Source organism: Nocardia sp. NPDC004278 (assembly GCF_053602975.1).
In genome coordinates this window covers 286,328-517,013 of the sequence record NZ_JBSGEQ010000001.1, presented here as the reverse complement: position 1 = coordinate 517,013, position 230,686 = coordinate 286,328, and the positions used below count along the sequence as shown (strand labels likewise).

205 protein-coding genes, 1 pseudogene and 1 riboswitch (2 of these 207 cut by a window edge) are annotated in these 230,686 nt (G+C 66.3%); of the genes and pseudogenes, 106 read left to right on the top strand and 100 right to left on the bottom strand.

The window, feature by feature from the left end; translation table 11 throughout:
* A protein-coding gene (locus ACWEO2_RS02345; protein ID WP_452403659.1) for a PfkB family carbohydrate kinase crosses the window boundary here: on the bottom strand, positions 1-1,152 show its 5' portion. 351 nt of this gene lie to the left of the window's left edge; the window shows 1,152 of its 1,503 coding nt (coding positions 1-1,152); it begins with the start codon at positions 1,150-1,152; the stop codon falls past the left edge of the window.
* Between the two features lie 456 nt (positions 1,153-1,608).
* Between ACWEO2_RS02345 and ACWEO2_RS02340 the strand changes: the two genes are divergently transcribed.
* Genes ACWEO2_RS02340 through ACWEO2_RS02330 form a run of 3 tightly spaced genes read left to right on the top strand, consistent with a single transcriptional unit; the run spans position 1,609 to position 2,590 of the window.
* Complete coding sequence (locus ACWEO2_RS02340) at positions 1,609-1,899, top strand: hypothetical protein (protein WP_452403658.1); 291 nt, start codon at positions 1,609-1,611, stop codon at positions 1,897-1,899.
* The gene (locus tag ACWEO2_RS02335) at positions 1,896-2,180 is read left to right on the top strand and encodes a hypothetical protein (RefSeq protein ID WP_354955194.1); all 285 of its coding nucleotides are present in this window, start codon (positions 1,896-1,898) and stop codon (positions 2,178-2,180) included. Before ACWEO2_RS02340 ends, ACWEO2_RS02335 begins: the two co-directional genes overlap by 4 nt.
* Positions 2,177-2,590, top strand: a complete 414-nt coding sequence (locus tag ACWEO2_RS02330; protein WP_452403657.1) for a hypothetical protein — start codon at positions 2,177-2,179, stop codon at positions 2,588-2,590. Before ACWEO2_RS02335 ends, ACWEO2_RS02330 begins: the two co-directional genes overlap by 4 nt.
* 286 nt (positions 2,591-2,876) lie before the next feature.
* On the opposite strand, the gene ACWEO2_RS02325 is transcribed toward ACWEO2_RS02330, so the two are convergent.
* Genes ACWEO2_RS02325 through ACWEO2_RS02315 form a run of 3 tightly spaced genes read right to left on the bottom strand, consistent with a single transcriptional unit; the run spans position 2,877 to position 5,336 of the window.
* Entirely contained in the window at positions 2,877-3,953 is a 1,077-nt protein-coding gene (locus tag ACWEO2_RS02325) for a quinone-dependent dihydroorotate dehydrogenase (RefSeq protein WP_452403656.1), read from the bottom strand.
* A gap of 4 nt (positions 3,954-3,957) precedes the next feature.
* Positions 3,958-4,278 carry a DUF5703 family protein gene (locus tag ACWEO2_RS02320; protein ID WP_452403713.1) on the bottom strand — a complete coding sequence of 107 codons (321 nt, stop codon included), beginning with the start codon at positions 4,276-4,278 and terminating at the stop codon, positions 3,958-3,960.
* Positions 4,278-5,336, bottom strand: a complete 1,059-nt coding sequence (locus ACWEO2_RS02315; RefSeq protein ID WP_452403655.1) for a YncE family protein — start codon at positions 5,334-5,336, stop codon at positions 4,278-4,280. The genes ACWEO2_RS02320 and ACWEO2_RS02315 overlap by 1 nt, the downstream gene beginning before the upstream one ends.
* Before the next feature lie 156 nt (positions 5,337-5,492).
* Here ACWEO2_RS02315 and ACWEO2_RS02310 point away from each other — a divergent pair, with 156 nt between their 5' ends.
* From ACWEO2_RS02310 to ACWEO2_RS02295, 4 genes are read left to right on the top strand one after another with little or no spacing between them, the layout of a single operon-like run.
* Entirely contained in the window at positions 5,493-5,849 is a 357-nt protein-coding gene (locus ACWEO2_RS02310) for a hypothetical protein (RefSeq protein WP_354955202.1), read from the top strand.
* Positions 5,850-6,383, top strand: a complete 534-nt coding sequence (locus tag ACWEO2_RS02305; RefSeq protein ID WP_452403654.1) for a hypothetical protein — start codon at positions 5,850-5,852, stop codon at positions 6,381-6,383.
* Complete coding sequence (locus ACWEO2_RS02300) at positions 6,384-8,477, top strand: MMPL family transporter (protein WP_452403653.1); 2,094 nt, start codon at positions 6,384-6,386, stop codon at positions 8,475-8,477.
* Positions 8,478-8,511: 34 nt separating this feature from the next.
* Positions 8,512-8,862, top strand: coding sequence for a YrdB family protein (locus ACWEO2_RS02295; protein WP_452403652.1), 351 nt, complete (start codon positions 8,512-8,514; stop codon positions 8,860-8,862).
* A gap of 18 nt (positions 8,863-8,880) precedes the next feature.
* Here the strand turns inward: ACWEO2_RS02295 and ACWEO2_RS02290 are convergent, their stop codons facing one another.
* From ACWEO2_RS02290 to ACWEO2_RS02270, 5 genes are all read right to left on the bottom strand, one after another.
* A complete protein-coding gene (locus tag ACWEO2_RS02290; protein ID WP_452403651.1) occupies positions 8,881-9,744 on the bottom strand; it encodes a heme ABC transporter ATP-binding protein in 864 nt (287 codons plus the stop codon).
* Between the two features lie 103 nt (positions 9,745-9,847).
* The gene (locus tag ACWEO2_RS02285; RefSeq protein WP_452403712.1) at positions 9,848-10,921 is read right to left on the bottom strand and encodes a FecCD family ABC transporter permease; all 1,074 of its coding nucleotides are present in this window, start codon (positions 10,919-10,921) and stop codon (positions 9,848-9,850) included.
* A 38-nt stretch (positions 10,922-10,959) separates the two neighbouring features.
* Positions 10,960-11,145: a hypothetical protein gene (locus ACWEO2_RS02280; protein WP_452403650.1), complete on the bottom strand. Its 186-nt coding sequence runs from the start codon at positions 11,143-11,145 to the stop codon at positions 10,960-10,962.
* Between the two features lie 79 nt (positions 11,146-11,224).
* Complete coding sequence (locus ACWEO2_RS02275; protein WP_452403649.1) at positions 11,225-12,265, bottom strand: heme/hemin ABC transporter substrate-binding protein; 1,041 nt, start codon at positions 12,263-12,265, stop codon at positions 11,225-11,227.
* 20 nt (positions 12,266-12,285) lie between these two features.
* Complete coding sequence (locus ACWEO2_RS02270; RefSeq protein ID WP_452403648.1) at positions 12,286-13,260, bottom strand: aldo/keto reductase; 975 nt, start codon at positions 13,258-13,260, stop codon at positions 12,286-12,288.
* On the opposite strand from ACWEO2_RS02270, the gene ACWEO2_RS02265 reads away from it, so the two are divergent.
* The 4 genes from ACWEO2_RS02265 (at position 13,146) to ACWEO2_RS02250 (ending at position 16,772) form a co-directional block, all read left to right on the top strand.
* Positions 13,146-14,528, top strand: a complete 1,383-nt coding sequence (locus ACWEO2_RS02265) for an undecaprenyl-diphosphate phosphatase (protein ID WP_452403647.1) — start codon at positions 13,146-13,148, stop codon at positions 14,526-14,528. The two genes, ACWEO2_RS02270 and ACWEO2_RS02265, sit on opposite strands and share 115 nt — an antisense overlap.
* Before the next feature lie 16 nt (positions 14,529-14,544).
* Positions 14,545-15,303, top strand: a complete 759-nt coding sequence (locus ACWEO2_RS02260; protein WP_354955216.1) for a histidine phosphatase family protein — start codon at positions 14,545-14,547, stop codon at positions 15,301-15,303.
* A gap of 83 nt (positions 15,304-15,386) precedes the next feature.
* A complete protein-coding gene (locus ACWEO2_RS02255) occupies positions 15,387-15,971 on the top strand; it encodes a DUF3090 domain-containing protein (RefSeq protein WP_354955218.1) in 585 nt (194 codons plus the stop codon).
* A 3-nt stretch (positions 15,972-15,974) separates the two neighbouring features.
* The gene (locus ACWEO2_RS02250; RefSeq protein WP_354955220.1) at positions 15,975-16,772 is read left to right on the top strand and encodes an SCO1664 family protein; all 798 of its coding nucleotides are present in this window, start codon (positions 15,975-15,977) and stop codon (positions 16,770-16,772) included.
* Between the two features lie 714 nt (positions 16,773-17,486).
* On the opposite strand, the gene ACWEO2_RS02245 is transcribed toward ACWEO2_RS02250, so the two are convergent.
* Positions 17,487-18,359 (bottom strand): LLM class flavin-dependent oxidoreductase, encoded by an 873-nt coding sequence (locus tag ACWEO2_RS02245; protein ID WP_452403646.1) that lies wholly within the window; start codon positions 18,357-18,359, stop codon positions 17,487-17,489.
* 511 nt (positions 18,360-18,870) lie between these two features.
* Between ACWEO2_RS02245 and mshC the strand changes: the two genes are divergently transcribed.
* Both mshC and ACWEO2_RS02235 read left to right on the top strand, forming a co-directional pair.
* On the top strand, positions 18,871-20,109 hold the full coding sequence (mshC, locus tag ACWEO2_RS02240) for a cysteine--1-D-myo-inosityl 2-amino-2-deoxy-alpha-D-glucopyranoside ligase (RefSeq protein ID WP_452403645.1): 1,239 nt from the start codon (positions 18,871-18,873) through the stop codon (positions 20,107-20,109).
* Positions 20,110-20,506: 397 nt separating this feature from the next.
* Positions 20,507-21,580, top strand: a complete 1,074-nt coding sequence (locus tag ACWEO2_RS02235; RefSeq protein ID WP_452403711.1) for an MBL fold metallo-hydrolase — start codon at positions 20,507-20,509, stop codon at positions 21,578-21,580.
* Positions 21,581-21,586: 6 nt separating this feature from the next.
* Here the strand turns inward: ACWEO2_RS02235 and ACWEO2_RS02230 are convergent, their stop codons facing one another.
* Positions 21,587-22,249 (bottom strand): TetR/AcrR family transcriptional regulator, encoded by a 663-nt coding sequence (locus ACWEO2_RS02230; protein WP_355187980.1) that lies wholly within the window; start codon positions 22,247-22,249, stop codon positions 21,587-21,589.
* 108 nt (positions 22,250-22,357) lie between these two features.
* Between ACWEO2_RS02230 and ACWEO2_RS02225 the strand changes: the two genes are divergently transcribed.
* Both ACWEO2_RS02225 and ACWEO2_RS02220 read left to right on the top strand, forming a co-directional pair.
* A complete protein-coding gene (locus ACWEO2_RS02225) occupies positions 22,358-23,788 on the top strand; it encodes a cytochrome P450 (RefSeq protein ID WP_452403644.1) in 1,431 nt (476 codons plus the stop codon).
* Positions 23,785-23,979: a ferredoxin gene (locus ACWEO2_RS02220; RefSeq protein WP_452403643.1), complete on the top strand. Its 195-nt coding sequence runs from the start codon at positions 23,785-23,787 to the stop codon at positions 23,977-23,979. Before ACWEO2_RS02225 ends, ACWEO2_RS02220 begins: the two co-directional genes overlap by 4 nt.
* A gap of 114 nt (positions 23,980-24,093) precedes the next feature.
* Here ACWEO2_RS02220 and fadD11 read toward each other — a convergent pair whose 3' ends face one another.
* Both fadD11 and ACWEO2_RS02210 read right to left on the bottom strand, forming a co-directional pair.
* Entirely contained in the window at positions 24,094-25,899 is a 1,806-nt protein-coding gene (gene fadD11 / locus ACWEO2_RS02215) for a fatty acid--CoA ligase FadD11 (protein ID WP_452403642.1), read from the bottom strand.
* Between the two features lie 90 nt (positions 25,900-25,989).
* Complete coding sequence (locus tag ACWEO2_RS02210; RefSeq protein WP_452403641.1) at positions 25,990-27,114, bottom strand: methyltransferase; 1,125 nt, start codon at positions 27,112-27,114, stop codon at positions 25,990-25,992.
* A 304-nt stretch (positions 27,115-27,418) separates the two neighbouring features.
* Here ACWEO2_RS02210 and ACWEO2_RS02205 point away from each other — a divergent pair, with 304 nt between their 5' ends.
* Positions 27,419-27,682, top strand: coding sequence for a hypothetical protein (locus tag ACWEO2_RS02205; protein ID WP_452403640.1), 264 nt, complete (start codon positions 27,419-27,421; stop codon positions 27,680-27,682).
* Here the strand turns inward: ACWEO2_RS02205 and ACWEO2_RS02200 are convergent.
* Complete coding sequence (locus tag ACWEO2_RS02200; RefSeq protein WP_452403639.1) at positions 27,652-27,870, bottom strand: hypothetical protein; 219 nt, start codon at positions 27,868-27,870, stop codon at positions 27,652-27,654. The genes ACWEO2_RS02205 and ACWEO2_RS02200 overlap by 31 nt on opposite strands.
* Positions 27,871-27,913: 43 nt before the next feature.
* On the opposite strand from ACWEO2_RS02200, the gene ACWEO2_RS02195 reads away from it, so the two are divergent.
* Positions 27,914-28,627, top strand: coding sequence for a dienelactone hydrolase family protein (locus ACWEO2_RS02195; RefSeq protein WP_452403638.1), 714 nt, complete (start codon positions 27,914-27,916; stop codon positions 28,625-28,627).
* Between the two features lie 13 nt (positions 28,628-28,640).
* On the opposite strand, the gene ACWEO2_RS02190 is transcribed toward ACWEO2_RS02195, so the two are convergent.
* The 3 genes from ACWEO2_RS02190 to ACWEO2_RS02180 are packed head-to-tail and all read right to left on the bottom strand — an operon-like array spanning position 28,641 to position 30,818.
* Entirely contained in the window at positions 28,641-29,423 is a 783-nt protein-coding gene (locus ACWEO2_RS02190; RefSeq protein ID WP_452403637.1) for a crotonase/enoyl-CoA hydratase family protein, read from the bottom strand.
* A gap of 49 nt (positions 29,424-29,472) precedes the next feature.
* On the bottom strand, positions 29,473-30,132 hold the full coding sequence (locus tag ACWEO2_RS02185; RefSeq protein ID WP_452403636.1) for an enoyl-CoA hydratase-related protein: 660 nt from the start codon (positions 30,130-30,132) through the stop codon (positions 29,473-29,475).
* Positions 30,129-30,818 carry a TetR/AcrR family transcriptional regulator gene (locus tag ACWEO2_RS02180; RefSeq protein WP_452403635.1) on the bottom strand — a complete coding sequence of 230 codons (690 nt, stop codon included), beginning with the start codon at positions 30,816-30,818 and terminating at the stop codon, positions 30,129-30,131. Before ACWEO2_RS02180 ends, ACWEO2_RS02185 begins: the two co-directional genes overlap by 4 nt.
* A 229-nt stretch (positions 30,819-31,047) precedes the next feature.
* Between ACWEO2_RS02180 and ACWEO2_RS02175 the strand changes: the two genes are divergently transcribed.
* Positions 31,048-31,596 carry a TetR/AcrR family transcriptional regulator gene (locus ACWEO2_RS02175; RefSeq protein ID WP_354955246.1) on the top strand — a complete coding sequence of 183 codons (549 nt, stop codon included), beginning with the start codon at positions 31,048-31,050 and terminating at the stop codon, positions 31,594-31,596.
* A gap of 15 nt (positions 31,597-31,611) precedes the next feature.
* On the opposite strand, the gene ACWEO2_RS02170 is transcribed toward ACWEO2_RS02175, so the two are convergent.
* Positions 31,612-33,471: a Na+/H+ antiporter gene (locus ACWEO2_RS02170; RefSeq protein WP_452403634.1), complete on the bottom strand. Its 1,860-nt coding sequence runs from the start codon at positions 33,469-33,471 to the stop codon at positions 31,612-31,614.
* Between the two features lie 136 nt (positions 33,472-33,607).
* On the opposite strand from ACWEO2_RS02170, the gene ACWEO2_RS02165 reads away from it, so the two are divergent.
* From ACWEO2_RS02165 to ACWEO2_RS02105, 13 genes are all read left to right on the top strand, one after another.
* Positions 33,608-34,498 (top strand): alpha/beta fold hydrolase, encoded by an 891-nt coding sequence (locus ACWEO2_RS02165; protein WP_452403633.1) that lies wholly within the window; start codon positions 33,608-33,610, stop codon positions 34,496-34,498.
* 232 nt (positions 34,499-34,730) lie between these two features.
* Positions 34,731-35,357 carry a TetR/AcrR family transcriptional regulator gene (locus tag ACWEO2_RS02160; RefSeq protein WP_452403632.1) on the top strand — a complete coding sequence of 209 codons (627 nt, stop codon included), beginning with the start codon at positions 34,731-34,733 and terminating at the stop codon, positions 35,355-35,357.
* 300 nt (positions 35,358-35,657) lie between these two features.
* Positions 35,658-36,128: a fluoride efflux transporter FluC gene (locus tag ACWEO2_RS02155; protein ID WP_452403631.1), complete on the top strand. Its 471-nt coding sequence runs from the start codon at positions 35,658-35,660 to the stop codon at positions 36,126-36,128.
* Positions 36,125-36,472 carry a DUF190 domain-containing protein gene (locus tag ACWEO2_RS02150; RefSeq protein WP_354955256.1) on the top strand — a complete coding sequence of 116 codons (348 nt, stop codon included), beginning with the start codon at positions 36,125-36,127 and terminating at the stop codon, positions 36,470-36,472. The genes ACWEO2_RS02155 and ACWEO2_RS02150 overlap by 4 nt, the downstream gene beginning before the upstream one ends.
* The gene (crcB, locus tag ACWEO2_RS02145; RefSeq protein ID WP_354955258.1) at positions 36,469-36,843 is read left to right on the top strand and encodes a fluoride efflux transporter CrcB; all 375 of its coding nucleotides are present in this window, start codon (positions 36,469-36,471) and stop codon (positions 36,841-36,843) included. Before ACWEO2_RS02150 ends, crcB begins: the two co-directional genes overlap by 4 nt.
* Positions 36,844-37,124: 281 nt before the next feature.
* Complete coding sequence (locus ACWEO2_RS02140) at positions 37,125-38,096, top strand: enoyl-CoA hydratase/isomerase family protein (RefSeq protein ID WP_452403630.1); 972 nt, start codon at positions 37,125-37,127, stop codon at positions 38,094-38,096.
* A gap of 42 nt (positions 38,097-38,138) precedes the next feature.
* On the top strand, positions 38,139-40,454 hold the full coding sequence (locus tag ACWEO2_RS02135) for a molybdopterin-dependent oxidoreductase (protein ID WP_452403629.1): 2,316 nt from the start codon (positions 38,139-38,141) through the stop codon (positions 40,452-40,454).
* Between the two features lie 208 nt (positions 40,455-40,662).
* The gene (locus ACWEO2_RS02130; RefSeq protein WP_452403628.1) at positions 40,663-41,049 is read left to right on the top strand and encodes a hypothetical protein; all 387 of its coding nucleotides are present in this window, start codon (positions 40,663-40,665) and stop codon (positions 41,047-41,049) included.
* 438 nt (positions 41,050-41,487) lie between these two features.
* The gene (locus ACWEO2_RS02125) at positions 41,488-42,597 is read left to right on the top strand and encodes a hypothetical protein (RefSeq protein WP_452403627.1); all 1,110 of its coding nucleotides are present in this window, start codon (positions 41,488-41,490) and stop codon (positions 42,595-42,597) included.
* Between the two features lie 784 nt (positions 42,598-43,381).
* On the top strand, positions 43,382-44,878 hold the full coding sequence (locus ACWEO2_RS02120) for an NAD(P)/FAD-dependent oxidoreductase (protein ID WP_452403626.1): 1,497 nt from the start codon (positions 43,382-43,384) through the stop codon (positions 44,876-44,878).
* A gap of 113 nt (positions 44,879-44,991) precedes the next feature.
* On the top strand, positions 44,992-45,507 hold the full coding sequence (locus tag ACWEO2_RS02115; RefSeq protein ID WP_452403625.1) for a hypothetical protein: 516 nt from the start codon (positions 44,992-44,994) through the stop codon (positions 45,505-45,507).
* A 116-nt stretch (positions 45,508-45,623) separates the two neighbouring features.
* Positions 45,624-47,036: a cation:proton antiporter gene (locus ACWEO2_RS02110; protein ID WP_452403624.1), complete on the top strand. Its 1,413-nt coding sequence runs from the start codon at positions 45,624-45,626 to the stop codon at positions 47,034-47,036.
* 741 nt (positions 47,037-47,777) lie between these two features.
* Positions 47,778-49,076, top strand: coding sequence for a cytochrome P450 (locus ACWEO2_RS02105; RefSeq protein ID WP_452403710.1), 1,299 nt, complete (start codon positions 47,778-47,780; stop codon positions 49,074-49,076).
* Between the two features lie 550 nt (positions 49,077-49,626).
* Here ACWEO2_RS02105 and ACWEO2_RS02100 read toward each other — a convergent pair.
* Positions 49,627-51,246 carry a phospholipase C gene (locus ACWEO2_RS02100; RefSeq protein WP_452403623.1) on the bottom strand — a complete coding sequence of 540 codons (1,620 nt, stop codon included), beginning with the start codon at positions 51,244-51,246 and terminating at the stop codon, positions 49,627-49,629.
* A 788-nt stretch (positions 51,247-52,034) separates the two neighbouring features.
* On the opposite strand from ACWEO2_RS02100, the gene ACWEO2_RS02095 reads away from it, so the two are divergent.
* The 5 genes from ACWEO2_RS02095 to ACWEO2_RS02075 all read left to right on the top strand — a co-directional run bounded on the left by ACWEO2_RS02095 (position 52,035) and on the right by ACWEO2_RS02075 (position 56,402).
* Positions 52,035-53,105, top strand: coding sequence for a CHAP domain-containing protein (locus ACWEO2_RS02095; RefSeq protein ID WP_452403622.1), 1,071 nt, complete (start codon positions 52,035-52,037; stop codon positions 53,103-53,105).
* Positions 53,106-53,522: 417 nt separating this feature from the next.
* Positions 53,523-54,149, top strand: a complete 627-nt coding sequence (locus ACWEO2_RS02090; protein ID WP_452403621.1) for a class I SAM-dependent methyltransferase — start codon at positions 53,523-53,525, stop codon at positions 54,147-54,149.
* Positions 54,150-54,172: 23 nt separating this feature from the next.
* The gene (locus tag ACWEO2_RS02085; RefSeq protein ID WP_452403620.1) at positions 54,173-54,673 is read left to right on the top strand and encodes a DinB family protein; all 501 of its coding nucleotides are present in this window, start codon (positions 54,173-54,175) and stop codon (positions 54,671-54,673) included.
* Positions 54,674-54,702: 29 nt separating this feature from the next.
* Positions 54,703-55,728 (top strand): alpha/beta fold hydrolase, encoded by a 1,026-nt coding sequence (locus ACWEO2_RS02080; RefSeq protein WP_452403619.1) that lies wholly within the window; start codon positions 54,703-54,705, stop codon positions 55,726-55,728.
* Between the two features lie 209 nt (positions 55,729-55,937).
* Positions 55,938-56,402 (top strand): SRPBCC family protein, encoded by a 465-nt coding sequence (locus ACWEO2_RS02075; protein ID WP_452403618.1) that lies wholly within the window; start codon positions 55,938-55,940, stop codon positions 56,400-56,402.
* Between the two features lie 90 nt (positions 56,403-56,492).
* Here ACWEO2_RS02075 and ACWEO2_RS02070 read toward each other — a convergent pair whose 3' ends face one another.
* Positions 56,493-56,942 carry a hypothetical protein gene (locus ACWEO2_RS02070; protein WP_452403617.1) on the bottom strand — a complete coding sequence of 150 codons (450 nt, stop codon included), beginning with the start codon at positions 56,940-56,942 and terminating at the stop codon, positions 56,493-56,495.
* A 423-nt stretch (positions 56,943-57,365) separates the two neighbouring features.
* Between ACWEO2_RS02070 and xylA the strand changes: the two genes are divergently transcribed.
* The 3 genes from xylA to ACWEO2_RS02055 are packed head-to-tail and all read left to right on the top strand — an operon-like array spanning position 57,366 to position 61,118.
* Positions 57,366-58,547: a xylose isomerase gene (gene xylA / locus ACWEO2_RS02065; RefSeq protein WP_452403616.1), complete on the top strand. Its 1,182-nt coding sequence runs from the start codon at positions 57,366-57,368 to the stop codon at positions 58,545-58,547.
* Between the two features lie 4 nt (positions 58,548-58,551).
* Entirely contained in the window at positions 58,552-59,937 is a 1,386-nt protein-coding gene (locus tag ACWEO2_RS02060) for a xylulokinase (RefSeq protein WP_452403615.1), read from the top strand.
* A complete protein-coding gene (locus ACWEO2_RS02055; protein ID WP_452403614.1) occupies positions 59,934-61,118 on the top strand; it encodes an ROK family protein in 1,185 nt (394 codons plus the stop codon). The genes ACWEO2_RS02060 and ACWEO2_RS02055 overlap by 4 nt, the downstream gene beginning before the upstream one ends.
* 215 nt (positions 61,119-61,333) lie before the next feature.
* Here ACWEO2_RS02055 and ACWEO2_RS02050 read toward each other — a convergent pair whose 3' ends face one another.
* From ACWEO2_RS02050 to ACWEO2_RS02035, 4 genes are all read right to left on the bottom strand, one after another.
* Positions 61,334-62,809, bottom strand: coding sequence for a flavin-containing monooxygenase (locus ACWEO2_RS02050; RefSeq protein ID WP_452403613.1), 1,476 nt, complete (start codon positions 62,807-62,809; stop codon positions 61,334-61,336).
* Positions 62,810-62,990: 181 nt separating this feature from the next.
* Positions 62,991-63,623 (bottom strand): membrane protein YczE, encoded by a 633-nt coding sequence (gene yczE, locus ACWEO2_RS02045; RefSeq protein WP_452403612.1) that lies wholly within the window; start codon positions 63,621-63,623, stop codon positions 62,991-62,993.
* A 186-nt stretch (positions 63,624-63,809) separates the two neighbouring features.
* On the bottom strand, positions 63,810-64,751 hold the full coding sequence (locus ACWEO2_RS02040) for a formylglycine-generating enzyme family protein (RefSeq protein ID WP_452403611.1): 942 nt from the start codon (positions 64,749-64,751) through the stop codon (positions 63,810-63,812).
* A 12-nt stretch (positions 64,752-64,763) separates the two neighbouring features.
* The gene (locus tag ACWEO2_RS02035; RefSeq protein WP_452403610.1) at positions 64,764-67,115 is read right to left on the bottom strand and encodes an arylsulfatase; all 2,352 of its coding nucleotides are present in this window, start codon (positions 67,113-67,115) and stop codon (positions 64,764-64,766) included.
* A 1,081-nt stretch (positions 67,116-68,196) separates the two neighbouring features.
* Here ACWEO2_RS02035 and ACWEO2_RS02030 point away from each other — a divergent pair.
* Both ACWEO2_RS02030 and katG read left to right on the top strand, forming a co-directional pair.
* Positions 68,197-68,619 (top strand): Fur family transcriptional regulator, encoded by a 423-nt coding sequence (locus ACWEO2_RS02030; protein ID WP_452403709.1) that lies wholly within the window; start codon positions 68,197-68,199, stop codon positions 68,617-68,619.
* 39 nt (positions 68,620-68,658) lie between these two features.
* Entirely contained in the window at positions 68,659-70,893 is a 2,235-nt protein-coding gene (katG, locus tag ACWEO2_RS02025) for a catalase/peroxidase HPI (protein ID WP_452403609.1), read from the top strand.
* 52 nt (positions 70,894-70,945) lie between these two features.
* On the opposite strand, the gene ACWEO2_RS02020 is transcribed toward katG, so the two are convergent.
* Positions 70,946-71,500, bottom strand: a complete 555-nt coding sequence (locus ACWEO2_RS02020; RefSeq protein ID WP_452403608.1) for a cysteine hydrolase family protein — start codon at positions 71,498-71,500, stop codon at positions 70,946-70,948.
* A gap of 160 nt (positions 71,501-71,660) precedes the next feature.
* Between ACWEO2_RS02020 and ACWEO2_RS02015 the strand changes: the two genes are divergently transcribed.
* From ACWEO2_RS02015 to ACWEO2_RS01995, 5 genes are all read left to right on the top strand, one after another.
* Complete coding sequence (locus ACWEO2_RS02015) at positions 71,661-73,919, top strand: serine/threonine-protein kinase (protein WP_452403607.1); 2,259 nt, start codon at positions 71,661-71,663, stop codon at positions 73,917-73,919.
* Positions 73,920-74,000: 81 nt separating this feature from the next.
* Positions 74,001-74,360, top strand: coding sequence for a DUF4913 domain-containing protein (locus ACWEO2_RS02010; protein WP_452403606.1), 360 nt, complete (start codon positions 74,001-74,003; stop codon positions 74,358-74,360).
* Between the two features lie 44 nt (positions 74,361-74,404).
* Positions 74,405-75,121, top strand: a complete 717-nt coding sequence (locus tag ACWEO2_RS02005; RefSeq protein WP_452403605.1) for a metal-dependent hydrolase — start codon at positions 74,405-74,407, stop codon at positions 75,119-75,121.
* A 741-nt stretch (positions 75,122-75,862) separates the two neighbouring features.
* Positions 75,863-76,867: an SMP-30/gluconolactonase/LRE family protein gene (locus ACWEO2_RS02000; protein ID WP_452403604.1), complete on the top strand. Its 1,005-nt coding sequence runs from the start codon at positions 75,863-75,865 to the stop codon at positions 76,865-76,867.
* Positions 76,868-77,104: 237 nt separating this feature from the next.
* On the top strand, positions 77,105-78,355 hold the full coding sequence (locus ACWEO2_RS01995; protein WP_452403603.1) for a lipase family alpha/beta hydrolase: 1,251 nt from the start codon (positions 77,105-77,107) through the stop codon (positions 78,353-78,355).
* A gap of 29 nt (positions 78,356-78,384) precedes the next feature.
* Here ACWEO2_RS01995 and ACWEO2_RS01990 read toward each other — a convergent pair whose 3' ends face one another.
* Both ACWEO2_RS01990 and ACWEO2_RS01985 read right to left on the bottom strand, forming a co-directional pair.
* Positions 78,385-78,558: a hypothetical protein gene (locus ACWEO2_RS01990; RefSeq protein ID WP_452403602.1), complete on the bottom strand. Its 174-nt coding sequence runs from the start codon at positions 78,556-78,558 to the stop codon at positions 78,385-78,387.
* A gap of 589 nt (positions 78,559-79,147) precedes the next feature.
* Positions 79,148-80,242, bottom strand: a complete 1,095-nt coding sequence (locus ACWEO2_RS01985) for a hypothetical protein (RefSeq protein WP_452403601.1) — start codon at positions 80,240-80,242, stop codon at positions 79,148-79,150.
* A 195-nt stretch (positions 80,243-80,437) separates the two neighbouring features.
* Between ACWEO2_RS01985 and ACWEO2_RS01980 the strand changes: the two genes are divergently transcribed.
* Positions 80,438-81,235 carry a HugZ family pyridoxamine 5'-phosphate oxidase gene (locus tag ACWEO2_RS01980; RefSeq protein ID WP_452403600.1) on the top strand — a complete coding sequence of 266 codons (798 nt, stop codon included), beginning with the start codon at positions 80,438-80,440 and terminating at the stop codon, positions 81,233-81,235.
* Between the two features lie 112 nt (positions 81,236-81,347).
* On the opposite strand, the gene ACWEO2_RS01975 is transcribed toward ACWEO2_RS01980, so the two are convergent.
* Together ACWEO2_RS01975 and ACWEO2_RS01970 are read right to left on the bottom strand one after the other, a co-directional pair.
* Entirely contained in the window at positions 81,348-81,710 is a 363-nt protein-coding gene (locus ACWEO2_RS01975; protein ID WP_452403599.1) for a hypothetical protein, read from the bottom strand.
* Between the two features lie 173 nt (positions 81,711-81,883).
* Positions 81,884-82,819: an NAD-dependent epimerase/dehydratase family protein gene (locus ACWEO2_RS01970; protein ID WP_452403598.1), complete on the bottom strand. Its 936-nt coding sequence runs from the start codon at positions 82,817-82,819 to the stop codon at positions 81,884-81,886.
* A 150-nt stretch (positions 82,820-82,969) separates the two neighbouring features.
* On the opposite strand from ACWEO2_RS01970, the gene ACWEO2_RS01965 reads away from it, so the two are divergent.
* The 4 genes from ACWEO2_RS01965 (at position 82,970) to ACWEO2_RS01950 (ending at position 85,788) form a co-directional block, all read left to right on the top strand.
* The gene (locus ACWEO2_RS01965; RefSeq protein ID WP_355186790.1) at positions 82,970-83,665 is read left to right on the top strand and encodes a TetR/AcrR family transcriptional regulator; all 696 of its coding nucleotides are present in this window, start codon (positions 82,970-82,972) and stop codon (positions 83,663-83,665) included.
* Positions 83,666-83,963: 298 nt separating this feature from the next.
* A complete protein-coding gene (locus ACWEO2_RS01960) occupies positions 83,964-84,569 on the top strand; it encodes a hypothetical protein (protein ID WP_452403597.1) in 606 nt (201 codons plus the stop codon).
* A gap of 225 nt (positions 84,570-84,794) precedes the next feature.
* On the top strand, positions 84,795-85,574 hold the full coding sequence (locus ACWEO2_RS01955; protein WP_354957869.1) for an enoyl-CoA hydratase-related protein: 780 nt from the start codon (positions 84,795-84,797) through the stop codon (positions 85,572-85,574).
* The gene (locus ACWEO2_RS01950; protein ID WP_452403596.1) at positions 85,567-85,788 is read left to right on the top strand and encodes a hypothetical protein; all 222 of its coding nucleotides are present in this window, start codon (positions 85,567-85,569) and stop codon (positions 85,786-85,788) included. The genes ACWEO2_RS01955 and ACWEO2_RS01950 overlap by 8 nt, the downstream gene beginning before the upstream one ends.
* A gap of 59 nt (positions 85,789-85,847) precedes the next feature.
* On the opposite strand, the gene ACWEO2_RS01945 is transcribed toward ACWEO2_RS01950, so the two are convergent.
* Positions 85,848-86,483 (bottom strand): TetR family transcriptional regulator, encoded by a 636-nt coding sequence (locus ACWEO2_RS01945; RefSeq protein ID WP_452403595.1) that lies wholly within the window; start codon positions 86,481-86,483, stop codon positions 85,848-85,850.
* 117 nt (positions 86,484-86,600) lie between these two features.
* Between ACWEO2_RS01945 and ACWEO2_RS01940 the strand changes: the two genes are divergently transcribed.
* From ACWEO2_RS01940 to ACWEO2_RS01930, 3 genes are read left to right on the top strand one after another with little or no spacing between them, the layout of a single operon-like run.
* Positions 86,601-87,107: a VOC family protein gene (locus tag ACWEO2_RS01940; RefSeq protein WP_452403594.1), complete on the top strand. Its 507-nt coding sequence runs from the start codon at positions 86,601-86,603 to the stop codon at positions 87,105-87,107.
* Positions 87,098-88,588: an FAD-binding protein gene (locus ACWEO2_RS01935; RefSeq protein ID WP_452403593.1), complete on the top strand. Its 1,491-nt coding sequence runs from the start codon at positions 87,098-87,100 to the stop codon at positions 88,586-88,588. The genes ACWEO2_RS01940 and ACWEO2_RS01935 overlap by 10 nt, the downstream gene beginning before the upstream one ends.
* Position 88,589: 1 nt before the next feature.
* Positions 88,590-89,462, top strand: coding sequence for a TIGR03619 family F420-dependent LLM class oxidoreductase (locus tag ACWEO2_RS01930; RefSeq protein WP_433722665.1), 873 nt, complete (start codon positions 88,590-88,592; stop codon positions 89,460-89,462).
* 7 nt (positions 89,463-89,469) lie between these two features.
* On the opposite strand, the gene ACWEO2_RS01925 is transcribed toward ACWEO2_RS01930, so the two are convergent.
* The 3 genes from ACWEO2_RS01925 to ACWEO2_RS01915 all read right to left on the bottom strand — a co-directional run bounded on the left by ACWEO2_RS01925 (position 89,470) and on the right by ACWEO2_RS01915 (position 92,011).
* Positions 89,470-90,321 carry a fructosamine kinase family protein gene (locus ACWEO2_RS01925; protein WP_452403592.1) on the bottom strand — a complete coding sequence of 284 codons (852 nt, stop codon included), beginning with the start codon at positions 90,319-90,321 and terminating at the stop codon, positions 89,470-89,472.
* A 248-nt stretch (positions 90,322-90,569) separates the two neighbouring features.
* A complete protein-coding gene (locus ACWEO2_RS01920) occupies positions 90,570-91,349 on the bottom strand; it encodes a helix-turn-helix domain-containing protein (RefSeq protein WP_355186773.1) in 780 nt (259 codons plus the stop codon).
* 131 nt (positions 91,350-91,480) lie between these two features.
* Entirely contained in the window at positions 91,481-92,011 is a 531-nt protein-coding gene (locus ACWEO2_RS01915) for a pyridoxamine 5'-phosphate oxidase family protein (protein ID WP_452403591.1), read from the bottom strand.
* Between the two features lie 85 nt (positions 92,012-92,096).
* Between ACWEO2_RS01915 and ACWEO2_RS01910 the strand changes: the two genes are divergently transcribed.
* On the top strand, positions 92,097-93,191 hold the full coding sequence (locus ACWEO2_RS01910; RefSeq protein WP_452403590.1) for a glutamate--cysteine ligase 2: 1,095 nt from the start codon (positions 92,097-92,099) through the stop codon (positions 93,189-93,191).
* Here ACWEO2_RS01910 and ACWEO2_RS01905 read toward each other — a convergent pair.
* Positions 93,185-93,649: a DUF4383 domain-containing protein gene (locus ACWEO2_RS01905; RefSeq protein WP_452403589.1), complete on the bottom strand. Its 465-nt coding sequence runs from the start codon at positions 93,647-93,649 to the stop codon at positions 93,185-93,187. The genes ACWEO2_RS01910 and ACWEO2_RS01905 overlap by 7 nt on opposite strands.
* An 82-nt stretch (positions 93,650-93,731) precedes the next feature.
* On the opposite strand from ACWEO2_RS01905, the gene ACWEO2_RS01900 reads away from it, so the two are divergent.
* Positions 93,732-94,529: a DUF72 domain-containing protein gene (locus tag ACWEO2_RS01900; RefSeq protein WP_452403588.1), complete on the top strand. Its 798-nt coding sequence runs from the start codon at positions 93,732-93,734 to the stop codon at positions 94,527-94,529.
* On the opposite strand, the gene ACWEO2_RS01895 is transcribed toward ACWEO2_RS01900, so the two are convergent.
* On the bottom strand, positions 94,507-94,785 hold the full coding sequence (locus ACWEO2_RS01895) for a hypothetical protein (RefSeq protein ID WP_355186763.1): 279 nt from the start codon (positions 94,783-94,785) through the stop codon (positions 94,507-94,509). The two genes, ACWEO2_RS01900 and ACWEO2_RS01895, sit on opposite strands and share 23 nt — an antisense overlap.
* A gap of 179 nt (positions 94,786-94,964) precedes the next feature.
* A riboswitch (TPP riboswitch) is annotated at positions 94,965-95,079 on the top strand.
* Here ACWEO2_RS01895 and ACWEO2_RS01890 point away from each other — a divergent pair.
* The 3 genes from ACWEO2_RS01890 (at position 95,076) to ACWEO2_RS01880 (ending at position 98,562) form a co-directional block, all read left to right on the top strand.
* On the top strand, positions 95,076-96,446 hold the full coding sequence (locus ACWEO2_RS01890) for a purine-cytosine permease family protein (protein ID WP_452403587.1): 1,371 nt from the start codon (positions 95,076-95,078) through the stop codon (positions 96,444-96,446). It overlaps the preceding riboswitch by 4 nt.
* Positions 96,447-96,587: 141 nt before the next feature.
* Positions 96,588-98,021: an alpha/beta fold hydrolase gene (locus tag ACWEO2_RS01885; RefSeq protein ID WP_452403586.1), complete on the top strand. Its 1,434-nt coding sequence runs from the start codon at positions 96,588-96,590 to the stop codon at positions 98,019-98,021.
* Between the two features lie 61 nt (positions 98,022-98,082).
* Entirely contained in the window at positions 98,083-98,562 is a 480-nt protein-coding gene (locus tag ACWEO2_RS01880; RefSeq protein WP_452403585.1) for an SLOG cluster 4 domain-containing protein, read from the top strand.
* Between the two features lie 47 nt (positions 98,563-98,609).
* Here ACWEO2_RS01880 and ACWEO2_RS01875 read toward each other — a convergent pair whose 3' ends face one another.
* Entirely contained in the window at positions 98,610-99,074 is a 465-nt protein-coding gene (locus ACWEO2_RS01875; protein ID WP_452403708.1) for a GNAT family N-acetyltransferase, read from the bottom strand.
* Positions 99,075-99,315: 241 nt separating this feature from the next.
* Positions 99,316-100,497, bottom strand: coding sequence for a DUF4153 domain-containing protein (locus tag ACWEO2_RS01870; protein WP_452403584.1), 1,182 nt, complete (start codon positions 100,495-100,497; stop codon positions 99,316-99,318).
* A 697-nt stretch (positions 100,498-101,194) separates the two neighbouring features.
* Here ACWEO2_RS01870 and ACWEO2_RS01865 point away from each other — a divergent pair.
* Positions 101,195-101,827 (top strand): hypothetical protein, encoded by a 633-nt coding sequence (locus tag ACWEO2_RS01865; RefSeq protein ID WP_452403583.1) that lies wholly within the window; start codon positions 101,195-101,197, stop codon positions 101,825-101,827.
* Positions 101,828-102,226: 399 nt separating this feature from the next.
* Here the strand turns inward: ACWEO2_RS01865 and ACWEO2_RS01860 are convergent, their stop codons facing one another.
* The 5 genes from ACWEO2_RS01860 to ACWEO2_RS01840 all read right to left on the bottom strand — a co-directional run bounded on the left by ACWEO2_RS01860 (position 102,227) and on the right by ACWEO2_RS01840 (position 106,633).
* Positions 102,227-103,159, bottom strand: coding sequence for a HAMP domain-containing sensor histidine kinase (locus ACWEO2_RS01860; protein ID WP_452403707.1), 933 nt, complete (start codon positions 103,157-103,159; stop codon positions 102,227-102,229).
* Positions 103,160-103,329: 170 nt separating this feature from the next.
* Entirely contained in the window at positions 103,330-104,031 is a 702-nt protein-coding gene (locus ACWEO2_RS01855; RefSeq protein WP_452403582.1) for a response regulator, read from the bottom strand.
* Between the two features lie 370 nt (positions 104,032-104,401).
* Positions 104,402-104,707 (bottom strand): hypothetical protein, encoded by a 306-nt coding sequence (locus tag ACWEO2_RS01850; RefSeq protein WP_452403706.1) that lies wholly within the window; start codon positions 104,705-104,707, stop codon positions 104,402-104,404.
* Between the two features lie 284 nt (positions 104,708-104,991).
* The gene (locus ACWEO2_RS01845) at positions 104,992-106,194 is read right to left on the bottom strand and encodes a lipid-transfer protein (RefSeq protein ID WP_452403581.1); all 1,203 of its coding nucleotides are present in this window, start codon (positions 106,192-106,194) and stop codon (positions 104,992-104,994) included.
* Positions 106,187-106,633, bottom strand: a complete 447-nt coding sequence (locus tag ACWEO2_RS01840) for a Zn-ribbon domain-containing OB-fold protein (RefSeq protein WP_452403580.1) — start codon at positions 106,631-106,633, stop codon at positions 106,187-106,189. Before ACWEO2_RS01840 ends, ACWEO2_RS01845 begins: the two co-directional genes overlap by 8 nt.
* A gap of 131 nt (positions 106,634-106,764) precedes the next feature.
* On the opposite strand from ACWEO2_RS01840, the gene ACWEO2_RS01835 reads away from it, so the two are divergent.
* Positions 106,765-107,556, top strand: coding sequence for a GTP-binding protein (locus ACWEO2_RS01835; RefSeq protein WP_452403579.1), 792 nt, complete (start codon positions 106,765-106,767; stop codon positions 107,554-107,556).
* A 214-nt stretch (positions 107,557-107,770) separates the two neighbouring features.
* On the opposite strand, the gene ACWEO2_RS01830 is transcribed toward ACWEO2_RS01835, so the two are convergent.
* From ACWEO2_RS01830 to ACWEO2_RS01820, 3 genes are read right to left on the bottom strand one after another with little or no spacing between them, the layout of a single operon-like run.
* Positions 107,771-108,982 (bottom strand): alpha/beta hydrolase family protein, encoded by a 1,212-nt coding sequence (locus ACWEO2_RS01830; RefSeq protein WP_452403578.1) that lies wholly within the window; start codon positions 108,980-108,982, stop codon positions 107,771-107,773.
* Complete coding sequence (locus ACWEO2_RS01825; RefSeq protein WP_452403577.1) at positions 108,982-109,803, bottom strand: NmrA family NAD(P)-binding protein; 822 nt, start codon at positions 109,801-109,803, stop codon at positions 108,982-108,984. Before ACWEO2_RS01825 ends, ACWEO2_RS01830 begins: the two co-directional genes overlap by 1 nt.
* A complete protein-coding gene (locus ACWEO2_RS01820; RefSeq protein WP_452403576.1) occupies positions 109,796-110,233 on the bottom strand; it encodes a nuclear transport factor 2 family protein in 438 nt (145 codons plus the stop codon). The genes ACWEO2_RS01825 and ACWEO2_RS01820 overlap by 8 nt, the downstream gene beginning before the upstream one ends.
* A gap of 92 nt (positions 110,234-110,325) precedes the next feature.
* Between ACWEO2_RS01820 and ACWEO2_RS01815 the strand changes: the two genes are divergently transcribed.
* Entirely contained in the window at positions 110,326-110,925 is a 600-nt protein-coding gene (locus tag ACWEO2_RS01815; protein ID WP_452403575.1) for a TetR/AcrR family transcriptional regulator, read from the top strand.
* 39 nt (positions 110,926-110,964) lie between these two features.
* Here the strand turns inward: ACWEO2_RS01815 and ACWEO2_RS01810 are convergent, their stop codons facing one another.
* Positions 110,965-111,540, bottom strand: a complete 576-nt coding sequence (locus ACWEO2_RS01810) for a TetR/AcrR family transcriptional regulator (RefSeq protein ID WP_452403574.1) — start codon at positions 111,538-111,540, stop codon at positions 110,965-110,967.
* Positions 111,541-111,682: 142 nt separating this feature from the next.
* Between ACWEO2_RS01810 and ACWEO2_RS01805 the strand changes: the two genes are divergently transcribed.
* From ACWEO2_RS01805 to ACWEO2_RS01775, 7 genes are all read left to right on the top strand, one after another.
* Positions 111,683-112,411, top strand: a complete 729-nt coding sequence (locus ACWEO2_RS01805; RefSeq protein WP_452403573.1) for a DUF2306 domain-containing protein — start codon at positions 111,683-111,685, stop codon at positions 112,409-112,411.
* A gap of 66 nt (positions 112,412-112,477) precedes the next feature.
* A complete protein-coding gene (locus ACWEO2_RS01800) occupies positions 112,478-113,140 on the top strand; it encodes an MBL fold metallo-hydrolase (protein ID WP_452403572.1) in 663 nt (220 codons plus the stop codon).
* A 276-nt stretch (positions 113,141-113,416) separates the two neighbouring features.
* Positions 113,417-114,076 carry a TetR/AcrR family transcriptional regulator gene (locus ACWEO2_RS01795; protein WP_452403571.1) on the top strand — a complete coding sequence of 220 codons (660 nt, stop codon included), beginning with the start codon at positions 113,417-113,419 and terminating at the stop codon, positions 114,074-114,076.
* 291 nt (positions 114,077-114,367) lie between these two features.
* Complete coding sequence (locus ACWEO2_RS01790; protein WP_452403570.1) at positions 114,368-115,234, top strand: SGNH/GDSL hydrolase family protein; 867 nt, start codon at positions 114,368-114,370, stop codon at positions 115,232-115,234.
* 111 nt (positions 115,235-115,345) lie between these two features.
* The gene (locus ACWEO2_RS01785) at positions 115,346-116,089 is read left to right on the top strand and encodes a LysR family substrate-binding domain-containing protein (protein ID WP_452403569.1); all 744 of its coding nucleotides are present in this window, start codon (positions 115,346-115,348) and stop codon (positions 116,087-116,089) included.
* A 177-nt stretch (positions 116,090-116,266) separates the two neighbouring features.
* On the top strand, positions 116,267-117,316 hold the full coding sequence (locus ACWEO2_RS01780) for an alpha/beta fold hydrolase (RefSeq protein ID WP_452403568.1): 1,050 nt from the start codon (positions 116,267-116,269) through the stop codon (positions 117,314-117,316).
* 272 nt (positions 117,317-117,588) lie between these two features.
* Complete coding sequence (locus tag ACWEO2_RS01775) at positions 117,589-118,239, top strand: hypothetical protein (RefSeq protein WP_452403567.1); 651 nt, start codon at positions 117,589-117,591, stop codon at positions 118,237-118,239.
* 124 nt (positions 118,240-118,363) lie between these two features.
* Here the strand turns inward: ACWEO2_RS01775 and ACWEO2_RS01770 are convergent, their stop codons facing one another.
* The 12 genes from ACWEO2_RS01770 to ACWEO2_RS01715 form a co-directional block, all read right to left on the bottom strand.
* Positions 118,364-119,311 carry an undecaprenyl-diphosphate phosphatase gene (locus ACWEO2_RS01770; protein WP_452403566.1) on the bottom strand — a complete coding sequence of 316 codons (948 nt, stop codon included), beginning with the start codon at positions 119,309-119,311 and terminating at the stop codon, positions 118,364-118,366.
* A gap of 41 nt (positions 119,312-119,352) precedes the next feature.
* Positions 119,353-120,918, bottom strand: a complete 1,566-nt coding sequence (locus ACWEO2_RS01765; protein ID WP_452403705.1) for an LCP family protein — start codon at positions 120,916-120,918, stop codon at positions 119,353-119,355.
* 565 nt (positions 120,919-121,483) lie between these two features.
* Positions 121,484-122,497, bottom strand: coding sequence for an alcohol dehydrogenase catalytic domain-containing protein (locus tag ACWEO2_RS01760; protein WP_452403565.1), 1,014 nt, complete (start codon positions 122,495-122,497; stop codon positions 121,484-121,486).
* Between the two features lie 193 nt (positions 122,498-122,690).
* Positions 122,691-123,890, bottom strand: coding sequence for a vWA domain-containing protein (locus tag ACWEO2_RS01755; protein ID WP_452403564.1), 1,200 nt, complete (start codon positions 123,888-123,890; stop codon positions 122,691-122,693).
* Positions 123,887-124,537 carry an SRPBCC family protein gene (locus ACWEO2_RS01750; protein WP_452403563.1) on the bottom strand — a complete coding sequence of 217 codons (651 nt, stop codon included), beginning with the start codon at positions 124,535-124,537 and terminating at the stop codon, positions 123,887-123,889. Before ACWEO2_RS01750 ends, ACWEO2_RS01755 begins: the two co-directional genes overlap by 4 nt.
* Before the next feature lie 13 nt (positions 124,538-124,550).
* On the bottom strand, positions 124,551-125,438 hold the full coding sequence (locus tag ACWEO2_RS01745) for an AAA family ATPase (RefSeq protein WP_452403562.1): 888 nt from the start codon (positions 125,436-125,438) through the stop codon (positions 124,551-124,553).
* The gene (locus tag ACWEO2_RS01740; RefSeq protein ID WP_452403561.1) at positions 125,435-126,028 is read right to left on the bottom strand and encodes a nucleotidyltransferase family protein; all 594 of its coding nucleotides are present in this window, start codon (positions 126,026-126,028) and stop codon (positions 125,435-125,437) included. Before ACWEO2_RS01740 ends, ACWEO2_RS01745 begins: the two co-directional genes overlap by 4 nt.
* A complete protein-coding gene (locus ACWEO2_RS01735; protein WP_452403560.1) occupies positions 126,025-126,918 on the bottom strand; it encodes an XdhC family protein in 894 nt (297 codons plus the stop codon). Before ACWEO2_RS01735 ends, ACWEO2_RS01740 begins: the two co-directional genes overlap by 4 nt.
* A 26-nt stretch (positions 126,919-126,944) precedes the next feature.
* Positions 126,945-129,335 (bottom strand): aerobic carbon-monoxide dehydrogenase large subunit, encoded by a 2,391-nt coding sequence (locus tag ACWEO2_RS01730; RefSeq protein WP_452403559.1) that lies wholly within the window; start codon positions 129,333-129,335, stop codon positions 126,945-126,947.
* Complete coding sequence (locus tag ACWEO2_RS01725; RefSeq protein ID WP_051183382.1) at positions 129,332-129,850, bottom strand: (2Fe-2S)-binding protein; 519 nt, start codon at positions 129,848-129,850, stop codon at positions 129,332-129,334. The genes ACWEO2_RS01730 and ACWEO2_RS01725 overlap by 4 nt, the downstream gene beginning before the upstream one ends.
* Positions 129,851-129,852: 2 nt before the next feature.
* Positions 129,853-130,743: an FAD binding domain-containing protein gene (locus ACWEO2_RS01720; protein ID WP_452403558.1), complete on the bottom strand. Its 891-nt coding sequence runs from the start codon at positions 130,741-130,743 to the stop codon at positions 129,853-129,855.
* An 80-nt stretch (positions 130,744-130,823) separates the two neighbouring features.
* Positions 130,824-131,957, bottom strand: coding sequence for an XdhC family protein (locus ACWEO2_RS01715; RefSeq protein WP_452403557.1), 1,134 nt, complete (start codon positions 131,955-131,957; stop codon positions 130,824-130,826).
* Between the two features lie 64 nt (positions 131,958-132,021).
* Here ACWEO2_RS01715 and ACWEO2_RS01710 point away from each other — a divergent pair, with 64 nt between their 5' ends.
* The gene (locus tag ACWEO2_RS01710) at positions 132,022-132,978 is read left to right on the top strand and encodes a LysR family transcriptional regulator (RefSeq protein ID WP_355186679.1); all 957 of its coding nucleotides are present in this window, start codon (positions 132,022-132,024) and stop codon (positions 132,976-132,978) included.
* 132 nt (positions 132,979-133,110) lie between these two features.
* Entirely contained in the window at positions 133,111-133,764 is a 654-nt protein-coding gene (locus ACWEO2_RS01705; protein ID WP_452403556.1) for a nitroreductase, read from the top strand.
* A gap of 57 nt (positions 133,765-133,821) precedes the next feature.
* Here the strand turns inward: ACWEO2_RS01705 and ACWEO2_RS01700 are convergent, their stop codons facing one another.
* Together ACWEO2_RS01700 and ACWEO2_RS01695 are read right to left on the bottom strand one after the other, a co-directional pair.
* Complete coding sequence (locus tag ACWEO2_RS01700) at positions 133,822-134,553, bottom strand: cache domain-containing protein (RefSeq protein WP_452403555.1); 732 nt, start codon at positions 134,551-134,553, stop codon at positions 133,822-133,824.
* On the bottom strand, positions 134,553-135,302 hold the full coding sequence (locus ACWEO2_RS01695; protein ID WP_452403554.1) for a FadR/GntR family transcriptional regulator: 750 nt from the start codon (positions 135,300-135,302) through the stop codon (positions 134,553-134,555). Before ACWEO2_RS01695 ends, ACWEO2_RS01700 begins: the two co-directional genes overlap by 1 nt.
* 584 nt (positions 135,303-135,886) lie before the next feature.
* Here ACWEO2_RS01695 and ACWEO2_RS01690 point away from each other — a divergent pair.
* A complete protein-coding gene (locus ACWEO2_RS01690) occupies positions 135,887-136,114 on the top strand; it encodes a hypothetical protein (RefSeq protein WP_452403553.1) in 228 nt (75 codons plus the stop codon).
* A 387-nt stretch (positions 136,115-136,501) separates the two neighbouring features.
* Entirely contained in the window at positions 136,502-138,448 is a 1,947-nt protein-coding gene (locus ACWEO2_RS01685; RefSeq protein ID WP_452403552.1) for a glycoside hydrolase family 15 protein, read from the top strand.
* Between the two features lie 491 nt (positions 138,449-138,939).
* On the opposite strand, the gene ACWEO2_RS01680 is transcribed toward ACWEO2_RS01685, so the two are convergent.
* Positions 138,940-140,568 (bottom strand): FAD-dependent oxidoreductase, encoded by a 1,629-nt coding sequence (locus ACWEO2_RS01680; RefSeq protein WP_452403551.1) that lies wholly within the window; start codon positions 140,566-140,568, stop codon positions 138,940-138,942.
* Between the two features lie 212 nt (positions 140,569-140,780).
* Between ACWEO2_RS01680 and ACWEO2_RS01675 the strand changes: the two genes are divergently transcribed.
* Positions 140,781-142,853 carry an MMPL family transporter gene (locus ACWEO2_RS01675; protein ID WP_452403704.1) on the top strand — a complete coding sequence of 691 codons (2,073 nt, stop codon included), beginning with the start codon at positions 140,781-140,783 and terminating at the stop codon, positions 142,851-142,853.
* Positions 142,854-142,941: 88 nt separating this feature from the next.
* On the top strand, positions 142,942-143,211 hold the full coding sequence (locus ACWEO2_RS01670; RefSeq protein WP_354957239.1) for a metal-sensitive transcriptional regulator: 270 nt from the start codon (positions 142,942-142,944) through the stop codon (positions 143,209-143,211).
* Between the two features lie 152 nt (positions 143,212-143,363).
* Here the strand turns inward: ACWEO2_RS01670 and ACWEO2_RS01665 are convergent.
* The 4 genes and pseudogenes from ACWEO2_RS01665 to ACWEO2_RS01650 all read right to left on the bottom strand — a co-directional run.
* Positions 143,364-143,801: pseudogene (locus ACWEO2_RS01665) on the bottom strand (amidohydrolase family protein); the annotation flags it as partial.
* Between the two features lie 59 nt (positions 143,802-143,860).
* The gene (locus ACWEO2_RS01660) at positions 143,861-144,220 is read right to left on the bottom strand and encodes an Rv2640c family ArsR-like transcriptional regulator (protein ID WP_452403703.1); all 360 of its coding nucleotides are present in this window, start codon (positions 144,218-144,220) and stop codon (positions 143,861-143,863) included.
* A 126-nt stretch (positions 144,221-144,346) separates the two neighbouring features.
* Positions 144,347-144,925 (bottom strand): HdeD family acid-resistance protein, encoded by a 579-nt coding sequence (locus ACWEO2_RS01655; protein WP_355186663.1) that lies wholly within the window; start codon positions 144,923-144,925, stop codon positions 144,347-144,349.
* 69 nt (positions 144,926-144,994) lie between these two features.
* Complete coding sequence (locus ACWEO2_RS01650) at positions 144,995-145,405, bottom strand: VOC family protein (RefSeq protein ID WP_452403550.1); 411 nt, start codon at positions 145,403-145,405, stop codon at positions 144,995-144,997.
* A gap of 200 nt (positions 145,406-145,605) precedes the next feature.
* On the opposite strand from ACWEO2_RS01650, the gene ACWEO2_RS01645 reads away from it, so the two are divergent.
* Positions 145,606-146,592: a glycosyltransferase family 9 protein gene (locus tag ACWEO2_RS01645; protein ID WP_452403549.1), complete on the top strand. Its 987-nt coding sequence runs from the start codon at positions 145,606-145,608 to the stop codon at positions 146,590-146,592.
* Positions 146,593-146,703: 111 nt separating this feature from the next.
* Here the strand turns inward: ACWEO2_RS01645 and ACWEO2_RS01640 are convergent, their stop codons facing one another.
* Positions 146,704-147,054, bottom strand: coding sequence for an ArsR/SmtB family transcription factor (locus ACWEO2_RS01640; protein WP_354957233.1), 351 nt, complete (start codon positions 147,052-147,054; stop codon positions 146,704-146,706).
* A 183-nt stretch (positions 147,055-147,237) separates the two neighbouring features.
* Here ACWEO2_RS01640 and ACWEO2_RS01635 point away from each other — a divergent pair, with 183 nt between their 5' ends.
* From ACWEO2_RS01635 to ACWEO2_RS01625, 3 genes are all read left to right on the top strand, one after another.
* The gene (locus ACWEO2_RS01635) at positions 147,238-147,936 is read left to right on the top strand and encodes a M23 family metallopeptidase (protein WP_452403548.1); all 699 of its coding nucleotides are present in this window, start codon (positions 147,238-147,240) and stop codon (positions 147,934-147,936) included.
* 205 nt (positions 147,937-148,141) lie between these two features.
* Positions 148,142-149,221 carry a hypothetical protein gene (locus ACWEO2_RS01630; RefSeq protein ID WP_452403547.1) on the top strand — a complete coding sequence of 360 codons (1,080 nt, stop codon included), beginning with the start codon at positions 148,142-148,144 and terminating at the stop codon, positions 149,219-149,221.
* A gap of 56 nt (positions 149,222-149,277) precedes the next feature.
* Positions 149,278-149,820: a YaeQ family protein gene (locus tag ACWEO2_RS01625; RefSeq protein WP_452403546.1), complete on the top strand. Its 543-nt coding sequence runs from the start codon at positions 149,278-149,280 to the stop codon at positions 149,818-149,820.
* A 19-nt stretch (positions 149,821-149,839) separates the two neighbouring features.
* On the opposite strand, the gene ACWEO2_RS01620 is transcribed toward ACWEO2_RS01625, so the two are convergent.
* On the bottom strand, positions 149,840-150,166 hold the full coding sequence (locus tag ACWEO2_RS01620; protein WP_354957229.1) for a hypothetical protein: 327 nt from the start codon (positions 150,164-150,166) through the stop codon (positions 149,840-149,842).
* Positions 150,167-150,459: 293 nt separating this feature from the next.
* Between ACWEO2_RS01620 and ACWEO2_RS01615 the strand changes: the two genes are divergently transcribed.
* Positions 150,460-150,795, top strand: a complete 336-nt coding sequence (locus ACWEO2_RS01615; protein ID WP_040691372.1) for an RNA polymerase-binding protein RbpA — start codon at positions 150,460-150,462, stop codon at positions 150,793-150,795.
* A gap of 229 nt (positions 150,796-151,024) precedes the next feature.
* Here ACWEO2_RS01615 and ACWEO2_RS01610 read toward each other — a convergent pair whose 3' ends face one another.
* From ACWEO2_RS01610 to ACWEO2_RS01570, 9 genes are all read right to left on the bottom strand, one after another.
* Entirely contained in the window at positions 151,025-151,807 is a 783-nt protein-coding gene (locus ACWEO2_RS01610) for an ABC transporter permease (RefSeq protein ID WP_452403702.1), read from the bottom strand.
* Positions 151,808-151,890: 83 nt separating this feature from the next.
* On the bottom strand, positions 151,891-152,877 hold the full coding sequence (locus ACWEO2_RS01605; protein WP_354957228.1) for an ATP-binding cassette domain-containing protein: 987 nt from the start codon (positions 152,875-152,877) through the stop codon (positions 151,891-151,893).
* Between the two features lie 482 nt (positions 152,878-153,359).
* Complete coding sequence (locus ACWEO2_RS01600; protein ID WP_452403545.1) at positions 153,360-167,024, bottom strand: amino acid adenylation domain-containing protein; 13,665 nt, start codon at positions 167,022-167,024, stop codon at positions 153,360-153,362.
* Positions 167,025-167,419: 395 nt separating this feature from the next.
* Entirely contained in the window at positions 167,420-169,078 is a 1,659-nt protein-coding gene (gene lnt, locus ACWEO2_RS01595) for an apolipoprotein N-acyltransferase (protein ID WP_452403544.1), read from the bottom strand.
* 108 nt (positions 169,079-169,186) lie between these two features.
* On the bottom strand, positions 169,187-170,779 hold the full coding sequence (locus tag ACWEO2_RS01590; RefSeq protein ID WP_452403543.1) for an amidohydrolase: 1,593 nt from the start codon (positions 170,777-170,779) through the stop codon (positions 169,187-169,189).
* A 27-nt stretch (positions 170,780-170,806) separates the two neighbouring features.
* Entirely contained in the window at positions 170,807-171,064 is a 258-nt protein-coding gene (locus tag ACWEO2_RS01585) for a hypothetical protein (protein ID WP_452403542.1), read from the bottom strand.
* 98 nt (positions 171,065-171,162) lie between these two features.
* A complete protein-coding gene (locus tag ACWEO2_RS01580) occupies positions 171,163-171,639 on the bottom strand; it encodes an FxsA family protein (RefSeq protein ID WP_452403541.1) in 477 nt (158 codons plus the stop codon).
* Positions 171,640-171,723: 84 nt separating this feature from the next.
* Entirely contained in the window at positions 171,724-172,383 is a 660-nt protein-coding gene (locus tag ACWEO2_RS01575) for a response regulator transcription factor (protein ID WP_354957222.1), read from the bottom strand.
* A gap of 70 nt (positions 172,384-172,453) precedes the next feature.
* Positions 172,454-173,632 (bottom strand): sensor histidine kinase, encoded by a 1,179-nt coding sequence (locus tag ACWEO2_RS01570; protein ID WP_452403540.1) that lies wholly within the window; start codon positions 173,630-173,632, stop codon positions 172,454-172,456.
* An 84-nt stretch (positions 173,633-173,716) separates the two neighbouring features.
* On the opposite strand from ACWEO2_RS01570, the gene ACWEO2_RS01565 reads away from it, so the two are divergent.
* Positions 173,717-174,484 carry a TSUP family transporter gene (locus tag ACWEO2_RS01565; RefSeq protein ID WP_452403539.1) on the top strand — a complete coding sequence of 256 codons (768 nt, stop codon included), beginning with the start codon at positions 173,717-173,719 and terminating at the stop codon, positions 174,482-174,484.
* A 4-nt stretch (positions 174,485-174,488) separates the two neighbouring features.
* Here ACWEO2_RS01565 and ACWEO2_RS01560 read toward each other — a convergent pair whose 3' ends face one another.
* Positions 174,489-175,142, bottom strand: coding sequence for a TetR/AcrR family transcriptional regulator (locus ACWEO2_RS01560; protein WP_354957219.1), 654 nt, complete (start codon positions 175,140-175,142; stop codon positions 174,489-174,491).
* 59 nt (positions 175,143-175,201) lie between these two features.
* On the opposite strand from ACWEO2_RS01560, the gene ACWEO2_RS01555 reads away from it, so the two are divergent.
* From ACWEO2_RS01555 to ACWEO2_RS01545, 3 genes are all read left to right on the top strand, one after another.
* Positions 175,202-175,783: an SDR family oxidoreductase gene (locus ACWEO2_RS01555; RefSeq protein WP_452403538.1), complete on the top strand. Its 582-nt coding sequence runs from the start codon at positions 175,202-175,204 to the stop codon at positions 175,781-175,783.
* Positions 175,784-175,885: 102 nt separating this feature from the next.
* Complete coding sequence (locus tag ACWEO2_RS01550; RefSeq protein WP_452403537.1) at positions 175,886-177,415, top strand: TldD/PmbA family protein; 1,530 nt, start codon at positions 175,886-175,888, stop codon at positions 177,413-177,415.
* Between the two features lie 8 nt (positions 177,416-177,423).
* Entirely contained in the window at positions 177,424-178,824 is a 1,401-nt protein-coding gene (locus ACWEO2_RS01545; RefSeq protein ID WP_452403701.1) for a metallopeptidase TldD-related protein, read from the top strand.
* 60 nt (positions 178,825-178,884) lie between these two features.
* Here ACWEO2_RS01545 and ACWEO2_RS01540 read toward each other — a convergent pair whose 3' ends face one another.
* Both ACWEO2_RS01540 and ACWEO2_RS01535 read right to left on the bottom strand, forming a co-directional pair.
* Positions 178,885-179,268, bottom strand: a complete 384-nt coding sequence (locus tag ACWEO2_RS01540) for a PPOX class F420-dependent oxidoreductase (RefSeq protein ID WP_452403536.1) — start codon at positions 179,266-179,268, stop codon at positions 178,885-178,887.
* A 67-nt stretch (positions 179,269-179,335) separates the two neighbouring features.
* Positions 179,336-179,884 carry a PadR family transcriptional regulator gene (locus ACWEO2_RS01535; protein WP_452403535.1) on the bottom strand — a complete coding sequence of 183 codons (549 nt, stop codon included), beginning with the start codon at positions 179,882-179,884 and terminating at the stop codon, positions 179,336-179,338.
* A 112-nt stretch (positions 179,885-179,996) separates the two neighbouring features.
* On the opposite strand from ACWEO2_RS01535, the gene ACWEO2_RS01530 reads away from it, so the two are divergent.
* The gene (locus ACWEO2_RS01530) at positions 179,997-180,716 is read left to right on the top strand and encodes a glyoxalase (RefSeq protein WP_452403534.1); all 720 of its coding nucleotides are present in this window, start codon (positions 179,997-179,999) and stop codon (positions 180,714-180,716) included.
* A gap of 45 nt (positions 180,717-180,761) precedes the next feature.
* Here ACWEO2_RS01530 and map read toward each other — a convergent pair whose 3' ends face one another.
* Positions 180,762-181,529: a type I methionyl aminopeptidase gene (gene map / locus ACWEO2_RS01525; protein WP_452403533.1), complete on the bottom strand. Its 768-nt coding sequence runs from the start codon at positions 181,527-181,529 to the stop codon at positions 180,762-180,764.
* Between the two features lie 194 nt (positions 181,530-181,723).
* Here map and ACWEO2_RS01520 point away from each other — a divergent pair, with 194 nt between their 5' ends.
* Positions 181,724-183,382, top strand: coding sequence for a hypothetical protein (locus ACWEO2_RS01520; RefSeq protein ID WP_452403532.1), 1,659 nt, complete (start codon positions 181,724-181,726; stop codon positions 183,380-183,382).
* A gap of 7 nt (positions 183,383-183,389) precedes the next feature.
* Here the strand turns inward: ACWEO2_RS01520 and ACWEO2_RS01515 are convergent, their stop codons facing one another.
* The 5 genes from ACWEO2_RS01515 to ACWEO2_RS01495 form a co-directional block, all read right to left on the bottom strand.
* Positions 183,390-183,818, bottom strand: a complete 429-nt coding sequence (locus ACWEO2_RS01515) for a nuclear transport factor 2 family protein (protein WP_452403531.1) — start codon at positions 183,816-183,818, stop codon at positions 183,390-183,392.
* 336 nt (positions 183,819-184,154) lie between these two features.
* Entirely contained in the window at positions 184,155-185,390 is a 1,236-nt protein-coding gene (locus ACWEO2_RS01510; protein ID WP_452403530.1) for an FxsB family cyclophane-forming radical SAM/SPASM peptide maturase, read from the bottom strand.
* A 22-nt stretch (positions 185,391-185,412) separates the two neighbouring features.
* Complete coding sequence (locus tag ACWEO2_RS01505) at positions 185,413-187,206, bottom strand: HEXXH motif domain-containing protein (protein WP_452403529.1); 1,794 nt, start codon at positions 187,204-187,206, stop codon at positions 185,413-185,415.
* A 16-nt stretch (positions 187,207-187,222) separates the two neighbouring features.
* Positions 187,223-188,461, bottom strand: a complete 1,239-nt coding sequence (locus ACWEO2_RS01500; RefSeq protein WP_452403528.1) for an FxsB family cyclophane-forming radical SAM/SPASM peptide maturase — start codon at positions 188,459-188,461, stop codon at positions 187,223-187,225.
* Positions 188,462-188,528: 67 nt separating this feature from the next.
* Entirely contained in the window at positions 188,529-188,681 is a 153-nt protein-coding gene (locus ACWEO2_RS01495) for a hypothetical protein (protein ID WP_354957206.1), read from the bottom strand.
* Between the two features lie 1,446 nt (positions 188,682-190,127).
* Between ACWEO2_RS01495 and ACWEO2_RS01490 the strand changes: the two genes are divergently transcribed.
* The 3 genes from ACWEO2_RS01490 (at position 190,128) to ACWEO2_RS01480 (ending at position 193,580) form a co-directional block, all read left to right on the top strand.
* A complete protein-coding gene (locus ACWEO2_RS01490; RefSeq protein ID WP_452403527.1) occupies positions 190,128-191,918 on the top strand; it encodes an HEXXH motif domain-containing protein in 1,791 nt (596 codons plus the stop codon).
* Complete coding sequence (locus ACWEO2_RS01485; RefSeq protein WP_452403526.1) at positions 191,911-193,149, top strand: MFS transporter; 1,239 nt, start codon at positions 191,911-191,913, stop codon at positions 193,147-193,149. Before ACWEO2_RS01490 ends, ACWEO2_RS01485 begins: the two co-directional genes overlap by 8 nt.
* A gap of 167 nt (positions 193,150-193,316) precedes the next feature.
* A complete protein-coding gene (locus ACWEO2_RS01480) occupies positions 193,317-193,580 on the top strand; it encodes a helix-turn-helix transcriptional regulator (protein ID WP_354957203.1) in 264 nt (87 codons plus the stop codon).
* A gap of 1 nt (position 193,581) precedes the next feature.
* Here ACWEO2_RS01480 and ACWEO2_RS01475 read toward each other — a convergent pair whose 3' ends face one another.
* Positions 193,582-193,959: a PPOX class F420-dependent oxidoreductase gene (locus ACWEO2_RS01475; RefSeq protein ID WP_452403525.1), complete on the bottom strand. Its 378-nt coding sequence runs from the start codon at positions 193,957-193,959 to the stop codon at positions 193,582-193,584.
* A gap of 250 nt (positions 193,960-194,209) precedes the next feature.
* Positions 194,210-194,371, bottom strand: coding sequence for a hypothetical protein (locus ACWEO2_RS01470; protein ID WP_452403716.1), 162 nt, complete (start codon positions 194,369-194,371; stop codon positions 194,210-194,212).
* Here ACWEO2_RS01470 and ACWEO2_RS01465 point away from each other — a divergent pair.
* Both ACWEO2_RS01465 and ACWEO2_RS01460 read left to right on the top strand, forming a co-directional pair.
* Complete coding sequence (locus ACWEO2_RS01465; RefSeq protein ID WP_452403524.1) at positions 194,346-194,507, top strand: nSTAND1 domain-containing NTPase; 162 nt, start codon at positions 194,346-194,348, stop codon at positions 194,505-194,507. The two genes, ACWEO2_RS01470 and ACWEO2_RS01465, sit on opposite strands and share 26 nt — an antisense overlap.
* Positions 194,508-194,694: 187 nt before the next feature.
* A complete protein-coding gene (locus tag ACWEO2_RS01460; RefSeq protein ID WP_452403523.1) occupies positions 194,695-195,192 on the top strand; it encodes a pyridoxamine 5'-phosphate oxidase family protein in 498 nt (165 codons plus the stop codon).
* 48 nt (positions 195,193-195,240) lie between these two features.
* Here ACWEO2_RS01460 and ACWEO2_RS01455 read toward each other — a convergent pair whose 3' ends face one another.
* The gene (locus ACWEO2_RS01455; RefSeq protein WP_452403522.1) at positions 195,241-197,451 is read right to left on the bottom strand and encodes an MMPL family transporter; all 2,211 of its coding nucleotides are present in this window, start codon (positions 197,449-197,451) and stop codon (positions 195,241-195,243) included.
* Positions 197,452-197,734: 283 nt separating this feature from the next.
* Here ACWEO2_RS01455 and ACWEO2_RS01450 point away from each other — a divergent pair, with 283 nt between their 5' ends.
* The 4 genes from ACWEO2_RS01450 to ACWEO2_RS01435 all read left to right on the top strand — a co-directional run bounded on the left by ACWEO2_RS01450 (position 197,735) and on the right by ACWEO2_RS01435 (position 202,496).
* Positions 197,735-198,988 carry a sensor histidine kinase gene (locus ACWEO2_RS01450; protein ID WP_452403521.1) on the top strand — a complete coding sequence of 418 codons (1,254 nt, stop codon included), beginning with the start codon at positions 197,735-197,737 and terminating at the stop codon, positions 198,986-198,988.
* Positions 198,985-199,662, top strand: coding sequence for a response regulator (locus ACWEO2_RS01445; protein WP_452403520.1), 678 nt, complete (start codon positions 198,985-198,987; stop codon positions 199,660-199,662). The genes ACWEO2_RS01450 and ACWEO2_RS01445 overlap by 4 nt, the downstream gene beginning before the upstream one ends.
* The gene (locus tag ACWEO2_RS01440) at positions 199,659-199,802 is read left to right on the top strand and encodes a hypothetical protein (RefSeq protein WP_452403519.1); all 144 of its coding nucleotides are present in this window, start codon (positions 199,659-199,661) and stop codon (positions 199,800-199,802) included. The genes ACWEO2_RS01445 and ACWEO2_RS01440 overlap by 4 nt, the downstream gene beginning before the upstream one ends.
* A gap of 378 nt (positions 199,803-200,180) precedes the next feature.
* Positions 200,181-202,496 (top strand): FdhF/YdeP family oxidoreductase, encoded by a 2,316-nt coding sequence (locus tag ACWEO2_RS01435; protein WP_452403518.1) that lies wholly within the window; start codon positions 200,181-200,183, stop codon positions 202,494-202,496.
* Positions 202,497-202,578: 82 nt separating this feature from the next.
* Here the strand turns inward: ACWEO2_RS01435 and ACWEO2_RS01430 are convergent, their stop codons facing one another.
* Entirely contained in the window at positions 202,579-203,256 is a 678-nt protein-coding gene (locus ACWEO2_RS01430; protein ID WP_452403517.1) for a hemerythrin domain-containing protein, read from the bottom strand.
* 104 nt (positions 203,257-203,360) lie between these two features.
* On the opposite strand from ACWEO2_RS01430, the gene ACWEO2_RS01425 reads away from it, so the two are divergent.
* Together ACWEO2_RS01425 and ACWEO2_RS01420 are read left to right on the top strand one after the other, a co-directional pair.
* Entirely contained in the window at positions 203,361-206,654 is a 3,294-nt protein-coding gene (locus ACWEO2_RS01425; protein ID WP_452403516.1) for a BTAD domain-containing putative transcriptional regulator, read from the top strand.
* Between the two features lie 73 nt (positions 206,655-206,727).
* Complete coding sequence (locus ACWEO2_RS01420; protein ID WP_452403515.1) at positions 206,728-207,183, top strand: nitroreductase family deazaflavin-dependent oxidoreductase; 456 nt, start codon at positions 206,728-206,730, stop codon at positions 207,181-207,183.
* A gap of 128 nt (positions 207,184-207,311) precedes the next feature.
* Here the strand turns inward: ACWEO2_RS01420 and ACWEO2_RS01415 are convergent, their stop codons facing one another.
* From ACWEO2_RS01415 to ACWEO2_RS01400, 4 genes are all read right to left on the bottom strand, one after another.
* The gene (locus ACWEO2_RS01415; RefSeq protein ID WP_452403514.1) at positions 207,312-208,232 is read right to left on the bottom strand and encodes an NmrA/HSCARG family protein; all 921 of its coding nucleotides are present in this window, start codon (positions 208,230-208,232) and stop codon (positions 207,312-207,314) included.
* A gap of 3 nt (positions 208,233-208,235) precedes the next feature.
* On the bottom strand, positions 208,236-208,550 hold the full coding sequence (locus ACWEO2_RS01410; protein WP_452403513.1) for a hypothetical protein: 315 nt from the start codon (positions 208,548-208,550) through the stop codon (positions 208,236-208,238).
* A 745-nt stretch (positions 208,551-209,295) separates the two neighbouring features.
* Positions 209,296-210,852: a sulfatase-like hydrolase/transferase gene (locus tag ACWEO2_RS01405; RefSeq protein WP_452403700.1), complete on the bottom strand. Its 1,557-nt coding sequence runs from the start codon at positions 210,850-210,852 to the stop codon at positions 209,296-209,298.
* A gap of 468 nt (positions 210,853-211,320) precedes the next feature.
* Entirely contained in the window at positions 211,321-213,534 is a 2,214-nt protein-coding gene (locus ACWEO2_RS01400) for a serine/threonine-protein kinase (RefSeq protein WP_452403512.1), read from the bottom strand.
* Between the two features lie 300 nt (positions 213,535-213,834).
* Here ACWEO2_RS01400 and ACWEO2_RS01395 point away from each other — a divergent pair, with 300 nt between their 5' ends.
* From ACWEO2_RS01395 to bfr, 4 genes are all read left to right on the top strand, one after another.
* Complete coding sequence (locus ACWEO2_RS01395; RefSeq protein ID WP_354961557.1) at positions 213,835-214,104, top strand: DUF1876 domain-containing protein; 270 nt, start codon at positions 213,835-213,837, stop codon at positions 214,102-214,104.
* Between the two features lie 64 nt (positions 214,105-214,168).
* Complete coding sequence (locus ACWEO2_RS01390; RefSeq protein WP_452403511.1) at positions 214,169-215,743, top strand: DUF2235 domain-containing protein; 1,575 nt, start codon at positions 214,169-214,171, stop codon at positions 215,741-215,743.
* 423 nt (positions 215,744-216,166) lie between these two features.
* On the top strand, positions 216,167-216,367 hold the full coding sequence (locus ACWEO2_RS01385; RefSeq protein WP_355179031.1) for a (2Fe-2S)-binding protein: 201 nt from the start codon (positions 216,167-216,169) through the stop codon (positions 216,365-216,367).
* A gap of 60 nt (positions 216,368-216,427) precedes the next feature.
* Positions 216,428-216,910 (top strand): bacterioferritin, encoded by a 483-nt coding sequence (gene bfr, locus ACWEO2_RS01380; protein WP_452403510.1) that lies wholly within the window; start codon positions 216,428-216,430, stop codon positions 216,908-216,910.
* Between the two features lie 264 nt (positions 216,911-217,174).
* Here bfr and ACWEO2_RS01375 read toward each other — a convergent pair whose 3' ends face one another.
* Positions 217,175-217,615, bottom strand: coding sequence for a MerR family transcriptional regulator (locus tag ACWEO2_RS01375; protein ID WP_452403509.1), 441 nt, complete (start codon positions 217,613-217,615; stop codon positions 217,175-217,177).
* 47 nt (positions 217,616-217,662) lie between these two features.
* Here ACWEO2_RS01375 and ACWEO2_RS01370 point away from each other — a divergent pair, with 47 nt between their 5' ends.
* A complete protein-coding gene (locus tag ACWEO2_RS01370) occupies positions 217,663-218,619 on the top strand; it encodes an MBL fold metallo-hydrolase (protein ID WP_452403508.1) in 957 nt (318 codons plus the stop codon).
* A gap of 84 nt (positions 218,620-218,703) precedes the next feature.
* Here the strand turns inward: ACWEO2_RS01370 and ACWEO2_RS01365 are convergent, their stop codons facing one another.
* A complete protein-coding gene (locus ACWEO2_RS01365; protein ID WP_452403507.1) occupies positions 218,704-219,909 on the bottom strand; it encodes a glycoside hydrolase family 76 protein in 1,206 nt (401 codons plus the stop codon).
* Between the two features lie 697 nt (positions 219,910-220,606).
* Positions 220,607-221,236 (bottom strand): SMI1/KNR4 family protein, encoded by a 630-nt coding sequence (locus tag ACWEO2_RS01360; RefSeq protein WP_452403506.1) that lies wholly within the window; start codon positions 221,234-221,236, stop codon positions 220,607-220,609.
* Between the two features lie 380 nt (positions 221,237-221,616).
* Between ACWEO2_RS01360 and ACWEO2_RS01355 the strand changes: the two genes are divergently transcribed.
* The 3 genes from ACWEO2_RS01355 to ACWEO2_RS01345 all read left to right on the top strand — a co-directional run bounded on the left by ACWEO2_RS01355 (position 221,617) and on the right by ACWEO2_RS01345 (position 224,392).
* Positions 221,617-222,099 (top strand): hypothetical protein, encoded by a 483-nt coding sequence (locus ACWEO2_RS01355; protein ID WP_452403505.1) that lies wholly within the window; start codon positions 221,617-221,619, stop codon positions 222,097-222,099.
* 234 nt (positions 222,100-222,333) lie between these two features.
* A complete protein-coding gene (locus ACWEO2_RS01350) occupies positions 222,334-223,857 on the top strand; it encodes a carboxylesterase/lipase family protein (RefSeq protein WP_452403504.1) in 1,524 nt (507 codons plus the stop codon).
* A 136-nt stretch (positions 223,858-223,993) separates the two neighbouring features.
* Positions 223,994-224,392, top strand: coding sequence for a DUF4870 domain-containing protein (locus tag ACWEO2_RS01345; protein ID WP_452403503.1), 399 nt, complete (start codon positions 223,994-223,996; stop codon positions 224,390-224,392).
* 234 nt (positions 224,393-224,626) lie between these two features.
* Here the strand turns inward: ACWEO2_RS01345 and ACWEO2_RS01340 are convergent, their stop codons facing one another.
* Complete coding sequence (locus ACWEO2_RS01340; protein ID WP_452403502.1) at positions 224,627-225,502, bottom strand: sigma-70 family RNA polymerase sigma factor; 876 nt, start codon at positions 225,500-225,502, stop codon at positions 224,627-224,629.
* Positions 225,499-225,891, bottom strand: a complete 393-nt coding sequence (locus ACWEO2_RS01335; RefSeq protein ID WP_452403501.1) for a VOC family protein — start codon at positions 225,889-225,891, stop codon at positions 225,499-225,501. The genes ACWEO2_RS01340 and ACWEO2_RS01335 overlap by 4 nt, the downstream gene beginning before the upstream one ends.
* A gap of 126 nt (positions 225,892-226,017) precedes the next feature.
* Here ACWEO2_RS01335 and ACWEO2_RS01330 point away from each other — a divergent pair, with 126 nt between their 5' ends.
* Positions 226,018-226,218, top strand: coding sequence for a hypothetical protein (locus tag ACWEO2_RS01330; RefSeq protein ID WP_452403500.1), 201 nt, complete (start codon positions 226,018-226,020; stop codon positions 226,216-226,218).
* A 260-nt stretch (positions 226,219-226,478) separates the two neighbouring features.
* Here ACWEO2_RS01330 and ACWEO2_RS01325 read toward each other — a convergent pair whose 3' ends face one another.
* On the bottom strand, positions 226,479-227,003 hold the full coding sequence (locus ACWEO2_RS01325) for a hypothetical protein (RefSeq protein WP_452403499.1): 525 nt from the start codon (positions 227,001-227,003) through the stop codon (positions 226,479-226,481).
* A 172-nt stretch (positions 227,004-227,175) separates the two neighbouring features.
* Positions 227,176-230,686: the 3' portion of a cobaltochelatase subunit CobN gene (gene cobN / locus ACWEO2_RS01320; protein ID WP_452403498.1), read on the bottom strand. Its footprint extends 191 nt past the window's final position; only the last 3,511 of its 3,702 coding nucleotides appear in the window; its start codon lies beyond the right edge, outside the window — the gene reads right to left on this strand; it ends in the stop codon at positions 227,176-227,178.

The following is a 230,686-nucleotide window of genomic DNA, read 5'->3' as shown; positions in this document are numbered from 1 at the left end:
TTCTCCCGGCAGCATGCGGCGCAATTCCCACGGCGCACCCACGAGGTAGTCCACGGCATTCAGATACTCATAGAAGTACTGTGGCGAATCGACCGGTGGCGACGGATGCACTACCAGCGATGGCGGATTCGCCAACCCGCGGACCACGGCCAGCACCCGCCGGATCGCCTCGGCAGGCTGCTCGAAGGTCAGCAGGACCGCGTCCGAGGATTCGAGTGTCGCACGCAGTTTCGGATCGCGCATATCGCATGCCCCCTGCCAGATGCGGTCATCCTCGCAACCGATCTTGCTGGACACACCGGTGCTGGTGATCATCACCGCCGACACGTTCGTTTGTGCGCCCGGCACCACCCTGACCAACTCGGTATCGACGTTTTCGGTGGCCAGGTAGTTGAGGATATGCCTGCCCGCATCATCGTCGCCGACGGCCGAGACCAGCCGAACCCGGAGTCCGAGGCGCGCGGCGGCAACCGCACGGTTGAGGCCCTTGCCGCCAGCATGCACCTCGAAACTGCCGGGCGTGGACTTGCCCGCCGACGGAATATTGCTGATCCGGTAGATGTGGTCGATCACCGCGGATCCGATGACCGTCACCATCCCTTGGCGCGGCTGTGAGTCCGGTAGTGCGATAAGGACTTTCGGTTCGGGGGTGAATCGGTAGTTCGACACCGAATACGCCGAAGCGGCCGCCAGTTGTCCGGCCAAGGCGGTAAATGCCCGACGTTCGGGCGTTGCCCGCAACGACCGTACCGACGGCGCGTCGGGAATGGACTCGGCCCCGAGCGCCTCGTGCAGTAGCCGCCACTGCGCGGTCAGATACTCCCGGCGTTCACCGAGGTCCGCGGCATACAGACGGTCGTGATCGATTCCGGCCGAATGCTTTTCGCGCAGCAGCCCGAGCGACAGCTCGACGTCGGCGATCAACCGATTGGTGGGATCCAGCTGTCGCGCCAGGTCGCTGACCACGGGTAGCACGGCCTCCTCCGGCGAGACTCTCTCCTGCTGGGCACGCTGTTGAACGATGGGCAGATCCAGCAGCGGGGCCACGTCGATCTCGGTGGTACGCAAGCGATCCACGCTCAGGCCCGAGCGCTTGCTGAGGCGGGTGAGGATATTGCGGATGGCAACCGTGCGTGAGTCCTGCTGGACCATGGGCGAGATCCATCTCCGTGTGGTTCGTCGGTGTTTCGTCGTGGTATCCATGGGTGTTACCCAGTCTTCGGGTTTAGCCGCCGCATGAACCGGCAATTACCAACTTACAACGGCAATTGACCGTAGTGAATGGCAAATGCCACACTGAGTTACGGCGACTGCGGTCGCCCACCAGATAACTCGGGAGGGCCTGGTGATGAAAGTGATTCTGCTGATACGGAACGCACGTCGGCGCGGGGAGCCAAGGGCCGGCGGGACCGATACCGAGCTCGAGCCGAACCGCGCAACGGTCTAGGTGAACGATTCACGTTCGCCGAGGACATTCGCATAACCAGCAACCTTCGCCGCCTGCTCCATCCGAGAGCAGCGAGCCCGGCTGACCGCGCCGCTGCGGTCGACCGCGGCTCAGTGCACCCACAATGCGGTCGGCGACATCCTCCGCCCCTGGAGACAGCCGTGACGATCTACGAATGCAGCCGGTCCATGACCAGCAGCGTCACGCCCGACGAATGGGCGTGGCGGATGGTGGGCCACAACGAACCGGCATGGCGACTGAGCTGGTTGCCCAACCAGCTGACCCGCGAACAGGCTTGGGCCGGAATGCAATTGCAGGAGATCCTGAGCCTTCCGGGCCCGGTATCGGACCACGACGCGCACGCGCGGGCATTGGCCGACCAACTCGGACTCACCGTGCAGCAGATCCTGCACCTGCTGCACCAACGGATGCTCGACAGGAGGCATTCGTGACCATCTACGTAACTCATTGGTCCATGACCAGCGATATCACCGCGGAGTCGGCCCACCGGCTGGCGGGGGAGTGGGCGAAATCGTGGCGGCTGAGCTGGCTGCCCGACCGGCTGCTGACACGGGACCAGGCAATGGCGGGGATGGATCTCGCAGAGATCTTCAGCACCCAGGATTTCCGGCACGACTCGACGGTTCGAGCACGGGCCTGCGTATGCGCCGGGCAACTCGGAATACCCCTCGAGCTCATCGGGCTCGAACTGCAACACCGGAGGCACCCATGACCGTCATGGCCACCGAATGGACCATGATCAGCGATCTTTCGCCCGAGTCCGCATACCGCGAATCCGTTTCCGCGACCGCGGGATGGCGGCTGAGCTGGCTACCCGACCGGCTACTCACCCGCGAACAGGCAATGGCCGGTATGGAACTCGACGAGACCCTGAGCGATCTCGACAGCGTCCACGATCACCATGCCCATGCCGATGCGGCAATCCTGGCCGGGAGGGTCGGCATCATCTGGGAGGAGGCGGTGATCCGGCTGTCCAAGCGGATCCTGGCCCGACTCCACCAGCGGCCCAATGAGATTCAGGATGATGACGGTGAACCGGCAGGCCGTGGCACCGCAGGGTGTACCTTCGGCTCCCATCGGATGTCGCCGCACGCGGACCGGCCACCGCGGGTGTTCGGATAGCGTGCGGCGCCACGGTGCATCGGTCGCTCGGAGGGGAGGCGGCCGATGTCATCGCGGCGGTTGTCCATCGCCGCGATTATCGAGTCGGAGCGACGATCTGGTCGATCTCGTGAATGGTCGGCATCGCGGCGGCCAAGGGCTTGTCACGGCCACCGGTGTCGCGCCGGGAACGACCATGACCAGTCCGGTGTCCACGTTCTCTTTGCCGCACACCAGCTTAGGCCCGGTATCCGCGAAATGACATGTCCCGCAACGATGCCTGGTCGCCCGAAAGGACCGGTCGGGATCAGGTGTGCGCGACGTGCTCCGCCCCGACCGCCTCGGCGATCGAGTGGTATCCGCCCGCGCGCAGTCGCTGCGCCAGCCCGTGGTGGATGTGGCGCATCCAGAACGGTCCGCCGTAGATGAACCCGGTGTAGCCCTGCAGCAGGGTGGCTCCGGCGAGGATACGCTCCCAGGCCTGGTCGGCGGTTTCGATACCGCCGACCGAGATCAGCACCAAGCGGTCGCCGACGCGGCGGTAGAGGCGGCGCAGGACTTCCAGGGAGCGCTCGGCGACGGGCGGACCGGACAGGCCGCCCGCACCCATGGCCGCCACCGCGGCGGGATCGGTGCGCAGGCCGTCGCGGCGGATGGTGGTGTTGGTGGCGACAATGCCCGCGAGACCGAGTTCGACGGCGAGATCGGCGACCGCGTCGACGTCCTCATCGGACAGATCGGGGGCGATCTTCACCAGTACCGGAACCTCGACGCTGTCGAGGACGGCCTGCAGCACCGGGCGCAGGGATTCAACGGCCTGCAGGTCACGCAGTCCGGGAGTATTGGGGGAGCTGACATTGACGACGACGAAGTCGGCGAGCGGCCCGAGCAGAGCGGCACTGACCGCGTAATCGGCTGCGGCGGCGGCGGGTTCGACGATCTTCGTCTTGCCGATATTCGCGCCGATCGGGACCCCGCCGCGGCGCGCGCGCAGATGTTCGGCCGCTGCGGCGGCGCCATGATTGTTGAAGCCCATCCGGTTGATCAGGCCGCGGTCGGCGGTCAGCCGGAACAGGCGCGGTGCGGGATTGCCGGGCTGGGCCTGTGCGGTAACGGTGCCGATCTCGGCGAAGCCGAATCCCAGTGGCGCCCAGGCGTCGACACCGTCGGCGTTCTTGTCGAATCCGGCGGCCAAGCCCAGCGGCGCGGGAAAGTCGATGCCGAATGCGTGGTTGCGCAGAATCGGATCATCGGTGGTGAGCACCTTGGTCATCGCCCAGCGCGACGGCCCGAACCGGGCGGCCAGCCGCATAGCCGTGAACGCCAGGTGGTGGATGCGTTCCGGCGGCAGCAAGAACATCAGGCGCAGCAGCAGTGAATACATAGCCTCACATTCCCGGTTCGGGCTGGGGTAGTAGTGCGGTTTTTCGCCTGCGCAGCAGCACTCGCCTGCTGCCGTCGGTATAGGCCCGCACGCGGGACAGTTCCCAACCGCCGAATTCGGCTTGGATGGCCAGCCGCATCGACGCCGTCACCCGGGTCACCTCCGGTGGCAGCCGCAGCGGCACATATTCGTAGTCGTCGCTGCTGGTTTCCCAGCTCGCCGGAAGCGCTGCGCGCGCGGCCCGATTCGGCTGGCGGCGGCCGCGGCGCCCCGCGTGGTCGCGCTGTGCTGCCTCCTCCGGGCCCGTCGCTGATTGTGGCGCCATCATTGCCCTTTCTTCCGCTGGTCCGCGCGGATCCGCTGCAGACCGTCTCCGGTCGCGGAACCGACGAACAGGTCACCGGTGCGCTGGTCGATGGTCACCGAATTCGGCTGTCGCACCGTCGGGAATCGGCCCACTTCTTTCGGTATACCCGTCGACAGGTCGAATCCGACGACTTCATTGCTCTGCGTGCACGTCACCCACACGGTGTCGGACCGCTGATCGTAGGCGAGCGCGTAAGGCGACGATCCTACCGGGAATCGCTGACGCAGTACGAGCGGTCCCGCGGTGTAGACCAGCAGTTCGTTACCGGCGGTGTCGGTGACGGTAATGCGACCGAACGGATCGGTGATCAGGTTGGTCGCGCCATCGCCTGCGCGCAGCGCCAGACCGAGGCGGTCTTTGCCGAGGTCGAGTTGGGTCAGCGAGGTCTGGCGGCGGTCCAGGACCGAGAGGTGATCGCCGGTCAGGGCCAGGGCATCGGCGGAGGCGAGGCCGGAGATGGTCTCGGCGACGGTACCGTCGGGCGCGAGTTCGCGCACCTTGCCGTCCGCGGTGCCGACGAACAATGCGCCGTCGTCGCGGTAGCGCACCGATCTGGCGTCCCCGTCGACGGGGATGTCGGTGGTGACGCCGGAGGTGATGTCGACACGCATGATGCGGTGGTCGGCGGGGACCAGTAGTTCACCCGGTTTACCCTGCGCCAAGCCGATGCCGCGGGCGGGCAGCAGCAGAGTGCGCACGCCGGTGTCGGAAGCGCCCTCGGCATCCTTGCGCGCGATCGTCGCGGGGTCGATGACGAACAGCGTGGTGCCCGCGTCACGGCTCGTATCGAGCGCAACCAACGTGCCGGTACCCGTCTCCGCGAGCAGCCCGCCGATCGGGTTCGCCAGCCGCAGAACGTCCCCGGTGGGTTGTGCGGTCCGCTCGGGTGCGACCGCCGCGGTGGCCGCGGGCCGGGTCTGTAGCTTGTCGCCATCGGAGTCGGAGGAACATCCGGCGATCAGCACCAGCACCGCCACGCTAGCGAGTGCTGAGGGGAGCCAACCACGAGGGCGCATCCAGCGAACTCCTTACATACGACGAACTATCCCGCTACATCACCATCTGACCATGATGGCGCACCTTCCCGGCCTACCGGGGTCGTCGCTGACGATGAATGTCGGTGATCGGGGTTACCGTTAACTTGAAACAGTGTCCAATTCAGGGAGATCCGGTTGAAAGCCGACCATCCATCGGGATTTGCCATCGATGACATAACCGTTGGTCCGTTTGCTCACGGATTCGGCACCACGGCCGATGGCAGGCCCTATGCCTTCCGCACGGTCCGGTCCACCGTCGTGTTGGAGATCTACCGAGCGGACCTGGACAGTGATGTGCCAGGGCCGGAGGATGTCGTCGCGATCGCGCAGGCGCGAGCCACCGATATCGATCTCGACGACGAACGCAGTGTGGTCGCGCTGGTGCGGGACATGATCCCGGATGCCGAACCGGTCGAGGCGGCCACGGATCGGGATGTGACAACCGTGCGCGCCCTACTGGGGCGGATCAGTGCCGTTATCGATGGTATGTAGATGCTGATGCCGTCCACACGATTCGCCCGTTCCGTGCTGACCGCGACCGCCCTGGTCGCTGTGGCCGCCGCGTGTAGCACAGGACCCGACGAGGCCTCGGTCGACGCCGCGCGCTCCTCGGCCATTGCCTCGCTATCGTCCTCGATCGCAACCTCGTCGAGCGCCGCGCACCGGCCGCTGCCGACGGCAGCCGAACTGGACACACAGATCAAACGCGCACTGGATCCGGCACTGCCCGACTCCGAACGCACCGACCTCATCGAAGACGGCGAGGCCTTCCGCAACGCCATCCCGGACATGTACCGGGCGCTGCAGGACAATCCGCGCGCCATCTACGGCGTCACCGACCCGGTTTTCGACAATCGTGACGGCACGCTGACCGCGACCATGCGGCTGGACAAGGACGGCACCGGCACCGCGGTGCGCACCACCGTCGTGCATTTCGTACTGCTCGATGGAAAGTGGAAGATCTCACGCACCGACCTGTGCGGCATTCTGCGCTCCGCCGATTACCGCACCCCGGCCTGTGGCTAGATGATCGAATCCGGGTCGCTGCGGTGGGGACGGTTCATCCACCGCCGTCGCTACCTCATGCTGGGCATCGCCATTGTCGCCGTGCTGTTCTCCGGCTGGTACGGCCGCGATCTGTCGGGCAGGCTCACCCAGGAGGGCTGGTTCGACGAGAGCAGTGAATCGGTCGCCGCGTCCAAGCTCGCCGACGCCACCTTCGGCCGCGATACCGACAGCGACATCATCCTGCTCTACACCGCGCCCGAGGGAATGACCGTCGACGACCCGACCGTGCGCAATGCGGTGACGACAGCGCTGAAGCAACTGCTCGCCCGCCACCCCGACCGGGTTCTGAAGGTCGACAGTTATTGGGACAGTCCCTTTGCCGCCCAGGCCGCCGACGCCTCGCACACCCATGCCTTCGCCAGCGTCGGACTGCGCGGGGAGGGTACCGCGACGGTCGAGAACTACACCGCGATCAAGGGGGAGCTGGGCGCCGGGCGCGCAGGCGGCGGGCCGGGCGGCACCACGGTGCAGTTGGCCGGGCTGCAGCCGATCGTCGAGGGCATCAATCAGGGCATGCAGGACGATATCCGCCGCGCCGAGATCATCGCGCTGCCGATCGTGGCGATCCTGCTGTATTTCGTCTTCGGCGGGGTGATCGGGGCGCTGCTGCCGGTGCTGATCGGTGGGATGACGGTGCTGGGCACCCAGGGCACCATCCGATTGCTCACCGATCACATCGCGGTGAACGTCTTCGCCAGTGCGGTGGTCACTTTGGTGAGCCTGGGGTTGGCGATCGACTACGGACTGTTCACCGTGACCCGGTTCCGGGAGGAGCTGGCGGCCGGGCACAGCGTGGAGGACGCGACGGCACGCACCGTCGCCACCGCCGGGCGCACCGTACTGTTCTCGGCCGCGATCATCGCGATCAGCTTGGCCGCATTGTTCATCTTCCCGAACGGGGTGCTGCGGTCGGTGCCCTATGGCGGCATCAGCTCGGTGCTGCTGGCCGCGCTGCTGTCGGTGACGGCACTGCCAGCGGTATTGAGCATTGTCGGGCGCCGGATCGATCTGTGGGGCTGGCATCGCTTCTCGCGCACCAGGACCGAGACGCAGATCGACGCCGGATTCTTCTCGCGGCTGGCGCAGCGGGCGATGCGGCGGCCGTGGGCGGTGGTGGTGCCGATCGTGCTCGGACTGCTCGCGTTGATCATCCCGATCCGCAATATCGAATTCGGTGGGATCAGCGAGCGGTATCTGTCCCAGGACAATCCGGCGCGGATCGCCCAGGAACGGTTCGACCAGCTGTTCCCGAGCTTCCGCACCGAACCGATAAAACTCGTCGTGGTGGGTGCGAATCCGCAGCAGCTCAGCGATATTCGCTACGAGGCGAGCCGAGTTCCCGGTCTGACGGGACGTTTCGAACCGGGTGCGCCGACCAAGGACGGGATCAATGTGCTCAATGCCGGTCTCGCCGAAAAACGAGACGCGGACACGGTGATCGACGCGCTGCGGGCGATTCCGGAACCGGCCGGGGTCGAGATCATGGTGGCCGGAGTGCCCGCGCTCGAGCGCGACAGCATCAATGGGCTGCTGGTGCGGCTGCCGCTGCTGGTCGCGATCCTGGTGGTGGCGGCATTGGGCATGCTGTATCTGGCGTTTCGTTCGATTGTGCTGGCGCTCAAGGCCGTTGTGATGAGCGCATTGAGCCTGGCCTCCACGCTCGGCGTGCTCACCTGGGTGTTCGTCGAGGGACATGGAGCCGGAATTTTCGACTTCACACCGGGGCCGCTGATGTTCGCGGTGCTGGCACTCATTGTGACGGTGGTGTTCGGGCTGTCCACCGACTACGAGGTATTCCTGCTGTCCCGGATGGCCGAGGCGCGCGCCGACGGTGCGTCGCCGCCAGCGGCCATCCGCTACGGCATCGCCCATACCGGTGCCGTGATCACCTCCGCGGCAGCGATTCTCATCGTGGTGACCGGTGCGTTCGGCTTCTCCGATCTGGTGTTGATGAAGTACATCGCCTACGGCATGATCGCGGCGCTGATCCTGGACGCGTCGGTGGTCCGCATGCTGTTGACACCCGCTGTGTTGAAGCTGATCTGGCGTTGAGTTCGGGTGCCCCGAGTGGGCGAGAGGATCGAGAATGACTGTGGTCAAGGGCGCGAATCTGGCCCTGATGTTTCTGCTGGAGCTGGGCGTGCTCGCCGGAGCGGCGATCTGGGGATTCACCCTGGACGCGAACCCGATCGTGCGCATTATCGCCGGAATCGGCGCACCCGCAGTGTTCATCGTGGTGTGGGCGCTGTTCGCGGCGGGCGGCGGCAAGAACGCGCGATTCCCTGTCACCGGCCGCTGGCGCGTGGCACTGGAGACCGCGTGGTTCGGCGGTGCCGCGGTGCTGATCGGACTCACATTCACGGCGCTGGCCGGGATCGCGTTCTTCGTGGTGTGGGCCGTGAACGGCGCGCTGCGGTTGCTGTGGCGGCAGGCCTGAGATCTTGTTGCCGACGGGTCAGCGGCGAACTGGGAGGACCAGCTGGGCACCCGTTATCGGGTGATCGAGGACCTCGACCGGGTGCTGGTAGACGCGGGTGAGCAGTTCGGTGGTGAGGACCTTGCGGGGTGGCCCGTCGGCGGCGATGCGGCCTGATTCCAGGACGGCGACGCGGTCGGCATAGGCGGCCGCGATGCCGAGGTCGTGCAGGACGACGACGACGGCGGCGCCCGCGGCCGCGCGGGCGGTGGCCAGCCTCAGCACCGCTTCCTGGTGGCCGAGGTCGAGGGCAGCGGTGGGTTCGTCCAGTAGCAGGGTTCCGGTGTCCTGGGCGAGCACGCGAGCCAGCGCGACGCGCGCGCGTTCGCCACCGGAGAGCGTCGGAAATGCCCGTGCAGCAAGGTGTTCCACATCGGCGGCGGTCATGGCGGCGGCGATCCGCTGATCATCGAGCTCGCGCCGCTCGGTGCGCACCCACGGCGCCCGGCCCATCGCCACCACCTCGCGGACGGTGAACGGAAACCCGACGGTATGACTCTGCGGCAGCACCGCCCGACGGCGCGCCATATCCAGATGCGACCAGTGCGCCAGCGCCCGCCCGTCGAGTTCGATCGAGCCCTCAACCGGTTCGAGCTCACCGGCGAGCGCCGCCAACAGCGTCGACTTTCCAGCACCGTTCGGACCGACCAGCGCCACGATTTCACCCGCGACCACCTCGAAGTCGACCGCCTCGAGCACCCGCCGCGCATGCGCCCCCGAAGCCCCCCGCCGGTCCACACTCACCCCCCGCGCGCGCAACGTCACCGCACCCCGCTCCGGCGCCACCGGCAGCTCATGCGTCCGCACGAATACCGAACTCAACCCCTCCAACACACCACTCACCGCTCCACCTCCCCGCTCTCGCGCTCGGGCAGGCACCCGCGGCGCTCCGTCCGGCCAGCACGTTCGGTGCATCCTGTCGTGTGCCCTCGACCAGCTGATCGGGTCATGCCCAACCTCCGGCGCGGGCGCGGGTGCGACGGAGGAGCCAGAAGAAGAACGGGCCGCCGATGAGGGAGGTGAGCATGCCGAGGGGGAGGTCGGCGTTGTGGACCAGGGAGCGGGCGGCGACGTCGGCGGCGAGCAGGACGACAGCGCCGACAATGGCGCTCAATGGGATCAGCACGCGGTGGGCGGGGCCGACGAGCATCCGGACCACATGCGGCACGATCAGGCCGACGAACAGCACGATGCCGGTGAACGCCACACCCGCCGTGGCGAGCACGGCCACCACCACAATGACATTGCGCCGCAGCCGTTCCACATCGACACCCAGGTGGCGGGCCGCGGATTCACCGAGGGCGAGCAGGTCGAGGCGGGGCGCGATGAGGACCGCGGCGAAAATTCCGATCGCGGTGAGCGGGGCGACGACGCGCACCGCCTCCCAGGTGGCGCCATTGAGACTGCCCAACTGCCAGAACACGATCTGGTCCCGGGCAGCGGGGGAGGCGACGAACAGCAGAAACGCGATCAACCCACCTGCGAAGGCATTGATCGCGACACCGGTGAGCACGAGCGTGACCACCTCGGTGCGCCCATTCGAACGCGACAGCAGATATACCAGCAGCGTTGTCAGCAACCCCGCCACGAATGCGGCCGTCGCCACCGACCATGCCGCCACGAACGTGCCGCCCACCACGATCACCGTGCCCGCACCTACCGCGGCCCCGGCCGAAACCCCGATCACACCCGGTTCGGCGAGCGGATTGGCGAACACCCCCTGCAGCAATGCACCCGCTGTCGCCAAGGCCGCCCCGACCAGCATCGCCAGCACCACCCGCGGGAACCGCACCTGCCACAGCGTCACCTCACCCGACGGATGCGCGGGCATCGGCCCCCAATTCAGCCCGATCCGATGCAGCACACTGCCCGCCACCTCGGCAGGCGTCGTCGGCACCTGCCCGATCGCCGCCGACGCCAAAGCCAGCAACACCAGCGCGGCCACCGCCACGGCGAACACCACCGTCGTGCGCGACCGCCCGCGCGACTTCGGCGCGACCGGCCGCGGACGGTGCGGCATTGCCGAATCGGCCGCCGTTGTCCCCGTAGCCTTTTCGTTCACATCAGTACCTCGCCGACGCGACCGCTGATCCGAGCTGCGGGTTGAGCGCACGATGCGCGCACAAACTCCATGACACCGCTTCGACTTTCCGGCGCGTCGGGCTCACTGATCGACGAATCCTGCCAGCGTTTCTGCCCGCGCCGCTGCGAGGGGTCCAACGCGGCGATCACCCCGGCGGTCATTGCCCGACCTCGCGCACCATCAGTCGCCCGGGTGCGAGCCGATCGCCGCAGTCCCGCACGCGATGTCGTGGCGCGTCGTTCATGCGGGCTTGGTGCCGTACACGGCCTCGCTGAGGGCGGCGATCACTCGGCCGGTATTGGGGCCGAAGCTCAGGACCACCGCGTCGGACATGTCGACGATGCGCTTGTTGCGACCGCCCGGGGTCTGCGCGATGCCGGGCACCTTCTCCAGTCCGTCCACGCCGCCGACCGACTTCAGCCCATCCGACATCACCAGCAGCACATCCGGTGCGGCCGCGATCATGCCCTCACTGGTGATCGCGACGAACGGCTCGGTCAACCCGGCCGCGGTGCCCGCGTCGCGCGCGCCCAGAGCGGTGATGAGGGCGTCCGCGCCGGACCCGGGTCCGGCGAGCATGGTGATGGCGGTGCTGCGCAGATAGAGGAAGGCGATGGTGAGGGGCTTATCGAGTTTGGGCACCGCGGCACTGGCGGCGACAATTTCGTCGTGGGTGCGCTGAGCCAGGGCCTGCCCGCGATCGGGAATGCCGAGCGCGGCGGCGACCGCCTCGATCTGCGGCACTACCCCGTCCATGGTGCGCTGCGGATCGAAGTAGACGACGGTGACCCCGGCGGCGCGCAACTGTTCACGCACTTGCGCCGCGGCGCTGGTGCTGTCGGTCAGGAAGACCGAAGGACGCAGCGCCAGAATCGATTCCACATTCAGCGACCCGCTGCCGCCGGTCACGTTCGGCACATTCGCGACCGCGGGGAACGCGGCCGCGGTGCTGCGCCCGACGAGTTTGGCGCCCATACCCAACGCCCAAACCGTTTGGGCGAGGGTGCCGTAGCGGTCGGCGGCAATAATGCGGCTGGCATCGGACACCGTTACCTCGGCCCCGTCGAAGGAGCGAACGGTCACCGGCAGCGTGGGGGTGGGTTCGGGCCCGATCGGCACCGGATCCAGATTCTCCAGTTTCGCGGTGACCGGCCCGCGCCCACCCGCGGTCGTGGCGTCGCTGCCGGTACCGCAGGCAGCCGAACCGAGCAGCAGGGCCAGCGCCAGCGCGGCCAGGAGGCAACGAGCCCCGCCGGATCGGACTCGGTCGAGATACCTCATGCAGGCAAGGCTAGCCTCCGTCATTCTGTCCGTGCACTCACGTCGTCGAGCGCCGCCGCGATGGCGCGCGGGAGTTCCAGTGTCTCGGCCGCCAGCACCCCGGTGAGCTGCCCGATATCGCGGGCCCCGACGATCATGCTCGCGATGCCGGGACGATCCCGGATCCAGGCCAGCGCGACGGCCAGCGGTGAGGTGGCCAACCCATCGGCGGCGGTCACCAAGGCATCAACGACCCGGGTGGCGCGATCGTCGAGCCGATGCCGGATCTCGGCGGCGGTCGCCTCGTCCGCACCACGCGAATCGGCGGGCACCCCGTCGCGATATTTGCCGGTGAGAATTCCCCCGGCCAGCGGCGCGGTGGCGATCAGCCCCACCCCGTGATGCCGGGTGGCCGGCATGAAATCGGTTTCGGTATCACGGGCCAGCAACGAGTACGGGGTCTGTGCGACCGTGACCGGCGCCACAGCGGCGAGGCTGGCGACCTGCCAGGCATTGAAACCACGCACCCCGGCGTAGCGAACCTTCCCGGAGCGGACCGCGAATTCGAGGGTGGCGGCGACCTCATCGAGCGGAGTCGCCGGATCCCAGGCCGCGACATGCCAGATATCGAGATAGTCGGTGCCCAATTCGAGCAGCGTGCGATCGAGCTGACGCAGCAGCGCGCGGCGCGAGGTGTCCACGGCCGCGCGTACGGGTTCCGGCGTGGGCACGGTCGGTCCCACCGGTGCCGGCGTGATCCGCGGTGCGACTCCCGCGCAGCCGCTGAGCACCAGATCGTCGCGCGAGACCAGATCGCCGAGCAGTTCGGCCAGGATCCGTTGTGCCGCACCGCCCGCGTAGGCGGGGGAGGTGTCGACCAGGGTGCCGCCTGCCTCGGCGAATGCCACCAACTGCCCCGCCGCGTCGTCGGTGTCGGTATGCCTGCCCCAGGTGTGGGTTGCCAGTCCGATCCGGGACACCCGTAGGCCGCTGCGGCCGACCGTCCGCTGTTCCATCACCGTGTCCGCGCATTCGTCACGGCGCCAAGCCTAGAGTGTGGATACGCAACTCGACGCCCACCAGCACAGTGGGTCGCACCGGCGCGCTGTCGAGTCGGCGGCCGCGACAGCGAATTCGGTCCTGGCGGACCCAGTTCGAGCGGGAAATCCGCACCCCATCGGTGCGGACCCGCATGCGGCGGAACAGCCGGGCACGCCGTCGCAACATCGACACTGTACTGTCGCTGCGTGATTGCGGCGATGGTCACAGTGCGGTGCTCGGCCGCCGGACCAATTGCCCAGTAGGAAAAGGTTTTTCGGGCGGAAGTGGAGGCGGATTCGTGGTCGGCGAGTCGATGACCTGGGTACAGGCCTTGGTACTCGGACTGGTGCAGGGGCTCACCGAGTTTCTGCCGATCTCCTCCTCGGCGCATCTGCGCATCGTGTCGGGAGTGTTCTTCGGCGATGACGCGGGCGCCTCGTTCACCGCGGTGACCCAGCTGGGCACCGAGGCCGCGGTGCTGGTGTATTTCGCCAAGGACATCTGGCGGATCATCGTCGCGTGGTTCGCCGGCCTGCGTGACAGGCTGACCAGCCGCAGTCGGCAGGACCTGCCGCTGCACGACCAGCCGACCACGAAACTGCCGGTCATCACCGCCGACTACAAGCGCGTCCTCGACGAACAGGCCCAGCGCGAACTCGATTACCGCATCGGCTGGTATGTGATCATCGCGACCATTCCGATCGGCGTGCTGGGCTTCCTGCTCAAAGATCAGATCCGCACCGGCGCGCGCAATCTGTGGCTGATTTCGTTCATGCTGGTCGCCTTCGCGCTGGTCATCGCCGCCGGTGAGTACTACGGACGCAAGATCCGCCCGATCGAGCAGCTGACCACCCGCGACGGGCTGATCATGGGCTTCGCCCAATGTCTTGCGCTGATCCCGGGCGTATCACGATCCGGCGCGACCGCGACGGCGGGTCTGTTCCTCGGACTGGAGCGCGAAGCCGCGGTGCGATTCTCGTTCCTACTGGCCATTCCCGCGGTGACCGCATCGGGATTGTTCAGCCTGCCCGATGCGTTCGAACCGGCGGGTGAGGGTCTCAATGCCAGCGGCCCGCAGCTGCTGGTCGCGACGATTCTCGCGTTCGCCGTCGGCTATGCCTCGGTCGCGTGGCTGTTGAAGTTCGTCGGCAAACATTCGCTGGACTGGTTCGTCGGCTACCGCATCGTGCTCGGCCTGACCGTCATGGGTCTGCTCGCGAGCGGAGTGGTGTCGGCGACATGATCGTTAGGCTGGTGCTATGACGGTGATCCTGCTGCGGCACGGTGTCTCGACCTCGAACACCGCCCGCACCCTGGCCGGGCGCAGTGCAGGTGTCGATTTGACCGAACTCGGCAACACCCAGGCCAGCGCCGTCGCCGATCGACTCGCCGTGCTGCCGATCGAGCACATCGTGCACTCACCGCTGCTGCGCTGTCAGCGAACGGTCGCGCCGCTGGCGGAAAAGCTGGGTCTGGAACCGGAGTACGACGATCGGCTGATCGAGGTCGACTACGGCGACTGGACCGGCAAGGCGATCGCGGATCTGGTCACCGAACCACTGTGGAAGGTGGTGCAGCGACACGCCTCCGGCGCGGTCTTCCCGAGCGGGGAGGGCTTGGCGCAGGTGCAAGTGCGCGCCGTCGCCGCGGTCCGCGAGCACGATCGCAGATTCGCCGAGAAGGCCGGTCACGATGTGCTCTGGGTGGCGTGCACCCACGGTGACGTGATCAAATCCGTACTCGCCGACGCACTCGGCATCCATCTCGACGGTTTCCAGCGCATCGTGGTCGAGCCCGCCTCGATCAGTATCGTGCGCTACACGCCGACCGCGCCGTATGTGGTGCGGCTCAACGATACGGGCACGGATCTGTCGGGCTTGGCGGCAACCAAACCGCAACGGCCCGCATCGGATTCCCGGACGCCGCCGGACGCCGAACCGGTCGATACCTCGGGCCCGGTTCCCGGTGGCGAGCTGGGTGGTACCCCGAGTGCGGATAATGGGAATGCGGAGCTTTGAAATTCCTTGTAAACGAGTAGGTGGCGTGTTGCGGAGTCCAGCGCCGCGGGTAGTCGATCAGGGTCACGTATCAGGAGGTGCAGATGTCTCGCGCAATCCATGTATTTCGCACCCCCGATCGTTTTGTCGCCGGGACCGTCGGTGAGCCGGGCGATCGCTCGTTCTATTTGCAGGCCGTGCAGGAACCACGGGTGGTCAGCGTGCTGCTGGAGAAGCAGCAGGTAAAGGTGCTCGCCGACCGCATGGGGCTGCTACTGGACGAGGTCGCGCGTCGATTCGGCGCCGAAGTACCGCCGCAGGCCGAGGACATCTCCGACAGCGACCCGCTGGTGACTCCGATCGACGCCGAATTCCGGGTCGGCACCATGGGCCTGGGCTGGGATGCGGACGCGGGTGCGGTGGTCGTGGAACTGCTGGCGATCACCGAGACCGAGGTCGACGAATCGGTGGTACTCGACGACACCGAGGAAGGTCCGGATGCGGTGCGGGTATTCCTGACCCCGATCCAGGCGCGGGAGTTCGCGTTGCGCTCGACGCGGGTGATCGCGGCGGGGCGGCCGCCGTGTCCGCTGTGCGGGGAGCCGCTGTCGGCGCGTGGGCATATGTGTGTGCGAACCAACGGATACAAGCGCGGGGATATTTTCGGCGCGGCCGAGCTAGAGGAGTAGTCCGTGGCCGAGCCTCGATGGCACACCGCGGAATTGTCGGTGATCGGGCGGGTGACGACCGCGAGCAACGTCACGCTGGTCTGCGATGCGGACGGTTCCGATGGCGTGCCTGTTCGCGTGGTCTACAAGCCGGTGCGCGGTGAGCGGCCGCTGTGGGATTTCCCGGACGGCACCCTCGCCGGGCGTGAGGTCGCCTCGTATCGGGTGTCGGATGCACTCGGCTGGGGTGTCATTCCGGAGACGATCCTGCGCGATGGTCCGTATGGGCCCGGCATGGTGCAGCGGTGGGTGGAGTCGGTGGACAACCACACCGACCAGGGCAACCGGCTCGATCTGGTCGATCTGGTGCCGTTGGGCGCGGTTCCGGATGGATTCTGCGAGGTGCTGCGCGCCCAGGACCCGGCGGGCAACGAGGTCTCGCTGATCCATGCCGACGACCCTCGCCTGCAGCGAATGGCGGTGCTCGACGTGCTGCTCAACAATGCCGACCGCAAGGGCGGGCATGCCCTGGAAGGTGTCGACGGTCAGGTCTACGGCGTCGACCACGGCATCTGCCTGCACAGCGAGCACAAACTGCGCACGGTGCTATGGGGTTGGGCGGGCAAACCCATCTGCGATGGACTGATGGCCGATATCGCCGCCTTCGCCAAGGCCCTCCCCGGCGCGGTCGCCGATGATCTCGCGTCGCATCTCACCGATGCCGAGATCGAAGCACTCGCCGACCGCACGCGCGAACTGCTGGACAACCCGGTAATGCCATTGCCGCGAACGTCGCGACCGATTCCGTGGCCTGCGTTCTGAACTGGGCTCGGGACTACCGCCGTCGACCGCTTGCGATATGCAGTAGGTGCCGCATTTCATCGACTGCATCGGTGCACGAACTGTCCAATGTGACAACGGTTTCCGCATCGACCGAGAAGAGTCCACCCAACTCGGGATAGTTCACCCCCTCGGCAGCAACGGATCCCGACACCCCCACCTTCGTCTCGAAACGCGCATGATCACCTGGTCAACCCCTGGCGGAGGACCGCCGGACCGCGCATGGCAAGTTCCGAGCGAGCGAGGCGCTGCCGATGCAGTGGATGCCAGCGCCGACGGCCGCGCGGTGGTCCTGGATCCGGGACACGCTCGACCAGGCGCCCGGCGATGGTCACCGCGATTCGCGCCCAGCGCGCTGCGCCCGTCGTGGTCGCGGAACTGGGCTGATATCGATCGTGCAGCCGCCTAGTGTGCGGGCCACGGAACCCCTTGCGGCTGCTGGCGTGAGGTGGGTTCGCTCAAAGGGCGAAAGTGAGGCGAGGGCGCGCTTGGAGCATCGGGCGCTGACTCGCGCGGCCCCGCAACACTCGTACACACGGCCGGGCAATACTCCTCTACACGAGGCATAGCAGGCACCGCGGCACTCGGCCAGGCAGGCACTCCAGCACGCAGCCAGGCGAGCACTGGAGTGCGCGGCCTGGTGCGTTGGGCATTCCGCAGGTTGGTGGACTCGGCAGAGCCGAGGGGCTTGCGGTGTCAGCTCAGCAGTGGGCGGACCTCGGTGCCGACGAAGTGGACGAAGTCGATCAGGTTCGGGTCGTCGTCGGTGGGTTCGAGGACAACGGTGTCGGCGCCCGCATCGGCGTAGTGGCGGATGGTGTTCGCAATGGTTTGTGCATCGCCCGCGATGCCTGCCTCGGCCGGGTGGTCACCGCTGTTGCGTTGCTGGGCGGCGGTGAGGCGCTCGGATGCATCCGGGCCGGTGGCGGTGAGCAGGTTGACGATCAACCGGTGTGTTCCGGTGCGTCCGGCTTTCGAGCGGCCTTCTTCGATGAGCGCGCGGGCGGCGCGGACGCCGTCGGGGGTGGTCCGTGCGGTGAGGATGGTGGCGTCGGCGAGTTCGCCGGACAGCCGCAGTGTCTGCGGGCCGGTCGCGGCGGCGGCGATCGCTGGGGGTGTGGTCGGCGGCCAATCCAGGGCGACATTGTCGAGCTGCACGTAGCGGCCCGCAGTGCTGACCTTCTCGCCGTTCAGCAGGCCGCGCAGCGCGCCCAACTGTTCGCGCAACAGCGTCATCGGCGACTCGACGCGAGCACCGACCTGCCCCATCCAGTCCTGCACCCCGTGTCCGAATCCCGGAACCACCCGCCCCGGATGCAGTCGCAGCAGCGCCGCCACTTCCATCGCGGCAAGTGCCACATTCCGCAGCGGCACCGGCATTACCCCGATGCCGACCCGCACCCGTTCGGTTCGCGCCAATACCGTTGCGGCACTGGCGATCCCGCCGCCCCAGAAGCAGTCCTCCCACAGCCACAACTCTTCCAGCCCGCTGTCCTGCGCCGCGGCCGCCACCGCGACCAAACGTTCGGGAGAGATCTGAGGCAACGACACCGCACCGAGAACAGTCATCCGTCCAACCTAGCGTGATCCCATTCGGCCCCGGCGGGATTCGGCTCCGTCCGTGGGCCGCGGAGCCCGTCGAAACTTCGCTGGGCCAGTGCTGCTGATGGCAGTCCGCGTGGCTGCGGGGACCGAGTTCGATACGTCTCGAGCGGGGATCGCGCGCGGCGGAGCAATCGAGAATGGGCCACAGAACCTGGCAGACGTGGACCTGGTACTGCCCGCGGACGCCGTACAACACCTCGAATCCGCTGTCCGGTCCGCCGCGTGGATTCCCGATCGACCGCATCATTGAATGCGGCGTTCTACCGTTCGTCTACGGTGTAGCCGCAAGAAAGCTGACCCGGCCGCATCGGAGTGACCTGCGTCACTCGCAGCAATTCGATCCGCGAGCGCGGAAATATTGACTTCCGATTTTCACTACGTCGGGGCAGGTCAGATCCGGGGTGTTCGCCGCCGACGGTACCGCTCGGGGCAGGGCGCGGCGCAATGGCCGCCACCACACCTTTACTCTCGAATCATGCAGTCCTGGTCCGATACCGCCCTACCGACAATTCCCGGAGCAGGGCCTCCATTGCGGTTGTACGACACCGCCGACCGCCAGGTTCGCCCGGTGACCCCGGGCGCCACGGCCACCATGTACGTCTGCGGGATCACCCCCTATGACGCCACCCATCTCGGGCACGCCGCCACCTACCTGACCTTCGATCTGGTCAACCGGCTCTGGCGCGACGCGGGCCACGATGTGCACTACGTGCAGAACGTGACCGATGTCGACGACCCGCTGTTCGAGCGCGCGGCCCGCGACGGTATGGACTGGCGTGATCTGGGTACCCGCGAGATCGATCTGTTCCGCGAGGATATGTCCGCGTTGCGGATCGTGCCGCCGCGCGACTACATCGGCGCGATCGAATCCGTCGACGAGGTCGTCGAATTCGTAGAGAAGCTGCTGGCCTCGGGTGCGGCGTACACGGTCGACGATGCCGAGTTCCCCGATATCTACTTCCGCGCCGACGCCACCGAACAATTCGGCTACGAATCCGGCTACGACCGGGCGACCATGGATCGCCTGTTCGCCGAGCGCGGCGGCGACCCGGATCGTCCCGGCAAACGCGACACCATCGATGCGCTGCTGTGGCGCGCCGCCCGTCCCGACGAGCCGTCCTGGCCCGCCCCATTCGGTGCGGGCCGCCCCGGTTGGCATATCGAGTGTGCGGCGATCGCGCTCAACCGCCTCGGCCCGGAATTCGATATCCAGGGCGGCGGCAGCGATCTGATCTACCCGCACCACGAGTACTCGGCCGCGCACGCCGAGGCGCTCATCGCGGGCCGCCGCTTCGCCCGCCACTATGTGCACGCCGGTCTGATCGGCCTGGACGGCGAGAAGATGTCGAAGTCCAGGGGCAATCTGGTGCTGGTCTCCAAGCTGCGCCGCGCCGGAGTCGACCCGGCCGCCATCCGCCTCGGCCTGCTGGCCGGTCACTACCGCCAGGACCGCATGTGGACCGACACCGTCCTCGCCGAGGCCACCGGCCGCCTGGACCTGTGGCGCCGCGCCACCGCACTCGCCTCCGGCCCCGCCGCAGTGGACACCATCGCCCGTCTGCGCCAACATCTCGCCGACGACCTCGACACCCCGAAAGCCCTTGCCGCCCTGGACAACTGGGCCACTCAGGCGCTGGACTACGGCGGCCGGGACAGCGCGGCCCCAGCTCTCGTCGCCACCGCCGTGGACGGTCTACTCGGCGTGCGGCTATAGCTCACAGCTGGCCCCACCGGGTCACTGCGGCAGACAGCACCGCAAGGGCCTCGACCGCAGTCGATGCGCAGCCATCCGTGCCGCACCGACTGCGGTCCCCAGGTCACCGCCTCGACCGCCACATCACGACAGCAAAACCATAGGCAGCGCCGCCGAAATCCGCGACGGGCAGATGACCCCGGCGCTGCCATGCGCCGCCCAGCTCGGCAACCTGGGCCTGCGCTTGGTCACCGAGGTTCAAACCAGCTCGACCGCAGGTGCGGTGGGAAGGCGGGTGTGCCGTGGCGGGTTGATCGGGCGGATTCGGGTGGGATCGCTGGGGGGTGGCAGATGGGTTGTTCGGCGGGGCGATCCGTGGTGTTGTACACGGGTGTGCGGTATTCATCCTCGCGGATTGATGGGTTGGCGGAACCGGATCGGTGCGGTGATCGAGGCGGGGGGTGTGCTCGCGGCGGGGCGGTTGGCAGGCTCGGGCGGGCAGGGGGATGCGCGGACTGTTGCGGCACGCACTCGGTTTTTCGGGGCGGATGTGGTGGATCCGGATACCGGTGCGGTGCGTGCGGATCGGGTGGTGCTGTCCTGGGTGGGGTGCACGACCTATGCGTTCGCCCTGGCCGGTTCGGTGTTTCTGTTGGATGCGTGGGTGCCGCGGTTGACGAGTACCGGCTATGTGCCCGCGACCGCGCAGGATCTAGCGGATCTGGCGCCAGAGGCGATCTTCATCGGGCACGGGCATTTCGATCACGCCGGTGATGCGGGGCGGATCGCGCAGGCCTGCGGAGCTGTCGTGTACGGAACCGCCGAGCATGGCGCGAATATCCGTGCGCAAGTGGCGGATCCGACGTTCGAAACGGTCGCGCTCGGGGACGCGAGTTCGCGGCCGGGAGAGCGGCACGACTTCACCGTCGGCCCGGTCGAGGTGACCGCGGTCCGCCACGTGCACTCCGCACCGACCGCACCCGAGCGGCCGGGCGGATCCGCGCCGTTCTTCCCGAGGCCTGAACTGCACGCGCTCGTGCATCATCCACCCACGTTGGCGGGTGTGCTGCAGAGCGCGCCGCGCCTCAAGGATCCGGAGGGCGGCAGCCTGCTCTATCAATTCCGCGTACCCGGATTCTCCTTGCTCTGGCACGACTCCTCGGGTCCGCTCACCGAAAGAGCCGCGCAGGTCTTCGACGTCTTCGCTGAGCTACCGTCCACCAACGTGCAGATCGGCGCAGTCCAGGGCTTCAACCAGATCGTGAACGGCCTGCGCGACCCCCGCCGCTACATCGAGGCGATCCGCCCCGAACTGTTCGTGCCCAGCCACCACGACAATTGGCTGCCCGGTCTGACCGCCTCAGCCGCCACCTACGATGCACCCCTGCGCGGCGAACTGGCCCGCATCGCCGCCGACCGCCGCCCGCAGCTGCGCCCCATGCACGACCCCTTCGACTACCTCAGCCCCCACCGCCTGACCTTTCCACTGTAAATCGCGTCAGTGAGCCGGTCTGGGCGGCAGACGCGCGGCCATCGTGGCGAGGTTGTCAGCGAAAGTGAGGACGAATTCGGCACAGAGGTCGATGAGTTCGTCGCGGCTGATGTCGATGCCGCCATCGAGCCAGACCAGCACCAGTTCGGCGGCGCCACCGGTGATCATCAGCGAGACCGCGCGCACCAGGATGTCGCTGCCCGGCGGCGGGTCCAGCAGGGCGCGTTCCTGATCGGCGACGACATCGGCGATGGTGCGCATGGCGGCGGCGCGGCGGCGCATCAGGGTTTCACTGCCGTGTGCCTCGGCGAAGGCGACCCGGGCTCGGCGCGGGTCATCGATGACGGAGGTGAGGATGGCGGTGACCGCGGCTCGCGTTTTGGCCGCAATGCCGTCGGGTGCCGCGGCCAGGGCGTCCAGAGAACTGCGGATAGCGGTGTCGATGATCTCGTCGTGCACCGCCGCGGCCAGGGCATCGAGGTCGGAGAAGCTCTCGTAGAAGAAGCGCGGGCCCACCTTGGCCTGTTCGCAGACTCCGCGCACCGTGGTGGTCGCCCAGCCCTGGGTGCCGATGATGTCGAGTGCGGCGTCCATGAGGCGACGCCGGCGTTCCTCGCGCCGCTGTTCGGCGGAGGTACCACGATAGATCCCGGTCGCTGCCCGTGTCACAGGGTCAGTATGCCGCAGCACAATCAGGAAACAAGCGTTTACGGAAACTATCGATTCCGGTATGGTCTGGGTCACAGAAGTTCGCAAAGGCGCGAGAGGATCACGACCATGGCGACCATTGCCCTTCGGGCAAAGTACGCGGCGGCCGCACTGGCCGAGCGCTATCCCACTCGGACCCGAACCCTCGCCGAACCGCCCGCGGGCAGCGAATTACGGCCGGTGCTCGGTGATTACGGATTGCCGGTGATCGGGCACGCGCTCCCGGCCATGACCGACAATCTCGACTTCGCCCGGCGCCGCTTCGAAAAGTACGGTCCGGTCCAGTGGTCCGGCATGCTCGGGCGCCGCGTCGTCATGGTGGTGAGCCCGGAGGCGATCGAGGAAGTCCTCTCCGACCGCGACAAGGTGTACTCCGCGCGGCGCGGCTACGACTTCTTCATCGGACCGTTCTTCCACGGCGGGATCCTGTTGCGCGACTTCGACGAGCACCGCTACCACCGGCGCATCCTGCAGCAGGCCTTCACCCGGCAGCGGCTGGTCGGCTATCTCGACATCACCACTCCCGCGATCGCCCGCGGCATGCGTGACTGGTTGCCCGGCAATGACTTTCAGTTGTTCCCCGCGACCAAGGACCTGCTGCTGCGGATGGCGTCGGAGGTGTTCATGGGCGCACGCCTCGGCCCCGAGGCCGCCCGGCTCGAGCGGGCGTTCATCGATGCGGTGCGCGGTGGACAGGCGCTGGTGCGCACCAATCTGCCCGGGGGTCTGTGGGCGAAGGGATTGCGCGGGCGCAAGGTGCTCGAGGACTACTGTCGCGCGGAAATGCCCGCAAGACGTGCGGGCAGCGGCGATGACCTGTTCAGTGTGCTGTGCCATACCGCGAGCGATGAGGGCCATACCTTCACCGATCAGGACATCGTCGACCATTTGATCTTCGTATTGATGGCCGCGCACGACACCAGCACCATCGCGCTGTCGATGATGGGCTATCAGCTGGGCCTGCACCCCGAATGGCAGGACCGGCTGCGCGCGGAATCACAAGCGCTGGGCAAGGATTCGCTGGACTACGACGATCTCGACCGGCTACCCGCCCTGGATCTGGTGTTCAAGGAGATCCTGCGAATGCACTCCCCGGTCGGCCAGCAGATCCGGGAGACGGTGCGCGACACCGCACTTCAGGGCCATTTCGTCCCTGCCGGCACCATAGTCGTCATCGGCTCGCACTCCGCGATGCGCATCGACCGCTGGTGGCACGACCCGGATGTCTTCGATCCGGAACGTTTCACCGCCCAGCGCCACGAGGACAAATCGCACCGCTATGTCTGGGCACCCTTCGGCGGCGGCGCACACAAGTGCATCGGCCTGTACTTCGGCGGGATGACCGTCAAGGCGATCATGCACCGCATGCTCCTGCACTACCAATGGTCGGTACCCACCGACTACGTCCCCCCAATGGGCTGGGCAACCGGCCCCACCCCCCTCGACGGCCTGCCCATCCACCTGCAAACCACCCGCGTCGAATCCCGGCGCCCCGCATGAAAATCACCGCCGACCGCTCCCGCTGCCAAGGCCACGGCATGTGCGAAGCCCTACTACCGAACGTCTTCCAGATCGACAAATCCGGCAAAGTCCAAATCCTGGTCGACCAGATCCCCACCCCCGACCACCCCGACGCCGAACTAGCAATCGAATCCTGCCCCGTCCAAGCCCTCCACCACCCACCCCACTGACCCGCCAGAATCCGCCGCCCCAGGCATATGCAGCGGGTGAGAATGCGCTGATGCAGGGGTGCTCTCGGCGTTTGCCTGCGCCAGCGCATGGTGATCGTATGTCCGGCTTGGGGGTTAGGGGACGGGGGTGTGGACTGTGGTGGGTGGGGTTGGGGTGTAGAGGGTTTCGATTTCGGGGGCGTATTTGGTCGCGATCGGTTTGCGGCGCAGTTTCATGGTGAGGGTGATTTCGTCGCCGCCGGGTTCCCAGAATGTGGGGAGGATGGTGAAGCGTTTGATCTGTTCTACTCGGGATAGTTTCGCGTTGCCTGCCGCGACACCTTGGGCGATGTCGGCGATGACGCCGGGGTCGGTGGCGAGTGCGGCGGCGGAGGGGTCGGGGAGACCGTGTTGGGCCGCATAGGGTGTTGCGGATTCGGCGTCCAGCACGATCAGGGCGGTGTTGTAGGGGCGCGCGTCGCCGATGGTGACGATCGAACCCACGAGCGGGGTGGCGGCCTTGATGGTGTTCTCGATATTGGCGGGGGACATATTCTTTCCGGCCGCGTTGATGATGAGTTCCTTCTTGCGGTCGACGATCCGCAGGTAGCCGTCGGCGTCGCGGGTGAGGATATCGCCGGTGTGCAGCCAACCGTCGGCGTCGACGGCTTCGGCGGTCTTACCCGGTTCCTTGCGGTAGCACTTCATCACCAGCGGTCCGCGGACCAGGAATTCGCCGTCCTCGGCGATTTTGGCTTCCGAGCCGGGCAGCATCCGTCCGACGGTGCCCAGGCGTGCCTCGGCGGGCGGGCTGGCGCTTGCCACGCAGGTCAGTTCGGACATGCCCCAGATCTCGCTGATCGGGATGCCGAGGCCGCAGAAGAAGCCGAGAGTTTCCGGCGGGATCGGCGCGGCGCCCGACATCGCCCACTTCACTTGGTCCAGGCCGAGTCCGGTGCGCAGCTTCGACAGCACCAGCTCGTCCGCCTCGGCCCATTCGGCGGCCAGTTCCGCATCGACGGTGCGCCCGTCGAGCAGCACGGCGGCCTTGCGCGCGGCCACGCCGAGCGCCCATTGCAGTGCGGCCCTGGTGGTCTCGTCGGGTTCATTGGCGACCGAGAATTCGACCGCCGCCTTGAACTTCTCCCACACTCGCGGCACCGCACCCCAGATCGTGGGCCGGGCGTCCACCAGTGCCGCAGGCAACTGGGTTCGGTCCGGCACCACGGTGATCTGGGTGCCGTAGTACTCCTGCAGATATAGCCCGGTGAACCGGTCGGCCATATGCGCGGTCGGCAGGTAGGAGGTTTGCCGGTCGCCGAATTCGACGGGAAGCACCGCGTTGAACGCATGCGCCTCGGCGGTCAGATTGGCGTGGGTGATCTCGACGCCCTTCGGATTCCCGGTGGTACCTGAGGTGTAGACCAGCGTCGCGATATCGTGGGGGCGCACCGCCCGCCAGGTCGCCTCGAAGTCGAAATCATGGCGGCCCTTGGCCTTCAGTTCGGCGAGGCTGATCGTTCCGGCCTGCTCGGCATCCATGCAGACGATGGTTTCGATCTGTGCACCGCAGGTGCGGACCCGCTCGACGTACTGCTCCTCGCAGATCACCACCCGGTTGCCCGCATTGCCGAAGACATGGTTCAACTGCTCGGGCGCGAGGGTGTTGTACACCGAGAACGAGGTCGCGCCGGTGTGCTGCGCGCCGACCTCGATCGGATAGAACTCGACCCGATTGGCCATCATCAGCGCGACCGTATCGCCGCGCCCGATCGCCAGCCCGTGCAGTCCCGCCGCGATAGCCCGGACCTGTTCGGCGTACTCGCGCCAGGTCAGTGCTTGCCCGCCACCGATGGAGCGCACCGCGATCGCATCGGGTTCGATTGCGGCAACGCGCTGGAACGCGGCACAGGAGGTATTCGGTTCGGTCATCACACCCATCACCATCACTTCGGCGGAATTTCTTCCCGACCGTAGGTCGCGACATGGTGCGCGCGTGTCGTTTTCGCTCGATTCCGCTGCGGCGCCGCATCATCGACCACATCGGGGGACCAGCCGCCACAGCGAGGTGACTTCCGAGGCGCGGGCGGCATGGAGCGGATCGCTGATGTCCTTCGGGCGGGCGTGCCTCGGCCTGGTGTCGATCCGATCCACCACCCGCAGACCCGCCGACTCGATGGCGGCCTGCAGCTCCGCACGGGTGCGCAGTTGCAGGCGTTCAGCGAGATCCGACAGGATCAGCCAACCCTCGCCGCCCGGTTCGAGGTGGTCGGGGAGACCGGTCAGGAAGGCGCGCAGCATGGTGCTGTCCGGGTCGTAGACGCCCTGCTCCACGGCCGAGGTCGGACGGGCCGGAAGCCACGGCGGATTGCAGACGACCAGATGCGCACGGCCATCGGGAAATAAGCCGGGGCCCTGCACATCGACGTGACCGGTGAGCGCGAGCCGGTCGATATTGTCGCGGGCGCAGTCGAGCGCGCGCGGATTGATATCCGTGGCGACGATGTGCTCGACGCCGCGGCGCGCCAAAACGGCCGCGAGCACACCGGTTCCGGTGCCGAGATCGAAGGCGGTGAAGTGCTCGACCGGCAGCGGCGCGCAGGCGACCAGATCGACGTATTCACCGCGCACGGGGGAGAACACCCCGTAGTGCGGGTGGATCCGCGCGCCGAGAGCCGGTATGAGGACACCGTTTTCGCGCCATTGGTGTGCTCCGATCGCGCCGAGCAGTTCGGTGAGCGCGACCACCATCGGCTCTCGCGAAGACCCATATGCCTCGGTGCACGCCCGCCGCACATCGGGTGCCCGCCGCAATGCCAGCGAATGATCCCGCTCCAGTTGCACGAGCAGCTTGCCCAACACCCGGGCCCGATGGCCGCGGGCGCGGCGGTACAGGTGAAAGGATTCGGCTGGATCCGTACCTGTGGGTACGGGTTTGCGATCGATGCGGCGGCGCAATACCCGCAGCAAGTGGCGCGCGTTGTGGAAGTCGCCACGCCACAGCAGCGCTGTCCCTTCGCAGGCCAGGCGGTAGGCGATATCGGCGCGCACGCGGTCATCGATAACCGCGACCCGGGTGGGCATCGGCGCGGCACTCTCGGAATGCCACTGGGCGCTGTGGTCGGTATCTGCTTCGGTCCAATGAATGGTCGACAAAGGAGTGCTCCTCGTGATGGGACGTGCGTTGGCACGGAGAGCACTTCGACGAGGAGCGGGAGGTCGACCTGAGGGCCGGTGGGCCGAAAGAGGACGCGCTAGCGATCCCGCGTCGAAGCGCGCGCGAAGCCGTCGCCGAGGACCATGCCTAGCGTCATGAGCAGCCCTTTCACCGGAATGTCCGTTCAAGCCTCGCACACTGGGCGCGGCCGGTGTCGCCCAGGGGCCATATCGACCGGCTGGATCGGGCGCGGATCCCGCAGGCGGGCAAAATCCGCCGACCAGACGTCCGCGCCAGCCGCGGATGCTGCTCGAGGTCCGGCGTGAGCGGGTCCTCGATGCCGCGCTGCGGCTGGTGCACCAGGACGGGTACGGCGCGGTCACCATGGAGGCGGTCTCGCACGCCGCCGAACCTCGTGTGTACGCGGCCTATCCGGGTGCCGAGGCCACCCTTCACCGCCGAGCGCTACCAGCGGTTCGCGCGCGCGGTGCTCGACCTGTTCGCGCCACCACCGCGCTGATCCGGGATCGCTGCCCTCAGCCGACGCCCATCCACTCGTCGACCTGATCGATCGCCCCGGGTGTGAACGCACAGCTGAGATGGTCACCACACCGAGCGCCGCCATCAGATACAGCACCGAGGCGGGCAGCTTCCCCGTCCATGGTCGCGCGCAGCAGGCTCAGATCGGCGGGCGTGCCACCGGCGGCGGCGCCGAGACTCACGCCGCGCGTTCGAGCGCGCCACGCGATAGCCACCGCTTGGCTGTACACGTCTGAGACAGCGACATACATTCTGGTCATGAACACCATCGAGCTGGACGCGCCGGACGGCACCCTCGAGGCGATCCTGGCCCGCCCGACCAGGAACGGGCCGTGGCCTGGTGTCGTGGTGATCCACGACGCCGTCGGCTTCGGCTCCGATCTCCGCGCCAATGTCGAAATGCTTGCCGACTATGGCTATCTCACCATCGCTCCGAATCTGTTCGCCAACGGCCGAGTGCGCTGCATCCGCGCGGTAATGCGCTCGCTGATCCTGACCGGTGCGAGCCCGGCGATCCGGGAGATCCTGGCCGCCCGGGACCGGCTCGTCGCCGAGCCCGACTGCACCGGTAAGACCGCGGTCATCGGTTTCTGCATGGGTGGCGGTTTCGCATTGCTCACCGCGCCTATGGGGTTCGACGCGGCCGCGCCGTTCTATCCGGGTCTCTACGGCGACTACCGCGCCCAGCTCGAGGGCGCGTGTCCGGTAGTGGCCAGCTACGCCCAACTCGATCCCTCGCTCATCGGCGCGGGCCGCAAACTCGACCACGCGCTCACCGAACTCGGTGTCGAACACGAGATCAAGACCTATCCGGGCACCATGCACGGTTTCGCGAATGTCTTCGCCATCGACCCGGTGCTGCGGGTCACCGGCCTCGGCTACGACGCCGACGCCACCCGCGATGCCTGGCGTCGCATCTTCGCCTTCTTCGACAGGCACCTCACCGACGGCGCTGCGGACGACTCCGAGTAGGCGGGCAATCCCATCATTCACCGCGCCATTGCGGCGCACGCTTCTCGGCGAAGGCGCGCGGACCTTCGAGCGCGTCCTTGCTGGTGAAGATCGGGGCCGCCTCGTGGAAGCTCATCTCCCAGATCGGGTTGTCCCAATCGGAGCCGAACTCGTTGACGCGGTGCATGATTCGCTTGGAGGCACGCACCGACAGCGGTGCGTTGACGGCGATCGTCTCGGCGAGTTCCATTGCGGCGGGCAGTACCTGCTCGGCCGGTACGACCCGGTTGACCAGTCCCCAGTGCGCGGCCGCCGCGGCATCGATCGGGGTTCCGGTGAGCACCATCTCGTGGGCGATCTTGGGCGGGATCTGGCGTGGCAGCCGCAGCACCCCACCCGCGGCGGCGAACAGGCCGCGGGTGACCTCGGGCAGTCCGAGGTGAGCGTCGGCGCTCATCACCGCGAGATCGCAGGCCAGTACGATCTCGGTGCCGCCGCCGAGGGCGAATCCGTTGACGCCGGCGATGAGCGGTTTATCGACGAAATGCTGGACCAGACCGGCGAATCCGTATTCCGGGTGCTGCGGATCGTGAATGCCGTTGCCGCGCGCCAATTCCTTGAGGTCGGCGCCCGCGCAGAACGCGCGACCGGCCCCCGTGATCACCCCGACCCGCAGTTCCCGATCGGCGGCCAACTCTTCGAGGGCCGCGCCGAGGGCAGTCGAGAGCGCGGCGTTCACCGCGTTCATCGCCTCGGGCCGGTTCAGGGTGATGATCGCGATGTGGCCCTCGCGGTGCAGGGTGGCGGCGTCGGTCATAGCGGGCTCCTTGGTCGGCTGCTCGGCAAACCTACCGGGGCGCAGCGGTTTACGAGCCGGTCTCGGTCAGCTTGGTGACGACCGGGCCGAACATGGTGTTCTTGATCGCGCCGAGCGTCTCGGGGTCCTTGGCGCCGAGCGGGGCGAGCAGCGCGAGGGCCTCGGTGGTGACCGTACCTTCGCCCGCGGTCGCATCGACGATATCGAGTGCCCTGGCGTCGACGCCGCTGAAGCGGCGGCCGGTGGTCATCGAGGCGACTGCGGCCTTGGGCGTCAGCTTGGACTGGATCAGCGCGGCCATACCCGGGGTGAACGGAATGCGGATATCGACCTCGGGCAGGCAGAAGTAGCCTCGGTCGCCGCGCATTACGCGGTAGTCATGGGCCAGGGCGAGCATGGCGCCCGCACCGAAGGCGTGGCCGGGCAGTGCGGCGGCGGTCGGGATGGGCAGGGTCAGCACCCGGGCGAACAGCGCCTGCACCTGGCCGATGTACCACTGGGTGCGCTCGCCGTTGGCGACCAGCCAGTCCAGGTCGAGGCCGTTGGAGTAGAACTTGCCGCTCGCGGTGGTCACCAGCGCATCGGCGCCCTCGGCGAGCACGGCGTCGAGGTGGGCGTTGACGGTCTCGAGAAAGGCTGGGGTGAAACGGTTTTCGTCGGCACCCAGGTCCAGGACGGCAATCTTCTCGTGGTAGCTCAGTGTGCTCATGATGTTCCTTTGTCGGGGTTGGGTTTCGAGGTTCGCTCGGGTGGGCCCACGTCGAGCACCGCGCGCACGGCGGCTCGCAGGTGTTCGCGGGCAATGGGTTCGGTGATCCGGTCCCGGCGCAGCAGGATGGCGGTCGGCAGATCGACGACGCAGGTGGTGATCACATCGACCGCGGCGCCGTCGCCCCGGCCCCACAGCGCGCGGGACAGGCGGATGATCAGCGCCACCAGCGCGTCATCGGTTCCGGCGAGTTCGGCCGCGACCTGGTCGGGCAGTTCGTCGCCGAGCAGTTCGTCGCGCGAGACGGTCAGCAGCAATTTCGACGAATCCGGGAACTGTCGCGCGAATTCGACCGGTGTCTCGGCCGCGGCGAGTACCGCCGCAACGACCTCCGGCGAATGCGGGGCACCCCGGCCGTTCGATGAACTCGGGGCAACCACCACGGAGGCCCCGAGATGCGCCTCGACCAGGTCCATCTGCATGGTCAGATATCGCCGTGCGGCCCGTAACCAGCTGCGGCCCAACAGTTCCGCGCGCGAACCGAAGGTGTGATAGATCGCGCCGTTGGAGACTCCGGTCGCGGCGGCGACGGCACGGATGGTGACCGCCGCCGGACCCGAGCGCACGGCCAGCGACTCCGCGGCATCGAGCACGACGTCGGGATCGTGGGTCCGGGGGCGAGGCATGCCACGACTATAACAGAGCGTTTGCTCTGTAATGAAATCGCAGGGTTCCGCATCGCGCCGGCAAACTCTGTTCGACTACGCCACTGCATGTTTCGACCGGTCACGGGTACCTTTGCGGCGTGGCGATGCTATTTCGTAGACTTCGCTACGTTCCAACGCGACGGCAATACGATGAGGTACTGTCTGGTCCTCCCACCCCTGCCCGCACGAACAGAAACGGCGCCTGCGAATGTCACGAGTGGTCACCAAGGAGCAGTATTTCGACACCGCTCTGGAGGTCCTCTCCGAACTCGGCTTCAAAGGCCTCAATATCGGTGTGCTGTGCCGCCGTCTCGGGGTCACCAGCGGCTCGTTCTACCATCACTTCGGCAGCTGGCAGGGTTTCGTGGACGCACTGCTCGAGCACTGGGAGAACCGCCAGGTCGTCATCCTGCGCACGCTGAACTTCAACCAGGGCAACCCCGATGACGATATCCGCGCCATGTCCGACCTCGCCTCGGGTCTACACCACGCCGCCGAGGCCGCGATCCGCGCCTGGGCCGCCAATGACGAATCGGTGAATCTCGCGCTCAAGCGGGTCGACGAATCGCGCCGCCGCACCGTGCACAAGGCGATCAAAGGCGTTGTGGGCGATGATGAGACCACCGCGGTGGTCACCGCGCTCGGTATGTCGATGCTGATCGGCTACCAGCAGATCGCCGCGGGCGGTGAGGACATTTCGCTGGACCAGCTGCTGGCCGAGTACGCGCGGTTGATCTATTCGCACGCCCGCCGGTGAGCTAGCGCTTCGACGCTAGCCGAGCAGTTCGTCCACATAGCACCACCGCCACGCCTCACCCGGCTCGACGCTGCGCATCACCGGATGCCCGGTGCTGCCGTAGTGCTTGGTCGCGTGATTGCCCACCGAGGAGTCGCAGCAGGCAATGTGCCCACAGGACAGGCACATGCGCAGATGCACCCAGGTCAGTCCCTCGGCCAGGCATTCCTTGCATTCATCGGGTTCGTTCGGCTCGAGCAGCAGCGGCGCGGCCTGCAGATGTTCGCACGAGTCGGCGGCCGCGGGCGCGGCCAGCGGTTCGACACGCTCCTCCTCGGTTTCGTCGAAGCGGTCGATCATCGATTCCTCGAGGTCGAGCCGGGACAGCACATACTGCAGGATCTCGTAGTCCGCACCGCCGGAATCCCGCACGCGCAGTACCGTTTCCCGTTCCGCGCGCAGCATCTCGAGTCGCAGCCGCCGATATTCCGCGGTCGGTGTCGCCAATTCCGCTTCCGAGCGGCCGAGCCGCTCCCAGTACGCGTTGGTCCTGCCCGTGACCCGATCACGCAGGCTCTCGACAACCCCCGGCGGCGTATCCGGGGTGATGTGTTTTTCCAGTTCGGCGAGTCCGGCCGCGGTGGCCTGTTGCAACAGATTCGCCTTCTGCAGCGCGTTTTCCGCGCGACTGGGCCCGCGCACATGCAGCCGTCGCACCACCCACGGCAGCGAAGTCCCTTGCAGCAGTAGCGTTCCCGCGACGACGACGAGCGCGAGCAGCTTGAGTACCGCAAGCTGCGGGGTATCGGCTGGCAGCAGCAGCACCGCGGCCAGGGTGACCACCCCGCGCATCCCCGCCCATGACACCACCAGCGGATGGGTCAGCGGCACATCGGCATTCGACAGGCCCAGTTTGCGCGAGAGCAGCGCTACCGGGAACACCCACAGCGGCCGCGACAGCATTGCCGTCAGCATGACCGCCACCGCCGCCACGATCAGGGTGCGGTGATCGAGTCCGCTGCCCCAAGCGCCCTCGATGATCGCACGCATCTGCAATCCGATGATCAGAAAGACAACGCTCTCCAGAATGAACTGGATGGTGCGCCAGTTGGTGCGCTCGGCGATCCGGGAGGCGGCGCTCTGCCATACCGGCGCACCGTGGCCGAGGACCATGCCGCAGGTCACCACCGCGATCACACCGGAGGCCTTGATGCCCTCGGCGGGCAGGTAGGCGACGAAGGGCGCCAGAAACGACAGCGTGGTGTCCAGCACCGGATCGTTGATCCGTCGCCGCAGCATCGCCAGCAGATAGGCGACCACGATGCCGACCGCGGCACCGCCGCCCGCCGCCAGCAGGAAGTCACCACCGGCCTTCCACATCGACACCGTTCCGGCGGCCGCCGCGATCGCGGTGCGCACCGTCACCAGCGCGGTCGCGTCGTTGAACATCGACTCGTCCTCGAGGATGGTGACGATCCGGCGCGGCATGCCGATGCGCCGCGCGATCCCGGTCGCGGCCACCGCGTCGGTCGGCGCGACCACCGCACCCAAGGCGACCGCCACCGCGAACGGCACCGGCAGCAGCCACCACACCACCCCCGCGACCGCGAACGTGCTGAACAGCACCAATCCCACCGACAGCAGCGCGATCGTGCGCGCATTGGCCCGGAAATCGACCAGCGAGGTGCGGATCGCGGAGGTGTAGAGCAGCGGCGGCAGGAATCCGAGCAGAATTATCTCCGGATCCGGATGCACCTCGGGCACGTGCGGCAGATACGACCCGACCACCCCGGCCAGCGTCAATACCAGCGGTTCGGATATCCCGAACCGTCGCGCGAGCGCCGCAAGCGACGCCGCCGAGGCGACTAGAACAACCAGGCCGATCGCGAGATGCACGTTGGCATTCTCGCAGAGCAAATACCCGGCTCAAATAGACCGCACGGTACGTGACACGGACAGTCAGGTCGGTTCCCCGGAATGGCTGTGGCGGTAGCGTTCGCGCGCAATAGTTGTCGGCACGAAGGAGGTAGACATGGAAGAGTTTGCGTCCTGGCGGGCGAGCGGGCGACGCCACACCCACCGCGGCCACCAGATCTTCTGGCAGGACAGCAGCGGTAGGGGCGACGGAAATCTGCTCTGCATCCACGGATTTCCCACCGCGTCCTGGGATTGGCATGCGGTCTGGCCGGGTCTGCGCGAGCGCTTCGCCCGGGTGATCGCGCCGGATATGATCGGCTTCGGCTGGTCGGCCAAACCCCGCAACTACGACTACCGGATCGCCGATCAGGCCGATATCCACGAGAACCTGCTGCGCGAGCAGCGGATCTCACGCGTACACATCCTGGCCCACGACTATGGCGATACCGTCGCCCAGGAGTTGCTGGCCCGCGATGCGCAACGTCGCGCCGACGGCGACGACTCGCTGGTGATCGAATCGCTATGCCTGCTCAACGGCGGGCTGTTCCCCGAGACCCACCGGGCGCGGGTGGTGCAGAAGCTGCTGGCCAGTCCGCTCGGACCACTGGTCGGGGTGTTCGGCACCGAACGGGTCTTCCGCAGCAACCTCGCCGCGGTCTTCGGACCCGACACCCGCCCGAGCACCGAAGAACTGGACCAGTTCTGGATCCTGTGGTGCAGCAAGCATGGGAAGAGCAATGGGCACAAGCTCATTCGGTATATGGGCGAGCGCAAGACGAATCGCGAACGGTGGGTGGGTGCGCTGCGCGATACGCCGGTTCCGGTCCGGCTGATCGACGGGCTACTCGACCCGGTCTCCGGTGCGCATATGGTCCGTCGCTACCGCGAGCTGATTCCGAATCCGGATGTGGTGGAGTTGCCGAAGGTCGGTCACTATCCGCAGCTCGAAGCCCCCGACGAGACCCTGGCGGCGGTGCTGGAGTTCCACGCGAGCCGCGTGACGTAGGACATCAACGGACAGCTCCGGCCAGATGACGAGGACAGCACCGGCCAGGTGACCTAGGCCATCGTCGCTCCCGCCCGCCTGCGCATCGAAGGATGGCCCGGGGTCGTTCCGGTTTGTCCGTGGGCCGATCGCATCCAGCTGCACGCCATTGTCGGCGTGCACTGGTGCGTCGTCTACGGCGTCGGCGGGCTCGACCGTCCCGCGATTATGGGGAGTCCCATACCATGGCTACATGGCAGCGACACGCCGATCGAATAAGGATGCTCCGGCGCGCCCACGGGTGCGGGACGCGCGACGGCGGATGATCGAGGGCACGATCGAATCCCTGCGTATCCATGGCGCGAGCGCTACCAGTGTGGACCGGGTGCTGGCCAGTACCGGCGCGCCGCGCGGTTCGGTCTATCACCACTTTCCGGGCGGTCGCACCCAGCTGATCTCCGATGCCCTGGCCGCGGCCGGTGGCTCGATGTCGGAATTCATCGACACGATCACCCGCGATAACGACCCGATGGTCGCCCTGGACATGTTCGTGGCGCTGTGGCGGCGGACCCTTATCGACAGCGATTACCGAGCGGGCTGCCCGATCTTCGCCGTCGCCGTCGAAACCAATGACGACGCACCGGAATTCGCCATGACTGCCGCCGCGATCTTCGCCCGCTGGAATACCGCCCTGACCGACCTGCTGATCCGCCACGGCTTGAACCCGGCGCGCTCGCGCCGCATGGCCACCCTGACGATCGCCGCCGTCGAGGGCGCGATCGCGCTGTGTCGAGTCGAACGCGATACGGCCCCGCTCGAGGACACCGTCAGCGAACTCCAGTCGCACCTCGCCGCCACCATCGGCACTCCCGGCGAATAGCCGCAGGTCGCGGCGGCCCACCGCGCCGATCGTCTGCGATCCGGCTCGCCTTGGCGACTGGCGGGCTCGTCGTGCTGGGGTTCGCCAGCAGTGGTCGACTTTTCTGCGCAATGTTGTTCAGCTGCCGTAGCGACTTGCGGAGCAGCGGCATGGGCTAGGCTCAGCAGTCTGCGGAACCCATCGCCTGATCGGAACCGCGCGGCGGTGGGGCTCGCCGGACCCGAACCGCGGTCACGTACCGCCAACGGTCCCTACTTGTGACGACCAGCGCCCACTGGGCGCGCCACGAGTAGGAGAAACGTGCCCACACCATCACCCGCCACCACTGCCGGATCAGATCCGTTCGCTACCCGACCGCGGCGTGCACGGTTGCGCGAGCACGCTCCCGTCCTTGCTGTGATCGCCCTGGGCGGCGCGATCGGCGCCACCGCCCGCTACGCCGCTGCACTGCGGTGGCCAACCGCGCCCGGCGCGTTTCCCTGGACCGTGCTGCTGGTCAACATCACCGGCTGCGCCGTGATGGGCGCTCTCATGGTCCTGATCGCCGAAGTCTGGACCGGGCAACGGTTGCTGCGCCCATTCCTGGGCACCGGTGTCCTCGGCGGCTACACCACCTTCTCCACCTACGCCGCCGACTTCCACCGCCTCGTCGACACTCGTCACGCCGCCGCCGGGCTGATCTACCTCGCCGCCACACCGATCCTCGCGCTGACTGCTACCTGGACCGCCGCCACCCTCACCCACACCTTCATCGACCGGAGGACACGATGACCCGCCTCACCGGAGATGCGCTACGCCTGACGGTGTTCATCGGCGAAAGCGACACCTGGCACCACAAACCATTGTTCAGCGAGATCGTCCACCGCGCCCACCACGCCGGACTGGCCGGGGCCAGCGTGTTCCGCGGTGTGGAGGGCTTCGGCGCATCCTCGCGCGTCCACACCACCCGGCTGCTGTCGCTGAGCGAGGATCTGCCGGTCGCCATCGTCATCATCGATTCCGCCGACCGCGTCCGCGCATTCCTGCCCCAGCTCGATGAACTCGTCACCGAAGGGCTCGTCATCCTCGACCCCGTCGAAGTCATCCGCTACGTCGGCCGCACCGAACAATCATGACCTGGCTGCTCGTCATTGCCGGGGCCGCGATCGGCGCTCCCGCGCGCTACCTCACCGACCGACTCGTCCAGGCCCGCCACGACACCGTCTTCCCGTGGGGCACCTTCACCGTCAACGTCGTGGGCAGCTTCACTCTCGGGTTTCTCACCGGCGCGGTCACCGCGGCAGCCGTAGGCCCCAACGTGCAATTGCTGATAGGCACTGGCTTCTGCGGTGCCTTGACCACCTACTCGACCCTGTCCTACGAAACCCTGCGCCTGACCCAAACCGGCGCACGCTTCCACGCGATCGCCAACCTCGCCGCCACCATCATCGCGGGGATCGGCGCCTTCTACACCAGCACCGCACTTACCCAAGCCATCTGGCACTGAACCAACCACCGCACGAGCCGCACCGACCCACGAGTCACACCGCGCCCCAGCCATGGCACCCGCCGCGGGGCAGGTCGGTGAGCAGAACCCGGCATCGAGCACGGCACGCACACCACTGCCCGCCACCTAGCCCTGAACCTCACCATCTACCCCCGAACACGACCGATCGGTCGGCAGTGCATCTTGACATCCGGATTATGGTGGAGACCATAATCAGTACCGGGTACGAACGAGAAGGTCCACCGCGCCCGTCGCCGATGCGCCGATCCGAGGAGACGCCGATGTCGCGAGCAACCGAGCTCGACCTGGAGACGATCGACCTGGCCCGCAACGGGAGAGTGCTCACCGCGACCGTTGTCGCGCCACCGCTGAACTTCGTCACCCCTGCCGTCGTGCGCGATCTGGATCTGCTCACCGCGGCCGCCGATACCGATGACACGGTTGGTGCGATCGTGCTGACCGGCGGGCTGCCGGGGCGCTTCCTCACCCATGCGGATCCGAACGCGCTGACCGGCATGCTCGCGATGCCGCATCCGTTCCTCCCGGCCCGCGCGGTCGCACCGCTGATTCCGGTGCTCAATACCGGTCTGCGGGTGCCGGGCGCGGCGCGGGTGCTCGAGCGTTTCGGCGGCGGCCTCGGCACCGGCATGGTGTGGGGCTATCGCTGGAAGCGAACGACCATGCGGATGAACCGATCACGCGTGGTCTACCTCGCCGCCATCAACGGTCCCGCCCTCGGCGGCGGCCATGAGATCGCGCTGGCCTGCGATATCCGCTATGCCGCCGACGCCGACCACGTCAAACTCGGCCAGATCGAGTCCATCGCCGATCTGATTCCCGGCGGCGGTGGCACCCAACGCCTGCCGCGGCTGATCGGTGCGGCCAAAGCGATCGAGCTCACCCTGGAAGGCACACCGCTCAGCGCACCGGAGGGTCTGCGTCTGGGTCTGGTGCACCGGCTGATTGCCGAAGACGATCTGCTCGCCGAAACCAGGGCCACCGCCGCCCGGCTGGCCGCGCGCAATCCGGTCGTCATCAAGGAACTCAAACGCGCGATCTACTTCGGCACCGAAAAGTCGCTGTCGCGCGGTCTGAACCACGAACTGGCCGCGTTCCTGTCCACCGGCAGCAGTAAGGCCGCCACCCGCACCCAGGACGCCTTCTTCGACGATCTCGCCCGACTCGGTGATACCCCGTTCCTCGCCGACCCCAAGGCGTGGATCGACGGCACACGCGTCGACCAGACCAGTTGACGTGCGCTACGGCGCCGACCCACATCGATCCACAGGAGCAGTATGAGCACCGCCGCGCCGCAAGGCAGCCGAGTCCAACCAGCCGATCCCGTCGGCAATGTCGAGCGGTCGAAGCGCGAGCACGCCAATGCTGCTGCCGCACAAGGAGAATGGCACAAGACCGCCTGCATCCTGTGCGAGAACAACTGTGGGCTGCTGATCCAACTCGACGGTCGCAGCTTCGCCAAGATCCGTGGCGATAAGGACCACGTCGCCTCGGCCGGATACACCTGCAACAAGGCGCTGCGCCTGGACCACTATCAGAACGGCGGCACCCGCCTGACCGCTCCGCTGCGCCGCGAGGCGGACGGCAGTTTCACCGAAATCGATTGGGATACTGCGATTTCCGAGGTCGCCGCACGTCTGTCGGAGGTCAAGCAAAAGCACGGCGGCGAGAAGATCTTCTTCTACGGCGGCGGGGGACAGGGTAACCATCTCGGCGGCGCGTACAGCGGCGCCCTGCGGCGCGCACTGGGCAGCCGCTACCGCTCCACCGCGCTCGCGCAGGAGAAGACCGGCGAGGGCTGGGTCGACGCGCATCTGACCGGCGGCCACACCACCGGCGACTTCGAACATGCCGAGGTGTCGGTATTCCTGGGCAAGAACCCCTGGCAGTCGCACGGTGTGCCACGCGCGCGCACGGTACTGCAGCAGATCGCCAAGGATCCGGCCCGCACCATGATCGTGCTCGATCCGGTGCGCACCGAAACCGCAGATCTGGCCGATATCCACCTGCAGGTCCGTCCCGGTACCGACGCGTGGTGCCTAGCCGCGCTGCTGGCGATCCTGGTCCAGGACGATCTGCTCGACCACACCTTCATTGCCGAACACCTCGACCAGGTCGACGCCGTCACCGCCGCACTCCGCGATATCGACGTCGCAGCCTACGCCGAAACCTGCGGTGTCCCAGTCGAACTGCTGCGCACCGCTGCGCACCGGATCGGTACCGCGAGCAGTGTCGCCACCTACGAGGATCTCGGCGTCCAGCAGAGCCCCAACAGCACGCTGATCTCCTATCTGAACAAGCTGCTCTGGCTGCTGACCGGAAATTTCGCCAAACCCGGTGCCATGCAACCACATTCGTGGATGGTCCCGCTGGCGGGCTATAGCCGCGACATCAAACGCAGCCCGGTCACCGCCGCACCCATCCTCGGGGGTATGGTCCCGTGCAACTCGATCGCCGAGGAGATCCTCACCGGCCACCCCGACCGGTTCCGGGCAATGATCATCGAATCCGCCAATCCCGCACATTCGCTGGCCGACTCGACCAGCTTCCGCGCCGCACTCGACGCACTGGATCTGGTCGTGGTCATCGATGTCGCGCTCACCGAAACCGCACGTCACGCCGATTATGTGCTGCCCGCGGCCAGCCAGTTCGAGAAATGGGAGGCCACCTTTTTCAATCTGGAGTTCCCGCACAACACCTTTCATCTGCGCGCGCCGGTGCTCGACCCGCTGCCGGGCACCCTGCCCGAACCCGAGATCTATGCCCGCCTGATCCGGGAACTGGGCACCGTCGGCCGCACTCGGCTGGCCGTGCTGCGCACCGCCGCCGAACTCGGCCGCCGCCCCTACGCCCTGGCCTTTGCCGCATTACTCGCCCTGGACAAGAAGATCGGCGCACTCGCCCCCTACCTGCTCTATGAAACGCTCGGTCCCACCCTGCCCGACGGGGCGCGCTCCGCGGCGGTGCTGTGGGCGCTCGCGCAGCGGGTCGCCAAGGTGCATCCGGCCGCCATGCGCCGCGCAGGCCACGCCGACGCCGACGCCCTCTTCGATGCCATCCTCGCAGGCCGCTCCGGGGTCACCTTCACCGTCGACGATTATCCGGACGCCTGGGACTATCTGCCGCAGCCACGAATCTCCTTGGCAATCCCGGAACTACTGCACGCCCTGCGCGAACTTCCCAGCACCCCAGCCACCCACACCACCGCGGAATTCCCGTTCGTCCTGGCCGCCGGTGAACGTCGTTCCTTCACCGCCAACACCATCTTCCGCGACAACACCTGGCGCCGCCGCGATCCCGAAGGCGCTCTGCGCCTCAACCCCACCGACGCCGACGCCCTCGGCCTCACCACCGGCGACCACGCCCGCATTACCACCCGCCGCGGCAGCGCCGTCGCCGCCGTCGAAATCAATGACCGCATGCAACCCGGTCACGCGTCACTGCCCAACGGCCTCGGCCTCGACCTGCCCGACGGCACCCGCACCGGAGTGGCCGCCAACGAACTCACCGATGCCGCCTGGCGCGATGCGATTGCCGGAACGCCGTGGCATAAGCACGTTCCGGCGCGCATCGAACCGTTGCCAGACGCATAGCCGCCAGTCCGCGGGCACCGGTGGCTCAATGTTCGGCCTACCTGCCGATGATGTCGGTCGGCGCGACTGGTGGTCGTGTTCGCGGCGACGCGGGTGTTCGCAGACGAGGAGATGGCTTGATCGGGAGCCGAGGCCGTCTGTCCGCACTGCGCATCCCTTGCTGTGCTCCACTGCTTTCGCACATATGGCGACACCGTAGAGTCGGCGCATGGTTTTTCAGCTCGAGCTGCAGCCTGCCCCACCCTTGCACCTGACGCCGCAATGCGTGGTGCACACCGGAACCGTGCGATTATTCGAGACCGGGACGCTCATCCACACCTCCGGCGCACCCGCCGAGCGGTTCGGCTTCTTCCTTCCGAACACCCACCCGCTGCCCGAGGACGCGCCCGAACCCCACCTCTGGGCGGAGATGCATCTGATGACCGCGACCGCTGCCTCCGGGTCCGGAGACTTCCCCTTCGGCGTCGCACACGCACACGCGGCCTACGTCCCCGATCCCCGCCACGCCTTGCACCGCTGGCTGCATCTGACCGCCGCCGCCCACCCCGCCCGCCAGGTCCGCCTCGGCTACCGCATCACCGTCCTATCGCCATAGCCCGCCGCATTAGGTACAGATCGACATCACCTGACGCCGTGTCGATACGAGGAGACGGGCGAGTGCTGACGTCGGTCGTTGTACACGACGGCCTCCACCTTCGCCGGTGTCTTGATCCGAGCCGTGTCCGGGCACCAGGAAACCTTCTACGGTTTTCCAGTGGCGATGCTGCCGTGGTGTCGGAGCGGGCGCGGATGTAGAAGTCCAGGTGGGCTTGTGCCGCTCGGTCCCAGCGGTATTCGGCGGCGGGGTGCGTCCGCGGTCGGCACGATCCGGATCGGGATGTAGTGCGAACCCCGGAGAATTCGACACCCCCGTGCTGACGTTTGCTGGATGCGCTGCTGCGGTAATCGCTCATGGAGATATGGGGTCGATACCAGTGGGACACAATGGGATCGATCAACCTTTGTACATGTGTGGGATGTAGGGGAGCTCGGTATGGCTAGAAAATTGCACTACGTCGGAACGCTGCCCGCGGAGTTGGTGACGAGTGATCGCGTTGTCATGGAGTGGGTCGTCGACCACAGTAAGGGGCACTCGGTGACTGCGGTCCCCCGAGATCTGGATCCGGACTGGATCATGGACTACCTGCGGACCCGCAAGGACCAGGACGTGTTCGAGGTCAGGCAGGAGGGGGAGTACGCCGACTACAGCGACTTCCCGTCCTATGGTCTGCGCTCGGGACATACGCTGCAGCGGCAGCACGTCAGCATGGATCGGATCGACCGGATCGGTGAGGTCGTCGACGCATTCAACGCGATGCAGGGCGACCGCGGGGAGCTCGGCGCCACGAAAGTACAGATCAGCCAACCCAATCCGCTGGATCTGGCCATGTTCGTATTCGCAGGTGCGGCGGTTTCGAACGGGTTTCCCGTCGGGAGAGCACTGCGCCGCTCGGGTCTGCTCGTCGCGGCGCTTCGGCATCTTCCGGTGTTCGCTGACGCGGTGCTCGAGGAGATGAGCACGGTCATCGCCCAGCACGGCGACCGTGTCGTGTTCCAACTCGAATCCCCTCTCGCGCTGCTGAGCATGGTGAAAGCCCAGCAGTTGCGCTCGCAGTGGGCGATCGCCCCGCTGGTCGCGCGACAGCTCGCGGGCGTGATCGGGCAGATGCATGAGATCGCCGCCGACATTGTGGTGCACCTGTGCTATGGCGACTACAACCACAAAAGCTTGCTGTCACCGCGCGATCTGGCCCCAGCGGTGAACCTGCTCAATAAGACTGCGCGACAGCTGAACAGGCGCGACGTTCCGCTGCCTCCGGTGCATATTCCGTGTGCCTACGGTGCCGAGCCGGCACCGCAGGATCCCGAATTCTATGCGCCGTTGCGCAGGCTCGATCCGGGCTGGCGGCTGATCGCCGGTGTCGTTTCTCCGGACTCCGCCGAAGACAGCGCCCGCGCGCTGACGCATTTCGAACAGGCCTCCGGCCGAACCGCCTACGGAGTCGGCACCGCGTGCGGGCTCGGCCGATGCAGTGCCGAGGAAGCGGCACTGGCGGCCGCGAACATGGTCGCCGTAGCGGTCACCGACGAAACGCACGGCTAGAACTTCGGCTGAGCACGGATCGCGCGGTCCGGGCGCTGGCGGTGTACGCCAGTGGACCCGGGCGGCGCGATCGCGCACATCCTCTGCTGCGCTGTCGGACAACAAGATTGGCATCCGCTCGGTTCGAGCCGCGGGTGCAGCCCGTCGATCCAGCTGTCGCGCTGGACGATCCGAGGCAGGCGCAAGCGGTGACCCTCGCGTAACTGGACGACCGCCCGGTAATGGGCTCTGCCGCATGGCTATCCGCGCGCGAAGGGCCTCACCCAGAGCTGCCGAATTCTGAGATGAAGTTCACCACCCGAACGATTCTGGATGGAACGAGCCGTGTGCCGCGCGGGTCGGCCGTAGTCTGAATACCGTAGGGAGAGTGAGGTGATGACCTACGACGTCGATGATCACCACCTGGCCGAGCCATTCCATTCCCAGCTGCAACACCGCCTAGCTGGCTAAATACCCTTCCCCCGCATCGGTTTCTGCGCCGACCTCGCCGTCTTGTTCGGCGCGTCGCCCGTCACGTCGAGTGACGACGGTTCAGCGTGAAAGTCTCGTTCGGGGATTTCAGCGACTCCTCAGTCACCGCGAATTCGCCATCGGCTGCGTGCCGAATTGCGTTCTCCTAGTTGAGAACTCGGCATTGCTTGCTACAATCAGTGACGTGCGTCGTTACTGTGGCTAACCAATGGCAATGCTTAGCTCGGGCGTGTCTGCGGCCGTGGACAACCGGGAGTTGGTTCGGTCGCAGGTGTCGACGCACGATCCTTGTCGGCAGATCCAGGGAGTTCGCATGAACATTCCGCACGTTCTGGTCATCGGTGGCGGCCCAGCCGGTTCCACCACCGCAGCCACGCTGGCTCGGGCAGGAGGTTTCCGAGTAACAGTCCTGGAACACGACGAGCATCCGCGCTATCACATCGGGGAGTCACTGCTGGCGTCGTGTTTGTCGACGTTGCGCGTGTCCGGCGCCTACGACGCGGTTGCCGAACACGGCTTCCAGGTGAAGCGGGGCGGCTACTTCCAGTGGCAGAGCGACCACTGGCTGCTGGACTGGTCCCGGTTGGTCGACGAGGACGCGTGGTCATGGCAGGTCGATCGCGCCGACTTCGACCACATCCTGCTGAAAAACGCCCGCGAACAGGGCGCGGAGGTGATCGAGCGAGCCACCGTCACGAATGTGATCATGGACGGTGACCGTCCGACGGCCGTCGAGTGGACCGTCCACGGTGACGACACGATTCACACAACCGAGTTCGACTTCCTTGTCGACGCGTCGGGCCGAGCCGGTGTGCTGGCCAAGAAGGGACTGCTTCAGCGCGAACAACTTCCGGGGTTCCGCAATGTCGCCGTCTGGTCGTACTGGGAGGGTTCAACCCTGCATCCGGATAGTCCAGAGGGCGCGATCAATGTGGTCTCCACCCCCGAAGGCGGTTGGTTCTGGCACATTCCGCTGGCAGGCGGCCGCAACAGCGTCGGCTATGTCGTGGCCACCCGAAAGGCCATGGACAAGATTCGGGAGCGTGGACTCGAGCAGTACTACCTCGACACCATCGGCGACAGCGCACCCATGGGTGAAATGCTCGCCGGTGCAACCAGGGTCGCGGAGGTAAAGGCCGAGACCGACTACTCCTACACTTCGGACCGGTTCTGCGGCCCGGGGTGGGCGGTCGTCGGTGACGCGGCAGCATTCCTGGATCCGCTGCTATCCACCGGTGTGCACCTGGGTACCTACGGCGGGCTGATCGCTGCGGCGTCGATCGCGAGCATTCTGCGAGGCGATCTGGAGGAGGCCGAAGCCCTCGGCTTCTACCAGCACACCCTCCGACGGGCGTATACGCGATTCTTCGTGTTGGTCTCGCGAATGTATGAGCAATACATCGGTGCCGACGAATACTTCGGACACGCCAGCAAACTCACCGAGGCGCAAGCAGGCGACACTCCGGAGACGTCGTTCACCAAGATCATGTCCGGGCTGACCGACATGCGCGAATCATCGGGCGAACAGCAGCTCACCGGATCCGAGACCATCATGTCCGAGGTCGGCAATCTGTACGACGAATCAGCGAACCTCAACTACATGGGCGGCGACAACAAGCACAGCACCGGTCTGGACATGTCGCCAGTCTGGGATGTCTGGCGTCGCCCGTTCTCCGGAATGGCCGACGGTGAATTGCGCGTCACTGACACGCCTCTGGGACTGACCAGACAGCCGCTCACCGCTGAAGAAGTCCAGCGGTGGACGCGGCCGGTCCGTCCGCCGAAGCCTGCCAGCGAGCCGGTGCATTAGGCAGCGGCCTTACAGATTCTCGTGAGAACTGTTGTGCGGAGCTGGCTGTGACGGTCATGCACTCCGGCCCCGAGCTACCGGGCGATTCCACGCCCGGTAGCTCGGATGTCCGGATGGTCTCAGACGCGATCGGGCGATTCGGTCACCCGGTCACCCGGATGCTGCTGGGCAGTACAGGTTTCACCATGCCGGCTCTCGAGGCGATCGTCGGCGCGCAGCTCCACGTCCAGGTGTTGCGCCAAGGCGATGTCGAGGCCAGCCAGATACCGGCCGCGGTCACCGTGCCATTGGAGGTGTCCGGCATCGATCGTGTTCTCGTGCGCCGGTCCTGTTTGATCACTGCTGACATGGTGACCGCATCGGTCAATGACGTCGTCGCTGTGCGGGAACTCGCGGCCGCGTCCGGAATCGACGATCTGCACGTTCCGATCGGATCGGGTCTGATCTCTCGTGGCGTATCCCAGCGGCGCCGTATGCTGCGGGCAGGACTCATGAGTTGGCCGGATGGTCGACCGTGCGCGATGCGGGCCTACGTCATGTGGCTCGAAGACCGGCCGGTCTGCTATGTCCGCGAGGCCTTCAACCCCGATGTCATCCCACCAGACCGCAGCCCGCTATCCGGCCAATGATCTCCGACCGCGCTGGGCCGGGTGGGCGGCAGATCAACGATTCCGCGGTTCACTGCACTTGTAGTGGGCCGCAGACCGTTTCATCCATTCCGGTCACGTTGAGGTAGGGAGCTGCGATGCCATCGCTGCTGGAAATCACCACACATCTGTTCCTGCAACTCGCGGTCATCCTGGTGACCTATCGGTTGCTGTGGCCACTGTTGCGGCGGTTGGGGCAGGTGCAGGTGGTGGTCATCATGGTCGCCGGATTCCTGTTGGGGCCTTCGGTTCTCGGCTGGGTGTGGCCGCAGGCGCAACGCTGGTTGTTCCCGACTCAACTGAAAGTCGGTGACGCCAGCATCATGCATCCGAATCTGACCGCGATCTATGTGGTCGGACAACTCGGACTGATCTTCTACATGTTCATGGTCGGGTCCTCGTTCGAACTCGATATCCTCGGCTCGCATCTGCGTCGAGCCGGTGCCACCTCAGCGGTCGGTGTCGCCGTGCCGATGGTGCTCGGCGCCGGGGTCGGCTGGTGGTTGGTCGGGCAGGGGCGGTATTTCACCGACAAGATAGCGAATTGGCAAGGCGCACTGTTTCTTGCGGCCGCGGTCGCGGTGACCGCGTTCCCGATCCTGGCTTGGATCATCTACGACTCCGGGTTGTTGAAGACGAGGTTGGGCACGATGTCGCTGGCGTGCGCGGCTGTCGATGACGCGTGCGCGTGGATCCTGCTCGCTGTTGTGGTCGCCACCGCGAAGGACAGCCTGGGTGGTGCGTTCCTCGCGGCCGGTGGCGGAGCGGCGTATGTGCTGTTCATGAGCCTGATCGGGCGGCGACTGCTGGCTCGTCTCAATACCTGGACTCCACGCGCGGGGGATAACGAACGCGCGGGTGGTCTGCCGGTCGGGCCACTGGTGGTGGTGCTGGTGGTGGTGCTGCTGGCCGCGAGTTTCACCGATTATGTCGGTATCCACTCAGTACTCGGCGCATTCGTCGCCGGATTGTGCATGCCGCGCGGGGAGCTGATCGACCGCATCCGCGAACGACTCGAACCACTGGTCAGCTATCTGCTGCTGCCTGCGTATTTCATCTACACCGGACTCAACACCAAGCTGAGCCTGGTCTTCGACCCGGCGGTGCTCGCGGTCACCGCGCTGGTATTGGTGGTGTCGTTCGCCAGCAAGTTCGGCGCCATCGGCTTGGTCGCCCGGGCGCAGGGGATGGGTTGGCGGGAAGCGGGCGCGATGGGTGCACTCGCCAATGCCCGCGGGTTGATGGAACTGGTGCTGTTGAACATCGGACTCTCGTCCGGGCTGATCACCGCCGAGCTCTACACGATCCTTGCCCTCATGACGCTGGTGACCACCTTCGTCGCGACCCCACTTCAGCGGATGTTCGAACGCAGCGCGTGGAAGGACGGAATGGTCTTCGGGCCGAATGGCGAGCAGCGCAAGGAAACCGACGCGTTGACTGGGCGGCGAGATCATCGTGAGACAGCGATCGAGCGCAGCGACGAACGCGAGCGCAGCGGTGAGGCCACCTAGCCCACCACCCCGCGAAGCATCGAAATACCTTGTGCCCACTGCGGCAACGCCAACCCTGCGCTTCTGGGCCACCGGCGTCGAGGCGATCCGGTTCAGCGACCCGTCGGACTCGTTGAGGCCCCTTGCGGATCAATAACGGCTCGCACGCGCCAACGCGACGGCGGAGTGCATCGGCGGCACAGGCGGCGGCCGTCGAAAAGCGGTGCCAGCAGCGCTATCTCGTGGCAATCGCAGGCCCACCAGCGATCTGACCGATCACACCGCAGTGCGCTGCCCCGACTGGACCAGCTGCCGAATGCGGCTTCCTTCGCCACCGCAACAGGCCACCGAGCTTCTGCGGATCATATTGGTGCGCAGTCATATCCATGTGCCGACACACCGAACTGGTCGGTGCCGATCTTGCTGCCGCCACGGACCGATCGCCGAATCCGACAGCACCGCACCGGGTTCGGCACTCCACCCACCCACCGCCGCCCGGGACGCCGGCAGTCCGATAGACGATCGCGCAGGGGCGACCGGAACGAGGTTGACGCTACAACGTTCGTGCGCACTACTGGCCACTCGTTGCTATGTTGCTAGCGTGGGCGAGTCGCCGGGTTCAGCACAGGTCTGGAAGGCTGTCTGTGCGAACGCTTAACGACCCGACACACCGCCGCCCTCGTTCGAGGCACATGATCGAGGGACGTGCACGCGCTCAATGATGAAGTCTTGCTTGTCCAATCGCTGTTCTCGTCTGGAGTCATGTCTTTGACCACACCACAGTCCCCAACGTCCGCGCCCGACACCATCACTGCGCCCGGAGTCTGCCCCGTCCAGCATGATTCGCTGGGCGACACCGATGTCCGAGTACCGTTGTACACGCCGGATTTCGTCGCTGACCCACATCACACCTACGACGAGATGCGCAGCAAATACGGAACGATTGTTCCGGTCCTTTTGGCACCCGGTGTAAAAGCGACCCTCGTGATCGGCCACTCCACCGCGGTCAGAATCCTCAACGACCCCGACCACTTTCCGGCTGATCCGCGAACGTGGCAGAAGACCATTCCTGAGGACTGCCCGGTCCGGCCGATGATGGCGTGGCTGCCCGCGGCGCGCAACAGCGACGGCTTTGAACACAAACGCTTCAGGGATGCGTCCGTTGCGGGCATCGACGGGATCGCCACGGACACTTTGCCTTCCCTCGTCGAGAAGGCCGCTGTCCCGGTGATCAACACCTTCTGTCGGGCAGGCAACGCTGACCTGGTGAGACAGTATGCCTTTCCGCTTGTCCTGGAGGTACTGAACCAGCTGGTCGGCTGCCCGGCCGACATCGGGCAGCGGGTCGCGGCCGGAATGGCCGCGAGATTCGACACGGTCAAGAGCCGCGAAGGCATGATGATGCTCAAACAGGCACTGATGGAGCTGATTCGACTCAAGCGCGAACAGCCCGGCGATGACGTCACTTCGCGGATGACGAGCCATGCCGCCGGGCTCAACGACGACGAGATATTCGCCCAGCTGATGTCCTTCTATGGTGCCGGTTTCGAAGCACAGCGCAATCTGATCACGAATGCACTTCTGCTGATGATCACCGACGACCGATTCGCATTCGGCAATGTCCTCGGTAGGAACCTGTCGACGATCAACGCCCTTGACGAGATTCTGTTCAACGACCCGCCCATGGCGAACTTCTGCACGACGTACCCGCGGCAGCCGGTCATGGTCGACGATATCTGGTTGCCCGCGGACCAGCCGGTCGTCATCAGTCTTACCGCCTGCAATAACGATCCCAAGATCCGCAGGAACAACGACGCGGAGGAGAGCAGTCTCGGCAATCGCTCGCATCTGGCATGGAGCGCTGGGCCACACGCCTGCCCCGCCAAAGACGTTGCCTACCTTACCGTCCAGTTCGCCATTGATCTGCTGTTCGATGCCCTCCCCGACATCGAACTGATCGGCCGTGTGGACGACCTGGTCTGGCGGCCGGGCCCGTTCCACCGCGCTATGACGGCACTGCCGGTCACTTTCTCACCGTCCCCGCCGATGAATATCGTCTAGCTCGACTCTGGTTGGTCCACGGCCCAGCATCAGGACAGCCGGGCCGTTCTGCCGGGTGCCGTCGCGGAACGTAGGCACTCGCTGCGCACGTCCGAACGGACATGCCGCGCGGCCACGAAGGTGTCGCAGGCTCCCGATCAATATCGCCCCGTCGACGCAGGGGTGATCGTGTACCGGGGTGCCGACCGTGCCAGAAGCGCATGGTCTCAACGGACTTGGGCGACCTCGCCCTCTCCGACGATGAGATGGGCTGCCCGAAACTGCTGGAGGGCTGGATGCGCCCGTCCTCACCCGTATCGAAACCATTGGTTGATCGCGGCGAATGGATTGCGGCCAGGTAGCCGACGGCGAGTTCAGTGTCATGGCACATCACGCCACGGGCAACCGACCCGCATCCACCACCGGATCCCATCGATGAGCTGCCGCTTGGTCACACAGGACGACGGCGCGCCTTCTTGCCGCGAGGCAGCAACGGCTCCAACCGCGCCCACGAACCGCCCGGCCCGACATCCCTTTTCGGAGACGGACCGGGCGAGCGGTGCTATCGGATTCAGTTCGCGTTGCCGGACTTCGGGTCGAGCGCCAGCGTCGGCCGTGCTGTCGCCTTGAAGTCGAACATCGCATCGAGCACGCCGGCGCGCTCGTCGTAGGAGTCGTCGCCGATCCGCCCGGTCTTCCAGTTGTCCTCGATGAACCGCAGGATCGAGGTCTGGTCGGTCAGGGTGTGATCGACGAAGTTCGCCTTGGCGTAGGGCGAGATCACCAGCAGCGGCAGCCGCGGACCGTAGCCGCAGCGGCCCTGGTACTTGGCGGGTTTGCCGGTCGGGTCACCGCAGGCGCCGGCCCCGGTGAGCGTGTCTTCCGCAGAACCGGAGGACATAGCGATCGGCGCGGACTTGTGGTCGTACCAGCCGTCGGAGTCGTCGTAGGCGATGACGACCGCGGTGTCCTTCCAGTCCGGCAGCTTCTGCAGGTGGTTGATGCTTTCCACGAGGAACTGCTGCTCGTCCAGCGGATTCGAGTACGCGGCATGACCGTCCTGGTAGCCCGGCGCCTTCAGGTAGCTCACTGCCGGCAGGTGGCCAGCGTCGGCGGCGGCCCAGAAGTCCGACAGGTCGTACTGGTGGTTGGCCTGATCGGTCTGGCCGATCTTGTCCACCGAACTCGGCGGCAGGTGATGCGGGTTCGCCGTCGACTGGTAGTACTGGAACGGCTCGTGGTGCGGGATGTAGTCGGCTTTGGTGTCGAACGCCTTGTCACCGGTCTTACCGGTGCCGCCGAGTGCGACGCCGACGTTGTGGGTGGCGCCGCAGACAGCCTTGCCGTCCTTGGTCTCGGTCGGTTTGAACCCACCCTGGAAGAAGCCCCAGCTGATGTCCTTCTTGTTGAGCAGGTCGCCGATGTTGGTGCCGCTCAGCTGGATCTGATCGCGAGTCGAGCAGTCGTCGCCGAACGGCTGCGGGTCGTCGATGACGGTGCCCTGGTTGTTGCCGGCGTTCTCGACCACGTAGTGCTCCGGGAACGGCTTACCGTCCGGCATGAATTCCTTTGTCACACCGTGGGTCTGGCCGGACACCAGGTTGATCGCGCCGGGCGTCGACGGACCGAAGGTGGTGTTGTAGGAGTTGTCGCTCATCGAGAAGTGCTGGGCGTAGTTCCACAGTGCTGTCACCGAATTGCCGTCGTAGTAGTCCATCACCAGGCCGGGCGCGCCGAAGGTCGGCGGCTTGCAGGCGGCGACCTCGGTGTGCTCGACGAACTGGTCCATCTTGCCGCCGTCGAATGCAGCCTGCTCGTCCTTGTACTCATGGTCCTGGTCGCAGGTCACCTGCTGGTTCGGGCCACCGAGCCGGGTCGGCTGGAACTTGTTCGGGTTGTGCGACAACAGATCCGGGGTGAGTCCGTCCACCTTCGGGGTATCCGGCGAGGCGGTGAACTTCGAACCGTCGGTATTCGCCGCGTTCGGGTAGGTGCCGAAGTAGTGATCGAAGGAGACGTTCTCCTGGAAGATCACCACCACATGCTTGATCGGCGTCGCGGTGTCGGTGTCGGGCGAGGACACCTTGTCCGACGAGCTGGAACACGATGCGGCAGCGAGCGCCAGCAGCGCGGCGAACGCGGCGGCACCGCGACGTCGTCGGCCGAGACAGCGGCGAGCCGAGGCGGACATGGAACCTCCTGGTCGATCCGGATCGCGGCATGCGATCACGGGGGGCGGCGGTCGACTCCGACCGTACCGATCGTGACCATTTCAGCGCACCGTGGTGTGCGCGAAAGTGAACGGAAATCGAAACTCCGGTGAATCAAGGCTCTCGATCAACCGCCAGGCCAGATCCGCCCATAACCAGCCGGATCGCCCGCCTACGGCGCAATCCTATGAGGGCAGGTCGGCGGCTGGTCAGTTCACGGTGGCGGGGCAAGCGAGCGAGCTGCGCGAAGAAGTCATCGATCTGTTCGATCGCGGCGCGAAACACAATCGGTCATTGACTGGATATGTCCATTCCACCCGACCGGGCCATAAGAACCGACCCGACCAGCCGTAACTGCTAGGGCCTGTGTCGAAGTGGTGAGAGCGGGCCGGTAGCGCGCCGTCATTGGTCCAGACGGGCCGGGTTCGGCAGACGAGACGAACGCTGCGTTCACCGGCCCAGGCGAGGGCGGATCGATACATCCCTCGCATACGGTCACAGTATGCAATATTATTTGCCGACATGCTTCCAATGCAATTTACTTTGCATCCAAGGTGATTGGCCAGCACACTGACGACCAGTCGCTTGCTCATGACGGGACCACGATGACTTCTCCCGAGACGGTCGACGTACCGCCTGCCGACACCGAACCGTCGAATCGGCGCCGACCCCGAGCCCGTTGCGTCGCATGCCCTGGCCACCGGATCGGCCGCCCTGTGGGTGTCCCAAGTGTGAACGTGGGCGTCATTGTTGAAGAGCAGGTATCACGATGAGCCCGAACACATTTCACATCAGCGATATAACCCTCGACCCGCCGCCCGGGGTGCACAAGGGGCTCGAGGCCGTTCTCGATGCGGTGCAGACGGCGCTGCGTCAGTCGATTGGGTTGCTGGCGTCGGGAAAGCCGTCGGAACAGCCGGACCTGCTGCACGAATTGGGTCAGCGAGGACTGCTCCAGGACGGACTCGACGACAAACACGATCACGCCGTCATGGTCGACAGTTACGCCTCGTCGCTGGGGAAGATACGCGCTGCCAAGTCGGCGATCAGCCGCCACAACGAAGACGTCCGCGAGGCCTCCTACTCAACCTTCGACACATCGAACGGGACCTTCACGGCCTGCATGGGGAAGGTGCATGAGCTCAAGGGCACACTCAAAACCGCGTCGAAGAGGCACGAGAGCGGCACACCGATGACGCGGGATGAGCTACAGTCCCTGATCACCGCCGCCCTCGACACCGTCGACTACGTGCACGGCAAGGTCAGCTCCGCCGCGAGGCAGATCCATCGCCAAAAGCAGGTCATCGAGAATTCGATCCCGACCTACCACCCCGCCGTGACATACCCGTCCGCGCCCGACCCAACGACAGGGGCGGGGAGCATCGTCCCGATCCCGTTGGGTCCCGGCGCTCCCGGTGCGGTACAGGCTGCGATGAGCCAGGTCGGCGTCCACGAAATAGGCGACAACCATCTGCCGGGGAACAAGCCGTACGACATCGGCGGGCCGTGGTGCGCGGCCTTCGCCACCTGGGCCTGGAAGCAGGCGCATATCCCGTTGAACTGGACCACGAGCACCACCTATGTACCCACGATCTGGGCCGATGCCAAGCGCCACGGGCTTGCCGACAGGGCCTCCGGCGCCCGCGTCGGCGATCTCATCGTCCTCAACGGCGTTGGTCACGTGGGCGTGGTGGAGAAGGTCGATGCCCACGGCAACATCCACACCATCGAGGGCAACTCGGGTGATGCGGTACGCCGACACACGTACCCGCCGGGCAGCAGCTACGTCAACGGCGTCATCCATCCGCCCGCGCACAAGGCCGACACCGCCATGGCCTAGTGAATCGTCATTCTGTTGGGTTTACATAGCGGATGAGGTCGTCTTGGAACACGGCAAGGTAATCGGTGGTGCCGAGGTGTTCGTGGCCGAGCAGTCTCATGGCACTGCGCACCAGAAGGCGACCACTGACGGCGTCACTGGCGAAGATTCTGCGGAAGTCGTACAGAAAGAATCGGATTGGCTGGCCGCCTGGCATCGACGATGCCAGCCTTCGCAGTAGTGGCATTGAGTAGACGTGGTCGCCGCCGCGAGGTCGGCGAGGGTGATGCCGCGGTCGCGGCGCAGTCGCGGCCCCACCGCATCGAGTGCGTCGTCGGTATCACCGTCCACGAGCCCATCTTGCTGGAACAGCAAGATCGCGTGCCAGATCGCGGTGCGCCTCGCCAGACTGAGCACATTCCGACACAAGGAGTCTCGATGAGCACCACCGATGCGGTCAGATTCTGGGACGGCGTCTACGCGGACCGCCCCCGGGTCATCGACCCACAGCCGAATGTTCTTCTCGCCGAAACAGTTTCGACCCTGCCACCCGGCGACGCACTGGATCTCGGGTGCGGCGACGGCGGGGACGCGCTGTGGCTCGCCCGCCGGGGATGGCAGGTCACCGCCGTCGATATCGCCGTCGTGGCGGTCGAGCGGCTCGCCGGCCTCGCCCGCTCCCACGGTATGGGCGACCGGGTTGTCGCTGAGCGGCACGACTTGCGACAGTCCTTCCCGCACGGCCGATTCGACCTGATCTGCGCCCACTACCTGCACACCCCCTTCGACCTGGACCGGGAAACCGTGCTGCGCCGCGCCGCACACGCGCTGCGCCCGGGCGGGCGGCTGCTGGTCGTCGACCACGGTTCGACCGCGCCATGGTCGTGGAACCAGGACCCCGACCCTCGGTACCCGACCCCGAGCGAGGTCGCCGCGGGTATGAACCTGAATCCGGTGACGTGGACGGTCGAGCGCGCCGACGCACCCCGTCGGATCGCGACCGGGCCGGGCGGGCGCACCGCCGAGGTCACCGACCATGTCCTGCTCATCCGCCGTACCGCCTGATGCTCGCGACCAGGGAGACCACCATGCCCAGCACGACAGGCCGCATCCGCCGCCGCGACACCCCGCCGCCTCGGACCGGAAACGACGAGACCGGGACCCTGCGCGGATTCCTCGACTATCTCCGGACCTCGATCGCGGCAAAGGTCGAGGGTGCCCCCGAGCCGCAAGCACGAACTGCCGCAGTACCGTCGGGCACCAACCTGCTCGGCCTGCTCGAGCACCTGACTCACGTCGAACGCTCGATGTTCCTCGGGGACAACGTCACCGACTGGCAGGCGACGTTCCAGGCCGCGCCATCTGACAGTGTCGCCGATGTCGTCGCCCGCTACCGCGACGCGGTCGAGCGTGCCAACGAAATGCTCGACGGCTGTAGCGATCTCGGCACACCCCTGCCACGGCCGCGAGCGGGCCGTCCCGCTCCCAGCGTCCGCTGGGCGCTCACTCACATGATCGAAGAGACCGGCCGCCACGCCGGTCACGCCGACATCCTGCGCGAACTCATCGACGGCACGACTGGACGCTGAGCCCATCCACCTTCCCCGGAAAGGAATTCATGATCATCGCAGTCCGGCCGTCGTCGCGCCGCTTCCTCCGATCTGCCCGTGCGCTGGCGGCCGTCGCGTCCGTCCTCCTGCTCACGATGGGGACCGCGGCCTGCTCCACGACAACCCCCGCCGTCGCCCCTTACGCCGCCGCCACGCACGGGGATCCCCAGTTCGAGAAGGCTTTCCGGCACGAGTTCGCCGATGTCGACGGTGTCCGTATGCACTATGTGACCGGTGGTAGCGGCACACCGGTGGTGCTGATCCACGGTTGGCCCCAGACCTGGTACGGCTGGTGGCCGATCATGCCCGCACTCGCCGAACATCACACCGTTTATGCCGTCGACCTGCCTGGGCTGGGTGACAGCGCCGGTTCACCGACCGGCTATGACAAGGCCACCCTGGCGCGGTACGTGCATGCCCTGATCGCTGACCGGCTCGGGGTGCGGGACGCGCGGGTCGTCGGGCATGACTTCGGCGCCGCGGTCGCGTTCGAGTATGCCGCCCAGTTCCCCGCCGATACCGCGCGTCTGGGCTACCTCGACCTGCCGCTGCCCGGGCCGGCGATCGATGCACGTACCTACCGCTCGCTGAGCTGGCATATCGCCTTCCATTCCCAACGGCAGGTCCCCGAAGCGGTCGTCGGTGACCATGTCCGCGAGTACCTGGGCATGTTCTATCCTCAGGTTTCCTTCGGCGGCACGGCATTCGGTGGCACCTCGGATCGGTCCCCGTTCACCGACACCGACATCGACGAATTCGCACGCACTTACCGCCGGCCCGAGGTCCTGGCGGGCGGCTTCGAGCTCTACCGCGCTCTGGACACCGACGTCCGCAACACCGTAGCCGCAGCACCGACACCTGTCCCGACCCTGGTCATGAGCGCCCAAGGGCAACTCGACGCGATCCGAGGCACTGTCTCGCCACGCCTGACCAACATCGTGCGAGCCGTGGACGTCCCGCACGCGGGGCACTGGCTCGTCGAGGAGAATCCCCAGTTCGTCACTGCGGAACTCGAGCACTTCCTCGACGGATGACCACTGGCTCGCTCGGTGTTGAAGCGGACTGGGCCTCGGTGATGCGAATTCGCCTCCGCCGCAGCGGTAGCCGTTCCCCGAGGCCCAGTCCGCTCGGCGACCCGGGCGTTCGGCCGAAGCCTCCGAAGACTAGGAAACATTCTGTCCCCCGACGCATCTCGGTCTCACTGTGCCGATCGCGTCGACTGAATACGCAGGAAGGATACGACGTGCCGCACTACCGAGTACGTTCCACAACCTCGGCTCCCGTCAGCGCGGTGTGGGGTTTGCTGATCGATGGCCGCAGCTGGCCTCGGTGGTCCTCCGGGCTGGACGAACTGGTCGAGGAACGCTCCAGCGGCCTCGATTCACGCGGCCACGACGGCATCGGCGCGGTTCGAGCATTCCGCACCGGCCGGGTCGTCACCGGTGAGCGACTGACAGAACTCGTGCAGGACCGGCTCCTGGCGTACGAGGACGCCTTCAACTTCGCCATGAAGGACTATCGCGCCGTCGTCGAACTGGAGCCGACTCCCATGGGCGGAACGACCATCATCTGGCGCGGCACCTGGCGTATGCGGCCCGGGATCGGCTGGACCATGCCCTTCGTCCTTCCCCGGGTGATGCAGCGCATGGCCGACGACCTCGCCGACTACGCAGCCACCGCGGCGGGGCCGCACACCACCCGACCGTGACCAGCGTCGCCCGGGCGACAGGTCCGCTACATCGCAGCCGGGAAACCGGCCGTGCGAACCCCCGGCGACCGGCTGGCACGGTGCGGTGGATCAGTCCTTGCTGTGCCGGAAACTGAGTCGGGATCTGCGCAGACCGCTGAACGCATAGCCGGCCGTCCACACCGAAATCACAATGAGCACAACGAACATCGGTAGCCAGCTGTCCTTATGATGATCGACGCTCCACCAGACCACCGTAAACAGAATCGCGCAGATGAACAGCAGGATGTCGCGCAAGCTGCCGCGATAGGAGCCGGCCGCTCTGCGCAGCGGCCGGTATCGGTTGACGGTCGCAACCAGGTCGTCGATGCGACTATCAATGCTCTGTTGCAGTTCGGCTCGCCGCTGCACCTGCTCCGCAGGTAGGTGGTCCAACAGCTCCATATCCTGCTTGATCGCCTTGCGGATATCCGGGCCCCTCAGATATCCCGCCGCCGCACCGAGAGCCACTCCACCAGCGATGGGCGCAATCCCCACGGCAAGGTCGGCCAAAGCGGGCATGCTTACGTCTCCTTAGCCTCGATCCGTGGCGGTAATCTGGCTGTCGAGATGTCCTGAAATCGAGAAAGCGCCTTCTGAGCTGGGATGATTGCTCACGCAAGAATCAAGACCAGCACAGGCGGACACTTTCGGTGCGATTGTTGCACAGGTCCGCCGGGGACTCGGCGAGGTTCGACGACGACAACCTCACGTCGGTGGCCGGGCCGGTCCCGGTGCCGAATTTGGCCGAGCAGACCCGGTCTGACCAGCATGTTCGACGAGAAGATCACGATCGCCGCGCCGGTGCCGCGACCATGCGATTCGCATCCGATCCATGAATCCCATTGTCGGACAATGAATTCAGTGATCAGCCCGGCATTCGCGCCGGTTGCGACTACGCTCGAAAGCGTATTAGTTCAATGTCTGAACAAAAGAGGGTCGATTATGGTGACGCCAACCCCTGCAGACAAGTTCTCGTTCGGGTTGTGGACGGTGGGATGGCGGGGACGGGACCCCTTCGGGGATGCCACCCGGCCGGAGCTGGACGCGGTCGACGCGGTGCACCGGCTCGCGGAGCTGGGGGCATACGGCCTCACCTTCCACGACGACGATCTGTTCCCGTTCGGCGCGTCCACCGCCGAACGACAGCGGCACATCGAACGGCTGCGGAAAGCGCTGTCCGAAACCGGACTGGTCGTACCGATGGTCACGACCAATCTGTTCACCCATCCGGTGTTCAAGGATGGCGGGTTCACCAGCAACGACCGGGACGTGCGCCGGTTCGCGCTGCGCAAGGTGCTGCGCAATGTGGAGCTGGCGGTCGACATCGGCGCGCGCACCTACGTGTTGTGGGGCGGGCGCGAAGGCGCGGAGTACGACAGCGCCAAGGATGTGCGCGCAGCGCTGGACCGCTACCGCGAAAGCCTCAACCTGCTCACCGCATTCGTGCACGACCGCGGCTACGACCTGCGCTTCGCCATAGAACCCAAGCCGAACGAGCCGCGCGGCGACATCCTGCTCCCGACCGTCGGGCACGCGCTGGCGTTCATCGCCACGCTGGAGCATCAGGAGCTGGTCGGGGTCAATCCCGAAGTGGGACACGAACAGATGGCCGGATTGAACTTCGCGCACGCCATCGCTCAGGCGCTGTGGCAGGGCAAGCTGTTCCACATCGACCTCAACGCCCAGCGCGGCGCCAAATACGACCAGGACCTGGTATTCGGGCACGGCGATCTAATGAACGCCTTCAGCCTGGTAGACCTGCTGGAGAACGGCGGCCCGGACGGCGCACCCGCCTACGATGGACCCCGACACTTCGACTACAAGCCCTCGCGCACCGAGGACACTGCCGGCGTGTGGGATTCGGCCGCGGCCAACATGCGGAACTATCTGCTGCTCAAGGAGCGTGCCCTGGCCTTCCGCACCGATCCGGAAGTGCAGCAAGCCATTTCGGAATCGGGGGTCGCCGATCTGCGCACCCCGACGCTCGCGCCCGGCGAAACCCACGCCGATCTGCTGGCCGATCCGGCCCTGGCCGAGTTCGACGCTGACAAGGCCGCCCAGCGCGGGTACGGATTCGTCCGGCTGAACCAGCTGGCGTTGGAACACCTGCTCGGTGCGCGGTGATCGCATGACTCTGGTCGCCGGGATCGACTCCTCTAGCCAATCGTGCAAGGTCGTCATCCGCGAGGCCGAGACCGGGCGGCTGATGCGGACCGGTCGCGCATCGCATCCATCCGGAACCGAGGTGCATCCGAAGCACTGGTGGTCGGCGTTGCAGCGCGCGGTCGCCGACGCGGGTGGTCTCGACGATGTCGCCGCTCTCGGCATTGCCGGACAGCAGCACGGGCTGGTGTGTCTGGACGAGTCGGGCCGGGTGGTGCGAGACGCGCTGCTGTGGAACGACACTCGGTCCGCCGACGCAGCGCGGGATCTGGTCGCCGAACTCGGTGCGGCGGCCTGGGCGGAGCGCACCGGATCGGTCCCGGTGGCATCGTTCACCGTGACCAAGCTGCGCTGGCTGGCCGAGCACGAACCCGACAATCTCGCCCGGACGGCGGCGGTCTGCCTGCCGCACGACTGGCTCACGTGGCAGTTGCGTGGCGGCGGTCCGGAACTGGTGACGACCGACCGCTCCGATGCCTCGGGCACCGGCTATTTCGACTCCCGCACCGGCGAATACTGCCGTGATCTGATCGAGTTGGCCTGCGGCCGTGGCGATCTGATGCTGCCACGAGTGCTGGCACCCGACGAATCCACGGTGGCGGCGTCTGGGCTGCGGTTGACGGCCGGTGCGGGTGACAATGCGGCCGCTCGGCTGGGACTCGCCGCCGATACGGATGTGGTGGTGTCACTGGGAACCTCGGGGGTGGTGTCGGCCAGTTCGGCAGTGCGCCCCGCTGACCCGAGCGGGATCGTCGCCGGTTTCGCCGATGCCACCGATCGCCATCTACCGCTGGTGTGCACCCTCAATGCCGCGCGGGTGCTGGACACCGTCGCCGGGATGCTCGGCATCGGGCTGCCGCGGCTGAGCGAGCTGGCGCTCTCGGCGCCCGCCGGGGCTGAGGGTGTCGTGCTCGTGCCGTACCTGAACGGCGAGCGAACTCCCAACCTGCCCAAGGCAACCGGAGCGCTGCACGGTCTCACCACCGACACCACGACTCCGGCCAATTTCGCCCGCGCCGCCGTCGAGGGCATGCTCTGCGGTATCGCCGTGGGGCTGGAAGCGCTTGCGGCACATGGTGTTTCAATCCCCGCCGTGCGGTTGATCGGTGGTGCCGCCGCGCTGCCCGCGGTGCGGGAGATCGCACCGACGGTGTTCGGGGTCCCGGTGCTCATACCCGACCCGGGGGAGTATGTCGCGGACGGAGCCGCGCGGCAGGCCGCCTGGGTCACCACCGGAGGAGCCGAGTTGCCCGCATGGCCGGAACCTGCACTGGAGCGCTTCGATGCCCCGCCGTCGCAAGCGCTGTGGGACCGATACCGGGCCGCGCAATTGCGGTATCTCGAGCGATGACCCGATCGACGGGCCCCGTCCACCTGCGGCATGTCCGTAGCGGGAATCTACGGTCGCTGCTGCTGGCCATACTGGACGGCCCAGCATCGCGGGCCGAACTGGCCCAGCGCACCGGACTGACCAAGGCCACCATCGCCAGTCTGGTGGAACCGCTGCTACAGCAACGTCTTCTCATCGAAGACGAGCTCGTGAACAGCGGGCGTGGCAGGCCCTCGCGTCCGCTGCGGATATCGGACGGAGCTCCCGCTGCGGTCGGCGCGGAGATCAATGTGCGCCACGTCACCGTGATCGTGCAACGGCTGGACGGATCGACCGAATCCGAACAGCGCATCGAGGCCGACAACCGGCGTAGCAGCGCCGATGACCTTGTCGACCGGCTGGCTGACCTCGTCCGCACGGTGCGGGGCGAATCCGGTCGCGACCTGCTCGGGATCGGGCTGGCCGTGCCGGGAATCGTGCGGGACGGTGAGGTCGTGCACGCGCCGAATGTGCCCGGCCTCACCGGAATCCGCGTCGGTGACCGGTTGGCCCGAGCGCTCGGAGAGCCGGGGGTAGCGGTGGACAACGAAGCCAATCTGGCTGCCTTGGCCCACGTTTGGCCGCACCGTCTGGTCGGCGACGACTTCGTCTACGTCTCCGGTGATGTCGGCATCGGTGCCGGAATCGTGATCGGCGGAGCCCTCTACCGTGGCGGCAGTGGATTCGCCGGGGAACTCGGGCACGTCGCCATCGAGCGCGCCGGTCGCCACTGCACCTGTGGCAGTCACGGCTGCGTCGAGCAATACGCCGGTCTGCACGCCATTCTCCGCGCCGCCGACAGGCGGGGCCTAGACTCGCTGCTGCCTGCGTTGCGCGATGGCGACCGGCGCGCTCGCGCGGCAGTCGACTGCGCGGGCTCGGCTCTGGGCACCGCGCTCGCATCCCTGGTCAACGTCTGCGACATCGGGACTATCGTGCTCGGCGGCAATTACTCCGCATTCTTCGACGAACTCGCCCCCGGCGTGCGCAACGGACTCGGCGCGGGCGTGCTAGCCGCCGCCCACCGCCAGATACGTCTGGCTGCCTCGCCGCTGGGTCGTAATGCCGTCGCTAGTGGCGCCGCAGCCCTCATCACCCGCCGCTACTGTCTCGAGCCGGAACTCCTGCTGACCCGGAGGTCTTCCCTTTCCCCACAGGACTGACAGATGCCATTTGCGAGGCCGCCATCGACGCTCTACGCGGAAGGCAGGTCCTTCATATCCGGCTGACTGGAGGGATCTGGGGTCTGCCAGTGAGCGGCTGGCGACTCATCTGCGGTTCCAATCTCTAGTTCATCTGCGCTCACGCAGCCGCAGCGCGGTGACGCTGCCGCCGAAGCCGGAGCCGATCACCAGCACGTCATAGTGCGTCATATGCCCTACCCTCCGGTGCGAACCAGCTCGTAGTCACGGGCATCGAAATGGGTCCGCTTGTCGTACTCGCTCATCCGGCCCGGCCAGTTCGTCGTCACCCGTCCACTCGCCTCGCGATACCAGCTGGTGCACTTGGTCCACACCGTATGTTCGAGCCGCCCCTGGATCTCCTCGTCGAAGCGGGACTCCACCTCCGGCCGCACCGACAGATAACCCCGCACACCACGCAGATGCTCGACCGCCTGGCGCACGTAACGCGCCTGCCGCTCGTGCATATAGATGATCGAGCCCGCACCGAGATTGGTATTCGGCCCGTACATGATGAACATATTCGGGAAATCCGGCACGGTCAGTCCCTGGTAGGCGCGCGCACCACCCGACCACACCTCGCTCAGCTCCTTGCCGCCGATTCCGCGAATCGCCATGGGCGCCAAGAACTGCGTGGCATTGAAGCCGGTGCAGTAGACGATGACATCGACCTCATAGCGCGCGCCGTCCTCGGTGCGCACACCGGTCGCGGTGATCTCGGCGATGCGCGAGGTCTCCACGTGCACATTCGGCTGCGCCACCGCCGGGTAATAGTTGCTCGCCATCAGTCCGCGTTTGCACCCGGCCGCATAATCCGGTGTCATCTTGGCCAGCAGTTCGGGATCGGAGATCTGCGCCGCGCGATGCCGGTTCGCCCATCCGGAGATCACCTCCGCGATGCGTCCGTTGCCTTCCAGCCCGGAGGTCACCAGCTCGTAGAACGCATACCAGCCCAACCGCTCGGCGCGCTGGATCACCGGGAACTTCCTGCCGATCGACAGTTTGTCCAGTGCGTTGAGCTTCGGTGGCACGTAATAGCTTTCGATCTTCGGGATGATCCACGGCGCCGACCGCTGGAATACCGTCAACTGCCCGACCTCGGGCTGAATCGCCGGAATGATCTGAATGGCGCTGGCACCCGTGCCGATGATCGCGACCCGCTTGCCGGTCAGCTCGACATCGTGATCCCACCGCGCGGAATGGAACGCATCCCCACCGAAGGAATCCATGCCCGAAATGCTCGGCCACACCGGACGCGACAACTGACCGACCGCGGGCACGAACACATCCGCCTCGAGCACCTCACCGTCGGTTGTGCGCACCTGCCACACGCCACGATCGGCGTCGAAGTCGGCCGAGGCGACCTCCACACCGAAGCGCATGTGCTTGTCCAGGTCGTAGCGCCGCGCGACATCGCGCATATACGCGAGGATGTCGGGTTGTTCGGCGAACCGCTTGGGCCAGTGCGCATTCGGGGCGAAGGAGAACGAATACAGGTCCGACGGTGCGTCACAGGCCGCGCCCGGATAGGTATTGTCCCGCCAGACTCCGCCGAGTCCGTCGGCCTTATCGATGATGGTGTACGCGTCATAACCGTGGCGCTCGAGCTCGAGCGCGGCCGCGAGACCGCCGAAGCCGGCGCCGACGATGAGCACAGACGGAGTGCTGGTCATGTCGATAACTGTATGAACGCCGACACAGTTGCCGAGAGAGCGCCGCGGCCACAAAATCGACATTTTCGGCCATAGCCGTCCCGCGCATCAGACGGACTTCGGCTCCATCGGCATCACGGCAGGGCAGCCGATCGACCTCGGATTCCTGCGCGGCGATCAAAAAGGGCCCGAAAGACCGCGGTCACGACGCGACCGGGACGACATCCGGCTCGGCCTTTCGATCGGCATGGAATCCCGGAAGATACCGATCGACGAACGGAATCAGCACCTGGATCAACGGCCCGATCCCGAACGCGTACACCACGGTCCCCACGCCGACACTGCCACCCAATAGCCAGCCGGTCGCCAACACCGACACCTCGATCCCGGTCCGCACCAACCGAACCGACCATCCCGTCCGTCGAACCAGTCCGGTCATCAGTCCATCACGCGGTCCCGGCCCCATGCCCGCACCGATATAGAGCACCGTGGCCACCGCATTCAAAACCACCGCGGCACCCATAGCGCCGATCCGCACCGGCAGTACATCCCACACCGGCAGCATCCACAACCCGATATCGACCGATACCCCGATGACCACGACATTGCTCACCGTCCCCAGACCGGGCCGCTGCCGCAATGGAATCCACGCCAACAGCACCGCGACTCCGGTGACCGCGGTCACCGCACCGAAACTGATCGGCACATGCCCGGCCACCCCTTGGTGGAACACATCCCAGGGATCCAACCCCAGCCCAGCCCGAATCATCACCGCCATCGAAAACCCGTACAGCCACAACCCGACATAGAGCGCCACCAACCGCCGAACCAACATCAGCCCAGCATGCCGAGAACTGGCCTCTCGAAACAGAGCCAATTGCCGATCACTGGCCTCGCTACCGGCTCGCGTGTGAGAACCAATTCCGACCTGAGGCCCAGTGTGGCAGTAACGATTCGGCTCGCTGCTCGGAGTCGCCGCGGCGCGAGCAGCGCCCGCCAGCGCGGAAGCTTCGACTTCTTCTCACGAATCCCCGTCGCGCACCACGCAGCGGAACCCGAGATGGCAGGTGGCGGTGTCCTCGGCCTGGCCTTGCCGGGCGGCAGGCCGGTAGCGCAGACAGTAGTTGGCCGCACACAGAAAGGAACCACCCTTGATGACACGACGCGGAAAGCGTTGGGCCGCTTCGGATTCAGGCGTGTCCACGCGCGGATTGCGCGGCGCACAGCAGGATGGGCCCGGGTGCTGTGCGCGGAAGTAGTCCACGGTCCACTCCCACACATTGCCGGTCATGTCATAGAGACCGTGACCATTGGGCGAGTAGGTGCCGACCACCGTGGTGCCCGGTCTCGGTGTCTGTCCTCGGCCGGGGAAGAACTGCCACGGGAAGGCGCCCACCCAGATATTGGCCATGCGCCTGCCCGTGGGTTCGAACTCGTCACCCCAGGCAAAGGTGGCCCCGTCCAGCCCGCCCCGGGCGGCATACTCCCACTCGGCCTCGGTCGGTAGTTGTTTGCCCGCCCACGACGCGTAGGCCGCGGCATCCTCGTAGGCGATCTGGGTGACCGGATGGCGATCGAGTCCATCCAACGTCCCGACGGGCCCGCGCGGGTGCCGCCAATTCGCCCCCGGCGCATACCACCACCAGCGCCGCCAATCGTCCAACGGCACCGGATGCCCGCTGGGCCGGAACACCAGCCCACCGGGTACCAGATTCTGCGGCTCCGCATCCGGATAATCCTCGGCCGCCAGCGGACGTTCGGCGACCGTGACATATCCGGTCTGCTTCACGAAGCGCCGGAACGCAGCATTGGTCACCGGATGCGGATCGATCCAGAACGAATCGACCCACACCCGATGCACCGGCCGCTCCTCGGGGAAGAACTCCGCTGACCCCATCGCGAAGTCGCCACCCGATATCCGGACCATGCCACGCCGCCCATCCGCGCGGCTCGCAGTAGCCATGGACACCTCGCCTCAGTCGCGCGAAAATGCCGCGGCCGCCGCCATTTCCAGATCCTCATACGGCTTTCCGGACACATCCGCAAGCACCTGGTGCATGGTTCCGCCGGTGAACGGGAACGGCGAGTGGTAGCGCGCGGAAACCGACTGACCGCTGTCGCGGCCGACACGGACTCCTTCCCCCACACCGGAGAAGGTGATGGGCTGGGTCCGCATGTCATCGAGTGAGCCCACCGCGCTGTCGTCGATGTACAAGATGGCCTCACCGGTGGGCGTGAAGTTATCGGACCGGGTGCCGTGCCGTTCGTACCGAACCCCGAGGATGTGGTCGCCGAGCGGTACCGGACGGTCGGAGACGATGATCTGCTCTTCGTCGCCGAGGAAGTTGTAGATGTAGTACAAGCGCCCGTCCTGCAGGAACAGCGTGTGCCCACCGAGACGCCCGCCATGGGCGAAGAGCACTCCCTGTGCGTCGGGACTGGTGATCGTCGTCTCGGCGAGCAGCGCGAACGAACGCCCATGGATCTCCAGCGCCGCACCAGGTCCCACCTCGGCGCTGCCCGGATAGTAGACGAAATTGTCCCTATCGGTGGCGTAGGTCGGACGGTAGCGGGTCAAGGCGGAGATGATGTCGAGGTCATTGAGCGGCATGCCGTTGTACTTCGCGGCCTCGGAGAACCACAGCGCCTTCATCTCCTCCAGCCTCTCCGGATGAGCGTCGGCCAGGTCGTGCATCTGACTGCGATCCTGCTCGATATGGAACAGTTCCCAACGGTCCTTGTCGAAATGCCCCCAGCCGGACGGACAGGCCGCATGAACGGTGTCGGCGAACCATCCGCGATGCCAGATGCCGCGCGTGCCCAGCATCGAATAGAACTGCGTGTGCTTGCCGACATCGGCATTCGCGTCATCGAGCAGCGCCCGGAAACTCACGCCCTCCAAGGGACGCTGCGCCACATGCCTCACGGTATCCGGGGGAGTGATGCCGAGCAGTTCGTAGACAGTGGGGGTGATATCGCAGACATTGAGGTACTGGTGGCGCACCTCCCCGCGCGCCGCCATCCCGGCGGGCCAGCACATGATGCACGGGTCGGCGATACCGCCTTCGTGCGAGGCATACCGCTTGTACAGCTTGTACGGGGTGTTGAAGGCCATCGCCCAACCGATGCTGTAGTGGTTGTAGGTGGTCGGTGAACCCAGCGCGTCGAGCTTCACCAAACTGTCCTCGATGGTGTCGATGTAGCCGTTGAAGAACTTCATCTCGTTCACCGAACCGTTCGGACCGCCCTCGCCGCTGGCGCCGTTGTCGGAGAAGGTGACGATGATGGTGTTGTCCAGCTGGCCGCTTTCCTCGAGGTAATCCAGCAATCGGCCGATCTGCGCATCGGTGTAGGACAGGAATCCGGCGAACACCTCCGCCTGCCGCCGGAACAGCCGCTTCTCATCCTCCGACAGCGAATCCCACGCGCGCACCGTGTCCTGCGTCGGCCACGGCTTGCCATCCGCACTGGTGGCCGTCGAATACGGGTTCATCGGCGACAATTCGGTGTTCTCCGGTACCAGACCCATGCGCTTCTGGTTCTCCAGGACGATCTCGCGATACTTCTCATAGCCCATGTCGAACCGGCCGCGGTACTTGTCGGCCCATTCCTGGGCGACATGGTGCGGCGCATGCCCGCACCCTGGGCACAGGTACATGAACCAGGGCTTGTTGGGGGCGATCACCTTCGCGTCGCGAATGAACTCGATCGACTTGTCGGCCAGATCCTTCGACAGGTGATATCCGTCTTCCGGTGCGTACGGCTGCGAGATCGGATGGTTGTCGTACACCAGATTCGGATACCACTGGTCGGCCTCGCCGCCGAGGAAACCATAGAACCGATCGAACCCACGTCCCAGCGGCCAATGCCGCTTCGAGGCCGCCAGATTCTCCTCCTCCAGCGGAGTCATATGCCACTTGCCGACCGCGTACGTATTCCACCCGCGCTCGGCGAGAACCTCTGAGCACAGCGCGGTTTCAGCCGGTATCCGACCACACATGCCCGGGAAGCCATCGGTGAATTCCTCGATGGTCGCCATACCGACCGAGGTCGCATTCCGACCGGTCAGCAGGGAGGCACGACTCGGTGAACACAGCGCGGTGGTGTGGAACTGGGTGAACCGGACACCAAGATCGGCGATGCGCTTCATATTCGGCATATCGACCAGACCGCCGTAGCAGTCCCACGTACCGATCCCGATGTCGTCCCACACCAGATACAGCACATTCGGCGCACCCTGCGGCGCCGCCGGCTCCGCATAAGGCCCCCAGTCGGGCACCGAATCACGAATATCGAGCGCGATATGTCCGTCGAATTTCTTGGCCATCATCCACCTCCAGCTACGAGAGCTGTTCGTTCACCGTTGTCATCCTGTCGTCCGGGTTGCGGACCTCATGCCGTGCGCACGCCGACAACTGCGGCCGTCCGGCCGGAAATGGACACTCCCACCTGCGGGGATACCGCGGCGAAGTTCAGGTGTTCGAGCCGACGCGCGATGGCCACACCACTACTGGACCAATGTTCAGAAAACCGCTGATCAGCACCTTTTGTACCCATAAAGAGTACCGACCGGAAGGGATTCCCAGAAGGAGTCGAAAGGTAGGCTCCCGGCATCACAGACCCGCCGATCGACCGACGCGTCGCCGGATACCGAAGATCCGCCCGATAACCAGAAATCAACCGATTCCGACGCAATCCAGCCAACCCCCCACAAACACCTCCTAAATCGCCACTGTGACGTTTTGAAGGTGTCGCGCGGGATGCAGGGGAGCAGAGGCCAGAGCGCCCTATGCATCAACGATTGAGCTGATTCGGCATTTATCCGTCAAAATTCGAGTTTCGCCGGAATATTTACATTGGACAGATCGTGAATCTGGCGCCGACTGCGCGAATGAAACGCACATTTCCGCACACAGCAGTCGGCAGGACGGCCCGGTGCTCAGCGAGCCGAAGCCCGAAACCTGATGCATGCCAACAACATACAAGCAGAGCCCTCCACTCCCAGCCCCTCCGCTGCAACGCCGATAATCAACATTATGTCAGCTAGGCTGGCGCCAGCCGCCGACATGGCGCCGCAGCAGCCTGCCAACCTCCCCGCGCGCCGCCATCCCCGCGGGCCAGCAAGCAGCCTGCCAATGCGCGGCGATCTTGCAGTCCACGACGCGCCTGCCGTCGCCGGCAGGACTGCGCGCGGCCAGCCAGACACCCCCCAAATATTGGACAAGCGATCACCATGCGCTGACGCAGGCAAACGCCGAGCGGCAATGCGCTTGTTGGTTCGACAGAGTCGGTATGGGTGGTGGGATCGGCTGGTTGTGGGATCGTCTCGAGGTTTTGCGAAAGCCTCCCGGTGGAGACTTGAATGAGTCATACTTCTGAATGTGTCCACGACTTCGGAATTCGAGCGGATGTTGCGTGGAGCCGCGCTACGCGTGACGGCGCCGCGGGTGGCCGTGCTGACCGCTGTGCACGAGCATCCGCACTCCGATACGGACTCGATCCTGGGCCGCGTGCGCGACACCCTCGGCGCGGTATCTCATCAGGCCGTATACGACGTGCTGCGCGCACTCACCGCCGCGGGGCTGATCCGGCGCATCCAGCCGATGGGGTCGGTCGCGCGTTACGAGACTCGGGTCGGCGATAACCACCACCACGTCGTCTGCCGATCATGCGGCGTCATCGCCGATGTCGATTGCGCTGTCGGCGAGGCACCGTGCCTGACCGCCTCGCACGACAACGGTTTCGTTCTCGATGAGGCCGAGGTCATCTACTGGGGTCTGTGCCCCGACTGCAAGACCAAGACACCACCCCTGTCCGGATCACAGCCGTGATCACAGCCCGTTTCACTCACTCCCCCGAAAGGAATTGCCGTGCCTGAGGAACATCCGCCCATCGGAGAAGCTAATACGGAACCCACCGCCGGTGGTTGCCCCGTTATGTCCGGTCGGCTCAAGTCCCCGGCCGAGGGCGGAAGCAGCAACCGTGAATGGTGGCCGAACCAGCTCAATCTCAAAATCCTGCAGAAGAATCCGGCCATAGCCAACCCCATGGGCGCGGACTTCGACTACGCCGCGGAATTCAAAACCCTCGATCTGGCTGCCGTGAAGGCCGACATCGTGGAGGTGATGACCACCTCGCAGGACTGGTGGCCCGCCGACTACGGCCACTACGGACCGTTGTTCATCCGGATGGCCTGGCATGCCGCGGGCACCTACCGCATCAACGACGGCCGCGGCGGTGCCGGTGCCGGCATGCAGCGGTTCGCGCCGCTGAACAGTTGGCCCGATAACGCCAGCCTGGACAAGGCACGTCGCCTGCTGTGGCCGGTCAAGCAAAAGTACGGCAAGAAGCTGTCCTGGGCCGACCTGATCGTCTACGCGGGCAATGTGGCCCTGGAGGACATGGGCTTCGAAACCTTCGGCTTCGGCGGTGGCCGCGTCGACCAGTGGGAGCCCGAGGAGGACGTCTACTGGGGTCCCGAGCAGACCTGGCTCGGAGACGAACGCTATACCGGCACAAGGGATCTCGAGAACCCGCTGGCCGCGGTCCAGATGGGTCTGATCTACGTGAATCCGGAAGGCCCCAACGGCAACCCGGATCCCCAGCTGGCGGCCGTCGACATCCGTGAGACGTTCCGCCGCATGGCCATGAACGATGTCGAGACCGCGGCGCTCATTGTCGGCGGCCACACCTTCGGCAAGACCCACGGCGCGGGCGACGCCGACCTCGTCGGCCCCGAGCCCGAGGCCGCGCCGCTCGAAGAGCAGGGCCTCGGCTGGAAGAGCGCCTTCGGCACCGGTGTCGGCAAGGACGCGATCACCAGTGGCCTCGAGGGCACCTGGACGCCCACCCCGACCAAGTGGGACAACAGCTTCCTCGAGACCCTGTACGGCTACGAGTGGGAGAAGACCAAGTCCCCCGCCGGTGCCTGGCAGTACATCCCCAAGGACGGCGCAGGAGCGGGCACCGTGGCCGACGCCCACGACCCGTCGAAGTCACATCCCCCGGTGATGCTGACCACGGACCTCTCGCTGCGAGTCGATCCCGTCTACGAGCAGATCACCCGCCGCTGGCTCGACCACCCCGAAGAACTCACCGAGGAATTCGCCAAGGCGTGGTACAAGCTGACCCACCGCGACATGGGACCCAAGGTCCGTTACCTCGGACCGGAGGTTCCGGAGCAGACCCTGCTGTGGCAGGACCCCGTCCCCGCCGCTGACTACGACCTCATCGGAGCGGCCGATATCGCCGCGCTGAAGAGCCAGATCCTGGCCTCGGGTCTGACTGTCGCCCAACTCGTTTCGACCACATGGGCGGCGGCCGCGTCGTTCCGCGGCAGCGATAAGCGCGGCGGCGCCAACGGCGGACGCATCCGTCTGCAGCCGCAGAGCGGGTGGGAGGCCAACAGCCCCGACGAACTCGCACAGGTGGTGCGCACCCTGGAGGGCATCCAAGAGTCCTTCAACTCCGCGCAGACCGGCAACACCCGGGTGTCGTTCGCCGATCTCGTGGTGCTCGGCGGCGCCGCGGCCATCGAGCAGGCCGCCAAGAACGCCGGATACGACGTCGAGGTGCCGTTCACACCGGGACGTACCGATGCCACCCAGGAGCAGACCGATGTGGAGTCCTTCTCCGCACTCGAGCCCACGGCCGATGGCTTCCGCAACTACCTGGGCAAGGGCAGCCGCGTCCCGGCCGAATACCTGCTCATCGACCGGGCGAACCTGCTGACCCTCAGCGCTCCGGAGCTGACGGTCCTCATTGGTGGTCTGCGCGTGCTCGGCGCGAACCACAACCAGTCGCCGCTGGGCGTGTTCACCTCGACTCCCGGGGCGTTGACCAACGACTTCTTCGTGAACCTGCTGGACATGAACACGAAGTGGGAGCCGGCCTCGTCCGACGAGGAGACCTACGAGGGTAAGGACCGCGCCACCGGTGCGGTCAAGTGGACCGGCAGCCGCGTCGACCTGGTCTTCGGGTCGAATTCGCAGCTGCGCGCACTCGCGGAGGTCTACGCGACCGACGACGCGAAGGAGAAGTTCGTCAAGGACTTCATCGCCGCATGGGTCAAGGTGTCGAACCTGGACCGGTTCGACCTGGTCTGATCCGAATGTGCCGCGCCCCGCGAACTGCCACAGTTCGCGGGGCGCGGTGCGTTTAGTCCAGGAAGCTGACTTCCTTGGTCTCCGCGACCGCAGCCGTGCGCCCGGGCGCGGCCTGGTGGCGCCAGTACAGGTTCGTGTGCGCGATGACCTGCTCCGGCACAGGCGCACCCCATTGGCTCTTGTCGAAGGTCGTATGTCCATCGCTGACAAGCGTCACGTCATAACCCCGCGCGAAGGCGCCGTGGATCGTGGACCGGATGCAGGCATCGGTCTCCGCGCCGGTCACCACCAGACGCCCGACACCGGCCTCGGCCAGCACCTGCGCCAGCTCGGTATCCTCGAACGAGTCGCCGAACCTCTTGTGCACCAACGGCTCCGATTCCGCACGCACCAGCTCCGGGACGTACTCCCACAGCGCACTGCCCGGCACCAGCTCCGCACTGGCGTGCTGGATCCACACGACCAGAACACCCTGTTCGCGCGCCCGCTCGACGAGTGTGCCGATGTTGGCGACGACCGCATCCCGCTGATACGCCTCCCCCACGACACCGTTCTGCACGTCGATCACTATCAACGCGGTGTTCGGTCGATCCGACAGCGTGCTCATGAAGATCTCCTCCTGCTGGTCGAGCGGCGCTTGCCGCCGCGATTACTCAACTACGAATCGACCGGTTGGGCCAGCCCGGCGACTAGGATCAAGGACGGGCGTCGGGAACCGCATATTTCGGTTCGGTCCGGGGACGCCCAGCAGATCGAGTGAGCCGACGATGGATACGCAGCCCGGCGCGGTACCACCGCAAAGCGGCGGCGACCGCGCAAAGGTGGCACAGACCGTGCTGGCACATGCGGTGACCGAGTTCGCGGGCGCGTGGGAGTCCGCGGCCGAACCGCCTGAACTGGCTGCTCACCTACCGGCCGAGAGTTCGTTGCGGCGGTCGGCGTTGATCGAGTTGATCAAAGTGGATCTGCACCACCGGTCGATACGCAGGCAGGCGGGTAAACGCCTCGACGAGTACCGAGCCGAATTCCCCGAACTCGACATTGCCCCACTGCCGCCGGATCTGATCTACGAGGAGATCACCGCGCGCCGCCAACTCGACCAAGATCTCGATCTCGCCGAGTACGAGCAGCGATATAGCCAGCAGATGACGCAGATCGCCGACCGGCTCGATGCCGATCACTTCCAAAGCACACTGCTCGCCGATCCGGCCGCGCAGGCCACCCTCGACACCATCAATCCCGGCGCGACCGTTGACGATTTCGACATGTTGATCCTGCTCGGCCAAGGCGCGTTCGGGCGGGTCTTCCTGGCGCGACAGCGCTCGATGCACCGGCTGGTGGCGGTCAAGATCTCCCACGACCGCGGCAGCGAAGGACAAACGCTGGCCCAACTCGATCACGAACACATCGTGCGCGTCTTCGACCAACGGCACATCGCCGAACAGCGCCTCAAGTTGATGTACATGCAGTACGTGCCGGGCGGCACCCTGCTCGGCGTACTACGGCGACTACGCCGCACCGGACCTCGAGGCAAGACCGGCAGACTACTGCTCGACGCCGTCGACGAGGCCGCGGCCAGCGCCGGGGTGCTCGAACCGCAACCATCCGAGACCCGTGCCCAGCTCACGCGGCTGAGCTGGCCGGAAACCGTTGCATGGCTGGGCAGTCGGCTCGCAGCGGCATTGGACTACGCCAACCACGCAGGCGTGCTGCATCGCGACATCAAACCCGCCAATGTTCTGCTCACCGTCGACGGACAACCCAAACTGGCCGACTTCAATATCAGCTTCAGCACACACATCCCCGGCGCGAGCCCGGCGGCCTACTTCGGTGGCTCACTGGCCTACATGTCCCCCGAACAACTCGAGGCCTGCCATCCGAACATGACCACCAACGCCGCGGACCTCGACACACGCAGCGACCTCTACGCCCTCGCCGTCGTGCTCTGGGAGCTGCTCACCGGCCGACTCCCCTTCGACGACGGACGCAGCGCGGGCGAATCGGATGCCTCGCTCGAGCGGATGATCGCACTACGCCGCCGGCCGATCGGCGATCGGCTCGCCGCCGATATCCCACCGGACTGCCCAGCGGTTCTTCAGCATGCCCTGCTCACCTGCCTCGCACCCGATCCGGCCAACCGATTCGCCACCGGTGCCGAACTCGCCAACCAGCTCGACCTCACCCTGGACCGCGCGGCGCGCGACCTCGTCGATCCGCCATCACACAGCCTCCGCGCGAAACTACAGATGCGGCCGATGCCGGTGGTAACGCTGTCCAGCGTCCTCGGGCAGTTCCTCGGCGTGCTGTACCTTTGGGCGCACAACGCCCGGCTCCTCAACAACGAACTCTCCCCCGACGACAGCGCCCGCCTTTTCCGCCTCGCGGTCCTGATCGGCGTGATCGGCTACCCCATCGGCATTGTCGTGCTGCTGTATTGGTGTCGACGGGTGTTCCTCGTGCCCTACGGACTGCGGCGCGGTAAACGCTTCGACGAGCAGACCCTCGCGCAAGCCCGCGCCGACACCCTGGCCTGTGGCGACCGCATCACGCTGGTCTCGTTCACCGGTTGGGCGTTGTCGCTGGCGATCTTCTTGCCCCAATTGCAGGCCAGCGCCGACCTCACCACGAGATTCATGGTCAATCTCATCGCATCCCTCATCGTCGCCGCCGCGGTCGCGGTCGTGTACTCCTACTTCCCCGTCACATTCTTTGTGCTGCGCTGGTACTACCCTGGTTTGCTCGGCACCGGGCAGACCTTCCCCGACGACGCCGTCCGGTTGCGACGGCTGGCCCGACGCAGCCGGATATATCTCGGCATCGCCGCATCGGTACCACTGATCGGTGTCGCGACCGGTCTGATCTGCCTCAATCCGGCGCAGCAGCAAACGGTGATCGGTCCGACCGTCATCCTCTGTACCGTCTGTCTTTTTGCCTTTGTCGCTGCGCTGCGCATCTTCTACGCACTCGAATCGGATCTGCATGCCCTGGATCGGATCGTCGATCCGCGATCCCGGCAACCCGAATAATGCAAGGTTTCACCAAGGACCTCACTAGATTTCGTGACTACTCTCGAAGCTGTTCGGAATGCCACGGGCTGCGGGGGCGCCATGAAAGAACAGCGGACACAGGTCTATGGATCGGTAGTCGAGTTCGTCGAGAACTACCTCTCCCTGGTCTACCGCCGCAAGGTGGCCGATAACGGCATGGCCTGGTGCCCCGAATGGTGGCGGCACTCCGAGGCTATCGCGCGCCTGGAAGCGCTCTGGCAATCCTGGGAACGCTATCGGCTCAACGATGAATTGGGTTTATCGCTGTGGTTCCTCGACCATGCCGATAGCCATATGAACGTGCTGCTCCACCCCAACGGACCGTTCGCCGGATGCTCCATGCACAACGGGCACACCGAACGTGTCTGGCCGCTGTCGGTGAAATCACCTCCCCCCGATACCTTTTCACCCACGGGTTAGTCGCGTTTGTTTGAAACGGCTTATGGTCAACTAACGTTCATGCGGTGCTAGGACATTCACATGCGACCAGTGGCGCGTTCGCCTGGTCGGTGGCAGCGGCGACGCTGCCCATCTCGGCGTTGGTATATCCGGTATTGCCCAGTGGGGATGCGCATCTCGGCGCAGTCGAGGTATTACTCGGCACCTTCCTGACGGCCGGGGCCGCGCTGCTGCCCGATGCCGACCATCCGAACGGCACCATCGCGCATGTGCTCGGTCCGATCTCCTATCACCTGTGCCGCCTGATCTCCTGGATCTCCGGCGGGCATCGGCACGCCACCCATTCCTTCGCCTTCGTCATCGCCGCCGCCTGCGGAACCTGGGCGGGCGAACATTGGATCGGACGCTATTTCACCCTCGGACTGGTCTTCTTCCTGCTCGCCCTTGCGGTACGGGCACTGCACCTCTGCCCCTCCGGCGACGGCATCGAAGCATGGGGCACGATCATCATCCTGGCCGCGGCAGGAACCTTCACAATGGACCACTGGATCACCGACAAGCCGTCATGGCTACCGTTCTCCGTCGGCCTCGGCGCACTCGCCCACCTCCTGGGTGATTGCCTCACCGACAAAGGCTGCCGACTCTTCTGGCCCTTCTCCCTGCGCACCAGCCTGCCGGTCATCGAGCGAACCGGCAACAAGGTCGAAACCTGGATCCTCTCCCCCTTCTTCACCCTGGCAACCCTCGCCATACTGTGGCACGTCTTCACTGTTAACCCCTAGCGGCTCACTCGTTGGAGACCGATCACCTCGGTCTCCAACGAGCCCCGCCGTAGCCTCTACTCACGGCGCCCTCCCGGATGTCTTTGCCGCTTTTGGTCTTCCGATTTGCACGATGTCCGTACCAGTGGAGCATTTCATAGATTAATTCGCATATCTAGATAATCCAATGATTACCATGGCGAGTTAAATGACCCCTTCCGACACACAGATCACCACCGACAGCTACCACAGGTCCAGCGCCCCCGCTTGCTGTTTGGTCCGCCCGTCAGCGAAACGTTCAGCACCCCAAACCTTCCCCGCGCCCCACTTCGATTTCGCAACCTCCCCAACCCCCTCCCCTCTCCCCCACACGTCGCGCCAGCCCCTCGCAATGAACAACTTTCCACCTGCGACAGCACACCCAGCACGATCAGCCGGCTAGTGCGGAATCGCCCCGAGGTTTCGCAAAACCCCGACCAGCACCTCCCCTCACAACGCAACAAACGCCCCACCTCACCCCCGCATCGAGTCGAGACTGCGCTGGTGCACATGCACTCTCGACGCTTACCTGCATGAGCGCATGGTGATCGCTTACCCAAGGGGGTTGTGCCCTCTCATCTATGCGGCGTCCGGCGCAGCCGGACGTAGTTGTCTGCGCTTTGATGAGCGCTAGCATGCGTAGATGCGCATATCTACGTATGGACATGTCTTTTGGTGGTCGGTTCGATGCGGTTGGTTGCCGATGCCGGGATAGGCTGAGCCATGGTCGCTGGATCGACAATGCAGCCGCAGCGCTGGACACCACCCACCGCCCCACCCCGCGCTCGCGAAACACGCAGCGCCACACCACTTCCCCCGATCACCCGGCTGGAACTCCCGGGCGCCGGGCCCGAGGATGTGGTGCGCACTGCGGAGGGCCGGGTTATCGCAGGGGTCGATGATGGTTCGATCTATAGCATCGACCCCGCGGACGGTGCGGCAACCCTCCTGGTGAATACCGGCGGTCGGCCGCTCGGCATGCATGCCGACACCGATGGGTCGATTCTGATCTGCGACTTCGAGCGTGGACTACTGCGCCTGGACAGCGCGGGCACACTCGATGTGCTGGTGGACGAGGTCGACGGTGAACCACTCCCCTTCGCCAGCAATGTGGTTCGCGCCGAAGATGGCACGATCTACTTCTCGTCGTCGTCGCAGCGCTTTCCCCTGCACCAGTGGCGGGGCGATCTACTGGAGCATTCCGGCACCGGCCGCCTGTTCCGCCTCGATATGTCCGGCAAACTCGAAACCCTCATCGACGGACTGCAATTCGCCAACGGGGTGGTCGTCTCCCCCGACGGTTCTTGCGTCCTCGTCGCCGAAACCGCGGCCTACCGCGTGACCCGCTACTGGCTCAGCGGCCCCAAGGCGGGCACCCACGACCTGCTGATCGAGAACCTGCCCGGCTTCCCGGACAATATGGCATTGGGCAGTGACGGCTTGGTGTGGATCACGCTGCCCTCGCCGCGAAACCCATTGCTGGACCGCCTACTCCCCCTCCCTGGCATTCTGCGCCGCATCGTCTGGGCGCTACCGGAATGGCTGCAGCCCAAGCCGCCGCGGACCGTGTGGGTGCTGGCGGTCGACTTCGACGGAGAGATCGTGCACGACCTGCAGACCGAGGGCACCGAGTACGCCCTGGTCACCGGCGTCGTCGAACACAGCGGCACCCTGTACCTCGGCAGTCTCACCGAATCCGCCGTCGCGGTGAGCCGCGTGCCGTCATAGCGACGAAGAATGCCGTTCGTCATGCGCGTTCGAACCGGTCGACGCGATCGAACTCGGTCGGCTCGAAACTCGACGACCGTACGTCGGCTGGGATCCGACTCGACACGACGGAGCGGCGATGCCAACGCGGAAGGATGACGAGGACCGGTATGCGGCGTCGAGTGCGCGCCGTCTGTACGACGGCAGCGCTGATTTCGCCGACAAACGAAGCTCAGTGAACAGTTGTACACTGAGAGTATGACTGAGGGCGGGCGACAGCGGCAGGCCGAGATTCAGGCGCTTGCGCGGTTGGCGGGCGATGAGATCGGTGGGGCGGTCGATGGGATCGCGGCAGTGCATCGTGCCATATCCGATCGGATGTTCGCGGCGGTGCGGTTGGGTGTCGGGCCGGCGGCGCAGCCGGTCAAGGTGGTGCACGATGCGATCACCGACGGGGTATATCGGCTCGTCGGTGGCACCGCGGTCGCGGCGGGGGCGCTCGCCGAGCGGGTTGTGGATGTGCCCGGCGCGCCGGTGCCGTCGCGCACGGTGTACGGGTCCGGATTCCTTGCGGCCTTGCAGGGTTTGATCGGTGACAGTCTCGCGGACGAGCGGCCGATTCTGGCCGGGCCGATGACGTTTCGGATCAATGGTGAGCCGGTCGCACCGGGTTGGGTGGGCGATGTGGTGTCGAATCCGCGCCCGCGGCTCGTGGTGTTTCTGCACGGTCTGGTGGAGACCGAGCATGCCTGGCGACTCGGCGGGCAGCCTAGCTATGCCGAGCGGCTCGAAGGCGATCTCGACTGCACGACGCTGCTGGTCCGGTACAACAGTGGGCTGCATATCTCCGAGAACGCCCGCCTGTTGAACGGGATGCTGCAGCGCCTGGTCGACAATTGGCCGGTGCCGGTCGAGCAGATCGCGCTCGTCGGCCATTCCATGGGCGGGTTGATCGCGCGGGGCGCCTGCTATGACGCCGACCGAGCCGATCTGCCATGGGTGCGCCGGGTTCGGCATATCGTCTGTCTCGGCTCACCGCATTTGGGCGCACCACTGGAGCAGCTCGTCCACTACGCCTCCGCCGCTTTGGTGTGGGTGCCGGAGACCCGGCCCTTGGGGCGGCTGCTGCGCCGTCGCAGTGCCGGCATCCGCGATCTGCGCCAGGGTTCGCTCGTCGACGAGGACTGGCAAGGTCTGGACACGGACGCCTTGCGCCGCAGAGTGATTCGCGAGGTGCCGCTGCTGGACTGTGCCGACCACTATTTCGTCACCGCCACGGTTACCCACAGCCCCCGCCACCCGCTCGGCCGCTTCATCGGCGACGGCCTGGTCCTCGCCGCCAGTGGCTCCGGCCGAAACCGAGCCCGCCGCATCGGTTTCGACGATGCCAATGGTCTGCACATCGCCGGAGCCAACCACTTCACATTGCTCAACCACGACACGGTATACGCGGCGCTGGTTCGTTGGCTCGCCGATGATGTGCGCCACGAGTCGATGCGCTGCGGTTGATCCGCACCTGCCTCGCGTCATGCACTTCGTCACCGCGCCGAAGCACTTAGCAGCACAGACTTGCGCCGAACGTGCTGGATGAATACGGCGATCGGGAGCCGAAGTACTGGTGCACCGCTGAGTTGTTGCGCGCCTGTGGCCGTGGCGATATCGCGCAACGGGACGTCCCGGCCGCGTTCGGCGATGAGTCGTTCGTCCGCCATCGATGAATAGTGCACGCTCAGTGCAGTTTCGACTCGAACGCCCCGGTGGGGTCGCGTCTCGGGGGGCGGCAGACTCGGGCGCATGCGGCCGCGATTCGTGTACCTGTCGGTCGGCGCGGGCCACCGCCGGTCACGCGACGACTGGTGGCGCGCGCTGATCCCCGCCGATCTCGGATCGGCGGGCCCGTTTCTGGGGACAACACCCGCGCCCACGTGCTCGATCTGGCCGGGGCCGATGTCGAGCAGTTCGTGCTGGCCGGGGACGCAGTCGCCATCCAGCCGCGCACGGTATCGACCCGATCACGTCGATGCAGAAATAACGCCGACGATCCAACACCGGCAGGTCGCCAGCAGTCCAGCGCACTCGGCTGCGGTCGGTATCGTCGCCGTGGCACACCAGCGCCGGGGTACCGAGCGGCGGGAACTTCATACCGAGCCACGGAACGATACGCGGCACGGGCTGAACAGCAGCGCAGCGAATAGACCACAACGCCCACTCCCGTGTATTCCACGGACGAGAGTGGGCGCTGCGACCTACCGGCCCGAACAGGAACCGCTGCGGCACAGCCGCGCGCGCCAGCGGACCCGGTCAGAACAGTTGATCGGAGTGGGTATCGGCTTCACTACGCACATCCTCGGCGAATTGGGCTTCGACCTGCGCGTCCGCACCCGCGGTGTGGGTCGCATACAGCAGCAGGCAGCCGCGGATGCCGTCGAGGAGGTCTTCGAGGAGGTCGAGCGCCGGGCGGGTGGGATCGAGGCGGCTGATGCGGAATTCATCGAGAAGGGCGGCGCGGGTGGCGCTGTCGAGGTCGAATTTGCGGGCCTGCTCTTCGATTTCGGCGACGCGGGCCACCACGGCCCACGGTGCTGGCACATGCCCCTCGGAGACGGCCATGGCCTCGGCGATGAGGTCGACGACGATCTCGGTCGGGGTCTCACCGGCGGTGAGGCGTTCCAGTACCAGGGTCGGGGTCTCGACTTGCAGTGCCTCGATATCGTCGGCCTCGACGACCACGTCGGCGGTCGCCACATCCGCGAGTTCGCCTGCTACTTCGGCGGCGGCGTAGAGCCAATGCGCGGCCGCAACGGAGGCGGAGGCGGGATCGAGTTCGGTGAACAGTTCGATGGTGCCGAGCGGATCGGCGCGCAGCAGTTCGTCGGCGGCCTGCACCTGGGCGGGTGAGACGTCCGGGCGCGACAGTTCGACCGCCTGGCGGGCGCGGCCGGACAGGTCGCCGAGTTCGGCGGATTCGATGGCGGCCTGTTCGGTGCGGACTTCGGCGGCGATGGTGTCGCGCAGTGTGGCATCGTCGATGGCGTGCAGGGTGCGGCCCACGCGATGCGCGGATTCGACCACACCGCTGTAGGAGACGATCAGACCGCGGTCGGTGGGCAGGTTCGGGGTGCGGATCCCGGCCTCGACCTCCTTGAAGTTGCGGCGCTCCTCCGCGCGCCGCCAGGCTTCGCTATTGGGGACATCGGGATCGCCTGCGGCGCTTGCCGGATGGGTGTAGGTGCGCCACTGGAAGCGGGACAGGGTGGTCAGATTCGACGCCAAACTCGTTGCCTGGTCGTGGTTTATCGGTGGCAGTTGGGCCACCGTTGTCGCGAGATCGCCGCGTCCGGTCGCCCAGATGGCGACCAGGGCGTTGCGGTCGGCGTCGAATGCGTATCGGGTCACGCACGCCAGTTTTCCCGATCGGCCGCCGTTGCGCGCGCGATCGATCGCTTCGATATCCGGTCGTCGGCGTTTCGGGTGTCCGATGTCTGCGCTCCCGCGTCGCTGCGTGGTGCGGCTGTGCTCCGCCATCAGGCTCATTGCCGGAGCCGGGATACCTCCGTGGACAGGTCGTGGATACCTGCGAGGATGGACGGTATGACTCTCGATCATGGTGATCCGGGCGACGCGCCTTCGATTCCACAACCGACCGCGCCGGTGGTGAATCCCGCCCGGCCCTCCGCGGCCGAGGAGGCCAGAACCGTTGCGGCGGTGACGAATATCGCCACCTTGGCGAGTTTGAGCGAGGATGGTGGGCCATGGGCGTCGTTCGTCGCCTATGGGCTGCTGGCGGGGCAGCCGGTGCTGTGCGTCTCGCGGATGGCCGAGCATGGGCGCAATCTCGCGGCCGACCCGCGGGCCAGCCTGTCGGTGGTGGCGCCGGAGATGCCCGCCGATCCGTTGGCCGGAACGCGGATCACGCTGGCCGGTGTGGTGGAGCGTCCGGTCGGTGCGGAGGCGGATGCGGCGCGCGAGGCGCATCTGGCGGCGGTGCCCGCGGCGAAGTACTACGTGGATTACAGCGATTTCTCGCTGTGGGTGTTGCGGGTGCGGCGGATTCGTTGGGTCGGCGGGTATGGGCGGATGGATTCGGCGAGTGCCGAGCAGTATCTCGCGGCTGCGCCGGATCCGGTCATTCCGTTGGCGGGGCGGCCGATCACGCATCTCAATGATGATCACGCCGATGCGCTGTTGTCGATGGCGCAGGTGTTGGGTGGGTATCCGGACGCGACCGAGGCGAGCTGCGAGAGAGCCGATCGGTATGGGCTGGACCTGCGGGTCGTGACACCGCGGGGTGTGGCGCGGACCCGGGTGGGCTATCTGACGCCGATCGATTCCGCGGGCGAGTTACGTTCGGCGACAGTCGAATTGACGCGGCTTGCCCGCGAGGGCTGATACCGCGGGCATTGCGCCTGCCAGATGCCTTCGGCATCGGCGGACGGCTGGGGCGTGACGGCGGCGAGGGTGACGTTGCCCGTGGTCTCCGCAATTCTCGATGCAAATCGTGTCAGGGCTGAAGATCGAGTGGTTCACCTGCTGCGAGCCAGTCGCGGAAGCGCTGAGCGATTTCGTCTGCCGAGAGATCTTCTGTGCGGCTGGTCAGTATCCAGCGGTGTCCGAAGGGGCACTGCACCAGGCCGTGTCGCGCGCCGCTGAAATCGGCTTGGACCGGGGCGAGCGATCGTGCGCCCGCCGCTACCGCGCGAGTATGCGCGGTGTCGGCGTCGACGCACGCCAGGATGCTGGAGGGGATCTCCTGATGCAACACCGCGGAATCCAACACCTCCCAGTATCCGGTATATCTACCGACGCTCGTACCCGCCGGCGACTCGACGACCACGCCCGCGGAGCGGCTTGCCCCATTGCTCATCCCCCAATTGTTACCGGCCATCAGCAAATGCACGAAAGTGCTGCGGACCGCGCTGTCGGGGCAGCCACGGCCAGGATGTCGAGCAGCATCGTGACGGCAGATATCGATCGGCAACGCCACACGCGCTGATACCTGGTCCGCAGCCTTCGAGCTGGACATCGTCGGTGCTCCTGTCACTGCCGGGCGGCGCGGCCCCGGAAGGCGTCGACGGTCCCCCGCAGAGAGTCCTCGAGCGGGGTCGGGTCGAGGGCAAAATGCGCCGTCGCGGCGGAGGAATCCATGATGAACGGGCGATCGAACTGATAGCGCAGTTCACGGATCTCGCGGGCGGCCGGAACGAACAGGCCCGCCGACCAGAGCAGCGCCGCAGGCATGCGCGTGACGCGGGCGGGCGGGGCTTTCGCAACCGTCGCGAGCAGCTCGGCCAGCGCGCGCACCGATAGCGGCGCAGCCGAGGGCACGTGCCAAGGCTTGCCCCAGGCGGATTCGTCTGCGGCCACCGCGACCAGCAGGCGGGCCACATCGGCGGTGGCGGTCCAGGTGTGCGGTGCGTCGAGATCGGCGGGGACCAGGGCGCGTCGGCCGGACAGCACCGCCGGGAGCAGCAGGGTGGTCGCCGCGGAGGTGGCGTGGGGGCCGAGGTAGTCCGAGCCGCGCACCTCGGCGGTGCGGATGCGACCGGCCTCGTGTGCGGCCAGTTGCTCCGCCCACATCTCGGCGCGTACACGGCCCTTTACCGAATTCGGGCGCAGCGGCCGGTCTTCGGTGACCGGAACGTCGAATTCGCCGTAGCCGTACAGGTTTCCGACGGTGACCAGCATTGCGCCGGAGTGTTCCGCGGCGGTCAGCACTGCGCGGTGCAGCGGCGGGAAGTCCTGCGGCCAGCGGTGATAGGCCGGTTGGGCGCACTGGTAGACGGCGGTTGCGTCCAGGCAGTGGGTGACCAGGGCAGCAGCGTCGGTGGCGTCGGCCGTGACACGTTCGACGGCCGGATGCTCGGGGCCGGAGCCGCGGCGGGTGATCAGGCGGACGTGCTCGCCGCGGGCCGCGAGCAGGAGTGCGGTGGCGGTGCCTACGGGGCCCGCTCCGATGACGACGTGCAGGGACATGAGGTCCTCGATCCGGTCTGGCGTTCTTCATTCAGAACAGTGTTCTCGGGATGATTCGACAGTAAGCGAGCACAGCGTTTCCCGTCAAGAACAGTGTTCTCTTAGTTGTCTACTGTTCTCCTATGGCTTCCCGTTCTCTACACTGCGGATATGTCCGCCGCATCCCTGCGCGCCCGCGTCCGCACCGAAATGATCGAGGAAATCAAGGCCACCGCCCGGAAGCGGCTGGCCGCCGACGGCGCCGGACTCTCACTGCGCGGAGTCGCCCGCGACATGGGCATCGTCGCCTCCGCGCTCTACCGCTACTTCCCCAGCCGCGACGACCTGCTCACCGTTCTCATCCTGGAAAGCTACGAATCGCTCGGCAATGCCGCCACCCGCGCGGCCGAAGCCCGGCCGACCGGCGACCAACGCGGCCGCTGGCTCGCCGTCTGCACGGCCGTGCGGGACTGGGCCACCGCCAATCCCAGCGAATACGGCCTGCTCTACGGCAGCCCCATCCCGGGCTACGACGCGCCCCGGGACACCATCGCGCCCGCCGCCACCGTCGTCCTGCTGCTCGCCGACATCGCCGCCGATGCCGAAAGCGCTGGCCTGCTACGGCCTGCGCCACTGGCCACGCCGCTGCCCAACTCTGTGCGCGGCGATCTGCGCATCCTCATCGACGAGCAGCAGTCCGGGCTGCCCGAAGAGGTGCTCGACCGCGTATTCCTCGGCTGGACGCAGCTTTTCGGGCTCGTCACCTTCGAGATCTTCGGCCGCCTCGACGGCACCATCACTGCCGTCGGCGACTACTTCGAACACCAGATGAATCTCATCGCCGACCTGATCGGCCTGCCCGCCTGACCTTCAGGCAATCGGCTTGTCGGCAGCCCGCACAGGACCACGTTTCGCCCGCCGATCACAGCCCCAGCTCTGCCCTGTTTCGCGATAGCTCGACACATTGATCATATCTGATAAATCCATCAAACTCGATTAGATCACCAAATTCGACAGAAGCGCCCGATTCTTTGTACTTCCAACTGTGAGATAGCAAACACCACGACTGTGGCGTCCCGGGTGAACCGAATGGTTGCGGTAGTTCGTAGTACGGGGGACGAGATGCGGTGTGCACCTCATCGATCAGCGACGGAGGATCCGAAAGATGAATTCAGCCAAACGAATCCAGCGTGCCGCAGTGCCGCTCGCCGCTGCTGCGGTCGCTCTCGCAGGTTTGCTCAGCGCCTGTGGTGGCGACAAAGGCGCCGAGGCGACGGCGACGACGTCTTCGACTGCGACAGCCGCAGCCACAGCAGCGCCCGCAGCGGGACAGGCTGCCGCAGTAGCGAAAACGCAAGGCTGGCTGAAGATCTACGGCGGTGCGGCCCCGGCCGGGACCGCGAACGCGGTGCAACTCCAGGTGACCAGCAACCCGAGCGTCGGAAAGTTTGTATCGGACGGATCCGGCCGGTCGCTGTACCGGTTCGACAAGGACACCGCGACGCCATCGGTATCCAATTGCTCCGGGCAGTGCGCCGTGACCTGGCCGCCGCTGACCGTTGCCCGCGATCAAGCGCTCTACGCCTCGGGCGTCGACCCCCAACTCGTCGGGTTCATCGAACGTGCCGACGGCGCATGCCAAATCACTATCGGGGGTTGGCCGGTGTACTACTTCTCGAAAGACACCAAACCAGGCGATCTGCTGGGCCAGGGTGTCGGTGGAACGTGGTTCGCGGTGGCTCCGAATGGCGGCAAAGCTCTGAGCAAATGATCGCAGCGGCCCCCGGCGTCGAAGCGGGGGGCCGTACCAGATCGGTCCGGCCTGGTTTCGGCCATTCGGGGACCTGAATTCGGTGTGCTTCGGCAACGAATTGCGACGGGTGGCCGCAACAGGTACGTCGGTGGGTATGGCGATGGGATCGGCCGACAAACGATACGGGGTCTCGATCACTCGCGAGGTGTCGTCTCCTTGCCTGTGGAGATCTACGGTGGAGGTATGACCGCCTTGGAGTATCGACATGTGCTGGTCGCGCGGGACGGCGACACGGTGCGCATCACCATGAACTGGCCGGAGCGGCGCAATGCGCTGTCGAGCGAGCATCTGGCCGAACTGCTCGCCTCGTTCCGGGCCGCCGGCGAGACCGACGCCACCGGGATAGTGCTCGGGGCGCGCGGTCCGGTGTTCTCCGCGGGACATGATTTCGCCGACGTCGCCGCGCGCGACCTGCTCGGTGTGCGGGAACTGCTGACACTGTGCACGGAGCTCATGTCCACCATCGAGTCGGTGCCGCAGGTGGTGATCGCTCGCGTGCACGGTCTGGCCACTGCCGCCGGCTGCCAGTTGGTGGCCTCCTGCGACCTGGCCGTCGCCGCCGAATCGGCCGGTTTCGCGCTTCCCGGCGGCAAGGGCGGCTGGTTCTGCCACACTCCCGCCGTGCCGGTGGCGCGCGCGGTCGGCCGCAAACGCCTGATGGAACTCGCCCTCACCGGTGACCCGATCGATGCCCGCACCGCCGAACAGTGGGGCCTGATCAACCGAGCGGTGCCAGATGCCGAGCTCGACACTGCCGTTGCCGAGTTGCTCGCCCGCGCTACCAGGGGCAGCCGGGCCAGCAAGGCACTCGGCAAACGCACTCTCTACCGCCAACTCGACCGCCCCGAAGCAGATGCCTACGCCCTCGCCCTGGAAGTCATGGCCGCCGCCGCCCAACTCCCCGGCGCCCGCGAAGGGATGGCGGCCTTCCTGGCCAAGCGCCCACCCGTCTGGCGTGATTAGCGCCGCCAGGCGGATCCTCGCCCTGCAGCGGTTGCCATGTTTCCTCGCCGCGGGAACCCAGCAGGCGCAGTTCACTCAGCGAAATCCCGCCCGGCCCGTTGGCACCGGAGACGATTGCCAGATCGCCGGTGGTGCCCGAGATCTCGATCCGGGCTGGCCTACCGATATCCAGCAACGGGTCCTCGCGAACTGGCACGACTACGGATACCGCTGACATCCTGATACGACGCAGTCGCGACCACTGATGTCCAGAGTTCGATCCCGAACAGAAATCTAGGCGCCACCAGGTGTCGCCTGGTGGACCGGCACGGTGAGCATGGCGACGATCATGTCGATGATTTCGGCCGCATCGCTGTCCGGGTCCGCGGTGCGCACGCCCGCTTCCAGCGCACGTTCATAGTCGGCGATCAAGGCGAACATCACCGTTGCCATGGTTTCCAGGCGTTGGCGGCGTCGGCGGGGTGGGAGTTGCGCGAGGGCCGCGTCGAGGCGGGTGGCGATGATGCGCACGGCGGCGCGGTCAGCACCGGCGAGGCGGCGGGCGTCGGCGACCACGGGGTGGGCGCGCACCACTTCGAGGAAGCGACCGTAGTGGGTGATCCGTGGTGTGCCGATGAGTTCGAGGATGGGTGCGGTGAGCACGGCGACCAGGGTGTGGATCTCGTGTGCGGTGCCGTCGGCCTCGTGCTGGGCGAGCAGACCCATGCGGCGGTCCTCGAGCCAGTTCATGCGGCGTTCGACAATGGCCTCGATCAGCCCGCCGCGGGAGTCGAAGTAGTAGTGCACCGCTGAGTTGTTGCGCTGGCCCGCGGCCGCCGCGATATCGCGCAGCGGGACGTCCACGCCGCGTTCGGCGATGAGTCGTTCGCCCGCGTCGAGCAGCGCGGCACGCGGATCATCGGTGGCCATGTCAGAACTGTACTAAATCCGGGTATTGACGATGTTAAGCATCAGTGATTAATTGGTCGTGCGTGCCGGCTGTTTTTGCGAATCCGACGAGTCGCTGGGCGGAGTTGAGGTGATCCGATGACCATCGCGCGGGGTCCGATCTTCCAGCTGTGCTGGGTGGTGCGCGATATCGATGCGGCCCGACGGGAGTACACCGAGCGCTATGGCGTCGCCGAGTGGTTCACCATCCCGGATGTGCACTTCGGGCCGCAGACATGCGAATTGCGCGGCGCGCCAGCCGATTACACGATCACCGTGGCGCTGGGATATGCGGGCGGGCAGCAATTGGAGCTGATCGAGCCGAAATCCGGGATCAGCCTGTACTCCGAGCATCTGGATACGGTGGGGCCGGGACTGCATCACATCGCGTGGGTGCCCGAGGACTATGAGGCGGCGCTGGCCGAGGCGAGGACGGACGGGGCGGAAATCCTCGCGCGGGGTGCGGTCGAGGGCGTCGGAATGGAATTCACCTATCTCGATGGCGGTGCGCTCGGTTCGACCGTTGAGCTCATGCGGTTGTCGGCGGATATGAAGGCGATGTTCGATTACCTGATCCCGGAGGGTTATTCGAATCCATGGGCCTAGGAATCGAACTCCCCCAGCTCATTACCGGCCCGGTCGAATGGGACGTCATCGCGGATGTGATCGTGGTCGGCTTCGGGATCGCGGGAGCGTGCGCGGCAATCAGCGCGGCCGAAGCGGGCGCGCGGGTACTGCTGCTGGAGCGCGGCGGCACAGCGGGCGGGGCATCGGCGCTGGCGGCGGGACACTTCTATCTCGGGGGCGGCACACCGGTGCAGTCGGCGACCGGACATGCCGACAGCGTCGAGGCGATGATCGCCTATCTCGAGGCGGTCACTCCGGAGCCCGACGCGGCCAAGATCCGCGCGTACTGCGCCGACAGCGTCGCGCATTTCGATTGGCTGGAGGCGCACGGGATCGAGTTCGAGCGGTCGTTCTATCCCGGGAAGTCGGTGGTGCAGCCCGGCACCGAGGGGCTGATGTGGACCGGCAACGAAAAGGTGTGGCCCTACCGCGACCAGGCGCACCCGGCACCGCGCGGGCACAAGGTGAACGCGCTGGCCGAGCGCGGCGGGCAGCAGGTGATGGCGGTGCTCACCGAGCGGGTCCGGGAGTTGGGTATCGAGGTGAGGTACGAGACCGCGGTGCGCGAGCTCGTCGCCGACGCGCGTGGGCGGATCGTCGGGGTGCGCTGGCGCGACGGTGCGGCCGCTGGAGTGGTGGTGCTCGCTGCGGGCGGGTTCGTGATGAATCCGGAGATGCTCGCCGCCTACACCTCGCGATCGGCCGAACGCTTTCTGCCGCTGGGTGTGCCATCCGATGACGGGCTCGGCATTCGGCTCGGGCAGTCGGCGGGCGGCGCCGTCACGCGAATGGACGGGGTGTTCCTGACCGCGTCGTTCTATCCCCCGGCCGATCTGCTGTACGGGATCATCGTGAACAAGGCGGGTCGGCGGTTCGTCGCGGAGGATTCCTATCACGGGCGGACAGCGGGTGCTGTTGTCGCGCAACCGGATTCGACGGCCTACCTGATCGTGGACAGCAAGCATATGGGGTGGCCGGAGCTGCCGATGGTGAAATTCATCGACGGCTGGCACCGGGTCTCGGAGATGGAAGCGGCGCTCGGTATCCCCGATGGCGCCCTGCACAGGACCCTGACCGCGTACAACACCGCCGCGGCCGAAGGACGTGATCCCGAATTCGGCAAGCATCCCGACTGGCTGACCCCGTTGACCGAAGGCCCGTGGGGTGCCTTCGATCTCACGCCGGGCCGGGCCACCTACGTCGGATTCACTCTCGGCGGACTGTGCACCTCCGTCGACGGTGCGGTGCTGCGCGCCGACGGGTCGGTGGTCTCCGGGCTGTACGCGGCGGGCGCCTGCGCCTCGAATTTGGCACAGGACAGTTCCGGCTATGCCAGCGGGACGTGTCTCGGCGAGGGGTCCTACTTCGGGCGCCGCGCCGGTGCGCATGCGGCTGGCATATCGGGGGCGGCACCGAACAGGGCGCACCGCGCCGAAAGTACCGGGATGGAAGGCGATTGACATGCGATTCACCTATGCCGAGACAATGACGGATCCGACCTACTATGTGCCGCTGGCACAGGCCGCGGAGGCGGCCGGGTATACGTCGATGACGATTGCCGACAGCGTGGCCTATCCGAAGGAATCCGACGCGACCTACCCGTATACCCCCGACGGCAGCCGGGAGTTCTTGGAGGACAAGCCGTTCATCGAGGCATTCGTGCTGTCGGCGGCCATTGCGGCGGCCACCACGACACTGCGCCTGACCCCGTTCGTGGTGAAGCTGCCCATCCGCCCGCCGGTGCTGGTGGCCAAACAGGCCGCCTCGATCGCGGCGTTGAGCGGCAACCGGTTCGGTTTCGGCGTCGGTATCAGCCCGTGGCCGGATGATTTCGAGATCATGGGTGTGCCGTTCGAACATCGCGGCGCACGCATGGACGAATGCATCGATATCGTGCGCGGTCTCACCGCGGGCGGCTACTTCGAATTCCATGGGAAGTACTACGATCTGCCGCCCATCAAGATCAGCCCGGTGCCCACCGAGCCGATCCCGATCCTCATCGGCGGACACAGCGGCCCGGCCTTGCGGCGCGCGGCCCAGCGCGGCGATGGCTGGATGCACGCGGGCGGTGACCCGGCCGAATTGGACCGGCTGCTCGCGAAACTCGATACCCTGCGCGCCGAATACGGCACCCGCAAGGACTTCGAGGTGCACGTCATCTCGCTGGACGGCTTCACCGTGGACGGCGTGAAACGGTTGGAGGACAAGGGTGTCACCGATGTGATCGTGGGCTTCCGCTATCCGTATACGACCGAACCCGATACCGAATCGCTGGACACCAAGATCGCGCACCTGTCGCGGTTCGCGGAGAAGGTCATCGCGAAAACGAGCTGATACGGCGCTATGCCGCAAGCGCGGCGGCGGCTGCCGCGAGCGTCCGGCTTCGGTAGCCGCCGCCGAAGAGCACGACGTGCACCAGCAGCGGGTGCAGTTGATGCAGCGGGATGCGGGCGCGCCAGCCGTCGGCCAGCGGGTGGATTTCGTGGTAGGCGCCGCGGATTCGGTCCAGATGCGGTGCACCGAACAGGGCGAGCATCGCGAGATCGGTTTCGCGGTGACCGCCGTGGGCGGCGGGGTCGATGAGCAGTGCGCGGTCGGCGGTCCACAGCAGGTTGCCGGACCACAGGTCACCGTGGATGCGGCTGGGCGGTTCGCTCGGGCCCGCCAGGGTTTCGATCTCGTCGATGACGCGCTCCAGCAGGCGGGTGCCGTCGCGGCCGAGGTCGGCGGCGGCGCGCGGAAGGTATGGGGCGAGGCGATGGTCGGCGTACCAGCGTGCCCATGAGCCGTCGAATCGGGTGTTGTCCAGCGGCAGGTCGGCGATCCAACCTGCCCAGGGCGCGCCGAACGATCCCGGCGAATTCGCGTGCAGCGCGGCGAGATCGCGGCCGAAACGTTCCGCGGCGGCCGCCGTCGGGGCGGCTCGGGACAGCCACGGCAGCACCAGCATCCGGTCGTCGACCGCGAGCACTTCGGGTACCAATTCGGGCACCCCGACCGCGAGCCACCGCAGCCCCGCCGCCTCCGCCCGGAACACCTGCGCCCGATCGAGCGCGGCCTTGACGAAGACTTCCCGGCCGTCGGCGAGCACGGCCCGATGCAGCGTCCATGAATGACTCGACCCCACATCGGTCACCGCGCGCACCGGGACGCCGAGCAACTCCGCGAGCCGCGCCGACTGCTTCACCTCCACACCGGGCCTGCTCTCAACTCGTTCCCCGCCCGAACTCCCGGTTCCGATGCGTCGTGTCCGCACCGGGAATCAGTTCCACCGGACCTCGTTCAGCGCGCCGAGGCGCCTGCGCCCATACCGCCCGAGCAACTCCCAGTTCCGCGCCGTAGTTCTTCGGATACGTCGGAGTTGGTCTTCGACTTCACCAGCACCTGGGATCGTATGCGACTGCATCCCATGCGTTCCCACGATTCGATCGGCGCGCCGGATCATCGGGATGCCGCGGTGAGGCGCTTCTTGGTTTCCTCGTCGGCGGGGAAGAACGATTCGATCGCCAGTTCGGCGACGGTGACGTTCATTGGGGTGCCGAAAACGGTGGTGACGCTGATGAACGACAGTTCGTGATCCTCGTGACGCAGGCGCAGCGGCACCACCGATTGGTCGGGTTCGGGCAGCGCGAGATCTACTTCGCCGCCCGGATATCGGCGCAGTTCGTCACGGAGCTCGATCAGTTCCGGCGCGCCGGTGACCTCGATTTGGCGGGCCAGGCGCTCGAAAATGTGGCCGCGCCATTCGGCGAGGTTGATGATGCGGCTGGCCATGCCGTCGGGATGCAGGCTCAGGCGCAGCGCGTTCACCGGTGCGGTGAGCAGCTTCGAGTCGATACCCGCCAACAGCAGTGCGACACCGGCATTGGCGTCGATCATGTTCCAGCCCTGGTCGATGGCCAGCGCCGGATACGGTTCATGTCCGGCCAGGATCTGGCGCATCGCGCCGCGCACCGCATCCATCGCAGGGGTATCCAGGTCGGGTTCGGCGTAGGCCGGAGCGTAACCGGCCGCGAGCAGCAGCCGGTTGCGTTCGCGCAACGGGATCTCCAACTGCTCGCACAGGTGCACGACCATGGTGCGGCTCGGATTCGCGCGACCCGTTTCGATGAAACTCAGATGGCGCGCGGAGGTTTCGGCGCGCCCCGCTAATTCCAGTTGGCTGAGCCTGCGCTCGAGCCGCCAGTGGCGCAACAGGTCACCGGCTGTCTGCGTACTCACCCTGAGGATCCTACGAACCGCACGGCTCAGAAACGATTACCTCGCCGGTAATAGTCGATGCCGCGATCACGACCTCGCGGGGATCTCGGCGGGAGCTATACCCCGAGGACCGCGACGGCAGGGAGCGAGACTCAGAACCGCCAGCGGGTCGCACCGCCCGGTTCCACCGTCGACAGGGCGGTCGCGGTGCGCGCAGTCACGCGGTAGACGTGCCACGGCGGCGGGCCCGCAGAGGGGGCGCTGTAGGCGGCGGTGAGCGCTCGGCCGGTGTCGTCCACGCGGGCGGGCCAACCCGCACCGACATAGCGCTGCGCCATATCGGCGACCAGCGTGGTGTCGGTGACCTGGGTTGCGGTGCCATCGAGCACCAGGTCGAACTCATGGGTCGATACGCTCACCGAGCAGCGCGGATCGCGGGCCAAATTGCGGCCCTTGCGCGTGCGTGCGCCGGTCACGAACCAGAAGGCGCCCTCGACCCACAGCGCGCCGACAGCGGTCACATGCGGGCTGCCGTCGGGGTTGATCGTGGTCAGCCAGCAGGTGTGCCGGTCCGGGCCATTGCTGCCGGGGCCTTGTTCGATTCCGACGTCGAGCCGTTTTCGAATATCGGCCCAGTCGAGCGGCGGCAACTCGTAGAGGTCTGCGAGATTGGTTGCGTCCATATCGGTAAGACGATCCGGATATCGGAAATTCATCGACGCTGGCCATCGCGATCGACGCGCGCACCGCGCGCAGTAAACTCCAGGAATGGACGCGGCCTCGCCGACTGTTGGCGTGGAGGAGGAGTTCCTGCTGGCGGAGCCGATCAGTGGCGCCCCCAGCCCGCGCAATGTCGAAGTTGCGACGGCCGCGGCCGAGATCGGGATCGATCTGCAGTTGGAGCTGACGCGCTGTCAGGTCGAAACCAATACCGCGGTGCACACCCAGACCTCGGAATTGCTCGATGAATTGCGTCGACTGCGCACAGCTGTCGCGGGTTGCGCGGAAAAGCATGGTGCGCGCCTGCTCGCCGTCGCGGTGCCGCCCGCCGTGCCGGACGCTTTTCCGGTCACCGACACCCCCCGCTACCAGCGCATCGAGCGCAATTTCGGCATGCTCGCACATGAGCAGGGATTATGCGGCTGCCATGTACACGTCGGGGTGCCGAATCGAGAAACCGCCGTGCAGGTCGGGAATTATCTGCGACCCTGGCTGCCGGTATTGCTGGCACTGACGGCCAATTCCCCGATCTACCGCGCCACCGATACCGGATACGCCAGTTGGCGCAGCATTATGTGGCGACGCTGGCCCAGCGCCGGTCCCCCACCCTTTTTCGACTCCATCGCGGACTACGACGATATGGTCGAGATGATGCTGGCCAGCGGCAGCATTCTCGATACCGCGATGGTGTACTGGGATGTTCGGCCCTCGGCGACATTTCCTACCGTCGAGGTGCGGGTCAGCGATGTGCCGGCGACCGTCGAGGAGACGGCGCTATTGGCCACGCTGATTCGCGCCGGGGTCGTGATGGCGCAGCAGGACCGGCGGCCCCCGCCGCGGGTATCCGCAGAACTCTTGCGCGCCGCGTATTGGAAGGCCGCCCGGTCCGGCCTGGACGGCGCTGGCCTCGACACCCTGACCGGGCGTCCCTTTCCGAACCGCACACTGCTCACTCGGTTGATCGACTATGTCGGCCCGGCACTCGAGCAGTCCGGCGACCTGGACTTCGTCACCGATACCGTCGAGGCGGTCGTGGCGCGCGGCAACGGTGCCCGCCGCCAACGCGCCGCGCTGCACGCGCACAACGATGTCATCGATGTCATCGACACCCTCGCCGCCGCAACCCTCGAAGGCTGTTACTGAGACATGCCGAAGACCGGGCGCAGTCCACCGTCGCGGATGGCCTGGACGGCGACCAGCGCCAATAGCGTCGCGCCGGTCACCAGGTGCTCGATCGCGTCCGTCACATGGCTCGGGAAGCTGAAGACCAGCACACGGTGCGAGAACAGCGCCCACACTCCGACCGCAAATCCGCCACCCGACCCGGCGATCACGCAGTACCACGCCGACCACGATTTGCGGGTCGCGGCTATCAGCGCGGGCCCGAACAGCAATAGCCCGGCCACCGCGTGCCAGCCGTTGTAGTCCATGCCGAGCACCGGTGTCGCCGGAGCGTGTTCACCGAGTTCGAAACTGGGTTCGGCGATCCACCCCGCGATCGCCCACGCGATATGCACCGCACCGAGCACGAAGACAGCCCACTGCAGAAAACTCCACTGCGCCAACGCTATTCGACGCCCGACTACCGACTGTGCCCGCATCGCGCCCTCCCGATATCTTCTACTACATAGCGTAGTTGATATAGCCGTCCCGGGAAAGGGATGCGCGTGCTTCGATGGAGATATGCCCCTGCTCGTCGGCACCTCGGGTTGGCAGTACCACGACTGGCGCGGCGTCCTGTATCCGGCGGAACTGCCGCAGCGGCTGTGGCTGGAGTTCTACGCCGCGGGATTCGCGACCGTCGAGAGCAACAGCGTCTTCTACCGACTGCCGAGCACCGAAACCTTCGCGTCGTGGCGGGACCGGACACCGCCCGGATTCTGTTTCGCGGTCAAGGCCAGTCGCTTTCTCACCCATATCAAGCGGTTGCGTGAACCCGAGGAACCCGTCGCGCGGCTGTTGGAGCACGCATCCGGACTGGGCGAGAAGCTGGGTCCGGTGCTGCTGCAACTCCCACCGACGCTGCGCGCCGATCCGGCACTGCTCGACACCTGTCTGCGCTGTTTTCCAACCGACACGCGGGTCACCGTCGAACCCCGGCACGAGTCCTGGTGGATTCCGGAGGTCCGTGCCGTACTTGCCGAATGCGGTGCCGCGCTGTGCTGGGCCGACGCCGATTCCCGCCCGGTCACTCCGCTGTGGCGCACAACGGACTGGGGCTATCTGCGACTGCACTCCGGACGCGCGACACCGCCACCGCGCTACGGTCGCACAGCACTGACGAGTTGGGCGCGCCGCCTGGCCGACACCTGGTCGGACCGCGAAGACGTCTTCGTCTACTTCAACAATGACCCGGGCGGCGCCGCGGTCCACGATGCGGTCGCCTTCGCGCACGGCGCGAAAGCAACCGTCACCCGTACGCCGATGCTCGCGCAACCAGCAAGCGCGGCAGCGGGTTTCAGCCGACCAGGGTATTCATGATGGTGCCCGCACTGGATGCAATGACGCCGCCGAGCATCGCTCCGGCGAGCATCTTCGGCGAGTCGTAGGTGCTGTTGTTCCACTTCTCCCACGCGAAGCGCCCGCCCGCGTAGGTGATGCCGCAGACGCCCGATAGCATCACCAGCCAGGTCAGGTAGCGGACCATCTGGAGAATCTTGTCCGAGTTGGGTGGGGCCTCCGGCGTCGGATTGTCGATTTGGGCCAGTACGGTCTCGTGCACAGCGATCAGGATCATGGCGCGTCTCACTCCAGGGTCGGCGGGCGATGAGCAGCAGATAACCGGGCGATAACCAGATCGGTAGCGACAGTATGGACGCTCTCCGCAGTTTTCGTGGGCGGACCGCGGAACCTGTCTGGAATGTCCGAAGGCCGAGCCGGGCGCAGCCGCGGGCAGGTGTACCATTTGGCCCGAACAAACCCCAGCGCGGGAGCTCGGGCACGGCCGGGCTGAGAGGGCGGACCCCATGCTTCGCCGACCGCATGAACCTGTCCGGGTAATTCCGGCGTAGGGAGAGCGGTACCGGGATGTCTGCATCCACCCTTGATCGATCCGAGCGGCGCGAAGCTCCGTTGACCCTGGACCAGCCCGCACCGAAGGTGCTCTCGTTCTGGGATCAGAGCGCATTCTGGGCGAACCTCGGCGTCAGCCTGATCGCCTTCTCCGGCGCCTACACCGTGCTCGCGCCGAATACCAATGGCGCTGCCCAGATCTCCATCGCCGCAGGCATTCTCGCGATGATCATCGGAACTGTCGTCGGCGGACTCATGCTCGGCCTGGCCGCGGTGCCGGGCGCGAAAACCGGCAAACCCGCAATGATGTTGCTGCGCGGGCTGTTCGGCGCCAAGCTCAGCTATCTGCCGACGGTGCTCAATATCGCCCAGCTGATCGGATGGGGCACCTTCGAGCTGATCGTCATCGGCGATGCGGCCGAGGAGTTGTTCCACGGTGGGCCGCACTGGGTTTACGTGGTCGCCGCGGGAGTGCTGACGACCGTATTGACGATCTGGCCGCTTGGCTCGGTGCGGATGCTGCGCCGATTCGTGACCGCCGGTGTGGTGATCGCGCTGATCTGGTTCTACCTCCAGTTCGTGCGGGCCGGCCTGCCCGACCTCACCACCAACCCGGGTCCCACCGGCGACGGGCCGTTCGGCGTCGACTGGAACCTGTTCTGGATCGCCACCGACGCGGCGCTGGCCGTGTCCATCTCCTGGGTCCCGGTCGCCGCCGACTACACCCGGCATTCCCGCAGCACCGGTGCGGCATTCGGCGCGGCCAGCGGGGCGTATGCGGTCACCCAGATCGTCGCGTATGTATTGGGACTGTTCGCGCTGGCACTCGCCTCCAGCGACGGCGGGGTGTACTCGCCGTTCCTGAATGTGAGCCTCGGCGCGGTGTTCTTCTTCATCTTCGTCTTTCGTGAGGCCGACCAGTCGTTCGCGAATGTGTACTCCACGGCCGTCTCGATCCAGAACCTCGCGCCACGGGTCGACCGGCGCGTGCTGTCGATCGGTCTGGGCGTCCTGATCACACTGTTGGCGCTGCGGCTGAATATGGCGAACTACTTCGGTTTCCTGGGTCTGATCGGATCGGTGTTCGTGCCGCTGCTCGGGGTCCTGGTCGCGGACTTCTTCCTGCGCGCGAAGGGACAGTGGAATACCGAGGCGAACGCCCCCTCGCGCTGGGGCATGGTTTTCGCATGGCTGGTGGGACTTTCGGTGTACCAGCTGATCAACCCGGGTGACGCAGGCGTGTGGACACACTTCTGGGTGGACGTGCAGGAGAAGGTGCACTTCACCAAGCAGGCGTGGATGAGTGCGTCGCTGTTGTCGTTCCTGGCCGCGGTGGTGGTCGCCTGGTTGCTCGGACGGCTTGCGGTATTGCGCAAATCCGCCTAGCAACGCCCGAATTCGCTGGGGCCATTGCGGCTCTGCTGATCTCATGCAATGGCGGTTGACGCGTCGTTGATCTCGTTGCGGCGCAAAACTTTCCGATCACGCAATCTTGCGTGCCCCGCAAATTTGCGTATCGTGAATGGTGTGGCATTCGTACTCGGGTTGCGCGAACGCAAGAAGCTGGCGACTCGAGAGGCGCTGGGGTTCGCGGCGCTGCGGCTGGCGGTCGCGCACGGGCTCGACAATGTGCTGGTCGAGGACATCGCGGCGGCGGCGGGCGTCTCGCCACGCACATTCAACAACTACTTCGCCAGTAAGTACGAGGCCGTCTGTTCGGTGGCGGTGGATCGGGCACGGCGGATCGCGGACGGACTGCACCATCGTCCGGCGGCCGAATCGCTGTGGCCCGCCGTCATTCACGCGGTACTCGCCGAATTCCGCGATGACGAACTGCCCGATCCGGCCTGGATCCGCGGCATTCGGCTGATCACCACCGAGCCCGCACTGCAGGGCGAATATCTCAAGGCGCAAGCCGTCATCCAAGAGGCCATCGCGACGGCCATTGCCGAACGCACCGGCCGCGACCCGCATTCCGATATGTTCCCGCGGATCATGGCCGGCGCCATCGCGACGGCACTACAGGTCGGTATCGACCGCTGGGTCGATACCGACCCGCCCACCGCGGCACTGCCCGTCATCCGGGAAGCGTTGCGGCAACTATCCTTCCTACCAGGAGCCTTTCCCATGGACGTCCCCACCGACCACACCCTCACCGTCCCCGGCGCCACACTCCACTACGAGATCCGCGGCACCGGTCCCCTGCTGCTGCTCATCCCCGGCGGCAACGGCGACGCCGGAACCTTCGACCAGATCGCCGAACGACTCGCCGACCGCTACACCGTGGTCTCCTACGATCGGCGCGGCTTCTCCCGCAGTCCCGAGGACGGTGCGATCGACCATCGCGTCGAACTCGACGGCGCCGATGCCGCGGCCCTGCTCACCCACCTCGGCGACCAGCCCGCCGCGGTACTCGGCAGCAGTTCCGGCGCCATCGTCGCACTCGAACTGCTCACCGCCCATCCCGAACTCGTGCATACCCTCATCGCACACGAACCGCCGCTGGCCACGGTGCTCCCCGATGCCGACAAGTGGCTCGCCTTCTTCGACGAGGTCTATCGCACCAGCGAGTCCGAGGGGTACCTCGCCGCATTGACCCGCTTCGCAGTGGGTGTCGGACTGCAGCGGCCGCAAAACGACCCGACCGAGGAACCCAGCCCCGAGGTCGCGGCGATGGCCGAGCGCATCCAGCAGAACATGATGTTCTGGATGGAGCACGAAATGCGCCAGTACATCCGCTACACACCGGATCTCGACGCGCTGCGCGCCGCGGCGGACAAGCTGGTCCTCGCCGTCGGTCACGACTCCAAGGACACCTTCCCCGCCCTGCCCAGCGCCGTGCTCAGCGAAAGCCTCGGACTCGACATCCTGGAATTCGCGGGCGACCACGTCGGATACAACTCCGCCGCCGAAGACTTCGCCACCCGACTCGATACGCTGCTCACCGAGCGCGCGCACTGACTTCTTCATGCGCGGCGCGCGTGTCCGCCGAACCAGATCACTCGCAACTATCGTCGAGGCCATGGCTGGTCACACACCCCTGCAGGTCGCGGTATGCGGACCACGTGACTGCACCGACGCCGAGGCCGGATGGGCCGAGGAGGTCGGGCGACTGCTCGCGACCGCCGGTGCCACCGTGCTCTGCGGCGGCGGCACCGGCGTCATGGCCGCGGTGGCCGCGGGTGCCGCCCGCGCGGGCGGTCTCGTCATCGGTATCCGCCCCGACACCGACCGCTCCGCCGCCTGCCCCGGCCTATCCGCCGTCCTCTACACAAATATGGGCGAGGCCCGCAATGCCATCCTCATCCACTCCGCCGACGCCGTCATCGTGATCGGCGGCTCCTGGGGCACCCTCTCCGAACTCGCCTTCGCGCGCCACCGCGGTGGCATCCCCGTCGTCTCTCTCGGTGGCTGGCAGCTCCACGATGCCGCCGGAAATCCCATAGCGGCAGCACAACTCGCCGCCGATCCCGCCGACGCGGTCCATCGTGCGCTCAATTAGGCACGAGGCGACGCGACGTCTCGCCATACTCGGTAACCATGGATCCGCTACCGCCCCGGTGGAACCATTCGCCGAAAGGCTTGGCGTGGACCGCCTTCCGGTCCCGGGGCGACCACTTCGGCCGGGACAAAGCCGAGGGTGTCGTAGAACGCGCGGGCGGCGGGAGCGGCGGGATGACCGAGCCCGAAGGTGATGACCTCGATGGTGGCGGGAGGTTGCACGAATCTGCGCAGCGCCTCCGTTAGCAGTGCACGGCCGACACCGCGGCCACGTGCCTGTTCCGAGACCACGAGCCAGCGGACTTGGTAGGTCGGGGCTCGACGGGTACCGAACAACAACCCGCCGACAACATTCGATCCAGAGGATGCGATGAGTGCCGTCCCGCGCCGGATGTTGTTTTCCAGGGCGCCGTGAAAGTTCGGCTCGTCGACCATCGGTCCGAACCAGTGCTCAACCTCGGCGGCCAGCGCAAGAAAGGCTGGGATGTCCTGCTGGCGTGCGATTGTGACCATCACGCGATCAGTTTCGCAGGAGCACTCTGGACAAGTTTGTCACGCGGAGTGCTCGCGCCACACCAACGATCATCGGGCTCAGCTCACATGTCGAAGCCGCAAGACGCACATGGACGTGGAGTCCATGTGCGGTACCTACCGTGCAGGATCAGAGCGGGATGGGCGCCGAATCCAGGTGATCCGCCCGCGGCGACGCGACATTACGGTCTCGCGCACGGCTGGGATACACAATGAGCACGACCTAACGGGCGTTCGCGCGAGACAGGTTCCATCCCTGCCACGTATCTTCTTCGAGGCGACGGCGGATCGCGTCGAGCACTTTACTGCGCTGCGGTTCGGGAAGTCGCTCGACGGCCGGGAAGATATCGGGTGAAAGCCCGCTCAGATAGGCCGTGTCGAGGTTCTTTCCGTGCTGCCAGCGATCGATATTCCGCTCCGCGACAATGCCTTCCGGATTGAGGATGGACAGGACGAACAGGGTCGCCATGGCCGCGCCGATGGCGGCGCGCGGCACCCAGCTGCCGTTCAGTCGCAATGCGGCCGCGATCATCAGCAGGTAGACCAGGCCCAGCCAGAGTTCGCAGACCTCGACCAGCAAACGCATGACGGTGAAACCGTAGGCCTGCTGGTAGGTCCACATGCGGCCGAGCGCGGAGGCGACGATGATCAGTGACAGCACGCTGATCGCGCAGAGCAGGATCCGCAGCCAGGCCCGATCCGCAGCGGAGTCCCGTGCGGCCCAACGCAATACGACGGCGATGACGGCCAGCGTGAGCACGGTGACAATCGAGAGCTGCCAGAATCCGCTGCGCGCGTATTCGGCGTAGGTCAAGTTCGCGGTGCGCTGCACATAGGCGTCGCCACCGAACAACGCCACGAATTGGACGATGACGAAGACCGTGAACAGCACCGTCAGCGCGCCGACCGGCAACGCCCACTCCAACCGTCGCAGGCTGCCGCCCCTCGATTCCCCTGTCGCCGCGGCACGCGGGCCCGCCAGCAAATACATCGCCCCGATGCTGCCGAATCCGACTGCGACGAACGTGAAAATCCACCGCATCACCGATTCCGCGTCGACCTGGGGTGTCACCGCCGAGAGCAGCTTCGCAAAAGTCGCATCGGCACCACCCAGCAGAGGCACGAAAACTGCCAACAACGCCAGCGTCACCGCCACCGACATCCCGGCCCGCCACGACCGCCGTGCCGTACCGTCACCGATCCGGCCGAACGCCGAATACACCCAGGGAATGCCCGAAATCGACTCGATCGGCACCGCGATCACGTCATACCAGGCCCCATGCACCGACCGCCGCCCGACAACCGCCAACGACCCGGCCACCCCCGCCCCCACCACACACAACGCGAACAACCACCCCGCACCCCGAACCGCCCCAATCCCCAATAACGCCAACGCCAACGCCACCCACCAAACCCGCCCCCAATTCCCCTGGAGCACACCAAATCGCACTCCAGCCTTCGAATCAGCCCGATCCACTCCGCCATCGACACCGTCGGACCGACAACTGTCGGTCACCGCCGAGGCCGACCGCCCGGTGTCTCGCTCCGCCCCATCAGCAGCGGGCAACGACAATTCGCCCGAGTCGGACAAATCCGCTGTCCGCGGGATGCCACCGCCGACCCCAGCCACCTGCGCAGGACTTACATCACCCTGATCCGACTCCGCACCAATACCTTCGGACCGCAGTTCACCGCCATCACCAGCAGCGCTCGAGCGTCGAGCACTCGCATCGGCCCAATCCGCCGCCGCATCGACACCTTCCGGCCGAACCCGACCGCTGACAGTCGCCGAGAAAGCGGTAGATGATGGCTCCGCCGGTGCCAACGGATCCGGTATCGCCCCGGTCGCCCCCGCAGCATCGCGCGCTGCGGCAGCCCGGCGTGCGCGGCGATCCACCGTGAATACTGCGGCTGCGGCGACCGAACCGGCCAGTACCCAACCGATTCCAGGGCGATCCAGTGGAATCAGCGCTGCGCCCGCGAGTCCGGCGATTCCCGCGGCCGGTAGTACACCCGGCGGGCAGGCGACGCGCCGCGATCTCGACACCGGTGCCACCCAGGAGGTTGGTATATCAGATCGGGATCCAGGCGGAAACGGCCGCATGGGTGGCATCGGCACCAGCGGTCGCGACGCACTCTCGGACAGATGCAACGCACTGGGTGGCGCACTCACCGACCAGGCCGACGCGGCCTCCCACGGATTCGGCACACTCGGCGACGCACTCACCGACCAGGCCGACTCAGCCACGGTCGAAACCGATGCGCTCGAGGAAGCACCCACCGCGTTCGGCCAAGTGCCCGCGGGCGCGCTCGACGACGAGTCCGGAGTTTGCGGCACGACCTCGGGCGCATCCGATTCCGTTCCTGCCACCGCCTCCGGCTTTGCACCGGGTGTATCCGGCATCCGCTCGGTAGACGACGCAGCCGACCCCTCGACGGATGCATGCGCGGCCGGCACCGAATCGCCCTCGGGCTCAGCCGAGGTCCGCAGATCGTGCCCGATCGGTGATGCCGTCGACTTCGAAGACGGCGTGCTCTGGTCGACCGGGGTCGACGAATCTGCTGCGCCGCTGCGCCACCGGTATCGGCGCGTCACCCGACGAGGTTGCCCCGGCTCCGTGTCCTCGACCGATGCGGCTTCGGTTGTCGCCGAGTCCGCGGCGGGCTTCGACGGTGGCGGGGGATCTTCCGCGTCCGAATGCACTTCGGCAACGGGCTCATTTGGCAATACCTGAGCCGACGGCACCGATTCAGCCGCGTTGGTCAGCGCATCAACAGTGCCGGATGCGGCAGCATCGGGTGCGGAAGCATCGGGTCCGACACAATCGGATGCGACAGCACCGAGCGCCGAAGCGTCCGATCCGACACAATCGGATGCGACAGCACCGAGCGACGAAGCATCGGGACCGACACGATCGGGTCCGGCAGCATCAGACGCGGCAGCATCGGATGCCACAATTGCCGACTCGGCTTGGACGCTGGGCTCATTCGGCAACGCCGGTGTCGATTCCGGTTGCGATGAATCGCTCGGGGTGGGTTGATCGGGCACGGATGTCCCCTCCTATGGGTGTGCGGGAGCGCCTCGGATGTGGTCCGGGTCGCGGCGAGTGTGGGTGAGTGAGTTGGGGTTCGGGTCAGCGAGCCGGGAGGACCACGCGGATACGGGAGCCGGGGTCGGCGACGGCGATGGTGCCGCCGTGCAGGTCGACTATCCAGCGGGAGATGGCCAGGCCCAGTCCGGTGCCGCCGCCGTCGGTACGGCCGCCGCGGGTGAAGCGGTCGAATATGGTGGCGCGCTCGGCGATAGGTATGCCGGGGCCTTGGTCCTGGACGTCGATGACGAGATTGCCCCGGTCGGATCGGGCGTCGATGCGGACCTCGCCACCGGCGGGGCCGTGGCGGGCGGCGTTATCGAGCAGGTTGAGCAGCACCTGATGCAAACGTGCACGGTCTGCGAAAACGCTTGCGGTGCTGGGTTGCACATCGGTGCGGAAGCGCACACCGCGCCCGAGCACCGCCGCCATCACCTCGGCCTCGGCGACGACCTCGGCTAAAAGCGGTGTGACGCTGAGTTGTTCGCGATCCAGTGCCCGGGCACCGGATTCGATGGTGGACAGGTCGAGCAGTTCGGAGACGAGCAGGCCGAGCCGTTCGGTTTGCGCGAGTGCAGTACGCAGGGTTTTGTCATCGGGGGTGGAGACACCGTCGACCATGTTCTCCAGCAACGCATTCAGCGCGGTGATCGGGGTGCGCAGTTCATGCGAAACATTGGCGATCAGGTCGCGGCGCTGTTGGTCCGCGGCGGCCAGATCGGCAGCCATCTGATTGAAGGCCACCGCCAACTGCCCGACCTCGTCGCGGGAACTGGCGCGCACCCGGCGGGTGTAGTCGCCGTGCGCCATCCGTTTTGCCGCGGCCGTCATCTCCCGCAGCGGCCTGGTGGTGCCGTGCGCGAGGATCTGCGAGGTGACCAGCGCGATCACCGTCGCCGCGATCGTCGTCTTCGGCGGCAGCCAGCCGATCCGCAGCCGGAAGAACCCGAACGCCACCCCGGCCGACCCCAGCATCAGAATCGCGAATTTCAGCTTGATCGATTTCACCGGATCCAGCGGGCGCGGCAGCACCTCCGCCACCGCGTCCGATAAGCCCCGCAGCCACCGCGGAACCGCCGCGCTGCCGGAGACCGGAGCCTCGTCGCGCCCACCGCCTCGCATCGAATCGTTTCGCGATCCCGCACTCATCGCGCCTCCAACGCATAGCCGACACCGTGCACCGTGCGGATCAGGTCTGCGCCGAGCTTGCGGCGCAATGCCTTGACGTGACTGTCGACCGCCCTGGTTCCCGCCGCGTCGGCCCAGTCCCAGACCTCTTCGAGCAGGCGTTCGCGGGCCAGCACCACGCGGGGGCGGCGCGCGAGGCGGGTCAGCAGGTCGAATTCGAGCGGGGTGAGCTGGGCTTCGATATCAGCGCGCCAGACCCGGCGCTGATCGACGTCGATGCGCAGGTCGCCGACGATGATGCTGGTGCCATCGCGTTCGACGGCCCGGTCCATCCGGCGCAGCAGGGCTTGGACGCGGGCGGCCAGCACGCGCAGGGAGAACGGCTTGGTGAGGTAGTCATCGGCGCCGACCCCGAGGCCGATGAGCTGGTCGGTTTCGTCGGTGCGCGCGGTGAGCATGAGGACCGGTATCGGACGCGCGGCCTGGATGCGGCGGCACACCTCGAGGCCGTCGAAGCCGGGCAGCATGACATCGAGTACGACCAGATCGGGTGCCATCGCCTCCGCCGTGGCAACGGCACCGGGACCGTCATGGGCCACATCGACGGTGAACCCCTCCGCGCGCAACCGCGCCGCCACCGATTCCGCAATGGTCACCTCATCGTCGACCACCAGAATCCGTCGCGCCCCCGACCCGCTGATCGCCACGTTCTGTTCCATGAACCGAAACCCTAGCCACCCGCTGTGGAGAGAAGCCGCACCAATTGTGGAGATTCCGTGTGCACGCCCGGACCACCGTCGATCACCTGACAACCGCCGACGTCGTGGTCACCTGGGGGCCAGCCGCGGGATCGGCGCGATCCATCACGTCCACGGTGTCATCGATCTCGCGGGAGCGAGCGCGCCACCCCACGACGAGATGAGCGAACGTGCCCGCGCCGATGCTCCGGTCGAATCGGCTTCGGGCCTAGCGGTACTCGCTGTGCCTGGCGTGGAGATCCAAGGTGGCAAGTCATCTCGCGTCGACCACGCCGCTCGGGTCCTCGTGGTGGACCAGACCGCACCAGAAGCTGAGCCGGTCACCTGGCGCTCACGTCCAGAGCACTGCGATGAACACGTTGAGAATCGCCAAGCCACCCGAAGCATGGGTCATCCACGGCACCGCCTTCCCGCGCTTCGCATCCGCCCGACCGATCTCGGCGAACGCGGCGACCAGCACCGAGACGACCAGTTTGGTGCCGATCTTCGCCATATTCGGATCCTTGCCGAGCGAATCGATCGAATCGGCCATCCCCACTAGGATCAAACCGGTGACGATCTGCGCCCGCGCGCCCCACACCATCAATTCGGAAACGGCGGGCTGACCGGCGACATATCCGCCGACGACCGCCGCCATACCGAGCAGGTGCGCGACGACCACAACGTTGTAGACGACTTCTGACACGCTCACGTTGCAAACTCCCCACTGTTCTGGTGACTGTACGAAGTTCTACCGCGCTGGAGTTCCAGCACGCCACTCGGATTGAACCTCATCATCGGTGGCGAAAACGCCCGCAACGCGGACCACCATGCCCGCCGGAACTATCCCGGACGCATCAACCAGAACACCCTCGATTGACCTGGACCACGAAAACCCGGGCCTGGCCCGGGTTTTCGGAGAGTGCCCAAAGACCCGCGATGTCAGCGGGTGGCGATGACGGCCGAGCCGTGGCCGAAGAGGCCCTGGTTCACCGCGATACCCGCGCGGGCGTTGTCCACCTGGCGGCCGTCGGCCTGGCCGCGCAGCTGCCACGTGAGCTCGCAGATCTGGGCGATGGCCTGCGCGGGGATCGCCTCACCGAAACAGGCCAGGCCGCCGCTGGGGTTCACCGGCACGTGTCCGCCCAATGTTGTTGCGCCGCTGCGCAGCAGTTCCTCCGCGCCGCCCGTCTCGCAGAGCCCGATGTCCTCGTACCAGTCCAGCTCCAGCGCGGTGGACAGGTCGTAGACCTCCGCGAAGGACAGGTCGGCGGGACCGAGCCCGGCCTCCTCGTATGCGGCGTGCGCGATGGCGGAACGGAACGCGCGGGGCGGGGCCTCGACGGCCACAGCGGAGTCGGTCGCAAAATCCGGCAGGTCGATTACGGTTTTCGGGAACGTCGGCGTGACCGTCGACAGCGCCCGGATGCGGACCGGGTCGGCGACGCCGTGCCGACGCGCGTACTCCATCGACGTCAACACCAGTGCGGCTCCGCCGTCGCTGGTGGCGCAGATGTCGAGCAGCCGCAGCGGGTCCGAGACGATCGCCGAGGCGGCGACCTCCTCGACCGAAACCTCCTTGCGATAGCGGGCATACGGGTTGTTCAGGCCGTGCCTGGCGTTCTTCACCTTGACCGCGGCGAAATCGTCGAGCGTGGCTCCGTGCAGCGCCATCCGGCGGCGGGCATACAGCGCGAAATAGATGGGATTGGTAGCGCCGAGCAGGTGGAAACGCAACCAGTCCGGATCATCGCGGCGCTCACCGCCGACCGGCTGGAAGAAGCCCTTCGGGGCGGCATCCGCGCCCACCACCAGCGCCACGTCACACAACCCCGCCAGGATCTGGGCGCGTGCGTTGGCGATGGCCTGCGCACCGGAGGCGCAGGCGGCATAGCTGCTCGAGATCTGCGCACCCGACCAACCCAGCGCCTGAGCGAAAGTCGCGCCCGAGACGAAACCGGGGTATCCATTGCGGATGGTGTCCGCGCCGGCGATATAGCCGACGTCGAGGTGGTTCACCCCCGCATCGGCCAGCGCCGCACGGGCGGCGACCAGCCCGTATTCGACGAAATTGCGCCCCCACTTGCCCCACTGGTGCATACCCGCACCGAGCACGGCGATGTCGCGATCATTCGTGTCAGTCATTGACCGGCCTCCACATCCACACCGTGTGCTCGGCTTCCTCGTCGGCGTACAACGTGCCGAGAGTCAATTCGACCGGCATGCCGACGGCCAGGTCGTCCACCGTGAGGCCGCGCACGACCTGCCCGAGAATCACCATCTGCTCGACCTCGAGCTCCACTGCCACAACGACATACGGCTCGAATGGATCGGGCGAGACATAGGGCGCCGGAGGTTTGTACCGGGCATCCGCATACGACCAGATCCGCCCACGTGTGGAAAACAGATGCTCGACGAGCTCGGAGCCATCCTTCGGACCGGAACACTGTGGATTCCGACAGGCCAGCGTATTCCGCGGGAAATACGGTGTGGCGCAATCCTTGCAGCGACTTCCCTTCAGACGCACCACGCCGTCGTCCGCAGTGAACCAGTCTGCCACGGCGGGCCGTTGTTCTTTCTGCACAGCCCGACGGTATAGGAACACGTTCTACTTTGGGGCCGAATTCCGCTTCAGCAATCCGCGGGCGGAGGTACGGTGAGTCCGGATCGAGGAGGTCCCGACACCCTCGAGTCGATCTGGAGTACCACAACGCGATGGGCGCCAAAGCCATTGATCCACAGACAATCCGCAATGTCACCATCATCGGCGACCCCGACGAGACGACCCGACTGGCCCACCTGCTCCGCCGCCGCTCCGGCCAGCGCGGCTCCGGCACCCGGGCCACCGTCGATTGGACGACGGGCCGCGTCGAGCACACGATTCGTATCGCCGAGCTGACGAGCCACGCGCCCATCGCGGACCTGGAGCGGTCCATCCGCGTAGCCGACGGTGTGATCGCGGTCGTGAACGCCGCCGCCAACCCCACCCCGCGCCTCCAGACGATGTTCCGGGTCGCCGACGACTACCAGGTCGCCCGCCTGTGCCTGATCTACGGACTCGACCACCCCGCCGCCGATTTCGACCGCTGCGTCCGCACGATCGCCGATACCCGCGGCGCGGTCCCACTGATACTGCAGATCCCCATCGGCGCCGACCCCATGTTCGAAGGCGTCATCGACCTGCTCCCGCTGTGGGCACTCGAACCGCTGGCCGCCGAACTGTACGGCAGCCATTGGGAAGTCGCCGAGCGGTGGTACGGCACCCTCGTGAAAACGCTCACGGAACTAGCCCCCTCGGATCCGAACTGCTCTCCCGCCCGGTGCGACATCCCGCTCGACCAGGTGCATCACCGCATCCGCTACCTGACCCGCATCGGTGAGGTCGTACCCGTCCTATGCGGTGCAGCGCCCACAAGCGATGCCATTGCCACGCTCCTGGACGCCATCGCCCGCTATCTGCCCTCCCCCATGGATGTCTGCCAACCGGAACACGCCCTCGACTATTGAGGCACGCTGCTCGCGCCGGCCGTCAGAGTGAGCACGGTGCCGCCGCGCGTGCAGTCGCGGCTCACCGACCTCGGTCTTTCGCTGGAAGTGCCGCTCGCCGCACTCCGATCGTCGGCCGAAGAACGTATGGCCGCTATCGACCGCGCCTTCGCAAGCTCCGCCGGATCGGGCTCCGTGTCGACGCCGCTCGAAGCAGCAGGTCGGCGCGTGGTTCCTACGAGATTGTTTCGTCGAGCCAGTCGAAAATCCTTGCCACGGCAAGTCTTTGCGCGCCGCTGTGGCAGTGCGCGTCCGCTCCCTCCTCCTCGGTAAAGGTCAGCAGTGCCTTCGGTGCGGTCAGCCGACTGTGCAGCCTGCGCGGTTCGGCTTCGCGCACGCCGGTGCCCGCGAAATACATGTCGTCGGCCGCTTCACATACCAGCACCGGACATGTGATCTGTTCTGCGACACCATCTTTCAGGTTGTAGTCGAGGTACGCGGCCAGGAATTCGCGATCGGTGCGAACGCCCATAACGTACCTGCCGTGGTCGCAGGCCCAACGCATGGTCGGGTGGGCCGCCCGCGCCGCGGCGATCAACGCATCGAGCTCTGGGTCGCGCTCGGCGCGCACCCGGTCCGGGAGTTCATCGGCTGCGATCGGCAGGAATTGGGCCAGGGCCGTGCTCGCGTCGTAGACGCCGTCGACGGCGACGACCGCGGCCAAGCGTGGCTCGAATGCGGCCGCGCGCGGCGCGAGCATGCCACCGAGGCTGACGCCGAGCAGCGCGATTCGTGTCGGATCGACACCAGGGACCTTGCTCAGATAATCGAGCACCGGGCCGACCACATGCTCCCAGTCCGGCCGGAATGTCAGCTTCTCACGATGGATCGCGCTCGGCTGTCCCGGGCCGTCGAAGGTGAGTACGTGATAGCCGCGTTCCTGCCCGGCCGGCGCACCGAGGAAGTGCAATTCCTCGCAGCTGCCGTCGAACCCGTTGTGCATCACCACGGTCGGCTTCGGGCCCGGCCCCGGCGCTCGATATAGATAGCCGTGCAGAACTGTTCCCTCGTAAGGGATTTCGATCGGCTCGATATCCCGCATTCGCATGATGGCGGCGCGGAAGCACTCGACGCTACGTGCGTCGGCGTAGCCGATACGCGGGTCGTCGGGGTTGCCATGCAGGAAGAATTCGGCCGCACGGTAGTAGGTCGAGGCGCGCAGGAACCCGTCGCGTGCGCTGATCGGCGGTGCCGCAGCGGCTTCGGTGGCGATCCGCTCGGCGGTGGCCAGCCAGTTGTCGTACCAGCTGTCGTAGTCGCCCGCCGTGATCCGAGATGCTGTGGCTACCACCTCGCCGAAATCCGAGCCGCCGTAGCTCGCGTGGCCGAACAGTCGCATTGTCTCGAACCAGAATTGGACATCATCATGAAACATCAACTGCCGCATTACAGCTCCTTGTCGATAAACTCACCGAAACTGCGCGGCGCGCGGCCGGTGACCCGTAGCACGGTGTCGGTAACGTGATCCTGCGTGCCCGCGCGGATGTCGTCGTCGAGCGCGGCGAGCATGGCGGCGAAACCCTCGGGGATGCCGTGCGCGACCAAGCGTGCGGCCAGTTCATCCGAAGTAATAGTCCGGTGCGCAACGGATTTCCCGGTCCGAGCCGCGATAATCGCGGCGGCCTCGGCGTAGCTGAGCGCCTGCGGCCCGGTGAGGATGTGTTCGGTGTTGTGTGCGATCGGGTCGATCAACGCATGCCCGCCGACGGCGGCGATGTCATCGGCATCAATGAACGCGACCCGGCCCGTTCCGGTCGCCGTGACGATCTCCCCGGCGCGAACATCCCGGGCCAGCGGTAGCTCGCCCGTGAAGTTCTGCATGAACCACGACGGCCGTAGCACCGCCCATTCGGGCATGATTGTCCGCACGAGTCGATACAGTGCTCCCATGCCGTGGTCGGCTTCCTGAATGGCGGAGGAGCCGAGTACGACAGCGCGTCGCACACCGTGCCGGACAGCCTCGTCGAGGAACGGTCGCACCAGGGGCGCCGGGTCGGCTACGCCGATCGGGGCGATCAGGTAGACGGCCGAAACTCCCTCGAGCGCTGGTGTGTGCGTTTCGGAATCGGCCCAGTCGAAGCGCACCTGCGCGACATCCGGTCCTGGGGTCCGCGTGGCCTCGCGCACCCCGATGCCGCGCTCGCGCAGGAAGGTGCTGATCCGAGAGCCGGTTGTCCCGGTCGCACCGATAACCAGGATCTCATTCATCGGTGCCGCCGGCGAACGCGGTCACCAGATGGTCTGCGCCACCGAGCGTCTCGGCTGCGGCATGCGGGCTCCAATAGTCGCGATAGTGCTGTATTGCGTTATCGCGCACGGTGATCACGGCGATGTAACGCATCTGGTAGGGCGCATCGGTGGCGACGACGCGGCCCGCCGCCGCGAACTCGACGATGATGACCTCTGGATCGACGCTGCGGTGGACGGACTTCTCGGTGATCTCGCGCATGTCCACGATGTCGGGGTAGCCGCGCATATATTCCTCGATCGCAACGCGCCCTTCCAGTCGCGTCGGATAGCCGGGTGGCGCGAACGGGAATTCCAGCACGCCCGACTCGGCCCAGAGTCCGGCGAAGCCGGCCATGTCCTTGGCGAGGAGCAGTGCGAGTGCGCGGTCGACGAGTTCACTGGGGGTCATTGAAGGCTCCTAACGTTAGGACGAGACGGTACCGTCCTGTCAAGAGAGTACGCGGGACGATACCGTTCCGTCCACCCGCTACACTCACCCGTATGACACGTCGCACGCCCACCGGTGCAGCCGTGCTGCAGCCCGAGACCACCAAGTCGATCACGGAGGCCGTCCTCGACGAGCTTGCCGAACAGGGCTACGGCCGACTGTCCATGGAGGCCGTCGCCAAGCGGGCCGGTGTCGGCAAGAGCGCGCTGTACCGCCGCTGGCCGTCCAAACAGGACATGGTGATCGCCGTCGTCTCCGAGTTCAGCGTGCCGCGAGCCATCGATCCCGACACCGGATCACTGCGCGGCGACCTCCGGGAAACCCTCGACGCGCTGCTGGAATGGCTCAACCACCCGCGCTTTTCCCGCATATTGCCCGACCTGGCCGCCGAGATGGCGCGCAACCCCGAACTCGGTGCGGTCATCGAGACCATGATCGGCATCCCGCGGCGCACCCGCGGCGCGGAAATCCTCCAACGTGCCATCGCGCGCGGCGAACTGCCCGCCGACCTGGACCTCGAACTCGCACTAGACGTCATCGCCGCGCCCATCTATTGGCGCCTGTCCGTCCGCCGCGGCCACCTCGAACCCGGCTACCTCGATTCCCTCACCGGCCTGCTCTTGCGCGCACTCGGCGCGGCATCGGACACCTGATCCCGCAGCAGCCGACCTCCTATCGCGTGGCCGATGACGCTAGAGCCCGAGCAATGCCGAAAGAGTTTCGGCCGCAAGGTCTTCCGCTGGCACATCGAAGCCGAACCGTTCATATGGTCGCCGGTGGCTCAGGACGGAGAGGCCATGCAGGGTCGACCAGATCGATCGGGCCATGAGTTCGGGCGAGGGCCGAGTGGAGATGACGCCGGATTGCTGGGCCTCGGCTACGGTATTCAGGAGGATCTCAAAGGATTCCAGGCCCAGCGGGTCCGAGCCCGGACGGCTGCGGAACATTGTCGCGAACAGGTCGGGATGTTCGCGCGCGAAACGTACGTAGGCCCCACCCAGGCCCAGCAGTCGTGCGCCGACCTCGGGTACCGCGGCGACCACCTGCTCGAGGTCTTGCCGCAGCGTTTCATAGCCTTGCTCCGCCACTGCGGCCAGTAGCTCTTCCTTACCGGCGAAGTGACGATAGGGCGCCGCGGTGCTCACCCCTGCTCGGCGGGCGACTTCGTTGAGGCTGAAGTGCTCGTGCCCCTGCTCGGCGAGGATCTCCCTGGCACCGTCGATCAGCGCCTGCCGGAGTGCGCCGTGATGGTAGGTCGTGCGTGCCACGTTGCTCCGTCCGCTCTTGCCGCCGCGCGACACCACCGGCGAATGCGATGCCCGCGCGGCCGAAAACTCTATGTAAGTAACTCTAACATTCTGCTATGTTAGAACTACTTACATTCGGGGCGTCGAAACATCAGGAGCGTCAATGGTTTCCACCGCACCCCCCGTCCACGACCAACAGCGCCCACGCCAGCGGCGCGCACGCTGGAGCTGGGCCTGGATCACCTTGTCCTCGCTGGCGATCGCCGGATACTTCGTCGGCCAGTACGCCCAGGGCACCCTCGATGACCTCGCACACCGAGAAGTCGGGCTCGCAGCCAGCTACGGCTTCCGGGCGTGGCCGATCCAGGCGGCCTTCTACCTGCACATCGTCTTTGCCGGAATCGCACTGGCGTTGGGTCCATGGCAGTTCGCCACACGGCTGCGCACTCGACGACCCAAAATGCACCGCGGCATCGGGCGAGCCTACTTGATCAGCATCGCGGTCGGTTCGACTGCGGCACTGGTGATGTCGATGTTCAGTTCGGTGGGACTGAACGGCTTCTTCGGCTTCGGCTCACTGGCCCTGTTATGGGCTTGGACCGCGTGGCGCGGCTACCGCGCCGTCCGGCAGCGCGACTTCGCCGACCACCAGGCGTGGATGATCCGCAGCTTCGCGCTCACCTACGCGGCGGTGACTCTGCGGTCATGGTTCGGCGTGCTGATCCTCGCCCAGATTCCGTTCGTGCACGGCGACGACCCGTTCGCCACGATCCTGCGCGAGGCCTACGCACCGCTGCCATTTCTGTGCTGGCTGCCCAACATCATCATCGCCGAACTCATCATTCGCCGCCGCGGCCTACCCGGGCTGCGCATCACCCCGACCGCGCCATGAGGACCCATGCGACGTCGCGTCAGATCGACCAAACCATCACCGCTACTGCTTGATTCAGGAGAACCAATGACCGTCTACACCGTCAAGAACACCGCCTCGTCGGCCTTTCTCGTCACCGACGGGAACGCGGCCATGATCGTCGACACCGGTGTCCGGGGGCGCGCACCCGCGATGCTGCGGCAAATCGCCGACGCGGGCCTGCGCCCGAGGGATGTCACTCTTATCGTGCTCACCCACTATCACGCTGACCACACCGGTTCGGCAGCCGAGCTGCGCGAAGCTACCGGCGCGCCCATTGCCATCCACCGCGACGACGCCGATCAACTCCGCCGTGGCGGGCGGGTCGACCTGCAACCCACCAGCGTGGTGCCGCGACTCATGAAACTCATGCTTGCAGGAACCGAGATCCCGGCCATCGAACCCGATATCATCCTCGACGACGAAGAAGACCTGACCCGACACGGCGGCATCGGACGATCCTTTGTCACGCCAGGCCATACCCCCGGCTCGGTGTGTGTTCTGTTGCCGGACAACAGCATTGTGGCCGGAGACGCCCTCTCGGGCGGTCTCCTGCGAGCCCGCGTCGCGCACCAGCCCATGTTCGTGACCGACCCCGACGCCGCCACCCGCAGCATGCGCACCATTGCCGACCACGCGCCGATCACCGTCTATGTCGGCCACGGTGGTCCCCTGACCACGACCTCCCTCACCCGCCTCACGGCCGAGTGAGCCTTCGTTCCCGAACTGGACATTAGGGCCGACTGCGGTGATTCGAGCGTCGAATCAAACGAGAATCCAGGAGCCCTGCGCGCCGCCTCGGCGCCAGCTCCCACACCCTGTGCCGCCAGGTGTGACCAACACGGACACCATTGCATGGGCAATGTCGCCCCTCGACGCTGCGAACCGATTGCATAGCCACTGGCGGCTACCAATCGGTTGGTAGCCTGGCCGAAGATGGCGCTGCGCTGCGGCCGATGCAGCCCGAGGATCGAACAAGGAGCCCGGATGAGCGAAATGGTATGGGAACCTCGGCGTGTCGCGGCGGTCCGAGCCGAACTGCCGCCCGGTGTGACACCGTCGGGGACCCGAGGGCGAATCCTGGAAGCCTCCCTGGAGTTGTTCGCCGAGCACGGATTCGCGGGCACCTCGATCCGTGACATCGGCAAACGGGTCGGCATCAACTCCGCGACGTTGTACGCGCACTACCCATCCAAGGAAAACGTACTGACCGAGTTGATTCAACTGGGCCATCAGGAGCTGTACACCCGACTCGCAGCCGCGGCCTCCGCTGCCGCCGAACCATCCGAGCGCCTTGCCGCGCTGGTGCGCGCACACGTCCTCGCCCACGCCGAATATCCACTGTTGACCGTGGTGGCCAACGCCGAGCTGCACGCGGTTCCTGCCGACCTCATCGATGGCGCCCTGAAACTTCGCGCAGCCTGCCGGACCATGCTGCTGGACACACTCCGCGCCGGCATCGAAGCACGTGTCTTCGATATCGCCGATCCGATTCTCACCGCACTGGCCATCAGCTCGATGGGTATGCGCGTCGGCCAATGGTTCGGCCCGGACCAGCCCTACGCAGCCGAAGCCGTCGCCGACGAGTACGCCCGGCTCGCGCTGCGCATCGCCGGGGCCGACACCCGCGACGCCGAGCGGAAATAATCTCCGAGCAGTAGGCGGAGCCGCCCCGAGGTGGTTCCGACTGCGGACAGCCGTCGAATTCGGTCGATCGACGGGCATGGGCGAGACCCCGCCAACTCCAACCAATCGATTGGTTGACATCAGCGATACGAGCACGCGAAGATGTCGGAACCCTCCCAACCAATCGATCGGTTGGGGGTTCCGCTTTTTCGTCACCGCCGCCACACTGCTCGTCGCCAAGGAAACCCGAGGACGAGACCTGGCCGTCGTCGCACCCACCTCGGCATCGCCGGAGAGAAAAGGAATGTAACCATGAAAGTGAACAGCGCCGTTCTCGCACGACTGTTGGCAGTTGTCGCGCTGCCCACCACGCTGGTTCCGGCATTGGCAGGCGCCGCGGCGTCGACGCCGATGATTCGGTATGTGGCCCTTGGCGATTCCGCCGCCGCCGGCCCGCTGCTGCCGAATCAGGACACCACCAGCCCCGGCTGTCTTCGCTCGCATCTGAACTATCCGTCGGTCTTGGCCGCGAAACTCGGCGCGGCACTCACCGATGTCAGCTGCAGTTCCGCCAAGTCGCAAAACGTCACCACCACCGCACAATCCACGCTCGCAGGATCGGTGCCACCCCAGGTGGACAGCCTCGACGCCGGAGTGGACCTGGTCACCCTGACGATCGGATTGAACGACCTCAACCTGTTCACCACGGCTCTGGCCTGTGTCAATCCGCTCCCCGAGCCCACGGGCAAATCCTGCCGGGACAAGTACGTCACCAATGGTGTCGACACCATGCGCAACGCCATCAACGACTGGGCGCCGACATGGGGGCGCGTGCTGGACACCATCCGCGCTCGCGCACCGCGGGCGCACATCGCGGTCATCGGCTACGGAACCTATTTCCGTCCCGGCGGATGTGCATCCCAACCCCTCTGGCCTGGTGACGCCGACTACCTGGGCAGCGTGGTCGCGACCCAGAACGCCGCGTTGGCCGCCGAAACCCAGCGCCGCGGCGACCAATTCATCGATATCGCAACGGTCAGCGTCGGCCACGACGTGTGCGCGCCATCGGACCAGGCCTACTACACCGGCCTGATCCCGAACGCGATCGCTGTCCCGCTGCATCCGACCACGCTCGGCATGCAGTCGATCGGCGAATACGCAGCCCAACAGTTGCAATAACCTTCGTCCCGCGGTGCGCAGTCCGAGGCCCCGCACGATCGAGTTCCGGGAAGCCTCAACAACTCAACTCAGCACCGCGCCGCCGTCCAGGGTGAGCACAGTGCCGGTGGCATGCGGCTGGGTCAGGAAGAACAGGTATGCACTGTGCTCACCCCGGCCGGAGAGCAATTGCTGGCCGACGCCCGCTCGTTGCTGGCCGGCGCGCAGGCATTGCGCCGCAGAGTGATACGCGCGGCCCGCGGAGTCGACACCTTCACTGTCGGCTTCATGCCCGGCCTCATCGTGACCGCCCCGGTGCGGGCCATAACCGACCGGCATCCCGAGCTCACCCTCGAGCTGGTCCGCACGACGTGGAACGACCAGACCACAGTGGTTCATGACGGCCGTGTCGACGTCAGCTTCGTGCGTCTCCCTATCGATGCGCAGGGCCTGTCCGTGCGGCCGCTGTACACCGAACCGCGGGTCGTGGTGGTCTCCGCCGAGCACCGTTTGGCCGGCAAACAAACCGTCGACGTCACCGACCTCGCCGACGAACATCTGTTGCAGGAACCCGACCTGGTGCCCGAATGGCGCGATATCGCCACCGAGCTGCGGATCCCGCGACCGGACGTGCCTGCCTTTCACAGCGTCGAGGAGAAGCTGGAACACGTCGCCGCGGGCCGCGGCATCATTTTCCTCCCATTGTCGGTCGCGACCTTCTATACGCGTGCCGACATCGGCTACCTCGCGGTGCCCGATATTGCGCCCAACCAAGTGAGCCTCGCCTGGGACGCCGACCGGCACAGCCCGCTGATCGAGGAGTTCGCCGACCTCGCCGCCGAACTCACACCATCCGTTACGCAGGAGAGTTGCTGACGGCGACCTTGTGGAGTTGTCGCTTGGCATCCATATCCCGCTTCAGTCGCGACCCCTGGCGCAGATCAGGCCGTGTTCCCCCATCGACACAACCAAGTGAATCCTTTCGGGCCACCGACGTCTCTTGTACGCGTGAACGACCATTCGGACGGAAAGATGCAACCACAAGGAGCCCAGGTGTCCACTCTCCAGCCAACCTCGGCGACGCCCGACAGCGGGCCGTTGCCCTGCCATCGCTGGCCCGGCTCGCGAGGCCGGGTGCCCGCCAGGGCCGTCATGGCGGTACTGGCCACCAGCACGCTGTTGATTGCTCCCGGCGTCGCCAGCGCCGATACCCCGGCCAGTCAGATCGCCCCCACCGCCGACCTCGCATCAACAACGGCCGATGACTTCGACCGGTCACCGTCGTTGACGGCTCCAACCCAGTTCGTCACCGTCGCGGGGCTGCCGATCGCCTACCGCAGCTTCGGACATGGACCAACCCTGCTATTGACCCCATGCCTCGGATTGAGCATGGACGACTGGGACCCGGAACTGCTCGACCGCCTAGCCGCGACCAACCATGTCGTCGTCTTCGACTCCGACGGTGCGGGACGGACTCCAGCCAGTTCCTCGGCGATCTTGACCGTCTCGCAACTCTCCGATCAGGCCGCTGGCCTGATCCAGGTTCTCCACCTGAACCGCCCCACTGTCGTGGGCTACTCCCTCGGCGGATTCGTTGCGCAACGCATGGCCGTAGACCACCCCGATGACGTTGGCGCCCTGATCCTGATGGGTACCGGCCCCGGCGGAGCACAACAAGTGCTGCCCGATCTGCCCACTCTGGTTCGGGGCAGCGCAGCGTTCGACCCGCTTGTACCGGCCGACCAGGTCATTCCGCTGTACTTCAGCGGTCACCCCGACGCTCTAGCTGCGTGGCGTGCACGAACAGCCCTGCGCCCCAACAGGACCGAGGTAAGCCTGACCGGCCTCAACCGCCAACGCGCCGCAATGACCGATTGGCTGATGAACCCGACTGCCAATGTCGTCAGTAGCCTCCCGAAGCTGCGTCTGCCCACACTTATCCTGGGCGCCGAAAACGACGAACAAGAGCCCGCTGACAACTCGACCGTGCTGTCTCACCACATCAAAGATTCGGAATTGCGGATCTATCCCGAGCTCAGCCACGCCTTCCCCTTCGAAGCGCCAGCCCGCGTTGCCGAAGACATCGCCCGGTTCACTCGGTAGCAACCCGAACATGTGGCGGCAGAAGCTGTAAATCCCCGCAGCACAATATATTTGAGAGCTTTAGTTTGATGGCTTCCGGATCGCGAACGGAACACGGACCCGCCGCCGACAGGCGGCGGTGTGGGGCCGGGGGTTGAGAGCCTGCCAGTGGTCGGTGCGCCGAGTTCGACTCCCGGACCCCACACCTCGCGATGTTTTCGTGCCGAATACCAGCGGTATGCCTGCTATGCCGCACAATTGGACGCGGATGAAGGTTCGGCCAGAGGTAAGTCATGAATATTCGCAAGCCGCTGCTGGTTTCAGTGCTGGCACCGTTGTTGGTTGCCGGCTGCGCACATGAGGGCTCGAAAACCGTCGCGCACGCGGTGATTCAACCCCCGGCCGCGAGACAGACCTTGCAGGTGCCGGTCGGTCCCGGCCCCTCGGGCACGTACACGGTACAGGCGCAACCGGCCCCGGGCAGCTGCCACTACCGCAAGTCCGGCGATGGGCAGCCACTGCCCGATCCCGCGTGCACCCCGGGAGCGATCAATCCGAAGGTCGCCGCGGACAACCTCGGCGACACCATCTGCAAGGGCGGATACACTTCCTCGATCCGCCCACCGGCCAACATCACCAGCCGGGAGAAGGACGCCGACGCGAAGTCCTACGACTACACCGGCCCACTGCACGACGCCGAGTACGACCACCTGGTGTCGCTCGAGCTCGGCGGCGACCCGAACGATCCGCGCAACCTGTGGGTGGAGCCACCGTCACCCGATCACAAGCCGGGCGCAGGGCCGAACAATCCGAAGGACGCCGTCGAGAACACGTTGCACGCGCTCGTGTGTTCCGGCAAGGTCGCCTTGACCGACGCGCAGAACGCCATAGCCGCCGACTGGACCACGGCCCTGGTCGTCGTCGGCCACCCCGACGGCAAGTAGGCCACCCGCCGTATCGGTCCGGGTGTAGCGGGGTTTCCGGTTCGGGCTGCTGGTCACTGCTTCGAGTCACACCGTTGACCTCGCATGCCGCGTCTCCGATGTCGGAGGTGCGGCGTGTGGGGTATCAGCCGTGCAAGGTGAAGAACGCCGCGCTGCCGATGCCCGCAACCAGGCAGTAGACGGCGAACGGGGTCAGCTTCTTGGTCTCGAAGTACGAGGTGAGGAACATGACCGAAACATAGGACAGCACACCCGCGACCACCGAGCCCGCCAGCGCCGGACCGAGAATGTCATGGTTCTCGGGCTTGAACAGTTCGGGCGTCTTGAGCGCGCCGGCGGCGAGGATGACCGGGGTGGCCAGCAGGAAGGCGAAACGGGCGGCGTCCTCGTGCCGCAGGCCCTTGAACAGACCCGCCACGATGGTGCTGCCGGAGCGGCTGATGCCCGGGAAAAGCGCTGCGATCTGGGCGGATCCGATGAGCAGCGCATCCTTTACGCCGAGTCGGGACAGCCGCACATCGGAGGCGCGGTCCGGATCGGTGATGGGCAGCACGACGGTGTCCTGCATGGAGAGGTCGGCGGGCCGACCGGCCGGGGTCAGCACCCGCTCGCTCTTCGCGCGAGTGCGCAGCAGTTCGGCCGAGAGCAGCACGAATCCGTTGACCGCCAGGAACACCGAGGTCGGTATCGGGGTGCCGAGATAGTTGCGGACGGCCTTCTCGAGCAGCAGTCCGGCCAGGCCGACCGGGATGGTGGCGATGACCAGCAGCACACCCAATCTGGCTTCGGGCGTGCGGATTTCGCGCATCCGCACCGCGTCCCACAGGCCCGTGAGTATGCGCACCCAGTCCCGCCAGAAGAAGACGACCAGCGCCAGCGCGGTGGCTACGTGCATGGCCACCAGCAGCGCCAGGTATGGAGAGTCCTTGGCGGACATGTCGAGATCCCTGCCCCACTGCCCGCCGATCCAGGCCGGCAACAGAATGCTGTGCCCGAGACTGGACACCGGGAAGAGCTCGCTCACCCCTTGCAGCGCCCCGACGACGATCGATTCCAGATACGTGATGGCCATGCGCTTTCCTGTCGAGGGTCGGGGCGTGAATGCCTGGCTGGTCAGTCCACACAGGGGATGTTGGATCCGATGCTGGTGGTGACGGGTTTGCCGGAGTCGGGTGCCCCGTCGGCGGGTGTGGCGGTGGTGGCGCCGGTGGACGAGGTCGTGGGCGAGTCTGCGCCGGTCGTGGTGGTGGTGCTCGATGATGATGTGCCGGAACTCAATTCGTCGGGCATGGTGAAGTCGCTGCCGATCACGATCTTGATTTGGCCGGGATCGAGGCTCTTGGAGGCGGCCGCCGGTAGCCCACCTAGTAGGTCCGCGGCCTGGGTGGCATCGGTATCGGAGCCGGTGCCGTAGTAGACGACCGAACTGGAACCATCGGTATAGGCGGCGTTGCCGATGGTGCCCTTCTGGAATCCCCTGTCGGCCAACGCGGTCGACACTTTGGCGGCCATACCCGTCGCGCCGCCCGCGTTGACGACGTCGACGGTGCTGGTGGGTGTGGTCTTGGGAGTGCTGGGCGCAGCGGCCTGCACACCGAACGCCGTGCGCACCGCCTTTTTGATGGCGGCCGGGTCGATGATGTTGACGTCTTGGCCGTCGACGGTCTGGTATCCCTGCACCGGCAGAGTCTGAAATTCGATAGGAATCGAACCGGCCCTGCCCATGGTCCGCGCGAAGTCGAGTACGTCCCAGCCTTGGGAGAGCACCACATCGTTCTGTGCGGCGGTGATCAGTTGCTGCATTTTGCCGACGTTGGTGAGTGTGCCGGACTCCTTGAGTTGTTTGGCGACCGAGGTGAGGAACGCCTGCTGGCGGTGGGTGCGGTCGAGGTCGCCGTTATCGAGCTCGTGGCGCTGTCGCACGAACGACAGCGCGTTGGCGGCATCGAGATGCTGGGGTCCGGCCGGGAACACCGCGCCGGAGTAGTACTCGTCATTGACGGCGTGGTTGAGACACACATCGACGCCGCCGAGAATGTTGGCCAGATCGTAGAAACCGACGAGGGAAACCTCGGCGAATCGGTTGATCGGTACTCCGGTCAGTGCCTTCACGGTCTGCACGATGGATTCGCGGCCGGCCTCTCGGCCCTGGCGTTCCAGTTCGACCTTGTCTTTGACGCCCTGGTTGGCGAGCTTCTGCTCGACTGTCACCTTCTTCAGCCCATAGGCTTCCTTGATCTTGGCGTGGTCGTAGCCGGGGATCCCGGTGACCGCGACGTAGTCGTCGCGGGGAATGGAGAAGGCGGTGATCTTCTTCAGATCCTTCGGAATGTGTACCAGGATCAGCGAATTGGCGTTGTAGCCGCCCTCGCTGCCGTCACCGGCGTGCAACTGGTCCATGACGTCTTTGGGTAGATCGTTGCCATTGCGGTCTTTGCGTGTGTCGAGTCCGATGAGCAGGATGTTCATATCGCCGTCGAGCGCGGCGGCGTCTTCGGAACTGATCGCCCCGGACCGGGCGAACCCGTCATCGACGGCGCGCTCGGTGTAGTAGGCGAATCCGGTGCCCGAGACGACGACCACAGCGGTGGCGGCCACCACCAGGCGCACGGCGGTCCGTACGACCCTGACCTGCCATGACGACGATCGCGCGGACTGGGGGCGACGGTTGGGCCGCATCGGCACATACCGGTCGGTTGGGCCCGCGGCGGTTTCGGGCGCCTCCGCGAGCGGCGCCCGCCCAGCACCCGAACCCACCGCCCGCGCACCGGCACCGCGGGCCACCGTTCCCGAGCCTTCCCGCCCGACGCGCGCACGCCCCGCGCCCGATCTCCCATGCTCCGCAGGAGAGTCGCCGCGGTCTGCCGCACGGTGCGAACTCCGGGTGCTCCCGGCGCGGGCGGACACGTCGCCAACCCCTTCGACAGGCCTTTCCGGCCGAGCATGACGACCACCAGACCGGGGAACCACGATCGGGATCGGTTCGGTTTCGTCATTCATCTCGCCGTCAAGCCTCACATCACCGTGCCGCGCGGAACCCACCGGCACACTTCACCAGGTTGAACCATCCTGCACGACGTCTCCGACACGAGCACATCACACCCCGCGCGGCACGGCGGGTTGAAACGTGAAGTTCAGCGGCAGGGGAATCGATCCCGCAGCAGCCTTCTGCAGTCGTGGTGGTCAGAAGTATGGCGGCTTCGACCGGATGCCCATCAAGCGACCGGCACTCAACCCAGATCGGTCAGACCGTGAGGACCATGCGGTATCGGGCCCGTCCCTGTTCCATGGCGGCGTATGCCTCGGCGGCTTGATCCAGTGGCCGTTCCTGGATTCGCGTGCGCACGCCGGATAGGACCGCGAATTGCATTGTTTCCTCGATATCGCGGGCAGTGCCGGAGGCGTGCCCGGTGACGCTGAGTCCGGTCGTGATCAGCTGCGTCGGGCTGATCGGCAGTGGCTCGGCGCTGATGCCGATGGCGATCAGCTCACCGCGCGGTAGCAGTCCACCGACCGTTTCGGCCATCGCTGTGGCGCTGCCCACGGCCCCAAGCACGACCGACGCACCGCCGAGCCCGCGCATCGCTTTACCGACGTCGCCTGCGGTCGAGTCGATGTAGTGGTGGGCGCCGAGCGCGTGGGCGTCCTCGGCCTTGTCCGCGCCGCGGGCGATCGCAATCGTCTCGAAGCCCATCGCGCGGGCGAACTGCACGCCGAGGTGGCCCAGGCCACCGATCCCCAGAATGGCGACGCGGTCGCCGGGCACCGCCCTGGTTTCGCGAAGCGCGTGGTAGGTGGTCACTCCGGCACAACCCATCGGCGCGGCCTCGGCCAGGGAGAGCTCATCAGGGATGCGGGCCAGCGCATTGGCCGGAACGGTCACCGACTCGGCGTATCCGCCGGGGTACTGCCAGCTGGGGACCTGAATGTTCCGGCAGTTGATGAAGTCTCCTTTCCGGCATGGGACGCACTTGCCGCAATGCCCACCGAACCAGCCCACTGCGACGCGGTCCCCAACGGCGTAGTTGTCGACACCTGGACCGAGTTCAGCGATCGTGCCCGCGATCTCATGCCCCGGTGTCAGCGGCCACGACAAGTTCGGGAACGCGCCGCCGACGAACGCACGGTCGGTGCCGCAGATCCCACACGCGGAGACCGCGAGGCGCACGTGGTCGCGAGGCGGTGACGTGGTTTCGACATCGACCAGTTTCAACGCCGCACCGGCGGACTCAACGTGAACAGCCTGATGAGTAGACATCGGTATCCTCGCTTTCCCTGGGAAGCGGCGGCGTCGGCAACCTCACCGCAGCAGGATCGAGGCAGCCGCGCCGGGAATTCTCGAACGGTATCGGGCACCAGCGGCGTCGCACGCCCCAGTGCACAGGCACCGGTCCAAAACGATGCCGTGAGAATCATAAGCCGAGCGATACCGTCGACGGGTCGGTGTTGCATCAGGTGACAATCGTCGATGCCAGGGCTTGCATGAACGCGTGCATACCCGCCAGGGTGTGTGCAGGCATCATGATGTCGCAGTACGGCAGGGCCGCCGCCATCGCACCGGTGGTCGGCTGGAATCGGGAGTCGCTGGCACGGGGATTGAGCCAGATGACCCGCCAGGCCCGGCGTCGGATTCGGGCCATCGCACGGGCCAGGACATCGGGCGCATCGCTGTCCCAGCCGTCGGATGCGATGACGACGACGGCGCCGCGCACCGCGTTGCCGGACGGAGTTGCGAGCAGCGTGCCCAGGCATCGGCCGATATGCGTGCCGCCGTAGCGGTCGACCACCTTGTCGTTGGCCCGGGCCACCGCGATATCCGGGGAACGGTGTGCCAGCACCGAGGTCAGCCTGGTCAGCGAGGTGGAGAAGGCGAACACCTCGGGGTGATCGGGCGAACGGCGCTGCATTGCGGCGCGCATCAGGTGCAGGTAGATCGTCGAATACGGCTGCATCGAGCGGCTGACGTCGCAGATCATGACGATTCGGCGCGGGCGGCGGCGGGGACGGGTGCGGACCAGCACCGCCGACTCCCAGCCGGTGCGGCGGGAATTGTTCATCGTGGCCCGGAAGTCGATCCGCTTGCCGTGCGGATGGTTCGCGTAGCGGCTACTGCGGCGCTGTGGCCAGCGCGCCGACGCCTGCTCCAGCCAGGCGCCGACCGTACGCAGATCGTCCGGATCGAAGCGAGCGAACGGTTCCTGTGCGCGTGCCGCGAACCGGCTAGGCAGCACGTCGGGCAGCGCCACCCCCTGGTCGGTCGAGTGGTCGGCACCAATCGCTGATTGCAGTGTCGCCCAAGGGACTTCACCGCCCTGCCGAGACTGTCCCCGGCCGCCTGGACCCGGCGCCGACGCCCGTTCGGTCGGCAGTCCATGCGTTCGGCTCGGCGGGTCCACACCCAGCACCGCGTCGGCGAACACCGCCGCGAAGACCGCGTCGAAGGCGGCGAGATCCTGCATGCGATCGACGAGCGTGAGTCGTGCAGCCCAGTAGAGTTCGGTGCGCGAGCGCGGCGCCATGCGACGCAGGGCCTGCACGAAGAGCGCGGGCCCGCTCGGCGCCACCGCGACGCCACCACGGCGCAGCCGCGCGACCACCGCGACAGCGAATGCCGCCAGATCGACGCCGCGCAGCAGTACCGCTCGCGTCATCGCTTCCCGCGCATCTGCCTGCGTACCAGGATGATTCCGAGCACGGCCGCGAGTACAAACGCGATCGCGGGCGCATACTTCTTGATCATCGCGGGCCCGACGAGCTCGACGAGATCGAGCGGCTCGGGCTCGGTTTGCGCAACCGGTTGCGGCCGCGCTGCTCGGCTGTCCGGCCCGGCTGCCGCTGCTGCGGCGGACGAATCGCCCGCTGCGAGTTTCGCTTCCAGAGATGCCACGAATTGACCGATCATCTTCTCCGACACCTGCTGCAACATCCCGCTGCCGAACTGGGCGAGCTTGCCGACGATCTTGAGGTCGGTGTCCACAGTGACGCGCGTCTGGTCGCCGTCCGCACGCAATTGCGTGGTGATGGTCGCCGCCGCGTTTCCGGATCCGCGTGAGTCCCGGCCGCTGCCGTTGATGACGGCGCGATGGTCGTGTTCGTCGCGCTCGACGAAATTCGCCTTCCCGGTGAATTCACTGGTCACCGGGCCGACTTTGACCTTCAGTTTGCCGAGGAAGTCCTCGCCCTCCCAGCCGACCATCTGCGCGCCGGGCATGAGCGGAACCACCTGTTCGAGATCGGTCAGTACGGCCCACGCCTGCTCGACGGGTGCGTGGACGGTGAACTCATTGGCGATCTTCATCGGAGTATCCCTCTCATCCGGTGGCCAGGCTCTGGGTGAATTCGACGAATGCCTCGCGGACGGTGGTGCGGTCGTCGGGTGTCTTCGCGAGTGCGCTCAGCGCCGCGACCGCCTCCGGCGCGGTGAGATCGGCGACGCCGAGCGTCACCAGCGCGGCAATCCAGTCGATGGTTTCGGCGACGCCGGGCGGCTTGTCGAGATCGAGATCGCGGGCGCGACCGACGAATTGGGTGGCGTGCTCGATCAGCGCATCGGTTGCCCCAGGCACGGTGCGTCGCACGATCGCCACCGCACGGGCCGGTTCCGGGTAGTCGATCCAGTGGTAGAGGCAGCGCCGCCGCAGCGCGTCGTGCAGATCGCGACTGCGATTCGAGGTCAATACCGCGAGCGGGGGGTGCTCGGCAACAAAGGTCCCGAGTTCGGGAACGGTCACCGTGGCCTCACCGAGGAATTCGAGTAGTAGGGCTTCGAATTCGTCATCGGCACGATCGATTTCGTCGATCAACAGCACCGGGGGCGTCGGGCCGCGATATCGCACACAGCGCAGGATCGGGCGGTCGACCAGGTATTCCTCGGTGAACAGGTCGGCTTCGGTGAGGGCGGCGCCGCGCGCCTCGGCGAGGCGGATGCTGAGCAGCTGACGCTGGTAATTCCAGTCGTACAGCGATTCGCTCACGGTAAGGCCCTCGTAGCACTGCAGGCGGATCAACGGTGCGCCGAGCACGGTGGCCAGAGTCTTCGCCGCCGTCGTCTTGCCCACGCCCGGTTCGCCTTCCAGCAGCAGCGGCCGCCCCAGCGTGGTGGCCAGATAGAAGGCGGCGGCGGTGCCGGCATCGAGCAGGTAGTCGTCGGCGTCGAAGCGTCGCACCACATCCTCGATATCGTCGAACGGCGACATCATGGCGACGTCGCGGCGCGCAGGCGCTCGTAGTCGTCCCAGGTGTCCACGTCCAGGGGCATCGGTGCGTCGACGTCGAGTCGAGACACCGGGACGCGGCCCGACTCGATGATCTTCCATACGGCCTTGTCGCCGTGCAATCGGGCCAACTCGCCGAATACGCTGCGACTCAGCCAGAATGGATGCCCGATACCGTCGTGATAGCGGCAGACCGTGATCGCGGTGGAGATTCCCTCGGCGATCAGCCGGCCGACGGTCGCCGCCGACAGCCCCGGTTGATCACCGAGCATCAGCACGATTCCAGCGGCCCGGGGATGCACCGCGCTCAGTGCCGAACGCAGCGACGACGAACAGCCCGAATCGAAGTCATCGGCCATGACAACCTCCACCCCGGTGAGATCGACCTGCTGGCGCACCGCCACCGCCGCGCCGCCGAGCGTGACGATGATCTGATCGAAGGCGCACGATCGCACCACGTCGAGGGTGGCGCCGAGAACCGTTGTATTCCGGTACGGCAGTAACTGTTTCGCAGTACCGAGACGCCGTGAGGTGCCCGCGGCGAGTACCACTCCGGTGACGACCCCGCTCGTCATGGGCCCGTCTTCGTCGCTGCGAAGGAATCGCGGCAGCCGGAACTGCAGAACCAGTAGTCGATAGCGTCGACGGTCAGATGCGGCGTGTCCGGCCCGACCGCCACGGTCATGCCGCACACTGGATCGAGCGCCTCGACCGCAACATTCCCCGCGCGAGGCGTGACGGCCAAACCACCCTTGCGGACCGCCTGGATCACTTCCGCGACAATCGAGACGGCTATCTCCGCGGACGTCTTTGCGCCGATGGGCAAACCTACCGGGGTGTGCACGCGAGCCCGTTCGGCGTCGGTCAACTCGAGTTCGTCGAGGATCGACGCGCCCCGAATCCTGCTGGCCACCAACCCGACATACCCCACACCCGCGTCGAGCGCGACGCGGATCATTTCGGCTTCCGGGCCGCCATGACTGGCGATCACCACCGCCGTGGTATCGGCCAGTGCATCCAGCGAGTCGGCTTCGGCAGCGCTGCGCTGCACCCCGAAGCCCACCAGTTCGCACGCGTCGGCCAGGGCGTCGGCGATGGGTGTCGCGCCGCAGATGCGCATCAGCGGTGCCGGGATCTGCGGCTCGAGGAATATCTCCAGCGCTCCGCCGGACAGACAGGGATTCACCACCACCGCCGCGCCGGGCGCTTCGGGAAAATGCAGATCGCCGTCGGGCAGCACGCGCAGCAGCACACTCTCATGCGACTGCAGGGCACCCAGCGCCGCCTTGCGGACCGAGTTCTGGGCGCACTGGCCGCCGACGAATCCTTCGATCGTGCCGTCCTGCAACAGGATCGCCTCGTCCCCGGCGTGCGCCGAGGTCGGCTGCTGCGCACGCACGACGGTCGCGTGCACGAACGGCGTCCGGGTGCGGACCAACTGCTGTGCACGCTCGGTCATCTTCATCGGTGATCCCATCGCTCGCACCCCACTCAGATGGGCGGTGTGGCCCGGCCCTGCATCGCCTCCCACACCCGCGACGGCGTCAGCGGCATGTCGGCGTGCCGAACCCCGAACGGCGCCAACGCATCCACCACCGCATTGACCACCGCGGGCGGTGATCCGACCGTGGCCGATTCGCCGACGCCTTTCGCGCCGATCGGGTGGTGCGGCGACGGGGTGACCGTGTACCCGGTCTCGAAATGCGGAACCTCGAGCGCCGTCGGAATGAGGTAGTCCATCAGGGATCCGCCGAGGCAGTTGCCGTCCTCATCGAAGGCCATGATCTCCATCAGCGCCATGCCGATGCCGTCGGTGAGACCGCCGTGCACCTGGCCCTCGATGATCATCGGATTGATCCGGGTGCCGCAGTCGTCGACAGCTAGGAAGCGCCGGACCTTTACCACGGCCGTCCCCGGATCGATATCGACGACGCAGAAGTACGCACCATACGGGTAGGTGAGATTCTCTGGGTTGTAGCAGATCTGCGCATCGAGTCCGCCCTCGATGCCCTCGGGCAGATCACCGGTACCGTGTGCGCGCATCGCGATCTGCTGGATCGTCACAGCCGCGGACGGATCGCCCTTGACGTGGAACGAGCCCTTCTCCCACTCGAGGTCGGCGACGGAGACCTCGAGCATGCCCGAGGCGATGATCCGCGCCTTATCGCGCACCTTCCGCGCCACCAGTGCGGCAGCGGCGCCCGAGACCGGTGTCGACCGGGTGCCGTAGGTGCCGAGGCCGAACGGAGTCTGATCGGTGTCGCCGTGCACGACGTCGATGTCGTCGGGTGGTATTCCCAGTTCCTCGGCGACGATCTGGGCGAACGTCGTCTCGTGCCCTTGCCCCTGGGTCTGAACCGATAGGCGCACAACGGCCTTGCCGGTCGGATGGACACGCAGCTCGCACCCGTCGGCCATCCCGAGTCCGAGGATGTCCATATCCTTGCGCGGACCCGCGCCGACCGCCTCGGTGAAGAAGGACATCCCGATGCCCATCAACTCGCCGCGGGCGCGCTTGACCTGCTGTTCTTTTCGCAAGGCGTCGTAGCCGATCATATCCATCGCCAGGCGCATGGTCTTCTCGTAGTCGCCGGAGTCGTAGACCCAGCCGGTCTTGCTCCGGTAAGGGAACTGTTCGGGGCGAAGGAGATTCCGCAGCCGTAGCTCGGCCGGATCCATCTTCAGTTCGTAGGCGAGGCAATCCACCAACCGCTCGACGAAGTACACGGCCTCGGTGATCCGGAACGAACACGCGTAGGCAACGCCGCCGGGGGCCTTGTTCGTGTAGACCGCGGTCATCTTGCAGTAGGCCGCCTCGATGTCATAGCTACCGGTGAAGACGCCGAAGAAGCCGGCCGGATACTTCAACGGCGCGGCCTGGCCGTTGAAGGCGCCGTGATCGGCGAGCACGGTCGACCGAATGGCGAGGATCTTGCCGTCGGCGTCGGCGGCGATCTCGCCCACCATGATGTAGTCGCGGGCGAACCCGGTGCTAGTGAGATTCTCGCTGCGATCCTCCATCCACTTCACCGGTTTCCCCAGCAACAGCGACCCGACGATGGCGCAGACGTATCCCGGATAGATGGGCACCTTGTTGCCGAACCCGCCGCCGATATCGGGTGAGATCACCCGGATCTTGTGCTCGGGCAGCCCTGCCACCAACGCGTAGAGCGTGCGGTGGGCATGCGGCGCCTGGCTCGTCGACCACAGCGTGAGCTTCCCCGTCACAGGGTCGAGATCCGCGACGGCGCCACAGGTCTCCATCGGGGCGGGATGCACTCGCGGATAGACCATCTCCTGCTTGACGACGACGTCGGCGCGCGCGAACACCGCCTCGGTCGCGGCGGCGTCGCCGGTCTCCCAGTCGAAGCACCGGTTGTCCCGCTTGCCCTCGAGATCATCTCGGATCACCGGCATATCGGGCGCCAGTGCGGTCCGGGCGTCGATCACCGGATCGAGCATCTCGTACTCGACGTTGATCAGCTCCAACGCATCACGCGCGGAGTAGCGATCCTCGGCGACGACGAAGGCCACCTCCTGGCCCTGGAACCGGACCTTGTCCGTCGCCAGCACCGCCTGCACATCGTTGGACAGCGTCGGCATCCAAGCCAGTCCCTTCGCCGCCAGGTCCGCACCGGTGACGACCGCCTTGACCTTCGGATGTGCCTGTGCCGCGGAGATATCGACGCTCACGATCCGCGCGTGCGCGAACGGGGAACGCAGTATCGCCATATGCAGCATGCCGGGCAGCTGGACATCGTCGACGTAGTTGCCGCGTCCGCGAATGAACCGCGGATCCTCTTTGCGGAGCATCCTGCCGTGACCGCACGGCTTGTGGTCGTTGTCGACTCGGTCTTCGGGCCGGGACTCGACGGTGGTCATGATGTGCTCCCCACCGGCGTCGGTGTGGCGGCGGGTTCGGGCTCCACAGCTTCGCCTCGTTGCTTGGCCGCGGCCCACTGGATCGACCGCACGATGGTGGTATATCCGGTGCAGCGGCAGATCTGGCCCGAGATCGCCTCCCGGATGGTCTGCTCGTCGGGATTCGGATTGCGGTCGAGCAGGGCGCGGGCGGTGATCATCATTCCTGGCGTGCAGAATCCGCACTGCAGTCCGTGACACTGCATGAAGCCCTCCTGCACGGGATCGAGTTGGCCGTCCACCTCGAGCCCCTCGACAGTGCGCACCGAACGACCACCGGCCATCACGGCCAGCATCGTGCACGACTTCACCGGTTCGCCGTCGACCTCCACCACACACGTGCCGCAGTTGCTGGTGTCACAGCCCCAATGGGTTCCGGTGAGCCGCAACTGATCTCGCAGGAAATGCACGAGCAGGGTGCGTGGTTCGACCTCCGCGGTCACCGGCTCGCCGTTGACGGTCATGGTTACCTGCATTGCTAATTCCCTTCCAGCGCAGATTCGTTGAGTACGCGCTCGACCGCGGTGCGCAGCGCGCGAATCGTCAGTTCGGACGCGAGATGGCGTTTGTAGTCCGCGCTGCCGCGCGCATCGGAGACAGGTGAGCACGCTGCGCTCGCCCGGCGGCCCGCCTCGGCGAAAACGTCTTCGGTGGGCGGCTCACCGATGAGTGCGTCCACCGCGGCGGCGAGCGCCGCCAGATCGGGGTTGACCGCCGTCAGACCGATCCGCGCGGCCGCTATCGCCTCGCCGTGCAGTGTCACGGTCGCGCCGGACGCCGCGATCGCCCAGTCGCCGACCCGGCGCTCCACCTTCACGTAGGCACTCGAGGTCTGATGCCGCAGGGGAATTCGGATCTCGATCAGAAGTTCGTTGTGCGACATCGCGGTTTCGTACGGACCGAGCAGGAACTGGTCCATCGCGATCTCCCGGTCGCCGGTCGGTCCGCGCACCAGGCAGGTAGCGCCGAGCACCGTGCAGACCGTGCAGAGATCTTCGGCGGGATCGGCCTGGCACAGCGAGCCGCCGATGGTGCCGCGGTTGCGCACGACCGGATCGGCGATCACGCGCTCGGCGTCACGGAAGATCGGGCACACCGCGGCGAGATCGTCGGACTCGAGCAAATGCCGATGCCGGACCATCGCACCGATGCGAACCAGGGTCGGATCGGTGACGATGTAACCCAGTTCGGCAGCCAGGTCGTTGATGTCGATGAGATATTCCGGATTGGCCAGACGCAGCTTCATCATCGGTAGCAGGCTGTGCCCGCCCGCGACGATGCGCGCCTCCTCGCCGAGCCGGTCCAACAGTCCGATGGCGTGATCCACGCCAGTTGCGCGCTCATATTCGAATGGCCCAGGAACTTGCATGTGATCTACCTCACATCAATGGGAAGAAGCTCAGCCTCTGCTCCACTGATGCGATCGTCAAGACCGAATTAAGCAATCACTTAACTGGCTGTTTGCGCCTTGTGGTGGATGCGGCCGTCGGTCCGGGTCAGCGAGTGGCCGTGCCCGCCCCAGCGTCGCGCGATGATCTCGGCCGCGATGGACACCGCCGTCTCTTCGGGTGTCCGGCCGCCCAGATCCAGCCCGATCGGGCTGGCGAGCCGGGCGAGTTGTTCGTCGGTGAGGCCCGCCTGTCGCAGCCGGGTCAGGCGCTCGTCGTGCGTACGGCGCGACCCCATGGCGCCGACATAGCCGATCTCCGGCGCGCGCAGGGCCACCTCGAGCAGCGGAACGTCGAACTTGGGATCGTGGGTCAGCACGCAGACGACGGTCTGCGAATCGATCGCACCCGCCGCAATCTGCGCGGCCAGGTAGCGGTGCGGCCAGTCGACGACGACCTCGTCGGCCGTCGGGAACCGGGCGGAGGTGGCGAAGACCGGCCGCGCGTCGCACACCGTCACCCGATACCCGAGGAACGATCCCTGCTGTGCGACGGCGGCGGCGAAATCGATCGCCCCGAACACCAGCATCCGCGGCTGCCGGGCATAGCTGGCGACGAAAACCGCCATACCCTCGCCGCGACGCTGCCCGTCCGGACCGTAGGACAGCACCTCACTGCGACCCGCCGCGAGCAGCCCGCGTGCGTCATCGATCACCGCATCGTCGGCGCGCGCCGACCCCAAGGTGCCGTGCGCGGTGCCCGGCCGGATCAGCAGCCGTCGCCCTACCCAGTCGGCGTCGGGGTGCTCGATGACGGTCGCAATCGCGACCGGCCGGTCGGCGGCAATGTCCGCGGCGACCTCGCCGAGTTCCGGAAACGTTTCCCGCGAGATCGCCTCGACGAAGATGTCGATGATGCCGCCGCAGGTGAGGCCGACGGCGAATGCGTCGTCGTCGGAAAAGCCGAACCGCTCCAGCACCGGGCGACCGCTCCGGATGACGTCGGTGGCGAGTTCGTAGACCGCGCCTTCGACGCAGCCACCGGAAACCGAACCGCCGACCGTCCCGTCCGGAGCGACGACCATGGCCGCGCCAGGCGGTCGCGGCGCCGAGCGGAAGGTCCGCACGACCGTCGCGACCCCAGCCGTACCCCCGGTGTTCCAGGTTGTCATCAGATCCGTGAGCACGTCCTGCATGGCGCGTCCTCTGGGCGCGATGCGGCTGTGGGCGCCGCATCCACCTCCAAACTAGACTCGGATTGTGACGCCCGCCCAGCTTCGGGCCTACTCGACCGTGGTGCGGCTCGGCTCCGTCCATGCGGCGGCCAGAGAGCTGGGGATGTCCGACGCCGGCGTCTCCACGCATATCGCCCAGCTGCGTAAAGAGCTCGACGACCCACTGTTCACCCGCACGGCGGCCGGTCTGGCCTTCACGCCCGGTGGGTTGCGCCTGGCCAGCCGGGCGATCGAGATTCTTGGACTGCAGCGCCAGACCGCCATCGAGGTGAGCGAGGCGGCGCACGGCCGACGGCTGCTGCGCATCGCGGCATCGAGCGGGTTCGCCGAACATGCCGCGCCCGGCCTCATCGACCTGTTCGCAGCGCGGGCGAAGGATCTGTCGGTCGAGCTGAGCGTTCATCCCACCAGCCAGTTCCGCAGCCTGATCGAGACCCGTGCGGTGGATATCGCGCTGGGCCCCGGGCAGAACGACACCGACACGACCATCACCACCCGGCCGTTCCTGAAGTATCAGATCATTTCGGTCGCCCGCCCCGACAGCCCGCTGGCGGACACCGCACCGCATCCGGCGCTGCTGCGCGAGCAGCAGTGGATGCTGGGCCCCGGCGCCGGCAGTGTCGACGGACATATCGCGACGATGCTGCGCGAGTTGGCCATTCCCGAATCACATCAGCGGATCTTCCAGAGCGACGCTGCCGCCCTGGAAGAGGTCCGCCGGGTCGGGGGCATCACCCTGACGATCGGCTTCGCCGTCTCCTCCGACCTCGCGGCCGGTCGGTTGAGCCACATCAGGGGAGCGGGCCTGCAGGTATCCGATGAGTGGTGCGCGACCACCCTGCCACCCGACACCCGCCAGCCCGCGGTGTCGGAACTGCTGCGCTTCATCACTACCCCGCGGTGCATCCAGGCGATGATCCGTGGATCCGGAGTCGGCGTCACTCGGTTCCGCCCGAAAGTGCATGTGACGCTGTGGAGTTGAACGCAGGCACCGCGCGGCGCATCGTCCGGGGACCACACCGAGGAACTCACCACGGTGTGTTCCGAAGTACCCAGGCCCAATGGAGTCCATCGACGAACTGACCGCTATCCGCGCCCAGGTTGGGAGGAGTCCATGTTCGACCTCGAGAAAGCGATCGGGGAGCGCCATTCGACGCGGATGTTCCTACCTGATCGACCGGTGCCGAGAAGATTGGTGGATGAAGCGCTCGCCCTTGCTGTGCGTGCGCCGTCGAACTCCAATATCCAGCCGTGGCAGATGGTATTCGCGTCGGGAGCGGTCCGCGACCGTCTCGTGGCCGCCCTGCTGCACGAGGCTCGCAGTCGGCCGCCCAAGATCCCGCCCCTGCCCCATGCTTTCGCGCACGTGCGCCGGGAACTGGGCGCCCAGGTCTATGGGTCGATGGGCATCGCTCGCGAAGACACCGAGGCCAGACGAGAGGCGGTGCTGCGCAACTGGGAGTTCTTCCGCGCACCATTGGCCGGCATCGTCTGCATGCACCGCGACCTCGGCAGCGTCGATGCCCTTGGCGTAGGGATGTTTCTGCAAACATTGCTGCTGGCCCTGACGGCACGCGGCCTGGGAACATGCGTTCAGGTCTCGATCGCGGGGTATCCCGAGATCGTCCATGCACAGCTCGCTATCCCATCGGAGCTTTCGGTGCTGTGTGGGCTGGCGGTCGGCTACCCCGACCCGTCCTTCCCCGCAAACCGTCTCCGCATCGGCCGCCGCGCCATCGGCGAGAATGTGGTATTCCACGACGCCTGATCGACGGACGCCGCTCGGTGCCCGCGCATACCGGGATCTCGCCCTATCCGGCAAGACTCAGTGGGATGTGGGGGGTCCCACCGGATGCAATGACCAAGGCACCGCCTCGAGCGGGACTGCAGCAGCGGATCTGTCCATCCGGCTCGTCTTGGATCCGGTCGTGAATTCGGGATCGGTCCCGATGATGACGCGGCCTTCGCTATTGACCAGCACAACCCGCTGGTCGAACGCCTGGAATCGCGGTAGCAAGACCTCCTCGATCGCGGCAACCGGCACATCGGCACCGGCGATTCCGAGGAAAGTTCCCGACGTGATCGTCACCGGTATCGCGAATGTGCACACGTACTCGTCGGTGCACGCGTAATCGAGGTGGGGCCCCTGTACCCATTGCCGACCCTGGTCGCGGGGAACCGTGAACCAGTCCATTTTGGTGTAGTCGTAGAAGTATTCACTATCGGGATTCATTTCCAGGTTCAGGCGGTTCCCGTCCGGAAGCCACCAATCCAGGTGTCGAGGGCGATCGGCGAGAACGCCGTCGGCCATCACGACGCCTGCGCCGTTGAACAGTCTTCCGCGCCGCTCCAGCTCGCCGAGAATGGTCTCGCGCAGCGATGCCAGATCAGTCGACCGAGGAGCGAAGGGCGGCTTCTCGGTGAGACCATCCCAGAGGTTTGTCAGCGCGGTGCCGATGGTTTTCAGCGACACGTAGACCTCGTCGGCCAGTTTTGTGACGGAATCAGCGAGCGACTCGATGGTCGCCCGGACCGGAATGTTATCGATATCCCTCATCAATCACTGAGCTCCAAGCGTAAGGCGACGAGGCGGCGGATACGTGATTCCGCCTGCGATTCTGCCAGTTCCCTCGCCCGAGCATCGTCTTCTCGTTCGATCGCGTCGACCAGATCACAATGGACGGTCGCCTCGGCCGCTGGGTCCAGTTGCAGCCGCGGCAGCCAGAGCAGAGCGGAGAGTTCGGCCTGCAGACCGACCTCGGCGCGGGTCAGCCGGGTGGACTGCGCGCACACCGCCATCTCGATATGAAAGCGGCTGTCGGCCCGGCGTGCCGCGACGAGATCGGTGCTGTCCTTCAGCCGGTCGGCCAGGGCACGGAGCCGGGCTATATCGGCCTGCAACCCGCGGCGCGCGGCAAACACCGCGGCCGCTCCGGCGACGGCGAAGTGCTCGTCCCCTAGATCACGCAGTTCCTGGATGCTCATCTGTTGCAACCGCGCCAGCGAGGTGCTCTCGAAGGCCTCCGCCGAAGCGCTGATGAAGCTGCCGCCGCCGCGCCCACGCTTGGTGTGGACGATGCCCTGCTGCCGAAGTACGACCAGCGCCTCCCGCAAAGTCATGGTCGATACACCCAACTGGTTGGCGAGATCGACCTCGCTCGGCAACTGCTGGCCGTCGACCATCACACCGAGGCTGATCGCCGCAGACAGCCGCTGCACCACGGCCTCGGTTTTCGGACCGCCACCCTCGAGCGGTGACAGCACGGCACCGAGTGCGGTCAATCCGACCCTCTTCTGCTGGGACAACACGACTCCTCGGATGGCGGGGACGTAACACAATTCTAGCCAACTAACACTTGAAATATGAACTATAAAGTTAGATGTACTCTGGCCGTACCCCACACCCGGGGTCACCCTGGCCGTGTCGGCCGGGCGGTAAATGCAGCCGGCCAGCGCTGACCGCCCCACCACGAGCGCGGAGTACCCCACACAACCGCCGTACGTCCACTTCGATACCCACTCACCGAACCGTCAGTCGACGTGGCGCGACCTGGGTGAACTCGGACCGTAACGCGATCCTTACCGTGACCACTTGAACTATGACCTCTAATATCTTATGTTAAAAGCTATGTGAATTGCCCCACCTGACACCTTGACGCGCCGACGTCACGATCGAAGCAGGAATTCCCCCATGTCCGAGAATCCGACCCGGTCTTCGGAGCACCTCCGGTGGTGCACCCGTGGCCGTGCTGAGTCGCCAGCCGAGATCGCGGCACATAGCCGACTGCGGCCGGTTCATAGCGGTCGCCAAATGCACGAGGGGAGCCGACGGCGGAAGGGGATCGAAGATGGATGAGGATCTTCGCCGAACAGAGGTCGACGGATTCTGTGTGACGTGGCGCCTGGTTCAGCATCATCTGATCGCAATTATCGCCGTGGACAATGCATCCAACGCTTCGCAGGTCGCTTCCTTCTGCCCGAGCAACTACCCGGATCTCGCGCGGGCGCGAGAACTCTTTCCGGAGCTGGCGAAGCTATGGGATGCGGTCCGCCGCGAATTCTGGACGAAACTCATTCCGCCGCTGCCGCTGTCGGCCAGAAAGCAGGTATTGGCATAACGTCGCCGAGGGTGGACTGTCTGTAGGCGGAGTTGGACGGCCTGATACAGATCTGCCTTGTCGGATCGTGCATCTGCAGCGACGACATCTGCCGCCGACCGAGTCGATGAACTTGCGGATCCCGGTTTCGGCGAACTGGGACGTTCTCCACTAAGCGGGAGGGCAGGGTCTTCATCGGATCCGCGACGACTCTCCCCTCCCTCGTCACGTTGCAGCAAATTCCGGGCTTGCCGATATGGCCGACGAGGTGGTGGGCTATTTGGAAGCGCCATAACACTCACATCCCCGATTCCGCTCGCCGTTCGGTCGAGAAGGAAGGCGGTTCACCAGGCAATCGCGTGGAGTAGCCAGCCAGATCTCAGCGCCGAGATTTCGAGGGAGCAGCACATGGACGACGAGACCGAACGCACGCCGCAGCTCACGGCGTTCCCACGCATCGACGACTACGGCTTCATCTCCGACTGCGAGGTCACCGCGCTTATCGCCCCCAGCGGAGCCATCGAGTGGATGTGTCTGCCCCGCATGGACTCCCCCAGTGTTTTCGCAGCGATGCTCGATCGTTCCGCCGGTTCGTTTCGGTTCGCCCCAGCCGACTTGATGGTGCCAACCGATCGCCGCTACGTCCCCGGCACGATGGTCATGGAGACGAGTTGGCGCAGTGGCGAAGGGTGGGCGACGGTTCGCGATGTGCTGCTGGTCGGGCCGTGGCGGCACCAGGTACCCGGCCGTAGCGCGCATCGTCGAACACCCACCGACTACGACGCCCAGCACATTCTGCTGCGAACGGTGCGCTGTGAGACCGGGCATATCCAGTTCGGGCTCGACTGCCAGCCGTCCTTCGACTACGGCAGACATCTTGCCCGCTGGGAGTACCTCGACAGTTACCATCTCGCGCAGGCCAGTGCCGACGGGATCGATCTGCAGCTGACGCTCAGCACCGATATGCGCTTGGGACTGGAGGGTACACACGCGCTTGCCCGTACCCTGCTGAAGGCGGGTGACACACGCTTTTGCGCGCTCGCCTGGGGCAGTCGCGACGCGCCCCGCGCCATCGACGAGGCCGATGAACGGCTGCTGCAGACAATCCACCACTGGCGGCACTGGCTGGCCGGGGGGCGGTTTCCGGACCATCCGTGGGCCGCCCAGCTCACCCGCAGCGCGCTGACCCTCAAGGGGCTGACCTTCGCACCCACCGGCGCCATCAGCGCCGCGGCAACCACCTCATTACCCGAAACCCCAGGCGGACAACGCAATTGGGACTATCGCTACTCGTGGATGCGCGACTCCGCCTTCGCACTGTGGGGGCTGTACACGCTGGGCTTCAGCTGGGAGGCGAACGACTTCTTCTCCTACATCATGAACTTGACCGAAAACGTCCGGGACATGCAGATCGTCTACGGCATCGGCGGCGAAAGCGACCTCACCGAGCAGATCCTCACCCACCTGCGCGGCTACGAAAATGCCGCACCCGTGCGCATCGGCAACGACGCGTACCGGCAACGCCAGCACGATGTGTGGGGCGCTGCGCTGGACGCGGTCTATCTCTACGCGCGCAACCAAGACCAAATCGACGCGCGAGCCTGGCCGGTGCTGGGCCGGGCGGTCAAAAGCGCCCTCACCTACTGGCGCAAGCCCGATCATGGCATCTGGGAAGTACGCGGGGAGCCCCAACACTTCACCTCCAGCAAGGTGATGTGTTGGGTTGCCGCCGATCGCGGTGCCCGGCTGGCCCGCATCCACCAGGACTTCGAACGCGCGCATCGCTGGCAAGAGGCCGCAGACGAAATCCATGCCGACATATGCGCTCATGCGGTCGACTCCCGGCAGGTGTTCACCCAGTACTACGGCAGCACGGCGCTGGATGCTTCGACCCTGCTCATCCCGCTGGTTCGTTTCCTGCCCCCCGACGACGACCGGGTACGCAATACCGTGTTTGCCATCGCCGACGAATTGACCGAGGACGACCTCGTATTGCGCTACCGCGTCGGCGAAACCGACGATGGCTGTACAGGGGAAGAAGGCGCCTTCACGATCTGCTCGTTCTGGCTGGTCTCGGCGCTGTCGGAGATCGGCGAAAAGAAGCGAGCCAGACAGCTGTGCGAGAAACTGCTCGCCTACGCCAGCCCGCTCGGCCTCTACGCCGAGGAGATCGACCCCCGAAGCGGGCGGCACTGGGGCAACTTCCCCCAGGCGTTCACCCACCTCGCGCTGATCAACGCCGTAATGCACGTCATCCAGGACGAACAGACCACACTGCGGCAGGCACTCGGCGGGGAATCCATCGCCCCACGACTGGACGATGCGTCGATCACACTGGGATACATGCACCGCTGACCTCGACGGTTCAGCCATTTGCCGCCAATTCGGCTGCCGTGTGCGCGATTTCGTCCGTTTCCTCGTGCCCGCGCAACATAAGACCACCTCGGCCAACCAGTCCCAGCTCGACTGACCCTGCAACGGCGGCGGCGCCCGAACATACCGCGGTGCGGATGTCCGGACGCCGCCGCGCTCGTCGGTCAGAACCACGTACCCGGCGCGAGGACCGGTCGGGTCGCCATGAAGTTGAGCAACTGTGCGATGTCAGATGCCGAGATCATCGAAGGACCACGACCGGATCGCCGCACCACATCTAAGCGCCCGAGAACCACCGCTTGCGGGTCGGCGGCTGATCGGCGCACGCACACCGTTGCGCCTGCGGCACATCGCCGAGCACCTCCTCCACATGCTCACCGCACCCGGTATAGCCGGGCTTACCGCAAGTCCGGCAGACAATTCGTTGACACATTGTGCTGTTTCCTTTCGGTGAAACGGATTCCCTTGCGGGGTTACCTGTTCTGGTCCGCGAATGCGTCACGCCAGGTCCGGTACCCACCGTCGAGATTGACGGCGTCCCGGCCGAGCTGGGTCAGCAACCGCGTCGCAGTGTTGCCGCGCTGCCCCACCTGACAGAACACCACAACCGGACCGGCCGGGATCTCGGCCACCCGTTCGCGTAGCTCGTCCAGGGGGATATTGACTGCACACGGAATGGAACCAGCGATGAACTCCTCCCGCGATCGCACGTCGACCAGCTGTCCCCCCGCCACGATAGCCTCGCCGATTTCATGCCACTGCACCGTACGGATCGCGCCGACGCGGAGATTGTCGGCCATATAGCCCAGCATGTTCACCGGATCCTTGGCCGAACCGAACTGCGGTGCGTAGGCCAGCTCGAGGTCCATCAACCGCGAGGCTGCAATACCTCCCGCCATCGCAGTGGCCAGCACGTCGATGCGCTTGTCGACACCTTCCCCACCTACCGCCTGCGCGCCGAGTATCGCGTCCGTATCCGGATCGACGAGCAGCTTCACCGACATCGCGCGCGCATCCGGGTAGTACCCGGCGTGGGCGAGCGGATGGGAATGCAGCACACGGAACGGGCGGTCGGCGGCTCGCAGTCGCTTCTCACTCCATCCGGTCATCGCCACGGTCAGGTCGAAGACGCCGACGATCGCGGTGCCCTTGGCGGGCGGATCCGTGACCGGCAGTCCGGCGATCGCATCCGCGACCAGCCGCCCCTGCCGATTCGCGGCATTGGCCAGCGGCACGAGCGCCGACTGCCCGGTGACCGCGTCCCGTTTCTCCACCACATCACCGACCGCGTGGATATACGGTGCCGATGTACGCATGCGATCGTCGACCACGATGCCACCACCCGGGCCGACCGCCAATCCGGCCGCGCGGGCCAGCGCGCTCTCCGGGCGCACTCCGATCGCCATGACCACCAGCTCGGCCGCGACCACCCGCCCATCCGAAAGCGTCACCGTATCGCCGTCTACGCGGATCAACTCCGCACCCAACTCCAATCGGATTCCGTGATCGCGCATTTCGACGGCGACCGGCGCGGCCATCTCGATGTCCAGTGGTGCGAGCACTTGCGGAGCACGCTCGACCACCGTAGTCGAAATACCGCGTCGCACAAGATTTTCGGCCATCTCCACACCGATGAACCCGGCCCCTACCACCACCGCGGACCGCACCCCGGCCACCGCTTCCACCAGGCGGTCCACATCGGCGACATCACGCAGTACCAGTGCGCGCTCGACACCGGGCAGCGGCGGCACAATCGCCGCGGCGCCGGTGCTCAGCACCAATTCGTCGAAGGCTTCGACATATTCACGGCCCGAGTCCAGCGCACGCACCGTGACCGTGCGCCCGTCCGGGTCGATGGCCACCACTTCGTGCCGGACTCGCACGTCCAGTCGAAACCTCGCCGCCAGCGACTCGGGCGTCTGCAACAGCAGAGATTCGCGTTTCGGGATCACCCCGCCGACGTAGTAGGGCAGACCGCAATTCGCGAACGACACATGATCGCCGCGCTCCAGTACGACGATTTCCGCCGATTCGTACAGTCGCCGCAGACGGGTGGCGGCCGACATACCACCGGCTACTCCACCGACGATCACAACCTTCATCTCGCTCCTCCCAGCAGGCCATGGCACTACCTGTGCCGGATGCCACTCTTCACAATCAAATACCCCTGGGGGTATCTTTCCTTCGAGGCCCAATATACCCGTGGGGGTATGTAAGGAGAATTGTGATGACCGACTCGTTGGCGGTTTCCCCAGCTCGCGACACCTCGCCACCGCACCGATCCAGCAGCGCGCTGAGCCGACTCGGGGCAGCGATGGCCGGTCGCGCCCGGATCGTGTTCGGTATCTGGTTAGTGGTGCTGATCGCGCTCGGCGCCGCTGCTCCGAGCGTCTTCACCGCATTGGCCGGGGCGGGCTGGCAGGCCAACGGCTCGGAATCGGTGCGTGTGCGTGAGCTTGCACAGCAACATTTCGGCGGAAACTCCTCTGCGGCGGTGCAGGTGGTCGTCCATTCGGACACCGCGACAATCGAGAGCCCACAGGTGGCCCAACTGCTCGGCGAGATCACCGGCGTTTTCAGTGGCGATGGCCGCTTCGGCGAAGTGATCGCGCCGCAGCCGGGCATGTCGATCAGTCCGGACGGGCACACCGGCATCCTCATCGCGGGCGCGAATGCCACCACCGACGAGATGGTCAAGGCCGTCGATGAGCACAAGGCAGCGCTGACCGCCTTGTCCGGCAACGGCATCGAGGTCTACCCCACCGGCGCTTCGGCGCTGTGGAGCGACTTCAACGAGGCCAATCACAACGCCATGATCAAGGCCGAAATGTTCTCCTGGCCGCTCACCTTGGCGATCATGGTGCTGGCCTTCGGATCGCTGGTCGCCGCCGGACTGCCACTCCTGCTCACCTTGGCCGGGCTGGTGACCTCGGCCGGTGGTCTGGTGCTGCTCAACCATTTCACGCCGATCTCGGTGTGGGCCATGAACTTCGCGATGATGTTCGCCCTCGCACTGGGTATCGACTACGCGCTGTTCATCGTCGCCCGCTTCCGCAACGCGCTCACCACCACGTCGAATACCAGGGTCGCGGTCGCCGAAACAATGAATACCGCCGGCAAAGCCGTTGTGCTGTCCGGACTTACGGTTCTGGTCAGCCTGTCGGCCGTACTGATCGTGCCCGCACCCGCCGTGCGGACCATGGCGGTCGGAATCATGTTCGCGGTGGCCTTCGTACTCGCGGCGACCATAACCCTGCTACCGGCGGCGCTGGGCGCATTGGGCGACAAGGTCAATGCTGGCGCACTGCCGCACGCCAAACGACAACAGCACCATTCTCCGCGGTTCGCCGCTTGGGGCCGGCTGCTGCACGATAAGCCGTGGCCGTTCGCGATCGGCGCGGGCATCCTGCTGATCGCCTTGTCGACTCCGGTATTCGGGCTGCAGGTGGCCATGCCGTCCATCCAGGTCGTGCCATCGGACGCACCCGTACGTCAGGGCTACGAACTGGTGCAGGCCCAGATGGGCAAGGGGACTCCGGGCATGCTGCAGATCATCGCCCCTGCCGACGAGTCCGCGCAGGTCGCGGCGTCCGCGAGGGCGGTCGATGGGATCAGCATGGTTACCCCGGCCCAACCCGCCCGCGACGACAGCGGCCTGGTGATGATGCAGGCCATCCCCGACGTCGATCCGTCCGACGAGCACATGGGCGAAATCCTCGACCGGTTGCGCGACGAATTGCCTTCGGCCGCATTGGTCGGCGGCGCACCCGCGGAGAACTTGGACCTGCAGCAGGCGCTCAATGACTATCTGCCGATCATCGTCGGGATCATCCTGACACTGGGATTCGCGCTGCTGCTGATCGCACTGCAGGCACCGTTGATCGCCGCCCTCGGCACCGTGGTCAGCCTGCTGTCCACGGCCGCAGCCTTCGGCGTCGCGAAACTGATCTTCCAGGACGGACACGGCGCCAGTCTGCTCGGGTTCACCCCGCAGGGCTTCCTGGACGGCTGGGGACCGGTCTTCTTCTTCGCCATGATCTTCGCCATCGCCATGGACTACACCGTGTTCCTGTTGGCCACCGCCAAGGAGCACTACGAGCATTCCGGCGACCCGAAGGCCGCACAGGTCGACGGCCTGTCGCATTCCGGACGGGTGATCTTCGCCGCCGCCGCGGTCATGGTCGCAGTGTTCTTCACCTTCGCGCTCGCCGACCCGCTGCCGCCGAAGGAAATGGGCATCATCCTCGGGGTTGCGGTACTGCTGGACGCGTTCGCGGTGCGCCTGGTGCTGCTGCCGGTGCTGCTGCGCCTCACCGGACACGCCGCCTGGTGGTCCCCGGCCTGGCTGCGCAGGCTACTGCCCTCGATCAGCTTCGCCCACCACTGAAATCATCGCCAGGGGCTCGGCATACACCGGGACTCCTTCATACCCCCAGGGGTATGATTGGTGGTCTACTCGATGAAAGGAATATCCCATGGTCGGCAACGAAGAGACCATCGCCCTGGTGCTCAACCGGCTGCGCCGTGCGCACGGCCAGCTCGCCGGGGTGATCTCCATGATCGAGCAGGGCCGCGACTGCAAGGATGTGGTCACCCAACTTGCCGCCGTCTCCCGCGCACTGGACCGCGCTGGCTTCAAGATCGTCGCGACCGGACTGCGCGAATGCCTCGCCGGAGACACCGCCGACGGTTCCGAACCGATGACCGAGGCCGAACTCGAGAAGCTCTTCCTCGCCCTGGCCTGACCGCGGAAAGCACAGGAACGCAACAGATCTCGGTCACCGAACCGGACGCCACCCGCGAGGAGGATCCTATTGTCGGGCCCCTTCGCGAGGCGGGGAAACAGCTCGAGAGCGTTTCCTCGGTTGATCGCGGCGCGGCCGGTTTCATCGAGACCGGGATAGGCATCGAACTGGCCGGTGAAGTACGCGACGCCGAGTTCGGGCGCGAACGGCCAGTCGCTGCCGAAGAGCACATGGCCGGGGCGGGCGAAGGCGAGCAGACTCGGCAGCGCCGCCGGGCTGCCCGACAGCGCGGTATCGAAGTAGAAGCCGCTGAGCTCATCCAGGATTTCGAGGGCGTTGCGGCCGGTTTCGGCCGTGATCGCGGCGGCGATGCGATGCGATGCATAGGGTACGAACCCGCCCACATGCGACAGGATGAACCGTATGTTCGGATAGCGGCGCAGCACGCCGCGCAGCACCAAATTCGTTGCGGCGCGCGAGGTGTCGAGCAGGAAGTCGGCCGCGAACGGCGGAATCCCCGCCACCGCCGGACCCGGCAGTTCCGAGGGGTGCACCAGAACCACGGCGGCCCGCCGATCCAGCGCGGCCATGACCGGATCGAATTAGAGCCGGTCGGTCAAGGGGTGTCGACCAGAGTAACCGAGCAAACCTACCGGCAGCACTCCGGATCGAGCACGAAACACAAGGCGGACAACGCATCTCGACGCGCGGCATGCTGGACGGTCATGCCCCGACGCGCCGATTCCACCAGCCCGGCGGCGCGCAGCTGGCCCAGGTGATGACTGACCGTCGATTCCGCGAGCACTACCGCCGCGGCCAGATCACGGGTGTTGACCGTGCCGCCGGGCTCGGCGAGCAGCAATGACATCAATCTGACCCGCACCGGATCCGCAAGCGCCTTCAACCGCAATGCCACCTCGAGGGCAACCCGGTCATCGACCGGCGCCGCTGCCACTGGCATACAACGGATCGGCGCGGAAACATCGATCACGGGCAGCGCCTTGGGCATATCCCATCTTGGCATATACCGAAAGCCTTGCCCCGAGGAACCGAAATCACCACTGCCTCAACTACATCCACCCGAACGACACCCGCGACCGCCGCGTACGGCGACCGCCGCGGGCGATCGAAGACCTCAGGCCTTGGCGAGCTTCTTCGCATCCCGGCGGACACCGAACGCCGTGATGATCTCGGCGATCCCCAGGATGATCAGCCACCAGCCAGCGACCAATGCCAGCGTCGCTACCGACCGGACCGGCCACGCGATCAGCACCACACCACCGATCGCGGTGATGACACCGAAGATGCCCGTCCAAACCCGGCCGGGCATCGCCGGCTCGGAGATCGCCGCCACCAGCACCGCGATCCCGCGGAACAGCCAGCCGATACCGATCCACAGACCGAGCAACAGAATCGAGGCCAGCTCGTCACGGAAACAGAAGACACCGATGATGATCGACAACACGCCACTGATGAACGCCAGCACCCGCATTCCGGTACTGGCAAATGTGCCGAACGCGGCCATCAATTGCAGAAAGCCGCTCGCCACCAGATAGATACCGAAGATGATGCCCGCGGCCGCCAGCGTCACATCCGGCCACACCAGGATCATCACACCGAGGATCACCGCCAGGATGCCGGTGACCAGAACCGTCTGCCACGCACTGCGCGCAAGCGACTGCAGAGGACCCTCTAGCACGCTGTTTGTCGTCATAACGAAATGCTATGCCCTGCGTCAGCGGTTTTCTGCGCATTTGCTAGACAACGCGGTGAGCGGCCGACGCTAGGCCGGGACGCTGATGTTGACCATCCACGCGATACCGAATCGGTCCATGCACATCCCGAACTCGTCACCCCACATCTGCTTCTCCAATGGCACGGTTATGGTGCCACCGGCAGTGAGCTCGTCCCAGTAGCCGCGCAGCTCATCGGCGTCGTCACCGCTGAGACTGATCGAAATGCTGCTGCCAGGTTTGTATTCCATGCCGGGTGGGGTATCCGAAGCCATCAGTGTGAAACCGCTCGGCGTCTCCAGCGTGCCGTGCATGACCAGATCCGCACCGGGCGCGTCCTTATCGCCCATATCCCCGAAGGTTTGAATGGACAGCGTGCCGTCGAACACGTCTCGATAGAACTCGAGCGCGGCGCGCGCCGTGTCTCCGAAACTGATGTACGGATTGAGCCTGGAGGCCATCTGGAACGCTCCTCGGTGTAGGTGCCGCCATCGCCGAGGTTAGTCCTCCGGCCCGGACAGCGGACTCGGTAACGGGCTACTCACTCACGTTTATCGCCGATCAGGCTCGGGTAGTCATCCCTAAGTGGCTCTCGTCGTGTGCACCTATGCGGTGAAGCGGGTGGGTCGGGTTCGCGATCTCGGGTGGCTAGGAGAAGAGGGTGGCCGTTGTTCTCGTCCTGCAGGCACGTGGCCTCGGTGATCTACTCACCGCGGTTCCCGCGTTGCGCGCGTTGCGACGGGCGAAGCCGCATGATCAGATCGTCCTGGCGGCCCCGCACCGCTTGAAACCGATCGTCGATCTCATCGCTTCCGTCGACACCATGGTGCCGACGGCAGAACTCAGTGACCTGCGCTGGGGTGCCACCCCACCCGCACTCGCGGTAAATCTGCACGGTGCGAGCGCCGAGAGCATCGTCGCGCTCACCAAGACCGATCCCGGCCGCATCCTCTCCTACCGCAACCTGGCCTTTCCCGAATTGGAAGGCCCGGAGTGGCACACGGATATGCATCACGTCGAGCGCTGGTGTCATCTGCTCGAATCCGACGGCATCGTCGCCGACCGGCGCAATCTCGGATTGGTCCCGCCGGTCGCCACCACCAGCCATCGCGATTGCGTCGTCGTACATGTCGGCGCGGGCGCTCCAGCGCGCCGCTGGCCGCCCGACCGGTTCGCCGCCGTCGTGCGCCATCTGCTCGTGCTCGGTCGCGAGGTGGTACTCACCGGTGACGAATACGAGCGCGATATCGCACTGAATATTGCCGCGCGCGCGGGCCTACCGGTGGGCCGGGTGCTGGCGGGCGAGCAGAACCTTATCGAGCTCGCGGCCACGGTCGCCGAGGCCGCACTGGTCATCTCCGGTGATACCGGCGTCGCGCATCTGGCTACCGCCTTCGGGACCCGCACCGTATTGCTGTTCGGTCCGACGCCGCCGCGCTGGGGTGGGCCACCGCCACATCTGCTCGGCAGGCATGCGGTGCTGTGGGCCGGTCAGATCGGCGACCCGATGGCCGATACGCCCGATCCCGGACTGCTACGGATCGGCGTTACCGAGGTGGTCACCGCCGTCGACAAGCAACTCGCCAAGCGCGCGTGGCCCGGCAGCGGAAGCAATCGCGGGCGAACGGCGTATCGCCGCGTGGGCTGATCGCCTACTCCGCGCCAGGGGCGCAAGGAACGCGGTTCCGGACAGGGTCGCGCCAGGCGATTCCGGAGGCGGGTGCCGCAGTTGGCGGGGCAGACCTGCCGCTGGGGACAGTCAGCCGCTGGGGCCTCGAGCATTCGTTTCGGGCGCAGTCTCGGCGCGAGCGCTGCTCAGCGCGGCGGCATAGGCCGCGAGCGCGCTGGGCCAGAACTGCTCCAGGTAGTCACGCGCATCGCCGAGTCCGCGTGGGTCGAGGAAATACAGGTGCCGGTTGCCGTCCGGGCGCATCATGACCAGCCTGGCCTCGCGCAGCACACGCAGATGCTGGGAGACCGCGGAGCTGGTCACCCCGACGAGCTTCGCCAGGTCGCCGACGGCCAGCGGCGCGGTCGGCAATGCCTCGAAGATGGCCCTGCGGGTGGGGTCGGCCAGTGCCTCGAGCGCGCGAACTCCTTTAGTCGGCACTGAAATAGTGTGATCGACCGGCATCCTTCTGGTCAATTCTGCGCACCACGGGCTTTCACCAGGTAGACCTAACATCCACGCAGCACCGTTACACAGCTGTTACATATCAACAGGGCTTTTGTTGACCTGTGACGGTTGCCACACGATTGCGGTCCCCGAATTCCAGTCCCGTACGTTCAAGCCATGTTCGTGACCGTACCGTTATCTTTCCGTCGCGGCGCGACCCGTTCACGCCGCAACCGCACCACCACCCGGGCGGTTGCCGTTGCCGCGGTCGTCAGCGCCTCGCTCGGCGTGCTGGCCGCCGCGGACCCCAACGCACTGCCCGGCGTCAGCACCGGAAAGACCGACCAGTCGACCACCGATTCGGCCAGCGCCGCCGTCGCCTTCACCGCATTCACCCTGCCTGAAGCGCAGCTGCCGCAGACCGTTCCCGATGCCGTCGTCTGGGAGCAGAACCGCCTGGCCGCCGAGGCCCGGCCGCGCACCGTTCGCCCCATCGCGGGCGTGCTGACATCCAATTTCGGGATGCGGTGGGGCGCACTGCACGCGGGCCTCGACTTCGCCGACCCCATCGGCACCCCGATCGCCGCGGTCACCGACGGCACCGTGATCGACGCCGGCCCGGCCTCGGGCTTCGGCCTGTGGGTGCGGGTGCAGCAGGACGATGGCACCATCGGCATCTACGGCCACGTCAACGACATCCTCGCCACCGTCGGCGAGCAGGTGCGCGCGGGCGACGTCATCGCGACCGTAGGCAACCGCGGCTTCTCCACCGGCCCGCACCTGCACTACGAGGTTCATCAGGGCGACGGCGCGCCGATCGATCCGATGCCCTGGCTCGGTGCGCGCGGTATCGCCGTCGGTATCGCCGCGGAGTAGGCGGACTCTCCGGCCCGCAACACATCCCACCGATTCGAGGTCCCGCCTCGGATTCGGGCGGGATCGGACTCGGCCATCGCGGTATTCACGATTCGATGAGGGGATCGCGGATATCGCGATGGCCGATTTCTAGTACCCCGGTACTACCCGCGAATGGCGCCGCAGCGGGACGTGGTCGTGTGCCATCGGTTCCTACCGTCGGATCATGCCGACGACCGATACCCTTTCTGCCCCTGGTCATTCCACGCTGCCTCGGCACCGTCGCCGCACCGCACTCGATCTGCCACGCGGAGGTCGCCTGCATCGCCCGCTGCTGTGGATGGTGGCCGCGATGGGCACCCTCGTGCTGTTCTGCGTGGGCGGCATGGCATTCGACGATCGGATGCTGCTCAGTGAATCCGTCTGGCTCAAACCGTTCAAGTTCGGGCTCGCGTTCGTACTCTACGGATTCACGCTGGCCTGGTTGCTGTCGTTGCCGCACAAGGGAAGTCGGGTCAGCTGGTGGATGGGGACGGTGTTCGCGATCACCGGATTCATCGACGTCGGATTCATTGTGGTGCAGGCCGCACGCGGCACCTACAGCCATTTCAATCATGAAACCGATACGGTGAATTCGATCGGGCAGCTGGTGTTCGCCTCCGGTGTGCCCGGGCTGTTCTTCGCGAATCTGATTATCGTGCTGATCCTTTCGTGGCAGCGGCTGGTGGACCGGCCTACCGCGCGGGCTATTCACGCCGGACTCGGACTCGCCGTCGTCGGGATGGCACTCGGCTATCTGATGGGGTTCACCGGCAAGCAGTTGGTGCGGGACGCCGACGGCAATGTGGTGGAGTTGGTTGCGGGACATACGGTGCTGAACAATCCGTCTCTGGACGCACGCGACGGAATCGGCGGTATGCCGATCACACACTGGAGCACCATCGGCGGCGACCTGCGGATCCCGCATTTCCTGGGGCTACACGCCATCCAGGTGCTGCTGCTCGCGGTAGTGGCGCTGGCCTGGTTGGCGCCGCGCTATCCGTGGTTGCGCGCCGAACGTACCCGCGCCGGGCTGATCGGGGTGCTCGCTTTCGGCTATGCCGGGCTGCTCGCGATCGTGTTCTGGCAGGCGATGCGGGCGCAGTCACTGGTGCATCCGGATGGCAGCACGCTGCTGGCGTTCGGTGGGTTGGTGTGGGTGGTCGGCCTGCTGACCTTCGCCGTGTACTGGCGGGCCCGGGCCGCAGTGCACAACACCTCGAGCGCCGCGCGGTTGTTCACGGCGGGCGCCCGGCCCCGCGGGTGATCCGATGGGACTCGCCGCAGGGTACGCGCACCGGGGTCATTTAAGCTCCTGCTTCTATGGCCCTCAGCGCAACACTGCACAACTTCACTGTTCATCTGGCCGACGTCGACCGCGGTGTCTATCAGGAGTTGGAGTTGCGGGTGGCGCGCCACCCGTCCGAAACGGCCGAGTTCATGCTGACGCGACTACTCGCCTACTGCCTCGAATACGAGGAGGGCATCACCTTCAGTGACGGCGGAGTATCCGCCACCGACGAACCCGCGGTGTTGGTGCGCGATCTCACCGGACGCCTCACCGCCTGGATCGAAGTCGGCGCCCCCGACGCCGAGCGCGTGCACCGCGGCAGCAAAATGGCTGAGCGCGTTGCCATCTACACCCATCGCGATCCGGTCAAGGTGCTGGCGCAGCTCACCGGCAAGCGGATCCATCGCGCCGAAGCGATTCGGCTCTACAGCTTCGATCGGGGCTTTATCGATGCGGGCGTCGTCGCGATCGAACGCCGCAACACCGTCACCATATCCATCACCGAACGACTGCTGTACCTGGATCTCAACGGTACGGACCTGAGCACACCGGTCGCAGAGCACCGATTGGCCTAGCCTGCGACTCGGTCCGCGCTCACCGCAAGCGTTCGGCCTCGCGGGTCAGTGTCAGCAACGTGGCGCTCAATGCCCTCAGCTCTTCGGTGTCCGCACCTTCGCCGATGGCGGTGGCGACGTCCTCGGCGGCGCAGCGGGCGGCGAACCAGCGGTCGGCCAGATCGGCCGCCTCCTGTGCGCTCAGTACCACCGAATCATCGGGAATCCCGGTTCCCTTCAAGCTGTTGCGGTGTTCGTAGGCGCGTTGGCGGCAGGACTGACGGCAGTACCGGCGACGGCGACCGGCCTCCGATTCGACGATCTCCCGCCCACACCACAGGCAGCAGGACAGCAAGCGGCGCGACATGACGCAGAACATTAACGGTTCCGGCCGCCGGATGGGGCTCGTGGCCCCGGAATGCCGCCGCGGCGCGGTCGTGGCGGATCGCATCCGTGTCACGCACTACAATGGAACAGTTCACGGCCGCTAGGGACGGCGCGCGGCGCACTCGAAAGGGTCAGCGGGCGTCGGGAACTATTGGCGCAGGCACGGTCGTTACACCTAAGGTCCAGCGAGCGTCAGGCGCTCGTCCGGCTGAGTCCGCCGAACGGACGCGGCCGCAGCGCAACAAGACTCGAGCACACAGGGAGAGGCACACCATGGCAGATCGCGTACTCCGGGGCAGTCGGCTCGGAGCGGTGAGCTACGAAACCGATCGCGACCACGACCTGGCCCCGCGACGGATCGCTCGGTACCGGACCGATAACGGCGAGGAATTCGACGTCCCGTTCGCCGACGATGCCGAAATCCCCCCGACCTGGCTCTGCCGCAACGGCCAGGAGGGCACCCTCATGGAGGGCACCACTCAGGAGACCAAGAAGGTCAAGCCGCCCCGCACCCACTGGGACATGCTGCTCGAGCGTCGCAGCAAGGAGGAGCTGGAGGAGCTGCTGAAGGAGCGCCTCGATCTGCTCAAGACGCGGCGCCGGGTCTAGGTTCCTTCTCGGCTGTAGGGCTTCGAGCCGGACGGTATTCGGACCAGCGGCCCCGCGCACGGAAGCCTTTCGAGACAAAAGGAAGGCCGCTTGCATCAAGCGATGCAAGCGGCCTTTCTCGTGCCCATGAACGCTGACTGAGTGCCGACCCGGTCGACGCCGACCGGGTCAGCGCCGCTCCCGCCGAGCCGGATGCGCTCAGCGTCGCCTCGGCAGCGGGTGGGCGGTACTACTTGCTGGCGACCTTGCGGTAGCGGATCAGGGCCAGGGGTACGACCACGATGAGGATGGCGAGAGAGCAGGCTACGGCGTATGCGATGCAGTGCTCGGCGGGCCAACCGGTGGGCGTGCCGAAGCTGGGGGGTGCGCCATTGTCGAACAGTTTGCGGCCCGCGGCGGATACCGCGGTGATGGGGTTCCATTCGGCAACCGCGCGCATGGGGCCGGGGAGGGACTCGGCGGAGACGAAGGCCGAGGAGATGAACGTCAGCGGGAACAACCAGATCAGGCCCGCGCTCTGAGCCACTTCGACGGTGGGCGAGAGCAAGCCGGTGAGCGCGCCGACCCAGGACATGGCGAAGGCGAACAGCAGGATCACCGCGAACGCCAATACGGCGTGGGCGATGCCGCCATTGATCCGCCAGCCGACCACATAGCCGCAGCCGACCATGACGGCCAGACTCAGGATGTTCACCACCAGATCCGACAGCGTGCGCCCCATCAGCACCGCCAGCCGCGACATGGGCAGGGTGCGCATGCGGTCGATAATCCCCTTCTCCAGATCGCCCGCCAGACCGACGGTGGTGAAGGCGGCATTGAAAGCGACTGTCTGGGTGAAGATTCCGGCCAGCAGGAATTCCCGATATTGGCCGCCGCCGAGTGAAGCGCCGAAGATGTAGGCGAACAGGAATACGAACATCAGCGGCTGAATCGTCGCGGTCACCAGCAGGGTCGGTACGCGCAGGATGGTCAGCAGATTGCGGTAGGCGACGATCGCGCTGTCCCGGATGATCCGGGCATGCGGCGGCGGAATCTCCTGGGGGGATTCGGTTTTCACGGTCGGTTCTGCTTCGGCGCGCGCGACTGCGGTGCTCATCAAGACAAGATCTCCTCTTGTACATCGTCGGTTTCCGGCTCGGGTTCGCGCGCGGCGGTGCCGGTGAGGGACAGGAATACGTCATCGAGACTGGGCCGACGCACGCTGGCGTCGACCACACACACCCCGGCGTCGTCGAGCCTGCGCAGCGCCTCGACCATGGTGCGCGAGCCATCGCCGACCATGATGGAGGCTTCGTCCGCGCCCGGATCATGGGTCGGCTCACCGATGCCGACCTGCGCCAGGATTGTCAACGCTGGCTTCACCTCCTGACCCGCGGCCAAGGTGACGGTGAGCCGGTCGCCGCCGATGGAGGTTTTCAGCTCGTCGGCCGACCCCTTGGCGATGACGCGTCCGCGATCGATGACCGTGATGCGGTCGGCCAGCAGATCGGCCTCTTCCAGGTACTGGGTGGTGAGCAGCACCGTGGTGCCGTCGTCGACGAGATCACCGATGACGCGCCACATATCCAGTCGCCCACGCGGATCCAGTCCGGTGGTCGGCTCGTCCAGCACCACGACCGCGGGCCGGGCGACCAATGCCCCGGCCAGGTCGAGGCGCCGCGCCATCCCGCCGGAGTAGGTGCCAGCGCGGCGATGCGCCGCATGGTCCAGACCGAAGGCGCTCAACAATTCGGACGCGCGCGAGGTGGCCTGCCGCTGCGACATTCCGTACAGCCGCGCCACCATGCGCAGATTCTCATATCCGGTCAGATTGGCGTCGACCGCCGCGTACTGACCGGACAATCCGATCCGCCGCCGCGCCGCTGCCGGATCACGCAGGACGTCGACCCCCGCGACCCGCACCGAACCGGCACACGGCCGCAGCAGGGTGGTCACGATGCGCACCGTCGTCGTCTTGCCAGCACCGTTGGGACCCAGCAGACCCATTACCGTCCCCGCCGGTATCTGCAGGTCGATCTCGTCCAGCACCCGCACCCGACCGTAATTCTTGACCAGGCCCAGCACCTCGACCGCAAGGCTCACGACTCCGCCTCGCTCGCGCTCGGCTCCGTCGTAGGCCATGGCGCGCTGTGCTCACGATTCACTCGCTGACGCTCGCTCATGCCTCTCCCTCGATGTTCGACACCGGCATCTCCACCAGCGCCGCCCTGACCGTGGGCTGCTCGCCACGGCCTACGGATTGCTCGCCTCGCTCACTCACAGCTGTCTCCTTCTCCGACCCCGGGCGCCGGTGTCGAAGGCCGCACATTGCCGGCGATATTTCGCATGAATCTGCCTCGGTAACATCGGGTTCCGTCCGAGCATCCGGACGCTCGGAGGATGGATTTTGTTCGAAACCCACCGCACACGGCCACAGCCTCTGACGCGCGACGCACACATGACCGGCGCTGCCGTACGTGCCGACGCCGGTCCCGGTGCGCGGGACCGACTCGCGTCTTTCACGACGCCACCGGACCCGCACCCGGTACCACCCGGTACCGAGCGGGCTGTTGCGCGCTCGACAGTCACTGTCGCGCCTCACGCGCTCGTGCCGCCGCGGCTTCGAGGTGCTCGTTGAGCACCGGCCCGATGACGGCAAGTGATTCCGGTGTCGTCATGGCCGAATGCTTGCAGCGCAGGTCGTGATTCTGGATGGTGCCGGTGATGAAGGGCTGCCAGGCGGCGGCGCGCCGAGTGGGATCGGTGCGGTTGATTTCATCATCGCCCGCGGTGAAGAACAGGAGGTCGCCGTTGAAGGTGCGGGGGCGGAAGCCGTGGGCGAGGACGGTGCCGTTGGCGTAGCCCGCATAGAGGCGCTCCAGGTGTTCGACGGTCAGCGCGGCGAACGGGCCGGGGCGTGAACGCAGCAGTTCCGCGGCGTCGCGCAGGCTCATACTCTGGTCGAACTCCACGTCGTCGCCCAATGCGTCGCTGCCGAATTCGCCGATGATCTCGGCGACGGTCGGAATCGCATGTTCGAGCCATTCATCGCTGAGCTGGTAGCTGTCCATCATCGACAGCAGCGCGACCTCGTCACCGGCCTGCTGCAACTGGATCGCGACCTCGTGCGCGATCAGGCCGCCCAGCGACCAGCCGAGCAGGTGGTAGGGCCCCTGCGGCTGGATCGACTTGATATGCGCCACATAGCTTTCCGCGGCCTCGCCGATCGAATCGAACCCTTCCGCACCCGCGACGTGCGGCGCCTGGAGTCCGTACACCGGACGGTTCGGTGCGAGGTGCGCCAGCAGACCCGAGTAGCACCAGGCCAGCCCGATCGCAGGATGGATGCAGAACAGCGGAGCCCGGCTCGCGGCGGTGCGGGCACGGATGGGCAGGACCGGCTCGAGTGTCGCGGCAATCGCCGCACCCGTGGTGCCGGTTCCATCTAGCCGGGCCGCGATGGCGGCCGGCGTGGAGTCGCCGAACATCAGCTGCACCGGGAGATCGATCCCGTTGGCGCGCAGCTGTGCCACGACTTTCGTGGCCAGCAGTGAATTGCCGCCGAGTTCGAAGAACCCATCGTCGACACCCACCGTTTCGACACCGAGCACCGTCGCGAAGGCGGCACACAGCTGCGCCTCGGTCGGGCTGGTCGGTGCCCGATAGCCCTGTGTCGCGCTGAAGACCGGTTCCGGCAATGCGTTTCGGTCGAGTTTGCCGACCGGACTGAGCGGGATCTCGTCGATCAGCATGATCGATTGCGGCACCATGTAATTCGGCACCCGGGCGGCGACATGCTCGGTGAGCTCTGCGGTACCCGGCGTGATTCCGTTGCGCGCCTTCACATACGACACCAACGCCGTCGCACCGGCGGGCGTCCGGTATCCGATCGTGGTCGAGAACTCCACCGCGTGATGCTGGGCGAGCGCGGCGTCGATCTCGCCGAGTTCGATGCGGAAGCCGCGGATCTTCACCTGATGGTCGGTCCGGCCGACGTATTCGATCTCGCGGACCCCGTCGGGGCTGCGGCCGAACCAGCGCGCGAGATCACCGGTGCGGTACATCCGCTCACCCGGTTTGCCGTACGGATTCGCGATGAAACGCTGCGCTGTCAGGCCGGGCCGGTTCAGGTAGCCCCGTGCCAGGGCGCTACCCGCCAGGTGCAATTCACCGGTCACCCCGACCGGCGCCGGATGCAGACGCGCGTCGAGAATGGTCGCGTTGACACCGCGGATCGGGCCACCGATGGTGATCGGCCCGCCCGGCGTCATGGGCTGCGAGATCACCGTGACGATGGTGGTCTCGGTCGGCCCGTACGCGTTGTACAGGTTGCGCCCTGGTGCCCAGCGACTGACCAGGTCGGGCGGAAGCGCCTCGCCACCGACCAGCACGTGCGAAAACTCGGTGACCCCGGTCGGATCGACCGTGCCCAGCGCCGAGGTGGTGATGAACGCGTGCGTGATCCCCTCGTCGATGAACACCTTGCCCAGCTCGGCCCCACCGACCACACCAGGTGGCGTGATCACCAGCGTCGCCGCACCACCCAGAGCGAGCAGCACGTCGAGCATGGCGGCATCGAAGCTGGGCGTCGCGAAATGCAGGACCCGGCAACCGGGGTGGACGTCGAAGCGATGCGCGGTCTCCGCGGCGAAGTTCGACAACCCACCGTGTGTAACCACTACCCCCTTGGGTGTGCCGGTCGAACCGGAGGTATAGATGACGTACGCCGGATTGTCCAACCGCAGCAGGGCGGTCCGCTCTCCCGACCCGATATGCGCATCGGACGCGTCCAGCACCCGGCCGCGGAATTCGGCGTCGTCGAGCACGAGCCATTCGGCGTCGCCGGGCATCCGATCGCGGTGCTCGGCCAGCGTGATCCCCAGCGCCGCACCGGAATCGGTGAGCATATGACTGATCCGCTGTGCGGGGTACATCGGATCGACCGGTACGAACGCCGCACCCGCCTTGGCCACCGCGAGCATGGTCGCGACCGATTCGACCGAACGTGGAATCCCCAGCGCCACCAGCGTTTCCGGACCGACGCCACGTTCGATGAGCACCCGCGCCAGCCGGTTGGTCCACCGGTCGAGCGCGTCGTAGCTCACCTGGGTGTCGTCCGAGCGCAACGCGATGGCCTTGCGGTCGACATTCACCGCGGCCTCGAACAGCTCCGGGAAGGTGACCGGCCGGTCCGCCCGCGCCCCACGTACCGGCGCGAGCCCGGACCATTCGGCGGGATCGAGCAGTTCCAGATCCCCTACCGCGGTAGTTGGATTCGCGGCGATGGCGGCGAGCAGGCGGACCAGTCGGGTGCCGAGCCACTCGGCGGTCTGCTCGTCGAACAGATCGCTCGCGTAATTGACCGCCAGCGTGATCCCGGCCGGTTCCCTTGTGTCGGTGTGGGATTCGGTCAGGGTGAACTGCAGATCGAATTTCGCGATACCGGTATCGACATCCTCCGCCTCGATCCGCAGCCCGGGCAGATCCACCACCCGCACCGGATGATTCTGCACCGACAGCATCACCTGGAACATCGGGTGATGCGCCTGCGAGCGAACCGGATTCAGCACCTCGACGAGGCGTTCGAACGGCAGGTCGGCGTGCGCGAACGCATCCAGATCGGTATCGCGCACGGTGTGCAGCAGATCGGTGAACCTGGCGTCGGGATCGATCCGGGTGCGCAGCACCAAGGTGTTCACGAACATGCCGACCATCCGATCCAGCGCGGGATGGCCGCGCCCGGCGATCGGGGTGCCGACGACGATGTCATCGGTCGCGGTCATCCGGTGCAGCAGCACCGCGAGCGCAGCGTGCAGCACCATGAACATGCTGACGTTATTGCCGATGGCGATCTTGTGCAGTTCGCGATGGGCGAACGGATCGATGGCACATTCGACCGTGCCGCCGCGGTAGGTCGGTGCGGGCGGACGCGACCGGTCCGCGGGCAGGCTCAGCAGCTCCGGAATCCCGTCGAGGGCGCGCCGCCAGTAGTCGAGCTGGCGGTTCACCACCGAATCCGGCTCGTCCTCGCTGCCGAGCGTGTCCTGGTGCCACAGCGTGTAATCCGCGTACTGGACCTCGGATTCCGGCCAGTCGGGGGTCTTGTCCTCACACGCCGCCCGGTACGCGACGGCCACGTCGGCGGCCAGGGGTTCCAGCGACCAGCCGTCGATGGCGATGTGGTGCACGACCAGTACCAGGATGTGCTCGGCCGACGCCGCTGGCGGCGCGTCGATGGCGCCGGCCGTATCGACCGTGATCAACGCGGCGCGGATCGGCACGGTCGTCGCCAGGTCGAATCCCGGCGTCGCGAAATCCTGTACAGCGCTGGGAACTTCCGCGGGCGGCATGGTCACGGCGAACACCGCGACCTCGGCGTCGGCGGGATCGAGCACTTGCTGCACGGGCGCCCCATCGATCTCGGGGAACACTGTGCGCAACGTTTCGTGCCGCCGTTGCACCGCGTGCAGCGCCCGCACCAGCGCATCGACATCGAGTTCGCCGTGCAGGCGCAGCACGACCGGAACGTTGTACGCACCAGCGGTAGTGCCCGCATCGGCGCCGATCTCGTTGAACCGGTTCAGGAACCACAGCCGGTACTGGGCAGCCGACAACGGAATCCGCTCCGGCCGCTCGCGGCGCGCCAACTCCAGCCCGGTGTCCGCACCGGGTCCGGAGTCGAGCAGCGCCGCGAGTTCGGCGACCGTCGGCGCCGTGAAGACGGTCCGCACCTCGAGCCGAGTACTCGTCGCCGCGGCCAGGCGGGTCACGAGTTGCGTTGCCAGCAGCGAGTTTCCGCCGATATCGAAGAAGCTGTCGTCGGCGCTCACGGTTTCCAGGCCGAGCAATTCGCCCATCACCTCGGCGACCATTCGCTCGGATGCGGTCTCGGGTGCGCGCAGCGCGGCGCGCACCGTCAACTGTGGTTCCGGCAGTGCGGCGATATCCAACTTGCCGGTCGGCGTCAGCGGAATCCCGTCCAACACAGTGATGCTGGCCGGAACCATATGCGCGGGCAGTTTTTCGGCAACATGGGCACGCACCGCGTCGATATCCAGCGTGCGCGTTTCGTCGGTGGGCTGAATGAACGAGACGATCCGGTCCGCACCCGCGATGTGGCGCACCTCGGTGTGCGCGAACCGCACATCGCGATGGTCGACGAGCACATTGGTGATCTCGCCGAGTTCGATGCGGAAGCCGCGCACCTTCACCTGATGGTCACTACGCCCGAGGTAGACGATTTTGCCCGCGGCATTCCAGCGCACCACGTCACCGCTGCGGTACATCCGCGAACCCGCGGGACCGTAGGGGTCGGCGACGAACCGCGTCGCGGTGAGCTCGAACCGGTCGAGATACCCACGCGTGACACCGAATCCGCCGAGGTACAGGTCGCCGGGCACACCGACCGGAACCGGGCGCATCCGCTCGTCGAGTACCAGCGCCCGCGCACCGCGCACCGGCGTGCCGATGGTGTTCGGCCCACCGACCGCCAGCGGATCCGAGATCGTGATGACGATGGTGGTTTCGGTCGGCCCATATACGTTGTGCATCTGCCGTCCCGGCGCCCAGCGGGCCACCAACTCGGCACCGACGGCCTCACCACCCACCAGCACTGCACGCAGGTTCGGCAATGACCACCGCTGCCGATCAATGGTGGCCAGCGCGGCCGGGGTGATGAACGCGTGGGTAACGCGTTCGCGCTCCAGCAGCGCGGCCAGTTCGTCACCACCATAGATATCGGTTGGGCAGATCACCATGGTTGCGCCGGATCCGATCGCGAGCAGCAAGTCCAAGATGGCCGCATCGAAACTCGGGGAGGAGAAGTGCAGCGTGTGCGAATCCTGGTCGATTCGCATGCGGTCGCGGACCTCGTCGCCGAAATTCGACAGGCCGCTGTGGGTGACGGCCACGCCCTTGGGTTTTCCGGTAGAGCCCGAGGTGTAGATCACATACGCCAGATCGGCGATGTCGATGGTGCGCAGGCGGTCGTGGTCCTCGACCGGGCAGTCATCGAGTTCGGCCAGCTCATCGGCGAATTCGGGATCATCAATCAGCAACCAGTCGGTGACCGGTCCGTCCGCCGGGGACAGCCGATCAGCATGCACGGACATGGTAATGCCGACCTGGCAGCCGGAGTCCACCAGCATGTGCCGCACCCGGTCAACCGGGTAGTTCGGATCGACCGGCACGAACGCCGCACCGGATTTGGCGACGGCGAGCATCGTGACCACCGATTCGATCGAGCGGGTCAGGCCGAGCGCTACCCGGTCCCCCGCACCGAAACCGCGTTCGATCAGCGCCCGCGCCAAGCGATTCGAGCGCCGGTCGACCTCGGCATAGGTCAGCGAGATGCTGCCCGCTCGAACGGCCGTGCGGTGCAGATTCCGATGCGCGGTCGCGGTGAAGTACTCGGCCAGCGTGCACTGCGGCGTGGACGGTGCGCCGGTGGCCGGGGTGAGCACACGTCGCTCGAATTCGGTGCGCGCGTCGATATCTCGAACCAGCGCCCGTGGCGTACCGCTAATGGCCGCCAGCACCGCCAGGAACCGATCGGCCAGCGTCTTGATCGTCGCGGCATCGAAAAGCTCTGCGGCGTAGATGAATTCGAACGCACGCCAAGACTCGCCCGAACCGGTGTCGCGGGACACCGTCGCCACCCGCAACTCCAGATCGAATTTCGCCAGCGCGATATCCAGTTCCTCGGCGCGCAGTGCCAGGCCGGGCAGTTCGAGCGACGGCATCGGCCCGTCCTGCACCGTCAGCGCCACCTGAAACAGCGGATGGCGGCTGCCACCATGGGCGCCGCGGCCCAGTTCCTTGACGATGCGCTCGAACGGAATATCGCCGTGCGCCATGGCGGCCAGCTCGGTATCCCGATCCGCGCGCAACAGCGTCGCAAACGAAATGTCCGGGTCGACATCCGAACGCAATACCAGCGTATTGACGAACATGCCGACCAACTCGTCGAGCTTGGTGTCGTTGCGGCCCGCGACCGGCGTGCCGATCACGATATCGCGACCGCCGGTAACGAAACGCAGCAATACCGCGAGCGCCGAACGCAGCACCATGAACGTGCTGACGCCTTGTTCGCGCGCAAGTTCGGCGAGGGCATGCTGCACCGGCTCGGGCACACTGAAGCGCACGGTGCCCGCCTGCTGTGTCGGCTGGGCCGGACGCGGCCGGTCGTAGGGCAACGGCAGTTCCTCGGGCAGGTCCGCCAGCGCGGTGCGCCAGTACGCGAGCTGTTCGCTCGCGAGGCTCTGTGGATCGGCCTCATCGCCGAGGTAGGCCCGCTGCCACAGCCCGAAGTCCGCGTACTGCACCGGAAGTGGCGTCCAGGCGGGTACACCGCCCTCGTGCCGGGCCATGTAGGCGGCCGCCAGATCTTTGGTCAGCGGCCCGAGCGACCAGCCGTCGGCGGCGATGTGGTGCAGCACAATGCCGAGCAGGTGCCGCCGAGTTTCGGTGCGTAGCAAGGTGATCCGCAGCGGGAGGTCCTTGGTGAGATCGAATCCGGTGCGCGCGAATGCCCGCAACGCCTGTTCGGCGGCGCCCTCGTCGGTCGGCACCACATCGAGTACCGGCAGGGCCCGGACGGTGGGCAGTACCGATTGCTGTGCGCCCGCGTCGTCCTCGGGGAAGACGGTGCGCAGCACCTCATGTCGGCCCACCAGGTCGGTCAGCGCCGCACGCAGAGCGGGTATATCCAGATCGCCGTCGATTCGAATGACGAATGCGATGTTGTACGCACTCGATTCGGGTGAAAATCGATTGAGGAACCACAGTCGCTGCTGGGGCAGCGACAATGGAATGCGTCCCGGACGCGGGATATGCACAGCCAGCGCCATCCGTTGCGTCCGGGGCGCTTCCGTTATGCGTGCCGCGATCCCGGCCACCGTCGGTGTCTCGAAGATCAGCCGCACCGGCAGGTCGACACCGAACTGCTCGTACAGCGCGGTCGCGAGCCGGGTGGCGAGCAGCGAATTGCCGCCCACGTCGAAGAAGCTGTCCTCGGCGCCGGTCACCGGGTGGCCAAGGATATCGCCGAACACTGTGGCGACCTGCCGCTCCAGTTCGGTGCGCGGTGCGCGCGAGGTACCGGCTGCCGCGAAAACCGGTGCGGGCAAGGCCTTTCGGTCGAGTTTGCCGGACGGGGTCACCGGCATCTCGTCGAGCACGGTGATCGCGGCGGGCACCATGTAGCCGGGCAGCCGCTGCCGCGCGGTCTCGGTGATATCGGCGGCATCGATCGCCTCGTCCGCGGTCACGTAGGCGATCAGGCGGGTCTCACCCTCATCGTCGGTGTGTACGACCGTGAGCGCGCGCCCCACTCCCGGGTGCGCGCGAAGTACATGGTCGATCTCGCGCAGTTCGATACGGAAGCCGCGGATCTTGATCTGGTCGTCGGCGCGGCCGAGGAAGCGCAGCTGTCCGATCGGATCGGAGACCACGAGATCGCCGGTGCGGTACATCCGCTCCCCGCGCCTACCGAGCGGGTTGGCCGGGAAGCTCTGTGCGGTAAGGCTGTAGCGGCCGAGATAGCCGCGCGCCAGACCGGGACCGGACAGGTAGAGCTCTCCTGGCGTGCCCGGCGGGACCGGATGCAGCCGGCCATCGAGTACGAACAGCCGCATACCGCGCACCGGCATGCCGAGCGGTACGGCACGGCCCGCGTGCATCGGACCACTGGCGGTAGCGGCGACGGTCGCCTCCGATGGTCCGTACATATTGTGCATGCGGTGCCCGCGCGACCAGCGCTCGACCAGTTCTTCCGAGCACGCCTCACCGCCGACGATGACTGCCTCGAGTTCGTCGAGTCCCTCGTTCGGCACGGTGGCCAGCGCGGCCGGGGTGATGAAGGCATGTGTGACACGCTCCGTGCGCAGCAATTCGGCAAGTTCGGCACCGCCGTACATGCCAGCGGGTGCGACGACGATGGTCGCGCCCGCCGCGAAGCCGAGCAGCATCTCCAGCACCGACGCATCGAAACTGGGCGAGGAGAAGTGCAATGTCCGTGCCGAATCCGTCACGCCGAACAGATGCATCTGCTCATTCGCCAGCGAGGCGATACCGGCGTGGGTGACGATTACCGCCTTCGGCTTTCCGGTGGAGCCCGAGGTGTAGATCAGGTAGGCCGGATGTCCGGTGCGCAGCGGGTAATGCCGATCCGCGTCGGTGACGGGATCGGTACCGTGGCGGGCGGATTCGGTGGCCAGCTCGTCGGAGCCGAGCACCAGCCAGTCGACGTAATGCTTGCGGTGTTTGCCGCGCGCGGCGGGCCAGGCCGGCATGGCAACCAGGCAATCCGGCACGGTGAGTCCGAGCATGGCGCCGGAATCGGCGATCATATGCCCGATCCGCTCGGCCGGGTAGCTCGGATCGATCGGCACATATGCCGCACCGGTCTTCGCGACCGCCCAGATGGCCGCGATCGAGTCGAGACTGCGCGGCAGCGCGATCGCCACCACGACCTCGGGTCCGGCGCCGTGTTCGATCAGGGTGCGCGCCAGGCGATTCGACATCTCATCGAGTTCGCGGTAGCTGGTGTCGGTGTCGTTGTAACGCACGGCGACGGCATCGGGCATCCGCTCGGCGGTGTCGGTGAGCAACCGCGCCAGTGTGATCGACGGTTCGCCGGGTGCGCCCGCGATCGGCACCAGCTTCGCGCTCTCGCGCGTATCCAGGATGTCCAGATCACCGACCGGCATATTCGGCGCGGCGACAACGGCACCGAGTACGGCGATGAAGCGGTGGGCGAACGATTCGATCGTGCGCTGGTCGAAAACATCAGTGGCATAGCCGAATTCGGCGTGCAGCGGGCCATCGGACAGGCCGTCGTGCACCTCCAGCTGCAGATCGAATTTGGCGATATCGGCGGCGATCGGCAGCACCCGCGACTGCACACCGGGCAGATTGATGCGCAGATCGGGTGCGTGATCGTAGGACAACATCACCTGGAACAACGGGTGCCTGGCGGCGGAGCGCTCCGGGTTGACGAGCTCGACCAGCCGCTCGAACGGCACATCAGCGTTGGCGAAGGCATTGAGATCGGTTTCGCGGACCACGTCGAGCATCTGGTCGAATCCGGCTGCCGGATCGACCTCGGTCCGCAGTACCAGAGTATTGACGAACATTCCGACGAGGTCATCGAGCGCCGGATCGGAGCGACCGGCGATCGGGGTGCCGATGGTGACATCGGTGCTCGCACACAGCCGCGCGAGCAGGGTGGCCAGTGTCGCGTGCAGCACCATGAACATGCTGACGCCCCGGCTGGCCGCGAGTTCGCCAGCGGCGCGACGGATCTCGGGGGCGATGGTGAACTCGACCCGGCCGCCACTGGTCGAGCGGTGCAGTGCACGCGGACGATCCAGCGGCAGGTCGAGCTGGTCGGGCAGACCGCGCAGGGCCGAGCGCCAGTACGCGAGCTGACGGCTCAGCGCACTGGCCGGATCGGCTTCGTCACCCAGCAGTTCCCGTTGCCACAGTGCGAAATCGGCGTACTGCACCGGCAGCGGCTTCCAGTGCGGTGTGGTGCCCTCCGCGCGCGCGGTGACGGCGGTCATCAGGTCTCTGGCCATTGGCGCCACCGACCAGCCGTCACCGCAGATGTGGTGCAGCACAATGAGGAAAACGTGCCGATCCGGTGCGGTGGACCACAGTGCGACCCGAATCGGGGCCTGGCTGCGCAGGTCGAAGCCGTAGCCGGCGAACTCCTCGGCGAGTTCGCGTACATCGGCGCCGATGGCGTCGATCGGGTCCAGGGTCAGCGGGATCTCGGTAGCAGGATGTATCAGCTGGCAGGGTCCGTCCGCCCCGTCCGGAAAAGTGGTGCGCAGGGATTCGTGGCGTTCGATCACATCGACGAGACCGGCTCGCAGCGCCACGAGATCGATCGGCCCGTCGATTTCGACGGCCAGCGGCATGTTGTATGCGGCGGCGTGTTCGGCGAAACGGTTGAGGATCCACAGCCGCTGCTGGGCCAGCGACAGCGGAATCCGTCGCGGCCGTTCGGCGGGGACCAGTTTCGGGGAGGACGCGTCCGGGTTGTGTGTGGCGAAACGCTCACTGAGCGCGGCGATGGTCGACGCCTCGAACAGGTCACGGATGGTCAGCCCGGCGCCGAGCGTGGCGTTTATCCGCGCCACCGCGCGTGCGGCGATGAGCGAATTGCCGCCCAGGTCGAAAAAGCCGTCCTCGACACCGATTTCGTCGATGCACAGGACTTCGCTGAAGATGCCGGCGAGTACCCGCTCCACCTCGCTGCGCGGTTCGGCGGTGACCGGCCCGACCGGGCGGGCGATGACGGGTTCGGGCAGGGCCTTGCGGTCGATCTTGCCGTTGGCACTGAGTGGTAGTTCATCGAGGACCATCAGCGAGGCGGGCACCATGTAGCTGGGCAGGGTACGGCGCAACGCATTCTGCAGTGTGGTGGTGTCCAGGTCCGCCGTAAATGCCGGGACGGCAACGACATAGGCGGCGAGCTCGTCGCCGGTTCGGCTGGTGTGGGCCACGCACACCGCGCGCGCGACCCGCTCGTCGGCCAGCAATGCCGCCTCGATCTCGCCGAGTTCCATGCGCAGGCCACGAATCTTGACCTGGAAATCGCTGCGGCCCAGGTATTCGAGCACGCCGCGATCCGAATCGTCCTCGTGCCGACCGAGATCCGGATCGCCCTGCCAGCGGGCCAAGTCGCCGGTGCGGTACATCCGAGCGCCGGGAGTGAACGGATTGGCCACAAAACGGTCCGCAGTGAGCTGGGATTGGCCGAGATACCCGCGCGCCAGCTGGACGCCCGCAAGATACAGCTCCCCCGCTACCCCCGGCGGCACCGGCCGCAGGAGCGAGTCGAGGACGTAGGTCTGGGTGTTCCACACCGGAGATCCGATGGGCACGGTGGCCGGTTCGTCCGAGCACGGCCAGTAGGTGACGTCGACGGCGGCTTCGGTCGGTCCGTACAGATTGTGCAGTTCCGGCCCGTGCAGGGCGGCGCGGAAATCGCGAACGGTAGCCGCCGGCAATGCTTCACCGCTGCAGAACACTCGGCGCAGACCGGCGCAATCGCGCACATCGGTGTCGGTGACGAACACCGACAGCATGGATGGCACGAAATGCGCCGTGGTGATGGACTTTTCGCTGATGATCCGAGCCAGGTAGGCGGGATCACGGTGCCCGTCGGGTTCGGCGATGACCAATCGCGCGCCGATCTGCAAGGGCCAGAAGAATTCCCAGACCGAGACGTCGAAGGTGGCCGGGGTCTTCTGCAGGACGGCGTCGGTGCCGTCGAGGGGGTATTCGTGCTGCATCCAGCGCAGCCGGTTGACGATCGCAGTGTGGGTTACACCGACGCCTTTGGGTTTTCCGGTCGAGCCGGAGGTGAAGATGACGTAGGCGAGATGGTCGGCGCGCAGCGGAGTGCGGCGGTCGCTGTCGGTAATCGGAGCGGCGTCGACATTCAACAGGTCGACGGTGTCGATGGCCAGCACGGCCGCGCGCTCCGGGAGCGCGAGTTCGTCGCGGGCCGCGATCAATACGCACACGGGCTCGGCCTGCTCGAGGATCTGATCGATCCGCTCGGCGGGGTTCTCCGTATCAAGGGGCAGGTAGGCCGCACCCGCCTTGATGACCGCGTACATGCCGACGACGAGTTCGATGCTGCGCCGCAAGCACAAGGCGACCACCGTCTCCGGGCCCGCGCCGCGGGCGATCAGCAGGCGGGCCAGCCGGTTGGCCCGCTCGTCGAGTTCGCGGTAAGTCAGTGTCTCGTCGGCGAATTCGAGTGCGACCGCATCCGGGCAGATCATCGCGCGATCGGCGAACAGACCGGACAGGGTGCCCGGACGCTGTGCCATCCCGGTGGCGTTCCAGGTGTGTAGCACGCGCTCGCGCTCGTCGTCGGTGATCGCGGCGAGGCTTTCGGCGTGGGTGTCGAGGTCGGCGGCGAGGAATCGGGTCAGGAAGTCCAGGAACCGGGCGTGGTGTGCCGTGACCTCGGTATCGGTGTAGAGCCGCGGGTTGGCCTCGAAGTCGATGTGGATGCGGCCGCCCTCGCCGTTGTACACATTGATGGAAAGGTCCTCGACCGGGCCGGTGGCGAGCACGTGCAGCGAGCCGAGCAGACTGCCGAACTTCAGCTCGTCATGGAACAGCATGATGTTGACCATCGGGCCGAAGAAGCCACGTGCGTCGCGGGAGTAGCCGCAGTCGCGGCGGATGTCGTCGTGGCGGTAGAGCTGATGCCGCAGCGCGCCGGTGATCTGCAATTCCGCGCCCCGCACCACGTCGCGGACGGTGGTGTCGGCATCGAAGTGCAGCCGGATCGGCACCACATTGGAGACCACACCCGCGGAACGGCGCAGCGCGACCGTGGTGCGCGCGGAAACCGGCAGGCTCAGCACCACATCCGGATTGCCGGTCACCGAACGCACATAGCAGGCCAGTGCCGCGACGAACATCGTCGAGCTGTGGGTCTCGAATGCGGCCGTCGCCGCGTTCATGGCCGTCTCGGCGCGTTCGTCGAGGACCGCGCAAGCACGCCGCCGCCCCGCGTCGGGGGCGGCGGTCAGGCCGATCACATTGGACAGCGTCATCGGTCCACCAGCGCCCGCCAATTGCTCGAGCCAGTAGTCGCGGTCGGTGCGGAACCGGCCGGAATCTCGGTAGGTGGATTCGTCCGCATAGATTTTCGCCAGCGGCGTCGCGCGCGAGACGGCCGGTTCGGTGTGGTTTTCCAGCGCCGTATAGATCTCCGCGGTGCGGGTGAGCGCGTTCATCGCACCGTAGCCGTCGATCACGATGTGATGGCCGCGTGCGTACCAGATGTAGTCGGATTCGCCGGTTCGCAGCACTATGTTCGTGGTCAGCGGATCGCTCTCGAAATCGATCGGCGAGCTGGCGTGCTCGTTCATCCAGCGCAGCGCGGCAGCGTGTGGATCAGGCTCGTCGCGCAGATCGATCCGGTCCCAGCCCGGGCGGAAGGTGTGGTCGATCACCTGATGCGGGACGCCGTCGATCTCTACCAGGCGTACATGTCCAACCTGCGTTTCGGCGCCGAAGCGTTCGATCGAGTAGAGCAGGCGGCCGACATCCAGGTCGCCGTGGATCTCGACATACTGGGCGATGGTAAGCGGAACGTCGGGGCGAATCCGTTGGGCGTACCACAAGGCTGTTTGCGCAGGCGACAGTGCGAATGGTTGTGCCGAGAATTCACCAGAAGAGCATTGGTCGACGCGATCCGTGGCCAATGAACTCATCAATCACTCCTTCTGCCGCTGTTGATGCGCATCTCCCCGAGCACCGCCACCGCAGGCGCGCACGCGCCAGCCGTAGGACGTGATCCACGCCCATTGATTCGGAGCACCGGATGTAGCGGATGGCCAGCGTTGCTGATTTGTTTCACTTCCAACGCCGTTGGCGGCAGCACACTTTCGTGGGCTATCTTTCCGCAAATATGGCTTTTTGCTGGGCCTATGCCGTAAAACGAGGAAGGGAAGGCGTGATGACAACACGCCGCGGCCTTGGTTACGGCTCAGCAAACGGCTGGCTAGCGCCCAGGGCTTGCCGACCGTCGGTAACACCAGCCCCGGAACAAACCGATTGTTCGGTTAAAGGGAATACTCGCTCGCTGTGTTCAGCAGATCCGATGCGCTCAACCGACCGACTGGTCCGTGGTGGCTTCTCGGTCGGTTGAGTTACTGCCACGCGCATTTAGCTGACGAATAGCTGTCACCACTACAGCAGCAGCGGTCATAATAACCGACAGCAGTTCCGGCGCGGCGCCGAATCGGGTCGCGAGTGTTGTGGTGCTGCGCAGCGGCAGTTCGGCGACCAGTGCGGCTGGGACGAATTTCGGGGTCTGCTGCTGGACCGCGCCGTCCGCGGTGATGATGGCGCTGACGCCCGAGGTGGCGGCGACCACCAGGGCACGGCCGTGTTCGACGGCGCGGACCCGGGACATGGCCAGCTGCTGGTAGGTCATCTCGCTGTCGCCGAAGGTGGCGTTATTGGTGGGTACGGTCAGCAATTGCGCGCCCGCATGCATGGAATCACGGAAGGCGCGGTCGAAGGCGACCTCGTAGCAGGTTGCGACGCCGATATCGATGCCGTCCGCGTGGACCGTGCCGTCGCCGTGGCCCGGCACGAAGTATCCTGCGCGGTCGGCGTATTCAGAGAACAGTCGGAAGAAGCCGCGCATGGGCAGGTATTCGCCGAACGGCTGGATGATCTTCTTGTCGTGGCGCTCCCCCGGCCCGGCCGCACCGTTCCAGACGATCACCGAGTTCGACGTCGTGCGATCGCTGTTCACCAGTACCGCGCCGACGAGTATGGGTGCGCCGATCTGCTCGGCGGCCTCGGTGATCTCGGCGGCCGCGTCGGCATTGCGCAGCGGATCGATATCAGAGGAGTTCTCCGGCCAGATCACCACATCGGGCTTGCGCACCCGACCCTGCGCGACGTCGCGAGCCAATTCCTCGGTGCGCCGGACATGGTTGTCCAGCACGGCGCGCCGCTGCGCATTGAAATCCAAACCCAGCCGGGGCACGCTGCCCTGGATGGCGGCGACGGTGATCGTGCGGTCGCCCTCCTCCGGGCCGGGCAGCGCCGCCCGGAGGATCAGCGCGGTCATCGGGACAACAACCAGGGTCGCCGCCGCGGTGACAACTCCGAGGCGTGTCGCGGTGGCGGGGCCGGTGAGTTTTCCACGTGTCGTCGACGCGGTCGTCATTCGAGCCCACAATCGTACGAGCAGAGCCGCCGCTGTAGTTCCGGTGATCGCCACCGCGAATCCGATGAGCGGCGCACCGCCCACCATGGCGAGCGACAGGTACCATCCGTCGGCCTGCCCGAATGCCAGCCGCCCCCACGGGAATCCGCCGAACGGAAAACTCGACCGCAGCCACTCGGTCGCCGTCCAGGCCAGCGCCACCCACAGCGGCCACCCCGGTAGGGCGGACAGCAACCGAGCCGTGAGCCCGAAAAGTCCTATATATAAGGAACACACCGTCGACAGTGCGAGCCACGGCACCGGCCCCACATAGATCCCGGTCCACGGCAGCAGCGGCACGAAGAATCCGAGCCCCGCCAGCATGCCGTATCCGAACCCACTCCGCAGCCGCCCGGCACCACGCACGGTCAGCGTCAATACCGCGATTCCGATCGGCGCCAGGAACCACAGCGGCCGCGGCGGAAAGCTCCCGAAGATCAGCAACCCGGCGATCACTGCCGCCACGGCACGACTCAGCACCGGATATCGATCGAGCGCCGCGGCTATCCGGGTAAGCACCGTCGTGGTAGATCCGTCACTCATCGGCGCTCCCCCACCGCACGGCCGAGTATGGCCATTTTCGGCGCCTTCGTCGCGAATTCGGCTTTGCAGCACCAGGATTGCGGGTGTGGGCCGGGAATCCCGGGTGTTTCAGGCCTCATGGATGGTTACTCCGCGGTGCACGGTGCGCAGGCAGGTGGGCAGCTTCGCCTCGGGATCGAGCGACGGCAGGCCGGGCACCCGGGAGCGGGGGTCGGTCGACCAGCGTTGGACGGTGTCGGCGGCCGCGGCGACGACGAGGTCGCCGGCGTCCCAGATCGCGTAGGAGGCGGGGGCTCCCGGAACCAGCGTGCCAGCCAGGCCGTCGCGGATACCACCCGCGCGCCAGGCGCCTCGGGTAGCGGCAGCGAAGGCGGCGCGGGGTGAGAGGCCGTGGCCGGAGGTGCGGTGGTTGACCGCGGCGCGGATCGCGGACCAGGGGTCTAGGGCGGTAACGGGGGCGTCCGAGCCGATGGCCAGGGCAATACCCGCGGCGGCCATGGCCGCGAAGGGATTCAGGGCGGCGGCGCGCTCGGAGCCCAAGCGGGTAGCGTACATACCGTCCGGACCGCCCCAGGTCGCGTCGAAACCCGGTTGGACACTGGCTATTACACCCCAGGCACCGAGTTGGGCGATCTGGTCGGCGTCGATCATCTCCGCATGTTCGACGCGGTGGCCGCGCGCCGCGACGGCCGGGCCGCCGAGTGCGTCGACGACCTGTCCGAAACCGGCGATGACCTGGTCCATCGCGGCATCGCCGATGACGTGGAAGCCGGCCTGGATGCCAGCCTCGGTGCAGGCGCGCACATGCGCGGCGATCGTATCGGCATCGAGATAGCCCAGGCCGGTTCCAGCGTGGTCGGCGTAGGGCGCGCGCAGTTGCGCGCTGTGCGAGCCGATCGACCCGTCGACGAACAGATCGCCACCCAACGCGTGCACCCCGAGTTCGGCGACCAGCGCCCGCGCCTCGTCGGCGGTCCGGACCGCCTCACCCCAATAGGCCCGCACCTCGACGCCGTGCTCGAACTCGAGCAGTTCGCGAATATCGGTGCGGCCGGCGATCTCCGGTCCGCCGCATTCGTGCACCGCGACGACGCCGCGTGCGGCCGCGGCGTCCAGTGCCGCCTTGCGGGCCCGATCCCGTTGTGCGCGATCCAATCCCGCCAGAACTTCGCCGCGCACGAGATGGTGTGCCGCGGCACGCAGCGGCTCGCCACGGGTGAACCCGTCCGCAGCAGTGACCACGGCGTTCAGCAGTGCCGAAGACACCACCGCCGAATGCGCGTCCACCCGTGACAGGTACACCTGCCGACCCGGCAGCACCGCCGCATCGATCTCCTCGACCGTCGGCGGCCGCCCCTCCGGCCAACCGGTCTCATCCCAGCCGTCGCCGAGAATCGCGCCATCGGGATGGGCCACCGCGAACCCGCGCAACAGCTCCAGGCAGTGCTCGAGCGACCGTGCCGCCGACAGATCGAGTCCCGTCAGCTTCAGCCCCAGCGCGGTCACATGCACGTGCGGATCGACGAATGCGGGCGCGACGAAAGCCCCGGCCAGATCGATGATCTCTGCATCCGGATGCAGCGCGCGTCCCGGTTGTTCGGCACCCAGCCAGACCACCGTGCCGTCGGTCACGGCCATTGCCGTCGCGTCGGGTGAACTCGAACTGTAGAAACGACCGCCGATCAGCAACTGGGTACTCACGAGAGACCAGTCTGCCGTATGGGCGTTTCAGTCCTTCGAGTCGGACAGCCGCGTTATCGGGGATACGTCCGCCGGTTGCGCCAGCACCGCCATGACCTGCGCATATCTCGGCGGTGCTGCGCAGCGATCGGGTGCGGCCCGCATGCCCGCCTCCACCGCGATCAGTTCCAGCCGCAGCGCTGCTGCCGTAAATCCGGAAATCGACTGTCCCGCAGCGGCTGCGGCCTGCCTGACCGCCGCCGCCAGCTCCTCACTCACCGTGACGGTGAGCTCTTCGGTCGCCATCCGGCCACCCTAGTCCTTTGCGGCGTCCTTCGAAATGGCCGTGGCCGTGAAAATTCACACGGTTTATCGCGCGAAGGTCCCGATCGGCGAGCGAGCGGTTACGGCAGGGCGGGGCGGGTCGACGGGCGCGGGTCGTCGTACCACTCGGTGACCACAACGCCGTCGACCACATCGTCACCGTCGATGATCACGCCGCGATACGGCATCGCCGCGGCCAGACGGCTGAACCGGCGCGCCGCGAACGCGGCGACCAGCGGACGGACCAGGAAGCGAGTCGGCGGCAGCAGCAGAAGCAGTCCGAAGAACGAGGTGACCAGGCCCGGGATGAACATCAGGAATCCGCCAGCCGCGACGAGCGCGCCGTCCGCGACCGCGGTACCCGGATTGATTTCCCCGCGCCCGGCGCGGCGGAACTGTGCGAAGACGCGCCGGCCCTGTGAGCCGATGAGCAGCATGCCCGCGGCGGATCCGGCGATCAGCAGCAGGATGGTCGGCATCACACCGATGAGCTGGCCGACAGCGATCAGCGCGGCGATCTCGACGATGACGTAGAGCACGAACAGTACGGCGGGCATGGCGATCCTTTCGGACGATCTACCCGGTTCAACGTCGCGCGGTCCGAATTTTCTCCCGAACCAGCCTGATAGCTCGCTGAGATCTCACCCGCCGGGTCGAACCAGCCCGGTCTCGTACGCCAGCACCACCGCTTGAACCCGGTCGCGCAGACCGAGTTTCGTCAGTACCCGCCCGACGTGCGTCTTGACGGTCGCCTCGGACAGGTACAACTGCTCCGCGATCTCGGCATTGGACCGGCCCGCCGCGATCTGCTCGAGCACCTCGCGCTCGCGCGCGGTCAGTACCTCGAGCACCACTGGATCCCGCATACCGCCGGGATCATCGGCGATGAGCCGGTCCAGCAGTCGCTTGGTCACCTTGGGCGACACCACCGCATCACCACCGGCCACGCTCCGGATCGCCGAGACCAGATCCTCGGGCGGAGTGTCCTTCAGCAGGAATCCGCTCGCCCCCGCCCGCAGCGCGCCGAGCGCGTGCTCGTCGAGGTCGAAGGTCGTCATCACCAGGACCTTGCAGCCGTCGCCCGCCTCGACGATGCGCTGTGTCGCGGCGACACCGTCGACCACCGGCATCCGCACATCCATCAGCACCACATCCGGGCGCAACTCCTTGGCCCGCGTTATGGCGATGGCCCCGTTCTCGGCCTCCCCGATCACCTCGATATCCGGATGCGCGCCGAGCACCATCTTCAATCCCATGCGCATGAGTTCCTGGTCGTCGACAACGAGAACGGTAATCGGCACATCCCTAATCTATCGGCACCGTCCAGCGCGGTTTCGATACCGTGCGCGCAGCGTCGAAAGAATGCCTCCGCTAACAGCTTTCGTTGCCGCGCTGCAGTGGGATGGTCGCGTACACCCGCCATGCGCCGTCGGATGTGCGGCCCGCCTCCAGCGTGCCGCCGAGGACGGCGATGCGCTCGCGCATGCCGACCAATCCCATACCGCCGCCCTCGATCGGGCTCGCGGCCTGCTCCCGCACCGGAACCCCGCCGGTGTCGGTGACCTCGATGACGACATCGGTCGCGCGGCGCTGCACGCGCACCCACGCCTTCGGGTGTGAGCCCGCGTGCCGGAGCGTATTGGTCAGCGATTCCTGGACGATGCGGTGCATGCCGAGACTTACCTCGGGGGTGATGTCGTCGAGTTCGCCGGTCATTTCGAGTTCCACGGCCAGGCCGGTGTCGTGCATCATCTCGACCACCTTGGCCAAACCTGCGGTTCCGTGCTGCGGCAGCTGATCGGGGGCGTGTTCGATACGCAGCAGTGCGACGGTCCTGCGCAGTTCGCGCAGTGCCTCCCGGCCGGTGCCCGCGATGGTGGCCAATGCCCGTTCGGCGGCATCCGGATCGCGGCGCAGCGCGTACTTCGCACCGTCGGCCTGGACGATGATCACGCTGACCGCGTGTGCGACGACATCGTGCAGTTCGCGGGCGATGCGGGTGCGCTCGGCGGCCACGGCATCGTGTGCGCGGCGTTCCCGGTCGTAATCGGCGACCGCCAGCCGTGCTGCCACCTCTTGGTCGTAGGCGTGGCGCGCACCGATGAACTCGGCCAGTGTCCAGCACAGTGCGTAGAACATCACGGTGAAGATCAGATCCGAACCGGATGGCTTGTGCAGCAGCAGAAATGAGATGGTGCCGTCGGCGACCAACCCGAGCACATACAACAGCGCTTCCTTGCGGCCGACGTAGGCGACCAGGGTGTACAGCATGATGCCGAGTCCGAGCAGCGCGATGTGGTCGGCCTTGTCCTCGGACGCGTAGCTCACCAGTGCCGAGGCGATCGAGAGCCCGAGCATCGCCGCGGCCATGGCGCGCGGGTACAGCCGCCGAAATGCCACCGGTCCCGGCAGCAGTACACCGATTCCCAGATAGGCCAGCTTGTTATCGGAGTTGCTGACCCCGAGCACCTCGAACAACATGAGCGCGGCAGCCAGGATCGAATCCGCGATGAGGGGCTTGCCGCGAAGCCACAGACTGAACCGACGCACGAATATCAGCCTAGGTGTGACCGGAGCCGCCAACGGCCGCACCCGCCGACGGCGCAGAACCTAACCATCTGGTTGGCTGACCGGGTGGATTTCGGAGACTGGGCGGCCTTATTGACGGCCGCGACCGCGGCAGGCTGGGTGGACGCGGTGGTCGGCGGCGGCGGATTGATCATCCTGCCGACACTGTTCCTCGTGGCGCCGGGCATCGCCCCACAGACGGCGCTGGGCACCAATAAACTCGCCGCGGTGGCCGGTACCACCGCATCGGTCATGACGTTCGCGCGGAAGGTCCCGATGCAATGGCGAACGCTGCTGCCCGCGGCGGCGATCGCGGCGGGCACCGCTGCGACCGGTGCGGCCGCGGTATCGCTCATCGATCGCGACCTGTTCATCCCGATTGTGATGGTGGTGCTGGTCGGGGTTGCCGTCTTCGTCACGCTGCGACCGTCGATCGGCATCACCATGGCAACCCACCCGCCGACGCGACGCAAGGTCGTACTGGTGATCGCCATGGCCGCCGGACTGATCGGCTTCTACGACGGACTGCTCGGCCCCGGCACCGGCACCTTCCTGATCATCACCTTCGCCACCCTGCTCGGCACCGAATTCGTGCGCGCGGCCGCGATGGCGAAGGTGATCAACTGCGGATCCAATTTCGGCGCGCTGATCTTCTTCGGCGTCACCGGTCACATCATGTTCGCCCTCGGCGCGGCCATGGCGGTCGGCAATGTGGCGGGCGCGATTCTGGGCTCGCACATGGCATTACGCAATGGCGCGCAGTTCGTGCGGGTCGTGCTGCTGGTGGTGGTGGTCGGGATGGTGATCCGTTTGGGATGGCAGCAATTCGGCTGACCGGTCAGTGCATGGGTCCGACGTGCATCTTGGTACTCGACGCGAGCCAGGGCTGCAGCACCCGCGAGGTGGTTTCGTGGATCTTGCGATGCAGTCGCTCACCGTCCACTCGGGCCACCGGACTCTGGAACAGCACCGTCAGCGCACCGGATACCGCGCCGACCACGGCACCGACCAGTGCGGCCGCGCCGACCTCGTCCAGTTCCGCCGGAAACGCCATATGCAACTGGCGCGCGATCTCGCGCTGGGCGACCAGCTGCGCATGCGCGGCGCGTCCGCTCACCGCGGGCACGGTGCGCGAAACCTGTGCGCGCAGTGCGGCTAGCCGCGCGTTCAGATCGTCGACCAGGTGTTCGCCCGGATTGTCACCGGCCGCCCGCAGTGCCCGCAGTAGCACCTCCACCGGCCGCTCACCGGGCCGACGGCTGGCGATCGCCGCCACCGCGGCGCGCACCCGTTCGTCCTGCTCCGGAAACAGCAACTCTTCCTTGCTGGCGAAGTAGTTGAAGAACGTTCGGGTACCCACCTCCGCGGCGGCGGCGATATCGGCCACCGTGGTCTCCTCATAACCTCTGCCCTCGAAAAGTTCGACGGCTGCTTCGAGGAGGGCGCGGCGGGTACGTTCCCGTTTACGGTCGCGGAGGGCGGATGGCGGCACGCGGGCACAGTACGGCATAACGCGACTTAGGTACGGTAAGCCCGACTTTCGCGCGCGCCGTGCGACCGAACCGTGATCAAATTCGGCTTGCGTCGGGCTGGTCTGCGGCGATATCGCGGCGCTCCGCGTCGATCACCGAGTCCAGTAGGCCGGGAAAGTGGGCGTTCCAGCCGCTGACCGAGGTCGCCGAGACCGAGTTCTACCGCGTGGTCGATATCAACTTCAAAGCCGCGTATTTCACCATCCAGAAGTCCCTCCCGGTGCTGGCCGACGGTGCTGCGATCGTGATCAACGCATCGTTCGCACTGCATCGTGGCGGGCCCGGCGCGGCCCTCTACTCGGCGACCAAGGCGGCCGTGCACAATCTGGCACGCACGCTGGCGGCCGAACTGGCGCCACGGGGCATTCGGGTCAATTCCGTGAGCCCGGGCTATACCGCGACGCCGGCGTTCTACGCCGAGGCTTCGGCCGAGGTCCAGGCCGCCGCGGTGGCTTCTGTGGCCGCGGGCCGCATCGGCACCGCCGATGACGTCGCCGCCGCGGTGGCCTACCTCGCCTCCCATGAGGCGTCCTACATCAATGGACAGGACCTGCTCGTCAACGGCGGACTCGTCGCCGCCACACCCGCGGCCATGGTGTAAGCCTCGGCGCCGCCGGGCATTTCGTGCGGCGTGGCAGCGATATGGTGTGCGTCAGCGCCCGAGGAGCGGCGCTCGCCCGCCGGACCGACTAGGTTTGGTCGGGTGAGCATCGCGACTTCCAAAGAAGTGGACGCCGAGTTCCTTGCGCTACCGCTGCACGCGCTGGCCGACGCCGCCCTGTCCGCGGCGCGCGCGGCGGGTGCCCAGCATGCGGATCTGCGCGTGCATCGGCTGGTCACCCAGTCGATCCGCTTGCGCGACGGACGGGTCGAGGCGATCAGCAATGCCACCGACCTCGGTTTCGCCGTGCGCGTGATCGTCGACGGCACCTGGGGTTTCGCCTCGCATGCCGCACTCACCCCGGATACCGCCGCCGAGGTGGCGCGCCGGGCGGTCACCGTGGCGACGACCTTGCGCGCCCTCAACCGCGAGCGTGTCGAACTCGCCGACGAACCGCGCTACGACAATGTGCACTGGGTCTCGGCCTACGAGGTGGATCCGTTCGCGGTGCCGACCGCCGACAAGGTCGCACTGCTGCAGGACTATTCGGGCCGCCTGTCCGCCGCCGACGGCGTCGACCACGTGACCGCCTCGGTGCTGCAGGTCAAGGAACAGACCTTCTACTCCGACACCGCTGGCTCCGTGATCACCCAGCAGCGAGTGCGCCTGCACCCGCAGCTCGAGGCGATCACCGTGGATTCCACGGCGGGCGTTTTCGAGACCATGCGTACCCTGGCCGCCCCGGCCGGACGCGGGTGGGAGTACGTCACCGGTGCGGACGGAATCTGGGACTGGAACGAAGAGCTCGCGCAGATCCCCGAGTGGCTCGCGGAGAAGGTGAAGGCACCGAGCGTCGAGGCGGGCCCCACCGATCTGGTGATCGACCCGACCAACCTGTGGCTGACCATCCACGAATCCATCGGCCACGCCACCGAATACGACCGGGCCATCGGCTACGAATCCGCCTATGCGGGTACCTCGTTCGCGACACCGGACCAGCTCGGCACACTCCGGTACGGGACGCCGATCATGCACGTCACCGGTGATCGCACCGAGGTGCACGGTCTGGCCTCGGTCGGCTATGACGACGACGGCGTCGCCGGACAGCGCTGGGATCTGGTGCGCGACGGCGTGCTGGTCGGCTACCAACTCGACCGTGTCTTCGCGCCGCGCTTGGGCCTGACACGCTCCAACGGCTGCTCCTACGCGGACTCCCCGCACCATGTGCCGATCCAGCGCATGGCCAATGTCTCATTGCAGCCGGACCCCGAAAACGACACCAGCACGGCCGAACTCATCTCCCGGGTCGACAATGGCATCTACATCGTCGGCGACAAGTCGTGGTCGATCGATATGCAGCGCTACAACTTCCAGTTCACCGGCCAGCGGTTCTTCCGGATTCGGAACGGCGAACTCGACGGCCAGCTGCGCGACGTCGCCTACCAGGCGACCACCACCGACTTCTGGGGCGCCATGGAGGCGGTCGGTGGCCCGTCCACCTGGCGCCTCGGCGGCGCATTCAACTGCGGTAAGGCCCAACCCGGCCAGGTCGCGGCGGTCAGCCACGGCTGCCCGTCGGTCCTGGTGCGCGGCATCAACATTCTCAACACCCGGACGGAGGCAGGTCAGTGACGGAGCGCATGATGCCCGCGGGCGCGGTGGTCGAGCAGGCGCTGGCGCTCTCACACGCGGACGAGGCGATGGTGATCGTCACCGACGCGCACGAGGCGTCGCTGCGCTGGGCGGGCAACTCGATGACCACCAACGGTTCCTCGATTTCGCGGGAATGGTCGGTCATCTCGATATTCCGGGACGGCCCGAATGCCGCGCGCGTCGGCAGTGTCAGCTCCACCAGCGTCGACCCCGACGATATCGAGGCCGTCGTCCACGCCAGCGAAGCGGCAGCCCGCACCGCCGAACCCGCCAAGGACGCGATGCCGCTATTGACACCGGATGCCGATGACCTGTCGGGCGGCGGCGACGATACCGCTGATTGGGCCTCCGCGCCGGGCAGCACGGGCATCGAGGTGTTCACCGAGGTGGCGCGCGATCTGGCGGGCGGATTCGACGGCGCCGACCGGCTCTATGGATTCGCCCACCATCAGATGCACACCACCTGGCTCGGCACCTCGACCGGCATTCGCCGCCGGTTCGTCCAGCCCACCGGTTCGGTGGAGATCAATGGAAAGCGCGGCGAGGGTGCGGATCTGGCGAGTGCGTGGGTTGGTGTCGGGACCGCCACCTTCACCGATGTCGATATTCCCGGCCTGCTGAGCGAGCTGTCGCAGCGACTGGACTGGTCCAAGCGGCGGGTCGAGTTGCCCGCCGGACGTTACGAAACCCTGCTGCCGCCCTCGGCGGTCGCGGATCTGATGATCTACATGGCCTGGAGCATGGAGGGCCGTGGCGCGCACGAGGGGCACAGCGCCTTCGCCAAGGCCGGTGGCACCCGAATCGGCGAGCGGCTCAGTGAGATTCCGTTGACGCTCTATTCCGATCCCGCCGCCAGCGGACTCGAGTACCGTCCGTTCGTCGCGACGTCATCGTCCTCGGAATCACTGTCGGTCTTCGACAATGGCCTGACCGCCCAGCGCGTGGACTGGCTGCGCGATGGCGTCATCGAATCCCTGGTCTACCCGCGCGCCACCGCCGCCGAATTCGGCTCCCCCACTACGGTTCCCGGTGGGAATCTGCTACTGACCGGCGGCTCCGGCGCGACGCTCGACACCATGATCGGCAATACCGAACGCGGCCTGCTGCTCACCACGCTCTGGTACATCCGCGAGGTCGATCCGGCCACCCTGCTGCTCACCGGCCTCACCCGCGACGGCGTCTACCTCGTGGAGAACGGCGAGGTCACCGCCGCCGTCAACAACTTCCGCTTCAACGAGAGTCCGATCGACATACTGCGCCGCACCACCGAGGCGGGGGCCACCGAAACCACCCTGCCCCGCGAATGGAAGGACTGGTTCACCCGAACTGCTATGCCGCCCTTGCGAATTCCGGACTTCCACATGTCCTCGGTGAGCCAGGCGACCTGATCCGGCCGGTGCCGGGCTCGCTGCGGCGGGCCCGGCGCTCATGATCGAGCGGCGGGGCGATTACGCGCTGGGGGTGATCTCGAGGCCGATGGTGCCGGATTTGCCGCGGCGAATAATGCTCGCGTTCACCAGGATCGGGCCGAGCAGCCAGTACTTCCGCTTGATCAGCTTGCGGACGTGCTGGGTTTCTTCGGCATCGAGCACTCGACCGGTGCCTTCGATGACCTCACCACGCGGCTTGCCCGACGGATTGCACGGCTGCAGGGTGACGGCCGGATTGTTGCGCAGCCGCTTGACCTTCCAGCTGTTGGTCTCGGTCCACACGTACAGCTTTCCGTTGTCTTCGGCCGCCCAGACGGCGGTGCCGACCGGCGTGCCGTCCTTGCGGAAGGTCGTCAACAACACGTAATCGGCTTTGCCGACCGCATCCAGCGTGTTCGTCATATGGGCAGCCTATCCGGGATCGGGCCAGCGGGCTCGGCACACTCGAGCGCGGACCGCACTGCGCCCGTCAGTCCGACATTCGGTATTCGCCCGCTTCCAGGCGTTCGAGCACACCACCGGTCCAGTGCGACAGATTGTCGAATACCCCACTCCACAGCTCGAGCAGATCGGTCGCGTGGGGTGGTTCGTAGCGGCCGGGGAACTTCGGGATCATGGCGAGCAGGTCGTCGCGGACCGCGGCGGCATTGCGGCGTTGTTCACGCAGTTTCTCGATGACGTGCGCGCGCGGCAGGGCATCCATGAACGCGATACCTGCGCCGAGCTCCTCCATATCGACGCTGACCAGCGCCTCGTCCATAAGTCTGCGGAACTCGGCTTCCCCTGCCTCGGTCAGTTGGAACAGGGTGCGGCCGGGCCCCTCGGTGCTGCCCTCGGTGCCGAACGCACTCAGTTTGCCTTCCTGCGTCAACTGCTTGAGCGCGTGGTAGATCGATCCAGGTTTCACATTCGTCCAGGTTTCGGCACGCCAGGACAGCAGTTCGCGGCGCACGGCGTAGCCGTAGGTGGGCTGATGCAACCGCATCACGCCGAGGACGAGCAGACGCACCGCCGACATTCTGGACTCCCTTTCTCACGGAACGGCCATACTACTCAAATTTGACTTCCGCCGTTTCACCACCCTAACCTCTGGTAGTCAAAATTGATTACTGCGATCGGGGTGCGTAATGATGACCGATACGGCGGTTCCAGTGCTCCGGAGCGGCGATCTGACCGAAACCCTCGACTTCTATCGAACCCTCGGATACAAGGTCACCTATGAACAAACCCGGCCCTACGTCTACGGCGAGGTGGAGGCCAACGGCTGCGCGGTCCATTTCGCCGCCGCGCCCGCTGGCACCGAACTCCCCGCCGAACAGGTCGGCTGCCTGATCATGCTCGACGATGTCGCGGAGCGGCATCGCGCATTCACCGCCGCACTGCGCAAGCGCTACGGGAAGATCCCCGCGAAAGGCTGCCCGCGCATCACCAGATTCCGTCCGGGCCAAAGCCGATTCAGTGTGGTCGACCCGGTCGGCAACACCATCGTCTACATCCAGCGCGACGAACCCGAGGAACTCGAATACGGCGGCTCCCGCGAACTCGACGGGCTGGCACGGGTTGTGGACAATGCGCGCATCCTGCGCGATTTCAAGAACGATGACGCGACCGCGATCCGAGCGCTCGAGGTCGGCCTCGGCCGGTTCGGCGCGCAGGCATCGACCCTCGACAAGGCTCGAGCGCTGGCGGCACTGGCCGAATTGGCCATTGCCACCGGCGATGCCGAGCGGGCTGCGACGACACGAGCCGAACTCAGCGCGATAGCGCTGTCGAATACCGAGCGCGCCGCCGTCGTGGCGGACCTGAGCGCCGCCACCGACCTGGCCGATTGGCTGGCCGAAACCGATTGATCAGCAGCCGGTTTCAGCCTGGATCGCACCTTCCGGCGGTCGACCTCACTCGGCCGCGGTAAGGACTTGTGGTCCATCCTCGGTGATCGCGACCGTATGTTCGGAGTGCGCGGTCCGCGAACCGTCGGCCGAGCGAATGGTCCAGCCATCCGGATCTGTATAGATTCGGTCGGTCGTGCGGGCGAACCAGGGCTCGATGGCAATGGTCAAACCGGGTCGCAGCGGGAATCCGCGACCGGCGCGGCCCACATTGGACACATGCGGATCCTCATGCATCGTGCGCCCGAGTCCGTGCCCGCCGAATTCGGTATTCACCGGATAGCCGTTCGCCCGCGCGACCTCCGCGATGGCGGCGGAGATATCGCCCATCCGGTTGCCGGGCAATGCCACCGCGATGGCGGCGGCCAGCGCATCCTCGGTCGCCTTGATCAGTCGCAGGTCCTCCGCGTCGGCGGTGCCGACGACCATGCTGATGGCCGAGTCGGCGACCCATCCGTCGATACCGAGCGCCAGGTCCATGGTCAGCAAATCCCCGTCGCGCAGCGCGTAATCGAACGGAAGTCCGTGCAGGACGGCGTCGTTCACCGAAAGGCAGATGGTATTGCGGAACGGCCCGCGCCCGAAGGACGGCGCGTAGTCCCAGTAGCACGACACCGCACCGCGTTCGCGAATCCGTTCCCGCACATGGGCTTCCAGTTCCAGCAGGTTCACCCCGACTCGGGCCCGCTCGCGCACTTCCGCCAGGATCTGGGCGACGAAGCGCCCCGCCACCCGCATGCGTTCGATCTCTGCCGCCGACTTCAACTCCACCACGACCAACCTCCATCTCGGTATTTTTATACCGAGCATAGCGGCACTCGGTATAAAAATACCATTCACCCCGCGTGACCAGGCGATGTGTTATGTTCGCGAACGCGAATGAGCACTGGTTTTTCGTTGTTCGCGGCCCATCCGCGGCATGTGTTCCACCGATCGACTGCCCGACAGCGAGCGTAGAGGAGCCACCCATGAGCGAGCGCAGCGAGCGAACTAACAGCACAACCGCGCGTCGCAAGGCTCTAGCCCTCGCCATCGCACTGGCCCTCGCCCTCGTAGCCCCCGCTTGCCGCGGCGATTCCTCGACGACCCAGAACCAGTCGGGCGCCGCATCCGGGCCCGCCCGCAATCCCTATCTGGCCGCTGCGACCTACGGACTCACCCATATAGATCCCGGCCAGTCCGACACCTTCCCGTACCAAACGCCACCGGGCGAGTTCCATATCGACCCGAAACAACAGGCGCGGGTCACCTCGGGACCGGTCAACATCATGACGCTCGCCGCCACCGAACCGGACTACATGTGGATCTCCTCCACCCAGGGCGTGGTCTACGTCCAGGTGGGCAATGGCATGTTTCGCGAGATCGCCCGCGCCGATGTGCCCGGTGTTAAACCGATCGCCGCGCAAGCCCTCGACCAGGTACTCAACCAGAACTTCACCGATATCGGCCAGGTGGAGACCGCCGTACACAACGACTGGGGCATCGACTGGACACACCTCACCAATGGCGTCTACAGCCTGGTGGACAAGGACAATCGGGTCTATTACGTCACGCAGAACGCGGAGATCGTCGTCTTCGGCCTGACCAATGCGAACAATCCCCAAGCGGGCGTGCGCATTCTGCGCACCCTCGACTTCAAACCGTGGCTCGGTACCGGCGCGGGACTCGGCGGCCTGCCCGAGTCCATCGTCGGACTGAATATGACCTACGACGGCAAGCTCGCGGTGCTCAGCACCCGCGGCCTGTCGATCATCGACCGGAGCCTGCAGGGTGAACCGCAGCAGGTCCACTTCGGCGCCGACGAGGTGGTCTCCAATGCGATGGCGGTGGACGAGAACGGCGGCATCTACGCCGCCTCCGACAAGATCATGCGCAAGGTCGTGTGGACCGGATCCAAACTGTCGGCCGACGCCACCGACGGCGCGTGGGCGGCGCCCTACGATTTCGGACGCCAGCCGCCCGCGGTGAAATTCGGCATCGGCACCGGCTCCACCCCCACGCTCATGGGCTACGGCAAGGGCGACCGGCTCGTTGTCATTACCGACGGGGCCGATCGGATGAAGCTGGTCGCGTTCTGGCGCGACGCCATTCCCGAAGGATTCCAACCGAAGCCGGGCACCAAATCCAACCGGATCGCCGATCAGATCCAGGTCACGGCGGGCCTGAATCCGGAGCCCGAATTCATCCAGAGCGAGCAATCGGTCGTCGTGGACGGTTACGGCGCGTTCGTGGTCAACAATGCCCGGCCCGAGGGTGCGCCGGACCGCCTCGTCGATGTGCTCGCCGGCGGGCCGGTCTTCGCGCCCCCATCGGGTATCGAACGGTTCGGATGGGATCCGGCCGACCACCACTGGACCTCGGTGTGGTCACGCGCCGATGTGGTCGCCACCAGCATGGTGCCCACCGCGAGCACCAAATCCGGCGTCGTGTTCGTCAACGGCTACACCAAGGCCGACGGCTGGGAGGTGACCGGACTGGACTGGCAATCCGGAAAGACGGTGCACCGCACCATCTTCGGGCAGAGCAACCTCGGCAACGGCGCGTACGCGTTGGTCCAGTTCTTCCCGAACGGGGATCTGCTGTTCAACAGTGTCGGCGGGCCGTTCCGGGTGAAGTTCAACAGCTGAGCTTGCGTCAGGCCAGGCGGTCCGGGATGGGAGCGAGGGAGAAGTTGCTCCAGATGTAGGTGTCCATCTGGTGTTGGTCACCGCTGAGGTTGAACACCCGGTCGACCTTGCCGTCGATGTTGAAATGCCAGACCAGCGCCCACATGGTGTCAACTTTGCCGACACCCTCGGTGGACCAGCCACGGTGGATGTCGACCACGTATTCGTCGTTGGACTCGAGGAACAGCGGCTCGGCTTGGAACCCAGCCTTGGCCAGTTGAGTGAAGAAAGCGACGACTTCCTCGACTCCGCGTTTGGTACCGGACAGCGGATGATGCCCGGGAATGGTCCACTCGATGTCATCGGTGAGCACCTCCCGCATTCCATCGAGGTCGTAGGCGGCGTAGGCCGCGAAAAACTTGGTGATCGCCGCGACTTTATCTGCGCCGGTTGTCATGGTGACTCCTGTTGAGCTGCAATGGTTTTACGCACCCAGAACATCGGGATACTGCCCGGGAACCGAAACCGATTCGGGTGATATCCATGCCCGTGGTGCCGAGAGGGCAGGCTGTTGGCCATTGTTGTGTATATCAGTGCAGGAGCCAGGTGCCAAAGCTGCGGGCCAAGACGGCATGACGATCCAGATCGTTGCCGCGACCGCGACGCTCAGCAAGATGACAGAGACCGGAACCCGGCCCGTCACCTGCACGGTTTCCAGACGTTCGACAAGGTCTGCGCGGCGCTTACACCCAGCCTCCGACGATGATCGGGATCCTATGCGCCCTGGCAGTGATCACCCGCGGAGTGCCGTGGCGACGTCGGTGCGCATTCGCGATTCGATGTGGCGAATCAATTTGGTCAGGTCGGCGCAATACACCGAGGGATTTCGGAAGCCGTCGCCCTCACGGTATCGCGTGACGTAGTGACCACCGCCGCACACGGTGTGTATCGAGCAGGTGCGGCAGGTGTCGCTGAGCGCGTCCACGCCGATCTGGCGCGCCACGATCTCGGGTTCCAGCATTGCGCGGTCGAGCGGATTGCGTTGGCCGGCAGGCAGTTTGGTCGCACCGGAGAAGGTCGCCTTCAAGTCGTCGATCTGCGCCACACTGCCGTCGGTTTCGATCACCGCTATTCGGGTGGGACCGAGGCCCCACACCTCCGATTCCACGGTCCCGCCCAGCAGCAGGTCCATGATGTTCTCGAACATTCGGATCCGCGTGTCCAGTTGCGGCGCGCCGTACCAGCGATCGAAGATCGTGATCAGCCAGTCCGCATACGGAGTGACTCCGGGATCGGCGGAAAACCCGGGGGGCGGCGTTGTCCAATTGCCCAGTGGAATCTCGAAATTGACGGCCGGGGGCTGGAACGCGAGCAATCCTTCATAGGTCTGCAAAGGGTCGTTTGCGAGGTCCATGACGCAGAGCAGACCGTTGAACAGATGCCGCCGATCGCCGGCCGTCAGTTTCTCGAGGGCGGCAACGACCCGGGAGTAGCTCCCGGCGCCGCGGCGGTCCCGGCGATGGCGGTCGTGACTGTGCTCATCACCGTCGAGACTGACGGTGATGCTGATGTCCCAGTCGTCGCAGATCCTCAGGAACTCGTCGTCGAGCAGTACGCCGTTGGTCTGCAGAGTGAGGGTGACAGCGGTAACCGGCTCCAGCGCCGCCCGCGCCTGCGATGCGAAATACTCGAGATCGGCATGACCCGCCATGAGCGGCTCGCCGCCGAAGAAGACGAGACTCACCGCGGGAGGGCCGAACCTGCGAACGTGATCGGCGATTGTTCGGAGGGCGTCGTCGAAAACCTCCCGGCGCATCGCCTTCGGCTGCTCCCGCCAACTCTGATCGGCCATTTCGTAGATGTAGCAGTAATCGCACGCCAGATTGCATCGGCTGTGAATCTTGAGGAGAAATTCCGTAAACGGAAGGGGCTCGAATCCGTTGCGCTGCAATGCGGCCACGTCGAGTCCGGTTTCGGGCCATGACTTCCGCACTGCGGGCAGCCCCAGTGCCACCGATGTCGGTTCCATTGTGTGCTCTCGATTCCTGGTTTCAGATATCAGTGCGTGGGCGGTCGGACAACCACCGCACCAGCTCGACCACGTCGGTCTCGGTGCCGTCGGACAGCAGCCGCTGGTACAGGCGCGCCGCCACCTCGGCCCGATCGTTGAGAACGCCGAAGTCGTTGTCGGGGAACAGTTCCGGCAGGCTCAAGGCCAGACCGGCCCAGAGCTGCGGGAGCAGCGGGTCGACGCGCAGCTCCAAGGCGTACAACTCGACGGCCTCGGCTGGCTCGCCGGCCAGGTAGGCGCGAGTGCCGCGGGGCAGATCAGCGGGCGCGACGCTCGAAGCGGCGGCCTGGTCGTGCATTCTGAGCCGCACCGGAATATGCAGATCGCGGTGGCGATCCGGGATCGTCTCCTGATCCACGTACCGTACGGACGGCAGTATCGCGGAAGGTGCCGCTCGCGCGACCCACAGCTCTGCCAGCTCGGCCAGCTCGGCGTCGTTGGATGTGCGATTGCGCACCTGCCAAGAAGTGCGATGTGCTACCAGAATCTCGGCCACCGCATCGCGCGCCTCCGCCGGCACGTCCTCGTTGGCCCACGGCCGGGCGCCTGCGGTCAGCGCGCTCATGAACTCCTCGCCACGCTCGGTCAGCAGGCCCGAACCCGATGCCTCCACCATCGCGGTCGCCAGTTGTGTACGCCAGCGCTCGAATTCGATGTGCGCCCGCATCGATCGGTGGCAGTCGGCGTGCCGGTGTACCCGCCAGAAGTCGGTGACCCCGAAGAAGGCGTAGATCCCGTGCATCAGACCGAGGATCGGCCGTGGATCATCGCGCCACGGCGCGTAGAAGCGACACGTCGGGTCGGGATCCACTATCAGCACCTGATCGGCGAGCATGGCGAGTTTGCTGTGCTGAATCTCGTGGATCAGCGACACCGCCATGTCACAAGAGTCCTTCGGGGCCGTGGTGTACACACAGCCGGTCCCGCTGAAGGCGGTGTGGCCGATGGTCGCCGCCACCGGTCGCGCGGTGAGCGGCGTCAGTAGCCGCAGGCAGGCACGCATCGGCGCCAGATAGCCGGGGAAGTCTCGTCGCAGCAGGTGCCAGGCCTGCGCGAAATCCTTTCGCCAAGTGTCGAACTCGTCGGTCGTGAGCCGCGGTGCCGTACCCGAGGGCAGGTCGCGGAACGGATCGAGATCATCGAGGACGACCTCCGGTTCGCCGTTCCCGCCGTGCACCCGCCGCAGCGGCAGCCACGCCGGGTCGGACTCGTCCGCCGGCGACGCCACCGAGATCGGAGCGCTGCCGTCAGCGACGATGCGTATCGCGCCATCTACCCAGGTCAGCTGGCAGTGGCCGTAGTCTCCCGCGGATCCAACCCGCGCCATCCCGATCCCGGGCAGCATAACTTCGCCATTGCGTACGACAACCCGCATCGATCCGCTGGGCATATTCGTGACCACGGCGGCCGCCGCTAACCAGCCGAGGTAGCCGCAGTCGGCCCACAACGGAGTTGGTTCCCGATCGTCCGAGGCGTTGCGCACGCGCTGGAGCACGCGGCCGAGCCAAACCCCGGTGTGCGGGTAGACCAGCAGTGCCTCGACCGCGGCCGGATGTGACTCCTCCAGCTCGGTCAGGACCCGATAGGCATCGGAAAGGCCGGCGGCGGCGTCGATTTCCGGTTGGTGAGCGGTGACTTCGGTGATGAGCGCGCGTAGTAGTACGAGTCGTACAGTCAGCATGTTCGAAGTCATCCGGACGACGGCTGACTCCGTGCCGTAACCAGTGAACAGCTCGGCCGCTGCATCGTCGATACCGATGGTCGGGGCGGACATGGTTGCACTCCTGTCGTCAGTGATTGGCCGCGGTGGCGAGGTCGGTGCGGACCCGTGCTCCGATGTGGCGGATCAGCTTCGTCAGGTCGGCGCAATACACGGAGGGATTGCGGAAGCCGTTATCGGCGCGATACCGGTGCACGTAATGCCCGCCGCCGCAGACGCTATGGACAGAGCATGCCCGGCAGGTTTCACTCAGGGCGTCCGCGCCGATCTGGCGAGCGACGATCGCGGGTTCCAGCAGTGCGAGGTCGAGCGGATTGCCCACGTTCGCGGTGCGCAACTTGGTGGCCCCCGCGAAGGCCGACTTCAACTCATCGACCTGCTCCAGAGTGCCGTCGGTTTCGATCACGGCCAGCCGAATCGGGGCCAGCCCGAGTAATTCCGATGTCACGGAGCCGCCCAGCAGCAGGTCGATGATGTCATCGAAGATCCTGACCCGGGTCTCCAGCTCCGGCGCCCGGAACCAGCGATCGAACACCGGGATCAGCCAGTCGGCGTAGGGGGTAGCGGTGTGGTCGGCGGTCGACGCCGGTGGTGGCGTCATCCAATTGCCGTGCGGAAGCAGAAAATCGACCGCCGGGGGTCGAAAGGCCAGCAGCGCTTCGTAGGTCCGTACCGGGTCGTTGGCCACATCGATGGTGCAGAGCAGGCCGGCGAACAGGTGCCGGTTCTCCTCCGCCGTCAGTTGCGTGATCCCGGCCGCGACGCGCGTGTAGCTCCCGGCGCCCCGCCGATCCCGGCGATGCCTGTCGTTACCGCTCTCATCGCCGTCGAGGCTGACTCCGACGCGAACATTCCAGCGCGCGCAGATGCGCAAGAACTCCGGGTCGAGCAGCGTGCCATTGGTCTGCACGCCCAGCTGCACCTCGGTGATCGGCTCCAGCGATTCGCGCGCCGACCGGGCGAAGTATTCGAGATCGCGATGTCCGACCAGCAGCGGTTCGCCACCGTGGAACACAAGATCCACCGCGGGCAGCTGGAAGCGGCGAGCATGATCGGCGATCATTCGGAGGGCCTCGTCGAAAGCCCTGCGGCTCATGGTCTTCGGCTGATCGCGCCAGCTTTGATCGGCCATCTCGTAGACGTAGCAGTAGTCGCAAGCCAGGTTGCAACGGCTGTGGATCTTGACAATGAATTCCGTGAACGGCAGCGGCTCCCAGCCGCTGCGGCGCAGCGCGTCGACATCCAATCCATGTGTGGGCCAAGACGTTTGCACCACGGGAACGCCCAACGGCACCGGGCCGGACTCCATATTCGCTCCCTCGAGCTGCGGGAACAGCCACGGGCGCACTGCTACCGAGTCGCCCGTGGCCGTGTGATCACTTGGTGGGGTTGATGAACGACTTGAACCCGCCGGGGGCCCTGTCCTGCGAACCCTTGGCGTAGCGCTCGAGGGCGGCTCGCATGGCCGGAGTGCAGTGCGTGGCCAGCTCTTCCGTGTTGAGTGCGGCGAGTTCATCGAGTCTTCCCATTTACGGGACCTCCTTTTCTGTATTCCCGTACCGGCACGGCAAATTGCCAGGCGTCGCAAGAATTGATCGGCTCGACAATGCCGACAAGCGAAACGGGATATCTACCAATGGGTGACCGGTTGTCCTCCCGAGAGGGAGCTTAATCACATGAAACGTCGATCGCTCACATCTGTTCCCGTTACTGGGAAGGGCATCTCGCACTTCTACAACAGCTACATCGCAACCTTGACCGTCACGATCACACCCGCCGCGATGTCCAGTGCATTCGCCACAAACCCGGCACGCCCGGTCCGGATCCGCCATATGCGTGGCACCCATCCTCGCCCATGCCGCGACCAACTGCTCATACGAAATACCCGAGTAAATCCCACCCACATCCTTGATTGCACCGGTCGCCGACCCATGCCTCTCCCCCACACCCCTCGCAACGCCCCGCACCTGCCCCGGGCCAGTTCACGCACATGGTCTTCGTTGATATCCGGATGCGGCACACCACAAATATTGAGGAAGAACGCAACCTCACCCGGAATTTCTATTGCCGCAGCCAGATCCCCTCCCGTGGATCAGGGCACCCGCTGCGGCGCCCGCGTTCGCTGATGCTCTCTCGAGAACTCCCAATTCCCAACCATGGGAGTTGGGAGTGCCAGGAATCCTGTTGTCTTGCAATAGACTTCAGCCGGCCGGGTCGACGACGTCGTCCGGCGAAGGCGATCTCCCATGACTGTAGCCGGAGTTGTCGGTCGACTATTCGACTGCGCCATCGGTAATTTCGCTATGCGTCAATGGGAGTGAAGAAGGAGGTATCTCGTGGGAAATCTTGCCGAGCTCGCCGGACAGGTGCGGCGCAGTTGATGGCGAACTCCGACCTCGCTCTGCGTGCCGCGGTCGAGCGTCATCTCATCCATGCCGATTAAGCCCACGGGAATTCAACTCGTTCATCAACCCGGTAAGTAGTCGGGCGATATGGAAATTGGCCACCGGTGGCCTGGTGCAGCGCTACCCGTGGTCGTTCACACAGATAGAGGGGCAAGAGATGGCGCCGTTGCCTGTATAGATAGGACATTTCCGGGAGTAACCCTCTTGGCCCGCGGCGGGATTGGATGTCGACGAATTATGTCGCGGTGGCCGGGAGCCGCTGCCCTTCGTCGAGTTCGTCGTCAATATTCACAGTAGGTGCAATTCGGCTTGTGACTACTGCTATATCTGCGAGATGGCCGACCAGAGTTGGCGTGCGCAACCGAAGACGATGAGCCATCAGGTTTTCGACGACGCTCGCCGGATGATCGGCGAGCACGCGCGCCGATTCGCGCATCGGTATCGCGAGTGTGTGACGGATTCCCAACCCCTCGGTGTATTGCGCCGACCTGAAGAAGTTGATCTACCACATCGAATCTCGTGTCCGTGCGGACATCGACTCTGCCATCAACCTAGCGACGGGACACCCCCATGCCAACGACAGTCACCGGGATCGACGATGTCACAGCCAGTTTGAGTTCCGGCCACGGAACCGAGGCGGCCATCGCGACGCTGACCGAAGGCGCGCTACTGATGCGGCTGATCCTGCTGCGCACGCTCATCGCCGAAACCGCGTCGCGCCCCGAAATTGCCGACGCCGCAGGACTTTCCCTTGCCTACCAGACGCTGGCCGAACTGCAACGATCCCATCCGGCCGAGGTCGTGACGTTGTTGTCGTACCCGCACGTCGGCCCGTGGCTCGCCCAGGTCCTGCAGCGCCTTCATGCCGAGCCCGACGACGCGCCGACCCCACTGTGGGCCGACTGTGGCTACCTGGGCTGGCTCGCCGCGGCAGGCGCCATCGCCTGTCTACCCGAAGGTTCCATCAACGTCGTAGTGCGGAACGGCGTGGTGATGTTGCCCGGGATCGGCAGGGCCGAGCTCGGCCCTGCCGCGGACAACGGGCACTGCGAACTGCACTGGACGCGGGACGGCGCACTGCGCTTCACCCGGGGCACCAGCACAGTTCTCGTCCCGTCCCGGGATGACGAGTCCGATCCCGCGTGGCTGCCGCTGCGGCGATTGCGGGGGGCGGATGCGGAACGGGAGGTGTTCCTGGACGACCTGGACCCGTTCCGATACTTGCTGGACGGTCAGCAGCCGCCCCGGCTCACGACCGCCCAAACCAGCACGTGGCAACAGGATTTCGCGGCGGCCTGGGAACTACTGCGCCGCGACTTCGACCGGTACCTCGTGCCGATGCGCAGTTGCCTGCAGTCTTTGGCGCCGCTGAGCACACAACCACTCGCGGCGAGCACGAGCCACACCGCATTCAACGGAATCGGCTGCGTCTACACCACGGCCCCCGCGGACCCATGCCAGCTGGCGCTCACGCTGATCCATGAGGTCCAGCACACGAAGTTCACGCTGCTGACCGATCAGATCGTGCTGTTCGATCCCGATCCGGTGTGCCGCTTCTACGCGCCGTGGCGCGACGACCCGCGTCCGATCATGGGCCTGCTGCACGGGATCTACGCGTTCTTCGGAGTCACCGACTTCTGGCGAATACATCGTCACGCCGACTGCCACCGATCGATGCAGGCGCACGTCGATTTCGAATTGTGGCGTCTGCAGGTGGAAGGTGCCGTGGCGCAGGTATCGACGTCGAGCCTGCTCACCGAGGCGGGTTCGCATTTCCTGAACGCGCTCGGTGCTGAAATGCGCCCCTGGGGCGAGGAGGACGTGCCCACGGCGGTCAGAGTCGCTGCGTCCGAGGTGGCGATCGCGCATCGGACGTTCTGGCAGGTGCGGAACCTGACACCGGACATCGGCGGCATCGCCGAGCTGGCCGCGTGCTGGATTGCGCAGGCGCCACGGCCCGACGGCCTGCCGCCCGCGGAACAGGTGGACCAGCGGGCCGTGCCGAACGACCATCGTCGCCTGCACCTTCCAGCGCAGCTGAAGCTGCTGGACCACGCCGCGGCCGAAGCTCTGTCGATCCCCGAGCAGCCGCGCGGCGACCGGGCCTATCTGGCGGGTGACCTGGCTGCGGCGGTCGCGCTGTACACCGAGGAGCTGCACATCGACCCGCTCCGGCCACAGTTGTGGGCGGGCTTGGCGCTGGCGTTGCCGAAGCTCCACCCGGACGATGACTTCAGCGTTCTCGATGACAGGGCCGAGGTCGCCGCCCACCTGTGCCAGGTACTGCTGGCGGATGCCGAAGGTGTCGAGATCGTCGATCTGGTGCGGTGGTTGTCGAGGAATCCGCGCACTCATGGGTAGATCGGGAATCCACACCAACCGGAACTTCCTGCTGCTGTGGTCCGGAAACGCGACATCGCTGGTGGGATTCCACGGCGTCCGAATCGTCTACCCGATGCTGGTTCTCGCGGTGACCGGCTCACCCGCCGCGGCGGGATGGGTCGGTTTCGCGTTGAGCCTGCCGAGTCTGATCTTCCAGATCGTGGCCGGCATCGTCGCGGACTATTCCAACCGGATCCGGACCCTGGTGATATGCCAGATCATCGGGTTGATCGCGGCCTGCGTGGCTGCCGGAGCGGTCGCTGCCCAGCTCCCGAGCCTCGCGCTGATAGTCGGTGTCACAGCGTTCATCGAGGGCAGTGTCTACGTCTTCGTCGGCCTCAGTGAGCTGGGCGCGATCCGCGACGTGGTGTCGCACGCACAGCGACCCGCCGCGTTCTCGTTCCTCGAGGCCGAGCAACCGATCGCTGTCCTGGTCGGACGAGCAGCAGGTGCGGCGGTCTACGGCGTGGCCCGTTGGCTGCCGTTCATCGCCGACGCCGTGTCGTATCTTTACTGCCTCGTCGCACTGTTGCTGATCCGTCCGGACTCGCCAGCACCGCCGAAAGCCGCCGAGTCCGAGCGTCATTCGGTCCGGCGCACCATCACCGACGGCTTCCGTGTCGTATGGACCGAACCTTTCCTACGGATATCGACGGCAATGATCGGACTGTCGAATATCGTCATTCAGCTCGTCTTGCTGCTGATACTGGTGGAACTGAAGAACGGCGACGGTCCCGCCTGGACCGTCGGCGTGGTGCTCGGCGCCGCGGGTGTCGGTGGAGTACTCGGCGCCGCCGCGGCATCACAGCTCACCACTCGCTTCCCTCCCCGGAATGTCTATCGGGGCGCGCTGTGGGCATGGACGGCGCTGCTCGTTCCCATGGCGTTCAGCGGCAATCCCTTTGTGCTGGGCGCGTGTTGGTGTGGCGTCGGCGGCGTGGGGGTCGTCAGCAACGTCGCGTTGACGATATCCCGGCTCGATGTGATCCCCGAACAGACGTTAGGTCGCGCGGTCGCGACGATGGCACTGTTCTGCGACGGCGCGGTCGCGCTCGGCGCGCTCGGGGCGGGCTATCTGCTGTCCGCAGTGGGCGCCGTCGCCACGCGATGGTTAGCACTCACGGCCATGTTCACACTCGCCGCATACGCAAGTACTCGCGCCACCCGCTCTCGCGATCTACCGCTTGCGCTGACATCAACCGATTCCTGAAGCGAGAGCCTGCTCGTCCCAGCGGCGCAACCTCGGCAACGGCGCGTACGCGTTGGTCCAGTTCTTCCCGAACGGGGATCTGCTGTTCAACAGTGTCGGCGGGCCATTCCGGGTGAAGTTCAACAGCTGAGCTTGCGGTATTTAAATACCATCCATACGCTGGTCGCATGGTCCGACTTCCGCTGACACCCGCCCAGGTCGAGGCCGGTCGCCGCCTCGGCACCCGACTGCGGGCCGCGCGCGCCGATCGCGACCCGGCCCAGATCGCCCGGGCGGCGGGCATCTCGCCGGAGACGCTGCGCAAGATCGAAACCGGCCGGCTGCCGACACCCGCATTCGGCACGATCGTGTCGCTGGCCGCAGCCCTGGAGATTCCCTTGCAGGAACTCGCCGATACCTGGCGTTCGGCCGGACTCGCGGAATCGGCCTGATCTACTCGGGGGTGATCGCGATCCCGACGGAGCCGTCCGCACCCTTGAACAGCTTGTGCAGCCGGATCAGCACGGTGCCGATGATCCCGTACTTGCGCGACACCAGATCGCGCACCCGCTGAGTGCCGGCCGCATCGAGGACCTCGGCCTTGCCCGCGAACTTCTCCTCGCTCTTCGGGCGGCCACGGCCATCGCATATCTGCACGGCCACCTCCGGATTGCGACGAATCCGCTTGACCTTCCAGGTCTTCGGGTTGGTCCACACCACGATCCGGTCGCCGTCCGGCGCCACCCACACCGGTGTGCCGACCGGTGTGCCGTCCTTCTTGTAGGTGGTCAGTAGGGCGAAAGTGCTCGTACTCAGCTCGTTCCAGGTCATACCGAAAACGGTAGGCCGCGGCGGTAGCTGCGACATCCGTCTGCGGGCAGAACGCGCCCGTACGCGTGCTGACGTACCGCGGCACAGGTGATGGGCGAGCCGCCGCCCGCCCATCACCCCTGCTCAGCCCCCGATACGCCCGGAAGAAGGTCCGGAGGTCATCGAGCAACCTCTTGGATGCCACGCGTGAATCCGACCGCGATCACGCTGACGCCGAAAAATGCTCTCGCGCAACGATGCTCACACTGAGCTAGCGCCCTCGGCGTGCGAATACGGGGGCGTGTTCGGGCCGGATACCGATGCCGCCGAAGTAGGCGGTGAGGCCGCGCAGGAATGGAGCGTGTTGCAGTGCTCGCAGCGGTGCGGGCAGCCGGTGTTCATCGAGCGTGCCTGCTGTCGATGGCGGCGACAAGCAGCCGACCGTCCGCCGAGAGGGCGTAGCGCTGTTGTCACACGCGCTGATGGCCACGTGGCAAGAACGCAGCGGCCGCGTGCTGACCGCCGCCGCCTATGTCCGTGCGGGTCGTATCGACCGGGCGGCTCGATGAATTCCAGGTGATGCTCGGGCGCCTCGGCGTGCCTCGATGCGATCAGCAATGCGGTAAACGCGGTCGGTCAGCAGGCGGCCGCCCGGAAATCCATGCACCGTGGATGTCGAGAACGCTCGGGCGGCTCCGTCCCTGGGGTACGAGCAGCCGAACGGGCCTCGACGACACCGACGAAGGAGCGACCACCATGCAACCGAACGAGATCACCGAGATCCTGAACCGCCCGTTCAGCCAGGAGCTCCTGGCCCGCGACCTGCTCCGCATGGCCTACGTCGCCAAGGACGGCACGCCCCGCAACGTGCCGATCGCATTCACCTGGAACGGCTCGGAGATCGTCGTCTGCACTTCGAAGAACGCCCCGAAGCTGCCCTCCCTGCGGCACAACCCGGAGGTCGCGCTGACGATCGACACCGAGGTGCACCCGCCGAAGATCCTGCTCATCCGCGGTCGAGCGGAGCTGGAGGTGGTGGACGGCATCCCGGAGGAGTACCTGCAGATGAATGGCAGCTACGAAATGACCCCCGCGCAGCGCGTCGAGTGGGAGGCCGAGGTCCGCTCGCTCTACGACGGCATGGTCCGGATCGTCATCACCCCGACGTGGGTCAAACTCATCGACTTCGAAACCACCCTGCCCACCGCGGTCGAGGAGCTGATCCAGCAGCGGGCCGAGCGTCAGCGCGCCTGAACTGATCAACCTTCGGGCGGCAGCGGTACGTCGAATTGGAACGCGCGATCACGCCGACTTCGGCCCGCGCGCTCGGCGATGACCCGGCAGATCCGCCACGTCCGCGGAAATCACTGCGGGCTGAGGTGTTTCCGACTGCGTCAATTGCGGCAGCCACCGCTCCAGCAATGCCGGAAGCCACCAGTTCGCCCGACCCAACAGCGCCATAGTGGCGGGCACCAGCACCATCCGCACGATGGTCGCATCGAGCAGGATCGCCGTCGCCAGCCCGAGGCCCATCATGGTCACCATCGGCGACGGATTCACGACGAAGCCCAGGAACACCGCGGTCATGATCAGCGCGGCGGCGGTGATGACGCGCCCGGTACCCGAGATGCCCCGCGCCACCGATTCGGCACTGTCCCCGGTGGCGTCGTACTCCTCGCGGATGCGTGAGATCAGGAACACCTCGTAGTCCATCGACAGCCCGAACAGCACGGCGAAGGCGATCACCGGTATCGGTGAGGCGATCCGGTAGGTGTCCTCCAGCCCGAAAAGTCCAGCGCACCATCCCCATTGAAAGACCGCGACCAGAACGCCGTAAGCCGCTCCGATGGACAGCAGGTTCAGCACGACCGCCTTCAGCGGCACCACAAGGGAACGGAAAACGATGAGCAGCAACAGAAACGACGTCACGAGAATGGCACCCACGAATACCGGCAATGTGTCACCGAGCTGCCGCGTGAGGTCATCGGTCATCGCCGTCATCCCCGACACGGCGACATTGTCCGGAGCGAGATCACGTACGCGCGTGAGTGTCTCACCGGTGGCAGGGTCCGAGGGCGCGGTCTTCGGCCGAACAGGAATGATCGCGGCATCCCCCGCAGGCGCCGGCTGAACTGCCCCCACCTGCGCAATCCCCGGATCAGCCGCGATCCGCGCCCCCAACTCCGCCAGCCCCTCGCTGGTCACCCCCGCCCGCCGCAAGTCCACCACCACCAGCAGCTGCCCATTCACCCCCGGCCCGAACCCCTGCGCCAGCAAGTCGTATGCCCGCCGATGACTGGCCTCGGTCGTGTCATCCCCGGCGTCAGGAAACCCGGTCTCCATCCACAGCGTCGGCGCAGCCAATGCCAGCAGCACCGCTCCGGCAACCACCAGATACGGCCACGGCCGCCCCGCCACCCGATGCGCGAACCACCACCAAACCGTCTGCGTCACCGAAGCTCCCGCATCCACCGCCGGAGTCATCGACCGCCGCGAGCGCCGGCCGACTCGGCCCATATCGATTCGGTCGCCGAGCAGCGCCAGCAGGGCTGGCAGCAGTGTGAGGGCGGCAGCGATGGCGATCAGCACCACCAGTGCGGTGGCGAGGCCGATCGACGTGAGCAGGCCGACTCCGGTCAAAGCCAGTGCCGCCATTGCCAGTACGACCGTGCCGCCGGAGAACGCCACGACCGCACCGGAGGAGCTCATGGCCAGCGACAGCGCATCAGCATTGTCCCTGCCCGCCGTCCGATGCTCGCGGTATCTGGTCACGATGAACAATGCGTAATCGATGCCGACGCCCAGTCCGATCATCGCGGCAATCGTCGGTGCCGAAGTCGAGACATCCATGGCATTGGCCAGCAGCACAATTCCGCCGAGTCCCACCGCGACCGCTACCAAGGCGATCACGATCGGCGCCAGTGCCGCCACAACGGTACCGAGCACGACGAGCAGCACCACGAACGCCGCGAGCAGGCCGGCCACCTCGATTCCAGAGGTCTCGGCTTCCGCATTCACGAACGCGGCATCACCACCCAGCTCTGCGGCCAGCCCCGCCGCGCGAGCCGGATCCATCGCCTCAGCGAGGGCAGGCAGCGCATCCGCACCCAACTCCGTAACCGGCACATCGAAAACAAGGTCGGCATAACCGATCCGGCCATCGGCCGACACAGTGCCCGCCACGAACGGATCCACCACGCCCGCAACATGATCCGCCTCCGAAAGGCGGGCCACGGCGGCCATGACCGCGGATCGGTCCTGATCCAGCCGCTCCCCGGGAGCGGCAGCGAACACAGCCATGGCAGTCCCGCGGGCCGCATCCGGAAAGCGTTCCTCCAGCAGCGCCATCGCGGTCTCGCTCTGGCTACCGGGTGCGATGAAGTCATCAGCGAACGCACCCCCGGCGGCGCCGGCCAAGGCCAGCAGCATCCCGAGGACGGCCACCCAGCCGCCAAGTGTCCGCCACGGCCTGCGCGCGGCCGCATCGCCGATACGGCGAGTGAATCGGTTCATGATCGCTTTCTCCCTGTACTCTCGCGGCGAACCGGGATCCGGCCCCCGAGGAGGCCACCCCGCGTCCACTCCGCAACCCGGCGGAGCGAAAGGGCGAGTTCGGCTCCGGTGGTCAATGGTCCGGGCCGTGGACGCGTCGGTCGCCAGCCGGAAGATGGTTTCGTCCTCCGCCTCGGGACCTGTTCCGACAGGCGAACTCAGCGGGCTCGTCCGCCGCACGGAGGGTCGCGGAATCCGTCTCGCGGCGGGTGATCGCGCTCGCGACTGCGCGTACGGTGAGGCCGTGCCTGCTGACGTCTCACCGACCGGGCCGCCGGTCGACAAACCGCGGGCCGCCGCGAACGGGTCGCCGCTGTCCCCGAACACGCCGACGGTGGCCATCGCTCGCGCTTTCCGGGGACCGTTCACCCGCTGGCCGCGCGCCGCGGACGCGGTCCTCGCGGTCGTAACCTTGCTGGCGACGGCGTTTCTCGTGGAAGGGCCCGGCGATTCGCTGCACTGGCGCGGACTCGGGGAGGTATCACCGGGTGTGCTGGTGGTGTTCGTCGCGGCGAACGCCGCGCTGTACTGGCGTCGCCGCGCACCACTGCTGGTGCTGGGTTTGCTGCTGGTCGCGTGGATTCCGCTACTGGTCGTCGATACCAATGTCGGCGGGGCGACTGTGGTGGCTCTCTACAGCGTCGGTCGGTACGCGGCCGACAGTTGGTGGGGCCCGATGGGAGTTGCGATCGCGATCGCCGCGGTCACTGTCGACGGGCGGGACCATCCCGGAAAGTGGTGGGAGGAGGCAATTCTCGACGCCGTGGTGCTGGCCGGTGTCTGGTATGTCGGGCGCAGGCTACGACTTCGTGAGGAACGCGCAGCACAACTGGTGCGCGAACGCGCCGCCGAGGCTCGCCGCATCGTGGCCGGCGAGCGCACCCGTATCGCTCGCGAACTGCACGATGTGGTCGCTCACCGGGTGAGCCTGATGACGGTGCAGGCGGGTGCTGCCAAAGCCGTTGCTGCCGAGGACCTCGCGGCGGCCGTGCAGGCAATGGGCGCTGTGGAGGAAGCCGGCCGCCAGGCGCTGGACGAACTGCGGCATCTCCTCGACGTGCTGCGCCCCGACAGTGATTCCGCCTGGCTGGGACCGCAACCCGGGCTCGCTGACCTCCCCCGGTTGGTGGAGCAGATCAGCGCCGCGGGCGTACCGGTCACCTTCGCGACCAAGGATCTGCCGGAAGGCCTACCCGATCGCGTCGACCTGTTCGCGTATCGCATTGTGCAAGAGGCTCTCACCAATGTGCTCAAGCACGCGGGCCCGGGCACGCGAGCCCAGGTCAGGCTGAGCCGCGCCCCCGATGGACTGACCCTGGAGATACTCGACGACGGCAACGGAATCGCGCCCGAGACCCGTAAATCCTCCGGTGGTCACGGCATCGTCGGAATGCGCGAGCGCGCACTACTGTTGGGCGGCAGCCTGGACGCGGGATCCCGGGCGGGAGGAGGATTCCGGGTGGTCGCCCAGCTACCGGTGGAAGGCGGTCGCCCATGACCGTCCGTGTTCTCATCGTCGATGACCAAGCGCTGGTCCGCGGCGGTTTCGCGATGATCCTGGGCATTCACCGCGATATCGAGGTGGTAGGCCAGGCCGGTACCGGAGCGGAGGCGATCGAGTCGGCGTACGCCCACCGCCCCGACGTCGTCCTCATGGACATCCGAATGCCGCATATGGACGGCATCGAAGCCACCGAACGCCTTCTCGCCGAAGCTGATTGGCCTGTCCGCGTCCTCATCCTGACCACCTTCGACCCGGACGAATACGTCTACCGGGCCCTGCGCGCCGGCGCCAGCGGCTTCGTCCTCAAAGATATTCCGGCCGAGCACCTGGCTGACGCCGTCCGCACCGTAGCCGAAGGCGGCGCGCTCCTGGCCCCCACCATCACCCGCCGCCTGATCGGCCAGTTCACCACCCACCGCCCCGCCGACTCCGCCGTCGCCCACCGCCTGCACCGCCTGACCGACCGCGAACGCGATGTGCTCGTCGCCATCGCCCGCGGTCACACCAACTCCGAAATCGCCACCCGCCTCTTCATCGGCCCCGCCACCGTCAAATCCCACGTCTCCAGCATCCTCACCAAACTGGGCCTGCGCGACCGCACCCAAATGGTTGTCTTCGCCTACGAAAGCGGCCTCATCACCCCCGGCGACCACGATATCGGCCATTGACCGACCCATACCGTGGGCAGAGCCCGGTGTCGACGCCGATGATGCGCTCGTACAGTGCGGCCACCGGCGCGCTTTTGCTCCGCTATCTCGGCCCCGACACCGGCCTCGACCGCCTGCAGATGACCGGACGAGCCGGGTGACGACCGTACTTGCCCAGCCGAATCCAACGACTTGGTCGTGCCCGGCGCAGCCCGCCGAAATCGAGGCTGACGACTCGGTCGAACAGCAGGCTGTTCCAGCGCTGCTCCTCGTCGCGTTGATGCCGCATCGACAACAGCCGTTCCTTTTCGTAGCCGCTGAATGCAAGGTTCCCGTGGCGTACATTTAGGACGTCGCAAGGTCTCTATCGCTTGAAGACCTCCACTACCGATGCTTTTGCCGCGCAGAAATTCGTTGGTGCACGGTCGCCGGATAGCTGCATATATGTCCGTCTGACAGCCGACTGCATATCAAGCAAGAATCGTTGAACATCTGACAACCGATCGTCGGATTCCAGGATTATCGAAGGGTTCAGAGATATGTCCGGTCCACACGACGATTTCGCTCCCGACGAAGGCCCGAGCCGGGACCGCGACCAGAACGCGCAGCCGAAGTTCAGTCCGTACCACCATCCCGCCGCGGGTTGGGGGGCCGCCAAAAGCGTCACCAAGTTCATGGCCCGTGAACGCGAGGCGATCGACGGCCCAAGAGCGATTCTGAAGATGAACCACGAGGGTGACGGTTTCGACTGTCCAGGGTGTGCATGGCCCGACGATTTGAAGGGCCTGCGCCTCGATATCTGCGAGAACGGGATCAAGCATGTCGCTTGGGAGATGACACACAAGCGAGTTGGCGCCGAGTTCTTCGCGGCACACACGGTGACGGAACTGTCGAGGTGGAGCGAATTCGATCTCGAGAACCAAGGCCGGTTGACCGAACCGATGACCTACGATCCGGAGACGGATCGGTACGTCCCGATCAGCTGGCAGGAGGCGTTCGAGCTGGTCGGCCGTGCGCTTGCCGAGCTCGATGATCCCAACCAGGCTTCGTTCTACACCTCCGGCCGGCTCGGGAACGAGGCGACCTTCCTCTACCAGCTGCTCGCGCGGGAATTCGGCACAAACAACCTGCCCGACTGCTCCAACATGTGCCACGAGGCGAGCGGGCGGGCACTGCAGGCTGCACTCGGCACCGGGAAGGGCACCGTCGACCTCGTGGATTGGGCGGCCGCCGATGCCCTGTTCATCATCGGGGTCAACGTCGCCTCCAATGCACCGAGGATGTTGACCTCGCTGGTCGAGGCCCACAAACGCGGAGCACAGATCGTGCACATCAACCCTCTCGTCGAGGCGGCAGCGCGGCGCGCGATCATCCCGCACGATTTCCTGGAGATGGCCACCTTCCGCGCCACTCCCACCAGCACCCTGAATCTGCAGCCGCGGATCGGCGGCGACATGGCATTGTTGCGTGGAATCGCGAAAGCTGTTCTCGAGGAAGCACGTACGGATCCGATGGCCCTCGATGCGGAGTTCATCGCCCGCCACACGGTCGGCTTCGAGGAATATCGCGCGATGTGCGAGGCCGCATCGTGGACCGAAATCGAGCGCCAATCCGAAGTCGCCGTCGCCGACATCCGCAAAGCAGCGCGCATCTACTGTGACGCCGACCGGAGCATCATCAGCTGGTGCCTGGGCATCACCCAGCACGAGCACGGCGTCGACACCGTCCGCGAGATCGTGAACCTGCTGTTGCTGCGCGGAAACCTGGGCCGCGAAGGTGCCGGCCCCTCCCCCGTACGCGGGCACAGCAATGTCCAAGGCAACCGGACCTGCGGCATCGACCACCGCCCCACCGAGGCATTCCTGGATCGGTTGGCCCAGGTGTGCGGCATCGACCCGCCGCGGGAACACGGCCTGGACACCGTCCACACGATCGAAGCGATGCAGGCCGGGAACGTGAAGGTGTTCGTCGGCATGGGCGGCAACTTCGCCATGGCCGCACCCGACTCCACCTACACTTACGAGGCGCTACGCAAATGTGAGCTGACCGTGCAGGTCAGCACCAAGCTCAACCGCAGCCACGTCGTCCACGGCCGACGGGCCCTGATCCTGCCATGTCTGGGCCGCACCGAGCAGGACAACCAGCGCAGCGGAATCCAGGCCACCTCGGTCGAGGACTCGATGAGCATGGTCCACCTATCGGTCGGCATGAAACGGCCCGCCTCGCCGCACCTGCTGTCCGAACCGGCGATCATCGCAGGAATCGCGCAGGCAGCACTGCCGAACAGCCCGACCCCCTGGCAGGCCTACGTCGAGGACTACGACCGGATCCGCAACACGATGGCCAAGGTGCTCGACGGGTTCGAGGACTTCAACCGCCGCGTGCGGCTGCCGCTCGGATTCCGCATCCGCCAGCCGGCCCGAGAATTGGTCTTCCTCACCCCGTCGGGCCGCGCGGAGTTCTCGACCGCGGAACTGCCCGACATCGCCCCGGCGGCAGGCACTCTGACGCTGGCCACCGTGCGCTCACACGACCAGTGGAACACCACGATCTACTCCGACAACGACCGGTACCGCGGGATCGAGAACCTGCGCACGCTGGTCTTCATGAATCCCGACGATATGCGCGAACGGGGTCTCAGTGAGTTCGACAAGGTCGATATCACCAGCGTCGCCAACGACGGAAGCAAGAGATCGGTACAGAAATACCAGGTGATCCCCTACGACATCCCTCGCGGTAACGCCGCGGGCTACATGCCGGAGATGAATGTGCTGTGCGCGATCGGCGATTACAGCACACAAAGCGATCAGCCGATCATGAAGAACCTCGAGGTCACCATCGAGCGTTCGATCTGAGTCGGGCGCCTGGGAAGCGCACATCTCGCCCCGATCGGGCCCGAAGTGGTAGTGCAGCAGCGGCTCCGATTGTCGTTCGCGGTCACCACTCGGGATCAGCGTGGTAGATCTCGCGGTATTCCTTGGCGAAGGTGCGGCGGCCGAGCAGGCGCCAGGCGAGCCGGGCGGGGAGTGGCATCTCGGCGAGGAGTTTCCGGCGGTCGGTGTCGGAGACGCCCTGCAGGATGAAGCCGAGGAAGACCAACTGGCGGTCCTTGGGCATGTGCTCGCGGCCGCGTTCGCCGAGCGCCTGCCATTCGAGCGTGGTCATGACGTTCTCGACCATGGGCAGGATGTGCCGCTCCTCCTCGGCCATGTGCTCGTCGAGGGCATCGGAGAGCGCCTGCAGCGTGGCTGCGAGCCGGTCCCGAACCGATGGGTCGGCGGCGGTGGCGAACTCGGCCCCATCGCGGTGGGCGCGCACGGTGAGTTCGGCGATCCGCTCGTGCTGTTCCTCCATGCGCAGCACCAGGGCGGAGTCGGCGGGGGCACGCTCGAGCAGGATCGGCCACATGAGCTCGTCCTCGCCGGTGTGGTGGTGGTGCAGGCCGGCGCCGAGTTCGTCGAGGAAGGTGATCAGGCGCCGGGCGCGCTCGACGTCTCCGGGCGTCACCGCCGCGACGAGGCCGGGTAGCGCGCTGAGGTGCCGGCGGAAGGCGTTGTGCACGACGACCATGTCGTAGGTGTCGGGGCGGCCGGGCGCGGTGCCGGTGGTGCTCATACTGTGCTCCTGTTGCTGTCGGGGACCTCGGCGACTGTGCGGCCCGCCGCTTGCAGCCCACTTGCGAGGCACTGCACGGGATCCCGTCTTAGACTTGGCGCGTTATGGTTCGGATCCGGGTACTCGGTGCGCTGACCGCGGCGGACGAACGGGGCGAACTCGATATCGGCGGTCCGCGGCAACGCGGCGTGCTGGCGCGGCTGCTGGTCGCACGGGGCGAGGTGGTGCCGGTCGATCGCCTGATCGATGACCTGTGGCGGGGTGAACCGCCGCCGCGGGCGCTCGGCGCACTGCAGGCCTACGTCTCCAACCTGCGGCGGTTGCTGGAGCCGCAGCGGGCGCCGCGCACACCCGCCACCGTTCTGATCAGCCGGACTCCCGGCTACGCGGTGCGTTTCGCCACCGAGGACGTGGACGCGTGGCTCTTCGGCGCCGAACTGGACGCCGCTGGGCGGCAGGGCGATCCGCGCGAACGACGGCGCGCGCTGGAACGCGCGCTCGCCCACTGGCAGGGCCCCGCCTACGCCGCCTTCGCGGCGGAGCCGTGGGCAACCGCGGAAGCGGCGCGGCTGGAGGAATTGCGGCTGGGCGCACGCGAGCAACTCGCGGCCGCCCTGCTCGAGGCGGGCGAGCCGGCGCTCGCCGCGGCCGAGGCCGAGGTGTTGAGCAGGGAGCACCCGCTGCGGGAGGAGGCGTGGCGGCTGACAGCGCTGGCTCGATATCGGGCGGGCCGCCAGGCCGACGCGCTGAGCGCCCTGCGGCAGGCCCGCAGCGTTCTCGCGGACGAACTCGGCATCGATCCGGGTCCGGCTTTGACCCGGCTCGAGGCGGACATCCTCGCGCAGCGAATCCCGCTGCGCGAGACGGTGATTCCACTTAAGGAGACACCGTCCGCGTCCGTCGCGGCCCGGAGCGCCCCGCAGGCCGGACCGGATCCCGGATTGTTCGGCCGAACCGCGGAACTCGCCGCGCTGCGCGAAGCGGCCGCCGGCGCCGGCCCTCGGTCGGCGACGGTGGCGGGCGAAGCGGGCAGCGGGAAATCGACTCTGCTGCAGCACTTCGGCGCCGCCTTGCGCGCCTCCGGGCACCGGGTGGTGATCGGCCGCTGCCCGGAGGACGACGCCGCTCCGTCGGCTTGGCCATGGGTCGAGATCCTGCGCGCACTGGCCCGCGAGCACGATCCCGGCGGCTTCGCGTCTGCCCTGGCGCCGCTGCTCACCGACGGCGCCGGCGCACCGGACGCCGACCGCGCCCACGGCCGCTTCCTGCTGCATCGGGCGGTTTGCGACTACCTCGCCGACGTCGCCGCCGTCGCCCCATTGGCGATCCTGCTCGATGACGTACATCGGGGTGACACCGAGACAGCGGCGCTGCTCACCGCGGTGGCGACCCAGGTGCCCGGGCTCGTCATAATCGGCTACCGCCCCGACGAAGTGCCGCCTGCCTTGGCCGACGCGCTCGCCGCCCTGGCCACCACCGTCCGCGCCCGGGTTCGCCTGCGCGGCCTCGACGTCGAGGACAGCGGTCGCCTGATCACCGCCCTGACCGGCAGCACACCGGCGGCCGCCGTGGTCCGGACGTTGCACGAGCGCACCGGCGGAAATCCGTTCTATCTCATCGAGGTCGCACGTCTGCTGCAGAGCGAGGGCGAGCTGGTCGCCGCGACGGACGTTCCGGAGGGCGTGCGGGACGTGCTGCGTCGCAGGTTTTCCCGGCTTCCCGAGACCGGGGTGGCGCTGCTGCGCCTGGCCGCGGTGATCGGCCGGGAGTTCGATGTCGCGGTGCTGGTGCGCGCGGCCGAGGTACCCGAGGACGACGTGCTGGATGCGGTGGAGGCCGGGGTGCTGGCCGGGCTCCTGGACGAACCCGCCAGCGGCCGAGCGCGTTTCACGCACGTCCTGGTGCGGCATACGCTGCTCGGCGACCTGTCCCGGGTCCGCCGCGACCGATGGCATCGGCGGGTCGCCGCTGCGATCGAGGAGATCGATCCGGGCGATCTCGCGGCGCTGGCCCACCACTACGGCGAGTCGGTGAACCCGGAGACGGCACGACGGGCCGCCGACTACGCCGTGGCGGCAGCCGAACGGGCCGAGCGGCGCTACGCCCACGACGTCGCCGCGGCCGGATACGAACGCGCGGCCGCCGCGCTCGAGCGCCACACCGGCGCCGATACCGTCGAGGAACGGATCGCGATGCTGTGCCGGGCGGGTCGAAGTCATCTCGCCGGCGGCGCCGGGCTCGCCGCTCGAACCGCTCGGCACCGGGCAGCGGCGCTGGCCGAGGAGGCCGGCCGGGCCGATCTGCTGGTACGGGCGTTCACCGCATGGGACACACCCACCCCGTGGATGAATCGGCTGTACGGCGTGGTCGAGCACCGGGTGGTCGGTTGGATAGAGGACGCACTGCGTTCCCCCGGCCTCACTCCCGGCGACCGGTGCCGGCTGCTGGTGACCCTCGTTGACGAGATCGGTGGCGAGGCAGGCGAACGCGCGGCGATGGCCGCTGCCGAGGCCGAAGCCCTGGCCCGTGCACTCGGTGACGACGCCCTGCTCGCTCCCGCGCTACAAGCCATGGCCTCGCTCTACGACTCGCCGGACCGCGGCGCGCTCGGGGCCGAGCTGATCGAGGTCGGGCGGCGCACCGACCGCAGCGATTACCTGCTCCTCGGCCACACGGTCGCGATCCAGGCCGCCGCATCCGCGGCCGATATCGCCACCGTCCGTGAGCATCTCCGGGCAGCCACCGTGCTGGCCGACCGCTATCAGTGGCGGCAGGCGCAGGTGGCGAACGCGATGGCGTGCGGGCTGGTGGCCCTCGCAACCGGTGACCCCGACACGGCCGAGCAGCACTATCTGCGAGCCAACGAACTGCTCACCCGCGCGGGCATTCTCAATGCGGGCGGAATCCTGGCCATGGCGCTGTTCGTGGTGCGGCTGCACCAAGGCCGCGCTGGTGAACTGGTCGAGATGAGCAGCGCATTCGCGGACAGCGCCATCCCCGCGACCGTCGACGCCGTGGTGGACTTTCTGGCGCTGGCCCTGCTCGCGGCCGACGACCGGACGCAAGCGGCGCAGGTCCGGCGCCGGGCCCGGCCGATCCGCGACGACGTGTTTCGATCACTGTTCCTCACACTGCGCGGCATGGTGGTCGCGACACTGGGCACGCCCGACGAGGCCGCCGCGCTCTACCGCGATCTGCTTCCCTTCCGCGATCGGCTCGGTGGCGCCGACACCGGTTCCTACTCGGTCGGTCCGGTCGACACCGTCCTCGGTGACCTGGCGGCCCGGCGCGGCGATGCCGAGCTCGCCGCCGAGCACTACCGGGCCGCGCTCCGCATCGCCCAACGCTGCGGCAACCCGACTTGGATCGCGGCCGCGGCCGAACGCCTCGAGCGCTGACGCTTCACTGGTCGCTCACAAGCCGGACCCGGACCATTGCTCCCGACGATCCCGACCGACCGAGGAGTACCCCGTGCCGCATACCCGCCGCTTTCGCGCGGCCACTGATCTGTACCTGAAGACCGCAACCACCGCGCACCGCAAACTGCTCGACCTCAGCGGCGGCCGCGTCGGTACCCGATTCAAGAAGATGCCCACCCTGGCCCTCACCACCACCGGACGGCGAACCGGGCTGCCGCGCACCGTGATCCTCACCGTCCCCATCATGGAGGGCGACAGCTATCTCATCGTCGCTTCCCGGGGCGGAGACGACATCTCCCCGGACTGGTTCCACAACCTATGTGCCGATCCCGCGGTCGAGGTGTCGTTCCAGCACAGCGCGACGCAGCCGATGACCGCCCACGTGCTCGCCCCGCAGGAACGCGACCGGCGGTGGCCGCAGGTCGTCGCGGCGTACCCGGGGTACGAGACCTACCAGAAACGAACCGTCCGCCAGATCCCCTTGGTCCTTCTCAGCCCACGCGGGTGAGCTGCGTCGCCGCGGGAGCCCGGCCTTGCGGTAGATCAGCACGGCGACAACGAGTTTCGGACGGCTGCTGATTGCAAGGGGTCGGGCCCGGTCCCGACCCCACATCGAAAGTCCACCGCCACCGGCGCTCACCCTTGCGCGCCGAGCGGACGGCCCAACTTGTCGCGCTTGACACTAATGGTGCGCTTGTTCTCCCAGCCCTCCTCACGCAGCCAGTCCTCCAGCGTGCGTAGATTCAGCTCCGGGTAGCGACGGCGCAGGCCCTCGACGTCGGCCTGATAGCCGCCCGCATTAAACCAGCGGAACATTTGGAAGAACTCCTTGCCGAGCGCGACGCGCACGATCGGCATCGGCAGGCGCCTGTACTTGACCGAGCGGCCCAGGACGCGCGCGAAGACCTCGGCGGCCTGGCGGTTGGTCAGCTCGCTGCCGGCGATCTCGAGTTCGACACCGAGGAACTCGTCGGGTCGCGCGAACGCGAGCGCGACGAACTTGCCGATGTCGTCCGTCGCGATCGTCTGGTAGGGAATGTCGGCACGCACCGGGTCGTTGAGCCTGCCCTTCAACAGCCCCTTCTCGACCGCCGGGATGTAGTAGTTCTCCATGAAGGACGCCGGCCGAAGGATCGTGGCGGGCAGGCCGAGCGCGCGGATGTGGCGCTCGATCACACCCTTGGTCTCGAAGTGGTCGATGCGCGAGCCGCGCTCGGCTCCGCCCACCGAGGAGAACACCAGGTGCTCGACGCCGGCGGCGCGCGCGGCGTCAGCAACGTTGCGGCCCTGCTGGACCTCACGTTCAGCGCCGACGCTCCAGAAGTCCTGGACGCTGTAGACGCCGTGAGCTCGGATCATCGCGCGCTCGAGACTCTCGACGTCGTCCATGTCGCCCTGACAGAGCTCCACTCCGCTCGCCGCGAGCGAACGGGCTCGCGGCGAGTCGGGATTGCGTGTGAGCGCGCGGATCGGCATCCCCCTCGCGAGCAGGTGACGCACGACAGCGCCACCCTGCCGGCCGGTGGCGCCTGTGACGACGATGAGTTCGCGTTCCACGTCTCAGCCCTCCTGCAGCCAGGCTCGCGCCCGGTCTGGGTCGTCGAAGTAGTCGGTCACGAACGTCGCCGCATCTCTGTCGTCGGGCCGGAAGCCAGCTCTGGAGGGCAGCAGATAGGCGAAGCGCTTCAGGCCTTTGCGGAGAACGGTTTCAACGCGGCGCGGCTGGGTTTCGCATGGAACGCGGTCGAGCCGCAGCCCGGAGTTTACGACGATAACTACATCACGCAGATCAAGCAGAACCAGCAGATGGTCGTTGCATACCGACCTCCGGCACGCGTACGCAGTTTCCTCGACGAGCTGCATATCAAATGCCACTTTCGAGTAGGTTGATGCCTCTGCAGGATGGTGGCCGGATGCCGAGTGCGGTGCCAACAAATCTCGCGGTCCGGTTCCGCATCAGCCGACATCAGGAAGCCACCTCCGGCCCGCGGTAGCAGTAAGCCTAGCGACCGGCTTCACGGACTGGAGCCGATTCAGTGGACGTCTCATCCCCTCGGGGACTCACGAGTAAACGTCACGACGTAGACGGCTTTGCCTGTTGTTCACCCCAGCGTTCGGTAACCAGACACCTGGCCGTTTCAGGCCAGGTGCTCGCTCGCCGCTCAGGCTGCTCACCAGGGTGTTGCGTGCAGTCATGGGACCGTTGTGGGCTCTCGGAATCGGCGGTACCGGCGTCGTGTCCAGCATCGGAGTCAGTCATGTTCGCCGATACCTCCAGCGCAGCCATGCCGTGAAAGCACCCGAGTTGCCTTCCAGCGCTCAGCAGCCCCAGTCTCGAGCGAACGGGCTACCCACCGACAGCGAGCAGTAACCGGCCACACGCGATTTGGTGGGTAGTCTTCTCTGGAACACATTCGGTCACGCATCGCCGGAATCGTATGTCCGCGTGCATAGTTCACGTTGAATGTGAATGAAGCAATGGCAACCGCGGTGAGGGGCGGATCTCATCACTGATTACCCTTCAGGAGCCGGTCCGATGGATCAATCGGTCCATCGGCCGCCGCCACACCGCAAAACAACGCTGTGCCACCCAACCCGGCGACCGTTGTTGAACACCGCGCTAGTTCTGAGGGGTGAGGAAGTCCTCCAGGAAGTTGCCCAGGCGTTCGGCTTTGGCGGTGATGCTGGATTGGGAGGAGATGTAGTCGGAGATGCCTTGGTCTTGGGCATCCTTCAGGTAGGCGGGGAGGGGTTGTTGGAGTTCGGTGTTCATGGCTTGGGCTAGGAGTTGTTCCATTTTGGGGCGCAAGGGGTTTCCGGTGGCGGCTTGGTTGTCCAGTTCCAGGCGGCCCTTGTCGGTGGCGTAGTCGTAGAGTTCGAATTCTTGGTCGGCGGAGCTGTCGATTTGAATTCGGCCGTCGAGCCAGTGGGAATATGCCGCAAATTTGGCGTCTGCGGTGCGGACCATGATGACGTGGCCGGGGGCATTGTGGTCGAAGAGGATGGCGGCCTCTTCGATGGTGGCCTCGTCGGTGGTGTAGGCGATGAAGGGACGACCAGGGGCGGAGTCGTTGCGGCACAGCGCCATCAGGTCCAGGCGGCCGGACAGGTGCTGGTAGTGGTCGGTGGAGCGCCACTCGTTGCCACCGGTGGCGATGGACAGCAGCAGAGGTGTCAGGTCCACACTGGAGGTGAGTTGCGTTCGGACCGCGGTGGAGTCGGTGGGGCTCAACAGGCCGCGGGGATCGTGGACATAGAAGGGGACGCGGACGGCTTCGTCGTAGGCGCCACCACCCTTGCCGTGCAGGCCGTGGGAGCCGGCGTAGTCGCCGTGGTCGGAGGTGAAGATGACGACCGTATTGGCGGCGACGTCGGGGCGGGACTCCAGAGTGTCCAGGACGCGGCCGATCTGGGTGTCCACCTGCTGTTGCAGCCACAGGTAGAGGTTGCGCATATCGATCCACGCCTGCATGGCTTCGGGGGTGCCGTAGGGCGCGAGACCGAAGGCCACCACCGAAGCCTGCACCAGCGCCATCTGCAGGCGCGGCTTGGCCGAAAGCTGTTCCAAGGACTCGAAATTGCCAGGCAAGTCGCTCACCCAGCGGGGAATGTCGAGGCTGTTCTGGTCGCGGCGCGTCCAGCGCGGCCAGTACTGGATGTCGTGCGGGTTCACCAGCGATACCGTGGTGCACCAGGGGGAGCCGCCGGAATCGTGCTCGAACCAGTCCACGAAATCATCGACGATCTTGGGATCGGCCTGCAGGCCCTGGCCCGGCGCGCCGTTCGGCGAGGGATAGGTGCCGCCGCCGAACCCGTACGCCTCCAACGCGCCCGGCGTCCGATCCGGGTAGTGCCCCAGATGCCACTTGCCCCACCAGGTCGTCTCGTACCCGTTCTCGCGCAACATCGACCCCCAGGTCGGAAACCGCGGGGACAAGGTCGATTCCGACACCACCATGCACCCGGTCTGATGGCTGTACAGCCCGGTGACCAGCGCGCCACGCGAGGCGGTGCAGTCATTGGCTGCGGTGTAATGCTGCTCGAAAGACACACTGCCGCGCCGGATCCGCCCGATATTCGGCAGCAGCTGATCCAGCATCGACTGCTCGGGGAACCACGCCGGCGCGCGCATCTCGTCCACGATGACGACCAGGATATTCGGCTTGTTCGGATCCATATCCGCACGCGCCCGCGCCGCCGGACCCGCCGCGTTGGCCGCGACCGCCGCCGTCACCGAGGCGGCCGCGCCGGTAAGAAATCCACGTCTGCCGAACACTGCGGCCTCCTACGAGTCGATGCCGCGCCGGACTTGGGCGGCGGTGCTGCGGGCAGCGTAGGTCAGCCGCGACGCGGCGCACATCACGCGCGGGTGTGACACCAGGTCCCCTGCGTGGGGGATAGTTAGACGCCAGTGGGATCGAGACTCGGCGAGCTGCAGTCGGGATAAGCCATGAAATTCGCTACGGCGCAGGTGCGCTGGGTGGGCTCGGGGGGCTGTCGAGAGACTGGGCGAGCAGGGCTTGCGCTGTGCGGCACAGGGTTTCAGCTGCCAAGAATGCCAACAATCCTGCCTCGCGCCGGTCGTATGCCCACTGGGACAGTTCACTGATCGCAGCCTGATAGATTTTGCCGCAAGAATCAGGCCTTACTGGACCACCCGCTCGAGCGCGCGCAGATCGGCATCCAGCTTGCGGAACAACCAGTAGACGGCGACGAATGCGAGCCCGGAGGCCCCGCACAGCCCCAGCACCGAATCGCGCACGAGCGGAAGCTCTTCGGGTTCGAGGGCGGTGAATCCGGCCAGCACCCCGACCAGCGGCACCGACGCCGTCACCGCGAGATAGACCGTGGTTCTACGGCGCAGCGCACGAAGATGCTCCGAGTCGCGCGCCGTAGCGCGGCCGTAGCGCAGATAGATGGGATAGACGCAGCGGACGACGTAGAACGTGGACAGGAAGAATGTGTAAGCGACGGAGATGGTGCCCGCCACCAGCACGGTCGTCGCCGCATGGACCATCAGCCGCACCGGAAGTTCGGTAAGCCAAACAAGCAACAACACCCCTGTCACGGTTGCGCACACCGCGAACAGAAGGGTGTTCATCGCACACAGGTCGCCCCAGAACAATGTTCGCGACCGCACCCGCGCGAGCTTTGCCTCGTCGTAGCGTCGGCCATTGCGCAAGCCGCGCGGCACCGCGAGCAGATCACGCGACATATACGCGTAGATGAGGATGGCCGGTGGCGAGGCACAGAGGATGAAAACGATGACGCCCATATCGATCTGCGAGTTGATGGCATCGGACAGACGCTCTCTGATCAGCTCTTGGACGTGCACAGCCAGATAGACCGTAGCCAGGCTGACGCCCACCAGCGAAGATAGCCAGAGGATGGGGGTGGGCCATCGCGAAAGTCGTGCCCGCCAGCTGTTCGGCGGCGGATAGACAAGGTCGCGGGCCCGCTCCTCGAGGCACAGGTCGAGCTGCTGAGCCAATTCCGACCCGCACGAGTAGCGGTCTCGGCGATCGGGCGACAGACACTTCAGCAGCACTCGACGCAGCGCCATGGGGCAATCCGGCGGAAGCTCCGATAGGAACGTCGACTCGACGGGTCTGCGGCGCAGCTCGAGCATGCGGGCCAGCGATGTCTCCGACTCACCGGCGAACGGTTCGTCCGCGAATGGGCGGCGGCCCGTGAGCAACTCCCACAGCATGACACCCAGCGCGTAGATATCGCTTCGGGTGTCGAGATCGGCGGCGGTCGTCGGCAAGTCCGGATGGCAGGCCTCGAGCTGTTCAGGCGACATGTACGCCAGTGATCCGCCGAAGTACGCCAGCGGACTCGTCCCCTTGAGGTGTTTGCTGGAGCTGACATTGAAGTCGGCCAACTTCGGGATTCCCTCGGCGCTCAGCAGCACGTTCGCGGGTTTGATGTCTCGATGCAACACCCCTCGGTCGGCCGCATGCTGAAGTGCGTCCGCCAGTCGGCGGCCCAGCCACCCGACGGTCTCTGGCCACGTCAGTGCGGCGGTCCGGGTCCGAACAGCAGATTCGGTGGGCCGAACCTCGCCCTTCTCGGCCAGCACCTGGTCGATGGCATCGAGCAGCAGTTGCCCGCTGCGGTGTTCCGCAGCCGTCGAGCGCTGTAGGCGCAGCACGTCGAGCAGCGTTCCCCCTGGCAGGTACTGCATGTAGAGCAGCTTGAGCTCGCCATCTGCGATGAGTCGCTGGTCGAAGATGCGCACGATGTATTCATGGTCCAACTGGGCGAGGGTCTGCGGCTCATTGCCGTGGTTATGGGAAATCTTGACCGCGACCAGTCGCTGCATTGATTGTTGCCGAGCGAGATACACCTGGGCGAAGGCGCCGGACCCGATCCGCATCAGGAGGTCGAAATCGTCGATATGGTCGCCGACATTGATGGCGTCGAGCACAATTTGGGCACTTGGACGAGCGATCATCGTGCTGCGGTAGTCGCTCGTGAGCTGTGCGAGCTCAGGGTGAACCGTGGCGGTGGCCTCAGCGAGCACGCTAGCCGCATCGGCTGCGTGTGAACCGCGGCGCAGGGCGTGGAATTCCTCGTAGACCAGCTCGGCTGGCAGCGGGCCATCTTGCAGCTCTGCGAATTCGGCACGGTATTCGCTCAGTCGTTTGGGAAAGTGATAGCGAAGCCAGCGGTATTCGAGATCGATTTTTATCAGTTCGATCAGTATCGCGCGCCGCTCAGCCGCTTCATGTGGTAGGTATGCCGACAGATCTGGTGGGGACCCGGACGCCCAAGCCACTGAAAACTGTGCCACCACGGCGGCAAGCGCTGTGCGGGTTCGTTCAGCTGGATCGACCAGATCGATCGGCTCGTGCATCGGTCGCTCGGAATCGGCGCCGGGTGATCACCCGGCGGCTACGCGCGATGCGGACCTGTGTCGCAGTTGCCCCACGTTGTTTCCTTTCCGCCAAACCTCCAGCTCAAGGGTATCTCCCCGATATGAGCGAATGGGCGGCAACAGCGGGGATCGGCCGTGGCAGATGTGCGCAGGCGGTCATCGAGTTCGGCCATTATGGTCGACAAATCGCGAAACCGATCATGGTGTGCGCGAGCTATAGTGGTGCGACTATTGGAGGTGAAGCGACGCGGTCCCCACTGAATCTGGAGGGCAGTGCGAATGCCGTCGAAAACCTGGAACATCTCCATCGATATCGAAGAACTCGACCGCCTCACCAAAGTAAAAGCGCAGCTGATCGGCCGCGGGGACGAGCCATTGATCGCAGCCGGGTCCGCACACGTCAATCCCGCCGACCAGAATATTCCTGCCATCGGCGACGAACTCGCTTGTGCCCGTGCGCTGCAAGATCTGGCTCACCAATTGCTGCACGCGGCCATAACCGATATCGAAGCCCATACGCATAAGCCGGTTCAGGGCTTGCAGGGCTGACTCTGATCTACAGCGTTCAACACCACGCCACGGAAATTATCCACAGGTAGCGGGAGGTGCAACTATGCGTCGACTCGTCATGTGCTGCGACGGGACATGGAACACGCCGAGCCAACTGGCGGTAACGAATGTGCGCCGCTTTTACAATGCCCTCGCCGAAACCACCAGGGGCGGGGAGGACCAGTTGACGCGGTATCAGGCCGGGGTCGGCACCGACAGTGCCGGTCTGGCCGGTTGGCTTTCGGGAGGCGTCGCGGGAGTCGGCTTGTCCCGCAACGTGATGGACGCTTACCAGTGGCTGACCACCACCTACCGGCCCGGGGACAGAATCGCGCTGTTCGGTTTCAGTCGCGGTGCCTTCACGGCCCGCAGCGTCGCAGGGATGATCGCGGCGTGCGGGTTGATCGATACCGCGTACCTGGACGAAGACGAGATTCAGGGTCAGGTCCGGCACGCGTATCAGCGGCGGTATCGCCTGGGGCGTGACGCCGATCCCGGGTGGAGCGAGGGGCTTCGATTCAGCTACGACCCGGGACGGGCCGAGCCGATTCCGGTGGACTTCGTCGGAGTGTGGGACACCGTGGGCGCGCTGGGTATCCCGGACTACCTGGGCTGGCTCAACCTGCTGGACCCCGCGAGTCGACATGCGTTCCACGACGTGAAGCTCAACCCGGCCGTGCGCCACGGTCGCCATGCGGTGGCCCTCGACGAGCAGCGGGGTCCGTTCACGCCGACGCTTTGGTCCGACCCGGAGCCGGACCAGGACGTCAAGCAGGTGTGGTTCCCGGGCAGCCACATGGACGTGGGCGGCGGCCACCTGGAGACGGGCCTGAGCGACGGCGCGCTGAAATGGATGATCGATGAGTCACGCGCCGCGATCGGACTGGAGTTCCGCAAGGACGTGGAGGACCAGATCCGGCCCGACGCACTCGGTACGCTGCACGACGACAACCAAGGCGTATACGGCCTACTCGAGCCGTTGTACGAGCCGCTGCTGCGCTCGCTATTGGAGTCGTTCTTCGAGCCGCGGCCCCGCGCCACCCCCATGATCGACAAGGACGGGAACAACCCGTTGCTGCACCGGTCGGTCTACGAACGCAACCAGACGCCACCGATCGCCAGCGGACCGTACCGGCGCACCCGGTCGCTCGCTCCGGGTGAGTCCGGCACGGTCAGCGTGTCCGCTCGAGATCCGTGGAATTGGACAGGCCTCTACCTCGAACCCGGCGATTACACCTTTGCCGCGACGGGGCGGTGGACGGATCTCGACATCCCCTGCGGGCCTGCGGGCACCACCGGCTGGCGCAGTTTCCACCCCGGCGAGACTTTCCACGTGGCAAGCACTCTGATCGGTCAGGGCCAGCGGATCTTCCGGCGCATAACCCGGAACCCAAGGGCTAACTTCCTGCTGACCCGCCGGGACGAAAGCATGCCGTGGATGTCGCTGATCGGCGTCGTCGCCAACGACGCGATCCCGTGCGAGGGTGCGCAGGCACTGCCCGAGTGCATCGCCATCGGCGCTGGCACGAACCACCGGATATTCCGCCCCGGGTACCTCTACGCCTTCGCCAACGACGCATGGAGCTTCTACGGCAATAACCGGGGCAGTGTGCAACTCGAGGTGACCAGGAACAGGTAGGGAGTTACCTCGGGCAGACGATCGCGTCGCTGCCGACGACGTAGCCGACCGATGCATCGGCCCGACATCGAACCGTTCGTCGCGCTGTCCGGCCACTTGATCGAATTCCCAAGCCCCCGGCGGGATTTCGACACTCAAGCCTCGGGCCGGGCAGGAACGAGCCTGACCACATTAGGGCCCGTTCACGGCGCGCCAGCGTGACTGCCCTACTCACCACTGATTGGAAGATCGCCAACTACCGGCCTGATCGCCGACGAACTCAGCGGCTTCGATCAGCGAGGGTGGGGCCGTTGCCAGCGGATAGCTTGATCCGCACGCGCTATTGACAGGACCTGGCGCGCAGATGCTATACATTAGGGGAGGCTTACCTCGTTAGATGAGGCTAACCTCGCTGATCTTGTCCCTCCGTCATCGAGGCCTGTTGTGTACGTGTGTATCTGCAACGCCGTCTCCGAGAAAGACGTGCACAGCTGTGTGGCCGCTGGCGCCTGCTCCACGCGTCAGGTGAAGAAGGCGTGCGGCTGGAAGCCCGGCTGCGGCTCGTGCACGAGTCGGCTGACCGAAGTGATCGGCCAGGCCCGCACCATGGTTGCGGCCGAAGCCACCGAGGCGTCCGCCGCCTGATCCGACACTCAGGGCCGCCTAACCGGTTCGCCGGGTGTGAGCTGTGACACGATCACCCCCATGGAAGGCGACAAGGACATCATCGCTCTGCTCAACGAGCAGCTGACGGCCGAACTCACGGCGATCAACCAGTATTTCCTGCACGCCAAGATGCAGGAGAGCTGGGGTTTCACCAAACTCGCCAAGCACACCCGCTCCGAATCGATCGATGAGATGAAGCACGCGGAGGTGCTGACCGATCGCATCCTCTTCCTGGCGGGGCTTCCCAATTACCAGAAACTCAACCCACTGCGAATCGGGCAAACCGTCCCCGAGCAGCTGCGGGCCGACCTGAAGATCGAGATCGAGGCGGTGGATCGGCTGCGCGGCGGCATCGAGCTGATGCGCTCGCGCGGCGATGTCACCTCCGCCCGCATCTTCGAGACCATCCTGGAAGACGAGGAACACCACGTCGACTACCTGGAGACCGAACTCGAGCTGCTCGAGAAGCTCGGCGAGCCGCTGTACCTGCAGCGCTACACCGACACCACTGACGGGGACTGAATCCCTTCCCCCACTGCTTCTTTCAAAGTGTGGCGGGAGCGGCCATGCCAAGTGCTGCCCGATGGCCAGGACACGTTCCGGGACGGCGCGGCGTCGGTAAGCCTGCACGGCTCGACGCCGCGGCGGGTGGGATCGAATTGCGGTGGTGGATCGTTGCTCGGCGATACTTCCTCACTGATCGCCGATTCCATCAATGCCGGCCGATCCGAGTGCGGCGGCATTGCTGGCGTTGCAGCCTCCTCCGGTGTCGAGCGTGCGCAGTGGTCATTGTGGCGGTGCCGCCGATCGGGATATCGGCAAGTCGGTGGCGAATGTGATCGGTTCGAGGCGGCTGAACTCCGAGCATTCGGGGCAGTCGGCGATGACGGGGTGGCTGCAGGAGGTCAGGTGGGCCAGGAAGTCATCGGTGGCTTCGAGCAGGGCCATGCGGGCGTGGATTTCGGCGCGTTTGGCCTCGATGAGGGCGGCGCGGGCGTCACAGGCGCTGGTGCCCAAGTCGCGGATCTGTTCCAGGGACAGGCCGGTGCGTTGGAGGATGCGGATCAGGCGGGCGATGTCGAGGGTTTGCTGGTTGTAGGTGCGGTGGCCGGAGGGGGTGCGGGGTGGGTGGAGTAGGCCGACGGACTCCCAGTGGCGCAAGACGTGGGCCTCGATGCCGAGGATTGCCGCGGCGTCGCCGATGCGCAGGTCCGATACGGTGGTCACGATCGCCTCCTTGACTTCATGTCGACATCAAGTATTAGCGTGCCGCCATGTCAGAACCAGTTCGCAGTCCGAGTCTGTTCGAATGCTGTGCCGCCGCGACGGGTCTGGTGCGCGGGATGGTACGGCCGCGCAAGCCCGACGACCGCTTCCTGCGGTCGATCGCCGATGCGGGGCTGCCCGCCGCGCAGCGCACGGTCAAGATCACGACCCTGGAACAGGTGCCGCGTACGGTGCCGACGCCCATGGTCGTGGAGGGACGGTTCGATCCGAAGCAGATTCGCAATTCGCTCACCTCCTTCGTCGTTCAGCATCCAGAGGCCACCTTCCTGGTGGATCCGAGCTTCTGCCTCGACGCCGAGCACCGGGCCATCGCCCAACTGCCCTCGATCCTGCGGGTCGCGGTCCGGCCCCCCGCCGACACCATCGCGACGGTCACCGCCCTGAACAGCGAATCTCAACTTCCCGCACCGGATTTCGCGCTGCCCACACACGCACACTGGGATCATGTCTGCGGCCTGCTCGACTTCCCCGGCCTGCCGGTTCACCTGCACAGCGACGAACACCGCTGGATCACCGGCGGCGCGGTCGCTCCGGTCGGCGGCGTGCGCGACTCGCTGCGCGATCGCCCGCTCGAGCAGTTCGACCTCGACGGACCACCAGTGCTCACCTTCACCCGCAGCCGCGACCTGTTCGGCGACGGCAGCGTGGTGCTGGTCGATCTGCCCGGTCACACCCCGGGCAGCATCGGAATCCTGTGCCACACCGAAAGCGGCTGGGTGCTGCTGGCCGGCGATGCCGCCTGGCATTACCTACAAATCGAAGACATTCGCCAGAAGTCCAGCTACCCGGGCCTTTTCGCCGACGTGGACCGCGATGCCACCTTCAAGACGCTGCACCGGCTGCACCTGGTCCGTCGCACGGTGACCATCGTCCCGAGCCACGATCACGACGCGAGCAGTCGGTTCACAACCCCCCGGATCGATCCCGCGCAGGCGCTGCAATGACCGGTACTGCGACAAGACTCGCGCCTCGCACAACTTCCACACCGATACCGTGTCGGCGGGGCTCGCGTTTCGTCGGAACTGGGCTCAGCGTCCCGCGGCGGTGAGCTGGTAATCCGCTTCGAGCAGCATCCACCCGCTCAGCTGTACCGAGAGATCGCGGCTCAGGTTCGTCGACGAAGCGGCGGACGAGTGCGTGGGCGGGCGAATGGCTCCTGGATGCTCCGGGACCGTGACCGCGCGGGTCCAGTCCGGACCGAACAGGGGTAGTCCGTCCACCTCGGCGCGGTGCTCCCAGGCCGCCCGCGCGGAAGCGTGCACGATATTCGCGGCGGTGGTGTCGTGCAAGGCTAGTGCGGCTTCGGCGAGATACCTGGCGAGGATGCCCATGAACAGCCCAGAATCGTTCCCGGAGGCCGCGGCGATCACCCCCGCGTCCGTGAGCCGGTCCTCGGTTGCGGCAACCAGCGCTGCCACGCGGCTGTGATGGGTCGATTCGCCTGTGCGCACTGCCAGCTCGGTTTCCAGCCCGATGGTCACGCCCTGGCTGTAGGTGTGGATGGTCGGGTCCACTAGTCCGCGGGGCTCATGGACACCGTCGAGGATCAGGCCGCTGTCGGAGTCGCGTAATCGGGCGTGCAAGAAATCGGCAAGTTGTCGGGCGCGGGACAATTCGCCCAAACGCGCCATGGCGATACCGGTTGGACCGATCGCAGGGGTGTTGTAGAAATCGTCGCCCGAGCGCCAGGGCACCGCACCAACGACCGGGTTCCAGCCGTCGATCAAGGCGGCCCGCAGGTCCCCGACGGCGTCGCTGAACCGGACACCGAGCAGCCGGTCGGTGCGTTCGAGCGCCAGCACCAGCCACGACATATCGTCGTAGTAGTGGTTGGTCCAGCCGGTGAGGTTGCGGGTCCGGATACCGCGTGCGAGGGCAACGACCCGGTCGATGCGTTCGGGGGTGCGGGCGCGGTACGCGGCGTCCACCGCACAGTCGAGAAGGTGGGCTTGCCACCAGTAGCACCATCGTACGAATGACTGGTCCAGCAGGGACGCCGGCCAGACGAGCGTGCCAAGCCGCATCTGCGGCTGGCCCCAGAGCGTGTGCACGTGTCGCTGCACGATCGCCTGTTCCGCCAGGTCAGCCCGCTTCCCGGGCTCCTCGGGGCCGGCTGACACCTGCCGCGTGATCGCCCCTGCCTGCGTCGGCTGCGCCATTGCGCTGAGTGCGATCGAGGCTCCGGCCGCCAACAGCATGCTGCGTCGACTGATCCCCTTGTTCCGGCGATCCATCCGCTCGGACTCCCTTAATTGGACAACGATCACCGCAGCCGGGAACCGTGCAGCTACATGCTATCTCGCAACGACCATCGCGGCGCGGCGCCAACCGGCTGCCCCAGGTGCAAACGTCAACCGCCGAGCGTGGCTCCGGCCGCTCGGAGATCGACGAAAACCATTTCGCCGTTGGCCACGTCGAGGCCACCATTGTCGGCGACCCTGAAATCTCTGATCCCCGAACCGATACCGCAAGGGCAGGGACTCGGCGATGAAATCGGTTGTGCATGCGGCCATCCGGTTGCGTCGCGGGCGGCAATAGCGCATCTCGCGGCAATACTGGATCCACGATCGGCAAATCCACAGACACCACGACACACATCGTCGCGAATGCAGACACAGCAATGGACTACGCTGTCGCCCAGAGGATCTCGTCGACACCTCGCATCACTAGTCGCCACGCAAGCGTTAACCGCCAACGCTCGAGCCGCCGTCCTCGACCGGAGACGTGTGCCTTGCGTCCACCTCCTGGCCAGGAGTTCGATGGCCGTTGGTGCCGCCAGCCATCTATTAGGCATGCTGACGCATGGCGACACGGCAACGCCGCCGAACGCACGATAAGTAGCCGATTACAGAACATTCCGTGACACGGAGCCGCCTGAGACGTCCCTGATCCGGGTTACCCAGGCTCGTAGGAAGGGTTCTCGGGGAGGGTTCACTCGTCCCAGTCAAAGTCCCAGTGCAAATAGATCTTCTCGGTGCGGTTCGACTCCCGCACGCCGGGGGTCTGGTCGTGAAAGGGGGTGCGGGTGTCGAGGGAGTGTGTGAGGGCGTCGAAGAATTCGAGCAGCGTGTCGGCCCACAGGGTGCCTTCGAAAGCGCCCGAGCCGATACCCAATTCGATGACGTGACCGTAGGTCGGTCCGGGGCGGTGCTCGACGAACAAGATACCGGCGTCGATGGAGTGAGCGATCGGAACCCATTGGTGGGCATGGCCGTAGAGGCTCTCCTCGCCCATGCCCAATGCTCGATTCTCGGCGCTGAAGGTGGTTCGCCATTCGTGACCGGTGAGGATCTGGTCGATCGGGTCGAGCATGTACGCCATCGGCAGGAAGTCGGCGCCTTCGACGGCATTCCCGTAGGCATACACGGTGCCGTTGTGATGTTCGAGCAGTGCCCGGACGTCGGGGTGCAGCGCGAAACCCTGGACAGCTTCCAGATGCGCGATCTGCTCGGCGGTGGCGCCAGGTCGCAGGGTCGCGACGGAGGCGGGGGAGTACATGCCGAGTTGATGCAGGAAACGAGTCCATACCTGGTCGAAGGTGTGCGGAGCGGGGTGGGTCATGCGGTGACCATAGCGACGGGCAGTGACACCGCCCGGTGGGCAAATGTTCGCAAGGCTTCTGCTCGCACGTCTGCGTGGCTCCGACACACGCTGGCCCTGGTGCCCACCAACGTCCTCATCTGCCGCTGGGCGAGCAGTCTGCCCGCCGAGATGGACTGCGACGCAGAACATCCGGAAACTAGCCGATTTCCGGGTGCTGTGTTCGCGTACGCGAGAGGTGTCCGCGTCATTCGGTGTCTCCGTAGCGATCATCATCGATCCAGCCGAACCGACCCTTCGGCAGCGACGTATCGATATGCTCTCGCTTCGGCCTCCGCGGGGCGTGGCCGGAATCACCAAAGCCCGCAACCGAACCCGGGCCCGTCTGAGATCATCACATCATGTCCCGCAGGAATGAGCCGGACGCTCGGCGCGCCGTCGAGCCAGCCTTGGAGCCGGGCGAACAACTGCTGACAATGCTCTCGGCGACGGTGTCGAACTGGGGTGACGGGGGTGGTTACTACATCGTCTGGCCTGTCGTCTCGTTGTTGCGAGTTCTGAATCGGCGCCGGCGGGCACGAGCGGCGGGTCGATCGCAGGGACTACGACTTCGCCCGGCGTTCATTGTCGCGGTGACGTCCCAGCGGGTGTTGTTCTTCGCGGCCCGAAGGGGCTGGCGGCTGGGCGCACCGTGCGGCGAGCTGTCCCGCGATCGCATTACCAGCGTCATGGTTGGGAAAGCAGTGCTGGCGGGATACCCGCCCCGGGAGTTGTGTTACATCGTGGTGTGCATGTCCAGCGGGCCTGATCTGTCACTGCGGGTCGCGGCTGAATCGGCGTGGTGGCTCCGAGACGAATTCGGCGCCGCAGAAGGAAGTCGGTGACGTCCGTTTCACCGACTCGGCGACGAACACGGTCACCGTGTCCTGCGTGTCGTTGGCAAAGGCTCGAAAATCGTGCTCGTCCCGCTGCCGCCAGCAGTAGGGCGGGCCATCGACCGCGCCACCACAGAAGAAAAGCTGTTCGGTGCGGCGAGATGTGAAGTGGCCCTAAATGGTTTGCGCCGGATCTTGCGCGCGGGGATGCTCGGCCGAACAGCCATAGAGAGGAAAAGCGAAATGGCCGCATCCAGCAAGCCGCCCGAGTCCGAGCCGGAGGTCCGCACGGCGGCCGGTGTGCTGCGCGGTGGCTGGGAGGCGGGGCTGGCGGTCTTCCGCGGCATCCCGTTCGCCGAGCCGCCCGTCGGCGACCTGCGTTTCGCCGCGCCGCGGCCGGTGCGCGGCTGGGACGGGGTGCGACCCGCCGTCGCCTACGGCCCGCCGCCTCCGCAGTCCGCCGTGCTCGCGGTGTCTCAGGACACCGCCGGAGGCGACTGGCTGACGGTCAATGTCTGGACGCCAGAACCGGATCCGGCCTCCGCGCTCCCGGTGATGGTGTGGTTTCCCGGCGGTGGTTATGCGATAGGCAACGCCGGCCTGCCGGAATACGACGCCGGGCATCTGGCCGCGATCGGAACCGTGGTCGTGACCCTCAACTACCGTCTCGGCATCGAGGGGTTCGCCCAGATCGAGGGCGCCCCGGCCAACCGTGGACTGCTCGACCAGGTCGCGGCCCTGGAGTGGGTGCGGGACAACATCCGGGTGTTCGGCGGCGACCCTGACCGGGTGACGGTCTTCGGACAGTCGGCGGGTGCCGGATCGGTCGCCGCGCTGCTCGCGATGCCGCGCGCCGCCGGGCTCCTGCGCCGGGCGATCGCACAGAGTGTGCCGGGGACGTTCTTCTCTCCTGAGCTGGCCGCCGACCTCACCGCGGCCTTCGCCGCCGAGCTCGGGGTGGCGCCCACGGTGTCCGGGCTGTCGGCGGTGGCCCCGGACCTATTACCCGCCGCTGGCGACGCGGTCTTCGCCAAGATGGACCAGTGGCGGGAGCGCTGGGGACAGATCACCCACCGGCCGATTCCGTATGCGCCGGTTGTCGACGGTGACGTGCTGCCCACGACCCCCTGGCGGGCGCTGGCCGATGGCACCGCCCGGGACGTCGAGCTTCTCGTCGGGCACACGCGGGACGAGCACCGGTTGTTCAGCCTGATCGACGGTGTGCTCGGCCAGGTCACGCGGGAGCAGACCGAGACCGCGCTGCACGTTCTCGCCGCCGGGCCGGACGGTGCGCGCCGGTATCGGGAGGCGTTCCCGGCCGCTGTCGATGAGGAGCTGTACGAGCTGGTCAACGCCGACTGGTTGTTCCGCATGCCGAGCGTAAGGCTGGCCGACGCGCAGATCGCCGGTGGCGGCCGGGCCCACCTCTACGAGCTGACCTGGACTGCCCCGGGCATGGGCGGCGCTCTCGGCGCCTGCCACGGGCTGGACGTGCCGCTCGTCTTCGGCAACCTGGGCAGTGGGCAGACCGCCATGCTGATCGGCGACCCGCCCTCGCCGGAGGCGGCGGAGCTGTCGGCGCGAATCCGCGGGTCGTGGACGTCATTCGCCGCGCACGGCGACCCGGGCTGGCCCGCGTACGACACCGATCACCGCCTTGCCCAGATCTTCGACACGGCGTCGACGGTCACCGCCTACCCGGAGGAGGCCTCGCGGCTGCTGTGGCAAGACTTCACGTTCCCGGCGCTGCCGCTGCTCGCGCGGTGAAAGTTTTCGAGGTCGTCGGCAGTCGTCTCGTCGAGACAACCACGTCCGGGATCCCAGTCGCCGACTGGCCTGCGACCTGTGGGTTCGGGCTGAAACCTGGGATCGGTAGGTGGCGGGCACGGCATCTACTTACCCCATGACATCTTCTCAACCTCCCGCCAACCAACCGCAGCCCGCCGGTTTGGACAAAAAGACCAGCGCGATCCTGTCGTACGCACTGGGGTGGCTCACCGGAATCATCTTCCTGTTCGTGGGAAAGAAAGATCCCGATGTGAAATTCCATGCCTCGCAATCGATCGTCTTCTTCGGGGCGGTCTCGGTGCTCAATATTGTTCTGAGCATCCTCGGCTCGCTCCTCGGAGTCCTGGGGATCATCTTCAGCCTCGCCGGACTCGCAGTCGCGGTCTTCGCGGTCGTCGTCTGGATCATGGCCATGGTCCAGGCGAACAACACCGGCGGTGTCCGCGCGGAGCTTCCCATCGTCGGAAAATTCACTGCCCCATATGCCGATCGGTTGGCCAACTCGATCAAGTAGCGGCATATTCGAAGTCCCAGCTGGGTTTCGTCATCGAGGATGCTGTCGGCACCCCTGCCTGCGGGCCAGGTGCGACAGTCCGAAGATCAACGGCCCGAGGCCTACCTCGGGCCGTTGGCGTCTGCGTGGAACGTCCGAGAATGCCGAAGACAGCACTGTCCGAACCGGCCACACCGCTCAAGAACTCGGCCGGTCGGCCCGGGATGACTTGCACATGCACGGGCCGACACCGGCTCAGGCCGGGTCCGGCAGCTGGATCGAGGCGAGTTTGGCCGGGTCGACGACGATGTGGATGGCGGCGATCCGGCCGTCGGTGACCGTGCAGGCGATGACGGAGAGAGGGGTTCCGTCGGGGCGCCAGGACATGTGGCCGGGGATGCCGTTGACCAGCACGGGTCGGTGGCGGGCGACCTCGCCGGAGAACATGCGGGCGCCGGCGGCGACCTCGGTGGCGCCGAGTGTGACCACCACGCCCTCGGGGGTGTCGACGGTCAGCTTCACGTTTGGGTCGAGGACGCGAAGGAGCGCTTCGAAGTCGCCACCGAGGGCGGCGGCGCGGAAGGCTTGGACGACCTCTCGGTGTTCACGGCCGGGGCCCGCCAGCCGGTCCGTGGCTCGGACCTTGCGACGCGCGCGGCTGGCGATCATCTTGGCGGCGTCGGCGGATTTGCCCAGGATCTGGCCGATTTCGTGGAACGGGACCGCGAACATGTCGTGCAGGACGAACGCCAGGCGCTCGCTCGGGGTGAGCGAATCGAGCACGACGAGCAGGGCGAGGCCGACCGAATCGGCCAGCGCCACTTGCTCGTCCGGCGTTGGGTCGTTGTCGGGGGTCACCACGAAGTCCGAAAACTCTTGCCCATAGGAGGTTTCGGGGTGGTCCTGGCGGGAGCGCAGGAGGTCCAGGCTGATTCGGCCGACCACGGTGGTCAGCCAGCCCGCCAGGTTGCCGATGGTCGCCGCGTCCTGGCGGACGAGGCGCATCCAGGCTTCCTGAACCACGTCCTCGGCGTCGGCGTGCGAGCCCAGCACGCGGTAGGCGACGGTGCGCAGCCGATCGCGCTGGGCTTCGAACGCCTCGGTTATGAGGCCGGGCGAGTGGGCGGTCACGGCTTCCGCTGCTGACGGAGCGAGATCCGATTGCCGTCCGGATCTATCGCCTCGATGCGGACCCCGAACGGGTAGTCCTCGGGTTCGGTTTGTTCGAAGGTGACGCCGCGCTGGCGGAGGATCTCGAAATCCTTTCGCAGATCGTCGGATTCGAGGATGATCGGACCGGGCGCGTCGTGCTGGCCCACGTCGGCCGGCTGTCCTGCGGCCGCCGCATGCGACCACAGGATGATCTGCACCGGGCTATCGGAAACGCCGACCGTGAGGAAACGTCCGTCGGGCCCCGGGAAGTCGATCCGCTTTTCCAGGCCGAGCCTCTCGGTGTAGAACTCCAGCGCGCGGTCCTGATCGGTGACGTAGACCGTCACGTACATGATGTTGGTCAGCATCCTGTTCTCCATTCACTCGTCGGTGCGACGACCGTTCGTATTCGGTCGTCTCATCTATGACGAGTGGCGACGGGAGAACGTAACAGAACCGTCGGCCGAAGTGGTTGTCGGACGCGGATCGACCGCATGGCGCCACGAACACCGATCGGCGCGCGCTTCACCCCGCGCACCGTTGCGGAAACCGAAGTGACCGAGCGGGTGGAGTGCGGCATCGGTGCGGCGACGTGGCGCTATCGGGCCAGGGTGTGCGTCGCGGCCACGGCAACCGATGTGCGTTCGCGGGCTGCCCACCGCGATCACCGTCCGACGGACCGAATCACTGTGTGATCCAGGTCGGTTCGGACACCTCGCGTATGTTGACGCGGCATCTCGGTCTGCTCGATGTTCGATTTCGAAGTGCTGGACACGCCAGAACTCGCCGTACATCTGCTGGCGACTGCCGAACGATTCCGGAAAGCGGCGGGCGAGAATTGAAGTAGGATATATCCTGAATTTCGGTAAGCGGCATCCCCGGTCGGGCTATTTCATCGAAAGCCCGGCCGAGGGTACCTGTTTCGAGAGTTATCCGATCAGTTCGATTTTCCCCGTCATTGGTTGGCGCCGGCGATACCGCCGATGATTCCCCCGATGATGCAACCGGGAACGAATCCGGCGATAAAGAACAGGAGCCCGATCAGCGCGCCGACCGCGCAGCCGATCAGCACACCCGCGACCGTGGTGCCCGCATCACCGATGAACTGCAGCGGGGCCGATGCCGGTGCGTGGACCGGCGTCAGCGTCAATGTCGTTGCCGCGGCATCGACTTCGGGCGTGACCTGAACCTGCTGGCCCGCCACCGTCTGCAGCGTGGTCGGTACGGTGGCGACCACCGAACCATCGGGCGCCAGCACGCTGATGCCCGCATCCGGCGTCAGCACGAACCTGCCGGAGGCCAGCGTGATGGTGGCATCGGAGCGATCCGTCGCCACCGCCGCGGTGTATTCGATGCCGTGATCCACCCCGTTGAGGACGGTTTCGGATGGCACTTCGGGCGAGCCGTAGGCGGTGGCCGCGGTGATGCCGGTCGCGGCTATGGTCAAAACCGTTGTCGCCACCATTTTTTTGATCTTCATCAGCATTTCCAATCATCCTGCCGATTCGATTGATGTTCCCCGAGAAACGGACATGGGACATCAATAATGATGCGCTTCCGAAGCACCCGGCGTCGACGGTTTCAGGAAATCGAATTACGTTGCAAGATCAAATGATTCGAAACACACAGGAACTGGGGGATTGCTTTTTCCGCTATTCCAGTTCACCCTCGGTCTCCAGGTAGATCTGGCGCAATCGGTCCAGCGTCGCCTGCTCCGGACGCTCCCACAACTCCCGTTGCGCCGCCTCCAGCAGACGCTCGGCAATGCCGTGCAGCGCCCATGGGTTGGACTGCTCCATGAACTTACGGTTCACGTCATCGAAAACGTAACTCTCGGCGAGCTTTTCGTACATCCAGTCGGCCACGACATTGGTGGTCGCGTCGTAGCCGAACAGGTAGTCGACGGTGGCCGCCATTTCGAAGGCGCCCTTATAGCCGTGCCTGCGCATCGCCTCGAGCCAGCGCGGGTTCACCACCCGGGCCCGGAAGACACGTGCGGTCTCCTCCGAGAGCGTGCGGGTGCGCACGGCGTCGGGGCGGGTGCTGTCACCGATGTAGGCCTCCGGATTCTTGCCGGTGAGCGCGCGCACGGTGGCGACCATGCCGCCGTGGTACTGGAAGTAGTCGTCGGAGTCGGCGATATCGTGTTCGCGGGTGTCGGTGTTCTTGGCGGCCACCGTGATCCGGCGGTAGGCGGTGCGCATATCGTCGGCGGCCGGGGCGCCGTCGAGGTCGCGACCGTAGGCGTAGCCGCCCCACGCGGTGTAGACCTGTGCAAGGTCGTCGTCGGTGCGCCAACTCTTCGAGTCGATCAATTGCAGGAGGCCAGCGCCGTAGGTGCCGGGCTTGGAACCGAAGATGCGGGTGGTCGCGCGGCGCTTGTCGCCGTGTTCGGCGAGATCGTTCTGAGCGTGTGCGCGAACGTAATTCGACTCGGCAGGCTCGTCGAGTTCGGCGACCAACCGGACCGCATCGTCGAGTAGTGCGAGCACGTGTGGAAAGGCGTCACGGAAGAAGCCGCTGATGCGCACGGTGACGTCGATGCGCGGGCGGCCCAGTTCCTCGAGTGGGATCACCTCGAGTGTGGTGACGCGGCGGCTCGCCTCATCCCAGACCGGGCGGACGCCCAGCAGCGCAAGCACTTCCGCGATATCGTCGCCGGAGGTGCGCATGGCGGAGGTGCCCCACACCGACAACCCGACCGAGCGCGGGTACTCGCCATGATCGGCCTGGTACCGATCGACCAGCGAATCCGCCATCGCCTGCCCGGTCTCCCAGGCCAGCCGCGACGGAACCGCCTTGGGATCGACCGAGTAGAAATTCCGACCTGTCGGCAGGACATTGATCAGGCCGCGCAACGGGGAACCGCTCGGGCCCGCCGGAATGAATCCGCCGTTGAGTGCGTGCAGGATTCGGTCGATCTCCACGCCTGTCTGTCGCAGGCGGGGCACTACCTCGGTGGCCGCGAATCGCAGGACGGTGCGGATTGCGGATAGCGTGGTGTCGGCGGGCGAATCGGTCACGCTCAGCGCATCGGCGAATGCGTCGACCAGGCCGTCGACCGCGTCCGCGGACCAGTCGGCAGCCTGCAGTCCGGCGAGCAGCTCACGCGCCTGGCGCTCCACCGCGTCGACCCGTTCGCGCGCCTCGGTACCGGATTCGTTCAGCCCCAGGGCTTCTCGCAGACCCGGCACATTCCGTTCACCGCCCCACAGTTGGCGGGCGCGCAGCATGGCGAGTACCAGGTCGAGTTCGGTCTCCCCCACCGGTGCCTGCCCGAGCACATGCAGTCCGTCGCGGATCTGCACATCCTTGATCTCGCACAGCCAGCCGTCGACGTGCAGCAGCATGTCATCGAAGACGTCCTCGTCGGGCCGTTTGTCCAAGCCGAGGTCGTGGTCCATTTTCGCCGCGCGCATGAGGGTCCAGATCTGCTGGCGGATGGCGGGCAGCTTGGCCGGGTCGAGGGTGGAGATATTGGCGTGTTCGTCGAGCAGTTGCTCCAAACGCGAGATATCGCCATAGCTTTCGGCGCGTGCCATGGGCGGAATAAGGTGATCGACCAGGGTGGCGTGGGCGCGACGCTTGGCCTGGGTGCCCTCGCCCGGATCGTTGACCAGGAACGGGTAGATGAGCGGCAGGTCACCGAGCGCGGCATCGGTGCCGCAGGAGGCGGACATTCCGAGCGTTTTGCCGGGCAGCCATTCCAAGTTGCCGTGCTTGCCCAGATGCACCATGGCATCGGCGGCGAAACCGTCCGGCGCCGCAATCCACCGATAGGCGGCGAGGTAGTGGTGGCTGGGCGGCAGGTCGGGGTCGTGGTAGATGGCGACCGGGTTCTCGCCGAAACCGCGCGGCGGCTGCACCATCAGCACGATATTGCCGAAACGCAGTGCGGCGATGACGATTTCGCCCTGGGGATCGGCCGAGCGATCGACGTAGAGTTCGCCGGGCGGCGGACCCCACGCCTCGACGACGGCCGCGCGCAGATCCTCGGGCAGGGTGTCGAACCAGCGGGTGTACTGGTCGGCGCCGATGCGGATCGGATTGCCCTCGAGCTGTTCGGCGGTGAGCCAGTCGGGATCCTGACCGCCCGCGGCGATCAGCGCGTGGATCAGCGCGTCGCCGTCACGTTCCGCGAGCCCGGGCACCTCGCCGTCAGCACCGAGATCGTAACCGGCCGAGCGCATTTCGGTGAGCAGTCGAATCGCGCTCGCGGGGGTGTCCAGGCCGACCGCGTTGCCGATGCGGGCATGTTTGGTCGGGTAGGCCGACATCATGATGGCGATGCGGCGCCGTTCGGCCGGGATGTGGCGCAGTCGCGCATGCCGGACCGCGATACCGGCGACCCGCGCCGCGCGCTCGGGATCGGGCACATAGGTGGACAGGCCGTCGGCGTCGAATTCCTTGAAAGAGAACGGAACCGTAATGATGCGGCCGTCGAATTCCGGGACGGCGACCTGGGTGGCGACATCCAGTGGTGAGAGGCCGTCGTCATTGGCCTCCCATTGGGCGCGGCCGCTGGTGAGGCACAGACCCTGCAGGATCGGCACATCCAGTTCGGCAAGGGCCGCGACATCCCAGGCTTCGTCATCACCACCGGCCGACGCGCTGGCGGGCTTGGTGCCGCCCGCGGCGAGCACGGTCACCACCAAAGCGTCTGCTGTGCACAGAGTTTCGAGCAATTCCGGCTCGGCAGTGCGCAGCGACGCGCAGTACAGCGGCAGCGCCTTCGCGCCCGCATCCTCGATCGCGGTGCACAGCGCGTCGATGTAGGCAGTATTTCCCGCGAGATGTTGTGCGCGGTAATAGATTACGGCCACCGTCGGCGGTTTCTCGACATCCGAGCTCGGGTCTGCTGTCGCGCTCGGATCGCGGTGCGCGCCAGGGTGACCGGACGGCCGGGAAATGGCCGCAGGGTTGCGCACAGCGCGCTGCAATTCGCCCCAGCTCGGCAGCTGCACCGGCGGCTCGAAGCCGTGGCCGGTGAGCAGCACCGTATCCGAGAGGAAGTTGTGCAGCTGCCGCAGGTTTTCCGCGCCACCGGCAGCGAGGTAGTTGTGCGCGTCGGCGGCCACCCCGCCGGGGACCGTCGAACATTCCATCAACTCGGCATCGGGAGCGATCTCACCACCGAGCGCCACCATCGGCACCCCGCTGGCG

Bases quoted from the DNA above. Each gene is read 5' to 3' on its own strand.
- ACWEO2_RS02300 (WP_452403653.1), top strand. From the start codon at position 6,384: ATGATCGAATCCGGGTCGCTGCGGTGGGGACGGTTCATCCACCGCCGT.
- ACWEO2_RS02110 (WP_452403624.1), top strand. From the start codon at position 45,624: ATGCCATCGCTGCTGGAAATCACCACACATCTGTTCCTGCAACTCGCG.
- ACWEO2_RS02225 (WP_452403644.1), top strand. From the start codon at position 22,358: ATGGCGACCATTGCCCTTCGGGCAAAGTACGCGGCGGCCGCACTGGCC.
- ACWEO2_RS01445 (WP_452403520.1), top strand. From the start codon at position 198,985: ATGACCGTCCGTGTTCTCATCGTCGATGACCAAGCGCTGGTCCGCGGC.
- ACWEO2_RS02070 (WP_452403617.1), bottom strand. From the start codon at position 56,942: ATGCCCGCTTTGGCCGACCTTGCCGTGGGGATTGCGCCCATCGCTGGT.
- ACWEO2_RS01940 (WP_452403594.1), top strand. From the start codon at position 86,601: ATGACCATCGCGCGGGGTCCGATCTTCCAGCTGTGCTGGGTGGTGCGC.
- ACWEO2_RS01395 (WP_354961557.1), top strand. From the start codon at position 213,835: ATGCCGTCGAAAACCTGGAACATCTCCATCGATATCGAAGAACTCGAC.
- ACWEO2_RS02320 (WP_452403713.1), bottom strand. From the start codon at position 4,278: ATGGCGCCACAATCAGCGACGGGCCCGGAGGAGGCAGCACAGCGCGAC.
- ACWEO2_RS02000 (WP_452403604.1), top strand. From the start codon at position 75,863: ATGGTCGCTGGATCGACAATGCAGCCGCAGCGCTGGACACCACCCACC.
- ACWEO2_RS02185 (WP_452403636.1), bottom strand. From the start codon at position 30,132: ATGAGCACACTGAGCTACCACGAGAAGATTGCCGTCCTGGACCTGGGT.
- ACWEO2_RS01835 (WP_452403579.1), top strand. From the start codon at position 106,765: ATGGGCGCCAAAGCCATTGATCCACAGACAATCCGCAATGTCACCATC.
- ACWEO2_RS02085 (WP_452403620.1), top strand. From the start codon at position 54,173: ATGCCCAGCACGACAGGCCGCATCCGCCGCCGCGACACCCCGCCGCCT.
- ACWEO2_RS01325 (WP_452403499.1), bottom strand. From the start codon at position 227,003: ATGAAGATCAAAAAAATGGTGGCGACAACGGTTTTGACCATAGCCGCG.
- ACWEO2_RS01580 (WP_452403541.1), bottom strand. From the start codon at position 171,639: ATGCCCGCCGTACTGTTCGTGCTCTACGTCATCGTCGAGATCGCCGCG.
- ACWEO2_RS01540 (WP_452403536.1), bottom strand. From the start codon at position 179,268: ATGACGAACACGCTGGATGCGGTCGGCAAAGCCGATTACGTGTTGTTG.
- ACWEO2_RS01545 (WP_452403701.1), top strand. From the start codon at position 177,424: ATGATGCCCGCGGGCGCGGTGGTCGAGCAGGCGCTGGCGCTCTCACAC.
- ACWEO2_RS01860 (WP_452403707.1), bottom strand. From the start codon at position 103,159: ATGCTGGGGTCGGCCGGGGTGGCGTTCGGGTTCTTCCGGCTGCGGATC.
- ACWEO2_RS01500 (WP_452403528.1), bottom strand. From the start codon at position 188,461: ATGGAGTCCGGCCCGGTGCCGTTGGGCGTTCCCGTGGTGCAAACGTCT.
- ACWEO2_RS01915 (WP_452403591.1), bottom strand. From the start codon at position 92,011: ATGGACGCAACCAATCTCGCAGACCTCTACGAGTTGCCGCCGCTCGAC.
- ACWEO2_RS01400 (WP_452403512.1), bottom strand. From the start codon at position 213,534: ATGCACGAGCCGATCGATCTGGTCGATCCAGCTGAACGAACCCGCACA.
- ACWEO2_RS02105 (WP_452403710.1), top strand. From the start codon at position 47,778: ATGTCTTTGACCACACCACAGTCCCCAACGTCCGCGCCCGACACCATC.
- ACWEO2_RS01895 (WP_355186763.1), bottom strand. From the start codon at position 94,785: ATGATCCTGATCGCTGTGCACGAGACCGTACTGGCCCAAATCGACAAT.
- ACWEO2_RS01805 (WP_452403573.1), top strand. From the start codon at position 111,683: ATGGTTTCCACCGCACCCCCCGTCCACGACCAACAGCGCCCACGCCAG.
- ACWEO2_RS01800 (WP_452403572.1), top strand. From the start codon at position 112,478: ATGACCGTCTACACCGTCAAGAACACCGCCTCGTCGGCCTTTCTCGTC.
- ACWEO2_RS01425 (WP_452403516.1), top strand. From the start codon at position 203,361: ATGGTTCGGATCCGGGTACTCGGTGCGCTGACCGCGGCGGACGAACGG.
- ACWEO2_RS01335 (WP_452403501.1), bottom strand. From the start codon at position 225,891: ATGCTGACCAACATCATGTACGTGACGGTCTACGTCACCGATCAGGAC.
- ACWEO2_RS01990 (WP_452403602.1), bottom strand. From the start codon at position 78,558: ATGGCGGACGAACGACTCATCGCCGAACGCGGCCGGGACGTCCCGTTG.
- ACWEO2_RS01675 (WP_452403704.1), top strand. From the start codon at position 140,781: ATGGCCGGTCGCGCCCGGATCGTGTTCGGTATCTGGTTAGTGGTGCTG.
- ACWEO2_RS02080 (WP_452403619.1), top strand. From the start codon at position 54,703: ATGATCATCGCAGTCCGGCCGTCGTCGCGCCGCTTCCTCCGATCTGCC.
- ACWEO2_RS01435 (WP_452403518.1), top strand. From the start codon at position 200,181: ATGTCCGGTCCACACGACGATTTCGCTCCCGACGAAGGCCCGAGCCGG.
- ACWEO2_RS01945 (WP_452403595.1), bottom strand. From the start codon at position 86,483: ATGGCCACCGATGATCCGCGTGCCGCGCTGCTCGACGCGGGCGAACGA.
- ACWEO2_RS01635 (WP_452403548.1), top strand. From the start codon at position 147,238: ATGTTCGTGACCGTACCGTTATCTTTCCGTCGCGGCGCGACCCGTTCA.
- ACWEO2_RS01650 (WP_452403550.1), bottom strand. From the start codon at position 145,405: ATGGCCTCCAGGCTCAATCCGTACATCAGTTTCGGAGACACGGCGCGC.
- ACWEO2_RS02195 (WP_452403638.1), top strand. From the start codon at position 27,914: ATGAACACCATCGAGCTGGACGCGCCGGACGGCACCCTCGAGGCGATC.
- ACWEO2_RS01975 (WP_452403599.1), bottom strand. From the start codon at position 81,710: ATGAGCAATGGGGCAAGCCGCTCCGCGGGCGTGGTCGTCGAGTCGCCG.
- ACWEO2_RS02305 (WP_452403654.1), top strand. From the start codon at position 5,850: ATGCTGATGCCGTCCACACGATTCGCCCGTTCCGTGCTGACCGCGACC.
- ACWEO2_RS01740 (WP_452403561.1), bottom strand. From the start codon at position 126,028: ATGACGAGCGGGGTCGTCACCGGAGTGGTACTCGCCGCGGGCACCTCA.
- ACWEO2_RS02030 (WP_452403709.1), top strand. From the start codon at position 68,197: ATGTTGCGTGGAGCCGCGCTACGCGTGACGGCGCCGCGGGTGGCCGTG.
- ACWEO2_RS02255 (WP_354955218.1), top strand. From the start codon at position 15,387: ATGTCTCGCGCAATCCATGTATTTCGCACCCCCGATCGTTTTGTCGCC.
- ACWEO2_RS01980 (WP_452403600.1), top strand. From the start codon at position 80,438: ATGACTCTCGATCATGGTGATCCGGGCGACGCGCCTTCGATTCCACAA.
- ACWEO2_RS02205 (WP_452403640.1), top strand. From the start codon at position 27,419: ATGCTGCTCGAGGTCCGGCGTGAGCGGGTCCTCGATGCCGCGCTGCGG.
- ACWEO2_RS01495 (WP_354957206.1), bottom strand. From the start codon at position 188,681: ATGGGAAGACTCGATGAACTCGCCGCACTCAACACGGAAGAGCTGGCC.
- ACWEO2_RS01760 (WP_452403565.1), bottom strand. From the start codon at position 122,497: ATGTCTACTCATCAGGCTGTTCACGTTGAGTCCGCCGGTGCGGCGTTG.
- ACWEO2_RS01970 (WP_452403598.1), bottom strand. From the start codon at position 82,819: ATGTCCCTGCACGTCGTCATCGGAGCGGGCCCCGTAGGCACCGCCACC.
- ACWEO2_RS01460 (WP_452403523.1), top strand. From the start codon at position 194,695: ATGCAACCGAACGAGATCACCGAGATCCTGAACCGCCCGTTCAGCCAG.
- ACWEO2_RS01585 (WP_452403542.1), bottom strand. From the start codon at position 171,064: ATGGCGACCGAAGAGCTCACCGTCACGGTGAGTGAGGAGCTGGCGGCG.
- mshC (WP_452403645.1), top strand. From the start codon at position 18,871: ATGCAGTCCTGGTCCGATACCGCCCTACCGACAATTCCCGGAGCAGGG.
- ACWEO2_RS01685 (WP_452403552.1), top strand. From the start codon at position 136,502: ATGGACGACGAGACCGAACGCACGCCGCAGCTCACGGCGTTCCCACGC.
- ACWEO2_RS01830 (WP_452403578.1), bottom strand. From the start codon at position 108,982: ATGCGGCAGTTGATGTTTCATGATGATGTCCAATTCTGGTTCGAGACA.
- ACWEO2_RS02125 (WP_452403627.1), top strand. From the start codon at position 41,488: ATGGCTAGAAAATTGCACTACGTCGGAACGCTGCCCGCGGAGTTGGTG.
- ACWEO2_RS01730 (WP_452403559.1), bottom strand. From the start codon at position 129,335: ATGACCACCGTCGAGTCCCGGCCCGAAGACCGAGTCGACAACGACCAC.
- ACWEO2_RS01630 (WP_452403547.1), top strand. From the start codon at position 148,142: ATGCCGACGACCGATACCCTTTCTGCCCCTGGTCATTCCACGCTGCCT.
- ACWEO2_RS02010 (WP_452403606.1), top strand. From the start codon at position 74,001: ATGAAAGAACAGCGGACACAGGTCTATGGATCGGTAGTCGAGTTCGTC.
- crcB (WP_354955258.1), top strand. From the start codon at position 36,469: ATGACCTGGCTGCTCGTCATTGCCGGGGCCGCGATCGGCGCTCCCGCG.
- ACWEO2_RS02135 (WP_452403629.1), top strand. From the start codon at position 38,139: ATGAGCACCGCCGCGCCGCAAGGCAGCCGAGTCCAACCAGCCGATCCC.
- ACWEO2_RS01625 (WP_452403546.1), top strand. From the start codon at position 149,278: ATGGCCCTCAGCGCAACACTGCACAACTTCACTGTTCATCTGGCCGAC.
- ACWEO2_RS02160 (WP_452403632.1), top strand. From the start codon at position 34,731: ATGGCAGCGACACGCCGATCGAATAAGGATGCTCCGGCGCGCCCACGG.
- ACWEO2_RS02050 (WP_452403613.1), bottom strand. From the start codon at position 62,809: ATGACCAGCACTCCGTCTGTGCTCATCGTCGGCGCCGGCTTCGGCGGT.
- ACWEO2_RS02295 (WP_452403652.1), top strand. From the start codon at position 8,512: ATGACTGTGGTCAAGGGCGCGAATCTGGCCCTGATGTTTCTGCTGGAG.
- ACWEO2_RS01600 (WP_452403545.1), bottom strand. From the start codon at position 167,024: ATGAGTTCATTGGCCACGGATCGCGTCGACCAATGCTCTTCTGGTGAA.
- ACWEO2_RS01960 (WP_452403597.1), top strand. From the start codon at position 83,964: ATGAATTCAGCCAAACGAATCCAGCGTGCCGCAGTGCCGCTCGCCGCT.
- ACWEO2_RS02175 (WP_354955246.1), top strand. From the start codon at position 31,048: ATGTCACGAGTGGTCACCAAGGAGCAGTATTTCGACACCGCTCTGGAG.
- ACWEO2_RS02015 (WP_452403607.1), top strand. From the start codon at position 71,661: ATGGATACGCAGCCCGGCGCGGTACCACCGCAAAGCGGCGGCGACCGC.
- ACWEO2_RS01355 (WP_452403505.1), top strand. From the start codon at position 221,617: ATGTCCCGCAGGAATGAGCCGGACGCTCGGCGCGCCGTCGAGCCAGCC.
- ACWEO2_RS02275 (WP_452403649.1), bottom strand. From the start codon at position 12,265: ATGAGGTATCTCGACCGAGTCCGATCCGGCGGGGCTCGTTGCCTCCTG.
- ACWEO2_RS02325 (WP_452403656.1), bottom strand. From the start codon at position 3,953: ATGTATTCACTGCTGCTGCGCCTGATGTTCTTGCTGCCGCCGGAACGC.
- ACWEO2_RS02245 (WP_452403646.1), bottom strand. From the start codon at position 18,359: ATGACTGTTCTCGGTGCGGTGTCGTTGCCTCAGATCTCTCCCGAACGT.
- ACWEO2_RS02115 (WP_452403625.1), top strand. From the start codon at position 44,992: ATGGTCTCAGACGCGATCGGGCGATTCGGTCACCCGGTCACCCGGATG.
- ACWEO2_RS01845 (WP_452403581.1), bottom strand. From the start codon at position 106,194: ATGACTGACACGAATGATCGCGACATCGCCGTGCTCGGTGCGGGTATG.
- ACWEO2_RS02060 (WP_452403615.1), top strand. From the start codon at position 58,552: ATGACTCTGGTCGCCGGGATCGACTCCTCTAGCCAATCGTGCAAGGTC.
- ACWEO2_RS01350 (WP_452403504.1), top strand. From the start codon at position 222,334: ATGGCCGCATCCAGCAAGCCGCCCGAGTCCGAGCCGGAGGTCCGCACG.
- ACWEO2_RS01615 (WP_040691372.1), top strand. From the start codon at position 150,460: ATGGCAGATCGCGTACTCCGGGGCAGTCGGCTCGGAGCGGTGAGCTAC.
- ACWEO2_RS02330 (WP_452403657.1), top strand. From the start codon at position 2,177: ATGACCGTCATGGCCACCGAATGGACCATGATCAGCGATCTTTCGCCC.
- ACWEO2_RS02285 (WP_452403712.1), bottom strand. From the start codon at position 10,921: ATGCCGCACCGTCCGCGGCCGGTCGCGCCGAAGTCGCGCGGGCGGTCG.
- ACWEO2_RS02140 (WP_452403630.1), top strand. From the start codon at position 37,125: ATGTCGCGAGCAACCGAGCTCGACCTGGAGACGATCGACCTGGCCCGC.
- ACWEO2_RS01865 (WP_452403583.1), top strand. From the start codon at position 101,195: ATGGGTGGCATCGGCACCAGCGGTCGCGACGCACTCTCGGACAGATGC.
- lnt (WP_452403544.1), bottom strand. From the start codon at position 169,078: ATGAGTGACGGATCTACCACGACGGTGCTTACCCGGATAGCCGCGGCG.
- ACWEO2_RS01330 (WP_452403500.1), top strand. From the start codon at position 226,018: ATGGCGCCACGAACACCGATCGGCGCGCGCTTCACCCCGCGCACCGTT.
- ACWEO2_RS02180 (WP_452403635.1), bottom strand. From the start codon at position 30,818: ATGCCTCGCCCCCGGACCCACGATCCCGACGTCGTGCTCGATGCCGCG.
- ACWEO2_RS01530 (WP_452403534.1), top strand. From the start codon at position 179,997: ATGACCGATACGGCGGTTCCAGTGCTCCGGAGCGGCGATCTGACCGAA.
- ACWEO2_RS01390 (WP_452403511.1), top strand. From the start codon at position 214,169: ATGCGTCGACTCGTCATGTGCTGCGACGGGACATGGAACACGCCGAGC.
- ACWEO2_RS02280 (WP_452403650.1), bottom strand. From the start codon at position 11,145: ATGACCGCCGGGGTGATCGCCGCGTTGGACCCCTCGCAGCGGCGCGGG.
- ACWEO2_RS02100 (WP_452403623.1), bottom strand. From the start codon at position 51,246: ATGTCCGCCTCGGCTCGCCGCTGTCTCGGCCGACGACGTCGCGGTGCC.
- ACWEO2_RS01795 (WP_452403571.1), top strand. From the start codon at position 113,417: ATGAGCGAAATGGTATGGGAACCTCGGCGTGTCGCGGCGGTCCGAGCC.
- ACWEO2_RS02270 (WP_452403648.1), bottom strand. From the start codon at position 13,260: ATGGAACAGCGGACGGTCGGCCGCAGCGGCCTACGGGTGTCCCGGATC.
- ACWEO2_RS01935 (WP_452403593.1), top strand. From the start codon at position 87,098: ATGGGCCTAGGAATCGAACTCCCCCAGCTCATTACCGGCCCGGTCGAA.
- ACWEO2_RS02235 (WP_452403711.1), top strand. From the start codon at position 20,507: ATGGGTTGGCGGAACCGGATCGGTGCGGTGATCGAGGCGGGGGGTGTG.
- ACWEO2_RS01790 (WP_452403570.1), top strand. From the start codon at position 114,368: ATGAAAGTGAACAGCGCCGTTCTCGCACGACTGTTGGCAGTTGTCGCG.
- ACWEO2_RS01770 (WP_452403566.1), bottom strand. From the start codon at position 119,311: ATGGCCATCACGTATCTGGAATCGATCGTCGTCGGGGCGCTGCAAGGG.
- ACWEO2_RS02260 (WP_354955216.1), top strand. From the start codon at position 14,545: ATGACGGTGATCCTGCTGCGGCACGGTGTCTCGACCTCGAACACCGCC.
- ACWEO2_RS01455 (WP_452403522.1), bottom strand. From the start codon at position 197,451: ATGAACCGATTCACTCGCCGTATCGGCGATGCGGCCGCGCGCAGGCCG.
- ACWEO2_RS01955 (WP_354957869.1), top strand. From the start codon at position 84,795: ATGACCGCCTTGGAGTATCGACATGTGCTGGTCGCGCGGGACGGCGAC.
- yczE (WP_452403612.1), bottom strand. From the start codon at position 63,623: ATGTTGGTTCGGCGGTTGGTGGCGCTCTATGTCGGGTTGTGGCTGTAC.
- ACWEO2_RS01715 (WP_452403557.1), bottom strand. From the start codon at position 131,957: ATGCAGGACGTGCTCACGGATCTGATGACAACCTGGAACACCGGGGGT.
- ACWEO2_RS02150 (WP_354955256.1), top strand. From the start codon at position 36,125: ATGACCCGCCTCACCGGAGATGCGCTACGCCTGACGGTGTTCATCGGC.
- ACWEO2_RS01910 (WP_452403590.1), top strand. From the start codon at position 92,097: ATGGACGCGGCCTCGCCGACTGTTGGCGTGGAGGAGGAGTTCCTGCTG.
- ACWEO2_RS01855 (WP_452403582.1), bottom strand. From the start codon at position 104,031: ATGGAACAGAACGTGGCGATCAGCGGGTCGGGGGCGCGACGGATTCTG.
- ACWEO2_RS01430 (WP_452403517.1), bottom strand. From the start codon at position 203,256: ATGAGCACCACCGGCACCGCGCCCGGCCGCCCCGACACCTACGACATG.
- ACWEO2_RS01815 (WP_452403575.1), top strand. From the start codon at position 110,326: ATGACACGTCGCACGCCCACCGGTGCAGCCGTGCTGCAGCCCGAGACC.
- ACWEO2_RS02165 (WP_452403633.1), top strand. From the start codon at position 33,608: ATGGAAGAGTTTGCGTCCTGGCGGGCGAGCGGGCGACGCCACACCCAC.
- ACWEO2_RS02040 (WP_452403611.1), bottom strand. From the start codon at position 64,751: ATGGCTACTGCGAGCCGCGCGGATGGGCGGCGTGGCATGGTCCGGATA.
- ACWEO2_RS01720 (WP_452403558.1), bottom strand. From the start codon at position 130,743: ATGCAAGTTCCTGGGCCATTCGAATATGAGCGCGCAACTGGCGTGGAT.
- ACWEO2_RS01535 (WP_452403535.1), bottom strand. From the start codon at position 179,884: ATGTCGGCGGTGCGTCTGCTCGTCCTCGGCGTGATGCGGTTGCATCAG.
- ACWEO2_RS02120 (WP_452403626.1), top strand. From the start codon at position 43,382: ATGAACATTCCGCACGTTCTGGTCATCGGTGGCGGCCCAGCCGGTTCC.
- ACWEO2_RS01365 (WP_452403507.1), bottom strand. From the start codon at position 219,909: ATGGATCGCCGGAACAAGGGGATCAGTCGACGCAGCATGCTGTTGGCG.
- ACWEO2_RS01880 (WP_452403585.1), top strand. From the start codon at position 98,083: ATGGCTGGTCACACACCCCTGCAGGTCGCGGTATGCGGACCACGTGAC.
- ACWEO2_RS02035 (WP_452403610.1), bottom strand. From the start codon at position 67,115: ATGGCCAAGAAATTCGACGGACATATCGCGCTCGATATTCGTGATTCG.
- ACWEO2_RS01745 (WP_452403562.1), bottom strand. From the start codon at position 125,438: ATGATGTCGCCGTTCGACGATATCGAGGATGTGGTGCGACGCTTCGAC.
- ACWEO2_RS02055 (WP_452403614.1), top strand. From the start codon at position 59,934: ATGACCCGATCGACGGGCCCCGTCCACCTGCGGCATGTCCGTAGCGGG.
- ACWEO2_RS01995 (WP_452403603.1), top strand. From the start codon at position 77,105: ATGACTGAGGGCGGGCGACAGCGGCAGGCCGAGATTCAGGCGCTTGCG.
- ACWEO2_RS01850 (WP_452403706.1), bottom strand. From the start codon at position 104,707: ATGGCGGCGGTCGTCGGCGGATATGTCGCCGGTCAGCCCGCCGTTTCC.
- ACWEO2_RS02130 (WP_452403628.1), top strand. From the start codon at position 40,663: ATGGTTTTTCAGCTCGAGCTGCAGCCTGCCCCACCCTTGCACCTGACG.
- xylA (WP_452403616.1), top strand. From the start codon at position 57,366: ATGGTGACGCCAACCCCTGCAGACAAGTTCTCGTTCGGGTTGTGGACG.
- ACWEO2_RS01900 (WP_452403588.1), top strand. From the start codon at position 93,732: ATGCCCCTGCTCGTCGGCACCTCGGGTTGGCAGTACCACGACTGGCGC.
- ACWEO2_RS01735 (WP_452403560.1), bottom strand. From the start codon at position 126,918: ATGAAGATGACCGAGCGTGCACAGCAGTTGGTCCGCACCCGGACGCCG.
- ACWEO2_RS01360 (WP_452403506.1), bottom strand. From the start codon at position 221,236: ATGACCCACCCCGCTCCGCACACCTTCGACCAGGTATGGACTCGTTTC.
- ACWEO2_RS01825 (WP_452403577.1), bottom strand. From the start codon at position 109,803: ATGAATGAGATCCTGGTTATCGGTGCGACCGGGACAACCGGCTCTCGG.
- ACWEO2_RS01405 (WP_452403700.1), bottom strand. From the start codon at position 210,852: ATGGATCCGAACAAGCCGAATATCCTGGTCGTCATCGTGGACGAGATG.
- ACWEO2_RS01660 (WP_452403703.1), bottom strand. From the start codon at position 144,220: ATGCCCAAGGCGCTGCCCGTGATCGATGTTTCCGCGCCGATCCGTTGT.
- ACWEO2_RS01700 (WP_452403555.1), bottom strand. From the start codon at position 134,553: ATGAGGGATATCGATAACATTCCGGTCCGGGCGACCATCGAGTCGCTC.
- ACWEO2_RS01490 (WP_452403527.1), top strand. From the start codon at position 190,128: ATGCCAACGACAGTCACCGGGATCGACGATGTCACAGCCAGTTTGAGT.
- ACWEO2_RS01510 (WP_452403530.1), bottom strand. From the start codon at position 185,390: ATGGAACCGACATCGGTGGCACTGGGGCTGCCCGCAGTGCGGAAGTCA.
- ACWEO2_RS01755 (WP_452403564.1), bottom strand. From the start codon at position 123,890: ATGACGCGAGCGGTACTGCTGCGCGGCGTCGATCTGGCGGCATTCGCT.
- fadD11 (WP_452403642.1), bottom strand. From the start codon at position 25,899: ATGGGTGTGATGACCGAACCGAATACCTCCTGTGCCGCGTTCCAGCGC.
- ACWEO2_RS01705 (WP_452403556.1), top strand. From the start codon at position 133,111: ATGTTCGACCTCGAGAAAGCGATCGGGGAGCGCCATTCGACGCGGATG.
- ACWEO2_RS01620 (WP_354957229.1), bottom strand. From the start codon at position 150,166: ATGTCGCGCCGCTTGCTGTCCTGCTGCCTGTGGTGTGGGCGGGAGATC.
- ACWEO2_RS01475 (WP_452403525.1), bottom strand. From the start codon at position 193,959: ATGACCTGGAACGAGCTGAGTACGAGCACTTTCGCCCTACTGACCACC.
- ACWEO2_RS01765 (WP_452403705.1), bottom strand. From the start codon at position 120,918: ATGCGGCCCAACCGTCGCCCCCAGTCCGCGCGATCGTCGTCATGGCAG.
- ACWEO2_RS01965 (WP_355186790.1), top strand. From the start codon at position 82,970: ATGTCCGCCGCATCCCTGCGCGCCCGCGTCCGCACCGAAATGATCGAG.
- ACWEO2_RS02265 (WP_452403647.1), top strand. From the start codon at position 13,146: ATGCCACCAACTGCCCCGCCGCGTCGTCGGTGTCGGTATGCCTGCCCC.
- ACWEO2_RS01480 (WP_354957203.1), top strand. From the start codon at position 193,317: ATGGTCCGACTTCCGCTGACACCCGCCCAGGTCGAGGCCGGTCGCCGC.
- ACWEO2_RS01515 (WP_452403531.1), bottom strand. From the start codon at position 183,818: ATGACAACCGGCGCAGATAAAGTCGCGGCGATCACCAAGTTTTTCGCG.
- ACWEO2_RS02190 (WP_452403637.1), bottom strand. From the start codon at position 29,423: ATGACCGACGCCGCCACCCTGCACCGCGAGGGCCACATCGCGATCATC.
- ACWEO2_RS01680 (WP_452403551.1), bottom strand. From the start codon at position 140,568: ATGAAGGTTGTGATCGTCGGTGGAGTAGCCGGTGGTATGTCGGCCGCC.
- bfr (WP_452403510.1), top strand. From the start codon at position 216,428: ATGGAAGGCGACAAGGACATCATCGCTCTGCTCAACGAGCAGCTGACG.
- ACWEO2_RS01905 (WP_452403589.1), bottom strand. From the start codon at position 93,649: ATGCGGGCACAGTCGGTAGTCGGGCGTCGAATAGCGTTGGCGCAGTGG.
- ACWEO2_RS02090 (WP_452403621.1), top strand. From the start codon at position 53,523: ATGAGCACCACCGATGCGGTCAGATTCTGGGACGGCGTCTACGCGGAC.
- ACWEO2_RS01820 (WP_452403576.1), bottom strand. From the start codon at position 110,233: ATGACCCCCAGTGAACTCGTCGACCGCGCACTCGCACTGCTCCTCGCC.
- ACWEO2_RS01485 (WP_452403526.1), top strand. From the start codon at position 191,911: ATGGGTAGATCGGGAATCCACACCAACCGGAACTTCCTGCTGCTGTGG.
- ACWEO2_RS01345 (WP_452403503.1), top strand. From the start codon at position 223,994: ATGACATCTTCTCAACCTCCCGCCAACCAACCGCAGCCCGCCGGTTTG.
- ACWEO2_RS01785 (WP_452403569.1), top strand. From the start codon at position 115,346: ATGCGGCTGGGTCAGGAAGAACAGGTATGCACTGTGCTCACCCCGGCC.
- ACWEO2_RS01370 (WP_452403508.1), top strand. From the start codon at position 217,663: ATGTCAGAACCAGTTCGCAGTCCGAGTCTGTTCGAATGCTGTGCCGCC.
- ACWEO2_RS02220 (WP_452403643.1), top strand. From the start codon at position 23,785: ATGAAAATCACCGCCGACCGCTCCCGCTGCCAAGGCCACGGCATGTGC.
- ACWEO2_RS01655 (WP_355186663.1), bottom strand. From the start codon at position 144,925: ATGACGACAAACAGCGTGCTAGAGGGTCCTCTGCAGTCGCTTGCGCGC.
- ACWEO2_RS02315 (WP_452403655.1), bottom strand. From the start codon at position 5,336: ATGCGCCCTCGTGGTTGGCTCCCCTCAGCACTCGCTAGCGTGGCGGTG.
- ACWEO2_RS02095 (WP_452403622.1), top strand. From the start codon at position 52,035: ATGAGCCCGAACACATTTCACATCAGCGATATAACCCTCGACCCGCCG.
- ACWEO2_RS01775 (WP_452403567.1), top strand. From the start codon at position 117,589: ATGAATATTCGCAAGCCGCTGCTGGTTTCAGTGCTGGCACCGTTGTTG.
- ACWEO2_RS01505 (WP_452403529.1), bottom strand. From the start codon at position 187,206: ATGTCCGCCCCGACCATCGGTATCGACGATGCAGCGGCCGAGCTGTTC.
- ACWEO2_RS01930 (WP_433722665.1), top strand. From the start codon at position 88,590: ATGCGATTCACCTATGCCGAGACAATGACGGATCCGACCTACTATGTG.
- ACWEO2_RS01520 (WP_452403532.1), top strand. From the start codon at position 181,724: ATGAGCGAGCGCAGCGAGCGAACTAACAGCACAACCGCGCGTCGCAAG.
- ACWEO2_RS02020 (WP_452403608.1), bottom strand. From the start codon at position 71,500: ATGAGCACGCTGTCGGATCGACCGAACACCGCGTTGATAGTGATCGAC.
- ACWEO2_RS01890 (WP_452403587.1), top strand. From the start codon at position 95,076: ATGTCTGCATCCACCCTTGATCGATCCGAGCGGCGCGAAGCTCCGTTG.
- ACWEO2_RS01670 (WP_354957239.1), top strand. From the start codon at position 142,942: ATGGTCGGCAACGAAGAGACCATCGCCCTGGTGCTCAACCGGCTGCGC.
- ACWEO2_RS01875 (WP_452403708.1), bottom strand. From the start codon at position 99,074: ATGGTCACAATCGCACGCCAGCAGGACATCCCAGCCTTTCTTGCGCTG.
- ACWEO2_RS01750 (WP_452403563.1), bottom strand. From the start codon at position 124,537: ATGAAGATCGCCAATGAGTTCACCGTCCACGCACCCGTCGAGCAGGCG.
- ACWEO2_RS01725 (WP_051183382.1), bottom strand. From the start codon at position 129,850: ATGCAGGTAACCATGACCGTCAACGGCGAGCCGGTGACCGCGGAGGTC.